Genomic DNA, 224,396 nt, shown 5'->3' with positions numbered 1-224,396 from the left:
GGCGGGAATCGGCGGGCTTCAGGTACGCGGCAAGCCCGTGGCGGCCGCCCTCGCGCCCGTAGCCGGACTCCTTGTAACCGCCGAACGGGCTGGCCGGGTCGAATTTGTTGAAGGTGTTCGCCCACACCACACCGGCGCGGAGCTTGTCGGCGACCGCGAGGATGCGGCTGCCCTTGTCGGTCCAGATGCCGGCGGAGAGCCCGTATGGGGTGTTGTTGGCCTTGGCGATGGCCTCCGCCGGGGTGCGGAAGGTGAGCACCGACAGCACCGGGCCGAAGATCTCGTCGCGGGCGATGCGGTGGCTGGTCGACACGTTGGTGAAGATGGTCGGGGCGAACCAGAACCCGTTCTCCGGGATCTCGCATTCGGCGCTCCAGCGCTCGGCGCCCTCCTGTTCGCCGATGTCGGACAGGGCGCTGATGCGCTTCAGTTGCGCTGAACTGTTGATCGCACCGATATCGGTGTTCTTGTCGAGCGGGTCGCCGAGGCGGAGGGTCGAGAGCCGGGCCTTCAGCCGGTCGACGACCTCGTCGTGGATCGACTCCTGCACCAGCAGCCGGCTGCCGGCGCAGCAGACCTGGCCCTGGTTGAAGAAGATGCCGTTGACGATGCCTTCGATGGCCTGGTCGATCGGTGCGTCATCGAAGACGATGTTCGCGCCCTTGCCGCCGAGCTCGAGGGTGATCTTCTTCTCTGTGCCGGCCACCGAGCGCGCGATGGCGCGGCCGACGGCTGTGGACCCGGTGAAGGCGACCTTGTTGACATCCGGGTGGTTGACCAGCGCCTGCCCGGTGTCACCGGCACCGGTGATGATGTTCACAACCCCGGCGGGCAGATCGGCCTGCTGGCAGATCTCCGCGAACAGCAACGCGGTGAGAGGAGTGGTCTCAGCAGGCTTCAACACCACAGTGTTTCCGGCGGCGAGGGCCGGAGCGATCTTCCACGCCAGCATGAGCAGTGGGAAGTTCCAGGGGATGACCTGGGCTGCCACGCCGAGCGCGGCCGGGTTCGGCCCGAGGCCGGCGTGGTCGAGCTTGTCCGCCCAGCCGGCGTAGTAGAAGAACCACGCCGCCACCAGCGGAACGTCGACGTCGCGGGTCTCCTTGATCGGCTTGCCGTTGTCCAGGCTCTCGGCCACGGCCAGTTCACGGGCGCGCTCCTGGATCAGGCGGGCGATGCGGAACAGGTACTTGCCGCGGTCGCTGCCGGACAGGCGCGACCAGGTGGTCTCGTAGGCGCGACGGGCCGCGGCGACGGCGGTGTCGACATCCGCTTGGTTGGCATTGGCGACCATCGCGATGCGCTTCTCGGTGGCCGGTGAGATAGTCTGGAACGGCGTGCCGTTGCCGGCGACGAATTCGCCGCCGATGAAGAGGCCGTAGTCGCTCCGGAGGTTGAGGATCGCCTGCGACTCGGGGGCCGGGGCGTATTCGAGGAAGCTCATGGTTCGGTCCTAATCAATCGTTACGTAGTCGGCGCCGGAGTAGTGCCCGGTGCTCATCTTCTGGCGCTGCAGCAGCACGTCGTTCAGCAGGCTCGACGCTCCGAACCGGAACAGGCTGGGCACCAGCCACTCCTCGCCGACGGTTTCTGCGACGGTCACGATGTACTTGATCGCGTCCTTGGAGGTGCGGATGCCGCCGGCCGGCTTCACCCCGATCTTCTCGCCGGTGAGGCGGTTCCAGTCGCGCACCACCTCGAGCATCGACAGGGTGACCGGCAGCGTCGCCGCCGGCGTTACTTTGCCGGTCGAGGTCTTGATGAAGTCGCCGCCGGCGAGGATCGCCAGCCAGGAGGCGCGGCGGACGTTGTCGTAGGTGTTCAGCTCGCCGGTCTCGAGGATCACCTTGAGGTGCGCGTAGGTTCCGTTCGTACGGCGGCAGGCCTCCTTGACGGCGACGATCTCGTCGAAGACCTGGCCGTAGCGGCCGGAGAGGAACGCGCCACGGTCGATGACCATGTCGATCTCGTCGGCGCCGGCCGCGACGGCGTCGGCGGTGTCCGCGAGCTTCACCGCGAGTGAGGCCCGCCCGCTCGGGAACGCGGTGGCGACGGCGGCGACGTTGATGCCGGCATCCGTTTCGGCGGAGTGGGCGGCGCCGAGCGCCCGCACCGCGTACGGGACCATGTCGCCGTACACGCACACCGCGGCAACGCGTGGGCAGGACGGGTCGGCGGGGTCAGGGGTCATCGCCTTGGCGACGAGCGAACGCACCTTGCCGGGGGTGTCAGCGCCTTCGAGGGTGGTGAGGTCGATCAGGCCGATGATGGTGTCGATGGCCCACTTCTTCGACGTGGTCTTGATCGAGCGGGTGCTTAGCGAGGCAGCGCGCTGTTCGAGCCCGACCGCGTCGACGCCCGGGATTCCGTGGAGGTAGCGGCTCAGGTTCGCGTCTGTCGCCTCGCCGCCGAGGAGCGACAGGGTGCGCTCCCGCGTGGCGAGCTGGGTACTCGTGGTCATGAGGTGTCCTTGGCTTCTGTCGGAGGTGTTGATGGACTAGAGGTCTTCGCCAAGGATGGCCCTGGCGGTGTCTTCATCGGTGACGAGCACCGAGCAGAGGCGGCTGCCCACGACGGCGCGGGCCACGGCGTGCTTGGAGTTGCCGGCGATCACGGCGATGGCGAGCTTGGCGGCGCGCAGCTGGTCCAGGCCGATGCCGATCGTGCGCTCGTCCAGCGCCGGGTCGACGATGTTGCCGGCGCTGTCGATGTAGCGGCCGACGATGTCCCCGACCGCGCCCTTCTGCACCAGCTCGGCGATCTGGTCGGCGGTGAGGTAGCCGCTGTCGACCAGCGCGGAGTGCTCGTCGGCCTGGCCGGCGCTATAGAGGTAAGCGGATGCCCCGGCCGCCATCTCGAGGACCGCCGCGACGGCGCGATCGGATTCGATGGCCTGCTTGGTTTCCAGCCGCTCCAGGATGGCCGGGCTCGGCAGCAGCGTGGCCGAGCCTGACGCCTTATGCGCGATGGTGACGGCGGTGGTCGCCGCGGTGCCGGCACGCTTGTTGAGGCTGACGCCGCCGTTGATCTGCACCACGTTGACGCCCGGCGCCCAGTCCTGCTTGAGGTGCAACGAGACATCGTGCAGGGTGCGGCCCCAGCTGATGCCGAGGGTGCGCGGGATCGGGCGGAGGCTGGCCAGGTAGTCGGCGGCGGCCTGCGCGGTGCGGGACTGCAGTTCGTCGTCGCCCGACACACCGGCCGCGGAGACGACGATCGCGTCAGTGAGCCCGGTGGCGTCGCGGAGTCGCCGCTCAACGGGAAGCCGGCGGGCCCGCGGGTGCACGATCTCGATGCGGATGAATCCGCTCGCCTTCGCCTGCGCGAGCAAGCGTCCCACCTTCCAGCGGGTCAGCCGGAGGATCGACCCGATCTCGTCCTGGGTCTTGTTCTCCTCGTAATAGAGCTCCGCGGCGCGAATGGAGAGCAGCTCATCGGTTTCGATCATCGGCGCGCACTCCTTCCCACATCTCCCCCAGCCTAGGCGCACTCGCCCAGCCGAACAACACCTGTAGCCCATCTTGCTCATATGAGCAGCCTAGGTCCCGCGAACCTGCACTTGTTGGGCCTAAAAAGCCCTCATAAACCCAACAAGTGCGTTTTCGCGGGGGCGCGGCCGTAGGATCTGACAATGCGCGTCAGCCCACCGTCCCCGAGCTACGTCCTTGCCGTCGACCTCGGCGGCACCAAGGTGGAGGCCGCCCTCGTCGACGCCGACGGGGTCGTCCTCGCCGGGAGCCGGCATCGTGCCCCGACCGGGCGGGATGCGACCAGCGACGAACTCACGACGTCTGTCACCCGCGCCGTGGGCAAGGCCCGCGCCGGCCTTCCCGCCGATGCGACCCTGGCGGGGGTGGGCATCGGCTCCGCCGGCCCAATCGAGCTTGCCCACGGCACCGTCTCGCCCCTGAACCTGCCGGCCTGGCGGGAGTACCCGCTCCTCGACCTGGTGCAGAGGCTCCTCCCTGACGCCGAGGTGCGCCTGCGATTGGACGGCCAGTGCATCGCGCTCGCCGAACACTGGGTGGGTGCCGGGCAGGGCGTCGACAACCTGATGGGCATGGTGGTCTCGACCGGCGTCGGCGGCGGCTTGATCCTGAACGGGTCTGTGGTCACCGGGCCGACCGGCAACGCCGGGCACATCGGGCACGTCGAAGTCGGCGGCTTCGACGACGCCTGCCATTGCGGTGGACGCGGTTGCCTGGAGGCCATCGCGTCCGGGCCGAAGACGGTGGCATGGGCCCAGAGCCAGGGCTGGAGCGGATCCACCGGTGAGGAGCTCGCCGCCGCCTACGCGGCAGGCGACGAGGTCGCCCGGCGCGCCGTGGAACGCAGCGGCCGGGCGATCGGCCACGCCGTGGCATCCGCGACCAACCTGGTCGACCTCGACCTGGTCGCGATCGGCGGCGGCTTCTCGCACGTGACACCCGACCTGTTCGACTTCGCCCGCGAGGCAATCGCCGAGCGCACCGAATTCCCGTTCGCGACGCGGGTGCGACTGGTACCCTCAGCGCTCTCCGGCGAGGGGCCGCTGATCGGCGCGGCTGCGCTCATCCACCGCGCGGGGCTGGTGGCCTGAGAATCCTCCGGACGGCGTCCCAGGCGCGTGAGGGGTCACAAATCGACGTTGCGGAGTGCCGGGAAGGTCGATCTGTGACCCCTCACGAAAAGACGGGGTCCCCGGCGTGGGAGAGCCGGCAACCGGGGCGGGTCACCCCTGGCGGGCCAGGTCATCCTCGAGCATGTGCGGGCGCGAGATCACCACGGCGGAGACGGTGGCGGCCAGCGCGGTGACAATGAGGGCGATCAGCGGCCAGGTCCAGCCTCCGGTCGTCTCGCGCAGGATCCCGACCACGATCGGGCCGAGCGCGCCCATCGTGTAGCCGACGCTCTGCACGAACCCGCTCAGTGCGACAGAGCCATCGTGGGTGCGGGTACGGAGGTTGATCAGCACCAGCGACAACGGGAACAACAGCGGCCCGAGGCCGGCGAACGCCGCCCACAGCCACGGCGCGACCGACGGCGCCAGGAGCAACCCGAGGTCGCCCGCCAGGAAGGCCGCGACCCCGACGAGAACGATGGGGCCGACATTCTTCAGCCGCGCGGTGAGCACCGGGATGATGAGGGCGGTCGGGATGCCCATGGCCGCGTAGAGGGACAGCAGGATGCCGGCCTGGCCGGCCGAGACGCCCGCGGTCTCCCGCAGCAGTTGTGGCAGCCAGGCGAACATGGCGTATGCGTTCAGCGATGACACGGTGAAGACGATCGTGATGGCCCAGGCCACGGAGGAGCGCCCGATCCGCCCGAGCACCGCGGGCCGGGCCTCGTCGACCCCGGCGTCGTCGACGGATGGCTGTTGCGCCATGCGCGGCCGCGCGCGTTCGCGCACCAGCAGCGTCACCCACGGAACGAGGGCGAGGAGGGCCAGAAGCGCCCACTGGCCGATGGAGACCCGCCACCCGGCGGAATCGGCGACCGGGACGGCCAGGAGCGGCGGCACCAGCGTGCTGAAGGAGAGCACCGTCGCGTAGAGCGAGGTGACCAGGCCGACCCGGTCGGGGAAGTACTTCTTCACCAGCGGCGGCAGCAGCACGTTGCCGATACCGAGCCCCGCGAACGCGATCACACTCCCGACCAGCAACACCGGGAGCGAGCCGGCCAGCCCACGGAGCAGGTGGCCGGCCAGGATGGCGGCCAGGGCGAGCACCAGCATCCGCTCCAGGCCGATGCGGCGGGTGAACACCGGGGTGAAGATGCCGAACACGGCAAAGCAGACCGGCGGCAGCATGCCGAGTACGCCGATGGCCAGCGCGCCGAGCGAGATGTCGGCGCTGACCTCGCTGACGATCGGCGAGAGAGCGGTGACCGCGGTGCGGAGGTTGGCCGCGACGAGGATGATCCCCACCAGGGCGAGGGTGCGACCGCCCCAGAGCCTGCGGGTTGGGGCGTCGGTCACCGATCAAGTCTAGGGTGGATGCCATGGCCGATATCGCCAAGTACCTGCCGCTCAGCCAGCGGCCGCCGGCCGACGAGTCCGCCGCCAATGCCGACTGGCGGGGGCACCTCGTTGCGACACTCACCGCGACCGCCGACCTGCTGGCGACCCTCACCCCCGAGCAGTGGGAGGCGCAGAGCCTGTGCGCCGGCTGGCGGGTGCGCGATGTCGCGGGACACCTCGTCTGGCGGGTCGGCAGTCCCACCCGGGAGCTGGTCGGAGGAGGGATTCGGGCCGGCTTCGACGGGCGCCTGGTCACCCCGCACCGCGTGGTCGACGTGCTCAGCCGCGCAGCGGCCGAGGCCGAACCCGCCGAGCTGGTCGCACGCATCCGTGACATCGCGGCAGCGAAGGCGTCCGGCGTCGGCCGGCACGGCATCTCGGAACTGGCCGAGGCCGTCGTGCACGGCTACGACCTGGCCCATCCGCTCGGCCTCGCGCTGCCGGTGGCTGCGACGGCGTCGGGCGCGGTGGCGCTGCGACGGAGCCTCACCGCGCCGACCGAGATCAAAGCGGTGGTGCGCACGCGCACCCTGGTGGCGGCGGATGCCGGCTGGCGCGTCGGCCACGGACCTGAACTCACCGGCACTGCCGAGGGCGTGGTCCTGTTCCTGTTCGGCCGCCTGCAGCCCTGACGCGGCGGGCTCACCCTCCGGCGGCCGGCTGGGTCACCCGGCCGGCTGGGTTGGTCGCGGACTCGACGAACGCATCGCCCCCGTACTTCGCGTTGGCCACGCTCATCACCGCCGGCCAGATGCGGTGCCTGGCGTCGGAGATGAGGCCGCTTGCCACGCGCTGGTGCCGCTGGTCCAGCGACCCGGTCACGGCGACGACCGCCACGGTGGTGGCCACCTTGGTACTGGCTCCGCTCATCCAGGTGTCCTTGGCACCGTCCGTGGTTCCGGTCTTCGCGATCATCGGCAGGTTCGGCAGGGTGCGCGCGTTCGACGGGGCCGCCGTGCCGCGGGTCATCACCTGGTGCAGCGCGAAGGCCATCCCGGCCGCGACAGACGGGTCGACAGAGGGCGCGCAGGTCGACGTGGGCGGCGGGATCTCCGCGCCGTCCCGGCCGACGATCCGGTCGATGGCGATCGGCGTGCAGGTGACCCCCTGGTTGGCGATGCCGGCGAACGCAACGGCCACACTGAGCGGCGCGACCTCGTTCGTGCCGATCACGCTGGCGGCGCTCTGCCCGAGCGGGTCGCCGTCGGCACGGTGCATGTCGAACGCCTCGGCGGTCTTGCGGATGCCGCAGAGGTCCAGCCGCTTGGCCATGCCGATGAATCCGGTGTTGATCGACCTGATGGTGGATTCCAGGGCGGTGTAGTTGGGGGCGTTCTCTCCCACCTCGTCGTTCAGCGGGTTGAACCCCTCTTTGTCGTAGTTCTGCGGGCCGAGGCAGCTGTCCTGGAAAGTGCCCCAGTTGGCCTTGCGCCGGGAATCGACCCGCTCGTTCAGCGAGTGGCCTTCCTTGAGCCATTCGGCGAGGGTGAAGATCTTGTAGGTCGAGCCGGGCTGGAAGCCGCTTGAACCGCCGTAGTCGTAGTCGGTGTTGTAGTTGATGCCGGTGAAATTGGCGCCGGTGGCCTGCACCGCCGGGTCCTGGCTGTAGTCCTTGTTCTCTGCCATCGCCAGGACCCGGCCGGAGCCGACCTGAACGCTGGAGACGACGGCCCCCAGGTCACCGCCACCGTAGACGGTGGGGATGTTCGCGGCGATCGCGGCCTCGGCGGCGTTCTGCAGGTCCAGGTCGAGGGTCGTGTAGACGTTGTAGCCGCCGCGGCGGAATTTGAGCATGCGGGTGTCGGCGTTGTCGCCGAAAGCGGGGTCGTTTTGCAGGATGTGGAGCACGTAATCGCAGAAGAAGGCGCTTCCGCCGGCCGTCTGGCATCCGGTGCTCGGCTCGTGGATGCTCGGCTCCACCGGCACCGCCACCGCGGCGCGGTACTCCTCCGGCAGGATTTTCCTGTACCGCAGCATCTGGCCGAGGACGTAGTCGCGGCGCTGTTTGTTGGCCGCGTAACCGTTGGCGGCCCCGTTGGCCTGGCTCTCCGGCCGGTCCAGCTGGAACTTGAACGGGTTGTTCACGATCGCCACCAGGCTCGCCGCCTGCGGCAGGGTGAGCGCCGCGGCGCTGACGCCGAAGTAGTATTCGGCCGCGGCCTCGATTCCGTAAACGGTGCCGCCGAAGCCGGTGATGTTCAGGTACTGGCGGAGGATCTCATCCTTGGTGTACTTGCCCTCGAGCCCGACCGCGAGCCGCATCTCCTTGAGTTTGCGGTCGGCTGTGGTCTCGGTTGCGGCGTCGTAGCATCGTTGCTGGGCGACCTTGTCCGACTCGGTCTCGCAGCGCTGCACGAGCACGTTCTTGACGTACTGCTGGGTGATCGATGAGCCGCCCTGGATGTCACCGCCGACCACGGTGGTCACCGCGGCGCGGAGGGTGCCCTGGAGGTCCACTCCCCCGTGTTCGTAGAACCGCGGGTCCTCACTGGCGACCGCGGCATCCTTCACGTACTGGCTGATCTGCTCCCAGCCGACCTCGACCCGGTTCTGGTCGTAGAAAGACGCCAGCAACCGGGGGGCGCCGTCACTTCCGGTGGCGTAGATGTTGCTCTTCTCCGACAGAGGCTCGATCGAGAGGTAGTCGGGGAGGTTTTCGAACACGTTGATGGTGTTCGTGGTCGCGATGGCCGAGACGGCGACCACCGGGACCATGGCGGCCACCACGAGCACCGCCGCCAGGACGCTGGCCACCAGGAAGCCGACCAGGCCGCCCAGCACTCCGAAGGCGGTGCGTCTTCTGGTTACCGCCGCGTTCGATACATCCCTGGTTTCCATGGCCCGTTCCCCCGGAACTCGTGCCAATCAGGCTAGAACAATCCGGGCGGCTACGCGAGGATTTCTCGGACCCGGCTCACATCGTCGGCGATCTGCACGACCAGGGGGTCAATACCGGTGAACGCGACCATGCCGCGGATGCGCTCGACGAACGCGACGTCCACCACGTGCCCGTAGAGGTCGATGTCCTGGTCGAGCACGTAGGCCTCGACCTGTTTCTGCGGCACGCCTTCGAACGTCGGGTTGTTGCCCACCGAGATGGCGGCCGGGTAGCGGGTAGAGGCATCCGTCAGCCACCCGGCGTAGACGCCGTCCTCGGGGATCAGCCCCTGCGTTTTCGGCGACAGGTTCGCGGTCGGGTAGCCGAGCTCCCTTCCCCTGGCCGCCCCGTGCACCACCGTGCCGCGCACGGTCGGAAGGTGGCCGAGCAGCCGGGTGGCCGCCCGGATGTCGCCGCCGGCGAGGAGCTCCCGGATCCAGGTGGACGAGACCCGGCGCGAGTTGTCCGGCGTCACATCGTCGATCAGCCGCACCTCGTAGCCGTATCCGGCGCCGAGTTCGCGAAGCAGGTCGACGTCTCCCGCACCGCGGAAGCCGAAGCGGAAATCCCGTCCGACCAGCACGTAGCGGGCGTGCAGCGCATTCACGATGAACGTCTCCACGAACTCCTCCGGCGGCAGTGAGGAGAGCGCCCGGTCGAACGCGAGCACGAGGGTCGCGTCGACCCCTGTCCCGGCCAGCAGGTCGAGTTTCTGCTCGATGCTCACCAGCGACGTCGGGCAGTCCTCCGGTGAGAGCAGGGCCAGCGGGTGGCGGTCGAACGTGACCACGACGGATGCGAGGCCGTCGCGCTCTGCGATCGCCTTCAGCTCGGAGATGACGGCTCGGTGACCGGCGTGCACACCGTCGAACTTGCCGATCGTGATCGCGGAGGCCGGCCAGTCGGCGGGGACATCGGCTACACCGTGCAGGATTCTCATGCAGTTGCCGCCCTGTCTTCGGCGGCCGTCCGGGCGCGCGCGGGCAGCGGATGCTTCGCGAGCCACCACATGCCGAGGACCGGGAGCACCAACGGGATGAACAGGTAGCCGCGGCCGTACACCGACCAGACGGTGTCGTGCGGGAACAGGCCGGGGTCGACCAGGCTGAGGGTGCCGACAACCAGCACACCGAGCATCTCGAAGCCGATGGTGACCCAGGCCACCCGGTACCAGGCGCCGCCGCGCATGACCAGGGCGACGGTGGCCAGGATGTAGACCACGGCGGCCAGCGCGGACAGCGTGTACGCCAGGGGCGCCTCGTGGAACTTGGTGGCGATCTGGACGAACGACCGCCCGGTCGCGGCGAGCGCGAGCACGCCGTACACCGCGATCAAGAGTCGGCCGATACCGGTTACCCGCCGGGCAGGAGTGGCCGGGGCGGAGTCGTTGTCCCTGTGCAGTTCAGTCATCGCTCAGCAATTATCGCAGCATTCGGGAGCGCGGAATCGACCGGCGGGATCGACCGGCGTCGGTCACGCGCCCTGCACCGTCCAGATCTGCAGCATCCGGTACAGCATGATGCCGACCGACAGGCAGACGACCCCGAGGATCACAGTGCTCCATCGGCTGCGTTCCACCAGCGCCCAGAAGCCGGCGGCGACCGGCAGCAGTACTGCGCTGACCAGGTAGACCCAGAATTCGAGGAGGCTGCCGGTCGGACGGTTGCCGGCCAACGGGGCGACGATCGCAACCACGAACTGCGCGATCAGCAGCACCTCGACCAGGGCGGTGGCCCCCATGGTCAGGTCGTTGGGCTTGCGACCGGCCAGCCCCAGGCCGAGGCACAGCAGCCCCGCGGCGCCTGCGACGGCGAGCTGCACCCAGGTGAACCACTCGATCATGCCGTGTGGCCCGTGCCGTTCTCGTTGCTCGTGCTGCCCTCGTCGCTCGGGAAGTTCACCAGTGTCTTGGCCTGGTTGCCGCGTAACTCCACCAGTCCGACCAGCCGGCCGTCCGGCGCGATCGCGGCCACCGGTCCGTTCACGGCCGGGGCAGGCCCTGGTTTCGCCGAGGAGTCTGGACTGAAGGAGTCGGGGGCGACAGAGCCTGGGGCGACGGAGCCTGGGGCGACGTCGATCCGCTTGCCGTGGCCGAGGTCGATGGCCTGCTGTGCGCTGAGCTCCAGCCGCGGGAAGAGCCGCGAGGCCGCTTCGGCCGGCCCGATCAGCGCGGATGCGACATCCAGCGCCTCGAGTCCGGTCGCCGCATCGACGCCGAACGGCCCGATCCGGGTGCGCCGCAGGGCGGTGAGGTGCCCGCCGACGCCGAGCGCGTCGCCGAGGTCGCGGGCCAGGGCGCGAATGTAGGTGCCCGAGGAGCACACCACTCGAACGCGCAGGTCAAGGAACCCGTCGGCCGGGTCCGCGCCGAGCATCTCGAATTCGCTCACCGTCACCGGCCGGGCGGCCAGTTGCACGTCTTCGCCGGCCCGCACCCGCGCGTAGGCGCGCTTGCCGTCCACCTTGATCGCGCTCACGGCGCTTGGTCGCTGGGAGATGTCGCCGGTCAGCGCGTGAATGCCCGCCGCGATGGCCTCCGGCGTGATCGAGGCAACGGATGCCGGCACGGCACGGTCCAGCACATCGCCCTCCGCGTCATCCGTTGTGGTCGATGCGCCCAGCCGGATGGTGGCGAGGTACTCCTTGTCGAGGCCGACGACCCACGTGAGGAGGCGGGTGGAGCTGTTGATGCCGAGAATGAGGAGGCCGGTCGCCATCGGGTCGAGCGTGCCGGCATGGCCGACCTTGCGGGTGCCGGCCAGGCGCCGGGTGCGGGCGACGGCGTCGTGGCTGGTCCAGCCCTGGGCCTTGTCGATCAGGACCAGGCCGGATGCGGTCCCGCTCACGCGGGCGTCCCCGGCGCTGCTCGCACTGGGGCGCGGCCGGCCGCGCCCAGCACGACATCGAGCTTGGTGCGGAAGGCGACGCGCATGAGTTCGCCGGCGTCCTCATCCTCCTCGAAGATGTCGGGCAGCCGAATGGCGAGCAGTGTGTTCAGCAGCATGCCGTGGGCGAGGAAGTCCCGGGTCTGCTCGGGGTCGAAGCCGGCTTCATCGCGCAGGATCCGGTAGATCGACAGGAACCCGGCGCGGGCGTGGGCACCCACCACCGGGTCGTGGCCGGTGATGAAGGCCTGCATCAGCGAGAGCAGGATGCCGCGGTCCTCGATCAGGTCGACGTAGGCGAGGCCGAGGCGTTGGGAGAGGATCTCGGCGCCCTCGGCGCCGTGTGGGCGCGGTTCGGCGATGACGGCGCGGAAACTGGTGACGAGAGTTCCGAGTGCGCGTTCGATCACCTCGAGGAACAGGTTCTCCTTGGTGCCGAACATCCGCACCACGTAGGGCTGGCTGATGCCGGCCGCCTGGGCGACCTGGTCGGTCGTGGCCCCGGAGTAGCCTCGCTCGCCGAAGACACGGCTGGCGGCGGCGAGGATCTGCTCGCGACGCTCTGCGGCCGGGATGCGCTCGGGGCCGGGAACTTTCTCGGCGATGTGCTCACTCACACTTGACAGGTTATCAGTTGATTACTAGCGTCTTGTAATCATTCGATTACAACCCGTGGGAAGTTGATTGTCATGAGCATCGTGTCCCGCCGCCGTATCACTGTGTGGCTCGCCGTCGTCGCCGCCTCGCTGCCGATGTTCATGGCCACCCTCGACAACCTCGTGGTCACCAGCGCCCTGCCGGTGATCGCGCGCGACCTCTCCGCCTCGATCGAGGAACTGCAATGGGTGGTGAACGCGTATGCGCTGAGTTTCGCCACCTTCATGCTGATGGCCGTCGCCCTCGGTGACCGGTTCGGGCGCCGCCGCGTCTTCCTCGGCGGCATCGTGATCTTCACCGCGGCATCCGCTCTCTGCGCCGTCGCGGTCGAGCCGTGGATGCTGATCGGCGCCCGTGCGGTGCAGGGTGTCGGTGCCGCAGCGCTGATGCCGCTCTCGCTCACACTGCTGGTCGGTTCGGTCTCCGACCGACTGCGCCCGGCCGCGATCGGGATCTGGGGCGGTATTTCCGGGCTCGGCGTCGCGCTCGGCCCGCTGATCGGCGGAGCCGTGGTGCAGGGCTGGAACTGGCAGGCGATCTTCTGGCTGAACGTGCCGCTCGGGATCATCTCGGTGCCGCTGGTGCTGGCGGCCCTGCCGAACAGCTTCGGGGCGCGGGTGCGGGCCGACTTGGTCGGGCTGCTCCTGGCCGGTATCGGGGTCCTCGGCCTGGTCTACGGAATCGTGCGCGGCAACGATGCCGGGTGGGACAGCGCAGAGGTGCTCGGCGCCCTCGTCGGTGGCGGCGTTCTGCTGGTGCTGTTCGTGTTGTGGGAGCACCGGGTGGCGGCGCCGTTGCTGCCGCTGCGGCTGTTCCACGACCGCAGCTTCACGGTGGCCAACCTGGTCGGTGTCACGTTCAGCTTCGGCATCTTCGGCGCGGTGTTCATCCTGATCCAGTTCCTGCAGATCGTGCAGGGGCACACCCCGCTCGAGGCCGGTGTGATGACCATGCCGTGGACCCTCGCCCCGATGATCGTCGCCCCGCTCACCGGGCTGCTCAGCCCGCGCACCGGAACCCGGCTGCCGATCGTGGTGGGCCTCACGTTCCTGGCGGCGTCGATGGCGTGGATCGCCCTGACCATGTCGGCCACCATCGCCTACACCGAACTGGTGGCGCCGTTCATCCTGGCCGGGGTCGGCATGGGCCTGGTGTTCGCGCCGAGCTCCACGGCGGTGCTGGCGAACATGGTGCAGAACGACCACGCCAAGGCGTCCGGTACCAACTCCACACTCCGGGAGATCGGCGTGGCGCTCGGGGTGGCGGTGCTCACCGCCGTGTTCAGCGGCGCCGGCGGCCAGCTCACCCCCACCGGGTACGTGCACGCGGCGATCCCCGCGGTGTTCACCGCGGCCGGGGTGCTGGGCGCAGCGGCACTCATCGCCCTGGCGCTTCCGTCCGGCCGGCGGGCCGTGTTGGATGCGCCCGGCGCCTCCCGTGAGCGACGCGAGCGGGAGCCGTCCGCCGCCTAGGCTGGGGCAATGCGAATTGCGGTCATCGGAGCCGGCGCCCTCGGTGGCACCTTTGCCACCCTCCTGGCCCGGACCGGACACGATGTCACGGTGACCGCACGCGGAGCCGGGCTGGAGGCGATCCGAACCGGAGGCATCCGCCTGGGCGGTGGTTTCGGTGACGCGCACGCGCAGCCGGCCGCGCTGGAACGCCTGGCCGAGCGGCCGGAGCTGACGCTCGTCTGCACCAAGGCGCAGGATGCCGCGGCCGCGATCGGCGCGAACGCGTCGGTGGTCGACGGGTCGCCGGTGATCGTGGTGCAGAACGGGCTGGATGGCGTGCGCACGGCGGCGGAATTGCTGCCCGGATCGGACTGCTTCGGCGCGCTGTCGATCATCGCCGCCAACTACACCGAGCCGGGTGTCGTGCGGGTGACCACGGCCGCCCCGACCTACATCGGTCGGGGATCCGGTCCGGCCGACGCCGCGACCAGGCACTGGCAGGGCGTGCTCGACGTCGCGGTTCCGATGATCGCCATCGACAATTTCGTGGGCGCGCAGTGGACCAAGCTGATCGTGAACATGCTCAACGCCGTGCCGGCCATCACCGGGCTCAGCGTGCAGGACGTTGTCGACGATGCGGCCCTCCGCCGAGTGATGACGGCGAGCATGCGGGAAGCGGTGCGGGTCGGCGTCGCCCGCGGCGTGCGATTCGGGTCGCTGCAGGCGCTCGGCGACCGGCGCCTGCGCGCCTTCGCGCGGCTGCCCGCGTCGGTGGGACAGGTGCTCCCGATGATGATGCGCCGGCGGATGGGCAACGTGCCCAATCTCGGGTCGACGCTGCAGAGCATCCGTCGCGGGCAACCGACCGAGGTCGACTACCTGAACGGCGCGATCGTGCGGGAGGCCGCGCTGGCCGGTGTGCCCGCGCCGGTGAATGCGATGCTCACCGCGCTGGTTCACGACGTCGAGGCCAGCGGAGTGCTGGCGCCGGCCGACGTGGTGGCGCGGTTCGAGGCGCTCTAAGCCGCGGGGCGCGGCGGCGTCGGTGGTGCGCAGCGGCGGCGGCGGCGCGCGGCGGCGGCGCGGCGCGGCGCGGCTTCACACGGGCGTGCGGGCCGGCCGAATTGCTTCGCGCTGACGTTTCTGCCACGCGCGGCGGGCAGGCCATCAGCGCGTGGCAGAAACCTCAGCGCGTGGCAGGAACCTCAGCGCGAGCGGACGCCGGGGCGGGCCGCCGGCTCGGTGCCCCAGCGACGGATGCGCCTCAGCAGCTGTCGAAGAAGCGACGTTGCGGGTGGGAGGCATCCGTATCGTCGATCACGGCGGACGCCAGCCGGCTGGGCCGCACCTCCGCCCGGTAGAGCTCGTCGGCCGGGGTTTCAGCGCCTCCGTCGAGCAGTACGGTGTACGACCACCGGCCCAGCAGTTCCGGCCGCAGGATGAAGTCCCCGTCGATGACCAGGATGGCATCCGGTGGGGCGGTGAGCCAGGTCGGCTGGATCCAGGCATCACGTTCAGGGTCGAATTCGCGGGTGACGAAACCGGTGCTGCCGCCCAGCCGGAACGGTCCGACCAGGACGCGGTCGAGCGCCGAGTAGTCGTCGCGGTGCCGGTAGTCACGCTCAGCGGTCTCCGGCCCGAATTTCGCCTGCTCGACCCGGGAACGCTGGAAGTAGCGCATGGATGCCCGGAAGACCGGATGATCACGCTCCTCGAAGACCGCGGCGAGGTCGTCGGCGAACGCCGCCCGCCCTGACTCTTCAGTTCCGTCGACCGCGACGATCGCCCGCCCGCGGCCGTAGTTGTGCAGGATCTCCGTGGCGATCCCGCGGAGGAACTCGGTTCGAGGCGTTGTCACGAGCTTCATGATTCGAGCCTACGCTCCCGCGCTTGTCGTTCCGGTGGCGGCCCCGCCGTGCCACGCTGGAGGCATGGACCTGGAAGTTTCGCGCGCCCTGACGATTCCCGCGTCGGAACTCGGGTGGCGGTTCTCGCGCTCGTCCGGCCCGGGCGGCCAGCATGTCAACACGTCGGACAGCCGGGTTGAGCTCTCCTGGAACGTCGGCGAATCGCCCGCCCTCAGCGACAGCCAGCGGCAGCGCCTGGAAGGCCGGCTCGCCCGGCGACTGGTCGGCGGCGTGCTCACCGTGACCGCGTCGGAACGTCGTTCCCAGCTCCGCAACCGCGAGATCGCCCTGTCCAAGCTCGCCGGCATCGTCGCCGGAGCCCTGGCTCCCGACGCTGCACCGCGGCGACGCACCAACCCGACACTCGGGTCGAAGCTTCGCCGGCTTGCCGCGAAGGAGCAACGGTCCGCCACCAAGCGGCAACGCCGGCGCCCCGCCCCCGAGTAGCTCGCCGCACCCGCCCGCTCAGCGGATGATGCCCAGCTTCCGGGCCGCCGACACGGCCGCGGTGCGGGACGACACGTCGAGCTTCGAGAAGATGTGCACCAGGTGCGACTTCACCGTCGTCTCCGACAGGAACAGCATCGTGGCGATCCTGGCATTGGAGTTGCCCGCGGCCACCAGGCCCAGGACCTCGATCTCACGACGGCTCAGGCTGATCTGCGGGGCGTTGCGCCGTTCGGTCAGCCGCCCGGCGATCACCGGCGCCAGCGCACTCTCCCCTGACGCCGCCGCCCGGACTGCGGCGACGAGTTCGTGCGGCGGCGCGTCCTTGAGCAGGTACCCGCTGGCCCCGGCTTCGACGGCACCGAGGATGTCGCCGTCGGTGTCGTAGTTCGTGAGCACCAGGACGTAGGGCGGGGCGTCGAGTGAGCGGATGCGCCTGGTCGCCTCGACACCGGTGGCCCCAGACCCGAATTGCAGGTCCATCAACACCAGGTCGGGGTTCTCACGCTCGACGGCGGCGATGGCATCCGCTGCGGTGGAGACGTCAGCCACCACGATGAGCCCGGGCTCCATGTCGAACAACGCCCGAATCCCGGCCCTGACCACGGGATGGTCGTCGGCGATCACGAGTCGGATCACGGCGCGCCCACCCCCAATACGACGATGAGGCGAGTTCCGCGGCCGGGGCCGGTGTCGATCTCCAGGGTGCCGCCCAGCTGGTCGACGCGTTCCCGGGTCGCGATGAGCCCGAACGAGTCAGATCCCCCAGAACTGCGTTCCGCCGACGCTGCGACCGGGTCGAAGCCGATCCCGTCGTCGGTGATGATGAGCCGCACGCTCTCCTCGTCACGCTCGATCGAGATCACCGCCTGCTGGGCCTGGGCGTGCTGGACCACGTTCCCCATCGCACCCTGGCAGATCCGAAGCAGAGCGGTCTGGAGGTACATGGGCAGATCCACCGTGTCCGGCACGCGCACGTCGACGGCGACGCTTCGTCGCCACTGCACCTCCGAGAGCCGCTCCAGGGCGGCTCCGATGCCCTGGTCGACCAGGGCCGCGGGCGCCAGTTCACGGATGAATCGGCGTGTGTCGGCCAGGTTGGCTGCGGCGGTCTCCCTGGCCAGTCGGACGTGCTCGATGCCGGGCCGGGCCGGATCGGCCCGTTCCGCGGCGTGCAGCAGCATCTGGATGCTCGAGAGGCCTTGCGCCACGGTGTCGTGGATCTCCCTGGCCAGCCTGGCACGCTCGGCCAGCACGCCCGACTCGTGCTCTGTCGCGGCCAGCCTCCCCTGGGTGGCGATGAGTTCCTGCAGCAGCCGTTCCCGTTCGGCCGCCTCCCGGGCCAGCGACCGGTAGCCGAGGCCGATCACGATGGCCACGCCTGCTCCGACCATTGGCCCGACGACTCCGCCGATGGTCCATCCGGCGTGGAGGCCCAGCGCCAGAACCGACATCGCGGTGGTGAGGAGCACCGCGACCGTTCCCCACCAGCGCGGCAGGAGGTGGATGTAGAGGAAGAACAGCGGGAAGACCAGGTAGGCGCCTTCCGGAATGAGCCAGAGGATCAGCACCCACTCCAGCGAGAGCGCCAGCAGCCACAGGTAAGCGACCGTTGGGCTGTCGCGGTGCCGCCCGGCGTAGCCACCGACCCCGTACGTCACGAGGAAGACCACAGACAGCGCGACGACCGTACCGCTCCACGGTGTCGCGGTGATGACGCCACGCGCGACGACAAGCGCGGTGAGGGCACCGACGAGGACGTGGAGAGCGGTGCGGAGGCCCGTGAAGACAGGAGTGAGCGCGGTGTGGGCCATGCCTACCGACACTACGTGACCCCGCGCCAGCGCCCATCAATCGAAAGTTCGAAGGCGGCCCGGCGGGGGCTTGAATTGGCTCGCTGACGCGAGCAGACTGACCGGCGTTCCTCGCCGCCATTCGACGAGTGGACCGACCCGATCGCACATCCTGGAACGAGGAGGCTCTCTGATGCCGAATGTTGTCGACTATTTCGAGGTGGGTTCCCCAGACCCCGGTGCGGCCCGGGCGTTCTATTCCGGCATGTTCGACTGGGAGGTCGGCGCACCCTCGCCCGCCCAGTACAGCATGGTCAACGGCGACGCCGGCGGCCTGTGGGACACCACCGAGATCGGCGGGGCGAACTGGGCCATCTTCTACGTGCACGTCGACGACGTGCACCAGGCGATCGCCGACGCCACGCGACTGGGCGGCACGGTCGTTCTTCCCTTCGTCGACAACGGCAGGATCGAGTTCGCGCACCTGCTCGACCCATTCGGCAACCGGTTCGGCGTGTGGCGCCCCAAAACCCCCTGACACCGCCGTGGCCGAGGGGCACGAGCCACCCCCGCCACCACCCCCGCCACCACCCCGCCACCGGGCGGTCACGACAGCGTAGGCACGACAGCGTAGGTTGGACGGAATGAACAGCGCCACCACGCCTGCCGGCGATACCCGCGCGGCCGCAGAGCACAACAGCGATCACGCCGTTCGCAGCGACACGATCGCCCGCCCGGTCAACGCCTGGTTCCACCAGAACGCCCGCGACCTGCCGTGGCGCCGCAGCGGGTTCAGCGCCTGGGGCACCCTGGTGAGCGAGTTCATGCTGCAGCAGACGCCGGTGAACCGCGTGATCCCGATGCTTGAGCGGTGGCTCATCCGCTGGCCGACTCCGGCCGCCCTGGCGGCCGAGCCCCCGAGCGAAGCGGTGCGAGCCTGGGCGACCCTCGGCTATCCGCGCCGCGCGCTCTGGTTGCACGCGGCGGCAGTGGAGATCACCGAGCGACACGGCGGAACCATACCCGACGACGTCGACGCACTTCTCGCCCTGACCGGGATCGGCGACTACACCGCGCGCGCGGTGGCGGCCTTCGCATACGGCCACCGGCATCCGGTGGTGGACACCAACACCCGGCGGGTCATGGCACGGGCCGTCGGCGGCCAGGGCGAGCCGTCGCCGCCCAGCCGCACCCGCGACCTCGCCGCGATGGAAGCCCTGCTGCCCGATGACCGCGGTGAGGCCGCCGCGTTCAATGCCGGCATCATGGAGCTCGGCGCGGTGGTCTGCACGGCGAAGTCACCCCGTTGCGACGCATGCCCGATCCGGAATGCGTGCGCCTGGCGACGAGCCGGTTACCCGGTCTACGACGGGCCACGGAAGGCCGTGCAGAAGAAATACGAGGGCAGCGACCGGCAGGTGCGGGGCCTGATCATGGCCGAGTTGCGCTCCACGCACCGGCCGGTGACGGATGCCGAACTCGCGTCGGTCTGGCCGGATGCGGCCCAACGGGACCGCGCCCTGGCCGGCCTGGTCGTTGACGGCCTCGCCGTGCCGGCGGCGCACGGCGGCTACACGCTCCCCACCTAGCGATGTGTATGCCGAGTTGCCCGAATCGGCTGGGTTCCAGCACGGTGGACAGCAGATCTGGGCGACTCGGCGGTGACGCAGATGCCTCGGCTCAGCCCAGCCCGACCAGCTGGTACGCCTCCACCGGTTCGTCGCGTCCCTTCACCTGCAGCCGGCCGAGCGGCTCCGCACGCGCCCCGCCCAGCTCGGCGAGGGTATCCGCACTCACAGCCACGCCGCCGACCGGCGCCAGCCCCTCCAGCCGGGAGGCGACGTTCACCACATCGCCGATCGCCGTATAGGTGCGGCCGCCGCCCGTGCCCAGGATCCCGACCGAGGCCACGCCGGTGTTGATGCCGGCGCGGAACCGCGGCCAGTCCGGGTGCGCCGCAGCGACGGCGGCCGTCGCCGTTTGCAGCGCGAGGGCCGCTCCTGCCGCGCGCCTGGCGTGGTCTGGCTGGTCGCCCCGGGTGTTGAACGTCACCATCACCGCGTCGCCGACGATCCGGTCGATGACGCCGCCGAACCGTTGCACCACGGGCGGGATGGCCTCGTTGAAGTAGGTATTGAGCATGCCGGTGACCTGTTCCGGCGGGTGCTTCTCCGAGAAGCCGGTGAAATTCTGCAGGTCAGCGAACACCACCGAGATCGCCCGCTCGCCGGCGGCCGTCTCCGGCCGGTACAACCCGGCCCAGCGCTCTTCCCGCCAGGAGCGCTGTGCCGAGACGGCGATCAACACGAACGCGGCGAGCATCAACAGGTGCCACTCCCACCAGGACGCATGCCAGTTGCGGCCCCAGATGATGGCGATCTCGGCTTCGGCGAGCAATGTGAACGCCGCTGCCATGGCGAGCGGCAGCGCGGACGCCGGGTGCCGCGGCATCGTCAGGTAGCGGTAGACGGCGAAGGCGTAGAGCAGCAGGCCGGCGAGTGCGGGGATGGCCAGCGGACCCGACGCCCGCTCCGCGACCGGGGCGGTCGCAAACGGTCCGAGGAGAAGCAGCGACGCGACGGCCCACAGCGCCATCAGGGCCACCAGTCCCCCGAGCAGCCATGCCGCACGGCGCACGACCGCCCTGGCTTGCTTCTCGCTGAGTGGCAGGCTCGACGCCGCGGCGAAGACGGCGGCGACCAGGAGCCCGGCGGGGGTGGCGAGCACGAAACCGGGGTTCGGGGTGGGCAGCAGCACCTGGGGCGTGGCGAGCGCGTGCAGGGCGAGGAATCCCGCGGCGGAGAGGAAGGAGAGTGAGACCAGGACCAGCCGCGCGTCACCGCGGAGCCGGGCCGCCGACCCGGTCGCCCAGGCCAGGACCGCATTGATTCCGCCGATGGCCAGCACCAGCCAGAAATGCGACGGGTGGTGCTCCCAGGTGCCGTCGAAGTTCGGCTGCACGATCAGCAGCACGAAACCGGCCAGCGGGGCCAGGAGCAGCAGCACGGTCCAGCCGAACCGCCGCGCCGGGATTCCGGCGGCACGGGGCCCGGTTCCGTCCACCGGGCTGCCAGCCGGGGTGGCGTGGGTCATCATAGGCTCCGTTCCGTCGCGCCGTGCCCGGCCGCGCGTTCGCCCGCCGCCTTGCCGGCGGCGCCCCGCGCGAGGAAGCCGTGCACAGCGGACACCACGACCGAGCCCTCACCGACCGCGGACGCCACCCGTTTCACCGACCCGCGCCGCACGTCGCCGACCGCGAATACGCCGGGGACGGACGTTTCGAGGGCATCAGGCATCCGCTCGTCCGACCAGGCCGCGCCTGCCTCACTGACGACGTCCGCCCCGGTGAGAACATAGCCCCACTTGTCGCGCAGCAGCTGCGGGGGCAACCAGGCAGTGTGCGGGGAGGCGCCGATCAGCAGGAACAGGGCGTCACTGGCGACCCGCGTCTCTGTGCCGCTGAGGCGGTCGCGCACGACCAGGTGATCGAGCCGCTCGGCTCCCCCGCCGCCGATCACCTCGGCACCGGTCTCGACGTGCACGCCGGCGGCGTCGAGCTGGTCGATGAGGTAGCTCGACATGCTCTCGGCCAGGGTCGCACCGCGCACCAGCAGCGTCACCGACGACGCGTACCTGGCCAGGTGCAGGGCCGCCTGGCCCGCCGAGTTGCCGCCGCCGACCACATGCACGGCCTTTCCTGCCTGCGCCTTCGCTTCGACAACGGATGCCCCGTAGAAGACCGCCGCGCCTGCGAACGGCTCGAGGGCCGGCACGTCAAGCCGCCGGTAGTCGACCCCGACCGCGATGACCACCGAGCGCGCCCGCAGCTGCTCCGGCGGACGGGAGGCACCCGAACCACTCGCGACGGTCAGACGGCATCCGTCGCCGTCCACCTCGAGCCCGACCACTTCGCGGGAATGCGCGAACCCGGCCCCGAACACCCATGCCTGCTGGTAGGCGCGCTGGGCGAGCTCCGACCCGGAGATCCCGCGCGAGAAGCCCAGGTAGTTGCGGATCAGCGAACTCGATCCGGCCTGGCCGCCGATCGCCTCGCGTTCGACCACCCAGGCGGTGAGGCCCTCCGACGCGGCGTAGACGGCCGCGGCGAGACCAGCGGGGCCGGCCCCGACGATGGCGACGTCCACCTCGGTGTTGTCGGGGAGGCTGGTGCTCAGCCCGTACGAAGCGGCGAGATCGGCATTGCTGGGATCGGACAGCACCCGGCCGTCGATCAGTCGCACCAGCGGCACGCCGGTGTAGCTCACCCCCGAGCCGGCCAGCAGGGCGCGGCCCTCCGCTGACCCGGGTGCGACGTATCCGTGCGGCACCCCTCCGCGCGCGAGCAGGCTCCGTAGTTCGTGGGTGCGCGGCTGGTCGTCATCGCCGATCACCGTCACCTCACGCGGCCGTTCGTTGACCGAACGCTCGAATTCGAGCAGAAATTCGGTCACGGTGCGGTGGAAGTACTCGTCCGGCGAGTGCCACGGCCGGATCACGTAGTAGTCGATCTGGCCGGTGGCCATCAGTTCGAGTACCACCGCCGTCGTGGATCGCTCCGCCCAGGAGCCCCACTCGATGACCAGGCCGCGACGGAGGTCGGGGAAACGGCGCCGCGCCTCGGTGAACAGCGTCTCGCCGGTGAATTCCGCTACGCCGACTGCCGAGTCGTCCGCCAGCAACAGCGCCACCCGTCCACCCTGGGCCGACGCCTCGGCGAGGGCGGTACGTGCCTCATCGGCACCCGGGGTCGCAACCACCCGATAGTCGAGGGTGTAGCGGCGCTCGAGTTCGCGCAGCACCGCATCCCTGGCCGGCTCATCTGACAGGGCGAGCAGGATGATCGGCAGCTGCCGCCTGGCTGCACCGGCATCGACGGCAGGGCTGTTCTCACTCATGAACTCTCCATTCCTGGATGAGCCGGCTGGGGTGTGAGGGCGACGGGGCGTGCGGGGCGCTTCGATGCGAGGGCTTCGATGCGAGGGCAGCGGGCCGTCAGGGCGCCGGGGTGTCGCTTCCTGTGCCGCGAGCCGCCATCGGCCCGAGTGTACTCCGCACCACCCATCGGCTGCGAGCCCCCGCCCGCGCGTAAGCTCGAGGCATGGTGACGTCGCTGTTGCGGATGCAGGCCCCGATCGAATCGACTGAGCTGAACGACGCACTCGCTGGCATCACCGAACGGCTGGGCCTCACCCGCAGCTTCCCGCCCGACGCCCGGGCCGAGGCCGAACGGGTCACCCGCCACCCCGACCTGCCGGCCGCCGACCGTACCGACGTGCCGTTCCTCACCATCGACCCGCCCGGATCGACCGACCTCGACCAGGCCATGTTCATCGAACGCCTCGGCGACGGATTCCACGTGCTGTATGCGATAGCGGATGTCCCGGCTTTCGTTTCCCCCGGTGGCGCGGTCGACGCCGAGGCACGACGACGCGGCCAGACGATCTACGCCCCAGACGGGCGGATCCCGCTGCACCCCACCGTGATCAGCGAGGATGCCGCTTCACTGCTGCCGGACCGGGTCCGGGGTGCGTTTGTCTGGGACCTCACGCTGGACCACACGTCCACCGTGACGCGTGCGGCAGTGGCGCGGGCACGCATCCGGAGCCGGCGACAACTCACCTACGCCGAAGCGCAGGACGCCATCGACACGGGTGCGGACGACGGGGGCGGGGACGGCGCCGGGCACTCGACGCTGGCGCTGCTGAAGGAGGTCGGCCTCGGCCGGATCGCGCTGGAACGGCAGCGTGGCGGCGCCAGCCTCCGTATCCCGCATGTGACCATCACGGAGGACGATGGCAGCTACCAGCTGATCCGGCGGAGCCCGCTGCCGGTCGAGGACTGGAACGCGCAGATCTCGCTGATGACCGGGATGGCCGCCGCGGACCTGATGCTGGGGGCGAGGATCGGGATCCTGCGGACGCTCCCGGAACCGGAGGAGCAGACCATCGCGGGGTTCCGGCGCCAGGCCGCCGCGCTGGACCATCCCTGGCCCGACAGTATGCCGTACGGGGAATACCTGCGCCGGCTGGACGTGGAGAACCCGAAGGACCTGGCGATCATGCACGCCGCCGGGTCGTTGTTCCGCGGCGCCGGCTACACCGCTTTCGACGGCTCGGTGCCCGCCAACGGCAGGCAGGCAGCCGTCGCAGCGCACTACACGCACGTCACGGCGCCGATCCGGCGGCTGGTCGACCGCTTCGCGCTGGTCGCGTGCGAGGCGATCAGCGCGGGCGAACCGGTTCCCGGCTGGGTGCGGGACGCACTGCCGGCACTGCCCGCGGTGATGGCGTCGTCAGACCAGACCGCCGGCACCGTTGACCGGGCCGCCCTGGACACCGTCGAGGCCGCCGCACTCTCCTCACGCGTCGGCGACATCTTCGAGGCCACGGTGATCTCCGGCGGCAACGGCAAGGGCATGATCCAGCTGACCGATCCGGCGGTGACGGCATCGGTGGTCGGCGCGGCCCTGCCCGGGACCCGGATCCGTGCGCGCCTTGCCGAGGCGACCATCGCCACCGGCAGCATCCGCTTCGAGGCGCTCTCGTCGCCTGTGCCGCCCGCCTGATGGCCCGCGAACCTGCACTTGTTGGGGTTATAACCCGCTCATAACCCCAACAACTGCGGGTTCGCGAAGGCCGGCGCTACCCTGAAGCGATGATCACCACCACTGGACTGCGTGCGGCCTACGACGACCAGCTGCGCACCGACGCCGAGACCCCGAGCGCGCTCTCGGTCACCCGGCACGGCCCGCTGCGCCTGGTGACCTTCGCGGGCGGGCGCGGCTTCGTCACCTATCGCGACCTCGGCGGAGCGGATGCCGACGCGATCCGCATGCTCGTGCAGCAGACGCTCGCCCACTTCCGTGCCGACCCCGGGATCAACCGGGTGGAGTGGAAGACACGCGGGCACGACCGGGCACCCGGCTTGCACGAGGCGTTGCTGGAGCACGGCTTCACGCCGGACGAGCAGGAGTCGATCATGATCGGCGACGCACGGGCACTTGCCGTGGACGTTCCACTGCCCGGGGGCGTGACGTTGCGCCGGGTGACCGGGGATGCGGACGTTCGCGCCATGAGCGCGATGCAGGACGAGGTCTTCGGTGACCCGCCGTCCGACGAGATGGCGAACGCCCTGCTGAGTCGGCTCTCCCGCGCTGATGGGATGGAGTTGTGGGTGGCCGAGGCGGATGCGCGGATTGTCAGCGCAGGCCGCTTGGAACCGGTGCGCGACACTCAATTCGCTGGGATCTGGGGTGGCGCGACCCTCCCGGCGTGGCGAAGTCGTGGAATTTATCGAGCGCTCACCGCGGCTCGCGCCCACTCAGCGCTCCGCATGGGCAAGACACTGATCAACAGCGACTCGACTGAGTACTCACGCCCCATCCTCGAACGGTCCGGGCTGGTCACCGTGTCGACGACGACGCCGTATCGCTGGCACCGCTGAGCGTTTGCACACGCGGGGTCGCCGATAGGCTGCCGGAATGAGTGCTGGCAGCAGTCGTCGGAGGATCAGCCCCACGATTGTGCTGTCGACATCGTTGGTCGCCCTCCTCCTCGCTGTGGTCATCATCAGCCTGAACATCCGGACGGATCGGCCCACGACGCTCGACGGAGTCACCGCGGAAGTGATCGTCGACGTCGATTCGATCAGTGCGACTCTCCCCGCCGGTGTCGTGACGGGTTCCGTGGACGACAGCACCGTCTCGGACTGTCCGGACGGGGGCGGCGGGCAGCAGGTCGCCGTGTCGCGGACGATGAACGTGACAGCCGACTTCGAGTCGGCGGCGTGGATCGCCCGGGTCACCAGGCAGTACGAAGACAAGGGCTGGGACGTCAGGCTGCGCACCCTGGGCAGCCGCGACCACGTCGAGCTGAGGCTGGTGGGCCAGCGCCTCCTGATCTACCGCGTGATCACCACCGGCCAGGAGGGCACACGCCAGGTGATCGTCCGGTCGGATTCCCGCTGCTCGGAGCCCGCGCCCGCCTGGGCCCCGTTACCCCAACCCCGCGAAAACGCACTTGTTGGGTTTATGACGGCGTCATAAACCCAACAAGTGCAGGTTCGCGGCACCAGTCAGGCTCGCGCGGCACCAGTCAGGCTCGCGCGGCACCAGTCAGCTCGCGCGGCACCAGTCAGGCTCGCGGCACAAGACAGGTTCGCGGGGCAGCGGATGCGCTCGCTAGCGGGCGTCGGGGTTGGCGGGATCGGCGGGCACGTCGTCGTCGTAGACGTCCTCGGCGGCCAGGTCTTCCTCGTCGTCCTCGAAACTGCGCGGCTTCACGTACGGATCGGCGTCACCGGCGTACTGCGCGGTCTGGGCGAGCTGCCCGACCTCGGTGTCGCGGTGGTGGGCTTCGAGCAGCAGGTCCTCGATCAACTTGGCGTTCTCGGGGATCGCGTCGGCGATGAATTCGATCGACGGTGTCAGCCGGGCCGTGATGTTCTTGCCGACCTCGCTCCGCATCAGGCCGGTGGCCGCCTTGAGCGCGGCCGCACTGTCGGCACGTTCCTCGTCCGAGCCGTAGACCGTGTAGAAGATCGACGCGTGCTGCAGGTCCCCGGTCACCTTGACATCCGTGATGGTCACGAAGCCGAGGCGCGGGTCTCGGAGTCCGCGCTCGAGTCGCTTGGCGACGATGACCTTGATCCGGTCCGCCATCTTGCTTGCGCGTGCCTGGTCAACCATGAGTAGCTCCTCTTATTCATTCGGCGCCGAGCCTGTCGAGACCCGTGTGATGGGATCTCGACAAGCTCGATCACCGGTGCAACTGGAGGGGCGGACCGGGTGCACCGCCACGCACACCCGATCCCCCGCGACCACGAGATCAGCCTCGCGGCTTCTCCTTCATTTCGATCGTCTCGATCTCGTCACCGATCTGGATGTCGTTGAACTTGCCGAGACCGATACCGGCCTCGAAGTCCGTCCGAACCTCGGTGACGTCGTCCTTGAACCGGCGCAGCGACTCGATGGCCAGGCTGTCCCCCACCACGATGCCGTCGCGGATGACGCGCGCCTTGGCGTTTCGCGTGATCGTTCCCGACCGCACGATGACACCGGCGATGTTGCCGAACTTGGAGGAACGGAACACCTCGCGGATCTCGGCGACACCACTCTGCACCTCTTCGTACTCGGGCTTGAGCATCCCGGTGAGGGAATTCTCAATGTCCTCGAGTGCCGAGTAGATGACCGAGTAGAAGCGCACGTCCACACCTTCACGGGCGGCACGTTCCCGCGCCTTGGTGTCGGGGCGAACGTTGAAGCCGATGATGATGGCGTTGTCGACGGTGGCGAGGTTGACGTCGCTCTCCGTGACCGCACCGACACCGCGGTGGATGATCCGCAACTGCACCGAATCGTCGACCTCGATCTTGAGGAGTGACTCTTCGAGGGCCTCGACGGCACCCGAAACGTCACCCTTGATGATGAGGTTGAGCGACTCGACCTTGCCCTCTTCGAGAGCACGGGTGAAGTCCTCGAGGCTGATGCGCTTGCGAGCCTTGGCCAGCAGGGCGTTGCGCTCCGCGGCTTCACGCTTCTCGGCGATCTGGCGGGCGGTGCGGTCTTCCTCGATGACGAGGAAGGTGTCACCGGCGCGCGGGACGCTGGAGAGACCCTGCACCTGGACCGGACGGGATGGAAGCGCCTCGAGCACGGCAACGCCGTTCTCGTCGGCCATCGCCCGGACCCGGCCGTAAGCCGTCCCTGCGACGATGGCGTCTCCGACGCGCAGCGTTCCGGACTGGATGAGCACGGTCGCCACAGCGCCGCGGCCCTTGTCCAGGCGGGCTTCAATGGCCACACCGCGGGCATCCTTGTTCGGGTTGGCACGCATGTCGAGGGCGGCGTCGGCGGTCAGCAGCACAGCGTCCAGGAGCTCCTGGATGCCGACGTTGTTCCGTGCTGACACGTCGACGAACATGACGTCTCCGCCGTACTCTTCGGCGACGAGCCCGAATTCGGTGAGCTGCTGGCGCACCTTCTGCGGGTTGGCGTCTGGCTTGTCGATCTTGTTCACCGCAACCACGATCGGCACGTTGGCGGCCTGCGCGTGGTTGAGCGCCTCAATCGTCTGCGGCATGATGCCGTCATCCGCTGCGACCACGAGGATCGCGATGTCGGTCACCTGGGCACCACGGGCACGCATGGCGGTGAACGCCTCGTGGCCCGGTGTGTCGATGAAGGTGATCGGGCGTTCGATGCCCTCGTGCTCCGCGACAACCTGGTACGCACCGATGTGCTGCGTGATGCCGCCGGCTTCGCCCTCGACAACCTTGGAGTTGCGGATGGCGTCGAGCAGGCGAGTCTTACCGTGGTCGACGTGGCCCATGACGGTGACGACCGGCGGGCGAGCCTCGAGCTCTTCGTCGGTTTCTTCTGCCAGTTCCTCATCGATGTCGATGTCGAAGCCGAGCAGCAGTTCGCGGTCCTCGTCCTCTGGGGAGACCATCTGGATCTTGTAACCCAGCTCGTCGCCCAGGATGCCGAAGGTGGCTTCGTCGAGCGACTCGGTTGCCGTTGCCATCTCACCGAGGTGGAACAGCACGGTGACCAGGTTGCCGGGGCTCGCGTCGATCTTGTCGGCGAAGTCCGTGATCGAGGCTCCACGACGCAGGCGCACAACGGTGCCGCCATCGCCGCGGGGTACGCTCACGCCACCCAGCGACGGGGCTTCGCGCAGTTCGAATTCCTGCCTCTTCGTACGCTTCGACTTGCGGGCCTTGCTCTTTCCGCCACCGCGGCCGAAGGCACCGGCGGTTCCGCCGCCCGGTCCACGACCACGGCCGCCACCGCCACCGGCGGGACGGGCGGGTGCGAAGCCGGGGGTTCCGGCGGGCGCTCCCGGGCGGAAGCTCGGTCGGGCTCCCCCGCCCTGGGTGGCGCTGGGGCCGCCGGGGCGCTGGAAACCACCCGGACGCTGGCCGAAGCCGGTCGGGCGCTGGCCCTGTCCCGGGCCGCCCGGACGCGGGGCTCCCGGACGGGGTGCGGGGGGACGTGGAATGTTGCTCGGGGTGGGGCGCTGGCCCATGCCCTGTGCGCTGGCGAACGGGTTGTTGCCCGGACGCGGTGCGGCGGGGCGCTGGCCCATGCCCTGGTTGCTGGCGAACGGGTTGTTACCCGGACGCGCGGCGCCGGGACGCGGGATGCTTCCGCCGGGCTTGGCGACGTCGCTCACCGGCGCGGCCGGCGCCGCATCAGCGGCAGCGGGTGCCTCCGCAGCAGGCGAGGCATTCTCGGCGGCGACCTTCTCGGCGGCGACGGCCTTCTCGTGCTCGGCAGCCTTGGCCGCGGCCTGGGCCTGGCGTTCGGCGACCGTGAGCGGCGCGGCCGGGACCGGTGCGGCATCCGTTGCCTCGGTGTGAGGCGCGGCGGCAGCGACCGGCCGGGGGGTCGGCTGCGCGGGTCCGGGGCGTGCGCCGCCGGGCTTCGCGGACGTCTGGGGCTTGCCGGCAGGCGCGGCGGCCTTGGCGGGAGCTGCGGCTGCAGCACTCACCCCGTCGGCTTCGAGCGCAGCACGGAGGCGCCGTGCAACGGGGGGCTCGACGCTACTGGACGGTCCCTTGACGAACTCGCCCATTTCTTTCAATTTCGCAAGGGCTACCTTGCTGTCGACACCGAGTTCGCTTGCGATCTCGTGTACGCGTGGTTTCGCAGCCACAATTCTCCTGTTCCGGGCCTGCACCCGGAAAGGGGCAGACCGTTAGTAACGGACGGGTCTCATTTCGAGCCGCTCATTAGTTATCCATTAGCCAATTCAGCCTGTTCTCTAGTTGTTTCGCGTCCAGTTCGCCGGTCACACGCAATGCACGCCCGAAAGCGCGCCGCCTGACTGCGTCGTGAAAGCACGAGGTGGTCGGATGCAGCCACGCACCTCGCCCGGGCAGCGTCGCGGTTTCATCCACCACTAATTCTGAGTCCCGGGCTACAACCCTCAGAAGTGAGGACCGCGGAGCGCGCGAACGGCATCCAATGCACGTTCTAACGGGTTCCATGGTACCCCTTATTCCGCGTCCTCCAGAATGCTGTCGGGCTGGATGTCGATTTTCGCGCCGGTGAGCTTCGCCGCCAGGCGGGCGTTCTGGCCTTCCTTGCCGATGGCGAGGGAAAGCTGGTAGTCCGGCACGAGTGCGCGAACGGCCTTGATCGACTCGTCGATCACGTAGGCGCTGGTGACTTTCGCCGGTGAGAGCGCGCTGGCGACGAAGGTGGCCAGGTCCGGCGAGAAGTCGACGATGTCGATCTTCTCGTTGTTGAGCTCGGCGGTCACCGCGCGCACTCGCTGGCCGAGTTCGCCGATGCAGGCACCCTTGGCGTTGACCCCCGGTTCGGTCGCGCGCACCGCGATCTTGGTGCGGTGGCCGGCCTCGCGGGCGAGGGAGACGATTTCGACGACGCCGCTGGCGATCTCGGGGACCTCCAGCGCGAACAGCTTCCGCACCAGCGACGGATGCGTGCGGGAGACCGTGATCTGCGGGCCTTTCATGCCCTTGCTCACGCTCGTGACGTACACCCTGATCCTCGACCCGTGGTCGTAGCTCTCCCCGGGAACCTGTTCCTCGGGCGGCAGGATCGCTTCGACGCTTCCGAGGTCAACATGGATCATGCGGGGATTCGGGCCCTGCTGGATGATCCCGGCCACGATGTCGCCCTCGCGGCTGCGGAATTCACCCAGCACCGCGTCATCCGCTAAATCACGCAGTCGCTGGTTGATGACCTGCTTGGCCGCGAACGCCGCAATGCGGCCGAAGTCGCTGGGTTCGTCGACCGCTTCACCGATGATGTTGCCTTCGTCGTCGTGCTCGGGGACGAAGATCGACACGTGGCCGGTCTTGCGGTCGAGGTGCACGCGTGCGCCCGGCTCCTCCGTGACGGCCTGCTTCATGTGCTCACCCGGGTGGATGTGCTTCAGGTACGCCGTCAAAATTGCCTGCTCGATGATCTGCGCGAGTTCCTCGAACGGGATCTCTTTCTCGCGCTCCATCTGCCGCAACATACTGAGGTCGATGTCCATGGCCGGCCTCCTCTATTCAAATTGTGCCGCCGCGAAACTGCGCAGCGGGCTCGTCTTCTACGGTACCCGAAACCGAGGGGCGCCTGCACCGCCCGGGCTGGGGATACGCTGGGCGCGTGAACGGGGATTCGGCGAAGGCCACGGCGAAAGAAACCGCGCAGAGTGCCGAAACCGCGCCTGTTGTGCGGTGGCTGGCGCGCGGCGGCGTCGCGATGGTCGGGCTGCTGCACATCATCATCGGGGCACTCGCGGTGAGCGTTGCGACCGGCTCAGGCGGCGGCGAGGCCGACCAGTCCGGTGCGCTGAACCAGCTGGCGAAGACCCCCGGCGGAACGGTCGTGCTCTGGAGCATCATCATCGGGATGCTCGCCCTCGCCCTCTGGCAGGTGCTGGAGGTGCTCCTCACCCGCCGGAAGGACGACACCCGGAAATGGGGGCACCGGATTGTCGAGTTGGGCAAGGGCGCGGCGTACGTCTTCATCGCCGCCACCGCGTTCACCTTCGCCCGCGGCTCGCACACCAGCACCCAGGACGCCACCCAACAGGCCAGCGGCGCGCTCCTCGGAGCCCCGGGCGGCATCATCGTGCTGGTGATCATCGGCCTGATGGTGGTCATCACCGGCGGGTCCTTCGTATTCCGCGGGGTCACCGGCAGGTTCGTCCAGGACATCCGGATGCCGCGCGAACCGTGGGGATTGATTGTCACGTGGCTCGGCGTGATCGGGTACGCGGCCAAGGGCGTGCTGCTCGGCGTGGTCGGGGCGCTGTTCCTGGTGGCGGCCTTCACCGTCGACCCGGAGAAGGCCGCGGGGCTCGACGGCGCCATCAAGACCATCGAGGCGTTGCCGTACGGCGGCGCCCTCCTCATCGCCGCGGGGGTCGGCCTGGTCGCCTACGGACTGTACTTCCTGGCGCGCGCCCGCCTGGTGAAGCTCTGACCCCCGCGACGCTCAGCCCAGGCGCGCCGTGATGTCCGCTACAGCGACCTGTTCCCGCTCGCCGGTGCGGCGGTCCCAGAACTCGACGATGCCGTCGGCGGCGCCCCGGCCGACGATCACGATCTTCGGCACCCCGATCAACTCGGCGTCGCCGAACTTCACACCGGGCGACACCTTCGGCCGGTCGTCGTAGAAGACCTCACGCCCGGTCGCCTCGATGGCGGCGACCACGGCCTCGGACGTGTCGAAGACGACCTGCTCACGGCCGGTGGCGATCACGTGCACGTCGAACGGCGCGACCGACTCCGGCCAGACCAGGCCCTTCTCGTCGTTGTTCAGTTCGGCGATGATCGCGAGGATGCGGGTGACCCCGATACCGTATGAGCCCATGGTCACGGTGACCAGCTTGCCGTTCGGGTCGAGCACCTTGAGCCCGAGGGCCTCGGCGTACTTGCGGCCGAGTTGGAAGACGTGGCCGATCTCGGTGCCGCGGGCCAGCTCGACCGGTCCGGAGCCGTCGGGGGCCGGGTCGCCGAACCGCACCTCTGCGGCCTCGACGGTGCCGTCGGCCTGGAAATCACGACCGGCGACGAGGCCGAACACGTGCTTCCCGTGCTGGTTGGCGCCGGTGATCCATTCGGTTCCGTCGACGACGCGCGGGTCGACCAGGTAGCGGATGCCGGTGCTCGACTTCTCGCCGAGTACTGCTCCGTCGGCCGACCAGGGTCCGATGTAGCCCTTGACCAGGCCGGGGTGCCTGGCGAAGTCGGTCTCGTTCGCGGCCTCGACCTCGGCGGGTGCGAATGCGACCTCCACCCGCTTGAGGTCGACCTCGCGGTCGCCCGGCAGGCCGATGATCACGAGTTCGCGGCTGCCGTCCGGGTTCATCAGCGCCAGCACGACGTTCTTGAGGGTGTCCGCGGCGTCCCAGTCGCGTCCGTCCGGGCGCGGGTGGTTGGCGTTTGCGCTGTCGACCAGGGTCTGGATGGTGGGGGTGTCAGGGGTGTCGTGGACTTCGGCCTCGCCGACGCCTTCCCAGCCGATGGACGGTGGTACCAGCGTGGTGAACGCTTCGACGTTGGCGGCATATCCGCCGGCCGAGCGCACGAAGGTGTCCTCCCCGACGGGGGTGGGGTGCAGGAACTCTTCGCTCTTGGATCCACCCATGGCGCCGGCATCCGCTTTGACGATCACGTACTCGAGCCCGAGCCGGGTGAAGATGCGTTCGTAGGCGTCGCGCTGGGCCTGGTAGCTCTCGTCGAGCCCGGCGTCGGTGTAATCGAAGGAGTACGCGTCCTTCATCGTGAACTCCCGGCCGCGGAGGAGGCCGGCACGGGGGCGAGCCTCGTCGCGGTACTTGTCCTGGATCTGGTAGATCGACAACGGGAGGTCCTTGTAGCTGTTGTACAGGTCCTTCACCAGGAGCGTGAACACCTCTTCGTGGGTGGGGGCGAGGAGCATGTCGGAGCCCTTGCGGTCCTTCAGCCGGAAAATGCCGTCGCCGTACTCGTCCCATCGACCCGTGATGTCGTAGGGCTCGCGCGGCAGGAGCGCCGGGAAGTGCACCTCATGGGCGCCGGCGTTCGTCATCTCCTCGCGGACGATGGTCTCGACCTTGCCCTTCACGCGCAGGCCGATGGGCAGCCAGGCGAAGATGCCGGGCGCCTGGCGACGGATGTAGCCTGCCCGCACCAGGAGGCGGTGGCTGGTGACCTCGGCGTCGGCGGGGTCTTCGCGGAGGGTTCTGAGGAAGTAGTTCGAAAGGCGTGTAGGCACCCGTCTACTTTAGAGCGCGCGCGGGTGCGGCCGCTCTGCGCCGTGGTCGGCCGGCACGGGCTGGGGGCCGAGCCACGGCCAAGGGAAGGGCCGACTGCGGCTGCAGCCGGCCCTTCCCGATTCATTCAGCGGAGCAGGTTGCTCCCCCGGTAGGTGAAGTCGTCGACAGACAACTGCGGGGAGGCGGCCCTCCGGCTGCCGTCTTCGAAGAACCCGGACTTGGAGAGGGCGAGGGTCATGACGGCGTGTGCCGCCGCATCGCCCAGTTCGTTCAGGGCCTTGGTGCTGAGGTTGTTCGCGGTGTCGCAGGCCTGGTGGTAGCAGGCGTCATACGGAGCGCCAGCGGTTCCGCCGTACACGGCGGCTTCCTCGGCCGTCTTGAGTTCTTCGGCTCCACTGAAGAGCCCGCCGGCGGGGATGCCTGCGGCGATGAAGGGCCCGTAATCGGAGCGACCATCGAACGCGGTCGGCGCGGTGGCAAGACCCTTCCCAGCGAAGTAGTCGTTGAACACCGCCTCGATCTGCGCGGACCCGGGAGGGCCCGCGAGGCCGTCTGGATCGGCCGAGCCGTCTCCGTCGTAGACGAACCGCACGTAATTGGGCGATCCGAGCATGTCGAAGTTGAGGTTCGCGTAAATGGTCGACAGCTGGTCGTCACTGAGGCTGTCGACATAGTGGGTCGATCCGAGCAGGCCGGACTCCTCGGCACCCCAGAACGCGAAGCGCACCATCTGCTGCGGCTTGACTTTCAGCTTCGCCCCCTGGATGGCGGTTTCGAGCAGCACGCCGGTGCCACTGCCGTTGTCATTGATGCCGGGCCCGGCCAGGACGGAGTCCAGGTGAGCGCCCACCACAACGACCTTGGCGGGGTTACCCACCGGGGAGTCCGCGATGATGTTCGAGGTCGTGCGGGTTTCGGCAACCACGTCGGTGGCGACGGCGACGCTGACCGGTCCGGCCTGCGTGGCGGTGTAGAGGGCGACCCCGTCCTCGTAGCTGAGGCCGACCACCGGAATGGACACCTGGCCTCCCAGGGTGACCCCGGCGAGCAGCTCGGTTCGGCCGGGGTCGCCCTCATTGAAGATGACTGCCGCGTCGTACCCGGCCGCGACCGCGGCGGCGACCTTGTCCGCGAAGACACAGGTACCGCGTTGGATCAGTGCCACCTGCGGTTCGGTTGCCGACGCGGGCACGTAGTCAGTGACCGCGCATCCGGACGCTGAACTGGGTTCAGGAGTGGCGGGGATCACGATGTTCGTGGTGGGAACGAGGGTGCCGGTGACAGCGCCGCCTCCCGAGTACTCCAACGTCGCAGTCTCGTAGTCGGTCGGTGTCGGTGACACCTGGCTCAGCGTCGCAGGTGTGACCTCCTGGAAGAACGGGAACTCGAATTTCTGCTCGGTGACTGTGAACCCCGCCCTGGTCATCCGCTCCTTGACGTATGCGGCCGACGCGGCGAAGCCCGGTGTGCCGGACGCCCGTGTGCCTCCGTACTTGTTTGCGATTCGTTGCAGCACACGTTCGTGCTGCAGGATGCCGCTACGGTCACCGCATTGCGCAGTTTCGTCGTGTTGACGTTGTCGACGGCTGTGGCCGCCGATACCGGAACTATGGTGGCCGCAATGACCAGCCCCGTTAGCAGTACCGCTCTACCTCGCACGATTCTTCCTCCGATCGGGCCCCCGAACGGGGCACATAACTGTGCTGAGGGTGCCTCAGGTTTCGGGGCGCGGGATAGCGCCGTTACCGGATCGTTATCTAGAACTAGGCTGGCGGAGTGCCCACCGCACCTTGAAAAGGAGCTCTATTCATGAATGTCCACACAGTGTCACTCGCCGATGCCCGCCGTGTCATCGGGGCCGGAGAGGTGAAAGCGGTGGAACTCGGCCAGCCGAGCAACATCGCGGTCGTCGATGCCGGAGGCAACCTCGTCGCCCACGTTCGCATGGACGGCGCCTGGATCGGCAGCATCGACATCTCGATCAACAAGGCCTTCACCTCGCGCGCGTTCGACATCAGCACCCAGGACCTGGGCGACAACGCCGCGCCCGGTCAGCAATTCTTCGGCATCCACGCGTCAAACAATGGCCGGGTCATGATTTTCGCCGGCGGCATACCGTTGCGTGACGGCGACACGGTCGTGGGAGCGGTCGGGGTCAGCGGGGGGTCAGGGGCGCAGGACCAGGAGATCGCCGAAGCGGCGGCAGCCGCGCTCTAATCGTCGCCACCCGCCGGCGAGTTGCCCGCTTCTGCGGCCCGCACGTGTCTGCGGCAGCGGAAGTGGGCAACTCGGGGGAGGGTAGAGCTGTGCAGCGGATGCCGCGGCGGTCGCGTCCCGACGTGCCCGGCCACCGGGAGGGGGGCGCCCGCGGCCGGCCCGGCGCGCGAAAACGCGCCGGGCGCGCGGGATTTCGGGTGCCCGACGGCCTTTCGGGTGCCGGGCGAGGTCGACGGGACCGCCGCGACGGCCCGGCTAGTTGGCGCCGACCGTCACCACGGGCTGGCCCGCACTGGTGTCAGTCGGGGGCATCTCGGCGGCGATGCGGTTGGCTTCCTCGATCAGGGTCGCGACGATCTCCGACTCCGGCACGGTCTTGATGACCTCGCCCTTGACGAAGATCTGTCCCTTCCCGTTCCCGGATGCCACGCCGAGGTCAGCCTCGCGGGCCTCGCCCGGTCCGTTGACGACGCACCCCATGACGGCCACTCTGAGCGGGACCGTCATGCCCTCCAGGCCATCCGTCACATCGTTGGCGAGCTTGTAGACGTCGACCTGGGCGCGGCCACAACTCGGGCAGGAGACGATCTCAAGCTTTCGCTCGCGGAGGTTCAGCGACTGCAGGATCTGCAGCCCCACCTTGATCTCCTCGACCGGCGGCGCGGACAGGGAGACCCGGATGGTGTCGCCGATGCCCTCCGAGAGCAGGATGCCGAATGCCGTGGCGCTCTTGATCGTGCCCTGGAAGGATGGTCCGGCCTCGGTCACCCCGAGGTGCAGGGGCCAGTCGCCGCGTTCGGCGAGCAGCCGGTACGCCTTGACCATGATGATCGGGTCGTTGTGCTTGACCGAGATCTTGAAGTCGTGGAAGTCGTGCTCCTCGAACAGGCTGGCTTCCCAGACGGCGCTCTCCACGAGCGCCTCCGGTGTGGCCTTCCCATACTTCTGCAGGATCGACGGCTCAAGCGAACCGGCGTTGACCCCGATGCGGATCGACACGTCGGCGGCCTTGGCCGCGGCCGCGATCTTGCCGACCTGGTCGTCGAACTTACGGATGTTGCCCGGGTTCACCCGCACACCCGCGCAGCCGGCGTCGATGGCGGCGTACACGTAGTTCGGCTGGAAGTGGATGTCGGCGATAACCGGGATCTGGCTCTTCTTCGCGATGATCGGCAACGCCTCGGCGTCGTCGCGGCTCGGTACCGCGACACGCACGATGTCGCAGCCGGACGCGGTGAGCTCGGCAATCTGCTGCAGGGTCGCGTTGATGTTCGGGGTCGGCGTCGTCGTCATCGACTGGACGCTGATCTGCGCGCCCCCGCCGACCAGGACCTTGCCGACTTTGATCTGACGGGTCTTCCGTCGGGGAGCGAGTACTTCAGGTACTTTGGGCATCCCCAGGTTGATTGCAGGCACGTCGTTAGCTTACGCGCCACCCGCGAGCGGATGCTGGGCGCCGGCCGCACGAGCACCGAGCACAGAGCAACCAGCACCGAGCACCGAGCACCGAGCGCACCCGGCCTCGGGCCTGGAACGACCGGCGCACCACGATTCCCGCGACCAGGGCGTCGAGCCCCGCGGTGATCTCGTCGGGCGGCGTGGCGGCGCCCCGGGTCACCCGGGCGAGGCAGGTCGCGATCACCGCCGCCGAGGCCGCCGCCTCCACGGCGATGTCTGCGCATCCCCGGTGGCCTCCTGCACCAGGTCAGCCGCATCACCAGGCGAGCCGCATCACCGGGCACGCCGACACCCGTCGGCTCAGTCAGCGCCCGGCCGCGACCTGCTCGTCCGCCTTCTTCTGCAGCAGGTCCGCCGTGCCCCGCGCGTCCGCCGCGTCAACGTCATGCAACGAGATCCCGCGCGTCTCCTTGAGCGTGAGCACCACGGCTGCGGTGATCAGGCAGGCGATCATCAGGTAGACCGCCACGGGAACCGCGGACCCGAACGAGCCGAGCAGGCTGGCCGCAATGATCGGCGCCAGCGAGCCGGCAACGATCGACGTGACCTGGTAGCCGAGCGAGACGCCCGAGTAGCGCATCCGCGTCGGGAACATCTCCGACATGATCGCCGGCTGCCCGGCGTACATGAGGGCGTGGAAGAGCAGCCCGATCATGATCGCGGCCAGGATCACCAGGTCGTCGCCGGTGTGCATCATCGGGAAGGCGAAGAAGCCCCAGGTTGCCCCCAGCAGGGCGCCGGCGAGATAGACCGGGCGACGGCCCAGCCGGTCGGAGAGCCGGCCGACGAGCGGGATCACGATGAAATGCAGCACATGGGCCAGCAGGAGCAGGCCGAGGATGCGCGACGTGTCGATCTCGACGACGATCTTGAGATAGGTGATCGAGAAGGTGACGACGAGGTAGTAGAGGATGTTCTCCGCGAACCGCAGGCCCATGGCCGTGAACACCCCGCGCGGGTAACGGCGGAAGACCTCGATCACGCCGTACCCCTTGTTGCCCTCTGCGACCTCTTTCTGGGCCTCGAGGAAGATCGGGGCGTCGTTGACCTTGGTGCGGATGTAGTAGCCGATCACCACGATGACGGCGGAGAGCCAGAACGCGATCCGCCAGCCCCAGCCGAGGAAGTCCCCGGATGACAGGGTGGCGGACAGGATGAACAGCACGGCGGTGGCGATCAGGTTGCCGGCCGGCACAGCCGCCTGCGGCCAGCTCGACCAGAACCCGCGGGATGACGACGGCGAGTGCTCGGCGACCAGCAGGACGGCACCGCCCCACTCCCCGCCGACCGCGAAGCCCTGCGCGAAGCGCAGGAAGACCAGCAGGGCAGGAGCCCAGTAGCCGATCTGGTCGAACCCGGGCAGGCAGCCCATGAGGAAGGTGGCAGCACCGACCAGGATGATGCTCAGCTGGAGCAGCTTCTTCCGGCCCAGCTTGTCGCCGAAGTGACCGAAGACGATTCCGCCGATCGGGCGGGCCACGAAACCGACGGCGTAGGTGACGAACGCGGCGATGATTCCGTCCAGGCTGCTGCCCGCATTCGGGAAGAACAGCTGCCCGAAGACCAGCGTGGCCGCCGAGGCGTACAGGAAGAATTCGTACCATTCCACCACCGTTCCGGCCATCGAGGCGGCGACGACTTTCTTCAGGCCGGATGACCTCACGTCACCGGATTCCGCGTGGTTCGAACGCGTTTCCGTACTCATATGACACTCCTTCGTATCGGTGTGGGGTGGTGCGGATGGTTCCGTATGGGCGGGGCGTCAGCGCCGCGCCAGCTGCTCGGTGAGCGCCGCGAGGAACCGGTCGGGGTGCTCGAGGTGCGGCGAGTGGCCGCAGTCGGCAAGTTCGAGTTCCGTCACCGTTCCGCCGGCCGCCCGGTAGGCATCGAAGACCGCTCGGGTCTGGCTGATCATCGGCTGCGGTGGGGCGACCTCCGCGCCCGGCCATCCCGGGATCGCGCCGAGCTGGCCGAGGTAGTTGATGTCGAACAGGGAGGCGTCGCCGACGATGGCGTCGTCCGCGCCGTGGATCCACAGGATCGGCGGCTTCTCGGCCAGGTCGACGATGCCGGTGGTGTTGAAGTATTGCGGCGCCATCGTGTTCAGCACGCCGCGCGTCCCGGGCGCGAAGCCCGGCCAGTTCGCCGAGGCGACGGCCACGCCGGGATAGTTCCCGTCGCCGACGACGGTCGTCAGCATCGACTCCACCCAGACGTCGTCGTGGGCTGAGGTGAATGGCGGCTTGACATAGGTGGTCTGGTACACGGTGCGGGGCGATGTCGGCGCGTCGCCGGTCCGGTCGCCGGCCGACAGCCGGGCGACGAAGTCGGGGTTGACGCCGCCGGCGCCGGTTCCAGCGTCGTCGCCGGTGAGCCGGCGTCCGTCCACCCCGACGGTGCCGCCGAAACCGAAGGGCGACACCGGCGCCTGGAGGGTGACGGTGCGCGCCAGTCCCGGCCGGTCCAGCATCAGCTGCATCGCCACTCCCCCGCCCATCGACCAGGCGACCAGGTGCGCCCGGTCGATGCCGAGTTCAGCCAGAACGGATGCGACGTCGTCTGCGTAGTCGCCGAGCCCCCTGGTTGCGTCCACCGGCAGTGCCTCGCTGGCGCCGAAGCCGCGCAGGTCGACCGCCAGCGCGCGCACGTCGGCGGGCAGGGCCAGCATCAGCGGCTGCCAGAACAACGATGACGACACGTTCCCATGGATGAACACCACCACGGCTGAGTCGGCGGCGTCCCCGGTCCGTTCCAGCACACCGGCGGCAAGCCGCGGGGTCTGGACGGTGCGCTGGACGATGCCGTCGAAGATCGTCTGGGTCATGATGCATCCTCTGTGCGCCGGGTGAGCAGGTGGTCTGGGATGGTGAGCGGGGCATCCGTTGCGTCGACGACGGCCTCCACGCTGACCCAGGGGGCCAGTTCGACCAGGACGAGGCCGTCGGCCGTGACGTCGACCACGGCCAGGTCGGTGATGATCCGGTCGACGACGCCCCGGCCGGTGAGCGGCAGGGTGCACTCGCGGAGGATCTTCGGGGTTCCGTCCCTGGCGACGTGCTCCATCAGCACGATGACGCGTTCGGCACCGTGCACGAGGTCCATGGCGCCGCCGGGGCCCTTGACCATCTTCCCGGGGATCATCCAGTTGGCCAGGTCGCCGGTGGCGGAGACCTGCATGGCACCGAGGATCGCGGCGTCGATCTTGCCGCCGCGGATCATCCCGAAGCTCAGCGCGGAATCGAAGAACGCGGAGCCGGGCAGCAGCGTGACCGTCTCCTTGCCCGCGTTGATCAGGTCGGGGTCGACCGCGTCCTCGGTGGGATAGGGTCCGACGCCGAGGATGCCGTTCTCGCTCTGCAGCACCACCGTGACGCCGTCCGGCACGTAGTTCGGCACCAGGGTGGGCAGCCCGATGCCGAGGTTCACGTAGGAACCGTCGCGCAGTTCCTGCGCCGCCCTGGCGGCCATGTCGTTCCGGGTCAGCGCCATGACTACTCCCCCTTCCCCTCTGGCTCGACGGATGCCGCCTCGCGCACGGTGCGTTTCTCGATGCGTTTCTCGATGTCTTCTCCCACCACGACCACCCGGTCGACGTAGACGCCGGGCAGGTGCACCTGGTCGGGGTCGAGCTCGCTGGGTTCGACCAGGCGTTCGACCTGGGCGATGCAGACCCGGCCGGCCATCGCCGCCAGCGGGGAGAAGTTTCGTGCCGACTTGTTGAACACCAGGTTGCCGTGCCGGTCGCCGACCATGGCGTGCACGATCCCGAAGTCGGTGTTGATCGCCTCCTCGAGCACGAAGTCGCGCCGCTCGCCGCGCACCTCGAAGCTCTGCACCGGCTTCGGCCGGGATGCCAGTGCGATGCTGCCGTCCGGCGCGTAGCGCTGCGGCAGCCCGCCCTCTGCGACCTGGGTGCCGACCCCGGTCTGGGTGTAGAACGCGGCGATCCCGCTCCCGCCGGCCCTGAGCTTCTCGGCGAGGGTGCCCTGCGGCGTGAGTTCGAGTTCCAGCTCGCCGCTCAGGTAGCGGCGGGCGAATTCCTTGTTCTCGCCCACGTACGACGAGGTCATCTTGCGGATCAGGCCGGCGCCGAGCAGGAGGCCGAGCCCCCAGTCGTCCACACCGCAGTTGTTGCTGACGATGGACAGGTCGCCCACCCGGCGCTCGAGCAGCGCCCGGATCAGGGCCATCGGATTGCCGCACAGTCCGAATCCTCCGACGGCGATCGATGCGCCCTGTGGCACGTCGGCGACGGCCTCGGCAGCGGATGCGACAACTTTGTCGAGCGTCATGGGCCTACCTTTCCTGCGGGTGCGTTGGCCCCGACACCGGCAACGGATGCCGCGCGCAGCTGCGCGCGGACAACGGATGCGACGGCGCCCACGCCCTGGTCTGACATCACGATCGTGTAGTGGTTGACGTCGCCCACCTCGTGGGTGGTGAGCGTGGGCATCCGTTCGGCCCAGCCGGCGACCTCGGCCGCGGCGTACAAACCGGTGGGCCCGTTCTGCAGCCCCCGCGGCGCGCGCAGGAAGTCGATCGGCAGGGTGAGCCCGGTGAGGGCCTCGGTGTAACCACCGGAGCCGTTCAGCTGCATCACGTTCTCCGCCATCGCCTCCACCCGGGTCGAGGGGCGCAGCACCGGCTCATCACCGTCGAGGTCGTAGTCGACGTACGCTTCCAGTTCCGGCGTCCACGCACCCGCGAAGGCCGGGTGCATCCGCCAGAACTCGCGGTAGGCGGCGCGGCTGGGGAACGTCTGGCTGAGCCGCTCGGCGGCCGGGCCGAGGATGAGCGCCGGGTCGACGTCGTCGCGCCGGGGAATCGGCAGGCCGCCGTCGACGAGCACCAGCGAGCTGACCCGGTCCGGGTGGCGGTGGGCGAGCCACACCGCGACGAAGGCCCCCATCGAGTGGCCGACCGTCACGACGCGGTCGACACCGAGACGATCCAGCAGCGCGGCCAGGTCGTCAGCCTGCCGGGGCAATCCGTACGGACCGGGGAGGCTGTTGCTGCGCCCGCGACCGCGGAGGTCGGGTGCGACCACGGACGCGCCGTCGACCTGGGCGGCCAGGTACGGCCAGCTCAGGTGTGATGCGGTGATGCCGTGGATGGCGAGCACCGTCGGCGTCAGGGTGGTGCTCGCGTTCCAGATTCCGCCGTGGATCGTGCCGCCCTCGACATCGGCGTCGAACGGCAGGTAGCTGGGCTGGTGAATGCTCATCGGGCTGTCCAGCCGCCGTCCATGGTGTGGCTGGTCCCGGTGACCATGCCGGCGTCGGGGCCGGCCAGCCACAGCGCCAGGCTCGCGACCTCGTCGGGCTCCACCAGCCGTTTCACCACGCTTTCGGTGAGCATGACCTGGCTCACGACGTCTTCTTCGGCGATCCCGTGCAGTTTCGCCTGGGCGGGAAGCTGGGCCTCCACCAGCGGGGTGCGCACGTAGGTGGGGTTGATGCAATTGCTGGTGACCCCGTGCGGCCCGCCCTCGAGGGCGGTGACCTTGGACAGGCCCTCGAGGCCGTGCTTGGCCGAGACGTAGGCCACCTTGTACGGGGAGGCACGCAGTCCGTGCACGCTGGAGAGGTTGATGATCCTGCCGAAGCCACGCCGGTACATGGCCGGCAACGCCGCCCGGATCAGCAGGAACGGCGCCTCGAGCATCACCCGGAGCATCAACGCGAAGCGGTCGGGGTCGAACTCCTCGATCGGGCTGACGTGCTGCAGGCCGGCGTTGTTGAGCAGGATGTCGCAGTCCAGGCTGAGCGACGCCAGCGCCTTCGTGTCGGAGAGGTCGACCGGCCAGGCGGCGCCGCCGAGTTCGTCGGCGAGCGCCTGCGCCCCGTCGCCGTTGAGATCGGCGATGGTCACCCTGGCTCCGGCAGCGGCGAACCGGCGGGCGCAGGCTGCGCCAATGCCGCTGGCTCCCCCGGTGATGACGGCGGTGCGTCCGGTGAGCTCACTCATGACGGCTGTCCTTTCCCTGGTTCGTGCCATTCCCTGGTGCGGGGGCGCGGAGCGCTCCCTCGATGAAGCGCATCATCTCGTCGAAGACATGCTCCGGGACCTCGCTGGTGCCGCTGGCCAGCGGATCGGAGTCCGCACCGGCATCCGTCGCTGAGTCGCCCCACAGCACCCAGCGCATGCCGATCATCTCGCCGATCCCCATCAGTGCCCAGGCGGCCACGGTCGGGTCGATGTCGCTGATCTCGCCGGCCTCGCCCGCCGCGGTGAGGCCGGCGATATAGCCCTCGACGATGCGGGTGTAGTGCAGCCGGAGCGCCCCGGGCGAGACGAACTCGGCCTCCCGCACCACCCGGTACAGCGCCGGGTGTTCCGCGGTGAATTTGAAGAAGGCGCGGAACCCGGCGCGCTCGGATTCGATCCGGTCGGTGGTCGACGCGGAGGCCGCGCTCATCGCCTGCCGTACCCGGCGGTTCAGGTCTTCGACCAGTTCGTTGAAAATGTCGAGCTTGGTGTCGAAGTACAGGTAGAAGGTGCCCTGGCCGACTCCCGCGGCATCCGTGATGCGGGAGATGGAGGCGTCGGCGTACCCGTTCCGGGCGAAGACCACCTCGGCGGCTTCGAGGAGTCTGCGCCGGGTTTCGACCCCGCGGGCGGTGCGCGGCATGGCGGCTGTCATCGGTTGGTTCCTCGGTTCGGGGCGGTGTGGTGCTGTGTGGTGGTGAGTGCGTCGGTGTTGACGGGGTCGAGCGGATGCGCGGAGCCGTCCGGTGTCGGCCAGCCGGCGCGGAGTTCGCCGCGCAGGACCTTGCCTCCGCGCGAGCGCGGCAGCTCGGGCACGAAACGGATGTGCCGGGGAACCTTGAAACCGGCCAGCTGGGAGCGGCAGTGGGCGAGGATGTCTTCCTCGTCGGTGGCCCGTCCGGCCTGCACCACGACGAAGGCGACTCCCACCTCGCCCCAGCGGTCATCCGGCACGCCGGTCACGGCGGCGTCGGCGACGGCGGGATGGGCGAACAGGACTCCTTCGACCTCGGCCGGCGCCACGCTCTCGCCGCCGGAGATGTAGATGTCGGTGAGCCGGTCGATCACGGCGAAGTATCCGTGCTCATCACGTCGCACCAGGTCACCGGTGTGCAGCCAACCGTCCCGGAGCGCCAGCGCGGTGTCGTCCGGCGCCCGGAAGTAGCCGGGGAACACGCCGGGGCCGCGCACCAGGAGTTCGCCGGTGGCGGCGCCCGGCCGGTGCTCACCGGTCACCGGGTCTGCGACGGCGACCTCGACGTGCGGGTACGGCTTCCCCGCATGCCCGACCATGCTGCGGGCGTCTTCGTCAGGGAGGCAGAGCACATTGGGTGACGCCTCGGTGAGGCCGTAGCCCTGGGTGAGCGCGACCCCGCGCGCGTGCCAGGTGCGCAGCAGCGGCTCAGGCATGGGGGCACCGCCGACAATGGCGTGCTTCAGGCTGGAGAGGTCGGCGGCGGCGAACGCCGGATGCTGCGCGAGGAACAGGTAGTTCGCCGGCACGCCCATCGTGGTGGTGATGCTGCGGTTGTTGATCAGGGCCAGGGCCCGGCCCGGGTCGAAGGTGCGCTCGAGGACCACCGTCGCGCCGGTCCACCAGGCCAGCAGCGGCTGGATGTTCCAGCCGCCGACGTGGTACTGCGGCATGAAAGCGAGCACCACGTCTTTGCTGGTGATCTCGGCGATCCGGGACAGCGACAGGTTGGTCCAGAAGCAGTTGGAGTGGGTGAGCTGGACCCCCTTCGGGTGCCCCTGGGTTCCGGAGGTGAAGACGATCAGCAGCACGTCGTCGTCACGAACCGCGCGCTGCAGCACCGGTTCACCGGAGGGCCGGCGGGGCTCCGGCACCGCCGATTCGACCCCGCGGGTGCCGAGCAGGGTGGACGGGAGCCGCGCACCGTGGGTGCCGAGCAGGGTGGACGGGAGCCGCGCACCGTGGGTGCCGGCCAGCCGCGCGATCGCGGCGCGGGTGAGGGTGAGGAACTCGTCTTCCACCAGCAGCACCGCCGGGTCGGCGAGGTCGATTTGCTCGGCCAGTTCTCGCGGAGACAGCCGCCACGACAGCGGAACCAGCACCAGTCCGGCCTGGGCGCAGGCGAAGAACAGCACCACCTGGTCGGAACTGTTGCCGGTGATGGTCGCGACGCGGTCGCCGACACTGTAGCCGGCGGCACGGAACCCTGCGGCCAGCGCACTCGCCCTGGCGTCGAGGTCGGAATAGGTCAGTACCACTCCACGGTCGTCGACGGCGACCCGGTCGGGCGTCGCCGTCGCCCGGTCCCGGGTCCAGCGGCCGAGGGTGTGCAGGCCGTCGTTCAGTCCGGTCACCGTGCCGCCTCCTTCGGTTCAGCCCGCGGCGCCCGCGTCTTCGTGCGACCGGTGCGCGCAACGCCGGCGATGCCGCCGGGCAGGAACATCACCACCAGTATGAACAGTGTGCCGAGGATGAACAGTGGTTGGGAGAGTGGAATGCGCAGCACGTCCGGCAGCCCGGCGATCAGGTCGGAGCCCGCCAGTGCCGTCAACCGCTGGTCCAGGAACGTGTACACGATCGCACCGAGCACCGCCCCCCAGCGGTAGCCGACCCCACCGAGCACCACGATCACGAGCAGCGTGAGGGTGAAGTCACCGGTCGCGACCCGGGGTGAGACGCCGCTCTGCACGAGCAGGTAGGTCATCCCGGCCAGCGCCGCGAGGCATCCGGCGATCACGAAGATCAGCAGCTTCACGCCGTATGGGCGGATGCCGATGACCCGCACCCGCAGTTCGTTCTCCCGGGCCGCGGCCACGACGTGCCCCGCGCGGGACTTCTCCACCCACAGCACAACCAGGTAGACCACGACCAGCACGGCCAGCGCCAGCCAGTACAGGTTCTTGGTGTTGAGCACGCCGACGAAGATGTCGGGAACCTGTGAAACGTCGAGGGTGAGGCCCTCGTCTCCCCCGGTCAGCTTGCCGGGGTTGCGGCGCACCAGCACCGATCCGGCCTGCGCGAACGCGAGGGTGACCATGGCGAAGGAGATGCCGGTGACGCGGAGGCTCAGCGAACCGACGAACACCGCCAGCACTCCCACCAGCACCAGCGTGAACAGGATCGCCACCACGAAACTCTCCCCCGCCGGTAGCCAGTCCGCGGTCCGCAACAGGATGCCCAGCCCGTACGCGCCGGCGGCGAAGAACAGTGCGTGCCCGAAGGAGAGCATGCCGGCCAGGCCGAACAGGAGGTGGTAGCTGAGTGCCAGCGCCGCGATCACCATGGCGAAGGCGAGCAACTGCAGGGTGCCTGGCGTGTACGACGGACCGGGGAAGATCCCGGGGATGTCGATGTTCAGAAGCGGCAGCATGGCCGCCAGCACCACGAACGCGGCGCCGATGATCACCGGGACGAACCGGCCACGAGCCGGTCGGGTCGATGCGGAACGTGACGTGGTCATGCTGTGCTCCCCAGGAGTCCGCGCGGCCGGATCAGGAGCACCGCGGCGAGCGCGAGCACGACCGCGAGGTCGCCGGTGCCGTCGAAGTAGAAGTTGGCGACCTGCTGCAGCACGGCGACGAGCACTGAGGCGATCGCCGCCCCGCTCAGCGACCCCAGGCCTCCGATCACGGTGACGATGAAGGCGAAGATCAGCAGCGATCCGCCGATGTGCGCCGAAACGTAGCCGTAATAGACCGAGGCGAGCACCCCGCCCAGCCCGGCGGCGGCGCCGCCGATCGCGAAGACCAGGGTGAATGCCTTCCGTACGTCGATGCCGAGCGCGGTGACCATGGCGCGGTTCTCCACACCCGCCCGGATGACGAGGCCGAACCGGGTGTACTTGAGGAACAGGACGATCGCCAGCAGCACCAGGCCGGCGCAGATGATGAGCAGGAACCGGTTGTTCGGGATGCGGGCGCCGAGCAGTTCAGTGGTCTGCCTGAGCCATTCCGGACGGGCCACATAGGTGGGGTCTGTGCCCCAGATGCCCTCGAACAGGGCGACGGTGGCCAGGGCGAGCCCGACGGTGACCAGCACCTGTTCGATGTGCCGGTTGTAGAGCCTGCGGATGAGGAAGAACTCGGTCGCCGCCGCGATCAGGGCACCGACCAGGGTGCCGGTGATCATCGCCGCGACGAGGGCCAGCCAGGAGCCGTCGCCGACACGTCGGGCGACTTCCCAGCCGAGGAACGCGCCGAGGGTGAGGAAAGAGCCGTGGGCGAAGTTCAGCACACCCATCAACCCGTAGATGAGCGAGAGGCCGCTGGCGACCAGAAAGTACAGGGCGCCGAGGCCGAGGCCGGTGGCCAGGAGCAACACGAGCGTGCTCATGCCGGCACCTCCGGTCCGGTGCTGGCATGCACGCCGAGGTAGCGCTGGATTCGTTCCTCGTCGTCGAGGAGTTCGGAGGCGGTGCCGGTGAAGACGACGCGGCCCCCGGAGAGCACCACGACCCGGTCGGCGAGGGCGCGGATCACCTGCAGGTTCTGCTCCACCAGCAGGATCGGCACGGTCTTCGCGGCGACGGCGAGTGCGTCGGCGACCTCGCCGACGATCCGGGGGGCGAGCCCCTTGGTGGGCTCGTCGACCACGAGCAGCCGGTTGGTGTTCAACAGCGCCCTGGCCAGGGACACCATCTGCTGCTGGCCACCGGACAGCGTGCCTGCCCGTTGCGCCTGGCGTTGCACCAGGTCGGGGAAGAGGTCGTCGACCAGCCGGCGGTTCGGTGCCCCGCCGCGTTCGGCGAGCCGCAGGTTCTCGGCCACGGTGAGGCCGGCGAACACGTCGCGGTCCTCCGGGACGTAACCGATACCGAGCTGCACGATCTTGTGGGTGGGCATCCGCTCGATGCGGGTTCCGCCGAGGTCCACCTCGCCGCTGCGATCAATGAGGCCGAGGATCGAACGGATGGTGCTGGTCTTGCCGACGCCGTTCCGGCCGAGTAGCGCGGTGACGCCGACGGCGGGAACGTCGAAGGAGACGTCTTCGACGACCTGCTGGCCCGTGATGCGGCCACACAGGTTGCGAACGGTGAGGATGTTCTCGCTCATACGGGGTTCCCCAGGTAGGCGGACTGGACGGTGGCGTTTGCCATGACTTCTTCCGGGGTGTCGCAGGCCAGCAGTTCGCCGTGGTGGAGCACGGCGACGCGGTCGACCAGTCCGAGCACGACCTCCATGTGGTGTTCCACCATGAGCACCGTGCGGCCGCCGCGGTGCAGCTGGCGGATCACCTCCATCAGCCCGGGAACGTCGCCGGAACCGACCCCGGCCATCGGCTCGTCGAGGAGGATGACCCGGGGCTGCATCGCCAACAGCATCGCGATTTCGAGTTTGCGTTTGTCGCCGTGTGAGAGTCCGCCGGCGAGGCTCTCGGCATGATCGGCCAGGCCGACCTCGGCCAGCCGGTCCCTGGCCACGCGCGACGCGGCATCCGTCGGCGTCGGGAAGCGGAACGGGGACGTCGCCCCGCCGGCCTTCGCCTGCGCGGCCAGCCGCACGTTCTCTGCGGCGGTGAGGCCCCCGAACAGGCTCGAGGTCTGGAAGCTGCGGCCGAGGCCGACCCGTGCCCTGGCGTGGACCGGCTGCCGGGTGATGTCGACGCCGGCGAGGCGTACAACGCCTTCCGTCGCCCGGGTCACGCCGGAGATGACGTTGAACAGGGTGGTCTTCCCCGCCCCGTTCGGTCCGATCACGCCGAGCATTTCGCCCTCCGCGACCGACAACGACACATCCCGGAGAATGCGGGCGCCGCCGATCTGGAGTCCGACCTGCTCGATACTGAGCACGGGTTGGCCTGTCATCGGATGCTGCTACTTCTTCGCGACGGGCGGCGCGACTGTGTCGGCGTCGACGGCCTTGACCAGGTCGGCCTTCCAGGTGCCGTCAGCGCCCTGGCTGAGCTTGGCCTGGAACATCGGCTGGATCATGGCGTGGTCCTCGGCGCGCACGGTGATCTCACCCTTGACCGAGTCGAATGTCCAGCCCTCGAGGGAGGCGATCATGTCGTCGACGTTGTCGCCGCCGCCTTCACCGATCGCACGCACCAGCATCTGGGCGGCCACGAAGCCGTCCGGCGAGAACAGGTCGGCCTTGGCGTCGTGCTTCTCGAGGTAGCCGACCATCGCCTTGCTGGCCTTGTTGTCAGTGGCGGCCTGGAAGTAGTGCGAAAGGAAGCTGATCTTGTCGCTGGCCGGGCCGTAGGCCCCATACGTGGAGAGGTCCCCGAGTCCGGTGACCACCGGCGTGGAGTCGAAGACGCCCTGCTGCTGCAGCGCCTCCCACATCGCGCCGGAGGTGGCGCCGGCCCACGCGACGAAGATCAGGTCGGGCTTGGCGTCGATCAGTTGCTGGGCGAACGGGGTGAACTCGGTGGCGTCCTCGGCCACGAGCACGCCGTCGACGGTGGCGCCCTTGCCTCCGAGCACGGCCTTGACGCCGGCCAGGTTGCCCTGCCCGAATGCGGTGTCCTGCGCGAACACGACGATCTTCTTGCCGCTCGGGTCGCCGATGAACGTACCGGCGGTGGCGACGTCCTGGTAGGTCTGGCGCCCGGAGCGGAAGGTGTACTGGTTGACGCCGGTGACGGCATCCGCTGCGGCCGGGCCGGAAATATAGAGCACCTTGTTCTGGGCCGCCTGCTCGGCGAGCGAGGTGGCGATGCCGGAGACCACGGTGCCGGCGAGGATCTGGTATCCCTGGCCGATGAGGTCCTTGGCCTTGGCCACGGCGGTGTCGGGGTTGCCCTGGTCGTCTGCCCAGGTGAGGTTGATCTCACGGCCGTCGACGGTGCCGGTGCCGTCGGTGGCGTAGTCCAGGCCGGCCTTGAATCCGTTGGTGTACGCGGCCCCGTACGCGGCAAGCGGCCCGGTGGCCGAGGTGATCATTCCGACGTTCACCGCGGCCTTGGCCGGCGAGTCGGAGCCGGAAGCGGCGGGGCCGGCGGAGGTGGGCGCGCACCCTGACAGGGCGATGGCGGCGGCGGCGATGAGCGCCGGCGCAAGGAACTTCTTTGTTACTCGCATTGAGAGTGCCTCTCGTGCTGGTCGGTTGTGGGAGTTCACGATTGTGGGAGTCCACTGGGTAGGGCGATGAGGTGCAGATGGAAACCTGACGCATGGTTCAGGTGTCAGAAACCTATGATAGAAGTGAGGCTGCTGTCAAGCAGCAGACCCACCGGTAGGTTCGTATGGTTCAGAACCCCGCAGACGAAGGAGTCACCATGAGCACACCAGACGTCGTCATCCTCGCCGGATCGCGCACCCCGCAGGGCCGGGTGAACGGCCAGCTGTCCTCCCTCACTGCCGTGCAGCTGGGCAGTGCCGCGATCGAAGGCGCACTCGCGCGGGCCGGTGTGGCCCCGGAGCAGGTGGACGCCGTGCTGATGGGACAGGTGCTTCAGGCCGGGTGCGGCCAGAACCCGGCCCGGCAGAGCGCGATCGCCGCCGGCATCCCGTGGAGCGTGCCCGCGATGACGCTGAACAAGGTCTGCCTCTCCGGGCTGGCCGCCGTTGTCGACGCGGCAAGGCTCATCCGCCTGGGTGAAGCCAGCGTCGTGGTCGCGGGGGGCCAGGAGTCGATGTCGCGCGCCCCGCACCTGCTGCCTGGTTCCCGGCAGGGCTGGGCATACGGCAGCGTCACCGCGCTCGACCACGCCGCCCACGACGGGCTGACGGATGCCTTCGACGGGTTGTCGATGGGGCTCTCGACCGAGAAGATCAACGGGACCCTCGGCATCCAGCGGCCTGAGCAGGATGAGATCGCGGCCGCGTCGCACCAGCGCGCCGCGGCCGCGCAGACCGGTGGGGTGTTCGACGACGAGATCACGCCGGTGCGCGTTCCGCAGCGGAAGGGCGAGCCGCTGCTGATCAGCACCGATGAGGGGGTGCGCGGTTCGAGCACCACGGAGACGCTGGGCGCGCTGCGCCCCGCATTCTCGAAGGACGGAACCATCACGGCCGGAAACTCGTCACCGCTCTCCGACGGCGCGAGCGCCGTCGTGGTGACCAGCCGAGAGTGGGCCGAGGAGCACGGGCTCAGCTGGCTGGCCGTGATCGAAGCGTCCGGGCACGTGGCCGGCCCGGACAACTCGCTGCACTCGCAGCCGTCGCACGCGATCAGCGCGGCCCTGGCGCGGCAGGGATGGCAGGCATCCGACCTCGACCTGGTCGAGATCAACGAGGCGTTCGCCGCGGTCACGCTGCAGTCGTCGAAGGACTTGGGCGTGCCCGCAGAGAAGGTCAACATCCACGGCGGGGCGATCGCGATCGGGCACCCGATCGGCGCCTCCGGTGCGCGGCTGGCGCTGCACGCAGCCCTCGAGCTGTCACGGCGGGGCAGCGGCAAGGCCGCGGTGTCGCTGTGCGGCGGCGGCGGTCAGGGTGAGGCGTTGCTTTTGTCGCGGTGAGCGGTGCCGCGTACTGCGCCCGCCGCCACCCGGCGCACGGTGATATGCGGTAGTTGCGCCGCTATGCGCGTGGCGCGCCTGCCGCATAACGGCGTTACTGCCGCACACCCGCGCCGCAGCGCCCGTGTGGCTACCTCACGGGCGGCCCGGCCGGACGGTTGGCGCGGAGCACCTCGAGCCGTGCCCGGTACTCGACCTCGTCGATGTCGCCCTGCGCGAAACGCTCGGCCAGTGTCGACTCGGCGCTGAGGGCGTCCGACTGGCCGTGACCATACGGGTACGGGCCCTGGCCGTTCCAGCCGCGGCGCCAGCGGCGGCCGAAGATCGCGAAGATGATCACGAAGAAGGCGATCCAGAACAGCGGGATGAGCAGGAAGAGCCAGCCCGGCCCGCCTCCCCAGCCCCAACCCGGGTGGGCGGCGAGCTCGGTGAGAACTGCAGTCGTCAGCATGATGTGTCCATTCGTCGGGGGTTCTGAGTGAACCGGTAACCCCAGCGTCGTCGAACGGATGCGCCGGCGAATCTGCCCGGCGGAGTCACCTGGGCTACACCCGCGGGAGCAGGCGACCGCGTGCGCCTACTGCCGTGGCGTGACCAGGCCGGCTTCGTAGGCGAGGATCACCAGCTGTACCCGGTCGCGGGCGGCGAGCTTGGACATGATTCGCGACACGTGCGTCTTCGCCGTCAGCGGGCTGAGGAAAAGGTGCGCGCCGATCTCCGCGTTGGTGAGCCCCCGGCCGACGAGCGCCAGCACTTCGCGTTCGCGCTCGGTGAGCGTGGTGAGTGCGCTGTCGTCGCGGGGTTCGGCCAGGCCAGACGCCATCCGCTCGAGCAGCCGCCGGGTGACGCTCGGCGACAGCAGCCCCTCCCCCGCCGCCACCACGCGCACCGCACGGATCAGCTCGGTCGGTTCGGTGTCCTTCACCAGGAACCCGCTCGCACCGGCCCGGATCGCACGGGCGACGTACTCGTCGAGTTCGAACGTGGTCACGACGACGATGTGGGTCCCGGCGAGTTCTGGGGTGCGCACGATCTGCTCCGTCGCCCACAGTCCGTCGCCGTCGGGCATCCGGATGTCCATCAGCACGACGTCGGGGCGCAGCCGGGTGACCGCGGCCACCGCGTCCCGCCCGGTGCCGACGTCGGCGACCACCTCGAGGTCCGGCTCCGACTCGAGCAGCGACCTGAAGCCGGCGCGGATCAGCTGCTGGTCGTCCGCGATGACGACCCGGATCATCCGTTGCCCCTGTCGCCCTGCGAGGCCCGCACGACGGGCACCGGAATCCGCGCCTCGACCCGGAAACCGCCGTTCACGGCCCGGACGGTCCGCAGGGTGCCGCCGAGAAGCTCGGCGCGCTCGCGCATCCCGAGCAGGCCGCCGCCCGGTTCGATCGAGCGGTCGTGGGCCTGCGCGGTGCCGTCATCGGTGACCGTGAGCAGGTAGGAACCGCGGTCCACGCCGAGGTAGACGGATGCCCCTCTCGCTTCCGCGTGCCGTAGCACGTTGGTCAGCGCCTCCTGGCAGATCCGGTAGAGGGCGAGTTGGGTCGCCGCGGTCGCGGCGTTCGGCGCCTCGAGGGCGTTGACGTATGTGACGTCAAGGCCCTGCGCCTGGAAGGACTCGATCAGCGCCGGCAGGCCCGCGAGGTCGGGTTCGGGGGTCAGCGGGGCGCTGCCTCCCTCTGCGGGGTCCGAGCGCAGGATGCCGAGCACGGTGCGCACCTCGTCGAGCGCGTTCTTGCTTGCGCTCTTGATGTTCGCGAGGGCCTCTGCCGCCTTCTCCGGCTGGCTGTCGATCAGGTGCAGGCCGACTCCGGCCTGCACATTGATCTGGGACAGCGAATGCGCGAGCACGTCGTGCAGTTCGCGGGCGATCCGCACGCGCTCGCGCTGTTCCGCGGTCGTTCGGCGCGCGTCGGTGGTGCGCCGGACTTCCACTATGCGGTCGCGGCGGCGGCGGATCGCCTCGCCCATGCCCATGAAGACGACCAGCACGAGCGTGGTGCCGGCCACCCGGAACGGATTGAAGGTGATGCCCCAGAGCCCGGCGAGCACGATGGTGACCACCCAGGCCACGGCGACGGCCGCGTACACCCAGATCCGCGCACCGCGCACGATCCCGAGCACGATGGCGAAAGCGAGCGCCGCGAACGGTGTGACCACGGTCGGGTCGATCAGGATCGGCGCGGCGGCCGCGAGGGCGCAGAGGCCAGCCACCGGCCCCGGAAATCGGCGGGCGGCGATGAGCGCCAGCGGACCGACGACGGCCAGGGCGAGCACCAGCAGGCCGGCGCCGGCGAAACCGAGTCCGACCGCGCCGGCTCCGTGCCCGGCATCGTCGAAGAGCCCGCCGTCGAACGACCCGTTGTCGATCGGAACGAACGGGTTGTCGCCGAACCGTCCACCCTCCCATCGGCTTCGCCAGAGCTGGAAGGCAGTGGGCGGAACCTGGACGAGGAACGAGATGACCACCGGCAGCCAGAGGCGCGCCCGCTGCGGCATCTGCTCACCGGGCCAGCCCCGTCCGCGCTCCGGCCACCCGGAGGCGTACTCGGCGTGGTCCGTGGACGATGGCATAGTCCGATGCTACTTCCGCGCGCGTCGCGGCGAGTCCGACCCCGGGCGCCCTCGCTGGTGGCTGACTACTCCCGCGGGAGTACCGCGGTGATCGAGCCCGCCGAGATCACGAGGTCTCGAGAGGCTCGATCACCGAGTCGGCCTCAGCCGAACAGGTTGATCGGCTTGACGATGTCGGCGTAGATCAGCAGCAGGCTCATGCCGCCGAGCAGGATCACGACGGCGAAGGTCAGCGGCATCAGCTTGGCGGTGTCCACCGGTCCCGGGTCGCGGCGCTTGAACAGCTTGGCGAAGAAGCGGCGGATGCCTTCCCACAGGGCTCCGGCGACGTGTCCGCCGTCCAGCGGCATCAGGGGCACCAGGTTGAAGACGAACAGCGCGATGTTCAGGGAAGCCAGGAGCCCGAGCAGGCTCGCGACCTTGCTCGCCACCGGGATCGTGTCGATGCTGGCGATCTCGCCGGCGACCCGGCCGACGCCGACGACACTGATCGGACCGTTCGGGTCGCGTTCTCCCGGTCCGAATGCCGCGTTGGCCACGTCGACCAGTCGCTGCGGAAGATTCAGGATCATGTGCCCCACCGCGCCGATGTTCTCGCCGACGGCGGGCAGCACCGCGGTGGCGGGCTGCTGCACCAGCTCGCCGGCGGGGCCGATTCCGACGAAACCGACCTCCGCGGTGACCGGCTTGCCTGCGGCGTTCTTCGTGACCGCGCCGGAGGCATCCGTCACGTAACGCTCGGTGAGTTTCGGGGTGATGACGAGTGTCTTCCGGGCGCCGTCGCGCTCGACGACGACGTTCAGGGGGGTGCCGGGCGCGTTGCGGATCAGGGCGGTGGACTGCGCCCAGCTGCCGATGGCGGTGCCGTCGATGCTGACCAGCCTGTCCCCGGGCTTCAGGCCGGCAGCGGCGCCGGGGGCTTGCTCATCGCCGGGCGCGCAGGCCTGGCGGGTGCTGGTGGCCGGGAGCACGCAGGAGGAGACGCTGCCGACGGTGGTCGACGCCTGGGCAGTGCCGAAGCCCATCAACAGGATCGCGAACAGCACGATGGCGATCAGCAGGTTCATGGTCGGGCCGCCGAGCATGATGACGATCCGCTTCCACACCGGGAGCCGGTAGAACGCGCGGTGGTCCTCGCCCTCGCCGATGGTCTCTCTGCTGGCCTGCCGGGCATCCTCGACCATGGTCGAGAGGGCGCTGGGCTTGCGGTCCGGCTCGCCTTCCTGCACCAGGGTCTGGAAGAACCCGGTGCTGGCAGTGCGGGCAGCGCCGCCGCTCTTGGCGGGCGGGAACATGCCGATCATCGAGATGTAGCCGCCGAGCGGGATGGCCTTCACGCCGTACTCGGTCTCGCCCTTGCGCCTGGACCAGAGGGTGGGGCCGAAGCCGATCATGTACTGGGTGACCTTGACCCCGAACAGCTTGGCGGGCACCAGGTGCCCGATTTCGTGCAGCCCGATCGACAGGGCGAGGCCGACGACCACGACGGCGACACCCACGATGAACAGCAGCACGGTTTCCACAGTCGACAGATTAGTCGTCGGAAGCTGCAAAGCGGCTGGCCGTTGCCTATGCCCGGCCGCACCATGGTTTGCTTGACCGTGGTTTGCTTGACTGAGTGAGCAGTGTGAAGGAGGTCCCCCTGTCTGAGACGCACACCATCGGCCCGATCGGCGCCCTCCTCGGCGACCGCTTCCGCATCGACCGGTTGATCGGCAACGGGGGGATGGCATCCGTTTACGAGGCGACGGATGTCGCGCTCGGGCGCACCGTCGCCGTCAAGCTGTTCCGGCTGGACAGTGCGGACACCGCGGAGCCCGAGCGACAGAGCGGCGAAGTGTCGGTGCTTGCGAGCCTCAACCACTTCGCGCTGGTGACCCTGTTCGATGCCGGTACCGCCGTCGTCGACGGTGTGCAGCGCACCTTCATCGTGATGGAGTTCGTTGACGGCACCGACCTGCGGGCCCGCATCTCGACCGGGCCACTCCCCCGCGCGGAAGTCGCCGAGATCGGCGCGGACCTGGCCGAGGCCCTGCACTATGTGCATTCCCGCGGCATCATCCACCGCGACATCAAACCGGCGAACGTGCTGCTGGCCCCGTCGGAGTTCCCCGGCCGGATGTCGCACGCCAAGCTCGCCGACTTCGGCATCGCCCGGCTCCTGGACAGCACCCGCCTCACCGCGACCGGCGCCCTGATCGGCACCGCGACGTATCTCAGCCCGGAGCAGGCGCTCGGCGCCGCCATCGGCCCCCCGAGCGACGTGTACTCGCTCGGCCTGGTGCTGCTGGAATGCCTCACCGGCGAGCGCGCCTTCCCCGGTACCGCGGTGGAGTCGGCGATGGCGCGGCTGCAGCGGCAGCCCATGGTCCCGGCTCCCCTTGGTCCGCTGTGGCGCGACCTGCTCGAGGCGATGACGGCCCGCGAACCCGCTGAGCGGATGCTGCCGGAAATCGCCGCGGCCGCCCTGCGCGGCATCTTCGAGGTCGAGGCTGGCCTGCGTTCAGCGGATGCCGCCGTGCCGTTTTCCGCGCGCGGGGCGGGCACCGCGTCGGGCACCGCGGGGACCGAAGCGACGGTGACCGAAGCGACGGTGGCGATGGCCGGGACGGCCGCGACAGAGTTGCTTGCGGCGGGGACGGACCACCGGGCGGACGTGACCCCGGCAAGCGTCGCGACCGAGGCGATGCCCGGGCCGGCCGACCACACGGCGCCGACCAAGCAATACGCCCCCAGCGAGCCGACTGCGGCCACAGAGCGCTTCGCCGAGCCCGGTGCTCCCGGCCCGGCCGGCACGGCCGGGCCGGCCGGCACGGCGAGCGAAACCACTCCGGCCACCGCGACCACCCCGGCTGCCCGGCGGCCAGCGCCGGTGGATCCGGGAACGCCGCCCGCGGCATCCGCTCAGGCGTCTCCCCGCCGCACCGTCATCTCGGTCGTGGTTGCGCTGGCCGTGATCGTGGCCATCATCGCGATCGTCTTCGCCGTGCGCCCGCCCGAGCCGGCGAGCGCACCGCCGACGTACCCCGCCGTCGAGGGCACCCTCGGCGACCACCTGCGTCAGCTTCAGGAAAGTGTGACGCCATGAGCCGCACCAGCGTGAGATCGCGGGCCGCCCTCGTCGCAGCGGGCCTCGTGGTCATCGTCGCCTCGCTGACCGGGTGCTCGAACGCCCCGGCCGACCTGGACAATGCGACCGCGTCGCGGCTGCAAACCGGCGTGTTCGACGTATCGACCCAGGCCGCCGGAGGCGATTTCGCGGCCGCCCAATCGGCCTTGGGCGACGTGCAGGGCGACCTGCTGGCCGCGGCCGCGGCGGGAACTGTCAGCGGCGCCCGCGCAGCCAGGATCCAGTCAGCGATCAACCTGGTCGGCGCCGACCTGTCCGCCGCCATCGAGGCAAGCAAGCCCACGCCCGCGCCGGCGCCGGCGGTCACCGTCGAAGCGCCGCCCCCCGCTGATGCCGGCAACGCAGGTGATACCGGCAACAACGGGAATGGCAAGGGAAACGGAAAGGACAAGAGCGATAAGTGTAAAAAGAAGGATGATTGCTAACGGAGGCAACTCATGGCCCATCACCTTGTTGTCGGCGCCGGACTGATCGGTCGACCGGTCGCTGAACGACTCGCGGCGCGAGGCGACACGGTGACCGTCGCCACCCGCTCGGGCACCGCCGTGGCCGGCGCCACTTCACTTGTGCTCGACGCCGCCGATCCCGCCGCATTCAGCCGCGCGGCCGCCGCCGCCACCACGATCTTCCTGTGCACCAATCCGCCGTATCCCGAGTGGGCGGCGCAGTGGCCGCCGATCTTCAGCGCCGCGATCGCCGCCGCCTCCTCCTCCGGCGCCGGCATCATATCGATGGGCAACCTGTACCCGTACGGTTCACCCGCCGGAGCGATGACGGAGCACACCGCGGAGACGACGACGGAGAAGAAGGGCCTGATCCGCAAAGCCTGCTGGGACGCGATGCGGGCAGCGCATGATCGGGGCGAGATCCGTGCCGTCGAGGTGCGTGCCAGCGACTACTTCGGCCCGGGCAGCGCCGGGACGGCCCACCTCGGCGAGTCGTTCTTCCGGGCCGTCCTCGCCTCCAAAACCGCCCACGTGGTGGGAAGACCCGAGCTGATGCACAGCTGGAGCTACCTGCCCGACATTGCGACCACCCTCATCGCGGCCGCCGACTTCACCGGCGACTGGGGACGGGTGTGGCACGTGCCGAGCAGCGCGCACAGCCGCGACGCGATCGCCGACGAGCTGAACGCCCACTTCCACAGCACCGGAAAGGTCTCCGGCTACCCGCAGTGGCTTCTGCGCGGCCTCGGCACGGTGAACCCGATGATGCGCGAGGTGTGGGCGTCGAGCTACCAATTCACCGTGCCGTTCCTGATCGATTCGGCCGAGACCGAACGTGAACTCGGAGTAACCGCATCACTGTGGGACGAGGCCCTGTTTGCGACGGCAGACAGCTACCGGCCCGATCCGCGTCGCGACTGACGCGCACCGCGCATCCGTCGCCCGAAATCGAGCTGAGGGGTCACGAATCGACCTTCCCATCGCCTGTGAAGGTCGATTTGTGACCCCTCACGGGAACCAGAATCCCGGCGGCGCGGATCAGATGCGGGCGGCGATCAGCGTGTCGGCCGCGGAACGGGCGTGGAGTTCGGCGGCGGCGAGGGATTCCCGGGTGAGCGGGCCGTCCTGTTCGTGCGCCTCCACTACCCGCTGCACCGTCTCGACGATCGCCAGGAACGGGATGCGACCGGCGTGGAACGCCGCAACGGCCTGCTCGTTGGCGGCGTTGAAGACGGCCGGGTAGGTTCCGCCGGCCCGGCCCACCTGTTTGGCGAGCGCGACCGCGGGGAAGGCGACCTCGTCGAGCGGCTCGAACGTCCACGTGTGCGGGGTGGTCCAGTCGATCGGCTCGCCGACGGCGCCGACCCGGTTCGGCCAGTCCAGGCCGAGCGAGATCGGAAGGCGCATGTCCGGCGGTGACGCCTGCGCGATGGTCGACCCGTCGATGAACTCGACCATCGAGTGCACCAGCGACTGCGGGTGCACCACGACGTCGATGCGGTCGTACTCCACGTCGAACAGCAGGTGCGCCTCGATCACTTCGAGGCCCTTGTTCACCAGTGTCGCCGAGTTGGTGGTAACCACCAGGCCCATGTCCCACGTAGGGTGCGCGAGCGCCTCGCTCGGCGTGACGTCCCGCAGCTGGTCGCGGCCGCGGCCGCGAAACGGCCCGCCCGATGCCGTCAGCACCAGCCGGCGCACCTCCTGCGCTGTTCCGGCTCGCAACGCCTGCGCGATGGCGGAGTGTTCCGAGTCGACCGGCACGATCTGCCCGGGCGCGGCGATCGACTTCACCAGGTCGCCGCCGACGATCAGTGATTCCTTGTTCGCCAGCGCCAGGGTGCGGCCGGCTTCGAGTGCGGCGAGGGTGGGCCCCAACCCGACCGAGCCGGTGATGCCGTTCAGCACCACGTCGGCGTCGACGTCGCGCACCAGTTGCTCCGCCTCTGCCTCCCCGAGCGCCGTGTTCTCGACCTGGAACTCGGCTGCCTGCTCGTCGAGCAGGTCGCGGTTGCGGCCGGCGGAGAGGCCGACGACTTCGAACCGCGCCGAATGCGACCTGATGACATCGAGCGCCTGTGTTCCGATCGAGCCGGTTGATCCGAGGATGATTACTCTCTGCACGCTCCCATGCTAGGCGCAGCGCCCGGCGTTGCCAGCGGATCGACCCCGAATGCACATGCCGATCCACGCATATACCCGGGGGTAATGTCGACCTGTGACAGGTGACGACGAAGCCGAACCGACCCGCGACGACGACGGCGTCCTGGACGCGCAGCGACCCGGTTTCGTCTATTTCCTCGGCTACGGCCTGATGGCCCCGATCGCCCGATTCGTCTTCCGTCCGACCATCACCGGCAAGAAGAACATCCCCAAGACCGGCCGCGTCATCCTCGCGAGCAACCACCTGTCCTTCATCGACAGCCTGGTCATCCCACTCACCGCACCGCGTCGGGTGCAGTTCCTCGCGAAAAGCACCTATTTCACCGGCACCGGCCCGAAGGGCTGGGTCTCCCGCAACTTCTTCACCTCCATCGGTGCGGTCGGTGTGGAGCGTGGCGCGGGGCAGGCCGCGCAGGACGCCCTTGATGCCGGCCGGCGCATCCTCGAGTCCGACAACGCGTTTGCGATCTACCCTGAGGGCACCCGGTCGCTCGACGGCCGGCTCTACAAGGGCCGCACCGGCGTGGCGTGGCTGGCACTGACCACGGGAGCGGTGGTCGTGCCGGTGGGCCTGATCGGCACCGAGGAAATCCAGCCGGTGGGCGCGAAGGTTCCGCGCATCCGCAAGATCGCGGTGAAGTTCGGCGAGCCGATCGACGTCAGCAAGCACGGCAACGCCTCGTCGGGCAAAGCACGGCGCCAGGCCACCGACGAGATCATGGCGGCGATCCACGCCCTCACCGGCCAGGAGCTCGCCGGCAGTTACAACGAGTCGCCGCCGGCCGGCGCACTGCACAAGATCGCCGACCGCGTCTTCCCGCGCGAACGCCGCTGAGCGCTCACAGCAAACGGATGCCGCGGGCCGGGTTCCGGGGCTGCCGCGGCTGGGCCGGGCGTCCTGTCACAAGGTGGAAATGCAGGCAACGTAGGCTGGAGGCATGACCCGCGAGTTCTCAGTCCCCCAGCAGCGCACAATCGTCACCGATCTCCCCGGCCCCAAGTCGGTCGCACTCCAGGAGCGCCGGGTGCGGTCCGTCTCCCGCGGGGCGGGCACCCTCGCGAACATCTATATGGAGCAGGGTTCGGGCGCGATCCTGGTCGACGTCGACGGCAACCACCTGATCGACCTGGGCTGCGGGATCGGCGTGACCACGATCGGCCACGCCCACCCGGAGGTCGCCGCCGCGGCCGCGGCCCAGGCCGCCAAGCTCACCCACACCCTGTTCACCGTCACCCCGTACGAGAACTACGTCCGGGTGGCCGAGAAGCTGGCCGAGATCACGCCCGGCGACTTCGAGAAGCACTCCATCCTGGTCAACTCCGGCGCCGAAGCGGTGGAGAACGCCGTCAAGATCGCCCGCAAGTACACCGGGCGTCGTGCCATCGTGAGCCTCGACCACGCCTTCCACGGCCGCACCAACCTGACGATGGGAATGACCTACCGACCCTGGCCGGAGCGTGCCGGCATGGGCCCGGTCCCCGCCGAGCTGTACAGCGTTCCGATCAGCTACCCGTTCCGCGACGGCCTCTCCGGTGAGGAAGCCGCCGAGAAAACCATCGACTACATCCAGACCCACATCGGCGCCAGCGAGGTCGCCGCGTTCTTTGTCGAGCCGATCCAGGGCGACGGCGGCATCATCATCCCGGCACCGGGCTATTTCAAGCGGCTCTCCGAGTTCTGCACCGAGAACGGCATCGTCTTCGTGGCCGATGAGATCCAGGCCGGCATCGCCCGCACCGGAACCTGGTACTCGATCGAGCACCACGGCGTCGTACCCGACCTGGTCACCACCGCCAAGGGCATCGCCGGCGGCTTCCCGCTGGCCGCGGTGACCGGGCGCGCCGAGATCATGGACGCCGTGCAGCCCGGAGGCATCGGCGGAACGTTCGGCGGCAACCCGGTGTCCACCGCGGCCGCACTGGCCGTCTTCGACATCATCGAGAGGGAGAACCTTCTCGCCGAGGCCCAGCGGGTTGAGAAGGCGCTCTGGGCGCGCATCGGCGACTGGGCCGAGCGCTTCCCGATCGTCGGCGAGGTCCGCGGCAAGGGCGCCATGTTCGGGGTGGAACTGGTGCACCCCGGGACGAAGAAGCCCTATCCGGAGGCGCTCACCGCGATCCTCAAGCACGCCACCACGAACGGTGTCATCGTGCTCGACGCCGGCAGTTGGGACTCCGTGCTGCGGATCATGCCGTCGGTGGTCATCTCGGACGAACTGATCGACGACGCCGCATCCGTCATCGAAGAAGCACTCACCGAACTCAGCGCGCACGCGTCGTAGGGCGACGGCTGGCCCGGTTTGCGCGTCAGCCTGCGGCCGGGCGTAGCGAAAACCTGACGAATCGCGTGTCGGTAGCCGAAAACCGGGGGAAAACGCATTCGCACACCTCTGCATCCGGTTTTCGCTACCCGCACATCCGCTACCACGCACAATCATCAGGACCGGCGCGGCGCCGGACCGATTCAGGCCTGCTTGGCGCGGAAGCTGCGTGCCTTCTGCCGGTTTCCGCAGATCTCCATGCTGCACCAGGCGCGCGACCCGTTGCGGGACCGGTCGTAGTAGGCGTACTGGCAGGTCTCGGCGTTGCAGAGCTTCACCCGCTTGATCCGGCCCTGGATGCTGAGTACAACGGTCGCGGCGAGCGCCGCCTCGGCGACCGTGTCACTGGTGAGGCTCACACCGTCACCGTCACAGGACGGGTGCAGGGTGACACTCGGCAGTTCCGGACGGCCGCCGGTCACCAGTGACCGCAGGGCGGTGCGGATGCTGCGGGTCGCGGTGGCGTCGCCCGGCTCCAGGCCGTAGGCGGCGGCCCACTCGGCGAGCCCCGCTTCGGTCCCGAGCAGATCGGTGCCGTCCTCGACGTCGACCGTGTTCAGGAAGTCCACCAGCAGGTCTTCGTCGCTCAGCCCAGGCGCATCCGGTCCTGGCGAATCCGTTTCCGCTCCGGAGGCGCCGGGCACCGGGTCGTTTTGGACGACCTTCGGTCGATTCCTGCCATCGCTCACGGTAACCATTGTAGCTGCTTTGGGGGTTAGCTAGGCTGTAACCTGCAAGTCAGTTACACCGGTTTTCTACCAATGGAGTGAGCAACCATGAATCACCTGGCGTACTTCGCCGCCGAAATGACAGGCCTGCGCGAGCGGGAGGCCGAGCGGGAGATCGCGCTGCGCCGGAAGCGCATCGGCGACGACGACGCGCCGACTCGCATCCGTGACCGGAAGTGGGCTGCGGCGATCCACCGCTGGGCGCTGCCCAGGCCCGCCACTGACGCGGTGTCGCCCGCGCGCCGTGTCGGCAGTGTTGACTCGGACGGCCTGCGCCCGGATGTGACGCCACCGGCCGCGCCGGCGCTGTCCACCCGGGTGGGCGCAGGAGCCGGGGCGGCCACCCTCGGGTGCGCCTCCGCCTGATCCGTGCCGGCCGGTGTCCGAACACCGCCCCCCGCCCGTCGAGCACACCACTCCCCACATACGAGCATCTGACGCACCCAGACCCACGGTCTCAGGCGCGTGTCCCACCGATCACACAGGTAACGCACAGCATTTTCCCATGCGTTGGTATGGAAACCGTCCCGGCCGGTGTTTAAGCGGTCATGAGCAAAGTTTTCGAGGAGTTTGAGGACGAGAGCGGCGCCACCGTCCGGTATCGCCGTCACGGCAACGGCCGGGGCATGGTCTCCCCTGGCGCGCAGGTGGACGCAACTGCGTTCGTCGAGTCGTCCGCGTACGTCGAGTCGGGCGCACGCGTCGGGCGTCGGGCGTGGATCGGCTCCGGCAGCTGGATCGGGCAGGACGTTGCCGTGTCAGCGGACGTCTTCATCGGCGCCGACGTACTTGTGGGCGCGGGCACCCGGATCGGACGCGGGGCTCGCCTCGGCAGCCATGCACGGATCGGTGCGAACTCGCAGATCGGCCAAGGTGCCAGCGTGGCTTTCGACGAGCACCTGCCCGACAACAGCATCGTGCGCGGCATCCGCGCCGGTGGTCCGGCCGGCAGGGGCTACGCCCGTGCCGCGTAGCTACGGCGCTGCGGCCCTGCGTAGCCCCGACCCGCCGCCGAATCCGCCGCTGCGCGAAAACAGCAAGGGCAGGCTGAAACAACGCGATCTGTGATGTTTTGGTGCACTCATCGCCGATCCGTGATGTTTTCGCGCAACCGAATCCGGCGCGCGACGCCCGGCCCGGGCCGCAAGTCAGGAAGCGCCCGGCCCGGCGACCACCGTCGTCGCCTCGTGACCGACCGGAAAGTTCACCGACGAGGCGATGAAGCACTGGCGTGCTGCCTCGGCGTGCAGCGAGTCGGCGAGCTCACGCTGTGCCGGGTCGCTGATCGTTACCCGGGGGCGGAGGGTGGCTGAGGTGAAGTGGCCGCCGCCGTCATCCGTCTGCTGCATGGTTCCCACCGCGGCATCCGTGTACTCGACGACGGTCACACCGTGCCGGGTCGCCGCGTGCAGGTAGGACAGCATGTGGCACTGGCTGAGCGCGGCCAGCAGCAGTTCCTCCGGGTTCCAGCGTTCCGCGTTGCCGTGGAAGGTCGGATCGGCAGACCCCGCGATCGGCGCCTTCCCCGACGCGGCGACCACGTGCTCGCGACCGTAGGCGCGGTAATGACTCGTGCCGGTGCCGCGGTTTCCGGCCCAGGACACCCGCACTTCATAGTGGTGCGCAGTTTTCATGACCAACCCTCCGGTAATACGCCTGCCCGCGTTGATTCTCGCAGGAAAACACCGCGGCCAATCAGACGCCCATCGGTAAGCTGGGAGACACCATGACTGAGACGCTCACACCGACTTCCGCCCCCTCCGACACTGCGCCCAGCACCGCCCCCGCCGCGGAACCGGTGTACACGATCCCCCAGGAACGCCGCATCGTCACGGCCATCCCCGGCCCCAGGTCGGAGGAACTGCACCAGCGTCGGCTCGCGGTGGTCTCGGCCGGCGTGAGCTCGACCCTTCCGGTGTACATCAAGAAGGCAAACGGTGCCATCCTCGTCGACGTCGACGACAACCAGTTCATCGACCTGGGCGCGGGCATCGGCGTGACCACGATCGGCCACACCGATTCCACGGTGGTCGAGGCGGCAGCCGGCCAGGTCAAGGAGTTCATCCACACCCTCTTCACGATCACCCCGTACGAGGAGTACGTGCGTGTAGCCGAGCTCCTCGCCACGCACACGCCCGGCTCCTGGCCGAAAAAGTCGGTGCTGATCAATTCCGGCGCCGAGGCCGTGGAGAACGGCGTGAAGATCGCGCGCAAGTTCACCGGTCGCCGCGCGGTGGCCGTGCTCGACCACGCGTACCACGGTCGCACCAACCTCACGATGGCCATGAACTACAAGGCCGCCCCGTATGCGACCGGCTACGGCCCGCTCGCCGGCGACGTCTACCACGCACCCAGCTCTTACCCGTACCACGACGGACTGAGCGGAGGGGATGCCGCCCGGCGCACGATCTCCTACCTCGAGAAGGCGGTCGGCGCGAGCGACCTGGCCTGCCTGGTGGTCGAGCCGATCCAGGGCGAGGGCGGATTCATGGTCCCGGCCGACGGCTTCCTTCCCGCCCTCCAGGAGTGGTGCACCGTCAACGGCGTGGTGATGATCGCCGACGAGATCCAGAGTGGCATGGCCCGCACCGGCGCGTACTACGCCAGCGAGCACTTCGGCTGGACCCCCGACCTCGTTCTCACCGCCAAGGGCATCGCCGGCGGACTGCCGCTGGCCGCCGTCACGGGCCGCGCCGAGATCATGGACGCCTCCCAGCCCGGCGGCCTGGGCGGCACCTTCGGCGGCAACCCGGTCGCCTGCGCTGCGGCGATCGCCGTGTTCGAGTCGATCGAGCAGAACGACCTCCTCGCCCAGGGGGCGCGGATCGAACGCGCGCTGGTGGCCGGCCTGTCAGCGCTGAAGCAGAAGTACGACATCATCGGCGACATCCGCGGGCGCGGCGCGATGATCGCGATCGAACTCGTGCAGCCCGGCACCGGCGACACCACCAAGGAGCCATACGCCGCAGCGGTCAGCTCGATCGCCGCCTACGCGGCCCAGCACGGCGTGCTGCTGCTCACCGCCGGCACCTACGGCAACGTGCTGCGGTTCCTGCCGAGCCTGGCCCTGTCCGACGCGCTGATCGCCGACGCGCTGTCGGTGATCGACGACGCGATCGCCGAGCTGCCGGCACCCGAGCGCAACGCCGAGAAGCGCTGAGCGTGGCCGAGACTTTCGCGCTCGACTCAGCGGTCGAGCTGGCCGTTGTCGAGCGCAGTGGCTTCGTGGAGTCGCGCCACGCCGGCTCGGCGGTGGTGCTGAACGGTGAGGGCGCGGTGCTGCGGGCCCTCGGCGACGTGACCACACCGGTCTTCCCCCGTTCGTCGATGAAACCGTTCCAGGCGATCGCCGTGATGGCCAGCGGGGTCACCCTGCGCGGGGAGGACGCGGCGATCGCGACCGCGAGCCACAGCGGCACCCAGAAGCACGCCGACCTGGCGCGCGGGCTGCTGGCGCGTGCGGGAATCCCGGTCACGGCACTGGGCTGCCCTGCAGCGTGGCCCGATGACCAGCAGACCCGGGACTCACTGGTGCGCCTGGGTGCGGGCAAGGACCCGATCTACATGAATTGCTCCGGCAAGCATGCGGCGATGCTCGTCGCCTGCGCCGCGAACGGCTGGCCGCTGGCGGGCTATCTCGACCCGGCGCATCCGCTGCAGAAACGGGTCCTGGACGTCGTCGAACGCTTCACCGGGGAACGGCCGTCCGCCACCGGCATCGACGGCTGCGGCGCGCCCGTGCACGCACTCTCGCTCACCGCTCTGGCCCGCGGCATCGCCCGCATCGCCACGTCCCGGTCGAATTCACCGTTCGCGATCTACCGGGAAGCCGGCTTCCTGGCCGAGGCCGTGCGCGAGAACGGCTGGGTGATCGCTGGACCCGGGCAGGCAGACACCATCGTGATCGAGCGGCTCCGGCTGTTCGTCAAGGGCGGCGCAGAGGGCATCATGGTCGCCTCAGCCGACAACGGCACCACCGTCGCGCTGAAGATCCTCGACGGCAACTTGCGTGCCGCGTCGATCGTGGCGCTGCACCTGCTGGCGGACGCGGGCGCGATCAACCGGGCCGACGTCGACGCGGTGGCGCCCGAACTGAACCTCGCCGTGCTCGGCGGCGGACGCCCGGTCGGGCAGATCCGGCCCAGCTACGCCTGACCGGGCGCATCAGAACCAGCTGTGCGGCACCGCGAACGCGATATGCGGATGCCGGCCGCTTCAGCTGGTTCCCCGGCCCCGCGAGATGCCCGCGGGGGCGCCCTCGGCTCAGATCTGTCGGGCGAGCCGTTTCGCCCGGACGGCGCCGGACACCTGCGTCGTCACCACCAGCACGAGCGCGAAGATGAAGACAGCGGATGCGATCACATTGGCTTCCGCCGGGATGCCGCGTGCCGCTGAGATGTAGATGTACTTCGGGAAGGTCGTCACCGACCCCGAGTTGAAGTTGGTGATGATGAAGTCGTCGAAGCTCAGCGCGAACGAGAGCAAGGCTGCTGCCATGATGCCCGGCAGCAGCAACGGGAACGTCACGCGCAGGAACACCTGGCCGGGAGAGCCGTAAAGGTCGCGGCCGGCCTCTTCCAGCGCGGGGTCGAGGCTCGCAACCCGCGCCTTCACCGTCACGACCACGAAACTGATGCAGAACATGATGTGGGCCAGGATGATGGTGAGCATGTCTTTCGGCACGCCGACGGACAGGAACTGGGCGGCGAGCCCCGCCCCGAGCACGACCTCCGGCGTCGCCATCGGCAGGAACAGCAGCAGGCTGATCTTGGAGCGGAACCTGAACCGGTAGCGCACGATCGCGATGGCGATCATGGTGCCGAGCGCCGTCGCGACCACCGTCGCAACCACACCGATCAGCAGGCTGTTGCCGAACGCCTGGCAGACCGCCCCGTTCTGCACGGCGCAGACGTTCAGCCATTTGTCGAAGGTGAACCCGCGCCAGGCGATGTTCGACTTCAGTGAGTCGTTGAAGGAGAAGATGAAGGTGTACCCGATCGGAACCATCAGGAAGATCAGCGCGAGCGCCGAGTAGAGCGGCAGCAGCCACTTTCCGAGAGAGAGCTTCACAACAGGTCCTCCGTCCCGGATCGGCGCACATAGACGCTGACGATCACCAGGATCACGGCCATCAGGATGATCGACAGGGCGGCAGCCGCCGGGTAGTTGAGCAGCACCAGGAAGTTCGCTTCGATCACGTTGCCGATCATCTGAGAGTCTGGGCCGCCGAGGAAGTCGCGGCTGGCGTTGATGTAGTCGCCGGCCGCCGGGATGAACGTCAGCAGGGTTCCGGCGACGACGCCGGGCATCGACAGCGGAACGGTGATTTTCCGGAAGACCTGGAACGGACCGGCATACAGGTCGTTCCCGGCCTCGAGGTAGCGCGGGTCCAGGCGTTCCAGGGTGGTGTAGAGCGGCAAGGTCATGAACGGGATGAAGTTGTAGGTCAGGCCGAAAATCACCGCGGCCGGCGTCCCGGTGAAGTGTGCATCCGGTGCCAGCAACGACAGCGCCTTGAGCGAGGAGATCACGAAGGACTCGTCCGAGAGCAACTGTTTCCAGGCCAGGGTGCGCAGCAGGAAACTGATGAAGAACGGCGCGATGACCAGCACCAGCATCAGGCTTTGCAGCAGTGGCCAGCGCCGGGCCTTCACCCCGATGAAGTAGGCCAGCGGGTAGCTGAACAGCAGCGCCAACACGGTGGCGGCGAGTGCAAACGCGAACGACCGCACGATGTGCGGCCAGTAGTCGCGCATGACGTCGGCGTAGTTCTCCCAGCGGAACGCGTAACTGAACTGGCCGACGTCTCCGAACTCGGTCGGCGCCTGGAACGACGTCAGTAACAGCGAAACCAGGGGGGCGAGGAAGAACAGGACCAGGTAGAGGATGCCGGGCAGCAGCAGCAGGAGTGCGATCCGGCTGCTGCGGCGCGGTGGGGCGTCTGCCGTGTTCGTGGTGCTGGCGAAGGCCGCGAAAGCCATCTCAGGCTTCCTCGAGCTCCGCGAGCAGGACGTCCCGCTTCTGGGCCGCGATGTTGCGCGTGTCGGTGTCGGCGGCGAACCGAGGCGCCTGGTCTGGTTCGTCCTCGAGCCCGAACCCGTGGGCGACGTCCCAACTCACCCACACCTCGTCGCCGTCCTGGGCCACCGGTCCGAACGCCATGTTCTGGGCGAAAACGACCAGGGTGCCCACACCGGGGACGGCCACCAGGTACTGGGTGCTCACGCCGCTGAACGACACGTCGATGATCCGGCCCGGGCCCATCCGGTTGCGTCCGGAGTCTTCGACCGGCGCGTCGCGATGCAGGGTCAGTTTCTCCGGCCGCACTCCGATCGTCACCGTTCCGGCGTGCCGCTGGGCACGCGACACGGGAACCGACACACGGGTGCCTGCGACGTCCACGGAGATCGCTTCGCTGGTGGTGCCGGAGACGGTCCCGCTGAACAGGTTCGATTGACCGAGGAAGTTGGCCACGAAGGCTGTGCGCGGCAGTTCGTAGAGTTGCTCGGGCGCGCCCATCTGCTCGATCCGCCCCTTGTTCATGACAGCGACCGTGTCGGCCATGGTCATGGCTTCTTCCTGGTCGTGGGTCACGTGCAGGAAGGTCAGCCCCACCTCTTCCTGGATGGTCTTCAACTCCAGTTGCATCTGGCGGCGGAGCTTGAGGTCGAGGGCGCCGAGCGGTTCGTCGAGCAGCAGCAGCGCCGGCCGGTTGACGATGGCCCTGGCCAGCGCCACCCGCTGCTGCTGGCCGCCGGAGAGCTGGAGCGGGCGGCGGGACGCGAGGTGGTCGAGTTCGACCAGTCGAAGGGCTTCGTGTGCCTTGGCGACCGGATCACCGATCTTTCGCCGCCGCAGCCCGAATGCGACGTTTTCCAGCACGGTCATGTGCGGGAACAGGGCGTAGCTCTGGAACACGGTGTTCACCGGCCGTTGATACGGTTTCTGGGCGGTGACGTCCGTCCCGCCGATCAGGATGCGGCCCCGGGTCGGGTCCTCGAGGCCGGCGACCAAGCGGAGCGTCGTGGTCTTCCCGCATCCGCTTGGACCGAGCAACGCGAAGAACGACCCGGCCGGGATCGTCAGGTCGAGATTCTCGATGGCCGTGAACCCGGGAAACCGCTTCTGGATGCCGACCAGTTCGAGGTCGGCTCCCCGGTCGGCGAATGCGCCGGCGGCCATCACGATCCCAGGAGGACGCTCTGGAATTGGGCGTCGTACTTCTGCTCTTCAGCGCCGGTGAGCGAGCGGAATACCCTTGCCTTGGCGAGCGTCGCCTCGTCGGGGAAGATGAGCTGGTTCGCGGCGAGCTCAGGGTCGATCGCCGTCGCGGCTTCCTTCGCACCGACCACCGGGGTGATGTAGTTCACGTACGCGGCGACCTCGGCCGCGACCTCGGGCTCGTAGTAGTAGTTGATCAGGGTTTCCGCGTTCTTTTTGCGCCTCGACCCGATCGGCACCAGGAAGTTGTCGTTCCAGAGCGTTCCGCCCTTGTCCGGGACGATGAAGTCCCAATGCTCGCCGTTCTCCGCGTTCAGCTGGGTGATGTCCCCTGACCACACGATCGCAGCGAGGGTGTCACCGTTGACCAGGTCCTCCTTGTAGGAGTTGCCCTTGATGTTGCGGATCTGCCCGTCGGCGATCTGTTTCTTGAGCACGTCGACCGCGGTACTGAATTCGTCGTCCCCCCAGCTGCCGGAGATGTCGACTCCCCCGTCGAGCATGAGCAGGCCCATGGTGTCGCGCATCTCGGAGAGCACGCCGACCCGTCCCTTGAGCTGCGGGTCCCAGAGTTCCTCGACGCTGGCGATGCCCCCGGGTATTTTGTCCTTGTTCCAGCAGATCCCGGCGAACCCGCCCTGCCAGGGCACCGACATCTCCCGGCCCGGGTCGAAGTCGACGTCCCCCAGCGCCGGGGTGAGGTTGGCGAGGTTCGGGATGTTGGCCTGGTCGAGCTTTTGGGCGTAACCGAACCGGATCCACCTGGCCGCCATCCAGTCGGTCAGGCAGACCGTGTCGGCGCCGATGTCCTGGCCCAGCGCGAGCTGGTCCTTGACCTTGCCGTAGTAGGTGTTGTTGTCGTCGACCGCCTCCGAATAGTTCACCTTGATGCCGGTCTCCGCGGTGAATGCCTCCAGCGTCGGGTACCCGCCGTTGTCGTCGACGTCGATGTACAGCGCCCAGTTGTCCCAGTTCAGCGTCTTGTCCGAATCCGATTTGTCGGATGCCGCGGTGGGCCTGGCCGCCGCGCCACCGGTCGAGCAGGCCGCGAGCGCGAGCGCCGCCGCGCCGCCGCCCAACCCGCCGAGAAGGGCACGACGGCCCATCTGCGCCCGTTGGGCCTCGCGAATGAGTTGCTGGATCATCGGATCTGACGGAAGCGGCCTGGGTTTCATGGCGGGTCTCCTTGCACTCAGCGAGGGCACGTGCTCACGTGCGGTTTAGCGCTTCTCGCTCCTGTGCGAGTGGATCGATACTTGCACAATCGTGGGTCTAACACACGCAGGAGGGGCCTAATCGTTAACATCCCGCTCGAATCGATGCGAAATCAGCACCCCGCGGGCCGTTCCGCGTGCGAGAACGGCAGGGGCCGGCGAGGCGCGCCGGAGCGGCGACTACGATCGTGGTTTTCGCTAATCTGGGGGCATGCCGACCACCCGCGGGCTCGAGCGACTGATCTTCTTCACGGATGCCGTGGTCGCCATCGCGATCACGTTGCTGATCCTGCCGCTGGTCGATGCGGCGTCCAACGCGTCTGACAGCGACTCCGGCGCCGGGGCGTTCCTCACCAGCCACAACGGGCAAATTTTCGCATTCCTGATCAGCTTCGCCGTCATCGCCCGATTGTGGGTGGCTCACCACCGGTTGTTCGAGCACATCGCCGCGTACAACCGTCGGGTCGTGTGGTGCAGCCTGGCTTGGGCCTTCACGATCGTGGTGTTGCCGCTTCCCACCGCGATGACCGCCCAGTTCGATCCTGGGCCGGTGACGATCAGTTTCTATATCGGCACGATGCTCACCAGCAGCGCGCTGCTCACCCTGCTCACCCTGATGGTGAGCGGCAATCCAGCGCTCCAGGCCGTGGACAATCCGATCGCCCGCAACGTCCTGCTCAGCAGCGTCTCCACCACCGGCCTGTTCGTGCTCGCGTTGCTGATCGGCGTGCTGATACCGGTCGTGAACTACTTCGCCCTGTTCCTGCTGGCGTTCAGCGGTCCGGCGAAGCGGGTGCTGGAGCGCACCCGGTTCGGCCGGTAACCAGCCGGGCGCGAATGACCGGCCGCCGCCAGAGCGCCGAGCATCCTCGGAAATCGTTGGCCACGCATCCGTTTACTGCGGATTCGGCATCGAATCACGCAATAATCCATCGAAACCGTTGCCAGCGGACGCAGGTATGCTGGCCCCGGGGGACAGAGCCGTCCCCGTTTGAAGGAGTGAGATGAAGGTCGCAGTTCCCAGAGAGATCAAGAACAACGAGTTCCGCGTTGCGATCACGCCGGCGGGGGTCCATGATCTGGTCGGCAACGGGCACGAGGTGTTCATTGAGACGGGAGCGGGTACCGGTTCGTCGATTCCGGATGAGCGGTACCGGGCGGCCGGCGCCACCATCCTCCCCGACGCGGCATCGACCTGGGCCGCCGGGCAGATGGTGCTCAAGGTCAAGGAGCCGGTGGCGAGCGAGTTCGGTTTCTTCCGCGACGACCTCGTGCTCTTCACCTACCTGCACCTGGCGGCCGAGGAAGAACTGACCCGCGCCCTGCTGGCCAGCGGCGTCACCGCGATCGCCTACGAGACGGTGCAGCTGCCCTCCCGCGCCCTTCCCTTGCTCGCCCCGATGAGCGAGGTCGCCGGGCGACTCGCGCCGATCGTCGGCGCCAACGCCATGCTGAAGCCGAATGGCGGGCCGGGGCTGCTGGTTCCCGGCGTGCCGGGGACGCACCCGGCGAAGATCGCCATCCTCGGCGGCGGTGTCGCCGGCACGGCGGCCATGCAGGTCGCCCTCGGGCTCGGCGCGGAGGTCACCGTGCTCGACACGAACCTGTTCCGGTTGCGTGAACTGGACGCGTTGCACTACGGCCGGGTGAAGACGATCGCCTCGAACAGTTTCGAGATCGACAAAGCGGTGGTCGACTCCGACATGGTGATCGGGTCGGTACTGATCCCGGGCGCGAAGGCGCCGAAGCTGGTGAGCAATGAGATGGTGTCACGGATGCGGCCCGGCAGCGTTCTCGTGGATATCGCGGTCGACCAGGGCGGCTGCTTCGCCGACTCGCATCCCACGACTCACGCCGACCCCACGTTCACGGTGCACAATTCGCTGTTCTACTGCGTGGCGAACATGCCGGGGGCGGTACCGAACACATCCACCTACGCCCTCACCAATGCGACCCTGCCCTACGTGCGGTCCGTGGCGAATCGCGGCTGGGCCGACGCCCTGCGCGCGGACGCCGCGCTCGCCCTGGGCCTGAACACCTTCCGCGGCGCCGTGATCAACGAACCCGTCGCCAACGCCCACTCGCTGCCGCACCGCGACCTGGCCGACGCACTCGCCTGATCCGCTTATCCCCGAGCCCAGCCCCGCGAAAACGCAGTAGTTGGGCTTATGAACGAGTCATAGGCCCAACTACTGCGTTTTCGCGGGGAGGCGGGCGCGGCGGACGGCGCCTTGGGGGTCAAGCACCCACACCTGGCCCCGCCCGGGCACCACAGCGGGCGGCAGGTCGCGGCGCCGGGTGACCAGGCGGTAGTCGGCCAGGCTGCACTGGTCGAAGACCAACTCCATGCGGGTGCGAACGGATGCCAGCAGCGGCCAGTTCAGCTGCCACGCGTCGGGTTCTCCGACCAGGATCGTGCCGGCCGCAGCATCCGTCACCTCGATGCCGGAGGCGCTCGACGTGAGCTCGACGATGTCGGCGGCCCGTCCGGGTCCTGCGCCCGCGGCGGCGCTCCGCAGGTGCGCCGCGGTTCGGGCGGGCCGACCGGAGACGACGGCGAGCGGCCGATCGAGCCGCAGCACCGGCGCCGGCTCGCCGCCGGGCGCGGCCGGCCCAGCATGGGATTCCGTACCGCTTGCAGTGCCGGTGGCTGCGGCCGTGCCGGTGCCGCTTTCCGGAGCGTCCGTCACGAGCTGGATGCGTTCCCCCTTCCAACTGCCGCCTCCCGGCGGAAGCCGGGGATCCCACATCGCGTCGAGCCCCCCGGCGGCGAGATGCTCCTCCCGGCTCTGGAGTCCGAGCACGAGAGTGCTCGGGCACATCGACTGCAGCCCCCGCAACGCCGGGACGATCCGTTGCATCGCGATGACGCATTGCATTCCCACCACGCGGCCGTCGCGGAGCACCCCGCTGAGCAGGTCGACTGCGCCAGCCTGGTATTCGCCCTCCCACCGGGCAAACACCGAGTCGAAGTCATCGAGCAGGAGCAGGCCGCCCCTGCTTGCCTCCCGGCCCTCCCCCGCGTCCACCAGCGCGTCCCAGGCCACGTCGACGGCCGGCGGCACGACGACCGCACCACCCTCGGCGCCGAGGCGGGCCAGCAGCGTGCTCTTCCCCGAGCGGGCTCCCCCGATCACCAGCAGGCTGCCGTCGGATTCGGGGTCGTAGCGCGCCACCCGATAGCGCTGGCGGGTCGGCTGGTCGATGAGCCCGAGCAACAGTCCACGCGGGCCACGCGCATGCCGTCCGGTCAACCCGCCGGCCGCCGGTGCCGCCTCCCCTCGAGACTCCATGGCGAGCAGCTCATCGGTGCTGACCCGGGCCGGGAGGGGATCGCGCCAGGGTCGGCGTAGCGGCGTGGCCGGGGTGCCCGCTCCGATGGATGTGACATCGGCGGCGGTGGTCACGGCCACCTGGCAGGGCGTGGGAACACGGTCGCCCGATCCGACCAGGCAACGACCCGGCGCCGACGCCGGGAGGGCTGCGGCGGCATCCGTTCCGATCACCGCCATGCTGTCGGCCCGGTTGTTCACCCGCAGCGAAAGTCGCAGGCTGCAGTTGGCCAGCAGCGCGTCACGCACCACGCCGGCCGGCCGCTGGGTACAGAGGATCAGGTGCATGCCGAGCGACCGGCCGCGGGCGGCGATGTCGACGAATGCGGCGTGCAGTTCCGGGAAGGAGTCGAGCATCGCCTGGAACTCGTCGACGGCGATGACCAGGCGCGGAAGCGTCCCGGCCGCCGCCTCGTCGGCGACGTCCCGGGCGCCCGCATCGCGCAGCACCTGCTCCCGGTAGCGTAGTTCGGCCTGGAGGCTCGCCAGCGCCCTCGCGGCCTCGCGCTGGTCGAGATCCGTGATCAGGCCGACGCAGTGCGGCAGCGGCAGCAGCGGAACGAACGCGGCACCGCCCTTGAAATCGACCAGGAGCACGTTGACCTGGTTCGGTCGGTAGCGTGCCGCGATCGACGCGATCCAGGTCACCAGCAGTTCGCTCTTGCCGCTCCCGGTCGTACCGCCGACCAGCGCGTGCGGTCCGTCTCGCACCAGGTCGATCCATACCGGCCCGCTGTCGGAGAGGCCGATCGGGCAGGCCAGGGAGCCGGTCGCCGCAGGCGGGCCTGGCTGATCCGGCGGCGGTTCTCCCCCATTCGGCTTGGGAAGCGGATGCAGGTCAGCCAGCGTCACAGAGTCCGGCAGCGACGGCGCACCGGTGAACCCGGCGTGCAGGGCCCGTTCTGCGAGCGCTGTCGCCCATGCCATCGCCTCGCACTCTGAGACCAGCTCTGGGCGCACCACCAGCCCCGGTTCGTGGTCGGGTGAAAGCAGGATCTCGGCGCGCCGGGGACCGTGCAGGAACAGGACAGTGGCGCATCCGTCGGGGAGATCTTCAGGCCGCGCAGCGAGTGCGATGAGCAGTCGCGTGGGTGCCGCGACCAAGCGGTCGGTGCGCCGAGCACCAGCAAGCACCACCTCCCAGGTCGGGGCACGGGCATGCCGGTGCGGCAGGGCGGCAGCCCACCGCCAATCCGGAGGCGCCGTGACGAGGGCGCGATCCGGCGGCAGGGCGTGGGCCGCCTGGATCAGGAGTCCCCGCGCCGCGGCCAGCACCAGCTGGTCCGCCCCGACAAGGCCCACCCCCGCGGTGAGATCCGCGGTCACCGGCGCGGCGCGCAGGGTCGCGGCCGACGCGCCGAGGTCGGCCGCCCGCTGGGCAAGTTCGGCGTCCATGCCCGTCGCAGGAGTGACGGCGGCAGCCTCGAGCCGCATGCCGCTCGGGACCGCGCCTGATCCGAGTGCGGTGACAGGCGCGCCGGAGCGCCATCGGCTGTCGTCTGCGTTCCCGGACAGGATCGCGGCGGCGGACGGCGTGCGGTGCCACGCCGTTGTTCGCAGCTCGGCGTGCCGTTGATCCATCGCGAGCCGGACTGCGTCGAGCGAGCTGCGGTACGCGACGGCATCCGCTCGGCGCCGCCGCCTGCCGGCCCGGTGACCGTCGAGCAGGGTCGCGACGATGATCACCGGTCCCAGGGCGGCGAACAGGAGCATGAATGCCGACCCGGTGATCGCCCAGATCACAACCGACGCGAGGAGTGGCGCCACGCTCGCGATGAGCGGAAACGGGGCGCGCTGGGGTTCGGTGGGCGGCGCTGGCATCTGGAGGGGGCGGGTGGGAAGCGTCATGCCATCAGCACACCAGAAGCAACGCAGGCGCGGCGCGAATGCGGAGCAATCAGTGCACGAACAGGCCCGACCCGCGCCTGTGGAGGAGTATCCGGTGGAAAGGGGGTGGCGCTCGGACTCGGCCGCGGCGCAGGGAACGTTGCGCGTCCGGGGCGGCGGCCGCGGCTCGGCGCGGCGTCTAGGAGACGACGAAGAACTGCTCCGCGATCTCGACACGGGACTGGCGTGGCACCAGGTACCGCCGGCCTGGTTCACAGCGCAGGGGCGACTCGCCGGGCCGACGGATGATGGTGCCGTTGCCGGAGAACCGGTCACTGACCCACAGTTCTCCGTTGTGCTGCCCGAACTCCAGGTGACTCTTTGACACGGACATGCCCACATCGTTGATCTGGATGAGGTGGTCGAAGAACTCGGACGGCTGCGGCAGCGGCCGGCGCCCGACCAGGCCGGATCCCTGCACCGACACGGTCTCGCCGGTGCTGAACTGGAACAGGAAGCGCGCCCGGAGCGCCTCGGCCGGTGGGCGAGGCGCGGCGGCCGGCTCGCTCGGCCCGGCGTGCCGGGGACCGGGAGAGAACGCCCGCCCTTCGACGCGCGTAACCGCCTCGTCAGGCCGCACCGGTGGGGGCTCGACCGCCGCAGCGGGCTCCCCCACGACCGGCAGCTCCGCCGGCACGTTCACCGGCACGTTCACCGGCACGTTCACCGGCACGTTCACCGGCACCGAAATGATGTGGGACGAAGGCGGCAGCGGTTGGATGATCGTGGTGTCAGAGGGCCGCGGATCCGGTCGCTTGCGGGTCCGAGCGGTCGCCGTGGTGGAGCTGCCGCATTCGCCGCAGAACATGGCCCCCGCGAGAAGCGGCGCCCCACAGATCCGGCAGTTCACGAGACGGCTCCCTTTCTTCCGGTTCCAGCGTACCGACCGAACGATCGGAGCGAGATCAGCGCCTTCAGCCGCTGCCTCCGGTTGCGTCCCGACGCGAGGGACACCCGTAGTTCGCGAACATCGGCCCACACGGAGTCGGCGTCAGCCCGGCTGGGTTCCGCCGGCGCGAACATGGCGCGGTCGACGACGGATGCCAGCACCAGCGGACGTATGCCGCCCACCGACTCCGCCAGTTCGGTGCGGGTGGCCGCCGGGGGCACGTCCAGACCATAGTCGACAACACTGTCGGCGAACTCTCGCCAGCCGCCGGTGATGCGGTCGATGGATGAGGCCGCCGTGACACGGAGCCTGCGCCGCCGGACCTTGGCAACGATGATGGCCAGGAACGGTGACACCACGAGCGCCAATCCCAGGAGGGTCCAGCCCGTCACAGCCAGCGCGGCGAGGAGGAACGCCGTGACGGGGTCCAGCGGTTTCGGCGGGTCGTCCTGGGTGCTGTCGGGCGGGGTCAGGTCGCGCTGCTGGGTGGTGTCGGGAACGGGCGGCGGAACGACGGACTGCGGCCGGGACACGACGGTCGGCTCGTCGGGGAGCTGCGCTGGAATGTCGCGAACGGCCGGGTTCGGGTCGAGGCTGACCCACGAGCCGGCACTGGTCTCCACCTCGATCCAGGCTGAGATGTCGGCGCCGACGACGGTGACCGGGGTGCCGTCGGCGGCACGGGCGGGAACGAAGCCGAGTACGACTCGCGCCGGAAAGCCGATCTGCCGGGCGAGCAGCGCTGCCGCGACCGCGTACTGTTCCTGGTCGCCGAGCATCGGGCGGTCGGAGAACAGTTGGGCGATCCGGTCGGCTCCGTGGCCGGAACGACTGACCGGCTCATCGGGCGCGATCCCGTGGCTGATGTAGCCCTCCGCCTTCAGCCCGTCGAGCATGTCTTTCAGTTGCTGTCCGGGCGGATCATCGGCTTTCACCCAGCTGTCCAGGGCCTGGGCCAGCCCGTCCGGGACCACGCCGATCGCGGGGAGCGCGTGGTTGCCGGGTTCAAGCTTCGCCACGTCGTCTGCCGCCGGCGGCACGACGGATTCGGCACGGAAACGATCCCCCGGCCGCAACCCACCGAGCACGGCACCCGTCCCGCTGTTGTCGTTGTAGAAGAACGAATCGGCTCGCGCCGTCGCCGTGTCGCCCAGGAAGGTGATGCGTTCGAGCTGGCCGACGCCCGGCACCCACACCCCGGTGTAGCCCTTGACCGTGACGTCGAGCGTGGCCTGGTCACCGCTGACCGTGTCCTGGTCGAGTCGATACGGCAACCGGGTGAACGACCCGGACGCGCTTGAGACGTCCTCGCTTCCGACGGAGTAGACAACGCCGTCGTAGCTGTCGAGCGTCGCGATGCGGATCCGTCCGCCGACCGGCAGCCCCTCGACGGTCAACATCGGCTCTGCGCTCCGCTCCGGCTGAAGGTAGCTCCGGAACGCGCTCAGCGGGCTCGGGTAGTCGCGGGGGTTGAACGGTTGTTGCACCGCCGAGCGCAGCACGTCGCGGGGACCAGACGCGGGGCTGGCGATCGCCGCCACTCCCCCGGCCGCGATGGCGATGGCGATGATCACCGCGGCGCCGACGAGACCCCTCGCGGCGCCCAGGTGCCGGTCCGACCGGGACTCGATCGTGGCGCGCGACTGCTGCGCCACCAGGCGCACCGCCTGCCGGCGGCGCTGCCAGCGCAACCAGAGCAGCCAGAACAGCACGGTTGTGAACAGGCCAAGGCCGACTTCGATCGGCGAGTTGGCTGAGCTCGCACCGAGCGCGATCCCGGCCAGGAACAGCGCGATCGGCGCGAGGACGGCCAATTCGCCCCGCCGGGCCCGCAGCGCGACGGAAAGGCCGACGACGGTCGAGATGAGCACCAGGATGAAAGCCGGGACGAGCAGCGACTGGTACGCGCCGACCGGCAGCACGATCGTCACCAGCTGCTTCCAGCTCAGCGCCGCGGCCGTCACCAGTTCGAGCAGCCCCCCGGTGGTGGGGAGCAGCCCCGCAACGGCACGCCCCGGGATGGCCAGCGGAACGCCCGCGGCGAAGTACACGACGATGATGGCGACCATGAGCGCCCACGACGGCCAGCGGAAGAACGCCCCGAGCAGGGCGACCAGTGCGCCCAGCCCGAACGTGGCGGCAACCAGCACCAGATAATCGGTGCTCTGGTACACCGGCCACAACGTTGCCGCGGCGGCGGCGGTCGTCGCCGCGAGGCCGAGCACGTTCCCGGCCACGAAGCCGGCCCGCCGGCGCACGGCCGGTTTCGCCTGCCGTGCCGCCTGAATGCTCACGCTGCCGACCTCGCCAGGCTCTTCTGCAGGTCTTCGAGGAATCCGATGGTCAGCACGCTGAGCTCAGCGACCCGACGGAGGCTCGGCACCACTTCAGGGTCGCAGATCACCGCGACGACGTCGACACCGACCGGGAACTTGCTGGACGCGGCACGCAGTTGGGCCAGGGTGACCGCCGAGCCGCAGACCAGGAACGCCACCGAGATCCCGCCGACGCTCTCCGCCGCGACCTTGGCCAGCTCGGTCATCGGCAGGGCAGCTGATGCGAGTTCCACGGTGCTCAGGTCGTCGAGCAGCCGGGTGCGGGTGATGGTGCTGAGTTCCCGGAGTGCGAAAACCTGTCGCCGGGCGAATTCGGGGGTGACCTCGCTGGCCACCACCGAGACGGTGCGGGCATCGCGGATGGCACGCACGCCGAGCGACCCGGCCACGCTCACCGCCATCTCGAACTCGTCATCCGTCGCGTAGTCGGACTCGCAGAGGCTCAGCGCCACCATGAGGTGGCTGCGGCGGGATTCTTCGAACTGGCGCACCATGTAGGTGCCCGTCTTGGCCGTGCTCTTCCAGTGGATGGTGCGGCGTTCGTCTCCGGGCACGTACTCGCGGAGGGCGTGGAACGAGACGTCGCTGTTGGTCAGGTCCCTGGTCGGGTTGCCTTCCAGGTCGCGGATGAAGCCGGTGCTCATGCTCGGAATCGAGATGGTGCGGGGATGCACGAACAGGTCGATCTGCTGCGCCCACACCAGTTCCTTACGGAACAGGCCGATCGGGTCTCCGCGCACGGTGCGCACCGGCCCCACCGGGATCACCCCGCGGTGCCGGGCAGGCACGACGAACACGTCCTGGAAACTGGACGCCCCGGCCAGGCTGGGCATCGCGAATTCCGCGATCCCCTCGCCGACCGGCACCTCAACGTTGACGCCGGGCAACCGGCGCCGGGTCGGGTTTTCCAGCTGCACCTGGCCGGGAACCCGGCCGCCGGCAACGACCCGGGTGACCGGCATGGCGAGGCTGATCTGGTGGGCGTTCCGCCCGATGAGGTAGAACAGGGTCGCGCCGACGAGGACCAGCCCCGCCCAGGCGATCGCGACCAGTTCACTCCAGCCCAGCGCGTAGCCGGCCACGAACGACGCGGTGACCGTGGCCAGCATGCACCAGCCGAGGGGCGTGACCACCGATCCGATTCCGGCGGCGAGGCTCCCGGCTCCGCTACGCACCGTGCGGAAGGCGCGCACGGTCCAGATGATGGCGTCGGAGAGGACCCCCTCATCGGGGGGCGGGAAACGACTGCGGCCCGGTGCCGTGGTTTCGATGCCTGCTGCCTGGGTCACACGGCCGGCCTGTCGCTCGGTGGTGGCGTCTCGATCAGGATCTGCGCGATGACGCTCGACGGGGTGACGCCCTCGAACTCGGCTTCCGCGTCGAGCAGCAGGCGGTGGGCGAGCACCGGTTCGGCAAGCGTCTTCACATCGTCCGGGATCACGTAGTGCCGGCCTGACGCGGCCGCCAGAGTCTTTGCGGTGCGGATCAGCGCGAGTGCGCCGCGCACGCTGGCACCGAGCCGCACCTCGCGGGCGTTGCGGGTGGCGTCGACGATGCGGGAGACATAGTCGTTGATGGTGGCGTCGACGAAGACAGTGCGGGCAAGGGTTGCCAGTTCGATGACGGATGCCGCGGAGACGACGGCGGGCACGGTCACCTCGTGAGCGCGATGCCCGGCGCCCTCCAGGATGCGCATGGTGGAGGCGTGGTCGGGGTAGCCGATCGATGACTTCATGATGAACCGGTCCAGCTGCGCCTCCGGCAGCCGGTAGGTGCCCGCCTGTTCGATCGGGTTCTGGGTGGCGATCACCATGAACGGCGCGGCCACCGGGTGGGTGACGCCGTCGGCGGTCACCTGGCCCTCCTCCATCACCTCGAGCAGCGCCGCCTGGGTTTTCGGGCTGGCCCGGTTGATCTCGTCGGCGAGGACGATGTTGGAGAACACCGGTCCGCGGTGGAACTCGAACGCGCCACTCCGCTGGTCGTAGATGCTGACCCCGGTGATGTCGCCGGGCAGCAGGTCGGGCGTGAACTGCACCCGGTTGCTGGTGCCTCGCACGCTCTGCGCGAGGGCGCGCGCCAGCGAAGTCTTGCCGGTGCCGGGTACGTCTTCCAGCAGAAGGTGGCCTTCACTGAGCAGCGCGATGAACGTCAGCCGGATGACCTGCTGCTTGCCGAGCAGCACCTCTTCGACCCCCTGCACCATACGGTCGAAGACGGCAGCGAACTGGGTGGCCTGCTCAGGGGTCATCGTCATGTCGCGTTCGCTTTCAGTCAAGGCAGTCAGGGTCATCAGGCAATCCGGCTCATTTGTCGTAGGTGAAATCGTGGCCGTTGACGGTCACCACGAGGTGCACCGGGCCGGTGGTGGGTGCCGTGGGAATGCTGCACGCCCGCTCCGGATCGGTTGCGGTACCGAGAGCGGCCGGGTCGGCGTCGGCGAAGCACTTATAGCCGGCCGCGAGGGCGCCGTTCGCCGGTCCGTTCGTCCAGGCGAAGATGCCGGTCCCCGCGTCGTAGAGAAGTCCCGTCATCGTGAACGTCAGGGACGGTTCTGGCGCCGCCTTGCCGAACCATGGTCCGCAGGCATCCCACGCGGTGCAGCCCCGCACTTCGAATGCGACGGTGCTGCCGAACGCCCCGCCGAGGACCTCGCGCGGCCACGCGCCGGCGGAGAACGCCACGCCGTCACCGGTGTCGCCCTTGGCGCGGAGCAGGTAGTGGTGGAAGTTCGGGCTGATACCGGTGACCTGGTAGTCCCAGGCGGCGTTCGTCGCGTCGCCGCGCTGGGTCATGCCGCCGGCCACGTCGGTCACGGGTCCGGGTGCCGGGCGCATCAGCACCGACGCGACAGCGGACACCGCGCAGCCGGCGCGGTTGTAACCCCACACCACGAACGAGTACGTCGCGTTCGGGTCCGTGAGATTGTCGAAGACCGCTGAGGTCGCTCCGGCAGCGACGTTCTGCTGGTCCTGCACGGTGCCTCCCGCGCGCGGCGGGTTCACCGTCCCTGGTGCCGGACTGGTCACACTGCAGGCCTGCGCGCCGGTCGGGACGGTGCCGTTGCCCAACCGCTGGACGAAATAGCCGAGGATCGGGTCCCCCTGACCGTCGAACGCATCCCAGGCGACAGTCACCGTGCCGGTGGAGTCCGTCCCGGTCGCCGTGAGGCCGCCGGGGCGTGGCGGGCCGAACGGACGGCCGGTGCCTTGTGAACTGTTCCACGCCGACAACGCCGCGTAGGCCTCGTTCCGCGCACTCACCGTGTATGTCGTGTCGACACCGTTTGCCAGGCCGGGCACGTCGATGCTGCAGGATGCCGCAGAGCACGCCGGTCCGGTGGCGCTGACCTCGCTCAGCTGGTTTCCGCCGACGGTGACGACATAGCCGCGGACGGGGCTGCCGCCGCCTGCCGCGCCAACCGGCTTCCAGCTCAGACGCAACGCCCCGTCCAGGGGAGCCGCGGCCAGCCCCGTCGGCGCGACGGGCACGACATCGGACCAGACCGGGTCGGCCAGCGCGCTCGGTGCTGACAGCCCGATGCCGTTCTGGGCCGCCACCGACACCCTGACGGCATTGGCCTGGCCGTTGCCGGGCGTTGCGACATCGCACGCGGTGGCCTGGCACGTCGTCGTGCCGACCGGGTTGCCCGCGGTGTTCAGCAACGTGACCTGATATCCGCTGATCGGCGAGTTGTTCGCCGCCCCCGGGTTGAAGGTCACGGAAAGTGTCTTGTCTCCGAATCGGGTCACCCGAACGTTGGACACCGGGTCCGGCTTGTCCTGGACCGAGATTCGTACCGTCCCCCAGGCGTACCGTTCCGGGTCACCCGTGGCATCCGCCACCTGGTACTGCAGGTTGGTGTCCACCGGTGCCGCGTCAGCTGCGACCCTCACCGACAACGTGCTCTTGTCCGCGCTCGGGGTGATCGAGACTCCGGCCGGCAACCCGGCGCTGTCGAGGCCCCGCACGGCGAGCACGGTCAACGGAACCGCGGGGAACGGGTTCGTCGCCGAGTCGTTGGCGAGCACGTCGACCGTGGTGGTTGTGCCGCGTGGGGCGATGGCCGCGTCGGCTGCGGGGGCCGCCAACGGCCGGGTCGAGGCCACGACCCGCATCTCGATGCGACCTGCGCGACCCGGGTTGATTCCATCCCTCACCCCGATGGTCAGCGCACTCTGGGTGCCCTTGGCGGTGGACTCATTTGCCGTGATCGTCAGCTGCTGGCCATTCTGCGACCAGGTGAATCCGGTGGGCAGCGGCTCCAGCACGGAGTAGGTGAGTTCCCGCTGGTCGTCTGGATAAGGGTAGGTCGTCAGTTTCAGCAGGTCGATGACCTTGCTCTGGGCCGGTTCGAAGTCGATCACGGCGCCGTCGAAGCTGGGCGGCTGGTTCAGCCGGGGCGTCACGTCGATGGGCAGCACGATGGTCGCCGTCCGGCCGTTGGGGTCGGTTGCCGACAGGCCATCGGTGACTTCGAAGGAGATCGACGCCGGGCCGAAGTACTTGTCGGCACTGGTGAACGCGAGCGTGCCGGCATCCGTCACCAGCTTCGCCCCGTCAGCATGCGTCGCCCGCACCGTGCTCTCATCGGTCAGCCTGACCTTCTTGTCGCCGACCGCGACCACGTACTTGTTGATGTCGATCGCCAGTGTCGACTCGCTCGACACGGACAGCTTCGGCGCGCCCTTCCGGAGCTGCGGCAGGGCGTCGTTGAACCCGGGGACCCAGATGAGGGCGTACGAGACCACGGACCTGTCGTCGGGGTGCGTGACGGCGAACGGGATGATCTGGCTGTTGTCGGCGATCGTCACCCGTATCCGCTTGGTGCTGGTGACCTGGGCGTTCGCCGCGTAACCGGGCAGGACGGACAGTCCCAGCGCTCGCGCCGAGCTGTCGGCGAAGAACACGTTTGCGAGCACGTCGACGTCGATGGTCTTCCGACCGAGGATGTCGGAGAGGCTGAGCACTGAGTCGCGCGCGTCGGGGCGCGACAGTGGCGCATCCTCCCTGACGACGATGGTGAGGAAGTTGGAGCTGGTTCCCCCGCGTGTGTTCTGGATCTCGTAGATGAACCCGTAGCGGCCCTCCACCTTGGGCGCGGTGACGACAACCAGGTCACCGTCGATCTTCGCTGCACCCTCCTTCCCGGTGGGAGTGACGTCGATGACGCTGAGCGGGCTCCCGTCCGGGTCAGAGTCATTGGCGAGCACTCGCACCGACACTGTTCCGCCGGGGCGCGCTGTCACTTCGTCCTCGACGGCGACGGGGTTGCGGGCGCCGTCGAGGCGAGGGCTGATGCCGACCCGCACGGTTCCCGTCGCCCGCGCGCCGAGGGCGTCGATCACCGAGTAGGTGAAGGTGTCGGTTCCTGCGGAATAGTCGCCTGAGCGGTACTCGATCGAGTCGGAGCGGACCAGCGTGACGGACCCCTTCTCAGGGTTCGTCTCCTGGCCGAGCAACTGCACAGAGTCGCCGTCGGGGTCGATCCCCGTCAAGGGGATCGGAATGCGCACGGAGTCGCCGGCGAGCACGCGCGCCACCACCGTTTTCGGAACCGGCGGATTGTTCGATTCCGCATCCGCTTCCCGCACGCTGATACTGACCTGGGCGCTGGCGAACTGGCCGTCCGGCGCGTCCACCTGGTAGACCGCGGTGAAATTGCCGGGGTGCGATGGCGCGAGGTAACGCAATTCGTTGTCCGCGGCGAAGAGCAGCCCGGAGCCGGTCGGCAGCGGTGTCGCGAGCTTCGGGTTCAGGGTGAGCGGGTCGCCGTCCGGGTGTTCATCATTGGCCAGCACCGGGATGCTGATTGCGTCACCGACCCGCACCGAGACCGCGTCTGCTGAGGCGACCGGCGCCTGTTTCCGCAGAGGCTCGGGCAGCTCGATCACCGTGACGGTCCCGTCCGCCTCAGAGAGCCCGTTGCTGACCCGGTAGTTGAACTCGACGGAACTGTTCTCCAGCGGACGGGTCAGCGTGAGCCGCAGGGTCCGCTGGTCCAGGATCTCCACCCGCAGCCCGCTCTCTGTCGGCACGTTCATCGTCCCGGTCACGAGCAGCACGCCGCCCGCCGGGTCGCGGTCCGTGGCGAGCACGTCGACAACGGATGCGCGCTGTCCGCGCACGAAGGCCGTGTGCGGCACCGTGACTGGTTTGAGGTTGGCGTCGCTCACCGCGGTGACATCCACGCGCACGTACCCCGTCGCCGTGATCTGCCCGTCGGTCACGGCGTAGTCGATGTAATGGGTGCCGACGGTGTTGCTGGTGAAGCGGAACGTGCCGCCGTCGAAGTCGGGGGTGATCGCCACATCGGGTTTGGAGGGGACGCTGCTCAGGCGCAGTGCCGCCGATCCGCCGCGCACGTGACCGAGCGGTGACACGGTCACTTCGCTGCCGGCGGAAGCCAGGACGACGAACGACTCGGCGATGATCGGCACCGAGCCGGAAGGCCGGACGGTGACCGACAGGCTGCCGGATCCCTCGGCCCGGCCGTCTGACGCGATGAGCCCGACCTGCTTGAGGTCGCCGCCACCACCGGCGTCGGTGTAGACCACTGAGCCGTCAGGTGTGAATCCCGCTGAGTCCGGGGCCGCAGCGATGGCCGCGGTGAGGTAGAACGGGTCGGAGTCCGGGTCGACCCAGTCGCCGAGCACTTCGGTGGTGACTCGGCCGCCGGCCTGTACGGTCGCGCGGGTCACGCGCATCTGCGCGGGCGGCGAGTTCTCATCCGCCGTGCGAATCGTGACAACGGCGGTCGCCGAGGCGCTCCCGCCGCGGCCGTCGCTGACGGTGTAGCCGAAACTGAGTCGCCCCGAGGCAGCCGCCGGCAGGGTGAGGCGCACCTGCTGGTTGTTGCCGACCAGGTCGAGCCTGCCCTGGTCGACGGGCAGCGCGTCGAAGTCGGTGATCACCAGCACGTCGCCGTTGGGGTCGTAGTCGTTCAACAGGACCGGCAGGATGACCGAGCGTCCCGGCCGGGCACCGAAGTCGTCGTCGACGGCGACGGGCGGCACCTGGGTCTTCTCGAATTCGGGCGGCGAGTCATCCTTGTTGTCCTCGACCACTTGCTGGTCCTGTACAGAGTCGATCAGTTCTGCCCAGTTGTTGATCAATTCGTTGTCCTGCTGGACCGCCCAGGCCGCGCCGCCCTGCGCGTCGTTGAGCAGCAGGCCGGTTCCGTTGCGCCGGAACTCCAGTCGTGCGTCCCCGGCGAGACCGGCAAGCGTCGTCGTCGTGCCGGCCCGGTCCTGGCCGCAGGAGCGCCACACGGTGCCGTCCCCCCACGCGGCAAAGGAGCAGTTGCCGACCGTGGTCGGCGCCGCCGGCACCCCGGCCCTGCCGGTGACGAGTTCCCGTGCCGTTCCTCCGGACACTGGCACAGCCACCAGGCCCCCCCGGTGCGCGATGAGTACCCGGTCGCCTGCGGTATCGGCGCCCTGCAGTACCGCGGTGCTTTCGTCACCGATCAAGCCGGACAGGCCGATGTTCGATCCGGCCAGGAACAGGTGGCTGCTGGATCGGTTGAGCAGGGCCCACCGCCCCGCGACGCTGGTCAGCTGGTAGGTGTCGTCGGGAGCGCCGGCCTTCACCGTCGTCGTGCTCACCACCGCGTCTCCGGTGGCGGTGTCAACCCGGGACAGGTCGCCGGTGGCCGGGGAGAACGAGTAATAGACCCCGGACGCGTCCATGCTCGAAACCGAGCCGGTACCGAGCGACAGGGCGGGCTTGGCCAGGCTGTCGAAGCTGGGGAGCTGGTCGACGGGAAGGCTCCACATGTCACCGTTGGAGGCGATGACGGCGCGGTTCGGGCCGAGGTAGACCGCCGGGCTCTCGGGTGGCAGCGGAACGTTCTCGGTGATCTTCGCCGTTGCCGGGTCCATGATGCCGAGGGAGCTGTTGCCACGGTCGACCACCAGCACGTTCGCGCCGTCCTGCACCAGGTCGATGTTGGAGCCTCCGGCTCCCACGACCGTGTTCAGTTCATGCACGGCGGTATTGGCCCGCCCCACGACTTGGCGCTGCTGGTTCGTCACCCACACCGCCGCATCTCCGAGGTCAAGCCGCTGCGCGGTGTACCCCCCGGACACGACGGCGATCGTGGCGATCAGCGCCGCGATCACCGTGCCGCTGGTCGCGGTGGCGACGACAGACCGGTGGGCGGTGACCCAGCGCCGGATCACGATCCGCCCCCGTCGGCAACGTCAACGCATTTCTCACCGCTGGGCGCGCCGGTCTTTCCCTCGCGGTTCACGGTGACGGTGAGGCAGACCTGGGACTCCCCCTGCGGGTCGACACTGAATTCGGTGCCCCGCTGGATGCTCTTTTCCCCGCCGCGGGTGGAGACGACATAACTGTCGGTGTCGCGGATGCCCGGGTCGTTCCAGTTGAAGACCACGGTGCCGTTCCGCTCGGCGCCCTCGATGTTCGTGACCGTGGGGATGCCAGAGGCGGCCTGGCGGGCGAGGAGGGTCACTCCCGTGCCGGCCAGCCCGACCACAACCACCGAGGCCGCCACCAGCCCCCAGACCAGCGCCGTGGGGCGCCGCCGGGGCTGGATCCGGGTCATCGAGTTGTGCAGCCCCTTGCTCTCGGAGGGGTACGTCCCTGACCGGCTGAACTCGGTCGTCGGCTGGGGGCGGCGACGCCGCCGGCCCGGCTGCGGGTCGACCAGGCTCACACTGGAGATGCGGGTCTTGTCGTCGAGGTCGGACAACGAGCCGGTGGCCCAGTCGTCCATCGCCACTTCGAGCGGGGTCTGGGCGAAACCGAGGTCGGCTTCCACCGACTGCAGTTCCCTGATCAACTCGAGCACACTGCCCTGGCGTGCCTCGGGGCGGCGCGACATCGACCTGGCCAGGATCAACTCGAGGCGCGGAGGAACATCCGCCCGGCCGATCATCGGCACCTTTGCCTTGCTGATACGCCCCATCAGCTCCGCGGAACTGTTGTCTGTGCCCGGCTGCTCGAACGGGGAACGTCCCGCCAGCAGCGAGTACAGCGTCGCCCCCAACGACCACACCTCGGATGCGATGGTGCCCGACACCTCGTCGAGCAGCACCTCGGGAGCGGACCACGGGATCGAGAGGCCGACGGCATCCGCTCTCTCGGCGTCCCCCACGGTGGCGGCGATGCCGAAGTCAGAGAGGACAGGGTGGCCGTAGGCGGTGATCAGGATGTTGGACGGCTTGATGTCACGGTGCAGAACGCCGGCGCGGTGCGCGGTCTCGACCGCGCTGGCGATGCGGATGCCGATGCGCAGCACGTCGGGTACCGCCAGCGGCTCGGCCCGGTAGCGCTGGCTCAACGTGGAGGAGCAGTACTCCATCACCATGAACGGCCGTCCGTCGCTGGAGACGCTGGCCGAAAAGACGGTGAGGATCGACGGGTGTGAGCTCAACTGCGCCATCAGGTTCGCTTCGGCCTGGAACAGTTGCCGCACCTGGTCGTTGACGACCTCGGAAAGCAGCACCTTCACGGCAACCTGGCGGCGGGGCATGTTCTGTTCGAACAGGAACACATCGGCGAATCCGCCGGAGCCCAGGGCACGTACGTAGGAGAACCCGGGGAGGTTCGGGGGTGGTGAAGGCAGCCGCCGTGCCATTTTCGCCTCCCGCTTGCTCATGACCGGTTTTCGTACGGTGTGGTGAACGCTCGCCGAAACGGGTTTAGCGACGGGCGTCTCACAAGTCTAGGCAGCGGAATCGCCGCATTACCGCCTGACGCCGCGGTTTACGTCAGCGGGCTACCCCCAAGTCGGGGGGCGTTGCCGCCTCGCCGTTGAGTGCAAGCACGTCGACCACGATCACCGTCACGTTGTCGCGACCGCCGTTGTCCAGTGCCGCCTCGACGAGCGCGCGCGCCGCCGCCTCCGGCCGCGGGTTCGATAGCAGGAAATGACGGATGCCATACGGCGTGAGTTCCTTGGTGAGCCCGTCCGAGCAGATCAGCAGCCGCATTCCGGGCCGGGCCGGCAGGATCCGATAGTCCGGGATCGGGGGTTCGTGGAACCCGACCGCACGGGTGATCACGTTGCCGTGGGGGTGGACGTCGGCTTCCTCGCGCGTGATGCGGCCGGCGTCGACCATCTCCTGCACGACGGAGTGGTCGATGGTCAACTGCTCGAGCACGCCCGAGGTCAACTGGTAGACCCGGGAGTCCCCGATGTTGAAGACGATCCACTGCGGCACGCCGGAGACGACAGCCAATGCCGCCCCGGTCACGGTGGTGCCGGTGCCGAGGTCGGTGACGCCGGCACCGCTGGCCATGTCCTCGACCGCCAGGCTGAGTGAACCGTCGATGGCTTCAGCGTCGATGGCGCTCGCCCCGGCGTTTTCGGCCAGCCGGGTCACGACCGCTCTGCTGGCCACGTCACCGGCGGAGTGGCCGCCCATCCCGTCGGCGACTGCGAAAACCGGGAATGCGAGGACGAGGCTGTCCTCGTTCACTTCCCGTCGGTGACCGACGTCAGTCTTTCCGGACCACGCCAGCGTGACAGTGTCGCCAGACGGCAGCGTCGCCGTGAAGCTGGTCGAATCTTGACCAATGTGGGTCACGGATGGGGCCTTCCGGTTCTTGGCACGCGGTGAACCCCACACTCAGTGCCCGCTGACCGGGAGGATCTCGATGATATTACCGTCCCCGATGTCGACCTTCGTACCGGGCACCACCGCCAGCGAGGCGCCGCGGCGCATCCGTTCCTTCTTTCCCAGCGGCGACGTCACCGTCGTGCCATTGGTTGAGCCGAGGTCGGTGACGACAACCGAGTCGCCTTCCTGCCGGATCTCGAGGTGGGTGCCGGAGACAGCCGAGGTGGAGGAGCGCACGGTGACGAGCCGTGGCAGGCGGCTCCCGGTGCCGCGCGGCAGGCTCGGGCGGCGGCCAACATAGTAGACGGTATCGAGGCGGCGGTCCTCCCCGCCGACCCGGAAGCCGTAACGCGGTAGTTCCGGGACCGGGGCTTCGGGAACCGCCGGAGTCATGGTCGGGGCGACGTCACGAACCCGATGATGGGTCAGCACCGTCTCGTCCACGGCCGGCCGGGCGCGGATGATGGTGTCGTCAGTGAACTCCTGGCCGGTGGCGCCGGTGGCGGCGGCCGCGCGGCCGCCGCCTGCGGGCCGGGCCCGGAGGATGGTGTCGGCATCGGCATCGGGGAAGCCGGCCGAGCGCGGAGCCCGCAGGACGGTGTCGTCGACACCGTCAAGCTGCGCCGCGGCGGGCGGGGTCGCGGGCGGCGCCTCGGAGGAGATGGACCAGAACAGCGTGTGCCCCGGCACGGCTCCGATTCCGATTGGAGTGCCGGACTCGAGAAGGTCGGCCGGCACCATGGTGACCTGGCGCGAGCCGAATACGATCCCGGTCACGGCCTGGAAGTCGGCCAGCAGCCAGGGGCGGATCTCGCGGTCGGTGAATCGCCGGGAGCCGCCGACCGAGAAGACGTCGGCTGCCGCCGCCCCGCGAACGACGGCCGACACCGGGATTCCGTCGGAGCCGGTGGCCACGCCGGGCACCGCGACCACGAAGCTCTCCACCTCGTCGTCACCGATGAGGGGAAGGAGGGAAACGACGGACTCGATCTCAACCTGGGGCCTGCCCACCAACTCGGTCAGTGAGGCGATGATCGGCGGGGAGGTGGAGGCCGGAACCGCGGCGATGAACCCGTGGCCGACGACGAACGTCCACTCGGGCGCCCGACCCGGCACGATCGCGCATCCCACCCGGCCCAGGGCCATGCTGCCTCCCACGGTTAGTGCCTGACATCTGGTTCACGTGCGACGCGGCTCGTCATCGAACGTACATCGCCAGTCTTCACCGTAACCGGCATGTTCAAAACCACGCCCGAAGGGTGCGGGTGCGCCTGCTCGGCGGCGCAATGGTTTGGATTCCGCGGTTTTCCCGGCAGAATGCTACGGATCCACTTGCTGAGGCCCATTTTCGCTGCGACAATCGATACATGAGCGCAGCGTTACGCAACAACTCCAAACGAGTGCAACTCGATGAGGTCTCCAAAAAGATCATCGAACAGCTGCAAGTGGACGGCCGTCGCTCCTACGCCGAGATCGGCAAGGCCGTCGGTCTCAGCGAGGCCGCCGTGCGGCAGCGGGTGCAAAAGCTGACGGACGCAGGAGTGATGCAGGTCGTTGCCGTCACCGACCCGATGCAGCTCGGCTTTTATCGCCAGGCGATGATCGGCATCCGCGCATCCGGTGACACGCGGGTCCTGGCGGACACGCTCGCCGCGATTCCCGCCGTCGACTACGTCGTACTCACGGCCGGAAGCTTCGACGTGCTCGCCGAGGTCGTCTGCGAGGACGACGACGAGTTGATCGCCCTGCTGAACTCGCAAATCCGCAATCTCGAGGGAGTCCTCTCGACCGAGACGTTTGTCTACCTCAAGCTCCACAAACAGCTCTACAACTGGGGAACACGATAGAAATGACCATTTCAGAACCCGCACTGACCACCCCGGCACCCGGGGCCGAAACAGGCCCGCGCCGATACAGCGACGCCGAGAACGCGTCGATGCAGCAGAAAGCCAAAGACCATCTCTGGATGCACTTCGCCCGACAATCGGTGATGGAGTCCGGCGCCGGCGTGCCGATCATCACCACGGGCAACGGACACCACATCTGGGACTCCACGGGCAAGCGTTACATCGACGGCCTGAGCGGGCTGTTCGTGGTGAACGCCGGGCACGGCCGTAAGCGGCTGGCCGAGGTCGCAGCGAAGCAGGCCGAGGAGCTGGCCTTCTTCCCGATCTGGTCATATGCGCACCCGAACGCGATCGAACTCGCCGACCGACTGGCCGGGTATGCCCCGGGGGACCTCAACCGGGTGTTCTTCTCCACCGGCGGCGGCGAAGCGGTTGAGACCGCGTTCAAGCTCGCGAAGTACTACTGGAAGCTGCAGGGTCGGCCGACCAAGCACAAGGTCATCTCCCGCGCTGTCGCCTACCATGGCACCCCGCAGGGCGCGCTGGCGATCACCGGCATCCCGGCGATGAAGGAGATGTTCGAGCCGGTCACCCCCGGCGGATTCCGGGTACCGAACACGAACTTCTACCGCGCCGACGAAATGGGATCCGGGCTCGGTGGCGACCTGGAGGCGTTCGGGTTGTGGGCCGCCAACCGGATCGAGGAGATGATCCAGTTCGAAGGTCCGGAGACCGTGGCCGCTGTCTTCCTGGAGCCGGTGCAGAACTCCGGTGGGTGCTTCCCGCCGCCGCCCGGTTATTTCAAGCGGGTGCGCGAAATCTGCGACCAGTACGACGTGCTTCTGGTGGCCGACGAGGTCATCACCGCTTTCGGACGCATCGGCAATATGTTCGCGTCCACGACGTACGGTTTCCAGCCTGACATGATCACCTGCGCCAAGGGGATGACCAGCGGGTACTCGCCGATCGGCGCCACGATCATCAGTGACCGGATTTACGAGCCGTTCAAACACGGCGACACTGCCTTCTATCACGGGTACACGTTCGGCGGGCACCCGGTCTCCGCCGCGGTCGCCCTGGCCAACCTCGACATCTTCGAGGAGGAGAAGCTCAACCAGAACGTGCGGGAGAATTCACCGCTGTTCCGTGCCGAGCTGGAGAAGCTGCTTGACCTCCCGATCGTCGGCGACGTGCGCGGCGACGGATACTTCTTCGGCATCGAGCTGGTCAAGGACAAGGAAACGAAGGAGACGTTCAACGACGAAGAGTCTGAACGCCTCTTACGCGGCTTCCTCTCCAAGGCGCTGTTCGAGGCAGGGCTCTACTGCCGTGCCGACGACCGCGGCGATCCCGTGGTGCAACTCGCTCCCCCGCTGACCATCGGCGCAGCCGAGATCCGCGAAATCGGCGACATCCTGCACGGGGTGCTCTCGGAGGCCACGAGCCACTTCTAACCGGACCCGGCCGCAGTTCTCGTGGCCGCCAGTTCTCGCCGCAGCAGTCACCTCACCGCGCCGGCATCGGGACCCGTGCGCCTGCCCGCATCCGGGCCGTTCTCGAACTCGGGCGCGGCGTATGCCCACTCCGGCAGGTGGCCGGAGTCGAACAGGGTGCAGAGCAGACCGGCCATACTGTAACGGCTGTCGACGGCCAGCGCCTGGTCGATGAAGATGCCGGCCACTGAGCCGCGCCCGAGCGCCCAGGAGAGCCAGGCCAGCATGCACAGCGGCGCCGGCCGCGCCGACTTGGGTGCCATCGCCACGACCGCTTTCAGAATCGCGATGGCCCGTTCGACGCGGTCCACGTCAGGCCGGCGCTCGGTCATGCCCAACATCAGATCCGCGACCAGCCCATTGGTGGCCCGCGTCCGCGCCGCACTGTCCGGCCAGGCGTCCTCCTCGGGATCGGCACCGACATCGGCACCGACATCGACACCGACATCGACACCGCGGTCGGCATCAGTATCGGTAGCGGTTTCTGCCGCCCCGTCGGCCGAGAACTGCGCGTTCTCCCGGTCGTGTTCAGCTTGAACGATCTCATCCATGCTCTTGCCGGTGATCCGCTGGATGGCCGAATAGCGCAGATTCAGCGCATGCGCCGCCTCGCCAATGCTCCGGCCGAATGCGAACTGGAGCATCATCTGGTCGCGATGAGCCGGCGCCTGCACGAGGTGAAGCAGCCCGGCAGCCGCGTCAAGCTCAAGCTCAGCGGCGTCCCAGCACAGCGCAGCTTCCGCCGTCTCCACCGGGTCGAGGATGGCGTCCACCAGTTCGACCAGGCCGGGACGCCCGAGTGACTCCGTCAGCCGTGAGTACCGGCGGAACACCCGGGCGAATTTCTCCTTGACGGCCGGGTCCACCCGAGGCAGAGCCGCGCCGCTGTGCACTGTCGCGAGAGCCCGGCGGTCGGGGACCGAGTCGAGAACACACGACGCGGCGATCTCGTCCAGCGGGTGGCCGTGCGCGGGGCACGTCGGGTCGAGGTAGGAACCCCACCCGTCGGCGGCAACGCAGAGCACGTCCCTGACCAGGAACCCGGAGAGTTGCGCCCTGTCCGCAAGCACACCGGCGAACAGCCGATGCGGAATGTCGGCCGCGCCGGCGAACGCGTCGTCCGTGTAGACCACCGGCACCACGGCATCCGCCCCCTTGACCTTGCACACGATGCCGATGAGGGTTGTCGCGATCCGCCGGTGCACCTTCTCGGGTGCGGTCGGGTCGGGGAGGTTGAACCGAAGGGCGCCACAGGTGCGGTTCCCCCGGAACGCGACCAGCACCACGCTGTTCTCCGGCAGGAAGCCGACCAGTTGCGGGACCAGGGCGAGGAAGTCCTGTGCCTGCTTCGCTTTCACAATTGCGGGTTGCATGCAGCACACTCTGCACCGCCGGTGACCGCCCGCATCCGACATCAGTGCGATCGGTGGACAACTTCCGATGCTCCGGACCTGTGGAAAGTCGACGCCTTCTGCTGGGAGCGGAGTGGGAGTATGGTGCAAGGCATGACATCACTTGCAGTGGTACTCATCGTTATCGGACTGATCGGGCTCTTCCTCGGACTGTTCGTCGAAGCCGTGAAGTGGATGCTGTGGATCGGCATCATCCTGCTGGTCATCGGCATCATCGCGGCCATCATGCGCTCGATCAGGCGCAACGCCTGATCCGTCCCGCACTGACCGGTCCCAGCCTGCCGTGACCCTGGCGCGGCTCGGGCACTGGGCGCGCGCGTCACACGTGCGGGCACAGCGCCGTCAGGGACCCGCGAAAGCGGCACTGTGACCGCACGCGTGCGCGCGGTCTGTCGCTCTAGACCTCGTCGGCGACCGGCGCGGCGAACTGTGCGTTGTAGAGGTTGAAGTACGCGCCCTCCGCCGCGAGCAGTTCCGCATGCGTTCCCTGCTCAACGATGCTCCCCGACTCCATCACCAGGATCAGGTCGGCGTCGCGGATCGTGGACAGCCGGTGCGCGATCACGAAACTGGTGCGGTCGGCGCGGAGCGCACTCATCGCCTTCTGCACCAGCACCTCGGTGCGGGTGTCGACCGAGCTGGTCGCCTCGTCGAGGATCAGCACACTCGGCCTCGCCAGGAACGCCCGGGCGATCGTCAGGAGCTGCTTCTCCCCCGCGCTGACGTTGCCGCCCTCGTCGTCGAGCACCGTGTCGTAGCCGTCGGGAAGCGAGTGCACGAACCGGTCAACGTAGGTGGCCTTGGCCGCTTCCAGGATCTCGGCCTCCGTGGCATCCGTTCGCCCGTATCCGATGTTGTCGCGGATGGTCCCGCCGAACAGCCAGGTGTCCTGCAGCACCATTCCCAGGCGCGAACGGAGGTCGTCGCGGGTCATCGTGGCGATGTCGACACCGTCGATGGTGATCCGGCCTGAATCGATCTCGTAGAAGCGCATCATCAGGTTGACCAGTGTGGTCTTGCCCGCGCCGGTCGGCCCGACGATCGCGATGGTCTGGCCCGGTTCTGCGACCAGGTCGAGGTGCTCGATCAGCGGATGGTCGGGGTTGTAGCGGAATGACACGTCATCGAACACCAGCCGCCCGCGCGTGGCGGCCGGGGTGCGCGCGGGGACCGGGTCAGGGCTCTGCTCGTCCGCGTCGAGCAGGTCGAACACCCGTTCAGCGGATGCCACACCTGACTGCAGCAGGTTCGCCATCGACCCGAGTTGGGCCAGTGGCTGGGTGAACTGCCGGGAGTACTGGATGAACGCCTGCACGTCGCCGAGCTGCATCGTTCCCGAGGCGACGAACAGCCCGCCGACGACCGCGATCGCCACATAGACCAGGTTGCCGATGAACGTCATCGCCGGCATGATCATGCCGCTGATGAATTGCGCGCCGAAGCTGGCCTTATAAAGCTCCTCATTCTTCTGCCGGAACCGCTCGTCCACCTCGCGCTGGCGGCCGAACACCTTGACCAGGGCGTGGCCGGTGAAGGTCTCCTCGATCTGGCCGTTCAGCGCGCCGGTGTGGGTCCACTGCGCGACGAACAGTTTCTGCGAGCGCTTTGCGATCAGCGCGGTGACCACGAGGGTCAGCGGCACGGTGACCAGGGCGATCAGCGCGAGCGGCGGTGAGATCAGGAACATCGCCCCGATCACCCCCACCACGGTCAGAAGCGACGTCACCGCCTGGCTCAGCGTCTGTTGCATGCTCTGCGAGATGTTGTCGACATCGTTGGTGACCCTGCTCAGCAGCTCGCCACGCTGCATCCGGTCGAAGTAGCGCAGCGGCAGCCGGTTGACCTTTGCTTCGATCTCCTCGCGCAACCGGAACACCGTGCGCTGCACGATGCCGTTCAGCAGCCAGGCCTGCCCCCAGCTGAAAACGGATGCCAGGATGTACAGCACCAGCACCCACATCAGCACATTGGTGAGCGCCGCGAAATCAATGCCATGGCCCGGGTGCAGGTCCATGCCGCTGAGCATGTCCGCCTGCTGGTTCTGCCCGTTGGCGCGCAACTGCGCGATGACGCCGGCCTTGGTGGCACCCGCCGGCAGCTGCTGGGAGACCACTCCGGAGAAGATGAGGTTGGTGCCGCGGCCGAGCAGGCTGGGACCGATCACGGAGAATGTGACGCTGATCACGGCCAGCAACAGCACGAGTGCCAGCCACATCCGCTCGGGGCGGAGTTTGCCCAGCAGGCGTTTCGCGCTCGGGCCGAAGTTCATCGATTTCTCGGCGGGCACGCCGATGCCGCCGAACGGGCCACCGCCCATCGGACCGCGTCGGATCGGCGGCCTGGCCGGTGCGGCCGCCGGTTCAGCGTGCTCTTCGTGTGAGTCGCTCATGCTGCTTCCTCCGGGGTGAGCTGGGACGACACGATCTCACGGTAGGTCTCGGAGGTCTCCAGCAATTCGTCATGGGTTCCCCGGCCGGCGATGCGGCCGTCCTCGAGCACCAGGATCTGGTCGGCGTCGATGATGGTCGACACCCGCTGCGCGACGATGATCATGGTGGCGCCGTCCACGTTGCGGGCGAGTGCCTGCCGCAGGCGGGCATCCGTTGCCGTGTCGAGCGCGGAGAATGAGTCGTCGAAGATGTAGAGTTCCGGCCGCTTGACCAGCGCACGGGCGATGGCCAGGCGCTGCCGTTGGCCGCCGGAGACGTTCGTGCCGCCCTGGGAGATCGGGGCGTCGAGCCCTCCCTCCATCTCCTCGACGAAGTCCCTGGCCTGGGCGATGGTGAGCGCCCGCCAGAGTTCATCCTCGGTGGCGTCGGGCTTTCCGTACTGCAGGTTGCTGCGCACGGTCCCTGAGAAGAGGTACGGTTTCTGCGGTACCAGTCCGATGTGGCCCCACAGCAGGTCGGGGTGAAGCTCCTTCACGTTCACGCCGTCGACGAGGACCGAACCGCTGGTGGCGTCGAACAATCGCGGCAACAGGTTGACCAGCGTTGTCTTGCCGGCCCCGGTGCTGCCGACGATGGCGGTGGTCTGTCCGGAGCGGGCGATGAAGCTGATGTTGCTGAGCACGGCCTGCTCCGCGCCGGGGTAGGCGAAGCCGACGTCGAGCAGCTCGATCTCGCCCCGGTGGCTGGTCTCTGTGACGGGGTTGAGAGGCGGATGCACGCTGGAGTCGGTGGCCAGGACCTCGCCGATGCGGTCTGCGCAGACCGCCGCGCGCGGGATCATCACCGCCATGAATGTGGCCATCATCACGGACATCAGGATCTGCATCAGGTAGCTGAGGAAGGCGATCAGGGTGCCGACCTGCATCGAACCGTTCTCCACGCGGAACGACCCGAACCAGATCACCGCGACACTGGACACGTTCAACACCAGCATCACCACGGGGAACATCAGCGCCATCAATCGGCCGGCCCGCAGCGCGACATCCGTCACGTCGGCGTTGGCACCGTGGAACCGCTCGGTCTCCACACCTTCGCGGACGAAGGCACGCACCACGCGGATGCCGGTGAGCTGCTCCCGGAGGACCCGGTTGACGGTGTCGATGCGCTTTTGCATCTTCTGGAACAGCGGGACCATCCGCACGACGATCAGGCCGACGGCGACGAGCAGCACCGGCACACTCACGGCGATCAACCATGACAACTCGAGGTCCTGTCGCATGGCCATGATGATGCCGCCGATGCAGAGGATCGGTGCGGACACCATCAGCGTCGACGTCATCAACACCAGCATCTGGACCTGCTGCACGTCGTTCGTGGAGCGGGTGATCAGAGACGCAGCCCCGAACCGGGTCACCTCCTGTTCGGAGAATTCCCCGACCCGGCCGAACACCGCGCCGCGCAGGTCGCGGCCTACCCTCATCGCCGCCTTCGCCCCGAAGTACACCGCGATGATCGCGCAGACGATCTGGGCCAGCGTGATCCCGAGCATCATGGCGCCGGTCGACATGATGTAGCCGGTGTCCCCCTTGGCGACGCCCTCATCGATGATGTCGGCGTTCAGCGTGGGCAGGTAGAGCGACGCGATCGACTGCGCCAACTGGAATACGACCACCGCCAGCAACAGCGGCCAGTGTGGACGCAGGTAACGCACGAGCAATTTCCACAGCACGAAATTCTCAATTCCCTAGACGGCGGTTGCGGCGGAGGTGGCCGCGGCGAGTTCGGGGGCCGGATGGCCGGCGATCCCGTAGAGGACGAACCGGGTGAGTTCGTCGGTGGTGAACGGGGTGGCCTCGGTGAACATCGGAATCGAGGTCGAGAAGGCGATCAAACGAATCAACGGGGCGACACGCTCTGCGGGCCAATTCAGTCGGTCGAGGTCGGGTGCGAGCGCCTGCGCCACGATCCCCGCGTATTCGGAGTGCGTCGGCGGTGTGGGCCGGACTGGACGCTCTCCGTGCCCCATCACGCTCATCATCCGGACGATGCCCCCGAACCGGGCCTGGAGCAGCTCGATCACGATGCGAATCTTGTCCTCGAGCGGCAGGGCTGGGTCGATCCTGGCCAGGCTGGCGCGCAGCGGCGCCGGGTCGAAGTGTCGCTCGATGGCCGCGCGCACCAGGGTTTCCTTGTCGCCGAACGCACGGAAGATGGTGCCCTCCGCGATGCCGGCGGCATCGGCGATCTGTTTCGTGGTCACGGCGTGCCCGCGCTCCATCAGGAGGGGGATCACCGCGTCGATGATCATGTCCTGACGGTCCTCGACCGGCAGCGGCTTGGCGCGGCTGAACTTCTGGATCACGCAGGCGAATCTAGCTGAGTGAGCGCTCACTCACAAGGGTTCAGGCGAACAAATTCGAAATCCAGTCGACCTCGTCCGCTGACGGTGTCCAGGCCGTCGCGGCATCCGCGTTCGCGACGATCTGCTCCGGCCGGGTGGCGCCGGCGATCACGCTGGTGAGCCCGGGCTGCGCCAACAGCCAGGCGAACGTCGCGGCGAGCATCGTGACGCCGCGTTCGGCGCAGAACGCCTCGTACTGCTCGATCAGGTCCCACGGTGCGTCGTCGAGCAGGTTCTTCCGGATGCGCATGATCCGGCTGTCGGCCGGGCCGCCCTCCCGAGAGAACTTGCCGGTGAACAGGCCGTTGTAAAGCGGGAAAAAGGGAAGGAAGCCGAGCCCGTACGCATTGACCGCCGGCAGCACCTCGTCTTCGGCGTCGCGGGTGAGCAGGTTGTACTCGTTCTGCGCAGAAATGAACGAAGGGTGGCCGTGCAGCCGGGCGGTGAACTCGGCTTCGGCGACCTGCCAGCCGGCCAGGTTGGAGTGGCCGATGTAACGCACCTTGCCCTCGGTGATGAGGTCGTCGAGCGTGTCGAGGGTTTCCTCGATCGGCGTGTTCGGGTCGGGCCGGTGCAGCTGGTAGAGGTCGATCCAGTCCGTCTGCAGCCGGCGGAGTGACGCTTCAACGGCCAGCCGGATGTACCGGCGGGAGCCTCGCGCGTTCCAATCCGGGCCGTTCAGTCCGCCCATGTCCATGCCGAACTTGGTCGCGAGCACGATCTGGTCGCGTTTGCCCTTCAGCGCGTGGCCCATGAGCGTCTCACTCAGCCCGCGCTCGTTCCCGTAGATGTCCGCCGTGTCGAACAGCGTCACGCCGGCTTCGATCGCCGCGTCGACCACGGCAGTGGTGCCGTCCTGGCCCTCTGATGCGGTACCGGCCCGGCCGAAGTTGTTACAGCCGAGCCCGATCGAGGAAACGATCAGGCCGGAATTGCCGAGTCTGCGGTAGTCGATCTGAGCCATGCCACCAGACTATCCGCACAGCCCCGCGCGCCTATGCTCGGAGGGTGGCGAACTGGACGGAACTGGCTGACGGGGTATTCCATCGCCGATACGAGCCGCTCGATGTTTCCGTCTGCCTGGTCAGCGGGGCGGACGGCCTGTTGCTGGTGGACACCCGCGGCAATCCGCGCGAAGCGGAGCAGATCATCACCGATGCCGCGGAGGTGACGAACCTCAGCATCCGCTGGGTCGTCAACACGCATGCGCATTACGACCACACGTTCGGCAACCAGCGGTTCCGGACCCAGGCCGAGATCTACGGCCACGCGCGCATTCCCGCGCACTTCAGCGCGTACGAACAACCGAGGCTCGACGCGTGGACCGCTGACCCGGCCGTCGAGCCGCAGCACGACTGGGACGGCGTGCTGCCGACGCCTCCCACGCATCTCGTCTCCGCGCCGACACGGCTCGACCTGGGTGGCCGCGAGGTCCGCCTCCTCCCGCTCCAGCCCGGGCACACCGACACCGACCTGGTCGTCGAGGTGCCGGACGCAGACGTCTGGATCGTCGGCGACGTGGTGGAGGAGTCAGGCCCGCCGATGTACGGATCCGGCAGTTTCCCGCTCGAATGGCCGGGTGTCCTCGACCGGCTGGCGAACCTTCTCGGCGCCGGGTCCATCGTCGTCCCCGGGCACGGCCGGCCGGTCGACCGTGATTTCGTCGGACGGCAGGCGGAAACCCTCCACCGGGTGGCCGAGGCCATCACGACGTCGTTTGAACGCTCCGAACCGCTCGGCACCGTCGTCACCCGCCTGGTCGCTGAAACAGGACTGCCGGAATGGAACATCGAGGCAGCCGTGCGCCGCGGCCATGCACTCTTGAATGGGCGTGGTCAGGGATAGTCCTCCACAGGCGACCGTTCCGGGAAGTTATGCACCGATGTCCGAATTCCGCGAGAGCGTGCCTGATGCCGCGGCTACAGTCGAAGCATGACCAGCACAGCCCTCGACCTGATTCACCTGTCCAGCCCCATCGGAATGCTGGAACTCACTGCCGACGCGGAGAACATCCTGTCCCTCACCATCGCGCGCAACGGCCACACACCGCTGGAAGACGAACCGGACCGGCCTTCTCCCCTCCTCGAGCGGGCGGCGCAGCAGCTTGACGAGTATTTTGCCGGCACCCGCACCAGCTTCGACCTCCCGGTGCGCTTCGTCTCCGGAACAGTGTTCCAGCGCAGCGTCTGGAACCGCCTCGCGGCCCTCGGGTTCGGCGAGTACATCTCCTACGGCGAGCTCGGCGTGGAAGTCGGCAAGCCCGGTTCGGCCCGGGCGATCGGCGGCGCGGTCGGCGCCAATCCGATTCCGATCATCATCGGCTGCCACCGGGTGCTGGCCTCGAACGGCCGAATCACCGGCTACAGCGGCGGCGACGGCATCACCACCAAGGTCTGGCTGCTCGCGCACGAGAAGATCGCCCACGCGGCCTGAATTCATTCAAGCCTGAGCATGTTCGAGCCCGGGTTCATTCAAGCCTGGGTTCATTCAAGCTTGAATTGATTCGAGTGTGCTCAGACAAGGCTGGGCGTCAGTTGCGCTTGGCCGCGACGACTTCCTCAACCACCAGCTCGAGTTCGCCCGCCGCCCCGGGGTGCAACCGGAACCCGGAACTGTTCGCCCAGTCGCAGAGCGCGGCGACGCTGGTGAAATCCTCACCGTGCAGAACCAGCGCGCGGGTGAACTCACCCTTGGACTTCTTGTTGAAATGGTTGAGCGCGCGCCGCTGGCCGTCGCCGGCCTCTGCGACGACACGGAGGAAGGCCGTGTGCGGTCCGGCGGAAACGGGGCCGAGCGCCACATACGCCTCCGAGCGGAGATCGAGCACGACTCCCCCGGCCGACGCGAGCGCCGCCCGGATCACCTCCGCCCAGTGCCCTTTCAGCGGGATGCCAGGCAGCCGCGAGTCGTGCGACAACCGGTACGCCGGGATCGGGTCACCCGCCGACAGCAGCCCGAACAGCGCGGAGTGCACCAGCACGTGCTCTGCGGCGAAATCACGCGCGGCACCATCCAGCGTCGCCGCGTCCAGCGCGTCGTACAACACACCGGTATAGCGGTCCATCGCCGGCATTGTCGCCGAACTGGCGAGTGCCCGGTTGCGGGCGACCTCGTCCAGCTGCGTGCGGCCCAGCTTGAGCGCGGAGACGGTGGCGGAATGATCGCGGGACAGCGTGCGGAGCGCACGCACCAGCATCCGCCGCTTCGGATTCAACGTCGGGTATGCGAGCGCGCTGTACTCAAGCGGCCCGCCTGTTCCGCCGTCTCGCTTCGTCTCAGACGGCGGAAGCAGTACGAGCACTAAACGAGTTCAGCCTTGCGCGCCACGATCGTGACGGTGTCGTTCTCCACGGAGAGGAAGCCGTCTGCCGCCTCGGCGGCGATCTTCTCGCCGCCGACCAGCGTGACCCGCACCTCACCGCTGGCGAGTACGGCGAGCATCGGCTCGTGGCCCGCCAGGATGCCGATCTCGCCCTCGACGGTGCGCGCGATGACCATCGTCGCCTCGCCGGACCACACCTCGTGGTCCGCCGAGACAACGCTGACGTTGAGCGGCGCCGCCATGGTTAGCCGTTCTCCTTCTGGATCTGAGCCCACTTCTCTTCCACGTCGCCGATGCCGCCGACGTTGAAGAAGGCCTGCTCTGCGACGTGGTCGTACTCGCCCTTGGCGATCGCGTCGAACGAGGCGATCGTCTCCTTGAGCGGCACGGTGGAACCCTCGACGCCGGTGAACTTCTTGGCCATGTAGGTGTTCTGGGACAGGAACTGCTCAATGCGACGGGCGCGCGACACAGTGACCTTGTCTTCTTCGGAGAGCTCGTCGACACCGAGGATGGCGATGATCTCCTGCAGTTCCTTGTTCTTCTGGAGGATCTGCTTGACCGTGGTGGCCACCCGGTAGTGGTCCTCGCCTAAGTAGCGGGGGTCCATGATGCGGCTGGTCGACGTCAGCGGGTCGATCGCCGGGTAGAGGCCCTTCGAGGCGATAGCGCGGCTGAGCTCGGTGGTCGCGTCGAGGTGGGCGAACGTGGTCGCCGGTGCCGGGTCGGTGTAGTCGTCAGCAGGCACGTAGATGGCCTGCAGCGACGTGATCGAGTGGCCGCGCGTGGAGGTGATGCGCTCCTGGAGCACACCCATCTCGTCGGCGAGGTTCGGCTGGTAACCCACGGCGGACGGCATCCGGCCGAGCAGGGTGGAAACCTCGGACCCGGCCTGCGTGAAGCGGAAGATGTTGTCGATGAACAACAGCACGTCCTGCTTCTGCACGTCGCGGAAGTACTCCGCCATGGTCAGGGCCGACAGGGCGACGCGGAGACGGGTTCCCGGCGGCTCGTCCATCTGGCCGAAGACCAGGGCGGTCTTGTCGAAGACGCCTGCTTCTTCCATTTCGTGGATGAGGTCGTTGCCCTCACGGGTGCGCTCACCGACGCCGGCGAACACTGACACACCACCGTGGTCCTGAGCGACGCGCTGGATCATTTCCTGGATCAGCACGGTCTTGCCGACACCGGCGCCGCCGAACAGGCCGATCTTGCCGCCGAGCACGTACGGGGTCAGCAGGTCGATCGACTTGATGCCGGTCTCGAACATCTGGGTCTTCGACTCAAGCTGGTCGAAGGGCGGGGGCTGGCGGTGGATCGGCCAGCGCTCGGTGATCTCGATCTGCTCGCCGGGCTCGGCGTTGAGCACCTCGCCGATGACGTTGAAGACCTTGCCCTTGGTGACGTCGCCGACCGGAACCGTGATCGGGGCTCCGGTGTCCTGCACGTCCTGGCCGCGGACCAGTCCGTCGGTCGGGTTCAGTGCGATGGCGCGAACCAGGTCGTCGCCGAGGTGCAGCGCCACTTCGAGCGTGATGACCCGGGAGTCGTCACCGATCGTGATGGTGGTCTTCAACGCGTTGTAGATACCCGGGATGGAGTCGTGCGGAAACTCGATGTCGACGACGGGGCCGGTGACGCGGGCGATTCGCCCGGTCGCGCCTGCCTTCGCCTGGACTGGCGCGGTTGCGGTGTCAGTCATTGCTCTCTCTTCTCTGATTAGTTCTTGGCGGATGAGAGCGCGTCGGCTCCACCCACGATCTCGGAAATCTGCTGAGTGATCTCGGACTGGCGGGCGTTGTTGGCCAGCCGCGTGTAGTCGGTGATCAGCTTGTCCGCGTTGTCGCTCGCCGACTTCATGGCCTTCTGGCGGCTGGCGTGCTCCGACGCTGCCGACTGCAGCATGGCGTTGAACAGTCGGCTCTCGATGTAAACCGGGAGCAGCCCGTCCAGGACGGTCTCGACATCCGGTTCGAATTCGTACAGCGGCAGGACCACGTTGTTGTCCGGCTCCTCGACGCCTTCAACGACCTCGAGGGGAAGCAGGCGAACAACCTCAGGAACCTGGGTGACCATGCTCACGAAACGGTTGTAGACGATGTGGATCTCGTCGACCCCACCGTCGTCCGCGTCGCGGAGGAAGGACTCGAGCAGCGCATCGCCGATCTCCTTGGCGGTCTCGAACATCGGCTGGTCGGTGCCGCCGGTCCAGACCCGCTCTGACGGTCGACGGCGGAAGCTGAAGTACGCCACCGCCTTGCGTCCCACCAGGAAATAGACGACGTCCTTGCCCTGGCCGCGCAGCAGCTCGCTCAGTTCCTCGGCCTCGCGAAGCACCTGGGAACTGAACGCACCGGCCAGTCCGCGGTCGGAGGCGAAGATCACGACCGCAGCGCGCTCGATCTTCTCGGGTTCCGTCGTCAGAACGTGGTTGACATTCGAGTAGGTGGCCACCGCCGACACAGCGCGCGTGATCGCCCGCGAGTACGGGGTGGATGCTGCGACCCGCGCCTGCGCCTTTTGAATGCGCGACGCGGAGATCAGCTCCATGGCCCGAGTGATCTTCTTGGTCGTCTGGGCAGATTTGATCTTCTGCCGGTAGACCCGAAGTTGCGCTCCCATGTCTTACTTCCTGTTCAGTGATTGGACGGTTGCTGGCACGAGGCTAGCGCCGCTGCTTCACAATCTTTTCCTGGTTGACGTCTTCGGCCGCAATGGCGTCGAACTGTTCCTTGCCGACCGAAGCGAGGGGCTTACCCTCACCGGTCTGGAACTCCAGTTTGAACTTGTCGACCTCGGTGCCCAACGTCGCAACGGTCTCGTCGCTCAACACGTTCGTCTCACGCAGGGTGGTGAGCACGCTGGTGTTGCGGGCGAGGTGGTCGAGGAGTTCGCGCTCGAAACGCAGCACGTCCTCGACCGGGACCTCGTCGAGTTTTCCGTTGGTTCCGGCCCAGATCGAGACGACCTGGTCCTCGATCGGGTACGGCGAGTACTGCGGCTGCTTGAGCAGCTCGGTGAGGCGGGCGCCGCGAGCGAGCTGACGGCGGCTCGCCGCGTCGAGGTCGGAGGCGAACATCGCGAAGGCCTCGAGTGAGCGGTACTGGGCCAGCTCGAGCTTGAGCGTGCCGGAGACCTTCTTGATCGACTTGACCTGGGCGTCTCCACCCACCCGGGAGACCGAGATGCCGACGTCGACAGCGGGACGCTGGTTGGCGTTGAACAGGTCGGACTGCAGGAAGATCTGGCCGTCGGTGATCGAGATCACGTTGGTCGGAATGTACGCGGAGACATCGTTCGCCTTGGTCTCGATGATCGGCAGGCCGGTCATCGAGCCGGCACCCAGTTCGTCGGAGAGCTTCGCGCAACGCTCGAGCAGGCGGGAGTGCAGGTAGAACACGTCACCGGGGTAGGCCTCGCGTCCCGGCGGGCGGCGCAGCAGCAGCGACACGGCCCGGTATGCCTCGGCCTGCTTGGACAGGTCATCGAAGATGATCAGGACGTGCTTGCCGGCGTACATCCAGTGCTGGCCGATGGCCGAGCCGGTGTACGGGGCGAGGTACTTGAAGCCGGCCGGGTCGGAGGCCGGCGCGGCGACGATGGTGGTGTACTCCATCGCTCCGGCGTCTTCCAGCGCGCCCTTGATGCCGGCGATGGTCGAGCCCTTCTGACCGATCGCAACATAGATACAGCGCACCTGCTTGTTGGCGTCGCCGGACTCCCAGTTGGCCTTCTGGTTGATGATGGTGTCGATCGCAATGGCCGTCTTGCCGGTCTGGCGGTCGCCGATGATGAGCTGGCGCTGGCCGCGGCCGATCGGGATCATGGCGTCGATGGCCTTGATACCGGTCTGCATCGGCTCGTGCACGGACTTGCGCTGCATGACGCCGGGGGCCTGCAGTTCGAGGGCGCGAAGGCCTTCGGACGCGATCTCGCCGAGACCGTCCATCGGGGCGCCCAGCGGGTCAACGACACGACCGAGGAACGCGTCGCCGACGGGGACGGAGAGAACTTCTCCGGTGCGGTGCACCTCCATGCCTTCGACGATGCCGTTGAACTCGCCGAGCACGATGACACCGATCTCGTCTTCGTCGAGGTTCTGGGCCAGGCCCAGCGTGCCGTCGGAGAATTTGATGAGCTCGTTCGCCATCACACCGGGGAGTCCCTCGACGTGTGCGATTCCGTCGCCGGCCGTGGTGACGTAGCCGACCTCGGTGGTCGACGCCTTGTCGGGTTCGTACGACTTGACGAAGTCCTTGAGAGCATCGCGGATCTCATCCGGGCTGATCGTTAGTTCTGCCATCATCTTCCCTTTTCTGCACGGGGTGTACAGGTTCTGTCTTTCAAGAAACGCTGCCGTTTCGAGGTTTTGTGGTTTCTGACTGACCGTAGGTCAGCCAGCAAGCTGGATTCTCAAGTCATTGAGACGGGTGGCGACGGTGCCATCGATGACGTCATCGCCGATCTGGATCCGAAGGCCGCCGACGAGTGCCCGGTCGATGACCAGGTTCACCGTGAGCTCACGGCCGTACCGCCGTGCCAATTCCGTCTTCAGACGAGTCAGTTGTTCTGCCGCGATCGGTGTCGCGCTGCTGACCGTGGCGATTGCCGTTCCGGCCTGGTCCGCGACAACGGATGCCGCGTGGCTGAGTAGTTCACCGATCCGGCGGCCGCGAGGCTGCAGGACCAGGTGCCGAACGATCGCGAGGGTCTGCGCCGAGGCCTTTCCGGTCAACAAGGCATCGACGAGGCTCGCCTTGGCCCCCGCGGCGCCGAGCTTGCTCGCCAGCGCGAGTTCGAGTTCCGAGTCGGACGACACCGTCGTGCCGACCGCGAACAGCTCGGCCTCGATGGAACCGGGCGCGGGCGAGGACGCGGCGACGGCTCGAATGCCGAGGTCTTCGATTCCGGCGAGCAGGTCGCCGTGGCCGGACCAACGCTCCGCAGCGATGGCCTGCAAGAGCTCGAGTGCCCGCGGGGTCACACCGGAGGAGAACACGCCGCCGATGAGTGCGACCTTCGCCGCGGCATCCGCTGAGGGGTCGGCCAGCGCAGCGAGCAGCTGCGGGGAGCTGCCGACGACCCGCCCGGCCTCGAGAAGGCTTTCACCCGTCGCCAGGTCGGCCGTGCCGCCCTGGGCGGACAGGACCGCACGTGAGACGGCGAGGGCTTCTCTGGTGGCGCTTCCCATTGCTAGTTCTTTCCGGCGGTCGGTGTTGCGTTCTCGGAAGCCTCGAGGTCGGCCAGGAACCGGTCGACCAGGCGAGCGGCCTTCGCGTCGTCGGTCAGGCTCTCGCCGATGACTCCGGACGCGAGGTCGATGGCCAGGCTGCCGACCTCTGAGCGCAACGACACGACGGCCGCCTGGCGCTCGGCCTCGATCTGGGTCTGCGCGTTCGCGGTGATGCGGGCGGCCTCAGCGGATGCCTGCTCCTTGAACTCGGCGAGGATCTTCGCACCGTCGGTGCGAGCCTGCTCCCGGATCGTTCCGGCTTCGACGCGCGCCTCGGCGAGCTGGGCCGTGTACTGCTCGAGAGCAGCCTCGGCCTTGCGCTGGGCGTCGTCCGCCTTGGCAATGTTTCCTTCGATGGCCTCAGCGCGGTCGTCGAGGAGCTTCTGCATTTTCGGAAGAATAATCTTCCAGAAGAAGAACAGAATGACGACGAAGCACACCGCCGACCAGACGATGTCGTAAAGCTCGGGGAGGAGCGGGTTGGGCTGCGCCTCCCCGGCGGCAGCTGCAATCACTGCGTGAAGCATCATGCCTCCTGACTAGACGTAGAAAAGAGGGATTAGGAGGTGAAGATGAAGTACGTGGCGATACCGATGAAGGCGAGCGCCTCGGTGAATGCGATACCGATGTACATGAGAACCTGCAGGCGGCCGGCCAGTTCAGGCTGGCGAGCCACGCCCTCGATCGTCTTGCCGACGACGATGCCCACGCCGATGGCCGGGCCGATTGCTGCGAGGCCGTAACCGACGGTCGCGATGTTTCCCGAGATTGCCGCGAGAACGGTTGTTGCGTCCACGTGTATTTCCTTCCGTGATGAGCGAATTCGGCGGATGCCGGATTCGTTGTTTAGTGTTCCTCAGCCACTGCGAGCTGGATGTACACAGCCGTGAGCAGGGCAAAGATGTAGGCCTGCAGGACCGCGATCAGCAGTTCGAACAGGGTGAAGGCGAAACCGAACACCAGGGTTCCGGCACCGAAGAGCTTGAAGGCGCCGTCGGCGGAGAAGAAGAAGAACTGGGTGGCGGAGAAGAACAGCACCAGGAGCAGGTGGCCGACGATCATGTTCATCATGAGCCGGAGGGTGAGCGTGATTGGGCGCACGATGAAGGTCGAGATGAACTCGATCGGCGTGACGATGATGTACAGCGCCGGCGGCACACCGGGCGGGAAGAGCGCATTCCGGAAGAAGTTGCCCGGGTTCTTCTTGATGCCGGCGTAGATGAACACGACGTAGGCGACCACGGCGAGCAACAGCGGAACGCCGATGACCGAGGTGCCGGCGATGTTGAAGAAGGGGATCACGCCGGTGAGGTTCATGAACAGCACCAGGAAGAACATGGTGGTGATCAGCGGCAGGAACCGCTTTCCGTCTTTCTTGCCGAGGATGTCTTCGGCAATGTTGACGCGGGCGAAGTCCAGGCCCATTTCGACCAGGCTCTGCATGCGGGTCGGAACGACCTTCATGCGACGAGTGCCGATCCAGAAGATGATCATCAGCACGATCATCGAGATAACCCGGATGATCATGATGCGGTTCATCTCGAACGGCGTACCGCCGAACAAGACGATGTCGGGGAAGAATTCATTGATGGTGGGACCATGGAAGCCACCGTCGTCGTTTGCGGACGGGACCAGCAGGTTCACAGCGTTCTCTAGCAGCGCTATCTCCTGTTTCGGGGCGGTGAGCCGAGCTCTCCGGGCGACGAGTGAATGGCAGGTTTACGACGCGAACGTAGCGGGTGTAAACCGGGGGGAATCTCTACATACTGTAGCAATAAACCCAAGCGCTCACCGAATCGACGGCGAGTACGGCCGGTGGGACCGGTCGCTCACTGGTCCCGCGGGGCCTCGGGCAGGGTGACGTCGCTGACATAAGCGACCCGGCTCTTCATCACCACGACAACGTCGACAACGAGCGAGCCCACGACCCCGGCAATGATGCTGAGGAAGAGGACGACCGGGGCGACCCAGGGCTGGTCCTTCAGCACCACGACCAGCACCAGGAATACGATGAATTTCAGCAACCATCCGCCCATCACGATCCCGAAGAAGGCGCCGATGGCGGATTCGCGGCCCGCGAACCGGTTGGCGAACAGGATGCTGCCGGCCGTGATCCCCATGAACACGACCGACATCGCCGTGCCGACCAGCGCGCTCACAACGCCCGCGCCTCCGGCGAAGATGCCGCCGAGGATGGCGCCGACCACCGCGATCGCCAGGGCCAGGATGCTTCCATAGGCCAGGATCTGCCGGAAGACCGGCACCGAGGTGGGTTCAGGGGCCGGCGACGGGGTTGGTGTGGGGACGGGTGACACGGGGGTCATGGTTTCTCCTCAGTCGTCGCCGGAGCGGTGGCTATGGGCGCGGCCGTAGTGGCGGTGGTAGTGGTCTCGCGCAGGCTGTGCTGGGCTGCCTGGGCTGTCTGGGCTGCCTGGTCGAGCGGGTCGAGGAAAGCGGTCTCCTCGGCATTTGGGGTGTCGTCCGGGGAGAGCTGGCTGGCCGCCTCGACGGCCTTTCGACGGCTGAGCGGCGCGAGGGTGACGACCGTGCAGATCAGCAGGGCCACGACCAGGAAGATGGTGGCGTACCAGGTGGGCAGCTGGAAATAGACCGGCAGTACGAAGTACAGCAGGCAGCCGACGGACGCCGCCGCCGTCCAGCCGTAGAAGATCAACACGGCGTGCAGGTGGGAGTGTCCCATGTCCAGCAGCCGGTGGTGGAGGTGCTTCCGGTCGGCGCTGAACGGGGACTTCCCCGCGCGCACTCGCCGGAACACCGCCAGGCCGAAGTCGAGCAGGGGGATGATCAGGATCGCCACCGGCAGCAGGATGGGGATGAATGCGGGGAACAGCTGGGACCGGTTGACGGCGGCCGGGTCGACCTGGCCGGTGATCGCGATCGCCGACGTCGCCATCAGCAGGCCGACCAGCAGTGCGCCGGCGTCTCCCATGAACATCTTCGCCGGATGCCAGTTGATCGGGAGGAAGCCGATACACGCGCCGACCAGGATCGCCGCGATCAGGGACGCCAGGTTGAAGTAGTTGGTGGGCGAGGTGTCCCGCACCAACAGGTAGCTGTAGAGGAAGAAGACGCCGTTGGCGATCAAGGCCACCCCGGCGACGAGCCCGTCGAGCCCGTCGATGAAGTTGATCATGTTCATCACCACGACGATCGCGACGACCGAGATGACGATCGACATCCAGCCGGAGCCGACAGTGAGCCCACCGATCGGGAGGGAGTAAACCTGCACGCCCCCCTGCCAGGCGATCAGGCCGGCGGCGATGAACTGCCCGGCCAGCTTGGTCATCCAGTCCAGGTCCCAGATGTCGTCGGCGACGCCCAGCAGGACGATGAGCAACGCCGCGCCGAGGATCGACAGGATCTGCTGCGGATTCGCGAAGATCAGGCGGAGCGGGGCGAACTGCGCCGCGATCAGGTAGGACACCCCGACCGCGGCCAGGATGCCGATGAACATAGCGATCCCGCCCAGGCGCGGAGTCGGCCGGGTGTGCACGTCGCGTTCCCTGATCTTGGGATAGAGGCGATAGCGGTGGCTGAGTTTCAGCACCACGATCGACAGTGCGAACGTGACGACGGCTGAGACGAGCGCGAGCAGTATGAAGAGGGTCATTGTCAGCCGGTTGCGGCCCGGTCGTCGCCGGTGGCGGCATCCGTTGGCGCGTCGTCGTCGGTGTCGACGGATGCACCGGATGCGACCGGTGTGACGCGCGCCGGGGCGAGCGCGTCACCGATCACGGCCTCGATGGCTCCGCGCGTGATCACGCCGTTCCGCACGATCCGCAGGGTGCCGTTGGAGTCGAAGCCGGTCGCGTCGATGATGGTGGACGAGGTGTCCCCTGCACGGTCGCCGACCGGCTCGTAGCCGAGGCCCGCGACTCCCCCGTCGAGGTACACGGAGATGCTGGTGCCGAGCATCTCTTCGGCGCCGATTGCGTCGATGGCGGCCGGGAGCCCGGTGCGGTTGGCCGACGAGACCGCCAGCGGACCGGTCTCGGCCAGCAGGTCGAGCGCAACGGTGTTGCTCGGCATGCGGAGCGCCACGGTGCCCCTGGTTTCACCCAGGTCCCACGCCAGCGAGGGCTGGGCCTCCAGGATCACGGTCAGGCCGCCGGGCCAGAACGCGGCAACGAGGTCTCGGACCGGCTGCGGGATGTTCTGCGCCAGCGCATCGAGGGTCGGGATGCCCGGGATGAGCACCGGAGGGGGCGACTGCCGACCCCGCCCCTTGGCGTCCAGCAGCTTCTGCACGGCTTCGGGATTGAACGCGTCTGCCGCGACACCGTAGACGGTGTCGGTGGGGATGACGACGAGCGCACCTCGGGCGATCGCCGAGCGTGCCAACCTCAAGCCGGCCGTGTATTCAGATTCGACCGTGCAGTCGTAGATGCGTCCCATTGGGACCGATTCTAGTCCAGCACGTTGGGGGGATACTGGGGAGCATGGGCACGGACGTGTACTTCTTCGACTGCGACAAGACCCTCTATGCCTACGATTTTCGGAAGCGGCTTCCCGCGCTGGCGCGTCTCACCGGTTCCAGCCAGTACCACCTGGCTGCGACCTGGTGGGTCGGCGGCTTCGAGACCGCGGCGGACGAGGGTGAGTTCCGCTCCAGCGACGAGTACCTGGACGCCTGGCGCGAGGTCACCGGCACGACGCTGACGCTGGAGCAGTGGCAGCAGGCCAGGGCCGCGGCGATGGCTCCGATCCCGGGTGCGATCGCCGCGCTCCGCCGGGCGTCGACCCTCGGCACGGTGTCGCTGCTGTCCAACAACCCGGTGCCGTTCCGGGACTCGCTTCCGGTGCTGGCGCCCGAGGTGTCCGACATCCTGCAGGGCAACGACCTCACCTCCGCGGTGCTCGGTGCCGAGAAGCCCGAGCGTCGCATCTACACCCGGGCCCTGGGCGTCTATGGCGTCGCGCCGGAGAACGCGATCCTGTTCGACGACAGTGCGGCCAATGTTGATGGCGCACGGGCCGCCGGGATGCACGCGTGGCAGTTCCGGGAGATCGACGGCGGCTATGACGTGGATGGGCTGAACGCGGCGATCGACGCGTTCGCGAACCGGGCGCGCTGAGTCGCGCGCGTCAGGGACGGATCGCGGTGGTCGCGCGGTCCCGGGTGGTGTAATCGCGGTGGGTGGCGGTCGCCCGCCAGCCGTCGGCGTCCAGCAGCGCCCGGATCTCACCGCCCTGGAGCTCGCCGTGCTCGATCACCAGGGTGCCGCCGGGCCGGAGCAGCCGGAGCGCCGTCCGCGAGACGTGCCGCACCACGTCGAGGCCGTCCGGCCCGCCGTAGAGCGCGTGGGCCGGGTCGAAGAGGCGCACCTCCGGGTCGCGCGGGATCGCATCCGCTGGAATGTACGGCGGGTTGGAGATCACCACGTCGACGCGGCCGTCGAGCTCGGCCAGGGCGTCGGCCAGGTCGCCGAAGACCAGCGTGGCGTTCGGCGCGGCGACTTCGTCGAAGTTGCGAGTGGTCCAGGGGAAGGCATCAGCCGAGTTCTCCACCGCCCAGACCCGGGCGTGCGGCACCTCGGTGGCCATGGCCAGGGCGATCGCGCCGCTCCCGGTTCCGAGGTCGACGCCGATCGGCGCGTCTGCCGGCATCTCGCGGAGGGCGTCGATCGCGAATTGGGCGACCTGCTCGGTCTCGGGACGCGGCACGAACACGCCAGGGCCGACCTGGAGGTTGAGCGAGCGGAACGGGGCGCGTCCGGTGATGTGCTGCAGGGGCTCACGCGCCACCCGGCGCGCGGCAAGGGCGAGTACGGAAGCGGCATCCGCTGCGGTGATGGCGGCGCCCACGATACCGGCAGCCTGCACCTGGCCCCGGCTCTGTCCGACCACGTGGCCGATCAACAGGTCGGCGTCGACCTCGGGGTCACCGATGCCGGCGCGGGACAGCTGCCCGACCACCAGCTCGCGCAGCGCGGTGACGGTTGCGGGCATGGCTGGCGCGGATGGATCTGTTCCGGATGGCTCGGCAGGGGTTTGGCTCACATAGTGGAATGTAACGCACAGCGCTGGCAGCTCCCGTGGCTCTAGGCTGAACACGGCTCCATGCGAGCCGTCAGGACCGGTTTCCGAGCGAAAGGCGCACCATGGCCGCACAGATCTACTCCGACATCACCCGGGCCGTCGGCCGCACTCCCCTGGTTCGCCTGGGCCGCATCACCGATGGAGCGGATGCGACGGTGCTGGCCAAGCTTGAGTTCTACAACCCGGCGGGCAGCGTGAAGGACCGCATCGGCGTCGCCATCGTCGACGCCGCTGAGGAGTCGGGCGAGCTGCAGGCCGGCGGCACGATCGTTGAGGCTACCAGCGGCAACACCGGGATCGCGCTCGCCCTGGTCGGCGCGGCACGCGGCTATCGGGTGATCCTGGTGATGCCGGACACCATGAGCACGGAGCGCCGAGTACTCCTCCGCGCCTACGGCGCCGAGATCGTGCTCACCCCTGGCGCCATCGGCATGACCGGCGCCCTCGAGAAGGCGCGCGAGATCATCGCCGCCACCCCGGGCGCCATTGCCGCCCGCCAGTTCCAAAACCCGGCCAACCCCGCGATCCACCGCGCCACCACCGGCGTCGAGATCTGGGACGACACCGACGGCGCCGTCGACGTCTTCGTCGCCGGCATCGGCACCGGCGGCACCATCACCGGCGCGGGCGGCCTGCTGAAGGAACGAAAGCCGGCGCTGAAGATCGTCGCGGTCGAACCGATCGACTCCCCCATCCTCTCCGGTGGCGCACCGGGCCCGCACAAGATCCAGGGCATCGGCGCGAACTTCGTCCCCGAGGTCCTCGACACGGACATTTACGACGAGGTCTCCGACGTCACCCTCGCCGACGCGCTCAGCACCGCCCGGCGCCTGGCCACGGACGAGGGCATCCTGGCCGGCATCTCCGGCGGCGCAGCCGTCTGGGCAGCACTCGAGCAGGCCAAGTCGCCCGAGAACGCGGGCAAGACCATCGTCGTCGTGGTCCCCGACTTCGGTGAGCGGTACATCTCGACCGTGCTCTACGAAGACCTGCGCGACTGACGAAGGCCCGTTGCACCATGGGAGTCTTGTCGCGCATCCATGAGGACGTCGCCACAGCGCGTGCCCACGACCCGGCCGCGCGCAGCAACGCCGAGGTGTTCCTCGCCTACAGCGGGCTGCATGCCGTCTGGGCATACAGGGTGGCGAACCGGCTGTGGCTGGCCGGCCTCCGCCTACCCGCCCGGCTGGTCTCCCAGTTCGCCCGTTTCCTCACCGGGATCGAGATCCACCCCGGCGCGCGGATCGGGCGGCGGCTCTTCATCGACCATGGAATGGGCGTGGTGATCGGCGAGACCGCGGAGCTCGGCGACGACGTGATGCTCTACCACGGGGTGACGCTCGGCGGAAAGAGCCGGCACGGGGTGCCCCGCGGCGCGAAACGGCATCCGACGCTCGAGGACGGCGTGACCGTTGGCGCGGGCGCCAAGGTGCTCGGGCCGGTGCTGATCGGCGCCTGGAGCACCATCGGCGCGAACGCCGTCGTCACCAAGGACGCGCCGCCCAACTCGCTGCTGGTCGGGATCCCCGCGACGGCGCGCCCGGCGAAACCGGACACGGTCGAGTCGGCGCGCGGCGGCGTGGTCCTGCCTCAGATCGAGCACGACCACGAGCACCGGCACCTGTAAGCCCGAGTTCGTCGAAAACATCACCGCGGGCGCCCGGGAGCCCTTTTCGCATCGCAAACGGTGCAGCGCACGCCTGGCGCCGGCTCCCCCGAGCGGGTCGGCGTGTGCAACGCTTGTCCGGTGGCACTCACTCTGGAAGACACGCGCGTCCGTGAAGAGACGACCCTCGACACACCCTGGATGACCGTGGTCTGGAACGACCCGGTCAACCTGATGTCGTACGTCGTGCACGTGTTCCGAAGCTACTTCGGCTTCTCCAAGCCCACGGCCGAGAAGCTCATGCTGCAGGTGCACAACGACGGCCGCGCCGTCGTCGCCCAGGGCAACCGGGAGGCGATGGAGCGCCACGTCGAGGCCATGCACGAATTCGGTCTCTGGGCGACGGTCGCCAAGGTGGATTCGTGACCTGGGTCAGCCGGAGTGACCGGGGCACAGCATCCGTTGAGCTGTCGTCCTTTGAGCGGATGTTCCTCGCCGGCCTGCTCGACCAGCTGGTGGAGGTGTTGCAGAGTGACTCAGACCCGGCGCTGGATCGGCTGCTGCCGAACGCGTACCCCGATGACGATGAGGCAGCTGCGGAGTTCCGGCGCTTCACGGCGGCCGGGCTGACCGAGCGCAAGGTCGCCAACGCGCAGGCGGTGCGGGTAGCCCTGGACAGTGGGCTCGACCCCGCCGCGAAAGCCGACGCGCGGGTGATCGTGGTGCAGGGGCACAGCGCAGAGCAGTGGCTGAGCACGCTCACCGATCTGCGGCTCACGATCGCGAATCGGCTCGGGATCGAGTCCGACGACGACGAGGGGCGCACCGACGTGGCTGCGATGCCGTTGCAGGAGAGCTACTACTGGCTCGGCGACCTGCAGGAGATGATCGTTCGAGCCCTCGACGACTGAGGCGGCCCGATTCAGGCCTCTGCGCCGACCCCTGCCCACAGCCGCGTGCGTAACCGCTGGGATTCCTGCCAAAAACGCCGGTTGAGGCCTTTATCGGGCGGTTGAGGCAAAAATACCAGCCGTTACGCACGCGCCGCCGGAATATTCGGGCCCTCCACGACTGAGGCGCGCCTTAATTCAGAGCGAGTCCTACTCGTGGTCGCCGATGTCGGCCAGGCGGGCCTCTTCGTCGGCCAGGATGCAGGACTCGATCACCGGTTCCAGCGCGCCGTTCATCACGGCGTCGAGGTTGTAGGCCTTGTAGCCGGTGCGGTGGTCGGCCACACGGTTCTCGGGGAAGTTGTAGGTGCGAATGCGCTCCGACCGGTCCATGGTGCGGATCTGGCTCTTCCGAACAGCGGATGCCTCGGCGTCGATCTCTTCCTGCTGCCGGGCGAGCACCCGGGCGCGCAGCACCCGCATGCCGGCCTCGCGGTTCTGCAGCTGGCTCTTCTCGTTCTGCATGGCCACGACGATGCCGGTCGGGAGGTGCGTGATGCGAACGGCGGAGTCTGTGGTGTTCACCGACTGGCCGCCGGGTCCGCTGGAGCGGTAGACGTCGATCTTGAGGTCGTTCTGGCTGATCTCGACTTCTTCGGGCTCGTCGACCTCGGGGAACACCAGCACGCCGGCCGCCGAGGTGTGGATGCGTCCCTGCGACTCGGTCGCCGGCACCCGCTGCACGCGGTGCACGCCGCCCTCGTACTTGAGGTGCGCCCAGACCCCCTCGGCCGGGTCGGTGGAGTTGCCCTTGATCGCCAGCTGCACATCCTTGATGCCGCCGAGATCGCTCGAGGTCTGCTCGATGATCTCGGTCTTCCACTTCTTCGACTCCGCATAGTGCAGGTACATCCGGAGCAGGTCGGAGGCGAACAGGGCCGATTCGGCGCCGCCCTCCCCCATCTTGATCTCCATGATCACGTCACGGGCGTCGTTGGGGTCACGTGGAATCAGGAGGCGCCGCAACTTCTCGGCCGTCGCCTCCAGCTGCTCCTCGAGCCCGGGGATCTCCTCGGCGAAGGAGTCATCCTCATCCGCGAGTTCACGTGCGGCGTCGAGGTTGTCGACGACCTCGCGCCACTCGTTGTATGCCGCGATGATGCGGCTGAGTTCGGCGTACCGGCGGTTGACCTTCTTCGAGCGGGCCGGGTTCGAGTGGAGCTCCGGATCCGCCAACTGTCCCTGCAGGTCGTCGTGCTCAGCCAGCAGGGTGGAGACGGATTCGAACATCAGTGGTCCTTATCTGACCCGTTCAGGGTCGGCATCGACTTCTGCACCTGCATCAGGAACTCGACGTTCGACGACGTCTCCTTGAGCCGGCCGAGAATCGCTTCGAGCGCCTGCTGCTGGTCGAGCCCGGCGAGGGCGCGGCGCAGCTTCCAGGTGATCTTGACCTCGTCGGTGCTCATCAGCATCTCTTCGCGGCGGGTTCCGGATGCGTTGACGTCGACGGCGGGGAAGATGCGCTTGTCGGCCAGCTGGCGCGACAGGCGCAGTTCCATGTTGCCGGTGCCCTTGAATTCCTCGAAGATCACCTCGTCCATCTTGGATCCGGTCTCCACCAGCGCCGAGGCGAGGATCGTGAGCGAACCACCGTTCTCGATGTTGCGGGCCGCCCCGAAGAAACGCTTCGGCGGGTAGAGAGCTGATGCGTCGACGCCGCCGGAGAGGATCCGCCCGGACGCCGGGGCGGCCAGGTTGTACGCACGGCCGAGGCGGGTGATCGAGTCGAGGAGCACAACCACATCGTGGCCGAGTTCGACCAGGCGCTTGGCGCGCTCGATGGCCAGTTCCGCGACGGTGGTGTGGTCTTCAGCCGGTCGGTCGAAGGTGGAGGCGATGACCTCGCCCTTCACCGTGCGCTGCATGTCGGTGACCTCTTCGGGACGCTCATCGACCAGGACAACCATGAGGTGGACCTCAGGGTTGTTGATCGAGATCGCGTTGGCGATCTGCTGCATGACGATCGTCTTGCCGGCCTTCGGCGGCGCGACGATGAGACCGCGCTGGCCCTTGCCGATCGGGGCGACGAGGTCGATGATCCGCTGGGTCAGCTTGCCGGACTCGGTCTCCAGGCGCAGACGCTCCTGCGGGTAGAGCGGCGTGAGCTTCTGGAACTCGACGCGGGTGGCGGCCTCCTCGACGGTCAGGCCATTGATGGAATCGACCTTGACGATCGCGTTGTACTTCTGGCGGCCGCTCTGGTCGCCCTCACGCGGCTGACGGATCGAGCCGACAACGGCGTCACCCTTGCGCAGGTTGTACTTCTTGACCTGGCCGAGGGAGACGTAGACGTCGCTGGCGCCCGGCAGGTAGCCGGAGGTGCGCACGAAGGCGTAATTGTCGAGAACGTCGAGGATGCCTGCGACGGGGATCAGCACGTCGTCGTCGCTCAGTTCGGGTTCGAAATCCTCGCCGACGTTGCCGCCGCGACGCTTGCGGTCGCGGTAGCGGTTGCGGTTGCCGCGGCCGCCGAGGTCGTCGTCCAGTCCGTTGCGGTCCTGCCCACGATCATTGCGGTCGGGTCCGCGGTCGAGGTTCTGGCCCCGGTCGCCGCGCTCGTTGCGGTCGGGTCCGCGGTCGAGGTTCTGACTGCGGTCGTTGTTCTGGTTGCGGTCGTTGTTCTGCCCGCGCTCGTTGCCCTGGTTTCGGTCGCTCTGGCCGCGCTCGGCGTTCTGCCCGCGCTCGTTGCCCTGGTTTCGGTCGCTCTGGCCGCGCTCGGCGTTCTGTCCGCGCTCGTTGCCCTGGTTGCGGTCGTTCTGTCCGCGCTCGGCACGGGTGCCCTGGCGCTGGCCCTGCTGGCGGCTGCCATCCTCGGCAGCCTGGCCACGGTCGCGGTCCTGGTTGCGCTCGCTGCGGTTGCGGCCCCGACCCCGGCCCTGCCGCGGTGATTCGCTCTGCTCGGCACCGTCGGCGGATTCGCCCTGCTCGGCGGATTCGCCGGTCGCGTCAGCGGATGCCTGCTCGTCCTGGCCCTGCTCGGTGCGGGGCTCGGGGAGCTCGATCTGAAGGTTGCGGGGTGCGCGCTTGCGTGTCTGGCGGGCCGGCTTCTCGGTGTCGCCGGTGGCGTCGCCCGGGGCGTCGGTGGCGGTCTCGCTCGTGGCGTCGGTGGCGGCATTTGTCGACGCGTCGGACGCGGAGTCAGCTGAACCGGTCGTGCCGGCGGCCTGGGCGGCATCCGCTGCAGCAGCACGGGAGGCCGCGCCGCGCGAAGCACCGGCACCCGAGGTGGCGGCACCGGAGGTGATCGGGGGCAGGAGCGAGTCGAGCCCGGTGCCGGCGTCGGCATTGACGTGCGCGATGGCCGGGGCAGCGGTAGCCGTGCTGGCGCGGCGCGGGGCGCGCTTCCGCGGGGCCTGGGTGGTCTCGGGAGAATCGACGACCGCGGCCGCCTGCGTGGCGCGGGCCGGCTCGGTGGGAGCCTGCTCGGCGGGAGCCTGCTCGGTGGGCGCCGACGCGGTGGACGCCTGCTCGGCAGACTGCTCGGTGGGAGCGGGCGCGGCGGGCGCTGCCGCTACCTGATCGGCCGGCTCCGACGCGGAGGACGAAGAGGTACCGGGGTTCTGGATCTCGTTGATGGCTTGCACGAGGTCTCCTTTACGAAGTTTGGACGCGCCCTGGATGCCCAGTTCGCCGGCCAGAGCCTGAAGCTCGGCCACGCGGAGGGTTGCGAGGCGTGATGAATTCGCGCCAGCGGCGCGGAGAGTGATGTCAGTCACGAAGACTTTTTCCTTCCCCCTGGAGACGGTGATGTCTCTGTCAGGAGAGCTGTTGCAGCGACCTACGCGCTGCGGGTGATCCAATCCCACGATTCGAGTGGATTGGTGTGAACACACACAGCCACGCATGAATGAGCGACAGCAGTGAGTTACAGGGAATGCACCGGAGAAAAGATTCGCTTATTCAGCGGTTTCTATCGGGTGCGGAGCCAGCCTAGCACCATCCCACTTACCCGGCTGACCCCTTAGCGAGTGACAGTGGCGCCCTTGAAGTCGACGGCCAGCATGAGCGCCTGCCAGGGGGTGTCAGAGTGTTCAGCCACCAGCTCGGCGGCCACCAGCCGTTGCCCGGGGTCGCTGGCGAGCACCAGGATCGACGGGCCGGCCCCGGACACCACGGCCGGGAAACCGTTGGCACGGAGCAGGGTGATCAGCGCATTGGTCTCGGGCATAGCGGCCGCGCGGTAGCTCTGGTGCAGCTTGTCCTCGGTGGCCGCGAGCAGCAGTTCCGGGCTCTGGATCAGCGCCGCAATGAGCAGGGCGGACCGCGACACATTGAACACGGCGTCCTCATGCGGCACCGACTCAGGCTGCAGGCTGCGGGCCAGCGCCGTCGACATCACGTGCTCCGGCACGAACACGAGCGGCGATACACCGCGGTGCACCATCAGCTTCTTGTGTCGCGGGCCCTCCGGGGTCATCCAGGCGATGGTCAGGCCGCCGAACAGGGCGGGCGCCACGTTGTCAGGGTGGCCCTCGAGCTCGGTGGCCAGGGACAGCAGCCGGTCGGCGTCTATCTCGACGATTCCCTCGAGCAGCCCCTTGGCCGCCATGATCCCTGAGACGATCGCGGCACCGGACGAGCCCATACCCCGCCCGTGCGGGATGTGGTTGTTGGCGACCAGGTCGAGCCCGGGAACCGGCTGGCCGAACGCCGCGAAGGTGTGCGCGATGGCGCGGACGACCAGGTTGGTCTCGTCGGTGGGTACCTCGCCCTCACCGACACCGTGCACCACGACGGATGCGCCGGGTTCGTCCCGCACGGTGACCTCGAGCTGGTCATAGTGCGCCAGCGCAAGCCCGAGCGTGTCGAATCCGGGGCCGAGGTTGGCGCTGGTGGCCGGCACCTGCACGGTGACGGACCGGCCGGACAGCGACGGAGCCACGGCCAGCGGCGACGCGTCGGTCATGCGGTGGCCAGGCCCAGGACGCTGGCGACCTCGACGGTGTCAACGGGCACGATGATCGGGGTGACATCGGAACCGTCTGCGGTCCGGAGCGCCCACTGCGGGTCTTTCAGCCCGTGGCCGGTGACGGTGAGCACCACGGTCGAACCGGCCGGGATCTGCCCGGCCTCGGAGCGCTCGAGCAGGCCGGCCACGCTGATCGCCGATGCCGGCTCCACGAAGATGCCGACCTCGGCGGAGAGGATGCGGTACGCCTCGAGGATCTTCTCGTCGCTGATCGCGCCGAAGTAGCCGTCGCTCCGCGAGCGGGCGTCCAGGGCCAGCTCCCACGACGCCGGGTTGCCGATGCGGATGGCGCTGGCGATGGTGTCGGGGTTGTCGACCCGGTGGCCGAGCACGATCGGGGCGCTGCCGGCGGCCTGGAAGCCGAACATGCGGGGCAGCTTGGTGGTGACGCCGCGTTCGAGCTCCTCGCCGTAGCCGCGGAAGTAGGCGGTGTAGTTGCCGGCGTTGCCGACCGGCACGATGTGGAAGTCCGGGGCGTCTTCGAGCACCTCGACGACCTCGAAGGCCGCGGTCTTCTGGCCTTCGATGCGGTCGGGGTTGACCGAGTTGACCAGGTGCACCGGGTAGTTGGCGGCCAGGTCCCTGGCGATGTCCAGGCAGTCGTCGAAGTTTCCCTGCACCTGCAGCAGCTGCGCGTTGTGGGCGATGGCCTGGCTGAGCTTGCCCATGGCGATCTTGCCCTCAGGCACCAGCACGGCGGCGGTGATGCCGGCGTGCGTCGCGTAGGCGGCCGCTGACGCCGAGGTGTTGCCGGTGGAGGCGCAGATGACGGCCTTCGCGCCGTCCTCCATCGCCTTGGAGATGGCCATGGTCATGCCGCGGTCCTTGAACGAGCCGGTCGGGTTCATCCCCTCGTACTTCACCCAGACCTTCGCGCCGGTGCGCGCGGAGAGAGCAGGCGCGGGGATCAGCGGGGTGCCGCCCTCGCCCAGCGTGATGATCGGCGTGGCGTCGGAGATATTCAGGCGGTCCGCGTATTCCCGCAACACGCCGCGCCACTGCCGCGATACGGGCGGTCCGGCAATACGGCGGGATTCAACCTCGGGCTGGGTCGAGCTGGACATCAGGCTCCTTCAACTCTCAAAACGGATGCGACGGTGGTCACCACACTGTTGGCGGCGAGATCTGTGACGGTGGCGGCGAGTGCGGCCTCTGTTGCCGCATGGGTGCCGATTACAAGGGTAGCCGTGGACGGAACCAACTCCTGCCCGGCGCTGGCGCTGACTTCTGGCGTCATCGACTGCTCGACCAGCGCCAGCGACACCCCGCGGTTGCTGAACACGCCGGCGATGGTGGCGAGCACCCCGGGCTCGTCGGTGACCTCGAGTGTGATCGCATACCGGGTGGTCACCCGGTCGATCGGCAGTACCGGGAGGTCGGCGTGGCTGGAGGCGGCAAACCCTGGACCGCCCACGACGTGGCGGCGGGCGAGCGAGACGAGGTCGCCGAGCACCGCCGAGGCGGTCTCCACTCCCCCGGCGCCGGCGCCGTAGAACATCAGCGGCCCGGCGGCCTCGGCCTCGACGAACACGGCGTTGTTGGCGCCGTGCACCGCCGCGAGCGGGTGGGAGCGGCTGACGAACGCGGGATAGACCCGGGCAGACACGCCCTCCTGGCCGGTGGCGGCATCCGTCAGCCGTTCGCAGATCGCGAGCAACTTGATCACGTAACCGGCCTTCCGCGCGGATTCGATCTGCTGCGGCGTGACCCGGGTGATGCCTTCCCGGTAGACGGACTCGAGCGGCACCGTGGTGTGGAAGGCGAGACTGGCCAGGAGCGCGGCCTTCTGGGCCGCGTCGTAACCCTCGATGTCGGCGGTCGGGTCCGCTTCGGCGTAACCGAGGGCCGTCGCGGTGGCCAGCGCCTCCTCGAGCGTGTCCCCGTCGGCGTCCATTCGGTCGAGGATGAAGTTGGTGGTGCCGTTGACGATGCCGAGGATGCGGTTGACCTTGTCACCGGCGAGGCTGTCGCGGAGCGGCCGCACGATCGGAATGGCCCCGGCGACCGCGGCCTCGTAGTTCAGCTGGGCGCCGACCTGGTCCGCGGCCGCGAAGAGTTCGGGGCCGTGCAGGGCGAGCAGCGCCTTGTTCGCGGTGACGACGTCGGCACCGGAGTTGATCGCCTGAAGGATGTAGGTGCGGGCCGGTTCGATGCCGCCGATCAGTTCGATCACGACGTCAGCGCCGAGGATCAGCGACTCGGCGTCGGTGGTGAACAACTCCCGCGGCAGGTCGACGGTGCGTTCGGCGTCGACGTCGCGGACGGCGATGCCGACGAGTTCGAGTCCGGCGCCCACGCGGTTGGCCAGCTCCTCGCGCTGCTCGAGCAGCAACCGAGCCACCTGCGCCCCGACGGAGCCGCCCCCGAGGAGCGCGACGCGGAGGTTGCGGTATTCGATCATCGAGTGGTTCCTTCGGTGGATGGGTCTGTTGAATCACGGCGGATGCCGGTGTCGCGCGCCAGGAGGTCGCTGATGGTCTCGCCCCGCACCAGTACGCGCGCGGCACTGTCCCGCACGGCGACCACCGCGGGGCGCCCGACGTAGTTGTAGTTGCTTGCGAGCGACCAGCAGTAGGCGCCGGTGGCGGCCACGGCGAGCAGGTCCCCGGGTTCCACGTCACCGGGCAGATAGTCGGCGTCGACCACGATGTCGCCGCTCTCGCAGTGCTTGCCGGCGATCCTGACCAGGGCAGGGGCGGCATCCGTCACCCGGTTGGCGATGCGCACCGAGTAGTCGGCGCCGTAGAGCGCGGGACGAGCGTTGTCGCTCATGCCACCGTCGACGCTCACGTAGAGCCGGGCGGCTGGTCTCGACCCCAGTGCAACGTCGACGGCCTTGGTGGTGCCGGCCGTGTACAGGGTGATTCCCGCCGGGCCGATGATGGCTCGCCCAGGTTCGATCGCGATGGCGGGCACCGGGATGCCACGGCTGACGCACTCGGCGGACACACTGGCCGCCATCTGCGCGGCCAGTTCCCGGATCGGGGTCGGCGTGTCGGCGCTGGTGTAGGCGATGCCGAATCCGCCGCCGAGGTTCAGCTCCGGAACCGGTCCGCCGTCCAGCAGCTGGGCGTGCACGGTCAGCAGTCGGCTCGCGGCTTCCGCGAAGCCCTCGGCGCCGAAGATCTGCGAGCCGATGTGGCCGTGCAGGCCGAGGAATCGGAGGGACGCCTTCGAACGGATGGCGGCGACGAGCGCGGGGGCGTCCTCGAGCACCACGCCGAACTTCTGGTCTTCGTGGGCGGTCGCCAGGAACTCGTGGGTGTGCGCGTGCACGCCGCTGTTGACCCGAAGCCTCACGTCCTGGACGACGCCGTTGCTCTCCGCGGCGGCGGCGACGCGCTCGATCTCGATGGCGCTGTCGATGACGATGGTGCCGATGCCCGCGCGTGTGGCGGCGTAGATCTCCACCAATGACTTGTTGTTGCCGTGGAACCCGAGCCGGGCCGGATCGACTCCGGCAGCGAGCGCGACGGCGAGCTCCCCGCCGCTGCAGACGTCGATGTTGAGCCCGTCCGCGATCATCCAGCGCGCGATTTCCGTGGACAGGAATGCCTTGCCGGCGTAGTAGACCCGAACCGTGGTGCCGATCGCAGCGAATTCGGTCTCGAAGGCGCGTCGGATGTCACGGGCCCGGGTGCGGGCATCCGTTTCGTCGATCACGTAGAGCGGGGTGCCGAACTCGGCGGCCAGTGCTGAGGCGGTGACGCCGCCGATCTCGAGTTCGCCGGTTGCGGTGCGGGCCGCCGTGGCCGGCCAGAGGCCGTCCGCGAGCGCGTTGGCGTCTGCAGGCAGGGCAAGCCAGGCCGGGGCCAGCGGGTTGCCGGGGGCAGGGCGGTGCGATGCGGTGCTGGGTGGGGTGGGAGCCACGGGTGAAAACCTCACGGGACGCGTCGAGTGGGTGTCTCACTGCGGCGAGCGGACCCGGGTTGGTCCCTGAAGCCAGTGAAGAGAAGTCGCGGGGCGCGAATAACCGAAATCCTAGCGAAGGGCCCGGGTTCACGCCGAATCGGCGGCAGGCTTGTTACGCGGTTGGCGCCGGCTCAGCGAGTTCGACGGTCTCCACGGTTTCGACGATCCACGCCTCGGGCGACGACATCACCGAGGAGCCGGAGCCTTCCCACAACCGCCGCATCTTGGTCAGCAGTACCTCCGCCTCCCGCACCGTGTCGAACTCGAGGTCGATCATCACGAACTTCGGGTTGGCGACCGACCGCTGGATGGAATAGCGGATCACGCCCGACTTCCGGCGGTCGGCCGGGTCGGCATCGAATGCCCGCTTCCAGCGGGCGAAGTCGGGAACGGGATGTTGGATTCGCAGGATGAACATGATGACGCTCCTCACCAGACCGGGTGTTCTCAGGGTACTTCCGGCTGGGGCGGAATGCTGGGCCTATTTCAGCGGGTTGCCCGCAGGTTGTGCCTCTACGCTGGCCCCATGGCTCATCGTCTGGACAAGACCATCGTGATCACCGGCGCCAGTTCGGGGATCGGCCGAGCGGCCGCCGCCGAACTGGCCGAGCGCGGCGCCCGTGTGGCGGTGGTCGGCCGCAACCCGCAGCGCACTGCGGCGGTGGCCGCTTCGATCGGCGGCACCGCCTTCCTGGCCGATTTCGCCCGCTTCGACGACGTCAGGCCCCTGGCCGATGCCCTGCTGGCCCGGTACGAGACCATCGACGTGCTCGCCAACAACGCCGGCGGGCTGGTCTCCCGGCGTACCGACACCGCCGACGGCCATGAGCAGACCATCCAGGTGAACCACCTGTCACCGTTCCTGCTGACCAGCCTGCTGCTGCCCCGGCTCGTCGAGACGGCGTCCGCCGGGCGGCCGGTGCGGGTGATTTCCACCGCGAGCGCCGCCAACCGAATGGGCCAGCTGCGGCTGGACGACCTGCATTGGCGAGGCCGCCGCTGGCTCGGTGGCTGGCGCGCCTACGGCTCGGCGAAAGTAGCGACCATCCTGTTCACCCGCGAACTGGCCAGGCGCACGGCGGGCACCGGCGTCGACGCCTACGCGTTCCACCCCGGGTTCGTCACCACCGGGTTCGGCGCCGACTCGCGCCTCATGAAGCTGGCCGGGATGGTCGGCTTCGGCGGCTACGCCCTCACCCCGGAGGCGGGCGCCGCGCCACTGGTGGAATTGGCTTCGGCCGAGCGGCTTTCACTGCCGAGCGGCACCTATTTCGACGGACTGCGGGCGAACGGCCGCACCACGCGGCAGGCCGGCGATGACGCCGTCGCGTCCGGGCTGTGGAACCTGTCGGAGCGGCTGGTCTCCCAGCCGTCCCGCATCCGCTGACCCGCGGGCCCGCCGCACCCGGCGGGTGACTCAGTTGCAGGAACCGAGGGTCGTCAGCCCCTCCTCGGTGAGGCGCAAGGCGGGCGCGTGGAGCGTGATCCGGGCGCGCTGCGGGGTCACGTCCACCCCGGTGAGGTCGACCCCTGCCGGCAGGTACTGCGCGACGCAGATCGGGAGCGGCTCCTCGCCGAGGATCCGCTGCACCAGGCCGCCCAGGTTGAGGCTGCCGATAGCGGTGGTCACTGTCGCCTTCGTCGGGGTCAGGAGCACGCTGTCCCCCGCGGCCTGCGGGATCGCGGTCGCGGTGTAGCCGATCGGCACCCGAGCGACGGTGATTGTGCCGGTGTAGCTGACCGTGCCGTCGCCGAGCTTCACGGTCGGGTTCCCCGGGATGTCCGCGTTCGCCAACAGCGCGTCGAGTGACTGCTGGCCCATCTCGATCGCACCGCGCACATCACCGACGGTCTTCGCGGTGTCGACCGGGACATCCGTTGCCACCAGATGAACGGATGCCTGTGCCCCGCCGGCCGCGAGGGCCGGCGCCTTGAGTTCAACCTGGTCGAAGCTGCCGCCCAGGTACTGCGCGATGACGGAGAAGCCGCTGATGGACACGGTGACATCGCCGGTGACGCCCTCGGGCAGGTTGTTGGCGATCTCCTGCCGCACCCGGTTCTGGGCGTAATTGCGGAGGACCGAATCGACGATGAAGTAGGCGCCGACCAGCCCGAGCAGGAGCAGGCTGGCGACCACCAGCCCACCGATTCCGCGACGAGTCAGTGCCATTTCACCACCCGGGCCATTTCACCACCCGGGCCATTTCACCACCCGGGCCATTTCACCACCCGAGCCATCTCAACAACCCCGCGATCTCAACGCCGCAGCCATCCCAGTCGTCCCCTTCAACGGTCCCGTTGCTACATCCGGTCGGGCGCTGCCACTCCGAGCAGGCCGAGGCCGTTGCGGATCACCTGTCCGGTGGCGTCGTTCAGCCACAGGCGGGTGCGGTGGAGGTCGATGACCGGCTCGTCGCCGAGCGGGATGACCCGGCAGTTGTCGTACCAGCGGTGGTAGTAGCCGGCGACCTCTTCGATGTACCGGGCGATGCGGTGCGGTTCACGCAGCTCGGCGGCCTGCGCCACCACGCGCGGGTACTCCACCAGCACGCCGAGGAGCGCCGACTCGCTGTCGTGGGTGAGGAGCTCGGGTGCGAAGGCTGTGCGTTCCACCCCTGACGCCGCCGCGTTGCGGGCGACAGAGCGGGTGCGTGCATGGGCGTACTGCACGTAGAACACCGGGTTCTCGTTGGTGTGCTTGCCGAGGAGGTCCAGGTCGATGTCGAGCTGCGAGTCGCTGGACGAGCGCACCAGCGCGTAGCGGCCGGCGTCGACTCCGACGGCGTCGACGAGGTCGTCGAGGGTGACGATGGTGCCGGCCCGCTTGGACATCCGCACCGGTTCGCCGCCCTTGAGCAGGTTGACCATCTGCCCGATCAGGATCTGCAGGTTCACTCCGGGCTCATCGCCGAACGCCTCGACCATGGCCATCATGCGTCCGACGTAGCCGTGGTGGTCGGCGCCGAGCATGATCAGGTTCTGGTCGAAGCCGCGCTCGCGCTTATCGAGGTAGTAGCCGAGGTCTCCGGAGATGTAGGCCGGCTCGCCGTTGGAGCGGATGATAACGCGGTCACGGTCGTCGCCGAACGTGGTCGTGCGGAGCCAGATGGCGCCGTCGGTCTCGAAGATGTGGCCCTGTTCGCGCAGACGCTCGATGGCCCGTTCGACGGCTCCGGACTCGTGCAGTGAGTCCTCGTGGAAGTACACATCGAAGTCGACGCCGAAGCTGTGCAGTTTCTCCTTGATCTCGGAGAACATCAGGTCGACGCCGATCGCGCGGAACACCTCCTGCTGCTCGTCGCGCGGCAGGGCATCGATGTCGCCGTCGTAGATCTCCACGACCTTGTTGGCGATGTCGCCGATGTACGCTCCGCCGTAGCCATCCTCCGGGGTGGGCTCGCCAAGGTAACTGGCGAGCACGCTGCGGGCGAAACGGTCGATCTGCGAGCCGTGATCGTTGAAGTAATACTCGCGCGTGACATCCGCTCCTTCGGCCTGGAGCACCCGGGCGAGGCTGTCGCCCACCGCGGCCCAGCGCACGCCACCCATGTGGATCGGGCCGGTCGGATTCGCGGACACGAATTCAAGGTTGATCTTGATGCCGTCGTACATGTGGCCGGTGCCGTAGACGTCGCCGGACTCGACGATGGTCTTCGCGAGCGCGCCGGCGGCTGCCGCTTCGAGTCGGATGTTGATGAAGCCAGGGCCAGCCACTTCAACGGATGCGACTCCGTCGACCTGTTCAAGGCCCTCGGCGAGCTCAGCCGCGATCTGGCGCGGGTTGGAGCCGAGCGGTTTGGCGATCTTCATCGAGATACTCGACGCCCAGTCCCCGTGGTCGCGGTTCTTCGGGCGTTCCAAAGTGACGTCGGCGAGGGTGAGGCTGAGCGATGGTGCGGCAACGACTGTGCCGCCGCTGCCTTCTGCGCTGGCTTCCGCACCGATTGCCGCCTGGCGTCGACGCTCGGCCAGAGTGGTCACGAGATCGAGCAGGGTCTGGGAAAGTTCGGCAGGGGTCACGACCGTCAATCTTACCGGCCGACGTGTTGATAGGGTCATCGCGTGCCCCTCTCCGCTGCTTCCCGCCGTTTCCGTCACCCTCGCCAGCGCCTCGGCCTGGCCGTCGCGGGCAGTGCACTCGCACTGGTCGCCCTCGCCGGCTGCAGCCCGGCACCGTCGCCTGCAGCGACGTCGTCCGCCCCGGCGGCAACGGATGGCGCCACCAGCGATCCCGAGGTCACGCCGACTCCCACGGCCACGCCGGAAGCACCCAATACGCCGGTCACCCTCGATTGCGACCAGGTGCTCTCCCCCGACGACGTGTACGCCTTCAACCCGAACTTCGGCACAGCGCCTGCATATAAGCCCGAGGGCGGCAGTGTCGCGGAGACCGCGGTCAAGTATGACGGCGTGGCGTGTGGCTGGTCGAACCAGACCAGCGGCGAGGTCATCGCGGTCTCGGTCGCGCAGCCGAGCGAAACGCGCCTGACACAGCTCAAGGACAAGGCGATCGCCCAGAGCTCCCCGGTCCCGACCTACGGCACGCCGCCGGCCATCGACGGCTTCTTCTCCGCCACGTCAGGGACGGGCACCGCGCAGGTGTTCTCCGGCGCGTACTGGGTCACCCTGAGTTCAGTTGCGTTCTTCGAGCCGGGTGATGTGCAGCAGCTCGCGGCAGCTGTCGTGTCACATCTGCCGTAAACCTGCTGGTAGCCTAGAAACACCCTGGCCCCCATAGCTCAGGGGATAGAGCACTGCCCTCCGGAGGCAGGGGCGGCAGTTCGAATCTGCCTGGGGGCACACTTGTCACGTGACACGCCATTCCGGACTTTTGCCACCTAGTTCGGACAAGGGGGCACCCATCCGCCTTCGTGCTTGTGGGCATTCGGGACATCGGCCGGTGTGATGCAGTTGACCCCCGCTCAGCGGCACATCAACCGGCAGGTCTTGCGGGCTTGACTCCTCTCGTAGCTTCCAAGCGCCCAGTCGCTGAACGAGAGTTCCCGGTTGACCCTCAAATGACCACCCCTAGGGTTTCAACGGCACTACCCCTGGTCGCTGATTCATGCCACGATGAATCCGTGCCGCGTCTCCGCAAACTATCACCCTGGTACTGGGTGGTGCTCGGATCAGTCCTAGTGGCTGCCGCACTGTGGATCTCTGACCTCGTCTTTGACTGGGGTCCCAGTTGGCTGATGCTCGTCGTCTGGATTGTTTTCCTCGTGGGCAACACCTTCACGTTCCGCATGTTGTGGAAGCAGTCGGACCATCCTGCGTTTCACTCACGTCCGCGAAGCTCGGACGAGAGGGGACCTGAACCCAGCGAACGGCCATGAGCGAAGCGACGCTTTCGAACTGAAACGACGCTCATTCGGCTTTACCGCTGAGGGTTCCCCTTCTGCCGCTGCTTTGTGTCACCCGCTCTGCGGTGTATGCCGCTCAAGGCGCCGCTGTCCGAAATACGATGGCAGAAAAGGTCGCGCCGCTCAGCGCAGCTTCCGCATGATTCAGCGTGTCCGGAGTTGGCATTTTGTCCGGACTAGTTCGTCAGGTGACAACACTTGTCACGTGACACGCTATTCCGGATTTTTGCCACCTAGTTCGGACAAGACGGACCTTAATCCGCCGTCGTGCTTGTCGCCATTCGGTGCATCTGCGGCGTGATGCGGTTGACGATTAGAAACCGCCCCCCGCTCAGCGGGCACATCATCGGGCGGGTCTTACGGGCTCAGCTCCGGTCGCAGCTTCCAAGTGCCCAGTCACTGAACGGGAATTCGCGGTGGGGGTCCGGCTTAAAGGACTCTCTGAAAGTGCTCGACCACCGGGAACGGCTCGTAGAAGTGGTGCAGGCGGGTGCGCCATTCTTGGTATTCCTCCGATTGTCTGAATCCGATCGTGTGATCGTCTAGACGCTCCCACGAAACAAGCAACAGATACGTGCTTGGAGACTCGATCGAACGCGACAACGACAAGGTCCGGAATCCCGGCATTGAGGCGATGATGACGCTCGCTTCGGTAAAAGGCGATCTCGAACCCGTCTTCTCGGCCGGGAATCACGGGCAATAGAGCATGTTCGGTAATCACTTGAACAGTGTCCATTCGTGGTCCCCGTCCCGCTCGACGATCTGCGGGGCATCCGTCTGCCGTTGAATTCACTTACCGGGTAGGACCTGGCGTTGTCTCTCAGAGTCGCGACAAGTTTCGGTTCGCAATCGCCGTTCACGTAGTCCCAGCTTGTGATGCCTGGGCCGCCGCCGAGGCCGAGGTTAGTGGGGTCGGAGATGCCGTCCCAATAGTGGCCAGCAGCGCAAGCGTCGTCGTTCACGTGTTCCTCATTGCTCCCAGCTACCGCAGGCGCTCCGAGGCACATGGACCAAACCTTGGTTGCAACCAGAGGAGGCTGGTCTCGGGGTGCCGTAAAGTGCATCGCGTGGACAACGATCCTGACAGCTGGTTCCTGCGTCGCGCTGAGCGTGGAAACCTGGCCACGGAGGTGCACGCGGGCGCCGCCGGGTCGCTGGCGTGGTCGGAGGGCAACCTCGTGCGGCCTCTGGTACATGGGTCGACTTACTTCGCCCGACTGCATGAAGAGCTCACGGCGCTGCACGGGGGAGACTGCGTATGGTTCACCGACTGGCGTGGCGATGCCGACGAACGCCTGCTGCCGGATGGACCGTCGATCGGCGATCTGCTCGCGGGGCTGGCCCGCGCGGGAGTGGAGGTGCGAGGCCTTGTCTGGAGGTCTCACGGGGAACGCGTATCGTCCCCGATCAGCGGCCGATCGAATGAGCTCCTGGGTCGAGAAATAAACGATGCCGGCGGAGAGGTGCTGCTCGATCAGCGAGTGCGGCTGTTCGGCTCCCATCACCAGAAATTTTTCGTCATCCGCCACGGTGACGACCCGTTTCGGGATGTCGCTTTCGTTGGCGGGCTCGACCTCTGTCACAGCCGTCGGGACGACGCCGACCACGCAGGAGACCCGCAAGCACTGACCATGGATTCCCGGTACGGCAAACGACCCCCCTGGCACGATGCCGCCCTCGAACTTCGCGGCCCCGTGGTGGCAGACCTGCTGGCCGTCTTCGCTGAACGGTGGAACGACCCGCACCCTCTTGACCGACGCACTCCCTACCGGATGCTGCTGCAACGTCTATCCCGCATGCCCCGGCATCCCAAGCGCCTCCCGGAATCAGCGCCGCCACCACCCCCGGCGGGTCCTCACGCCGTGCAGTTGCTGAGGACGTACGGCGTGAAACGTCCGCCCTACCCGTTCGCACCAGCCGGGGAGCGCAGCGTTGCCCGCGCCTACGCGAAAGCCTTCGCCCGCGCCCGCTCGCTGATCTACATCGAGGACCAGTACCTGTGGTCCGCAGAAGTCACGGCCGCTCTCGCCGAGGCCCTCCGACGGAACCCCGAATTGAACGTGATCGCCGTCGTGCCGCGTTACCCAGCCTCCGACGGCCTCCTCACGGGGCCGCCGAGCCGGATCGGGCAGCTGCGTGCCATCACGATGCTGCGCCGGGTCGCGCCGGACCGGGTCGGCATATTCGACCTGGAGAACAGCGTTGGGACGCCGATTTACGTCCACGCCAAGATCTGCATCGTCGACGACACCTGGATCACCTGCGGCTCAGACAACTTCAACCGTCGATCCTGGACCACTGATAGCGAGCTCACCTGCGCCGTGCTCGACACCACTGTCGACAACAGCGAACCGGGTGGTCTGGAGGCGGGCCACGACGGTTCCCAGCGGCTTGCCCGCGACCTCCGCTTCCAGCTCTGGGCCGAACACCTGGGGCTGGACGCGAACGATCCCCGACTCCACGACCCGGCGGCCGGGCTCGAACTCTGGAAGACCGCCGCCGCCGGTCTCGACCGCTGGCACGAAACTGACCGCCGCGCGCCGCGACCCAACGGACGCGTGCGCCACCACACTCCCGAGCCTGTCTCACGCATCCAACAACTCTGGGCGGTCCCGATCAGCCGCTTCGTCGTGGACCCGGACGGCCGCCCCCGCGGGCTGCGGGGTACTGCGCAGTTCTAGCCAGCAGCGTCCTCTACACAACCCTGTCGGAGTGACTTCCGCATCTGCTGCGTGATCACGTCATAGCCAGCCGAGCTGTAGAGAGCAGTGGCCGCGTGGTTGCGCGCGAAGACATTCAGTTCCAAGGCGACTGCGCCAGCTCGCCGGGCTCCATCCTCCACAGCTTCGAGGAGTGCGCGGCCGAGTCCCCGTCCGCGCCTGGTCTCGATAACCTCGATGTCGTAGAGGAATGCAACATCCTGTGCCCCACGCGGGTGGTCGAGACCCACCCAGGCCCGGCCGACGGGCTCTTCGTCGATATCGACGCCTCGAAGGATAAGCATCCGCTCTGTTTGCAGCCCCTGCGGGAGGAGCTGTGCGTTCTCGTCGCGAGCACGCTGCACCGCTCCTTCTGGTTCCCATCGACCAGCAGCGACCTGCTCGACCGCGTACTCCTCCGCGATCGCCGCTTGCCACTGGTCAAACTCTGCCGGAGTCATCTGTCGGACAGTCACCTTCGTCACGGAGCTATACTGACACGTCTCTAACGCCCTGAAACGCCCCACCCGGTAGCGGATCTCCAGGTGAACGCGAGGCGCCGGTCAGTGCCATGCAAGGGGTTCCCGCCCGTGCACCAAGACTGTTCCCACATGAGTCGGGCTTACGGTGAACCTCGGTCCGGCGCAATAGGGCTCCCTCCCGGTCATTCTTCCGAGGCGTTGAACGTTTTTCGCGCGAGGTTGAAAGTGGTTGCTACTTGGGTTGTTTGGTCAGGCCGGCGAGGCGGAGCAGGCTTCGGAGGCCGGTTGGCGTCCCTGGCCAGTGGCGTTCGACCGCCGGGAGTCCGGCGTGTATGACGGTGTAACGGAGGACGACTGCGACGATGATCGCGTCGTCGGCGTAGCCCAGAACGGGGATGAAGTCCGGGATCAGATCAATCGGTGAGATCAAGTACGCGAGCAACGCCAGGAGCCACAATCTTGTTGTTCTCGGAACAGTCTTGTCAGTGCTGAGCCGTCGGACGAGGCGTATAACGTCGGGCACGAGTCTGGCGATCTCTCGCCAGTTGGTCTTTTCTCCGAAGCGACGCTGCTCCCACCAGAAGAATGCCACGAGCGCGAGCCAGAGCAGCATGATGCCGCCTGCTGCGCCGATCAGGATCTGCGCCCATGCTGGCATGGCTACTCCTTGCGGACGTGCGCGGTGTACTTACTCGGTCGAATCCATCGACGCGACATCAGTATCGTCCGCGAACACTGCGAGTGCTGCCCCGACGCACCGTACGACTATGGATGCCACGACGCCTGCCACAGCACGAGAGCGTCCCGAAAGTGCCAGCTTCAGCAGCGCTCCCACCATGATCAACCGCCGTGGGCGCCAGGCCCTGTGGACCCCAACCCAACCTGACGGATAGAGTCCGATTCATGGAAACTTCAACACCGACAGACATTACCGAAGTCGACAAGCGCTCAATCCGTGACCTCGTACTACAGGCGCACAACGCGCAAACTGACGCCCGAAAGCTGCCGACGTTACATGCGGATGGCGTGGTAATCGTGAACGTAGTCGGTCGCCGCCTTCTGGGACGGACTTCCTTCGAGGACGCCATGGCTGTCGCCCTTGCTTCACCGCTCAAGGACATCACCACCACCGTCGACATAGTCGATATCCGGCTCGTGGCACCGGACACGGCGATCGTGAGTTGCATCAAGACTATTCACGACGGCCGGTCCGCTTCCGAATCCGCCCTTGTCCCAAGCTCGACGGGTGCTCTCACTTACGTACTCATCAGGTCAGGCAACTCATGGCAGATAGCCGTTGCACAGACGACACCGATCCTCGCCTGACTTCGACCCGTCTGCTACACCGGTGATTCGCGCTGAGGCGTCACGAGCATGAAAACGTCCTCGACAAGCCCACGGTCCGCTGAGGTCGCACAGCGGATGGGCCCTGGTGCGTCCCGGCCGGGATGTACCAAGTACGCAACTCCCAGGGTCTGCGGGAAGCGATAGCCGACAAGCTTGCCAGCAGTTGATCCTGGGGCAGACGGCGCAGAACGACTCAATGAGCGGATCCGAGCCTCCGCTCATTAGGGGTGCGGAAAGGCCAGACCCCGAATTGTCGTGTCGAGCGCGAAGTCGAATTCGTCGGACACGGATTCTCGCGGTCGCTGCAACTCGGCGATCAGACGGGGGTACGCCCGAGCGCCGAGCGCCGGAAGCAGGGAGACGAACGACGCGTCGGCATCCGTGCCGATTGGGATGCTGCGGATCATGGCCGCGTAGTTGCGCACGATCCCTTGCAGGAGAAGCGCCGCGCTCAGCCGCTCGCTTTTATTCAGCGGGGAGTCTGAGAGGCTCTCGAGGAGCGACTCGATCCATTCGAGGCTGTTGGGAGTGCGCGGCATCCCCGTAATCACGACGTCACTCAGCCAGGGGTGGCGGGCGTAGACGTCCAACAGGGCGCGTGCCCAGACCCTGGCGTTCTCGCTCCACTCGCTTGAGGGCGACTTCGCCGGCGGATGCCCGACAGCGGAGTCGACCATCAGCTCGATGAGGGTCTCCTTCGAATCGACGTAGCGATAGAGCGCGGTTGCGGCGAGGCCCAAGGGTTTGGCGAGGGCCGCCATGGAGAGTCCCTCGAGTCCTTCGTCGTCGACGAGCCGGATGCCCGCCGCGACGATGGCCTCGGTGCTTTGTTTGGGTTTCGGACCCCGGTTGGTGGTCTCCCCCAGACGCCAGGCGAGCAGGACCACCTGGGGCAACGTCGCGATCGTGGCTGTCTCGAGGTCGGGATCCTGCCTGGGTTGACTGCGCACACCATTCACAGTAACTTATTCTTATTGTGAGTGGCATACGCAGTATAGGCCTCACAATTGATTCGCGAACAGGAGCCCTTTAATGAACCGCCAATCCCTGGCCATGGCCGCACTGCTTTGCGCGTCCTTCATGGACGTGATGGACACGATGATCACCAACGTGGCGCTACCGTCCATCCAAGCCGACCTCGGGGCCAGCCCGGTCGAACTCGAGTGGACCATTGCCGGGTACATGATTGCCTTCGCCACGACACTGTTGCTGGGCGGGCGCCTCGGGGACAGGTTCGACCGACGAAATCTGTTTGCACTGAGTCTCCTCGGCTTCGTGCTCGCATCGCTCGGGGCGACCCTCGCCTGGAGCGGGGCGTCGCTCGTCGGGTTCCGCATCATTCAGGGCGCGATGGCCGGCCTCATGATCCCCCAGGTGCTCACTTATGTGCAAGTGTTCTACCCGCCGGAAAAGCGCGCGCCATTGTACGCGGCCATCGGCTCAATGAGCGTACTCGGCACGGTCGTCGGCCAGCTCCTCGGAGGCTGGCTGGTCACGGTCGACGCCTTCGGCATCGGATGGCGGAGCATATTCCTGATCAACGTCCCCGTTGGTCTCATCGCACTAGCCGTCGCGTTCATCTGCCTGCCCCGCACAGTGTCCGGGCACCGCGACCGGCTGGATGTCGCCGGCGCCGTGCTCTCGGGCGGCGCCATCTTCCTATTTGTCTTTGCCCTGACCACGGGCCACCAGAACCGGTGGGCGTGGTGGATTTGGGTGTTGATGGGTGTGGCGGTTGTGCTACTCGGGGCATTCGTGTCGCTTGAACGCCGGCTGACCAGATCGGGCGGCGCGTCTCTCGTGTCGACCGAACTGTTCCGGGTGAGGTCATTCTCGGCGTCGGCGCTCGTGCAGCTGCTGTTCGCATTCGGCTCGGGCAGCTACGCGATGGTACTGGGGTTCTACCTCCAGCAGACCGTCGGACTCAGCCCGCTCGCGTTCGGCCTGATCCTGCTGCCGGTCAGCCTGGGCGCGATGGCCGGATCGGCTATCGCCGTGCCCCTGAGCAAGCGCCACGGGGCTGGCCTGGTCGTGGCCGGCGGACTCGTGCAATCAGCAGCGTTCATGTGGGTGAGGCTTGTTCTTGAAACCAGGTGGCCGCTCAATTCGTGGGCGCTCGTGCCGCCGATGGCCCTCGCCGGGGTCGGCCTCATCTTCGTGGCGATGCCGCTGGTCGACATCGCGCTGCGAGGCGTGGCGCCAGATCTGGCCGGCACAGCATCCGGAGTGCTCAACACGGTTCAACAGACGGGGTCTGCGCTGGGAATCGCCGCGGCCGGCGGACTCTATTTCGCACTTGAGGAGTCGTCCGGGTCGCTCGTCGCGGAACTCGGGGCGCTCTGGGTGCCGGTGGCCTGCTTTGTGCTCACCGCCGTCGCCGCCTTCGTCTCGCTCGGGTTGGTCGGCAGACACCTGCCGCGTAGCGGGCAAGGCACATTTGGGTCCGAGAGCAACGCGTTCCCGAGCGATCACGGCGCCGAGGCTACCGCCCACCTTGAGGTTATGCGCGAATTCCGCTGAGACGAGGCGTCGCGTACTCCCACCGGTGGCGGCAGGCGCCAGCGTACTGGCAGGCTCGGCTCACTTAACGTGAGCAAACTGACCGGCAAGAACACTCAGGAGATCGCGTGGGTGAAGCTTGACCTGCGCTCGGTGGACAACCCGCGTTCGGCGGAAGAGCCGGTCAGCGGCGGGTACCGCGGCGCGCGGCGCGGCGGAGGGGGCGGTACCGCTTTCGCCGCGGTCACATCGTCAAGTTGCAGGCGTGGGGGCATCAACTTCTGGGACACCGCCAACGTCTACTCCTACGGCGACTCCGAGCGGATCGTCGGCGAGGCGCTGCGCCGCTTCACCCACCGGGAGGAAATCGTTCTGGCGACCAAGGTGTTCATCAAGGTCGGCGAGGGCCCAGGAGACCGTGGCCTGTCGCGCAAGGCGATCATGCAGCAAATCGATGCGTCCCTCAGCCGCCTCGGCACCGCCGGCAAGGTCCGCTACCTCGGCGCTTCCGCGATGTGGGCGTGGCAGTTCGCCAAAATGCAGCACGCCGCCGACCTGCATGGCTGGACTCGGTTCGTCTCCATGCAAGACCAGTACTCCCTCCTGTATCGGGAGGAGGAGCGGGAGATGTTCGGCCCGCTGGCCGACCAGGGCGTCGGCAGCATCCCGTACAGCCCCCTCGCGAAGGGAAGAGTCGCCCGGCCCGCCGGTGAGGCAACCAAGCGGTCCTCCGACGACCCCGTGGGCAACAATTTCTTCGCTGACGCCGACCGCGACCGGCCCGTCATCGAGGCGGTGCAACGCATCGCCGAGACGCGCGATGTCCCTATGGCGCAGATCGCCATAGCCTGGGTGCTGAGCAACCCCGTTGTCACCGCACCCATCGTTGGCGCCACTAAGCGGCACCACCTTGATCACGCGGCGGCCGCCGTCGACCTCAGACTCACCATCGAGGAGCTAGCCGCGCTGAGCGAGCACTACCGCGTCCGCGAACCCGGCGGCTTCTAGTCGCCAACGCCACGCTCGGCTTCGTCATCGACGAACACTGGCGACTCTGCAACCCGCCCGCTGAGGGTCCGCGTGCGCGCACAGTGCCCGTCCCACAGATCGTTCCCCTGCGGGCCGCCCTGTCTCGGCTGACCGTTAACAAAATCACCTGCATGAAGCAGCTCGAAAAGCGCAGGCTAATCGTCCTGCTCGTTAGACGGACTATGGAAGGATTTCGGGCATGCTCGCTGACTATTGGCCTCTCCTCAATCTACGGCTGACAACCGCACGACTTGTTCTCCGCTTTCCCAACGAGGACGAGCTGGCAACCGTCGCCAGCGTCGCGGCGACGGGTGTTCACCAACCTGGCGAACGCCCGTACCTGATGCCCTGGACCGATGGGACTCCGCAGCAGCGAGCGGCGCACGTTGTGCAGCAGCATTGGAGTCGCCGCGGGGACTGGACCCCTAACGCATGGGCTCTCGAACTTTGCCTCTTCCACGAACATCAGCCAGTGGGCATGGTCGCGCTTCGAGGGCGCGACTTCAGCGTGCTGCGAGAAGTCAAGACGGAGTCATGGCTTGGAGTGGATTATCATCGGCGCGGCCTGGGCACGGAGGCTCGTGCTGCACTCCTGCACCTGGCCTTCGAGAAGCTTCACGCCAGGAGCGCCGTGACCGAAGTGTTTCAGGACAACGCCGGATCACAGGGTGTCTCACGCCGACTTGGATACCGTCACGATGGCATTTCTCGCGACGTCAGAGACGGCCAAGCGCTCATCTCGGATCGCTTCCGTCTCGACCGGGATGACTGGTTCCTCGCTGATCGAATGGACGTGGACGTTGAAGGCATCGAGGCGTGTCTCCCTCACTTCGGTCTCTGACCACTCACCCATCGTCAACTGGGACACCCCGCTACAGCGATGAGGGGTGTCGAGGACAGCTTTCTGGCGGGGCTGCTTGTGGTGCCGAGGCTCAGGCTGCTGTGGGCTGGCTGATTGCGTCGTATTCGGCGGTCAGCGGCGTTAGCTTGAAACCCTTGATGATCAGCCAGATGCCGAGGGACAGTTCGAACAACGCAACAGGCAGTGCGGCGAGAACGGCGATCGGGGACACGTTCGAGTAGGCGCCGAAGAAGACCGCGATGTCGGAGGCGAGGAGCAGGGGTGCGCCGATGAACGCGACGATCGGCCAGATGCGGGGAACGATGGCGGACCGGTACAGCATGTAGCCCAGGAGCAGGTCGCATGCGACGGGCATCAGGCTTCCGGAGACCAGGAACGTCCAGTTGTAGTTCGCGAGCAGGCTATGACCCATCGTGACCAGCGCCGCTCGGCTCGTCCCTGCGACGTCGGTTCGCAATGTCATGATCGTGAGCAGGCTGACGACGCTGACGAAAATGAGGCAGGTTTCCAGAAGCCGGGCGGCCACCAACCCCAGGGCCGCGGTTTGGCTGATTCGTTTGGTCAGCGGGTACAGCACTACGGCCGTGCTGATGCCGGCCAAGCCGACTGTGATCTCGGACAGAACCCCCGACTGCAGTGCGGATGCGCTTCCGGCCCCCAGGATGAAGGCGCCGACGTTGTTCTTGATGGGCGCGTACAGCCCCAGCGTGGGGATGGAGACGAACGTGAGCACGTACAGGATGCCTACGGTCAGGGAGATTCGCCTCGTCGGCAGCATTCGGCGCCGCGGGATGGAAACTCTCACCGGAGGGGTGATGTCGGTGTTGGCGGTCATGGGGTGCTCCTTCGAAGGTGCGTTGGTACTGATTGTGTTGAATCGTGCTACGGGCGGTCCGAGGCTGGCCAGTGCCCGCCGCTTGTGGAGGGCTTGGAACCGTTCCTAAGTCGCCGGCAGCGGATTCGGCCCGATGATGCTGGGGACCTCTGCGGTGGGCGGGAGTTCGCTGCCGCCCATGTCCATGCGCAGTGGCGGGTATTGGTCGGTCATCAGTGCGGCGTATGCGCTGACTCGGTAGACCCAGCGGTTCATGCCCATGAGGAGGTCGAATACACCGTGGGGGTAGCGGCCAGAGAACAACAAGACAAGACCGGCGATGCAGACCAGCAGGCCGATCAGTCCGCTGCCGTATGCCCAAGCGTTGCCATCGCGTATCTGGTTGTAGCCGGCGAAGGCAGCACCGGTGAACACGCCGATGATCAGGTAGTGCGGGAGCGCGAGTAACCACCACTTCACCAACACGAGTCCGCGCGAGAGCGACTGCGGGTACTCGATGGATAATCGTGCCGGGTAGCTCGAATCATCGGCCAGCGTGAACGGCGGATAGCGGTCGGTCCCGAGGGCGCTGTAGGAGTAGTAGCTGACCCGCCACGTCCAGCGCAGCACGCCGACGTTGAAGTCAAAAATCGCCCGTGGATAGCGGCCGGTAATCAGAATCGCGAAGAACGCCACCACCGACAGCACCAGGAAGCCGATCCACAAGAAGAACAACACGACGACGTGCGGGATGATCAGCAGCCATTTGACGAGCCATAGCCAGCGGCTCAGATGCTGGGCTTGCTCGCCTTCCAAGGCAAGCACGTACGCCGACTGTCGCTCCATGAGAAGTCCTTCCATAGCCGTGAAGCCCGCCCTCGCAGAGGGCGGCACAGCGGCGGGCGGGGTCTCTCATTCCGGCCAGGTCCGCGACCTGTGCCGGCGGTTGGGGAACTTCTGCGCCGATACCCGCAACAGTACGCTGTCGTAGAAGACATGGCAATAGAAGCATGTCCTAGATGACAGTATGATTTGGTTATGGCTGAGTGGGGCTTTCTGACGAATCACTTACACGCGCTCTATTGCGTCGCGAGTCACCCCGGAATTCGGATCCGGGAGATCGCCGAGAGCGTTGGGGTCCAGGAACGGGCGGTACACCGCATACTGGCGGATTTAGTCGAAGGCGGATACCTGACCCGCCGCCGGGTAGGCAGTCGCAACTTCTACGAACTGCATCCAGACCAGCCGATCCGCCGGGAGGGGCTAGACGAAGTCGCCGTGGGTGAGATTCTCGACGTGCTCCTCAAGCGGAAGTGAGAAGCGAAAGCGACCTAACACATCCGCTCTAGAGGATCCGCTACCGGCTCATTGCAGCTGTCCCGCAAACCGTTCGACTTACGGGCAGTTTGGGCAGGAGATGGCGTATTTGGCCGACCGCTGACCGTCTCTGCCGCGCGCTACTCCTCGATGGCGCCTCCGATGGTGCGGAGGTGCTGGCGGAAGGTGGTGCCGTTCTTTTCACGGGCGCGCAGGTAGTTGGTGAACCGGGTCTGACTGCGAAGGCTGGTGCCCAGGTCCATAAGGGTGGCCTGGTGGCGTTCGGTGTCGCGGATCGTGATTGCTAGTTCGGCGATCTCTTCGGCATGGTTCAAGGGCAGGAATAGAACACCGTCGTCGTCGCCAAGGACGAAATCCTCGCCGGTGACGGTGTGTTCACCAATACGCGCGGTGGTCAGAGCGTCTGCGGGTTGCGGGTCGAGGCGCTGGGGACCCGCGGGGAGGGCGCCTTGGCTGAAGACGGGCAGGTGGATGGTGCGGAGTTCGTGGGAGTCACGGTGTAGACCCCAGATCACGATTCCCGCCAGCCCGGCCTGCCGCGTTTCGAGGGCGATGAGGTCGCCGACGCAGGCTTCATCATCTCGTCCGGCGTTGTCGACGACGAGGACGTCGCCGGGCTGGGCGTGTTCGATTGCTTCGAGGAACACATCGACGCTGCCGACGTGTTGCGCTGGGCGGACACGGCCGACGATGTGGGCGCCCACCCACAGGGGTGAGATGGTGGCGGGTGCCTGGCGGACGGGGATGCTCAGCCGCATGATCGCGTCGGCGACGTGCGGGGTCGTCAGGTCCTGGTAGGCGCGCTGCAAGTCGAGCGGTTCCATCGGCGTCTGTCTCCAATTTCTCGGTGGTGATCATCCCGCGTCGGCTCGGATGAGGGTTTGCTGCCCGGTCGCGATGTGCTTCTGCTCGTTCCCGCTCTGGGCGTAAACGTCGAGGCGACATACGGTCAGGATGCGGCCGGCTTTGACTACCGTGCCGATGGCTTTGAGTTCCTCGCCTGCCGCGGGAGCGATGAGGTTGATCTTGTATTCCACTGTGAGCACTTCGGAGCCGTGGTCGAGCATCGTCAACGCCGCGTAGCCGCCGGCGGAGTCCGCGATTGCGCCGGTCGCCCCGCCGTGGAAGTAGCCGTGCTGTTGTGTCACGTTCGGGCTTATCGGCAGATGGATGTGCACCTCGCCGTGGCCGATGTAGCCGAGCCGAGCACCGAAGTGTTGCATCAGTCCTTGCCTGGCGAAGCTCTCAGCGATTCGTCTCCGGGTTGCGTCGTTGGCGGCAGTCTGCTGCGTCATACGGTGCTCCTTCTCGTCTCGTTCAGACGGGGGCGTGATGGGCGACGACGGTCTTCATGATCAGTGTTGATTTCAGTCGTTGCACCCCCGGGAGCTGGGTCAGCTTCTCGTCGTAGAGCTGTTGGAAGTGCTGCTTGGATTTCGCCGCGACATAGAGTTGATAGTCCGGGTCGCCGAGCAGGCGATGAGCCTGGACCACATTCGGCACTTCCGCCACCGCATGCTCGAATGCCGAAACCGCGGCGTAGTCGCCGGCTCTCATCGTCACGAACACGAGCGCCTCGAACGGCAACCCCAGCAGGTCTAGATCCAGTTCGGCGCGGAACCCGCGGATGACCCCGCTTGCCTCAAGGTCGCGGAACCGGCGATGGCATGCCGACAGGCTCAGTCCGACCCGAGAGGCGACTTCGGTCATCGTCGCCCGGCCATCTTCCTGAAGTAACGAGAGAATCTCTCTATCCAACACGTCCATGCCTTCAATTCTCTCTTCTTCTTCTCAAGATGGCAAAGGGTTGCAACCACTTTGCGCGCAGAAGCGCATAATCTGCCATCAACTACAAGCGATTGCGCTTGGATCCTTGAGTGAAAGAGGTATGAATGGATGGCACGTTGACGGCGGCATTCTGGGGCGTTTCGATGCTATTCGTCCTCACCCCGGGCGTCGATTGGGCATACGCTATCGCGGCCGGGCGGCACCGGGGCGGCGTGTACCCGGCTGTGACCGGCATGCTCGCTGGGCATTTGACTGCCACACTGTTAGTCGCCGCGGGAGTCGCAGCGATACTAGCCTCGTCGGAGGTGGCGATGACCGCGCTCACAATTGCCGGATCGCTCTACCTCATCTGGCTCGGCATCACCGCACTGCGCCACCCGGCCGCAACCGACGTCGAGACGCGAGCCGCACCCGTGGACCATGCCAGGCTGTTCACCAAGGGCATCGGCGTCAGCCTGCTCAACCCGAAGGTCTTCCTACTCTTCCTCGCACTGCTGCCGCAGTTCACCGCGCAGGCAGCCATCTGGCCCACGGGAGTGCAGATCATCATGCTCGGTGCACTGCACGTGGGCAACTGCGCGATCGTCTACTTCGCCGTCGGCCATGGCGCCAGAACCATCCTGTCCACGCGTCCGCGTGCCGCGAAGATCGTCGGCATCCTTTCCGGCATCGTCATGATCGGCCTCGGTATCGCTCTGGTGATCGAAAAAGCCCTGACCGCGATCCACTGAGCAACTACTCCGTTATTCCCATAGCGTGTCCGCCGAAGGTTCCCGCTGCGGGAGAGCGGCACATCAAATCGGGATTCAATCAGATCCTGATTCGATCGTCCGTACCGGGACCGGCTGGTGAGAATGGTCCTCGCCAGTAAGGTGAAAAACTCGGGTAAACCCGCAGCCCCGCCTGAATCTAGGAGCCACACACCATGATTCCCGAACTATACAACGAGCTTGACCGCATATTCGCGGCCCGCGATCGAAGCAATATGGGCCCAACGATTGCGGCCCTGCTCCCGCTCCTTGAACAGCACCCGCACAACCCCCGGGTCCTCTATGAAGTGGGTGGCGCATACGACACTGCTGGCGACGAAGCCACCGCCTTGGGGTTCTACGAGCGGGCCATGACAGGAGGCCTCGAAGGGGACGTGCGTCGCCGGTGCTATCTGCAATACGGCAGCACCGTTCGCAACCTCGGCCGCGTAGATGAATCAGTGACGGTCTTTGCCCGAGCGCGCAAAGAGTTCCCGGGCTCTGTAGCCCTCGGCGCATTCGAATCGCTCACTCTGCATGCAGTCGGCCAGGTCAATACCGCTCTCGGCAGCCTTCTCGCCCTACTTGCCGACCATGTGCATTCAGAAGAGCTTGACCGATACAAGCCCGCCATGCGCCGCAATGCTGAGTACCTGGCATCGCTCGACTCTTCGGCGGCTTCCGAAAGTACCCGATAGCCGATCCGCTTTCCAAACACCACCGCCGTCCCGCTGGGGGTTCCCCTGCAGGCAGCCACATCCCGACCAATCGGGACCGCGAATCGCTTGGGCTATGTCGCTCGAAAGGCGCCCGCTGGTCGTCCGACTATTGCATCTCCTCCGCGCTGCCGGTAACCCGCACGCGGCCCTCCCGGGGTACTTCAACCACGATCAAGCAGGGCCGGCCCATTTCCGCGCCCTGCTCCACCGTTAGCACCGCGGGCATCGGGATGTGCCCGCGGGCCCGGAGGTACGCCCCGAGTCCTGCGGCGGCGGACCCGGTGGCAGGATCTTCGCGGATACCTCCGCGTGGGAACGGGTTGCGGGATGCGAAGCGCGTCGCGTCGATCCGGTGCACGACGTGGATTGTGCCGTCCCATCCCTGCCGGTCCTGTAACCGCAATACCGCTTCGGCGTCATGGTCCAGCTGCGCGAGTACTCCTCCGCGCACCGGGACGAGCGGGTGTGGGTTACCTCCGCGCAGGAGGGCCGGTGGCAATGCCGGGTCGAGATCGCCGCGTGTGAGCCGGAGTGTTGCCAGCAGCTCGTCGAGCACGTCATCGTCGAGCGATTCGACGGTAGTGTCGACGGCTACCAGGGTCGCTTGCTGGTGTGAAACTTCAACCGGGACTTCCCCCACGTTCGTAGCCAGGCGAATCAACGGTCCGGCTCCGCGGCGGGAAAGGGCCACTCCGGACGCAATCGTCGCGTGCCCGCAGAAGGCGATTTCTGCACGGGGCGTGAAGTAACGGATGCGAGCGGAGTGGGGCGTTATTGAGGTGAGGAAAGCGGTCTCACTGAAACCAAGTCCGGCGGCGATGCCCAGCATGTCAGCATCGATCAGCTCTTCCGCATCAACAACGACGCCGGCCGGGTTCCCCGACGCAGGGTTCAATTGTTCAGTGGTGAAGGCGCGGAATCTGAGTATGTCCATATGCCCATGATGGCAGGCACCCATCAGGGGCCCGACGGCCTATTTCGAGACAGTGGCTTGGTGATACGACAGCGACGGAATGCTCTGACAGCGTTGACCGCCGTCAGCGCTGCAGTCCACCTCGTCGACATCGTTTTCGGCCGTCATGCTGCATGCTCAGTTGCGATCAAGGGGAGCCCGGCGCTGAGCCAGCTCGCAAGTGCCCGATCGACGTTCCCTTTATGAGGAACGAAAGGACTACCGGCCTTAGTGCAGTTTCCCCGCACTGGTGACGGCGAGCCTGGTACGTCGCGCTCGAACGAGCCAGGTCGGTGAGGACGTCCGATCTCAAAATGAGCCGGGAAGACGTCCGGCTTAGTGCTCAACTCGTTGCGATGGACGCTTCATAGATCTTCTCCTCTTGCTAGTGAAGGCGACGACCGCACCAATTGCTGCGAGGACGGCTATCAGCACACCTAGCACGAGCCCGAAAATGTGTCCTCCGTTGGTTCCCGAGTCTCCGTTGACGATCGGGATGACCTGGGTCGCGGCAAACGCTAACCAGACCACGGCGATCGCCACGTTGAGACCGACGTAGCGCCTCCTGACCCACAAAACCGTTCGTCCGTTAGCCATGATGTCAATCTAGCCCCCGGTTCCGAACCACTTGCGGTGAGTCGATGGAGGTTCCGCTGGGGCACGACGCTCGGCCGCGCGGGCGATGATCGACCGGCGCAGAGCTTTGTCCGTTCAACATCCGGTCCGCGGTCACACGATCCAAAATGATCGACCGATTGCAGGATGGACAGGCGCCGAACCTGCCTCGACGCTGCGATTAGATCCTCAGGAGCGATTGCGTGTTTGAGCGCGCGATCGCTGTGGGGCGTCCGCTGCGACTTCTCGGGCGGCGGCGGCGTGAGTGCTGACCCAATTCGACAGCAGTTGGAGTCCATCTTGTGAAGGCGATCCAGTTTCCGTTACCGGCCGGGTGCTTGGATGCGATCTGGCTGCGGGCTCGGCCGTTCCATAGGGGATGCCGATTGACGTTGCACGGTCCGGTATACCGTTGAGCGCGCAACGTTGAACAACTCGGCGAGTTCTGCGGTCGAACGCGTGCCCGCCTGGTGGACTTCCATCAAGTGGCGCTGCTGCGCGGGCGATAATTCAGGTTGCTTGCCCCGTAGATGTCCTTTCGCTTTGGCCACCAGCATCCCCTCACGGGTACGGGCGCGGATCAGGTCGGATTCGAACTCTGCCACCATCGCGAGCACGTTGAACAGCAGACGCCCGACCGGGTCGGTCGGGTCGTGGACCGAACCGCCAATGCTGAGCTTGACGCCCTTGACGGTGAGTTCGTCGACGATGTACTTCGCGTCCCGCAGGGAACGGGCCAGCCGGTCGAGTTTGGCGACAACGAGGGTGTCGCCCGATTGGGCGACTGAAACGACACGTACCCGTCCCGGCCACCGTTCTTCAACTGAAATTGCAACGGGTGGTATGTCGCTGAACGACATTTCCCCGGCGTCGGATTCTGACGGAGTGACGCGGCGAGCCACTAGTCCCAGCGCTGTTGCGGATCGACATATCGCCGAAGTTCCATTGCATCGTGGAGGACTCTTCCGATGACCAACACGTCGCCTTCGCGACGACAGATGAGGAAGTGTCGCGGGCGACGGACAGTCTTCCCTCGGGCTCGGGTGCGACTTTGCGCCAAGTGCCAGGAGAACACGCCGTCCCCCAGCTCCGGGCGGGGCGTATGGCCGGAGTCGTAAATGCGCGAAGCTGCGTCGCGAATGGCTGTGGCGATCAGTTCCTCATAGCGCTTGCGTGCTTCCTCGCCGAACTGCTCGTCCGACCACGCGAGGATTGCCACGATGTCAGCCTGGGCTGCCTGGGTGAGGCGATATCCCGCCATCAGCCAGCTGGCTGGTTCCGCGTCGCGCGGATACCGAGCTGTGCGATGAAGTCGTCAAGATTCTCGTCGGCAATGTCGACGTAGCGTCCTGAGGCGAGATCCGACCAGCCCTTTTCTGCAGCATCACGCAGCGCAGCAACTTTGACTGCGTCCTCCAGCTGCTGCCGTTCCAAGAGCCGAAGACCTTCGCGCAGCACTTCACTGGCGTTCTGGTAACGTCCAGACTTCACCAGCGACTCGACGATTTCGTGCTGGTGCTGGCTCAGGACAACATTCCTCGTTGGCACGGCGACCACCTCCATTGGCAGTTTATGCCACCTTGCCGGTGTTCGACAGAGGTCGGATTGATTGGCAACCGTATAGTTGCTAATATTCAGGAATGGATCCGGTCTTCCGCGCGCTGGGCGACCCAGCCCGACTTGCGCTTCTTGAGGAGCTTGGCTCACGCAACGACCAGACCTTGTTCGAACTCTGCGTGCGCCTGATCAACCGGGGTCACAGCATAAGCCGCCAGGCTGTCGCTAAACACATTGGTGTGCTTCGTGACGCCGGACTTCTGCGTCTGACCACGAGCGGGCGGACGACAATCCACCACCTCGATCCAACCATGCTCATTGAGGCACGTGCGTGGATCGATCACCTCATCAAGGAGGAAACCCCATGAAAATTACCATCACCACCGCTTCGGTGTTCGTCGACGACCAGGCGAAGGCGCTGGACTTCTACGTCGGCACGCTCGGGTTTGTGAAGAAGACCGACGTGCCCGCGGGAGAATTCCGCTGGCTCACCGTTGTCGGACCCGACGCACAAAACGGAGTGGAACTGCTGCTCGAGCCAGACGAGCACCCGGCTGCGAAAGTATTCAAGGCGGCGCTGCTCGAAGATGGCATCCCGTTCACCAGTTTCGGCGTGCAGGAGGTGGGGGCGGAGTATGAACGGCTTGTCGCCCTCGGTGTTCGTTTCACCCAGCCGCCCATGTCCATGGGCCCGGTAACCACCGCGATCTTGGACGATACTTGCGGCAACCTCATCCAGATCGCGAGTATGCCGTGAATCTGCTGGATGACGAGGGCAGGAAGACAGGACTCTGGGAAGAATTCGATCCCCACGGCGGCATAATCTCGGGGCACTACGTCGCGGGTGAGCGCTCAGGACTGTGGCGGCACTACTTCCGGGATGGCGCACCGCGCTCCGAGGCGCACTATGACGAGGGCGTGCTCAATGGCGACTGCATCTGGTATCGGCAGACCGGCGGATTGCTGCAAAAGGGTGGATTTCTGAGCGGTGACAAGCATGGACTCTGGCAACGCTGGACCAAAAGCGGCGTGCCCATCGACGAGGGCATGTTCGACCACGGAGTGAAGTCCGGCCTGTGGACCTACTACAACCCGGACGGCAGTATCAAGAAAACTACGAAACATCGAGGCCCGAGCTGAGCGCTTCCCTGCGTGAAAATACGACTCAACTCAGCCGGTCGGCATGAACCCGGACGACATCAGAAAGCGGTCGACCTCGATCCGCAGCGCGACCCGGGAAGGATTCGGCCGAGGTTCGCGATAACGCGCGGAGTAGCAAGTTACGGCACGAGCGACTGAGACCTCGTCGGTGACGACACTGGCCGTGCCCTCGATCGTCGACCAGTGCCGCCCGCTCACTTGGCTTGCGGCGACCCTGCCGTCGGCGGCTACGTGCTGAACCTTGCGCGAGTGTTCGTTGGTGATCACCCAGGCACACTGCTCCTCCAGGTCCAAAGCGACACCGACCGGGACGAGGTGCGGCCTACCGTCAGCGCGAAGAGAGGCGAGAGTGCACAGGTGCCGCTCAGTCCAGAAGTCCAGGAGGAGCGAGGGGATGTTCATCCATTCGGGTTTCCACGAAGTCACCCGTACATTGTTGCAGGCGGGCGTTAGCATACGGTTGACCTGGTCCGACGCTTCCGGGACGTCACGGTGCCGGGAGCGCCCGACGCTCCTCGAATCGTGCGTAACGCCAGGTGTGACTTCTCCGTTGACGTGCGCAGCAGGCCGGCGTACGACTCCAGCACGTACCGCTCCAGCACCCGTTTCCACGATGCGCTCAGTGAAGTGCCCTCTCATGTGGTTCCTGAAGGGCTGCGTCACCGATATGCGCTCGAGGGACGACCAGCGCGGCGGAAGGGCCGGTCAACCCGGCGGCGCGCGCCGCCGCGAAGGGGGCGGTACCGCTTTCGCCGCGGTGACATCGTCCAGCCGGATGGCGACCAGCCCGCGCCGTGTTTCCACCACGCATTCGCCATCGTTGCACTCTCGCAGGTAGCCGACAGCGTCGGTGAAACCGCCGGCGATCCGCTTGCGCACGGTCATGCGCGTTCCCAGAGGTGCATTGCGGATGAACGCGACGGGACCAGGCATGACCTTAGCCTAAGCGCGTCCATCGCTCGGCGAAGGGCGCCCAGCGGGGCTCGACGTCGACCCACTCTTCGCCAATCGGCACGAAAACGCCAGCACCCGACGTGATGCCGGAGACCAGCTCCGCCAGCTCGGCGGCGTGGCTCGTGGCCAGTCCGAGCACGGCCGTAGTCGGCGCCGAGGATGGCGACGGCGCGCTGGCGCAGCTCCGATTCAACGCGACCCGCATCGGCGTGCGCAATCTGGAGCGGGGTTGTTCCAGGTCCAACTGCCCCAGCTAGGTTTCCATCGGGCTCATGTCGACCATCGTCAATGGCCCAATGAGTGCCCGTTCAGGGTCCGGCTTGCGGGCGTCTGAGCACGGGGACCGCTCCACATGCGGTACTGAGGCGAAGAAGCTTGGGAGTCTCTCAGCTCGCACGTCTCTCAGCCCGCACTCGCATAATTATTCGCCCAGGGCGACTTCACAGTGCCGATTCCTCGAAGCCGCAACCGGCAGCTAGTCGCGGAGAATTCCGACGCGGCAGACCTGACCCTAGCTCCGGATGACCTGGCCGACATCGAAACCGCAATCCGAGATGGGCCCTACGGAGAGCAATAACCAACAAGTCCAGTGGGGCTGAACTAGTACCTCCCGGTCGTCACGATCTCTCCTATCGTGACGACCACCCGGTGCATCTGATTCGGCGCGGCTCCGTCGGAGCTTCCCCCTCACTATCACCCACCTGCGGCCGTGCGGCAGGGTAGGTTGTCCGACCTGGACGATGCTGTCGAGGACCTTTGACCCTTGCGCCTCAGGTGCGCGCGAATACGCACCTGAGGCGGCGACAGATGGCGCGCCGAGCGAAAAGTCACTCTTGGCCGCCCATGCCTCGAGTGACTCCAGGAACGCCTGACGTGTCAGCAGACAAGCCCTACTTCTCCTGCTCAGACAGGCGTTCCCTTCCAACGCGACGACGTCTCCCTCCATCGGTGCGATCCAGGCTTAGGCCTTCAGGAGGAAGCCCTCAGGGATCTCGAGATCGTCGATGCTGAGATCCTTTATCGAGCTATGGCCGAGCCCGACGAGTGCTCGCTCCAGCCCGGTGCGGTGGATCTCCAGGACCTGATAGACGCCCTCTTCACCGCCCGCCGCGAGGCCCCACAGCCATGCCCTCCCTAGTGCAACGACGTCGGCTCCCAGCGCGAGCGCCTTAGCGACATCAGAGCCACGACGGACTCCACCATCCATCCAAAGCTCCGCCCTCTGCCCGACCGCGGTCGCCACCGAGTTGAGCACACGGATCGTCGCCGGAGTGGTGTCCAGATTGTTGCCGCCGTGATTCGAGACCGCAACGGCATCGGCACCTGCGTCAATCGCGCGGAGAGCATCGTCAGAACGCCAAATTCCCTTCACCACGAACTTTCCGCCCCAGAGTTCGCGGATCCATTCCACGTCCTTCCAGGTGGGAACCGGTGTCTGCATGAGCGTGCCGTAAATATTGGCAAAGAGAGCCTTGTCGGTGGCGCTGCTGGCAGAGTTCGGGATCGTCATGTCGGGGAGTCCGCCACCCAACAGGAATCGAGCGAGCCATGCAGGGCGGGAAACCCCAAGCGGAGCAAACTTCAACATCGCGGCAAGATCGAGCTTTGAAGGAATGGAAGGGGCTCCCCAGTCACGAGGGCCGAGCCCGCCGCCGGTTGCATCCAGCGTCACGATGAGCCCCTTCGCACCCGCCTTGCGGGCGCGCTCGACGCGGAAGGCGATGTCGTCACGCGATCCGGTCCAGTACAGCTGGTAGAACGTGTTTTCGTTCGCGGGCATGACCTCTTCAATCGGTCTGGCTCCGAATGAACTCAGGCCAAAGGCCGTCCCGGCCCTGCGGGAGGCTGCCGCGACGGCAACCTCCGACCTAGGGTCGACCGCCTGCGCACCGACTGGCCCGCAGATCACAGGGAACGAGATTGGGATCCCGAGGACGCTCGATGAAAGATCCCTGATCAACGGCGTCTCTTCAGGGGTTTCGCGGGCCGCTCGCGGACGGAACCCAATCTTGTCGAACGCCGAGACGTTGGCGTTCATTGTGACTCCGGCCTGGTTGCCTGAGATCAGCGCCGTATAGACAGGACGCGGCACTCGCCGCCGTGCACGACGCTGCGCGTCCGCGACAGTCTCAATGGGCTTCTTTGCCATTCGAACTTTTCCCTTCAGAGCTTTCAACTCAGCATTCACTGAGGCGATAAGTCTACGTGACTTTCCGGACAAGAGTCCGGAAAGTACGATGCACTCATCGTCCTGTGCGGTCGCTTCCATGGCGACGATCTAGTCTGGGAAGCGAATTCCCCACGGACTTGGCCCCGGGGTAGAGGAGAGGCGAGGCCGTGACTTCGAGCAGCGCAGCCCCACCGTCACTGGTCCTTCGAGCTGGTCTCCGGCGATCGAGGGACCCGCGCGCAATTCGAACGCGACAACAGATCGTCGCCGCAGTGTCCACACTCGCGCACGATAACGCGGCCACGATTGGAGTTGCGGAGATCGTTGCCGCAGCCGGCGTCAGTCGAACGTCCTTCTACGCTCACTTTGCGGGTATCGATGAACTCTCGCTATACATTTTCGAACTCGCCTTTTCACGACTTGACGAGGGCTCGCCCGAAGTGCCGACCTCCGGCACCCCAACCGAGGCTGTAAGTCTGACGTCTTTCATGGGCAGAATCGTCGACCACTATGTCGAGAACCGTGTGCTATATAGTGCGGTCCTCTCAGCGTCGATTTCCTTCGACCTCGTGACCGCCGCAATTAGTCTCCTCACGACTCGCATCCTCTCCCTGATGAAGCATTTCCCCGCGCCGCAGGGGGCCAAACCTGAGATCGTCGCGACATCGGTTGCCGCCGCGACCAATGGGCTACTCAACGCCTGGCTACGCGGGGACCTCGACGCCACCCCCGCGCAACTCACCGAGGAACTCACTCGGCTGCTGCCTTCTTGGTGCCGGCTCTGAGAACCTCAGAAAATTCCCCGGTGGCGGCCCGCGTTGCTGCCTCTGCATCAGTCGCGCGGACAGTCGCGATAAGCACGACCGCCCCTCGGTCGTCTTATCTCATTGCATCCGGAATGGGCGGCGGTGCCTCCAGCGGTGACGCGCCCAGCGGGTCAGCTCCCTCCATCCAATAGCCGGCCGAACGGAATGCGCTGGCAGGCACGGACGACTGGCTCATCCAGTTATTCGATCGGCGCGGGCACGGAGGCGCTGTCGCGTCGAATGCGTCGCAAACCAGCCGATAGACGTTCGCTTGCGGGCAGTCACATTCCGGCTAACCGGGACCACGCGTCGCCTCGGCAAAGCATCTCGAAAAGCGCCCGTTGAACGTCCGGCTTGCGGTCACTAGCCACACTGAGACGACGAACCACGCAAGAGCTCTTTGCATGGCTGTGGACGATGAGTTCATCGACTACGCTGCCGAGCCTCTGGCACATCTCGCTTGCCGCGTCGAGGAATGAGGGTCAGCCGCCCGCGGGCGGAAAAACAAGTGTACGAGCAAACCCCTGCATAGCTGCCGCTAGCGTGAGCCGACAGGAGCAGGGGCTGGGGGCCATGACCGCCAAGCAAAGCGCCAAGTGGTGCGCAATCGGCGTCAGGCCTACGTGCGTGCTCTGGGGAGAGCGTGCGAAACGCCGCCGGAAAGCGTTCCCTGGTCGCATGCGTGTGTGTGTGTCAGCGGTCCTCGAGAGCAGTTCAGCGGTTCTCGAGCGTCCGCACGGAGTCACGTTCGATGATCGGCATCGGAACAAGCCGATGAAGCTCATCCTTCGACGGCGCGAGCAGGAGTTCGACGGCCTGGCGCCCCATTTCCTCGTAGGGGATCTTTGCGGTGGTCAGTCCGGGCCGGAGATACGCGGCGATCTCCTCGTCGTCGAACGAGACGACCGAGACATCGTCGGGAATGCGCAAGCCGCGCTCCTGGAGTGCCTGGTATGCGCCGAACGCGAGGCGGTCGTTGAGGCAGATGATCGCGGTGGGCAATTCCGGGCCGTCCAATACCTGCATTGTGGCTGCATAGCCCTCCGACGGCTCCCAGAGCTCGGACGGGACTCTGGCTAAAAGCTTGATGCCGGCCTCGTCGAGCGATGCGTCAAGTCCGGCGAAGCGATGGCCAACGGTCGTTGAAACGCGCGGGTTCTCGATAGCCTCCCGGTAATCGCCGATGAGAGCGATCTTGCGATGACCGTTGTCGATGAGGAGGCTGGCGATCGCCCGGCCAGCTGTGTACTCGTCGGGGAGGATGGTAGACACTCCCGTCGTGCTCGAGCCGTTGAGGATCACGACGCGAGTGTCGGGCGGGGTCTCAGGAACATCGATCTCCTTTGCCCCCATCAGTCCGAAGATCACGCCGTCGGTCCTGCGGTCGAGCATGGATCGGAGCGCTGTCCGCTCACTGCGGAGATCGTTTCCGGTCTCCGCGATGAGAACAGTGTGATCCGCCTGCTCTGCCGTGTCGAGCACGCCCCGGATCATCGCTGACGCAAACCGGGTCACCGTGACTTCGTCGGAGATGAAGCCGATGGTACGGGTCTTGCCGACGCGCAGGCTCCGAGCTGCCGGGTTGGGTCGGTAGTTCAGTTCGAGCGCCGCCTCATGGACGCGTTTGACGGCTTCCGCCGAAAGTCGCGTGCCGGGGACATCGTTGAGGACCAGGCTGGCTGCCGTTGGTGAAAGACCGGCGCGCGCGGCGACGTCTGCGAGTGTGGCTCGTTTCGCTGCCATTAGTTTCCTCTTTGATTCCGTTGCGCACGGTGATTGCTGAATCAATTTAGCAAACTCTTGTGCCTTTCCATTTGCTCATGTTATCTTCATTCTGCTAAATCCATTTAGCACCCGGGCTTCACAGCAACCAGTTCAAGGGAGAACCACCGTGAGACGCACTATCTGGCGCACGGCCATCGCTATCGCAGCGGTCGGCATCATGGGCGGAATGACCGCCTGCTCGTCCGGCGGAGGTGGGGCGGGGAACGACGGCAAGAACGGCCAGATGACCCTGTGGACGCACAATGCCGGCAACAAGGCGGAGCTTGCCGCGATCAAGCAGATCGTCGACGACTACAACGCCAGCCAGTCGAAAACCAAGATCAAGGTTCAGGCCTTTCCGCAGGATTCGTACAACGACTCGGTTGCCGCGGCGGCGTCCGCCAAGAAATTGCCCTGCATCGTCGATATCGACGGCCCTAATGTTCCGAACTGGGCGTGGGCGAAGTACCTCGCGCCGCTTGACCTGAGCGTCGACCTTGACAAGAATCTGCCGACCACGCTGGGAAAGTGGAACGACAAGGTGTACTCCGTCGGCTACTACGACGTGGCGCTTGCCATGCTGAGCAGGAAGTCCGTTCTGGACGAAGCCGGGATTCGCATCGCCACGGTAGAGCAGCCGTGGACCCGCGATGAACTGGATGGAGCACTCGCCAAGCTCAAGGCCGAGGGAAAATGGGACTACCCGCTCGACCTCGGCACGGCGGGAACCGGTGAGTGGCTCCCGTACGCGTACTCTCCCTTCCTCCAGTCTTTCGGCGGTGACCTGATCAACCGCAAAGACTTCCAATCGGCCGACGGCGTGCTGAACGGCGACGCCGCACATGACTGGGCGAGCTGGTTCCAAGGCCTCATCGACAACGGCTACGTCGCGAAGAAGAGCGGGACGGATTCCACTCTCGACTTCCAGAACGGCAAGTCAGCCATCGTGTACACCGGCAGCTGGGCGGGTCAGTCTTCTCTGGACGTACTCGGCGACGACCTCGTCGTCATGCCGTCGGTAGACCTGGGCGATGGCCCGAAGATTGGCGGCGGATCCTGGCAGTGGGGCGTCACGACAGGGTGCGGCAACCCTAAGGCGGCAATGGACTACCTGTCGTTCTCGCTGCAGCCCAAGTACATCGCCGCCGTGGCGAGTGCGACCGGGACGATCCCGGCGACCGACGAGGCAGCTGCGCTGGTACCGGGTTACGAGCCGGGCGGCTTCTTCCAGCAGTTCCGCACCTTCTCCAAGGAGTACGCCGTGCTGCGCCCGGAGACGCCGGCCTACCCGTTTATCGCGACGGAGTTCGGCAACGCCACCAAGGACATCATCAACGGCGGCGACCCTAAGAAGACCCTCGACGCCGCGGTGAAGGCCATCGACGCCAACATCAAGTCCAACGGCGGGTTCACCCAGAAGTAAGGCGATGGTGGGCCGCTTCCGCTGGAGCGGCCCACCGGAAAGTCGAAGGAGACTCTCATGACGTCCACACAATCGCCCACTCTCGTACCGCCAGAAGGAATCGCGATCGAGCAGCTCGCCCACCGGAAGAAGCGATCCAAGAGGGTGGATCGCACCTACCGACACGAGCGTCGGGCGGGAATCGCGATGATCGCACCTGCGGCGGTCCTGTTGATCCTCTTTATCGTGATCCCGGCGCTCCTCGCTTTCGGTCTGGCGTTCACCAACGCCCGGCTCGTCTCGCCCTACCCCGCGACCTTCGTCGGAATCGACAATTTCATCCGCCTGTTCCAGGATGAGGCGTTCGGCCGTGCCCTCCTGAACGTGGCTTACTTCGCCGTCATCGTCGTCCCGCTCCAAGCCGGCCTTGCACTCGTGATGGCGTTGCTCATCAACACCCGGATGCGGGGCACGAACTTCTTCCGCACCGTCTATTTCCTCCCCGTGGTCACCTCCATGGTGGTCGTGTCAGTGCTGTGGATCTTCCTCTACCGGGAGGACGGTCTCATCAACGAGGTCATCTCGAAGGTCACCTTCGGTAGCGTTACAGGCCCGGACTGGCTCAACGACCCGGCCACATCGATGCCGGCAATCATCCTGATGTCCGTGTGGCAAGGCGTGGGGTTCCACATGATCATCTGGCTGTCCGGCCTGCAGACCATTTCCGCGGAACTCTACGAGGCCGCGGACCTGGATGGAGTGTCACGGTGGCAGCGCTTCTGGTTCATCACCTGGCCGGGCCTGCGAGGAACGCGCAATGTCATCCTCGTCACCATCACGATTGCGGCCCTCAGCCTCTTCACCCAGGTCAGTGTCATGACGCAGGGCGGTCCGCTGGATTCCACGACAACGGTTGTCTACCAAGCCGTCCAGGCGGGATTCGAACAACAGGACACCGCCTACGCCAGTGCCATCTCCCTGATCTTCTTCGCAATCGTTCTCGTTATCTCCGCTATCCAGCGGTTCCTCACCCGAGAGAAGGACTGACATGGCCGTCACCATAGACGCCCCGGCGTCACCCGCCATCCCCACCGAACCTGCCTCTGGAGTCCGCGCGGGAATCTCAAGGCGGCGCGTCGGAGTCGTCGGCTGGATCGTTCGCAGCCTGCTCGCCGTCGTCTTCTCGTTCCCGCTGCTGTTCATGTTCGTGTCGTCGCTGAAGCCCGACCTGCAGATCTTCGGCGATCTCTCGTCGTTTGCCGCATTCCTGCCCGTCGGCGATATCTCCCTCGATAACTACGTGGCCGTATTCGATCGCGTGCCGGCGCTGCGTTTCCTGATGAACTCGGTCCTGATCTCCGTGGTGACCGTGCTGCTCGGGATCTTTGTCAACAGCCTCGCCGCCTTCGGGCTCTCGCGCCTGCGAATCCCGGGCAAACGTGTCGTGCTCACCCTCATCATCGCGACCCTCATCATCCCGTTCGAGACGCTTGCACTGCCGATGGTGTGGTGGGTGAACCAGCTGCCGTCGTTCAGCATCGACGAGTTCGGCCTTGCATTCACACAGGGCTGGCTCGACACCTACCAGGTGCAGATCATCCCGTTCGTGGCGAACGCGTTCGCGATCTTCCTGTTTCACCAGTACTTCGAGTCGATCCCGAAGGAGCTCGATGAAGCGGCGCGGATGGACGGTGCGGGTTGGTTCCGGATCTACCGAAAGGTCATCATGCCGCTCTCCGGTCCAGCCATCGCCACCGTCGCGATTCTGACCTTCCTTCCGGCGTGGAACTCATACCTCTGGCCGCTGATGGTCGTGCAAAGCGAGGACCTGCGTCCGGTGATGATCGGCATCCAGTACTTCAAGGACCTGAACCCAGCCTGGGGCGAAATCATGGCCTACTCCTCGATGATCACAGTTCCGGTTGTAGCCCTCTTCATCGCGTTCCAACGCTCCTTCGTCAACAGCATCGCCTCAACGGGCGTGAAAGGTTAGCAACAGATGGCTCTCGTTCTCCCCGACAAATGGATTTGGGATTCCTGGTTCGTGCGCGACGGCGACACCGTCCATGCCTTCTACCTACATGCCAGCAGGGCGCTGGGTGATCCGCACCGGCGTCACTTTCACCCCATCGTCGGCCACGCGGTCAGCACTGACCTTTTCAACTGGACCGTGGTGCGCGATGCGCTTATTGTCTCCGAGCCGCCCGCATTCGACGACGGGACTACCTGGACGGGCTCGGTCATCCGCGACGATGATGGCACCTGGTGGATGTTCTACACCGGAACGAGCCTGGTCGAGGATCGAGAGGTGCAACGGATCGGGGCTGCAACGTCCACCGATCTGCTGACCTGGACGAAGATCTCGGCGGAACCGCTCGTCGAGGCTGATCCCGTCTCGTACGAACTGCTCGACCGAACGCTTTGGCATGACCAGGCCTGGCGTGACCCGTGGGTATTCCGGTTTCCGGGCCACAAACGTTGGCACATGCTCGTCACCGCCCGCGCGAACCACGGCGAGCCATTGAGTCGCGGAGTGATGGGGCACGCCGTCAGTGACAACCTGCGCACCTGGACGGTGCTTCCCCCGCTCAGCGCGCCTGGGCAAGGCTTCGGCCAACTCGAGGTGCTGCAGTTCGCGAATGTCGACGGCGTGCCGATCATCTTGTTCTGCTGCGGAATCACCGAGCTCGCCCCTGAACGGATCGCGGCAGGGGAAGCCGGCGGGATCTACAGCCTGCCCGTCGACGACCGGCTGGAAGACGTCGATTTCACTCGCGCTCGACTGTTCGAACGTACCGACTTATACGCCGGGAGGCTTGTGCAGGATACGGCGGGGGCGTGGAACCTCATCGCCTTCACGAACATGGTGGACGGGGCATTCGTCGGAACACTCAGCGACCCCATCCCGGTGTCCGCGCACCCTGAGCACGGCCTTATCCCCCGGCTGGCCGGGGTCATCGGAGCCACCACGGGCGACGCCCGTCTGGCGGCTGGGTAAATGCGCCCGCCTTGGGAGATGCCTGGGCGATGCCTGAGAGCTGCGGTGGAGATCTGCTCTCAGAAGGGCATGTTTGGCCTTGCGATTGAGCCGCCAGGCGGGGCCTTCGCGGTAACGGCTGACGGGTCAGTCACCGTTTGGCCGCTCGAACGTTAAGGAGTCGACGCGCATGGGGTATGACCCGGAGCGGCCAGCCGAAGTACTCGTCGTTGGCGAGGCGCTCGTAGATGTCGTGAGCGGCGCCATGGGGACATTCGAGCATCCGGGCGGCAGCCCCGCGAACGTAGCCCTTGGCCTCGGGCGACTTGAGGTGAATGTGGCACTGTTGACTCGCATCGGCCGCGACGAGCGCGGAAAGGCAATCGCCGAGCACTTGGAACGATCAGGCGTGCGTGTGCTCCCGGAGTCGTGGGTGGACGCACCCACCTCGACCGCAATTGCGACTATCTCGCTCGACGGCTCGGCGCACTACATCTTTGACATCGAATGGAGTCTGCCTGGGATTCTGACAGGTGTGCAGCCACGCGTCATTCATACCGGCTCAATCGCCGCGTTCCTATCACCGGGAGCCGATGTCGTGCGAGCCCTTCTGTGGAGTGCCTCCGACATGAAAGCAACCGAGGTGACGTTCGATCCCAACATTCGCCCAGCCCTTCTCAGTGACGTTGAGAATGTGCGTCAGGCCTTCGAGGCGATCGCTGGCCTTGCGACTGTTGTCAAGATGAGCGAGGAGGATGCGTCGTGGCTGTATCCAAATCGATCGCCATTCGATGTGCTCACTACCGTGCGCGCGCTCGGGCCACGCCTCGCCGTGATGACCTTGGGCGGCGAGGGCTCTATCCTCTCGGCCGGCGCCTTTCTGATCGAAGTGCCTGCAAGTCGTGTGGACGTTATCGACACTATTGGCGCAGGCGATACGTACATGGCGGTGCTCATCGACGCGGTGCTCGAAGAAGGGACACAGTCGCTCACGCCCGACGTCGTCCGTCGGATAGGAAGGCGCGCCTCGCGTGCCGCTGCACTCACGGTATCCCGCGCAGGAGCCGAACTTCCCACAAAGAGCGAACTCGATAACTCCTAACGGTTTGTGTCCAGTGTCCCGCTGAGCGGAGTCACATGAATCACCGATTCGGCGCAATCCGCAAGGGCTGACGCGATGCACCTCGGAAGGCTCGGTTGAATGCCTCAGTAGAGCCTTAGCCGTAGGGCACCGCAATCCCCGCTCCCTGTCTCCGAGAACGTCGGCCGCGGCGGCCGCCAGCTACGTCGCCAAACCTGATCGGACCCGTTGAAGGTCCCGCTTGCGGGCGACACGGTTCAGGTCCCGGGCGAGGTCGCGTTGCCCGCGATGGCCGGTGTTCGATCTCTTGCTTTGTCCACGGCCAGCCTGCCGTATCGACGACGATGCGGTCACCGTACCAGGCGTCATATTCTGGAATCGTGATGTGCTCCCAGGTGGTCTTGGTGAACCCGAAGTAGCAGGATGCCGATTTTGCGCGTCGCCTGTTTTGGAAACATCCTCGTTGACCACGAAAAACCAGCCGGATCGCGGATGCTTCGGTTGGTCGCATGCCTCGACTGCCTCCGCCCGGCGACGTAGGCTTGGCACCGTCGCCGGTCGCAGACGCCCTCGGTGGTCTACGGGGCACGAGGCCCGCTACAACAATTCCCTGACGACAACCTAAAGGAGGCTTGGACACGATGTTCACGAAGAAGGGTGACGCGGCTGTTCTCGCCAAACTCAGTGAAGCCCCCGCACAGTACCGGGAGATTGGAGAACGCCTCCATAGCATCATCCGGGAGAGCGCACCCTCGTTAGAGCCGATCGTACGCTGGGGACTCCCGTTCTATGTGAAGGACGGCAAGGACATCTGCTACATCAAACCGGACAAGGACTTCATCGCGTTCGGCTTTGGCGAAGTTGTGAACCCCGCACGCGAGGAGGGCGCCCACATGCACCCGGTCGCGTGGACCATCACTTCGCTGGATGCTGCGACGGAGACCAAGATTCGGGCGCTCGTCGAGAAAGCGGTTGCCTGACACGGACCCGTAGCACGGTGCGGGTGCCTGCCGTGTTCAGGGCGAGCAGGTGCCGGCGTTTGACCGCGCAGAGCTTTGGCCGTTCTCCGTGCAGCTTCCCCTTTGCGTTGGCGATCGTCTTTCGGGCACCTATGCACCGACGCGGACGTAATCCTTTGTACCCACTCGACGTCGTAGAGACTCCGTCGCCTGAGCTGTCTGCGGTGCGTGCTCGTCCCTACTGAGCGTGGTGAACGTAGAGGTCGCGGAGCAGCGCGATCTCGGCTCCGTGGTGCAGGATCTCCTGGTTCTCCCACCACACGATCATCGGAAAGGTCTCATCGGCATCGCTACCGTACGGGTAGCTGCTGAGCCCGGTCCGGTCATAGTCGGCCTCATCGACACTGAGTAGTACCTGCCGCCAGTCGGCTGCGGCGTGACGGAACCTCTCGATGGCGCCGGCTGCATCTGGTAGTGATTCGTACGTCGCTCTATCGAACGTTCGGTCGCCCCCGAGGTGGTTGGCTCGGCCCAACAGCGTCTCGGAGATGTGGTCAAGCCGCCAGGCGATCGTCGTGAGGGGCGGAGGCCACGGGCTTTCGGGAGAGCCGTCTCGCCCCCACTCACCCGCGCCGATGAGCTTGATGGCGCCCGGTCCCGGCCCATCGGCGCGCCTCCGCACCGACCAGCACTCGTCGACCGGTTCCCAGAGGTACTCGGCGTCCGTCAGTACCGGTACGTCGACGTCCCTGCCATCACCCGAGTTGCTGGTGGGCCCGGCGAGGCGAGTGAGGAGTCGTTCCGTCGCCCAGTCGTACTGCTCGAGCAGGGGCTCAAGTCGCTGATTGGTCATCATGGCATAGAGCCTAGCTTCCGCGAGAGTAGCCTCCGCGAGAGGCTGTTTGGTGCCTACGCACGGTTGACGTTCCCATGCGGGCAGTCGCATCCCATGTCCCTCGAAAGGCGCCCGCTCATGGTCGGTTATCCGGACCGTGCACAATCTATGGGAAGTTCGTCGGGAGGCGTCCGCCCGGGAATTCGATCGGCTCATTAGGCGAGCCGTCATCAGACGTCTGCAAGCTGACCGCCATTCGTGCATGCTGGGCGACGGTTGACACCGCACTTCCATTTTGGAAGTGTTGGCTGCATGAGCCTCTTCATTACCTGCCCGGTCCAGAGCGTCGAGCGCGCGACCACCTTCTACACCGCCCTCGGCTGGACTCTCAACGCCGAGATGTCAGATCACAACGTGTCGTGCTTCGCGATCGCGCCGGAGCAGTACGTCATGCTCGGCAGCCGCGAGATGTACGCGAGTGTCGGCGCTACCGAGGAGATGGTCGGCGGGCCCGACACCCCCTCCAAGGTGACGGTCTCGTTCGACCTCGGCAGCCCTGAGGCGGTCGATGAACTTGTCGAGCGCGCCGGCGCTGCCGGCGGGCGCGTCGGTGACATCGATGATTACCCCTTCATGTACCAGCGCCAGTTCGATGACCCTGACGGCTACCACTACTCGCCGTTCTGGATGAAGCCGGACACCGATCCGATCGCGTGAGCGACCTGGCCGCGGCCCTCGACATCGTCGGAGCACGGTGGGCCTTACTCATCGTGGAGCGGCTGCTCGACGGGCCGCAGCGATACGGGGATCTGCAGCGCGACCTCGGAATGGGGACGAATATCCTCGCAACCCGCTTGCGCGAGCTCGAAGCGGCTGGCATCCTGCACCGTCTGCCCCTCCGGCACAACACCCGGGCTTACGCGCTGACCGATCGCGGGCTCGCCTTGCGCCCGACTATCATCGCGCTCGGACGCTGGGGCGCCGAGAAAGCCTAGGTGCGCCCGAGATCGTCGAATCGTCGCGTCATCTCACCGGCGGATTCCGCTTTAGAGTCATCGGATCACCGCTACGCGACTGAACCACAACGTTCCAAACACGCGCAAGCCGATCTCCAGCCGATCCAGGACGGAGAATCCGCCGGTCAGCCAGCTGCCTTGCGGACGTGATCTGCGATCGTCCGCTCCGTCGCCGGGGTCAGTGCGACGACTGCGAATGAGGTGGCCCAGAGGTCGCCATCATCGAGTTGCGCTGACTCCTCGAACCCGAGGGTCGCGTAGCGGGTGGTGAACTTCGAGGCGGCCTTGAAGAAAACGACGACTTTCCCATCCTCGTCCGCGTATGACGGGAACCCATACCAGGTCTTTGGAACGAGATGCGGGGCAACCTCGGACACGATCCGATCGATCCCCTCGGCGAGAGCTCGATCATCGTCCGGCAGCGCCGCGATCGCCTCGCGGACCGCCTGCTCCCCGGCGGCACGGTTCTTCCCAGCCTTTTCTTGCGTGCGCAGCTCGGCGGCGCGCTGCTTGACCGCCTCGCGCTCCTCCTTGGACAGCCCACCGGTCTTCTCAGCCATTTCTTGCTCCTTGTCGATGTACGGTGACCGTTCCCGGCCTGCGATCACACTACGGCTCGCGGCCCAGGCGCACTTCTCGAATCCTGATCGATTCTGCCGGTACGGATCAGTCGGAGGTGCCGGGTTCATCGTTTTCGTCCTTGCGGTACCGAACATCGGCGTCGTTGGCGCCCGCATGGAGTCCTATCCGCTGCAATGTCCCGTAGTGGAGGTCGAGAACAGCGGTCTTTCTGCAACTGCTGTGGGGTTGGTTGCAAGCGTGCTGCTTTTCTGGTGCGAAGTGGCGGATGTCCGGGGCAGGCTTAGCGCACACGAGACGGCGCGGGCGCGATCGCCGGCAACCACGTTGTGATCGCCCTCGACGGTGGCGGCCTGTTCACCGACAGCATCGAATGGCCACGAGCGCGCGGGGTCCAGATAGCGTTCCACACCTCACGTGCGCCGGTTCTTAACGGTTGCAGTTGCTGTTGGCGCATCCGCGCTTTTCTCGGCTAGGAACCCTGCCCAAGTGCGCACCCCGCGGTGCGCGCCCGGGCCGGCAAGCGCCTCCTCCTCGGAGCATCACGGTCAACGTATCAAGTGCGGCCGACATGGAAGGGTCAGAGTCTGAAAGCGGGTCGCCTCGCGGACATCATTTTGTCTAGCCCGCGGAGTCAAAGGATGGGAGGCTTAGAGTGAGGCCAAGGCGATATGACGCGCATGGGGCGACCAACCTTGCAATCGTCAGGTGAGCGCTGTCGTTCCGATTACTGTGCCGGTGTCGTCCGCACGGTAGTGGCCCCTACTCAGATCGACGAGGACGAGTCTGTTTCCGAATGGATCTTGGGTGACCGCAACGTGGCCGACTGGTATCTCGCGTGGCGGCGCGATGATCATACCGCCCGCGGCTCGAATGGTTTCGCTGGCAGCGACCGCGTCATGAACCAGCCAGTTGATTTCACTCGGTAGCTGTGTGGAGAGCACGATCTCAGTACCCGGCTCCAGACAGGCAAGGCCGGCTTGCCCCACTTGGTCATTCCGCCAGAGCAGCTGGTGACCGAGTTGGTCACGATAGAAGGCGATACCGCTGTCCAGGTCGGGGACAGAGAACATCACGGCGTCGACGGCACGCAGCAACGGATCACCTCGCACGGCTTCCTTGCCTGATTCGTTCACGGGCCCAGTCTGCCGCAGAGGACCGACACGATGGCGCCGACGGTAGTTTGAGTACGGTCCAGTGAAAACGCGCGCATCAAGGGAGAGAACGAGATGAGACCACTTCGATACTCCATCAACGTCACGCTCGACGGCTGCTGCCATCACGAGGCAGGGCTTCCCCCCGACGAGGAGTCGATGCGTTACTGGGCCGCTGAGATGGAGCGAGCCGATGCCCTGCTCTTCGGCCGGGTGACCTACGAGATGATGGAGTCGGCGTGGCGGAAGCCGGCCACGGGTACGTGGCCTGAGTGGATGGATGAATTGCAGATCCCGTTCGCCGAGGCCATCGATGGGGCGAAAAAGCACGTCGTGTCGGGCACGCTGAGCGGGGTCGACTGGAACGCAGAGCTGCTGCGAGGCGACTTGCGGCAAGCGGTCGAACGGCTCAAGCAGGAGCCAGGCGAGGGCCTGTTCGTCGGTGGGGTAACGCTCCCCCTGGCGTTGGCAGACCTGGGACTGATCGACGAATACGTGTTCGTTGTGCAGCCGGTCATTGCCGGACACGGGCCGACCTTGCTCGCTGGTCTCCGCGAGCGCATCCGACTAGAGCTCGTGGATCGACATGAGTTCCGGTCAGGGGTGACCGCGCTGCGATACCGGCCCAGCAAGTAACGGTGTGACCTGGGGAAGTGGGGCATCCGCTTGCTCTTGGGCAGTGGCTGTCACGCCGACGCCGTGCGTATCTGGACCTCGCGTTCCATGCGCTTCTCGTGTCGCTGCCTGCCTTTGATCGCCTCGGCCTCGCGGCTCTTGGGCGGCGCGTTCGTCACCAGCTCGTTCAACATCCGCCGGGTCGCCTGAGCGATCTCGTCGATCGCACGATCGAACGCCACAGTGTTCGCACGAGAGGGGTGAGTCGACCCGCTGACCTTGCGGACGAACTGGAGGGCGGCCTCCCGAACCTCGTCTTCTGTGGTCGGTGGCGAGAAGTTGTGGAGGCAGCGGATGTTGCGGCACATGCTGCCGACGATAGCTTGCCGGAAAGAAATCCGAAAGGTTGATCTGGCGCCCGTCGGAGGTCCCGTTGAGGATTCGCCGATTCGGCCGTCAGTTCTTCTTCAGCTCCTCGGCGAGCATCACGATGATGCCGCTGGGACCGCGAACGTACGCGAGTTTGTAGACATCGTGGTATGTCGCCACGCCGCGAAGCGGACGGCAGTCGTGCCTCGCGGCGATCTCCAGGGCTTCGTCGATGTTGTCCACTGAGAACGCGACGCGGTGCATGCCGATCTCGTTGGGACGCGTGGGGTTCGATTCGATCGCTTCGGGGCTGATGTATTCGAAGAGCTCGAGGCGACCGTGACCGTCTGGTGTTTGAAGCATCGCAATCTTGGCGTGGTTGCCATCAAGGCCGACGGCAGTGTCGGTCCACTCGCCACTGACCGTGTCCCGGCCGACGACCGTGAGGCCGAGGTCGGTGAAAAAGGCGATTGCTGCTTCGAGGTCGCGAACGGCGATGCCGACGTTCTCCAGTTTGATGGCCATGCGTTGCACGCTACCAAGCCAGGACGACTAGCTCCAGTGGGGCTGGAGCTCCTAGCGGACCTCGGCAATGTGAGCGCGCCGGTCAGCCTCTGTTACGAAGCCGGAAGCACTCCCACGGCGCGAGTCTTCGCTCCCGGTACGACGCAGCACACGTCTCTGATCATCACGCTCGTCGGCGAACTCCACGCCGTGCAGCGGTCGACGACGCGGGGTCTCTTTCCTTCGATAACGGCCTGCCGCTAGGCTCGAGTCATGGCCGTTAGGATAGCCAGAATCGCCCTCGCCGTTACGGTCGCCTTGGCGACGATTGCTCTGACCGGATGCTCGACCTCGGGTTCACAGTTCACGGGAACCTGGGGTGAGGACGCCGCAGGGAAGCCTTCGCTGAAGATAGAGGCCGACGGGACGTTCTCCGGAACCGACGGGTGCAACCCGCTCGAGGGCAAGGGCACAATCTCCGGCGACACTTTCACGTTCGGCCCGTTCGCCTCCATCCTGCAAGCTTGTGAAGGGGTCACCCCCTGGCTCAACCTCGCCTCCACAGCCAAGGTTGACGGCAACACCCTTATTGTCTTCCGCACCGATGGTGAGAAAATCGGCAGTCTCGACGAGCGCTAGCTGCCCGAGGGACTCACCAACTGTCTGGGCGAGGAGGATTCCGGGATGAACTCTGAATTCTTGCTCGATGTGCCTCATGAAGACGTCATTGACCTTCGCGACCGGCTCCGGCGAACTCGGTGGTCACCCGCGTGGCCTGTGACTGGATGGACTGCGGGTACTGACCACGTCGAGCTGCGCCGTCTGGTCTCCTACTGGGTAGACGGCTTCGATTGGGAGGCTCAGCAGGGCCACATCAATGAACTGCCGTGGCACAGCGCAACGATCTCGGGTACTCCCTTGAGCTATCTGAGATTCGAGGCGGAGAGTCCCGAGGCGCTTCCGATCGTTCTGACGAACGGATGGCCGAGTACGTCGCTCGAACTCGTCGACCTTGCCCGACGCCTTGCGAACCCGTCCACGTACGGCGGAGATGCTGCGGACTCGTTCACCGTCATCGTGCCGGCATTGCCCGGGTTCCCGTTCTCACCGCAACGTCCAACCCACGTCGAACAGGTTCACGAGATTTGGCACCTGCTGATGTTCGAAGAACTCGGCTTCGAGCGCTACGCCGCTCACGGCGGCGACCTCGGCGCCGGCATAACGTCGCGCCTTGCGGAGTCCCACCCGGAGTCGGTGGTCGGGATCCACCTTCTCGCAGTGGCCGCCCCTTCCGACGTCGACTCTGCGTCCCTCACGAGCGAAGAGCAGGCGTACCTGGATTCCGTGCAAACCTGGATTAGCGGGGAGGGCGGTTACCAGCACGAACAGCAGACCCGTCCACTCAGCCTCGCACCGGCACTTTCTGACTCTCCGGCTGGCCTCCTCGCATGGATGATTGAGAAGTACCGGGCGTGGAGTGACTGCGACGGAGATCTGTCTGCGCGATTCAGCGACGATTTCCTGCTGACGCAGGCTTCCCTGTACTGGTTCACGAATTCGATTTCGACGTCGTTCCGGCCCTACTGGGAGTATGCATCCGGTTTGACGAGCCGCGTTCGGCGCGTCGACGTGCCGACTGCGGTCGCAGTCTTTCCACATGATCTGACGCAGCCACCCCGCAGCTGGGCCGAGAGAACGTACAAGGTGGCGAAGTATTCGAAAATGCCCCGTGGCGGTCACTTCGCACCGCACGAAGAGCCGGACTTGCTCGCTGTCGACGTAAGGGATTTCTTACGATCGCTGCGGTAGCGAGAACAATCACGCGACAGCGACCGCGACAGCACCGCAACAGCACCCGCCTGCTTGCTGTGTCCAGCCGTCGCGCGGCCGCAACTTACTAGCCGTTGTATTCGTCGTCGGTGATGTGCTCCGCCCAAATAGTGGTCTTGGTGGGGTCGTCGCCGTTCTGAAGCATCGCGATGTGTTCCATGAAGACGCCGGGGGCGGCAGCGTGCCAGTGTTCTTCGCCGGGCGGAGTGTAGAGAGTCTGGCCGGGGTGGACTTCGATGATTGTGCCGTCGCGGCTTCCGAAGCGGCCGACGCCCTGTGTCACGCGAAGGTACTGACCGTGCTCGTGGGAGTGCCAGGCCGTGCGGGCTCCGGGTGCGAAGCGCACGGTCGCCACGACCATTGCCTGGTCGGACTCGTGAGGCAGCGCGATGGGGTCCAGCCAGACGTCGCCGGCGAACTGTTCGGGCGGGTTCTTTGAGGTGGGGATGGCCGGTTCGATGTTCATGTTGTTTCCTTACTTGTTCTCGGTGAAGACGTGCTTGGCGACGCTCATTGCGGCCATACCCCTGGGCCACCCCGCGTACAGGGTCACGTGGGTGATGGCCTCGATGAGTTCTTCCTGTGTGACACCGTTCTCGACGGCGCGGCCGAGGTGGAAACCCAACTGGTCCGTGTTTCCGCCGGCGGTGAGCACGGCGACGGTGATGAGGCTGCGGTCGCGGGCGGAGAGTTCCGGCCGGTTCCAGATGTCGGCGAAGAGCACGTCGTCAGTGAGCTCGGCGAGTTTTGGAGCGAAATCGTCGAACATCTTGCGGCCGCCTCCGACCTGCTTGAGTTGGTCAGTCATCATGATCCTTTCTTTTGTGGTGCGCTAACAGTGTGGGTCTTGGCCGTGAGCGAAGCCAGACGGAGAGATGCCGGTGAGTGGCTACCTGCTCGAAGAGCGTGCGTTCGCCTGCCTCCGAGTGTTGACAGCATCGGCACCGGCTGTCTACAGGGTGAGGGCGTAGCCGCGAGAGCGACCAGGGCATCAGTCGGCAGCGTTCGCATCAGATCTGGATACGGAATGCGGTGCGACGCCCGTATATCGTCAGCAGTAGTGCGATAAGTCCAAAGACGATCATGACGATAGGCATCACGAGACCGTCAAAATGTGTCAGAAGCGCGGCGCCGAGGATACCCGCAACGAAGATCGCGACATTGAAAGCGACGGGCAGGAAAGAGTTCGCAACATCCGAGTTGTCACCGCCGGCGCTTGTGAGGGCTGCTTGGACCTGCGCGGATGCTCCGCCGAAGGTGATCCCCCACAGCACTGTGGCAACGACGATTGCGGGAGTCGAGTTGTGGCCGGCAAGGAGCATGACTGCAGCCGAAATGAAGACTATGACGCTTCCGTGGAGCAGGAGGCGGGGGTGGCGGTCGAGGAGAGCCCCCGTGAGCACGATTCCCGCGATCGAGGCGATTCCGAAGATGAAGAGTTGGAGGTCGACGGTCAGGGTGCTGCTGGTCGCCCGTAGATACGCGGTGATATAGGTGTAGGTGGTGTTGTGGGCGAGCATCCACGTGAATATCACGGCGAGGATCACCGCTATCCCTGGGATTCGGAGCACCCGCACCACGGGAAGTCGGGAATTGCCGGGCTGCCCCTGCGCGTCCGGGGCGATCAACGCGACCAGCGTCCCCGCGACGAGCACCACCGCTGTGAGCCCGGCGAAAGCCCATCGCCAGTCGAACGCGCTCCCGAGCCACGTGCCGAGAGGCGTGCCGAGTGCGAACCCGACGGGCGCGCCTGTTGACACGATCGCCAACGCCAGGCCGCCCTGTCGGGGAGGGCTGATCTTGCGACCGTAGGCGGCGAGCATTCCCCAGATGATTCCGGAAAACGCGCCGGCGACGAAGCGTGAGACGAGTGACAGGATCACGTCATTGGAGATCGTTGTGACACTGTTGGCCAGCATGAGTCCTAGAACGGCGGCGAGCAGCAGCGCCTTCCTGCGCATCCCTCTGGTCAGGGTGATTGCAGGGATGGTGACGAGTACAGTGCCGAGGGCGTATGCGCTGACGAAAAGCCCGACCGTGCCTTCGCTGGTTCCCATCCCGATCGCGATGACCGGCAACAGGCCGGCCGGCATGGTCTCCATAGCGACGAGGACAAAGCCGATCAGTGCAAAGACGAACAGTGTGACGACCGGTAGCCGTTGTGATTTTCCCGCGGCGACCGCAGAGGGTGCGAGTGTGATGGTATCCAAGGGGCTCCTTGTCGGGGACGGCGTGCTCGATCGCCCGTTCCTATGAACGTGAAAAGCGATTGGGCGTGCGGGTGGTGCTCGGCTCGTGCTCACGTATGTGCGCGTGCACGGACCGCTGGTGAGGTGGCACAGTTCGCGGTGCCGGGGTCCTAGAAGGTGAGAAGGACTTTGGTGGCCCGTCGCTCGTCCATCGCCTTGTACCCCTCGGCGGCATCCTCGAGCGGGAGCGAAAGGTCGAACACCTTGCCGGGGTTGATTTTCCGGTCCCAGATGAGCCGGATCAGATCGGGTAGGAATCGACGGACGGGAGCGGGTCCACCGTGCAGATGGATGCCGCTGAAGAACAACTCGAGCCCGTTCAACTCGACGTCGTACGTGACACCGACGTAGCCCAGATGCCCTCCGGGACGTGTGGCTTTGATGGCCTGTTCAATCGACTCTTGAGTGCCGACGGCTTCCACCACCGAGTGCGCGCCGAGACCGTCCGTCAGTTCTTTGATCTTGGCCGCACCGGCCTCGCCGCGTTCTTCCACGATGTCAGTGGCGCCAAACTCCCGAGCCAGTGCCTGACGGTCGGCGTGCCGTGACATCGCGATGATCCGTTCCGCTCCGAGCTGCTCGGCAGCGAGGATGGCGGACAGGCCTACTGCCCCGTCTCCGACCACGACGACCGTCTTCCCTGGCCCGGCCTCAGCGGCCACGGCGGCGAACCAGCCCGTGCCGAGCACGTCGGATGCGGCCAGGAGTGACGGAATGAGCTCGGGGTCGGGCACGCCCGGGGTTGGTACGAGCGTGCCGTCAGCGAGTGGGATACGGGCCAGTTCGGCCTGCGTGCCGATGGACCCCATCATGACGTTGTGCACACAACGTGACTGGTAGCCCGCCTGACAGATTTCACAGATGTTGTCGGAGGCTACGAACGAACCGACAACGAAGTCGCCAACTTTCACCGTCTTGACCTCGTCGCCGACCTCCTCGACGATGCCGACGTATTCGTGGCCCATCGGCGTGTGGTCAACCGGTTCTATGCCGCGATACGGCCACAGGTCTGACCCGCAGATGCAGGTCGCTGTGAGGCGGATGATCGCGTCCGACGGCTGGAGTATGGTCGGCTCCTCGCGCTCTTCTACCCGGACGTCGCCGGGCGCGTACATGATGACACCACGCATGTGGATGCTCCTTTTGTTGCTTGCGAGTCGTCAACCAGTAAACGCGTCCTGCTTCACGCGAGGGAGCCTCTGTAAAGGGGTGTACCGGCAGAGGACCCCTACTGGCGTCTCGAGGACGTAGCCTCGTCGGCATGGACAATCAATCCGAAGTGCGCGAGTTCCTTATGTCGCGGCGCGCGAAGGTCACCCCAGAGCGGGCGGGGCTGCCGGCCGGGCCGAATAGACGCGTTGCGGGGCTACGCCGCACCGAAGTAGCAACGCTCGCCGGCGTCAGCGTGGAGTATTACGCGAAGCTCGAGCGGGGTGCCATCGCGGGAGCATCCTCATCCGTGCTCGACGCCATCGCCCGTGCACTGCAACTCGACGATACGGAGCGGACACATCTCTTCGACCTGGCCCGCGCCGCTGACGGAATCCCGCTCTCCGGGCGGCCGCGCCGCCGTGCCAGCAGGAATTCGGTCGGCCGCCCGAGTCTCCAATGGGCCCTCAACACAATCACCGAGGGCGTCGCGTTCGTGCGAGACCAACACCAGGACCTCTTGGCGACGAACGAGTTGGGTCGCGCCTTTTACTCGCCCCTCATCGGCGACGGCGGTCGCACCCCGAACCTCGCCCGATTCCAGTTCCTCGACCCCGCATCCCGGGACTTCTACCCGGACTGGGACCTCTTCTCCGAGATGTGTGTGGCAATCATGCGCACCGAAGCCGGCCGCGACCCCAACGACAAAGGCCTGCACGACCTCGTAGGGGAGCTCTCCACCCGGAGCGACACGTTCCGGCAACTCTGGGGGGCCCACGACGTACGCACCCACGGCTCTGGCACGAAACGATTCAACCATCCAGTGGTCGGGGAACTCACCCTCGCCTACGAAGAACTTGCCATCACCGCCGACCCAGGCTTCGTTCTGATGATCTACAGCGCCGAACCAGGCTCCGCCAGCGCCGAACGGCTCCACCTGCTCGCTTCCTGGGCCGCCACTGGCGTCGCCGCGATCGTGAGCGATTGACGAGTCAGACGCCAGCAAACATGAGCACCCGCAGCGCAACCTTGATGTGATCGGTCTTGATCCAGGTTCGGGTGCCGGACGGGGCGGCCCGCTGCGCGGTAGTTGCAGCAGAATATTTCTCCTCGACTACGTAGTCAATCTGGTTTTGGCTAAACCGCGATGGCGTTGGTTTCGTTCCCACATCCTTGACCTACTGGTTGTGGCGCTTCCACTCCTTAGGCCGTTACGTCTGTTGCGATTAGTGACCTTGCTCAGCGTTCTTCAACGAACCGCCGGCGTCGCCTTCCGTGGGCGGGTCGTCGTGTATGTCGCCGGAGCATCCGGACTGCTCGTTTTCGTGGCGGCGCTGGCTGTACTCGATAGCGAACGGTCCGCTCCTCAAGCCTTCTCGCCGGTTACGGATGCTGGCCGGCTCATCGCCGGCGGACTCATGCTCGGTGGCATCGCACTTCTGGGTGTGGTCACAGCAACGTTGGCTTCCTGGATCGTCGAGCGCGTTTCTCAGCAGGAAGAGGACGCCCAGGCCGCGACCCGCCCCGCGCCCCGATCGGAGTGCTCCGCGAGACGCGTCCACTACCTGTCTCCTGATGGAACACCGCTGTTCGTCGGCCGGGTGGCTGCCGATGCGAGGATGTTCAAGTGAGGAAGAGCAGCAGTGCGCGCCGGCCGGACGCAACGGCGGTAGAGCTGGTGGGCGGCACCGAACCACTCGAGCTCGAGCTCCACAGCTATGACGAGCGGTGGGTCGGCCTCTACCTGGATCACCGACGCCGGATCCTGAACGCTCTCGGGGCAGCGAACGTTGGCGTCGAGCACATCGGTTCCAGCTCCGTCCCAGGGCTGGCAGCGAAACCGATTATCGACATCGTGGTCACCGTTGAGGACATCACCGCTGAAGAGGACTACCTCGACCCGCTGCTGGTCGCCGGATACGAATTGCGCGCCCGCGAGCCAGGGCACCGTCTCGTGCGCACGCCGACCCGCGACGTTCACGTGCATGTCTATGAGCAGGGCGATCCTGCGGTGCTCGAGTACCTGCTGCTCCGAGACTGGTTGCGCTCCAACACCGACGATCGCGCTCTCTACGAGAGCACCAAGAGGTCGTTGCTCCGTAGCCGATGGAACGACATGAATTCCTACGCGGATGCTGAGACCGACGTCATCCTCGCGATCAAAGCGCGAGCGAGAGCGGCAAGCGTGTCGTGACGGTGCTGGAGACTCCCGAAGCACGACCCTGTAGTCACTCTCTGGAAAGCGCTGTACGTGACGAGAGCGGCGACCGACCTGTGCCCGATGCTTTTGGGGGCATTCGCAGTGTCAGGTCACACTGGCGGCTCGCCGCGACCTCCGAGTACCGTGGACTCCGCGCGAGGTTCCGCTCGACAGTGGAGAGGGACTCTGACAGCTTGTGAAGGAGTTCCCATGGGAGAGTCGACGAGCGGGCTGGAATGGATCTCCGCGGCCGAGTTCCACCGGGCGCCGGGCGTCTCCGACTGGCGTGTCACAGGGACAGGCCCGCAGACCGTCTTCACCGCGACCTCACTCTCCCACGCGGCAGACCTCACCGCCCCCATCGTCGCGGCGGCCGAGCGATTCGGCATTCTGCCCGACATCGACGTGCGTCCCGAGGGAGTTGTCGTGCGCATCCCGTACCGCGACCCCGAGGGCATCCCCGCAGCCGCCGCGGATTTTGCGGCCGCCGTGTCCCAGGCAGCCGCCGAACTGCTGCTGACCGCCGACCCGTCGCTCGCGCAATTGATCGGCATCTACGTCGCCCAGCATTCCCAGTCCGACGTGCGACCGTTCTTCGCCGCCGCTCTAGGCTACGAGGCGTTCGGCGACACGGATGCCGTCGATCCGATGCGCTGCGGGCCGCAGCTCGCCTTCAACCCGATCACCGGCGACTCTCCGGCGAGAGGCCGGACGCACTTCGACGTCTTCGTGCCAGCCGACCAGGCGCGGGCACGAGTGGACGCCGCGCTCGCCGCCGGAGGGAGACTTGCCGATGATTCGCACGCCCCCGACTGGTGGTCGCTCGCGTCGCCCGACAACCACGGCGTGGACATCGCGTCCTGGACCGACACGTACGACTGACACCTGCGTGCTGCCTATTCGGGCTGCGGCGGCTCTAACTTGGCGCCCAGCTGTGTGAGCGCACCATAGAGATCGGGCACGCCCCACCAGTCGGTGGCCAGCCCGTCCTGGAAGCGGAGCAGGTGCATGGAGCTGAAGCTGACTGGTTTGCCGGTCGCCGGCAAGCCCAGAAAGGGTCCGACATGGGTCCCACCCCACGTGATCCGGCCGGCGACTTGATCCCCTTCTACTACGGTGTCCTCTACCACTCCGCTGAGCCCCGAGAGGCTTGCGTGCATCCCCCGCATCCAGAGCGCTATGCCCTCAAGCCCGGGGGGCTGGTCGGGGAAGGCGCTGTGGTCCACAATGTCCGGGCTGACGATTCCGCCCAAGGCCTCGGGATCGTTCGCTTCGACGGCGGCGATAAGACGTACGTACGCCTGACGGAGTTCATCTGCGTTTTGCATGGCTCCTCCTTGGACAGCACACGAGCAGCGACCGGGATCGGAAGCCAGACTCGCGCCACATCAAGCTTGGCCGCTACGTCCTCGCCGGACAAGGGGCCCGGTGCGGGTTCGTCAACGATGTGCGTCAGAAGCCACGTACGTCCGCGACGGGCCGCAAGCGACCGGGTGATTTTCCCTCTTCGCTTGGCCTTGTCCGGGAGCGCGGCACGGGAGTAACGTGGCCGTCGCCTTCGGACGAAGGGTGCCCGTTTCAGCACCGACACTCATCGCCGCCGAACGCGATCAGTCACCTCATAATCCCCCGACTCCGGATTCGTCGCGGAATCAGAGTCGTTTCCTCCATTCCCATTGGGAGGCTGCAGTGAGCCCCATTCTGGAAGCCCGAACGGACATCCGCCCGTTCCACGTCGACATCCCCGACGCCGACCTGGACGACCTTCGCCGCCGCATCGCCCAGACCCGCTGGCCAAGCGAGGAAGTCGTCGGCGACCGCTCGCAAGGCGTGCCGCTGACCACGATCCAGCAGCTGGCGCGCGACTGGCAGGGCCACGACTGGCGGGTCATCGAAGCGCGGCTGAACACCCTGCCTCAGTTCATCACAGAGATCGACGGCGTCGACATCCACTTCCTCCACGTGCGGTCGTTGCACGAGGGCGCCGTGCCGATGGTCGTCACGCATGGCTGGCCCGGATCGATCATCGAACAGCTCAAGATCATCGAACCGCTCACCGATCCCATGTCGCACGGGGCGGATGGGGCGGATGCGTTCGACCTTGTGATCCCCTCGCTGCCTGGCCACGGCTTCTCGGGGACGCCGACGGAGACCGGCTGGGATCCGATCCGGATCGCCCGCGCCTGGGCTGAGCTGATGTCCCGGCTCGGCTACGACCACTATGTTGCCCAGGGTGGAGACTGGGGCAACGCGGTCACCGAGCAACTTGCGCTGCTGAAGCCGGCGGGACTCCTGGGCATCCACACGAATATGCCGGCGACGATCCCGGATGACGTGGCACACGCGCTGCAGTACGGCGAGCCCGCGCCCCACGCATTCACGCCCGACGAGCAGCGGGCCTGGGATCAGCTTGCGAACTTCTACCAGCACGGGCTCGGCTACGCCGGCGAGATGGCGAACCGCCCCCAGACCCTCTACGGCCTCGAGGACTCCCCCATCGGTCTCGCGGCGTGGATGCTCGATCACGACGCCGCTAACCTCGAACTGATCGTGCGGGTGTTCGACGGCGCGCAAGAGGGACTGTCGAAGACGGACATCCTCGACAACATCACCCTTTATTGGCTGACTAAGACCGCAGTCTCATCCGCGCGGTTGTACTGGGAGAGCAAGCTGCCCTTCTTCGCGCCGAAGGGCGTCACCCTGCCGGTGGCGGTGAGCGTGTTCCCTGAGGAGATCTACTCCGCGCCGCGGAGCTGGGCGGAGAAGGCCTATCCGAATCTCATCCACTACAACCGGCTATCGAAGGGCGGCCACTTCGCGGCGTGGGAGCAGCCGGAGGCGTACTGCGACGAGGTCCGCGACTCATTCCGGCCGCTGCGCTTCTCCGCCAGCTGAGCGAAGAGGCGGCTCCGATGCCACTGGAGGATCGATCCAAGCGCCGTATGAGCTACACGTGGCTTGGTTCAACAGCTCCCCGAACTGTCGGCACCATTAAGGCGAGCACGGGTGCGGTAATCCATGCCATCATCTCGCCATGACTATTGAACGCATTCGCCCCGAGGGGCTTGTCCACAGCCCGGCCTTCAGCCATGTGGCCATTGTGCCGGCCGGCGCAACCACGATCTACGTCGGCGGTCAGAACTCAGTCGCGGCCGACGGTTCCCTCGTCGGCGAGGGCGACGTCGCGGCACAGTCCACTTGCGCGTTGGAGAATGTCACGACTGCGCTGGCTGCGGCCGGTGCGACTGTCGCCGACGTTGTGCAGTGGACGGTGCTGTTTGTCGACGGGGTAGACCTTGCGGCAGCCTATGGAGCGATCGCGACTCGACTGGCTTCGGAGGAACCTGGCTTGGTGACCGGGGCTCGAGTCGCTGGGTTGGGCGTCCCAGGCGCGCTGGTGGAGATCAGCGCCGTCGCCGCCGTTCTTCGGTGAGTCCGCGGACGCCCGTCGCCGAATGCCAGGCAACCAGTCACAACTGGATGAAGGCGCCCAGCACCAGTCGATAGTCTGAACGGCAAGTAGGCACCATCAACGGACGATGCGGGGCACGCGTGGATGATCAGCAGACAGCGTTCATTGAGACGTTCCGCCGGTTCGTGGAAGAGCTCATCCTCGCTCCTCGCCCTCCGGTCGACGCACGCACGCCCTTGGGCGAGCTGGTCCAGGACTTCCTGCAAACGGATGTCACCTTCCTTCCCATGGTCACCGAAGACCTCGCCACCCACCGCCTCGTTGACGCGGACATTGCCCTCGACGAACTCAGCGCGGCTTCCCCGTCACCGGTGTTCGGCGTCACCGGCGGCCAGCAGCGCGAACATTCCTCCTTCCAGGAGCTGCTCAGCGGTCCCTTCTTCACATTCGCGCCGGGTCCCGTCGATTATGTTTCGGCCGCCACCGGGCCGGACACCGAACGCCGGGTGGTCTCATTCGGCGTGCGCCTACTCACCGTGGACGGGCACCGGGTGGCCGTGTTGCAGCGCGGTGCCCGGCCCGAATTCGGCCGCAGCAGCGCCCGGCTGGAGATCCTGGCCGCAGACGAGGATGGATCCGCAGCTTTGCTGGGCGCGCTGCGCCGCCTCATGCTCGAACGCAGCGTGCTGCGCGGCCAGGTTCTCTCGTTCAGCGGCAACGAATACGGCCCCGGTGCGGCGGGGGTCGACTTCCTGGCGCGCCCCCGTGTTCCGGGCGACGAGATCATCCTTCCCCCCGGTGTACTCGACGACGTCGTACGCCATGTGGTCGGGATCGGAATGCACCGGGATGCACTACGCGCCGCCGGTCGGCATTTGAAACGCGGTGTGCTGCTCTATGGCCCTCCCGGGTCGGGCAAGACCTTGACGGTTCGGCACCTGCTGAGCGAGACACCCGGCATCACCGCCGTGGTACTCGCCGGCAACAGCATCCGTTTCGTCACCGAGGCCGCCGAACTCGCCCGCGCCATGCAGCCCGCGATCGTCGTGCTTGAGGACGTCGACCTGATAGCAGCAGATCGAAGCCTGTCGGTTGGCCCGCAGCCTCTACTGTTCGCAATGCTCGATGCCCTCGACGGTCTCGACGGTGACGCCGATGTCGCGTTCGTGCTGACCACGAACCGGGTCGAGGTGCTCGAGCAGGCCCTCGCCGACCGGCCGGGAAGGATTGATCTCGCCGTCGAAATCCCGCTACCAGACGAAGCCGCCCGGCACCGATTGTTCACGCTCTACGCCGGCGGAATACCCGTGTCGCCACAAGCGATCACGGATGCGGCGTCGCGAGCGAACGGTGTCACCGGCGCCTTCGCGAAAGAACTCATGCGCCGCACCGTGCTCCTCGCGGCCGAGCGGGGCGGGCCGCCAGCTGACGTCGATCTCGCCACGGCCATGGATGCGCTGCTCTCCAGCAGGGACAAGCTCACGCGTCGGTTGCTCGGAACCGACGGATCGGCCGCCTGAGTTCCGGCCGGTTCTCCCCTAGGCTCAGGGCGTGACCACCAGCATCCGCCCGCCGTTGCGCCGCATCGTCGCGCTGAACGCGCGCACAGGCGTCCTGTTATTACTCGTTTTCGGTGTCGTGAGAATCGGCCTCGTGTTGCAGGCCAATGTGACCGGAACCTACCAGGCAGTGAGCATCGTGTTCCTGGCGATGATCGCCCTCCCGTGGGTGCTGCTCACGCGCGAGGGGCGACGGGACATCGGGTTGGTGCGGCCGTCTCGTTGGCGGTGGGTGATTCCGGCTGCTGCTGCGGGGGCCGCATCGGCCATTCTGGTCCACCTCGTCGCCACAATGCTGTGGGGTTCAACGACCTCGAGTCCTTTCGTCTACATCTCCCTCTCATATGCGAATGTCCCGGCTGCGCTGGAGGACGGCGATCGACTGGTGTTCTTCATCATCTTCGCCATCATCGGGATGCTGTTCAGCCCGATCGGCGAGGAGGTCTTGTACCGCGGTCTCGCGCACGAGGCGCTGGCCACCCGCTGGGGCACCCGGGGAGCGGCGCTCATCGACGCCGGCGCGTTCGCGTTCACCCACCTCGCTCATTTCGGCCTCGTGTTCATTGCCGGCGCCTGGGCATTCCTGCCGCTTCCTGCTGTGTTTTGGGTCGCCGCCATGTTCCTGGCGTCGCTGATGTTCTACGGTTTCCGCAAGTTGACCGGCTCATTGGGTGGCGCAATCGTCGCCCACGCAGGTTTCAACCTCGCGATGAACTGGGTGATTTTCTACGTGGTGCTGGTGTAAGTCCTGAACCCGGGCCACGGGACGACGCCACCGATGTTGCCACGAGTGCCGCATCGAGGCCCACTCCGAACAAGGTCGCCGAACGCCGGACCCGCATGAAGTGCACGCCGCAGAAGAACAGCCCCGGATGGGGGCTCGTTCCAGAGTCGGTGATTGGAAAACCCAGGTCGTCACAAACCGGAAGCTCAATCCATCGGTAGCCCGGCCTGAAGCCGGTGGTGTAGATGACTACCCCGATGTCGTGGAGGTCGACCTCCGTCACCGGGTCGTAGTGGAACGGGCCCGCAATGGGCAGCTCAGGCGCGGCGTATCCCTGGGCCGGGAGTTCGCCGGCGAGGAGGGCGCGCCACTCGACACAGCGCGCGTCGCCGAAGGCCACGGACGCGCCCAGGTCATCGACGAACGAAGCGCGGTGCCCGTCGATCCCGGCCAGGCGCCCCAGCAGAACGACGCCGAGCCGTTGCAGCGTGCGGAAGTGGAGGTCGTGACCCCCGGCAGCGCCCGTGGTCTGCGGGTTCGCCAGCAGGCGGCCCGCGGGTGACGGCAGGGCGTTGAGCGGCTGGTCGAAGAAGCCGACGCGGGCCAGCCAGGTGAACGTGTCAACGTCATCCAGTCGCCTGGGCATCCAGGGCGCGCGGCCGCGGGACAAGAACACCTCACGGCCGGCGAGAAAGAGTTCCTCGGCCAGCTGGCAGCCGGTCTGCCCGCTCCCGATCACCAGGACCTTGCCTGCCGGGACTCCGGCGGGACTGCGATACTCGAGCGCATCTATCGCTGGCACTCCGGGAGGCAACTCGCCGGCGGGAGGCCGGAACGGGATCCGGAACGAACCGGTGCAGACCACGACGTTGTGCGCGGCGATCGGCCCGAGCGTTGTGTCCAGTTCAAAACTCGAACCGTTCGCGGCCCGTAGCGAGTTGACGGCCACTCCCTCCCGGACCGGCGCGTCCCACGTCGAGCAGTAGTTCTCGAGATAACCGACGATCTCGTCGCACGGCACGTGGCCTTCAGGGTCCTGGCCGGCGTATGGAGTCCCTGGCAGGTCCATGGTCCAGTTCGGCGTCACCAGGGTGAAGCTGTCCCATCGATCACGCCACGCCTGCGCGACCCGGGCCCGCTCGAGAACCACATGCTCGACGCCGCAAACCCCGAGCTCGCGGCTGACGGCGAGGCCGGCCTGCCCGACTCCGATGACGACCGTATCGATGTGCTCTGACATCGCCTACCCGCTCACATCCCGGTGGTGATGAGTATTTGCTTGCACAAGGAGATGACTTCCCGAACCCAGGAGGGGGTGCCGCATTCAACTGACGGGGCATCTGAGGCCTGGCTCCCAGACTGGCACCGCCAAACGTGTACCGCAAGAAGTTTTCACGTCAGTCGACTCGGAATTTGAACCCTACGTGTGATCCGGTGAAGCCTAACCGCTCATAGAACCGGTGCGCGTCGCGCCGTGCAGCGTCGGATGTAAGCTGCACCAGGCTCGAACCAAGCTCGCGGGCTGCGACATCCATTACCCATCGCATCATGGCGCCGCCGATGCCGCTCGAACGTTTATCGCTCCGGACCCGCACCGCCTCCACCAGCAACCGGGTTGACCCCCTCCTGGCCATTCCCGGGATGCGGGTCAGCTGCATTGTGCCGACGACGGCCCCAGAGGCATCGACGGCCACGAGGTGTGCGTTCGCCGGGTCGGCGACGATTGCGAGGAGCGCCGCGAGGTACAGGGGTTTGTCGTGTGCGTCGCCGATGTCGCCGCGGGTGGCACTGACTGGGTCGTCGGCCAACAACCGCATGAGGGTGCCAAGGTCCTGCTCGGTGGCGTTGCGAAGCGTGACCGAGCCAGTTCCTATCGCGAGAGAAGCAGGCAGCGAGAGATCGTTGAGCATCTCACCAGTCTGTCGCAGCAGCGACGGCCAACGGATGCCCGAACGCGGTGATCGGCGGACCCGCTTTCCCACAAGGTGCCGCCTGTGGCGAGGCGGAGGATGGACCGATCAATTCTCGATCACGGCAGACCCGGCGAAGTCATTGAAATCGCGGGTTCGTATCCGATGAGCCAATGAAGTCCATACCGGTCGATGACCTGGCCATCCGAAGCGCCCCACGGTTTCGGGGCCAGGGGGTCGACCACCGTTCCGCCGACTGCGAGCTTGTCGAACCACACATGGAGAACGTCTGGTTCAGCGGTCCCGAGCAACGAAAGCATGAGGCCTTCGAGGCGGACACTTTCTTGGCCAGGTGCCGCATCGGATCCTGCGAGAGCAACGACGCCATCAAGCGTCCCGTGCGCGATGGAATCTGGCGCGCCATCGGTGCGCCCGAATTCCTCGTAGGTGTGCAAGGAGAGCTCTCCACCGAACACGTCCGCGTAGTAGCCGAGTGCTTCCCGCGCTGTGCCGGGGAACGTGACATAGATCTGCGGCGCCGCCATGCGCACAGCATACAAGCGCTACCAGCGCTGACCAATGTGTCTCTAGTCCACGCCCGAGACGTAGTGGAATCGAACGCGAGTTGCGAGCCAGACCGTTCTGGATGTCTCGATCAACGACCCGTCCGGGAGACGGCTGGCCGACCAGTCGACGAAGAGAGGCGCGTCAAGGTTGGTCTGCAGGAGTTCGGCTTCCTGTGAGTTGATGATGCGCACCTCAAGGAAGTGATCGATGCGGGCTGCCGTTACGCCGTGATGCGTCAGCGTCTTCGACAGAGACCCGTCAATGAGCTTCGACTTCACTTTCAAGGGGGCAACACCTGATACCACCCACGAGTCGGTCAAACCAATGGGCCGATCGTTCACCAGGTGAAGCCGCTTGAAGTGCACGCGGTTCAAGTCACGTTCGGACTCAGGGAGATACCGTGCGAGTTCGTAGGGTTCGGCTTCGATTGGTTCTTCGGACAATTGTCGGGACTCCGCGCGATGACCGGCGGCCTGAAAACGATCCCGCCACGGTTCGGTGAGGCCGAAGTCGTGCTGGATCAGTTGCGGTCGGTCAGCAACAAATGTGCCGGTCCCCTGCCGACGTTCCACGTAGCCGTGATCCGAAAGGCTGGAGAGCGCCTGACGGACCGTAATTCGGCTCACGCCGTAAATCGCTGCCAGTTCATTCTCAGGTGGAAGTTGGGAGCCGATCTCCAGGCCCTGGTCGATGAGGGACCGCATGTCCCGTTCGACTTGGGCCCAAGCCGGCAGCGGCAACTTGCGGTCGACAGGCTTAGCCGCTGAAGACAGTTCACTCGTTACTGCATCGAACGCCATTCGCCGCCCTTTCACTCATTGTCGCTATGTGGTCAATATCATCATAACATCATGACAACTAGTACCTCAAGTGGAATGGCGGCTGCTGCGTCAGATCGCGGGCTGCTCGTCCAGCTTGATGTGCCGCGCATCCATGTTCACGGCTCCTCCACGGAAAGGAGGACGGCCCCACCTCTTGGCCGCACCTGCGGCCAGGAATGTTCCGACGACTGCGGCACCGAGGTCCATGATCATGTCCGGGGTGCCGTTGTCGGTCTGAGCAAAACCGGCGACCGAGACGGTCTGCACTTGCTGGCCGGTTGAAGCGAGCGCTTCCGCGAGACGTGTGTGTCGGCCCGCTCCGGCTGCACCGACGAGGCTGAGGGCGAGATACGGCTGCGGGCCGATGAAGTAGTCGACGTGACCGCTCTCCTCAAGTGCAACGCTCCGCACGGGCAATCCGCACGCCTCGATGAGTTTGAGCATCCAGAAATCACCGCCACTGCGCACGTCAGGAAGTGTCAGCACGGAGATTCCGCTGGGCGCCTCAACAGGCAGCGCCTCGATGGCGTCCTCGATTATCTCCCGGTTGGCCTCAAGCAGCTGGGCGAGGGTGCGCCCTGCGCCGGCAGTTGTTGCACCTGTCAGCGTTGCGACACCAAGGCCGAGCATCAGGTGTCCAGAACAGGGCACCGTTTCGGACACGTGCAGCGACGGGACTTGCTGCACGAAATCAGCAGCTTCCGCCAGAGGGGAGTCTGGGTTGGACGTGATGGCGATTGTGCGAATGCCAGCCGCATTTGCGAGGCGAAGCGCCCGGACCGTTGCTCCTGACGTGCCGGAGTGCGAGATCCCAACCAGGGTCTCACACCGCGCGGGTAGCTCGTCCATCCAGGTGATGTCACCGGAGGACATCGACCGGTGGCCAAACCTGTTGGCGAGCATCGCTGAAGACAACGAGTCACCGGATCCTACAAAGACCGCATTACTGAGCGGCTCGATACCCTTCGGCGGGACGACATCGGCGACGGCCTTGAGCGCTTCGATGAGGGCGGAAAGACTTTGCTGGTTGGTCATTTGAGCTCCTTTGTTGCGGTGATTCCGTTGAAGGGGTTGATAAGAGGCGTGGCACCCGATAACACCAGGTGCCCCCAATCGGCGACGGCAAGCCGGGCGACGCTTACGCCCAACATGGCGGCCGTCACCAGGTCTGCGCCACCGCTGAGTGCGGCGATTATTGCGGCTGCGGAGGAGTCGCCAGCCCCGGTCGTCTCGTAGACAGTTACGTCGTTGTCGTGCACGCTCCAGGTGCCGTCCTCGGAGACGACGTACATGCCTTCCCTGTCGAGACGGGCGACAACGGGAGATCCCAGGGTTGTCGCGATTGTGCGTGCCGCGGCTTTCGGGTCGTTGTCGATCAGCGTGAGTTGGACTCGGCTGGGGAGGATTACCGCGCGCTCCGGACTGACCTCGCGCAGGTAGTCGAGTCCGCCGGAGAGCACGCGGAGCTGGTGCGGATCGATGCCGACAATGGTGGTTGCTTCCGTCGGGGGCAGCCGATCCGGGGATGACTCGAGCAGACCGTCCAGCCCCCGGTAAAAGGCGGCTGGCACGCTGGCGAAGTCGAACGACTCAACCGTGCTCTCCTCAGTCTCCAGCTCCACGTTGCCTTGAGCCGACGTGAACACGATGCGTCGACCCTGATCTGAGTTGAGGATCCAGAGACGCGACGCCGATCCAACGTATGCGCATTGGGTGTGGTCAATCCCAAGCTCGGTAAAGAGCTGGTCGAATCTCGGGTCATCCCGGGGCACGTCGGCGCTGAGCCTCACCGCGGCACCGTCGACGAGCCGGGCGCCGAGTGCTGCGTAGAGCCCGGGACCGCCCAACTGGTTGAAGCGCGCCCCGGTCGGCGCCACCACGAGGTGGTCGACCGAGAGGCCTCCGCTGACGCCGACCGTGAACGACATCAGAACGACTGGACGGCGAACTGAACGGTGCGGTCCCGGGGGCCGTCCATTTCAAGCAGGTAGAGGCCCTGGCTGTGACCGATTGCGAGCGCTCCGTCAACGATGGGGAGCTGCAACGACTGCACACCGAACACCAGGCGAACATGCGCGGCAGCGTCCTGCGGCCCGTCGTGGAGGTGCACAAAAGGCCGATCGACGGGGATCTGCTGCTCGATGAAGAGGCGGATGTCCTGCAGAGTCGTCCCGTCAACGCCGGAATTGAAGATGAGGGTGCAGGTCGTGTGCGGGATGAAGACGTGAAGCACTCCGTCTCCGCTGTCGACTGGAATGCTCTCCCGCAGCTGCTCCGTCACATCGACGTAGTGGACGGGGTTCGCAAATCCCTCCGCTGGTTTCGTGTTGATCGCGAAGCTGTTCCATTTGCCAGAGACGTTTGTCACTGCGTTGCCTTTCGTTCGTTGGTTTTCGTGTTTGGGTCGAGAGTGTGAATTGCGCGGGCGCTGAAGCCGTCCGCGGTCAGGGTTCCGCGTTCGACGATGAAACCGGCTCCCCCGCCTTTGGTGTATTCCGTGGTCGCTTCGAGGATCGACACGCCGTCGACGGTCACCGTCAGGCGGCTGCCGGCGCAGCTGGCGACCACGGAGTAGGTTCTGTCCAGTTCATATGCGAAGGCTGCTTCGGCGAGAACTTCGCGGCGCTCGTGGTCCTGTCTGACGATTTGGATGGTGTCGCCGCCCGTGAAGATGCCCGCAAGGAATTGGCGGTGACCGCGCGCTCGAAGGACGAGGCCGCCGACCTCATGGAGCGAGAACAGGAGGTGTGAGCGCACCTCGTAGTCGGCCCAGTCGCGAGTGCCGGTGGTAACGAGGCCAAGCTTGTCTGGATGTGACACGGCGAACGTGGTGGCGAAGTCTGCCTCGAAGTTCTTGGCGGAGCTCACCCAGGGCGCGAGCCCGCTTGGTTTGGTGTCCCAGATCGAACTGAGCAGGACCCCTTGCTGCTTGAAGTCGCGGGGGGCGCCAGCCCAGTCGAGTGAGTGCACCCGAAGGTCGACCTCTGTGTTCGGCGAGGTGATCAGCTCGAGTCCGATGCGGAAGGGAACGTGGTTCTTATGAGCGGGCACCTCCCAGTCGACCTCGTTCTCTGTCTGTTGAACGGTGATGCTGCCGCTGCGCTCGATGTGCGTGCCATCGCCCTCGGCGTAGAGAGCGAAGAATCGGATCTCTGCAACCGAAGTGGCGCTCAACCGGGCGGTGACGACGTTCGTGGGGTAGAGGCTGGGGCTCGCGACAGTGGAAAAGTTGGTCATCTCGTCGAGCGGGTCGAGGAAAGTCGGCGTCGAGAACCCGACGCCGGCGTTCGTACCGGCAGGGAGGTGAAGCGTCACAGCATCGATGCCGTCTTCGACGTTGAGGTTTCTTGCCCAGGCGCCCGGGTCTTGACCGAGGTAGGGGCAGACGCTAAACCCGTGGACGGAGCCTGGGAGCGTGAAATCAAAGCGGGGACGCCTGGACGGTTCGGTATCCCCGGCGAGGTGCCGGGCCGAATCCACGATGCGGTACGCCTCGCGTGCGGCATCTGTAACGCACTCGCCCCCGTCTGCGCTGACGACGAGTGCACGGTCCGCGACGGGTTCGCGCAGATCGGGGAGGTCCGCGATGGCCTGGATGCCAAGCCGGATTCCGTTGAGGCAGCCGACGGTACCGGCGTTGCTGTCGGTGTCGAAGCCCACGGATGCCGCGACCATGATGGCCCGGCGGAAGTCGTCACCGCCGACGCGTAGTGCAGCCAACGTCATCGCCGTGTTCGAGAGCGCATGGCAGGGACCGGTGTACTGGGAGTAGCCGTATTCGGCGTCCACCCAGTCCCGCACTTCGCGCCAATCTCTTGTGGAATTCGAGTTCTCGCAGACGTCGTCGACCAAACGTGTTAATCGCGGATCGGTGACGAACGTCCGTGCGCCGTCGATGAGACGGTCGAGGTTTCTCTCTTCGAACGCATTGGCTCGCATCGCGGCGAGGAAGCCGGCGCAGTCCAAGGCGACACCGTCGTGGCTGACGCTGGCGGCCGCCCGGGTGAGCGCTACCGCACGCTTGGCGTCGCCGGGGTGCATCATGGCGAACGCGTCTGAGAAGATCTGGGCGCCGATCTGTTCGGCGAGTGTCTGGCCGTTGCGCGCGATCGAGCCGCTGGCCGGTGCGTGGATCCCGGCCTTCAGGTTGAGGAATGCCGTGTGTTCTGTGGAGCGGCCGAACCCTCCCCACCACAGGATCGTCTTGTCTTCGATGATGTAGTTCAGCCAGGTGTCGCCGACATTGGACGGTTGTATGTCCTGCCCGGGCTCGGCATCTTCGACGACGCGAGCGAAGGTGAGCGTGCCGGAGATGTCGTCGTCAGCAACGATGAGCGGGATGCCCAGTTTGTCGTTGACGTAGGTGTCGAGTTGACCCAATTGGTCGCGGATGGTCTCGTACGGCCAGCCTTCGACCGGTCGGCCGAGGTATACGCCGATGAGTTTGCCGAGGACTCCTGCGTACACTTGGGCGGCGTAGTCGGTGCCGCGGATGTCGACGCCGCTCATCCCTTGACCGCCCCGCTGGCCATTCCGTCGACGACGAACCGTTGGAGGGCGATGAAGATCGCGAGGATGGGGACGATCAGGATGAGGGCGCCGGCCATCATTGTGCCCAGCTGGGTGCTGAAGGTGCCGTTCATGGTCAGGAATCCAAGCGTGAGGGTTTGACCGGAGGGGTTCTGGAGGAAGGTGGATGAGATGAGGAATTCGTTCCAGGCATTCAGCCCGACGATCACTCCGACGGTGATCATCCCGGGGCGGACGATGGGAAACAGAACTCGAGTCACGAGTTGGTGCGTGTTGACACCGTCCATGAACGCTGCTTCTTCCAGTTCCGGTGGGACGTTGAGGAAGAAGGTTCGCATCAGGAAGGTTGCGAATGGCATGTTGATGGCGGCGAGGATGATGCCGACGACGAAGACGTTGTCGGTCAGGTTCATCCAGGCGACCACCGAGTAGAGGGGGAAGATGAACAGCTGGATCGGGACGGTCATGGCCATCGTCAGGTACACCATGATGATGGGCCAGGTGCGCACTTTCTGCCCCGCCAGCACGTAGCCGGCTAGGGACGAACAGACGAGGACGATGATGATGGTCGTTCCGGTGAGCAGGATGCTGTTGATGAATCCCTGCCCGAACTGCCCGTATGTCCACGCTGTGACGAAGTTTTCGACGTTGAAGCCGGTAGGCAGGGAGAACGGGCTTTCGAGGATCTCGGAGTTGGATTTAAAGCTGTTGACCAGCACGAGCAGCAGCGGCACTAAAGCGATCACTGCGAATACGGCGAGAACGATGTGTCCGACGGCGCCTTTCAGGAAGCGAGTCATCGCGTGAGGTCCCTTCTGCTGATCCAGGTGTAGAGACACGAGGCAAGGAGCCCGAAGATGCTCATGATGAGCCCGACCGCTGCGGCTTTGCCGAATTCGAAGGAGGAGAAAGCGAACGCGTAGGCGTATGTGCCCATCACTTCGCTGGAGTGCGCGGGCCCTCCCTGGGTGAGGAGGTAGACGTAGTCGAATGCGAGGAAGGAGAAGATCACGGTCATCACACCCATGAGCAGCAGGGTGGGTCGGATGCTCGGGAAATACACGTGACGGAATACCTTCCAGCCGTTCGCACCGTCGACGATGGCAGCTTCGACCTGGTCGATGGGGGTTTGGCGCATCGCTCCGAGGTACACGACGGTGAGGAAGCCCCAGTAGTGCCACATGTCGACGGCTGCCGCTGCATAGAGTGCACCGCCGTTGGTGTCACCAAGTGGAGACGGGATGCCAAGCGCTCCGACGACTCCGCCATTGGGGTTGTAGATGATGTTCATCCAGATGAGCGCGTTGACAACGGGCGCCAGCACATAGGGCATCAGGTAGATCACCTGGTAAAAGGTGCGCATACGCTTTCGCGTGAGCAGCAGAGATGCTGTGACCAGCCCGATGATGGCGGGAAGCGTCAGGAAGAGGACGAGCCATTTGAGGTTGTTGGTCAGCGATGTTGCGAAGACGGGGTCGGCGAGGATGCTTTGGAAGTTCTGCACCCCGATGAATTTGATATCGAGGCCGATGCCGCTCCAGTCGGAGAAAGAGAGCAGCAGCGTGAGGATGCCGGGGATGACTACGATCACGATGGAGAGCACCAGGGCTGGCGCGACGAGAAGGTAGTTGACGGCATTACGGCGGCGCTGGAGGCTTCCTCGCCGGGCCACGACGACCTGCGGCTGCACGTCCTGGCGAACCATTTCGGTCAACATGTGAACTCCTTATTGCTGGACAGGTGCGGGTCACGGCTTGCGCGGCCCGCACCCATCCGCGGATGGTTCTTAGTTCTTCGGTTCCGGAAGTGGCGGCACGAGACCCTTGGCCAGTTCGGCTTTGAAGGTCTTGTCAACGTTCTCGAGGAACTGCGTTGCGCTCTCCTTGCCGAGCCACACCGAATCGATGTCGGTGAAGGCCGTCGCGGTCGCTGGTGGGAAGAATGTTCCAGCAAAGAAGCCGTAGTTGCCGTCGTTGACGCCCTGAATGGTTTGTTTCATTGCGGCGATAAACGGCTTCGAGAGGCCGCTGTAGTCGTCTTCGTTCAGGTTGAAGTCCTTGAGCGGAACGGCCCAGTATCCCGGCCATGTCTTGTTCATGTTCTTCGTGAATGTGTCGCTCATCATGTAGTCGATGACCTCCGCCGCGCCGTCCTTATTAGACGATGCCGCGTTGATCGAGAGCGACGCGGTTGTGCCGAGCGTGAAGTACGGCGACGGGAGGTCCGGGTTGATCGTTGGGAAGGGCATGTATCCGAGGTCGGCCGTGTTTCCGGTCTTGTCGTTGAAGTAGTTCGACGCGAACTGGAACGCGAGGCTCGGGCCGATGAAGAATGGCGACTTGCCTTGGCTGAGGAGCTGCATGGACTGGTCGAAGTTCAGTGTCGAGTAGTCCTTGCCGCCGAGGTAGCCGTCCTGGTAGAAGGATGCGGACTCTTCGATGGACTTCACGATGCTGGGGTCGGTCCAGCTGACTTTCCCTTGCAGCGCGTCGTGAATCGTCTTGCCGCCCGCGATCTGTGACATGAAGAGGGAGACGTAATTCTGGTTCACGGGTTTCCAGCCCTGGTTCCCCGTCACCGATGAGTACAGACCCTCGGAGGCCGCCTTCTTCATGACAGTGACGAACTCGTCGTACGTTGTGGGGACATCCGCACCGAGCTTGTCCAGGACTGTCTTGTTATAGAAAACTCCGATGTCTTCGATGGAGTTCGGAAGCGAGTAGAGCTTGCCGTCTACGGTGCCGGATTCGTACATCGGATCAAGGATCCGGTCCTTCCAACCGTACTTCTCGGCGTACGGCGTCATATCGGCGAGTTTGTCCTGTGCCGCGTAGGCCGATGCGAATGCGGGACCGGAACCGTAGACGATGTCGGGGCCTTTGCCGGCGCTGAGCGCGACCTGGATGTTTTTGTCCACCGCATTGTTGAACGTGACCTGAAGCTCGTACTTGGATTGGGACTTGTTGAATCCGTCGACGAGGACGTCTTTCATTGTTTGCTGTTGCTGGGGCGGCGCACCCCAGAACCACAGCTGCAGCGTCTTCTTGCCGCCGTCGCTGCCGGCGCCTCCCGCTGCGCTGCAACCGCTAAGCAGCAACGCCAGCGATGCGGCGGCCGCGACGGCCGCCATTGTGAGCCTCTTGCGATTCATGGACGAACTCCTTTGTTATGTGCCAGGTTCGAATCGGATGAACCACCAGTGGTTCAGTTGTATTGACTCTATAACCTTAGGACAGGTGATGTCAATCGAATGCGGGAATCCACCGTTCGGATTGGGCGGACTCGGTTGCCGCGTCCATCCGCGCCAGTTGGACGATGCCCTCCAGGGCAATGTCGATGCCGGCGTTGTGCCCGGCGCCGGCAGTGAATGTCCGGTTGGCGATCACGTTGTCAGCAACGGAGCACACGGATCCCCCGCGTTTTCCGAACAGCTGGGCGAGAGTGACGATGGCGGCTGATTCACGGTCGCCGTTGAGCACCCCGGCGCGCGCCCAGGTATCGAGTATGTCCGTGTGCCACGGCTGGAAGTAGCCGCCGACCGAGGGCCGTCCCACTCCACAAAAGTCACTGTCGCTGGAGCGGGTGATCCCGAGGTGGTGGGGGTGTCCGAGCGCTCGGGCGGCCTGTGCCATCGCGACAACGACCTCATACGAGGCAACGGCCGGGTACGACTCGGGGATGTAGGCGCGGGTCATGCCTTCGTCCCTGACCACTCCCGTTGAGATCACTACATCGCCCGGTTCGACGCTTGGGTGAATTCCCCCGGAGCCGCCGACGCGCAGGAACGTATCCGCGCGGGTGAATTCGAGTAATTCGTGCATGATGAGTTCAGCCTCGGGTGATCCACTGCCACCGGAGATCACGGTGATGGGGACCTCTTTGTAAGTACCGGTCCACGATGTGAACATTCCCGATTTGCCGATGGCTTCGGCATTGTCAAGCCCGCGCGCGATCTGGGTCGCCGGGTCGTCGTCATAGGCGCACAGCGGGTCCCGGACGGTAATGATCACATAACGCGCCACCTTGTCGATATCCATCTGCGAGAGCGCCGGCTTCCCGTCGACCAGCAGGCCGCGACGCGGAAGGTTGTCGGCATACCGGTACTCGTCGTACAGTGCGGCGGGATTCCATTCAGGTGACATACGAAGACCTCCTGGTCTCATCGAGGGCTTACTGAAACGCGCAACGCGGCTTCCGCGACGGACACGCGGAGTGCCGCATCGATCGGAGGCGCACCGTGCTGAGAAACAACGACCGCGGCAGCTGCCGCAGCGACGCGGGCCGCCTCCACCGCACTTCCGCTGACCGTGAACGCAGACAAGAATGCGCCACTGTAGCTGTTGCCGCCTCCGGTTGGATCCGTGGCGTCAACGGACGAAATTCCAATCTCGACGACCGACTGCCCATCGATCACAAGCGACCCGGCGGTCCCACACCGGAGTACAGTCGTCAGCCCGGCCATACGAAGTGACTCGATTGCATGCCGTAGGTCGCCGGTGTCGAAGAGTTCAAGCGCTTCGGCCCGGTTGATCGAAAACAAGTCGACCCGCTCCAAACACTCACGAACGGTCGGCCACAGCTCGCCGTGGCAGGAATCACGAGAGATCTCCCACAAAAGCGGGCCCCCAAAACCGGCACGAAAGCGGTCGATGCTACGCCAGTAGTCCGCTTCATGGTCGTGAAAGAGATACACGCCCGCGAGATCAGTTGGCGCATAAGGGATGTGCTCGGGCAGAGGCGTGTGCGCATCGAAGTGATCAAAACCGAAGACTGGAGTTTCGATGCGGTCGCCGTCCGCAAAATAGCGAATGCGGGTTCGAGGGCTCTGTTCGCCGACGATGAAAAGTCCCGAGGTGTCGACGCCACGGCTGGAGAACCATTCGGAGAATGTGGCCTCGTCCGCAGCACCGACCCCGGAGACAATGACGGTAGCGTCTGGCGCCGCAGCAAGGCTCGACCCCACTGCCGCGTAAGCTCCGGCGCCCCCGACGTCGATGACCGGGGAATCGAGCTCTGCGCCGACGACTTCGTCAACGACCACGTGTGAGAGGACTGCTATCTTGCCGGTCACGTTGCCTCCTCGGGTGCATAACTGATCATCTTGTTGTTATATTTACCATACCACTCCGAGATGGTGCACACATTTTCGGGCTATGACCGAGAGGAAGTACATGCTGTGACGAACGTGCTGATTGATACAGATCCAGGGATGGACGACGCATTGGCCCTGGCGCTGGCGTTCAAGTCCGAGAAGCTCACGGTCAGAGCCCTTACTGCCGTGACCGGCAACCTGCCGTCCGATCGGACAGTAGGGAACGCCCTGAAGCTGCTCGACCTGCTCGGGGTAGGACATGTTCCGGTCGGGCAAGGCCCGCTCGTCCCACGCGGAGGAAATTACCCTTCTGACCCCTTCTCGCACGGCTCCGATGGTTTGGCCGAGTCGCACTTCCCTGACTCCGAGCGCATCATCGATTCACGATCCGCCGCACAACTCATCGTCGACACGGTCAACGAATACGCCGGTGATATCTCGCTGTGCTGCCTGGGACCGCTCACGAACATCGCTGCCGCACTCGAACTCGACCCCGCGCTCCCCAGCAAGGTCAACCAACTCACCATCATCGGCGGCTCCTTCGGCGTCACACCGTACGCGTGGACCCAAGCCACCGGCGACAACCCGGTCAGTGAATGGAACATCTTCGTTGACCCCGAGTCCGCGCGCCTCGTCTTCCGAGCCGGATTCAGGCTCCTCGCCGTCGGCCTGGACGTCGCTACGCACCCCTCGATCAATTTCCGTCCCGAAGACCGAGAGGCGCTACGCGCGTCGCCCCGCCCGGAGGCGCAACTGGCAACCCGGGTCGTCGATTTCGTCGAATCACGTGGATACCAGTCCTACTGTTCCCTCATCGACAGCTCAGCCATCGCCGCACTCATCGACCCGACGCTGGTCACGGTCGAGACCGTCTACTGCGATGTCGAGGTGAACGGTGAACTGACCCGCGGGATGACGGTCGTCGACCGGCGGATGCACCACCAGTGGACCTCGATGCCCAAGATCGACATCGTGTCGTCTCTCGACTACGAGCGATTCCTGGACCTCGTGACCGCGGAGCTGTCGGCGTGACCGATTCAACGGCGGAGACGCTAGCCAGCCTCCGGGAGCAGCCGCTCCCGTTCTGCGAACTGCACGTTCACGTCGAAGGCACGCTGCAACCAGCTGCCATCTTCGACCTGGCGGAACGCAACCAGCTGACCCTCCCGTATCGGGACGTCAATGACTTGGCGCGCCGATACGAATTCACGGATCTGCAATCGTTTCTCGACCTGTATTACGACAACCTGTCCGTCCTGATCGAGGAGCGCGACTACTACGATCTCGCGCTCCGCTACCTCACCCGCGCACACGCGGCCGGAGTGCGGCATGTCGAACTGTTCGTTGACCCGCAAGCGCACAACATGCGCGGAGTCCCGACCGGCTCCGTTCTGGGTGGCGTAAGCAAGGCGATCACGCAGGCAACGGAGTTGTATGGCCTTACAGCAGAAATCATTGTGTGCGTCCTGCGCGACCAGCCCGTCGCGGCCGCTCACCGCATGCTCGAGTCGGTGCTGGCCAGCGGCATACCGCTCACCGGCATCGGTCTCGATTCCGCCGAAATAGGCAATCCGCCAGCCCTTTTCAAGAAAGTCTTCGAAGAGGCACATTCCCATGGTCTCCGCCGAGTTGCGCATGCCGGGGAGGAAGGACCAGCCGAGTACATCTGGCAAGCACTCGACGACCTCGGCGCCGAACGAATCGATCACGGCATCCGCTGCTTGGAAGACGATGCGCTCGTCACCAGGCTCGCCGTTGACCGCATCCCGTTGACCGTTTGCCCTCTCTCAAACGTGCGGCTAGGCGTCGTCAACGAACTCGGTGAGCTTCCGCTTCGACAAATGCTGGAACGCAACCTGGTCGTGACAATCAACTCCGACGACCCGGCATACTTCGGCGGCTACCTCGATGAGAACCTGGAAGCATGCATCGCAGCATTCGGTCTGAACTACACCGACCTGAAGTCCCTAGCGATGAATTCCATCCAGGCATCCTTCGCTTCGGATGCACGGCGCGCTGAACTGATGAGCGAGCTGTCGACGTGAGCTCGGCCATTGGGACTCCTCGCGCCGGAACGAGGAGGAGTGCGGTGAGAAGTTGTTCGAACTAGCACTGCAAGTCTTCGGATGGGCCGGATCCGCTCTCCTCGTAATCTCCCTTCTACAACCCGGGATGCTGCGGCTGCGAACCATGAACCTGATCGCGTCTCTGGCGCTCGTGGCATATAACACCGTCATCAGCGTGTGGCCGATGGTGGCAATGAACGCGGTCGTGTCGGTTATCGACATCTACTACATCGTCCGGCTGACGCGATCCGAGTCGTCAGATACGCCTGCCGCCGCCGACTCGAGCATCCAACTGTGACCGTCGTCCATCCGGGCGATTCACTGTCCGGACGACAACGCCTCGTGTACATTCTCGTACTCGGAGCCCTCACGGCGCTGGGACCGTTCACGATTGATCTTTACCTTCCAGCGTTCCCAGCACTTGCCGCGGATTTTGGCGTATCAGTCACCGCCATACAGCTCACGTTGACCGGAACGACCGTAGGCTTCGCCGTGGGGCAACTAGTGGTGGGGCCGTGGAGCGATCACATCGGTCGTCGGAAACCGCTTCTCATGGCGACGGCGCTTCATATTGCCGCGAGCGTCTCGGCGGCCGTTGCACCGACTATTGAGTGGCTGTCCATTGCGCGGGTCCTGCAAGGTATTGGAGCGGCGGCCGGTGTCGTCGTGGCGCTGGCAATGGTCCGAGATCTGTTTGGCGGGCGCCCGCTCGTTCGGATGCTTTCACGACTCGCCCTGGTCAGTGGTCTCGCACCGATCCTCGCCCCCGTGGTCGGCTCGCAACTGCTCCGCGTCCTAGATTGGCGCGGGATCTTCGTGTTCCTCGCCGTATACGGGGCCGCCATCATTGTCGCCGTGGCCCTGTTGATTGTAGAAACACTCCCCATCGATCGCCGTCAGCCCACAGGGCAGAGGTCCCCGTCGGGCAGATACCGCTCAGTGCTCGGCGATCGCGTTTTCATCGGGATAGCCGTCATCGGAGGGATGAACTTCACCGGACTATTTGCCTACCTGGCGTCGAGTCCCTTCCTGTTCCAGGACGTCTATGCCTACAATGCACAGCAATTCGGGATGGTATTTGCGGTCAATTCGGTCGGAGTCATTATCGGTGTTCAGTCCACGGCTCGCCTGATCCACCACACTTCTCCACAATGGATTCTGGCGGTAGTCATACCGGCGATGATCGTTTCAGCCTGTGCGATGGTAGCGCTTTCGCTTGCCAACGCTGGACCATGGGGCACCCTCATACCTCTATTCATTTTCATCACCCTCGGTGGATTCTGTATTCCCTGCATCCAGGTGCTCGCATTGGAACAACATCCCTACGAAAGTGGCACGGCGGCTTCAGTGCTTGGCGCCATCAATTTCGGCCTCGCCGGCCTTATTTCGCCGCTCGTTGGGGTCTTCGGGATTGCTAGCGCTGTCCCCATGGGGGCCGTGATGGCAGTCACATCGACGGTTGCGCTCATCGTCCTTTGGGCGGTGGTGCGGCCGCTCACGGTCAAACCGCTGAGCATTTGATTGCAGTTCCTGTTCACACACGGTTTCGATGCCGGACGACGGCACGGCCGCTGGAGGTCCCCGTCTTCGCACCGTGGGACCCGCTTCGACTATCGGGCAGTCCGGGCGAAGAGGCCCGGATAGGTGACCACCAGCCCATGCTCGTCGACCGTGATCACCCGCTCGAAGGTCGAGTCCCGCGACTCATACCGGTATTCACGGTCGGCGAGACGGGTATATCGCTGGGGGTCGGCGACCACCGTGAGGTCGGGTACCGCGACGTACGCGGTCGTGATGTCGACACTCTCCCCGATTGCGAGTCCGAGACGCCGGACAGGCAACGTGTTGGTCAGCGGTGAGATGGCGATGTCCACCTCACGGGCCGCCTCGAGGTCGCGCCGCTGACGGCTGTCCACGGTCCACTCCGCGCCGTCACACTCGATCCGAAGCGATCGGGAACCAAGCACGAGTGCCAGCGAACGGAACTCCCAGCGATCGTCAGCGATCAGCGTGTACGTACAGTGCCCGAAAGTTCCGTCGACGATGCTCTCAACACGGATGCCATCCTCGGATTCGCTCACTGAGCAGGTCTCCCTGCTGTTCGATTCGAGGCCGTCCCAACTCAGCACGATCATGAATCAATGATGGGCGGCGAGCCAGGAAACAGCACTTGTCTCCGAAGCCGATGTCACCGAGGATGTGTTGCACACCCACAGACGAAGGGGCTCCAGTGCTGAAGCAGATCGCGGAGGGCGTGCTGGTTCGCGAGAGCGAGTTCATCCAGAGCAATTCCATTGTCGTCCAGGGCAACGCCGGTGTGCTGCTCATCGATCCCGGCATCACGCGGGATGAAATGGCTGCCCTTGCGAATGAGCTTCGCGAGTTGGGCCAGTCCGTTGTGGCGGGCTTCTCGACGCATCCCCATTGGGACCACGTGCTCTGGCACGCGGACTTCGGCGACGCGCCCCGGTACGGTACAGCTCCCTGCGCGGCGGCCATGCACGATCTGCTGTCGGACGCGACCTGGAAGGCCCGCGTGGCCGACGTGTTGCCGCCGGAGTTCGCCGAGGAGATTCCGCTGGACTTATTCGGCCTCATAACCGGCCTGCCCGCGCACACTGCGGAGATTCCCTGGGATGGCCCGAGAGTCCGCATCATCGAGCATCAGGCACATACGTCGGGCCACGCGGCACTGTTGATCGATGAGCGCGGCGTCCTCGTCGCCGGCGACATGCTCTCGGATATTCTGATGCCGTTCCTCGACCTGAAGGCGGCGAATCCGATTGAGGATCACCGTGCCGCGCTGCAGCTGTTCGACGGGGTGGCGCATGACGTTGACGTCGTCATCCCCGGTCACGGATCCGTCGGACGGGCTGGTCAGGTTCGGGCACGGATCACGCAGGACAATGCCTATGTGCAGGCGCTGCGGGACGGCCGTGATCCCGACGACCCCCGGGTCGGCCCCTCAGCCACGTTGGATTGGCTGCGAGACGCGCACGAGTGGCAATTACAGCGGCTCGCCCACAAGAGAGAGCATGACGGGGCGTCCGAATAGTGGTGGGCCTGCAGGCGTCGTCTGTCGACCTGGTTCACGGTGAAGGATCGGGAAGTGACCGATACCCAGGCGAACGGCATCGCCCTTTCCCGAGCATATTTCCTTGAAATCGTGGCACCGATGCTGGCGGAACGGTTCCCCGGCCTTTCTTATACCGCTGGTCGCCTGGGCGCTGGGTCTGATGTACTCGGTCTCGATGATGCCGTGTCGCGCGATCATGACTGGGGCCTGCGGCTGAACCTCTTCGTGCCCGATGCTGCAATTGCTGAGGTGGACCAGGAACTTGAACGGATGCTCCCCGAGAGCTTCGTTGGTTTACCGGTCCGATTCGCCCTCACGGGCCAGACGGCGCAGCGACACCGGGTCGAGGTGACGAGCGTGTCCCGTTTCCTGGACGCGCGACTGGGCTTCGATCCTCGTGCGGCATGTCCGCGCGCGACTGGCTCTCGATCTCAGGGCAAGCTGCGCTCGAAGTCGTCGCCGGCCCGATCTTCTCTGAGACCTCCGACGAGCTTGGCTCAGCTCGACGGGCGCTCGAGTGGTATCCCGACGATGTCTGGCGCTACGTGCTCGCCTGCGACTGGATCCGCGTCGATCAAGAACTCCCTCTGATGGGACGCGCAGCTGACCTGGGCGACGACGCCGGCTCCCGCGTTATCGCGGCCCGGTTGGTGTGCAGCGTCATGCACATGGCGTTCATGGTGGAGCGTCGCTGGCCTCCGTACTCAAAGTGGTTCGGCACCCTGTTCCGCACATTGGCCCACGCAGATGAGGTGGGCCTGGCGATTGACTCTGCCCTCCGCGCCAACAACCTGGCCGGTCGACAGCTCGGTATTGCCGCCGCGCTCGAGCCGCTGCTCAGACGACAGAATGCCCTCGAGTTGACCGCAACGACACGAGCAACGATCCCGTTCTGGGATCGCCCGTATCTGCACACCGACCCGGTTATCATTGCCCAGCTGCTGGACGGGATAGTGGATCCGAGTGTTCGGGCGCTGCCGCGCGGCCGGGGGTCAGTTGATCAACGCACCGAAAACGTCGACGTCCTCGTCGACGTCAACGCACGCAGGTCAGCAGTGGCGAACTGAGCCCCCACCGCCGGGTGAGGCATCCGTTCTCAGTCCGCCTGGTCCGTCCCGCGTTTGCCATTCTTTCAATCCTCCCGACGCCCGCCCGGCCATCTCGAACAAGACCGCACCGCTTGCGCGTCGGAATACAATTGGCACCTTGGGCCGAGGATGTGTAGCGGCGGCACGATGCGCGCCTGCGGGAAGAGGTGGACCCATGTCAGCTGACCCGTCCGACGAGGAGCGGGACGGGGCCGCGCAGGAGAACCCTCACGTCCCCCACACGACTCCACCGCTTGAACGCACCAGATTCGGCGGCACCGAACGCCGACGCGACCGCCCTGTTGAAAGCGAAGCGCCGGTGTCGCGCAACGACCTCAGTAAAGGGCCGACGGAGTTACTGGAGAACCGCAAGGCGCGGATCAACTGGGGCGTGCTGGGGATCTCGTCAGCGGTTGTCCTCGCATTCTCGATCTGGGCGATGGCGACGCCTGACGGCGCCCGCGCGACGCTGCATGCGACCGTCGACTGGATCGCGACCAACCTCGGCTGGTACTACGTGCTCACGATCACCCTCATCATCGGCTTTGTGCTCTGGGTCGCGTTCTCCAAGGAGGGCAGCGTGCGCCTCGGCCCCGATCACTCGCGGCCGCAGTACAAACTCTTCACCTGGGTGTCGATGCTCTTCGCCGCCGGCGTCGGAATCGACCTGCTTTTCTTCTCGGTCACCGGCCCCGTCGTGCAATACCTCACGCCGCCTTCTGGCCAAGGCGGATCCACCGAGGCGACCCAGGACGCGGTCGTCTGGACGATGTTCCACTATGGGATCGCCGGCTGGTCGATCTACGCGCTGCTCGGTATGGCGTTAGGGTACTTCGCCTACCGCTGGGGCATGCCGCTGTCCATCCGCGCTGCCCTCTACCCGCTGCTCGGCAAGCGCGTGCGCGGCACCGTTGGCGATGCCATCAGCATCATCGCCCTCGTCGGCACCGTCTTCGGCGTGGCGACGTCGATGGGGATCGGCGTCGTCCTGCTGGACGTCGGCTTCTCGCTGTTGTTCGGCCTGGAGCAGGGCCTTGCTCTGCAGATCGCGCTGGTCGTAGTCGCAGCACTCCTCACCATCGCGGCCACCACGTCGGGCGTTGACCGGGGCATCCGCTGGATCTCGGAGCTGAATCTCTGGAGCGCCGCGGCGATGATGGTCTACATCCTCGTCACCGGCCATACCGCCTTCCTCCTGAACGCGTTCGTCGAGAACATCGGTCGGTTCATCGTGACGTTCCCTGAACGCACACTCCGCACCTTCGCATACGAGCCCGGCGGCGCGGAGTGGATGGGCGGATGGACCCTGTTCTTCTGGGCGTTCTGGCTGGCGTGGGGGCCGTTCGTGGGCGTCTTCCTCGCCCGAATCTCGCGTGGGCGCACGCTCCGTGAGTTCGTGATCGCGGCGATCACCGCACCGGTGCTGTGCGACTTCATCATCGTTTCGCTGTTCGGCAACTCAGCCCTGTACGAGGTGCTGCACGGCAACACCACGTTCGCCCAACTGGCAGTCGAGAGACCGGAGGCCGGCTGGTACGCACTCCTCGAGATGTTCCCGGGGCCGATGTTCCTCATCGGCCTCGCGACCCTCTCCGGGCTGCTGTTCTACCTCACCAGTTCCAACTCGGGCGCCATGGTGATGTCGAACTTCTCGGCGTCCATCCCGGACCCCGCCCACGACGGGCCCAAGTGGCTGCGGATCTTTTGGTCCCTGCTCACCGCGGTGCTCACCGTGGCGATGCTTCTGGCGGGTGGTGTGACGACGATGGAATACGCAACGCTCATTTTCGGGCTGCCGGTGACGATCATCGCCTACCTGGTCATGTTCTCCTTCTACAAGGTACTCCGCATGGAACGCGCCGACCGGGAGGGCCAGGTGCTGCGACGCCGATCCATGGCCCCCACCGGCGGGCAGGTGCCGGAGCGATCGTGGCGGCAGCGGCTCGAACGGATGCGGGCGTTCCCGTCTCTCCGCCAGGTCGCGCAGTTCCTCGACCGCACGGTGCGGCCGGCACTCGACGACGTCGCCGCCGAATTCCGGAAGCAGGGCTACGAGGTCGAGCAGGGCGGCATGGCCGGTCCGAACGGCACCGAGCCGGTGGTGCGCGTGTCAATGGAATCGTTCCGCCCCTTCCACTACCAGGTAGCGATCGTCGAAGCGCCGGTGCCGATGTTCAGCGGGCGGATGTCGCGCGAGACAGACGTGTACTTCCGGCTGGAGGTGTTCACCCAGACCGGGTCCGGCGGCTATGACCTGATGGGCCTCACCAAACAACAGATCATCGACGACGTGCTCGACCGATACGAGGCGCATCTCGCGTTCCTCACCCACACGGCAGAGACCGACACCTCATCCTTGCTCACCCCGCCGAGGCCGCACCCGACCGACCAGCTGCCGGCGCTCCCGAAAGACGCGGACGACATTCAGGACCTCGGCGACGACCGTGACTAGGCCTTGACCCGCGGCAGCTGGAGCGAGATTTCCCGCGCCGGCAAGGAATAGGCTGGGGCGCCATGGCGCTCCGACTGGTTCAGGTGAATTTCAAGGCCCGGGATGACGCAGCCCTCGGCCGGTTCTGGGCGGATGCGCTGGGCTGGGGTGTCTCCAGCGAGGGCCCCGGTGTGACCAACGTCGAACCCCCGGGATTCGTCTGGCCGGACCCTGCCGCGGTCTGCGTCGATGTCGTCTCCGTCCCTGACCCTGAGACAGTGAAGTACCGCGCGAGCCTCGACCTGGCGACCACGTCCACGGCTCATCAGGCGAACGTGGTGGCGCGCCTGCGGGAGCTCGGCGCGACATCCGCCGACGTGGACGAGGGCGAGGTGCCCTGGACGGTTCTGGCGGACCCGGAGGGCAACGTTTTCCGGGTGCTGGAGCCTCGATCGATCTACCAGGACACCGGGCCGATCGCCGCCGTGGTGGTCAGCTGCGCGGACCCACGGGTCATGGCCCGGTTTTGGTACGAGGCGATGGATTGGACGCTGCACGAGCTGACCGACGACCATGCGAGGCTCCGCTCTGCCCACGGTGTGGGGCCGTATCTTGAGTTCCTTCGCGTACCAGATGTGACGAGCGTGCGGACCCGGGTCCATCTCGACCTGAGGCCGTACGCCGGTGACGACCAGGCGGCGGAGGTTGCCCGGCTGCGGGCCCTGGGCGCTGCCGACGCCGACATCGGCCAGGGCGACGTGCCATGGGTGGTCCTCACCGACCCGGAAGGAAACGAGTTCTGTGTCCTCACCCCGGGCTGACGCGGGACCGGTCAGCGTTCACCCGGGGACTCCAGTTCCGGCCCGAACCAGCGTCTGAGCGCGTCGGTGAGTGTTTCATCGCTCCCAGGGTCGACCCAGGCCACGTGGCCGTCTGGCCGGACGAGCACGGCCGTTGGAGGAGCGACCTCCCCCAGTACCGGCAATTCCCACGCACCGGTGAACCGCGCGTCGATGGCCCGCACCCGGTCGGCCCATGGGGAGATGTCGATGCGCCGCGGCCCGGCGAAGGTGAGCAGAACCGGCCTGGCCTCGTGCAGAAGGGCGTATACGCGGGTCGGGCCCCCCATGGTGTCGAGGTCGAAGTCCGGCATCCGTCGTCCCAGAAGCGGATGCCCGTTCCCCGGGGTGTAGGCGACGTCCAGTCCGTGGATGAGCCCGGCGATCCGGTTCCGGGCCGGGGCCGTCGTCATGAGGTCGTCGATGATTTCGGTCAGCGCACCGGTGCGCGGGTCCGCGCGTTGCAAGACTGTCTGCGCCATCGACAGCCTGAGCGCTCGGGCTCCTGCCGGGTGCCGCTCGGCGTGGTAGGTGTCCAGCAGCGCCTGCGGGGAGATGCCGGTAACAACCTGGGCGAGCTTCCACCCCAGGTTGACGGCGTCTTGAATGCCCAACCCGATCCCCTGTCCACCGGCGGGGTAGTGGATGTGCGCAGCATCCCCGGCCAGGAGGACTCGGCCCACCCGGTACGCCGTTGCCTGCCGGGTGGCGTCGGTGAACCGTGAGATCCAGGTCGGGTCGTGCACCCCGAAGTCGGTTCCGAACACGGAGGTGAGGGCACTGCTGAGATCTGGAAGAGTGGGATCGGTGGCCGGCCCGATCTGTTGTTCCGTCGTGACTACGCGGTAGGAGTGCCCGTCCGGCATCAGATGGAGTGCGTGGACACCTGCCTCGTCCTGGACGAAGCCGGCCGGAGGTTCCTGGGCGACTTCGACCTCTGCGATGAGGTTGCTCCGCGTCGCATCCCACCCGCGGAAATCGATGTCGGCCGCCTTGCGGATCACGCTGCGGCCGCCGTCGGCCCCGACGAGGTACTTCGCTCGCATCGCCCCACCGTCACGGAATGCAACGTCGACTCCGCTCTCATCCTGCACGAATCCGGTCACCTCGCGACCATGGTCGACTCGCACTCCAAGCTCCTCGATCCAGTCCGCGAGGATCGGCTCGATCCGGTTCTGCCACAGGGCCAGCCCATAGGGGTGCCTGGTCGGAAAGTCGCTGATGTCCAGCACGGAGGTGCCGAACCGCGCGGTCTGCGCAATCTGCCCTTCCGCGAGAAACCGCTCAGCGATCCCGCGTTGGTCGAGAATCTCGATGGTGCGCGAGTGGAAACCCCCTGCACGTGACGCGACCAGCTCCGATGTTGCGCGACGCTCCATCACCGCCGCGTCGACGCCCGCCAAAGCGAGCTCACCCGCCAGCATCATCCCGGTTGGCCCGCCGCCCACGATGATCACATCAGCCATAGAAACCTCTCCTCGACCCTCCGACGGAACAGCGTATTGGGCGCCTGGGGGCTTGCAGCAAGACCCCCTCGCCGCGATATTCTGAAAATGCGACGTAGCACCAGCGAATTGCACAGCCGGGACAGAGGGCCACCACCCGGGCAGGCAGCACCGCGAGCAAGGGAGACTTCGATGTCCGGTCGTATCCACATTGACCTCTTCACCACGCTCGACGGGGTCGCCCAGGCTCCCGGCGGTCCCGAAGAGGACACCGACGGCAAGTTCGCGTTCGGCGGCTGGCAGGCGCCCCTGCTCGACGACACCGTCGGCGCCCAGGTCTCCGTTGGGATTCAAGCCATGGACGCCCTGCTCCTGGGCCGACGCACATACGACATCTTCGCCTCGTACTGGCCGTATCAACTCGACGGACCCGCCGCCGACATCGCGCGCAAATTCGACGCGATCCCCAAATACGTCGTGTCGCGCGGCGCGCCGGAACCCGGGTGGAGAGACTCCCACCTGCTCGGCAGGGACCTTGCCGCGGAGCTGTCGGCACTCCGCGAGCGGCACCAGGAAATCCACGTGATCGGCAGCATTGATTTCGCCCGCACCCTCGTCGCTGATGCTCTGTTCGACCAATTGAACCTGTGGGTGTACCCGATCGTGCTCGGTCCGGGCAAACGGCTGTTCCCCGCCGACGGACCACCCGCGTCCCTTGACCTGATCGGTGCCGAGGCGGCCTCGGAGAAGGGCGTGGTTCTCCTGCGCTACGGCCCGACAGGTGCTGTGCCGGCAACGGGCGACATGACCTGAGACGACGTCAATCGGACAGAGGAGACGACAATGGGCGAACAACCTGCAGGCACGGTTTCAGCAGAGCTGATGATCGACCTGATCATCTCGCTGGACGGCTACGCCTCCGCCGAGGGCTGGCCCGGATGGTGGGGGCTGGAGGGGCCGGAGTACCTGGCCTGGCTGGAGGAAGAGGGGAAGAAGGACTACACCGTCCTCATGGGGGCGACCACCTACCGGCTGATGAGCGGCATGTCAGAAGAGGCAGCGACCGAGGGCTCGGACTTCTCCGAGAACGAGGGAGCCAGCCTGACCGGCCTTGCCGCCATGCCGAAGGTCGTCTTCTCCTCCACCCTGCAGGCGCCCTTGGAGTGGCCGAACTCTGAGTTGGTCTCCGGGGACGCGGTCGAGGCGGTGACCGAGATGAAGCGCACCCGCACCGGCCGTCTCAGTACCCTCGGAAGCCTCAGCCTGTCCCGGTCGTTGCTGAGCGCGGGCCTCGTGGACCGGTTCCGGGTGGTGGTCTTCCCGGTGATCACCGGGCGCACCGGGCGGGAACGGATCTATGACGACTATCCGGACGTCTCGCTCGAGATGGTGGAGAGCAAGACCTTCGACGGCCGGATCCAGTTGCTCGAGTACATCCCCACCGTGATCAGCGGCCCGCCGGGCCGCGGTTCGGAGTGACAAAGGGCCCCTCCGCGAGGAGGGGCCCTTCCTGTTTCCGTCAGCGGCGACCGGCCAGGGCTTCGGCGGACTCCTCGAGCACCGTCTCGATGTCGTGGCCCGTCGGCATGCGCACCGCGGTCAGGACCAGAACGGCGACCGCTGCGCACAGCGCTGCGGCGACCCACAGGCCCAGGTGCATGCCATCGACGAAGGCGCCGTTCACACCGGGGAACCCGTCGAACACCGCGCCAGCGGATGCCGCTTCGACCGCGTCGGCGGGAAGGGCAGTCGCGGTGACGGCGGGGATCACGTGGGCGGCAACGATCGCCGACAGAATGGCGGTGCCGATGGCACCACCGACCTGGATGCAGGTGGTCTGGAAGCCGCTGGCTACGCCGGCAAGGTGCACCGGGGCCCCGCCCACGATGAGGTCTGCCCCCGACGGGATCGCAAAGCCGGACCCGAAGGCGATGACCACGAAGGGCACGGCCATCATCCAATACGGCGTTTCCACGCCAACCAGCGTCAACAACGCGAGGCCGACCGCCATCAGGCCAAGGCCCAGCGCGGCAACCGTGCGGGGGCCGATCTTCGAGGTGAGGAATGCACCGATGGGCGCGGACGGGATCGAGAAGACGCTCATCGGCAGCATCATCAGGCCCGCGGTTGCCGCGCTGTTACCCAGCGAGTTCATCAGGAACAGGGTCAGCAGGAACGTGACTCCGAGAATCGCGAAGAAATTGGCCAGGAAGACGAGGCCACCAACGCTGACACCAGCCGACTTGAAGAGGCTCAGCGGAAGGAGCGGGTATGCCACGCGACTCTCGACGACCACGAACAGGGCGAACAGCACCAGAGCGGCCGCACCGACGCCGATGGTCGCGGCGCTGCCCCAGCCCCAGCTCTGCGCCTGCACCACGGCGAAAACGACGGAGAACAGCGCTCCGCCGAGCAGGATGATCCCCGGGTAGTCGATCCCGCCACCCTTCTCAACGGCAGTCTCGCGGATCACCAGGGCGGCCATGACCACACCGAGGATGGCGATCGGTACGTTGATGTAGAAGACCCATTCCCACCCGACGCCCTGCACCAACAGGCCGCTCACGAGCGGCCCCCCGGCGATGGAGACGGAGGAGACCCCGCCCCAGATTCCCACGGCCATGCCGAACTTCTCGCGCGAGAACGTCGCCCGGAGCAGGGCAATTGTCTGCGGCATCAGGAGCGCCGCGCTCACGCCCTGCAGGGCGCGGAGCACGAGCACGCCTTCGATGCTTCCGATGAGGCCGATCGCGACGCTGGTGATGCCGAAGAGGACGACACCCATGATGTAGATCCTTTTCCGGCCGAAGCGATCGCCGAGCTTGCCCGCTGGAATGAGGCAGACGGCCAGGGCGAGCAGGTAGGCGTTGATGACCCATTGGAGCTCGCCGAAGGTGGCATCGAGGTCTGCCTGGATCGCCGGGTTGGCGATGTGCACGACGGTGGAGTCCAGACCGACCATGAACAGGCCGAAGCACACGGCGATCAAGGTGAGCGCCGGATGGCCCGGGCGCCGGAAGGGCGGAACGTCGGTTCCGAGGGGGGCGGATGCGGAGGCCACAGACACTTCTTTCTTGGTCATAGAAAATATAATTACATAAGTATAACTAATCACGTGGACGGCTCAGTTACCTCTACCGCGGCACCGGCCGTTGCGACTACGCTCTGACCAGTTCGCGCAGCAGTGCGCCGACCGGAGAGCAAGGGGTGCCCGATGAGCACTTTGACGCAATGGGAGCGGGACGAGGTCGCGCGAGCGAACGAGGGCGGCAGGCGGCCGGTGGTATTCATCCACGGCCTCTGGCTGCTCTCCAGCAGCTGGGACAAGTGGCGCGCCCTCTTCGAGGACAACGGATACACGACTGTCGCACCGGGCTGGCCGGACGATCCAGACAGCGTCGAGGATGCGAGGCGTGACCCAGACGTCTTCGCGAAGAAGATGGTCAACCAGGTGACCGACCACTACCTGGAAGCCATCGGCGAGCTTCAGCACGAACCCGCCGTGATCGGGCACTCCTTCGGCGGGCTGATCGCACAGAAGATCGCCGGCGATGGAGCGGCTGCGGCCACAGTGTCAATCGACAACGCACCCTTCCGGGGCGTACTCCCGCTGCCCGCGTCCTCGCTGAAGTCGGCCGCGCCGGTTCTGGCCAACCCGACCAATCTCGGCAAGGCGGTTTCGCTCACGTTCGAGCAGTTCCGTTATGGCTGGGCGAACCAGGTCGACGAGGCAGAGGCCCACGAGCTATACGACACCTATCACGTTCCAGCTTCCGGAGTGCCGCTGTTCCAGGCGGCGACGGCCAACCTGAACCCCTTCGCCGAGACCAGGGTCGACACGAAGAATCCCGACCGCGGTCCGCCGCTCCTGATTTCCGGAGAGGGCGACAACACCGTACCGTGGCCGATCATGGAAGCCGGCTACAAGCTCCAATCGCGCAACGACGGCGTGACCCGGGTCGCCAGGGTGCCGAACCGTGGCCACTCCCTGACCATCGACAGCGGATGGCGCGAACCGGCCGACGTCGCCCTCGCCTTCGTGCAGGAGTTCACTCCCGCCGAAATGTGAGAGCGGCGAAGCGGCCGCCCCGTCGGCCCCGCGCATTCACAGCGGGCGGTCATCTCCCGCTGCCACTCTTCAGCCATGGTGGACAAGAAGAAGAGCGAACGTGAGGCCATCGACGATGTCGTCAAGCGTTTGAAGAAAAAATATCCCGACATCCCCGGCAAGCACATCGAACAGATTGTCGACGACAACTACACGAAGCTCCAGAACGCCAAACTTCGCGACTACATCCCGGTCCTGGTCGAGCATGGTGCCAAGTCGGAGATCGTCAAGGCGAAGCACAAGGGCTGACCCTGGAACGCGGCATGAAATGAAATTGTCTCGACAAGTGGATACAACCTGTGTAATCCTCAACTGGGATCATCCGCATCCAGGCCCCGTGCGGCGCTCGAGGGAGTTCATTCTTGAAAAACGTATTCTTCGGAGAAACCGGTCCGGTTGCCATTCCGAAGCTCGCGCACACGCCAACCCCCACGTCTCAAGCGGATGCCGCGACAGCGGACGCGAAGGACCCACGAACGGCTCCGCCGGGGCCCGCTGACCACGGCGCCGAATCGCGCGAGGCCGGAGCCCATCACCGCGTGTCGGTTGCCAGGATGGATGAAGCGACCCTGGTCGTGAAGCTGGACCAGGCGATCCTGGGCTACATCCATCGGGCCGGCACCGTCTACGTCGCCCTCCGAGGCGTCACCCTCGGTCTCGCCGTCGAGGTCGGCCAGTCCGTTTCGCGGGCCCGTGCATTCGCACTGCTGCACTCCGACTGGCGCGGACCGGCGATCAGCGCCTGAACATCCCCGGGCTAACGCCCTCGCGTCCCACCTTCGTCATGCACGATGTACGCTCACAGGACCATTGTGAGAAGAGGGAGTGCGTTATGGACATGCGCCTGGAGCTGGTGCCACTGGTCTCGACCGACGTCGACCGAAGCAAGGCGTTCTACGTGGACCGGGTGGGCTTCACCCTCGACCACGATGTTGAGCCAGGGAACGGGATGCGCATAGTGCAGCTGACACCGCCGGGCTCCGCCTGTTCCATCGTCATCGGTGTCGGGATCAGCGAGCCCGAAGCGGCACCCGTCCGTGGCCTCCACCTGGTCGTGGACGACGTCGACGTCTCCCGCCGGACCCTCGTCGACAACGGGGTCGACGTTTCGGACGTGCATGACATGGGCAGAGGCGTTCGGTACGCCTACTTCAGCGACCCCGACGGCAACTCCTGGGCATTGCAGCAGATCACGCGGTGATCCGCAGCACGACGTTGCCCTTCTTGCGGCCGGTGTCGACATAGCGGTGTGCGTCGACGATGTCTACGAGGTCGTAGGTGCGGTCGATGACCGCCCGATATCGACCTGCTTCCGCGAGGCCGACGAGGAATGCCAGATCCTCGGCCCTGCTCCTGCCGACGCTGGCCGTCACCAACAGTCCGCTCTTCCGACGCCGACGCGATGCCCGCAGCAGACCGGCGAGGTCAGTGACGACGAGCAGCAGCGCGCCACCTGGCTTGACGGAGCCCGTCATCCGGTTGAGCGGGACATTGCCGACACAGTCCACGATCACGTCGAAGCGTTCGGCATGCGCCGTGAAGTCGTCGCTCGTGTAATCGATCACCCAGTCTGCACCGAGTGAGGTGACCAGCTCCGTATTGACGCCGCTGCAGACCGCGGTGACACGGGCGCCCAGCTCGTGGGCGAGTTGGACTGCTGCCGTACCCACCGCACCGGAAGCCCCGTTGACCAGCACACTGTCACCCGGTTCGACCACCACCTGATTCAGGTATCCCCGCGCCGTGAGCCCGCCGAAGACGAGCGTCACCGCTTCCTCATAGGTCATCGAGCGGGGCTTCGCGATGATGGCGTGGTCCTGGTGCACACACACGTACTCGGCATGACCGCCGAATGCTCCGCCGAGCATTGCGATCACCTCGTCGCCCGGCTTGAACCGGGTGACGTTCTCCCCGACGGCTTCGACGACCCCGGCGGCATCCATGCCGAGGACCGGGTGGCGGGGCCGGAGCAGGCCGAGGCCGTATGCCGCAAACGCGCCCAACCCGCGCGGAACGCTGCGGCTCCTGGCGCGGTGGTCCGCGACGCTCACGGTGCTCGCGTGCACCGCGATGAGCACCTCATCCTGCCGTGGTGCGGGCTTGGGCACCTGGACGAGCTGGACGACCTCGGGAGGTCCGAACCTCCCGTATGCGGCTGCCTTCATCAGGGGCGCAGCCCCGCGGGATCCGGCACCGGGTTGGGCAGGTTTCGCGTTGATCATCGCCTGGCCGTTCATGAGGCAGCCGCCGACCCCGCGGGCGCAGGGCTTGTGGTGACGGGGCTGGGCTTGAAGCCTTTCACGACCAACCATACGCCCAGTGAAAACTCCCAGCTCGCGAGCAGGAGTGCGCCGAGACCGGACAGCGGGGACACCGGCCCCCAGAGGCCGAACAGCGCGCCGACAACGGATGCGATGAGGAGGGGCGCCCCGATGAATCCCAGGATGGGAAGGATCCGGGGCACCAGGCGGGACGTGTACATCAGCGATCCCAGCAGCAGCGCATTCACTGCGGGGAGGAACCCCTGACCGAGCACGGTCGTCCAGGTGTTCAGGGCGAGCAGCGCCTGCCCGGTGATCACCGCCTCGTCTCCGGCGCCCGCCTGCCGCAGGGTCACGATGGCCAGGAGTGCGACGACTCCGGCGAAAATGGTGGCCGCCTCCAGGATGCGTGAGCTGACGAAGCCGAGGGCGACCCCTTCGTTCTGCCGCTTGACCACCGGGTAGAGTGCGATACCGGTTCCGATGCAGGCGAGGGCGACAATGATCTCCAGAATGCCACCAACGATCACGCCGGTTACCGGGCCTGCGCCGGCGATGAAGTGAGCGTCGGTTCGCACCGGACCATAGAGCGCGAGGGTCGGGATCGAGACGAAGGTCATCAGGTAAAGCACGCCGGCGACCAGCGCGGTTTTTCGCAGCGAGCTCATCGGGACTCGTTTCGCTGTGGGGGTGACGACGGTAGTCATGGTGTCAATCTCCTTTGTTGATCGTTTCGTGGGCTGTGGGAAGGTCGGGGTCGATCTGGGTGACATCGATTTGGCTGACGGAGACCAGCGGCAGGCCGAGGTCGCGCACCTTCTGGAGGAGTCCATGCAGGGCAGCCTGGTCGGTCACCCGACTGCGGAGTACGGTGGTGCCGTCGCTCTCAGCGCTGAGGCTGAGCACGTCGAACCACTCGGTCCACCGGGGGTCCAGGTGTCCTTCGAGGCGAACCTCGTACCAGCCGCTCATGGCACTCCTTCCTGATTCGAAGGTAGGAGCGGTGCTGGTGAGCGGCCATCACCAGATGTGGTGATAATCGTGGTGATTCAGAGGTCGAGTTCCTCTGCCCGCCGGACGGCGGCACGACGGTTGGTCACGCCGAGCTTGGCGTAAATGTGGCTGGTGTGGGTGCGCACCGTGTTCAGCGAGACCACCAGTTTCCGGGCGATCCCGGGACCGTCAAGGTCGGTTGCCAGCAGCCGGAGCACCTCGCCCTCCCGCTGGCTCAGCGGTTCGATCAGGCCAGGGCCGACGGGCGTCCTCCTCCCCGTCGCACTCATCGCGTTCATGGTGGCCAGGAGCCGACGAACATACGGCACGGCCGGTCCCTGATTGACCGCGGCTCGCAACAGCGCGGCCATCGGTTCCCCCTCGTCGGTGAAAATTCGAACGTAGCCCTCATGCTGGGACAACGCCACAGCGCGATGCAACGCGGCGAGCGCCGCTGCCGTGTCCCCGCGTGTCTGCTCGGCGAGGGCCCGGAGCACCAGGATTTCGATGACGCTCCCGGTTCTGCCGCCGTCTTCCGCCGCTCGCAGCAGTCGAGCGAGGAGGCCGATCGCTTCGTCGAGGTGGACCGCCGCCTCGTGGATGGAGTCACCCGGGCGCCCGGTGCGTTTCGCGCTTTCAGTGCTTTCCGCGGCATGGCGGGCCAGGAGTACCCTGGCCAGGGTGATGTGCTCGAACTCGCGCAGGTAGCTGAGGTCGTCGGCTGACGACAGTGCTCGTTCCCGCGCCCAGCCGAGCGCTTCACCCAGCCGCGCCTGCCTGATCCAGATCCGTGCTCGCAACGCCGCCACCGGCCGAACGTTCGGGAAGTAGTCACTCACGTAGAGCCGCTCCGCCTCGGCCAGCTGGTCAACCGCACCGGCCAGGTCGCCTTCGGACTCCCGGACCCGGGACATGGCCACCCGCCAGCGGTACAGGTTCTGCGCCAGCCCGCCCAGCGGCCCGAGCTCGTCGCTACGCCTGAGCAGTTCGGTCGCGCCGAGCGGGTCGTCGCGCTCGCGGAGGATCCCGCTCATCCCCACGTACATGTCGGCAGTTCCCCGGAGAACAGACCCCGGCTTCCCCGGCGCACGCTCCAGCGCGTGCTCGTAGGTGCGCAGGGCATCGTTCACACGCCCCTGGACGAGGCGGATGTCCGCCAATGCGATCGCGCACCCGAAGGTGTCGGCGAGGTGCCCGGCGCTGTACAGCCCGGCCAGGCATTCGGAGTACGACCGGTGCGCTGCTTCCAGGTCACCGCTCCCCCAGTAGGCGAGCCCCAACAGACCGGATGCGGCTGCACGACCGATGTGGTCTTCCGCGGGAGCGAGAGCGATCGCACGCTGTGCGTGGCGCACCGTGCCCGCCGGGTCACCACGCCCCAGGGCAAGGGCAGCCCGATACACCTCGATGGTCTCCGGGAGACGACGGAATTCCTCGTGGTCGCGGACGACCATGTCCGGTGATCCGGTACCGATCTCCCGGCCGTCGTCTCCCGGCGGCCCCAGCCACCGCTCGACGTTCCGCAGCCGCTCCTCGACTCCGTCGACGTCCCCGCTCACCAGCAACGCGCCGACCAGCCCAATGCCGAGCACCGGCCTGACGCGCACCACCTCATCAGGGAGCAGCTCCAACCAGCCGCGCAGTATGGCCTCCTGCCGGTTCCTCCGGATTGCCGGGACATACAGTTCGACGAGGTCCGCCGCCCGCTCGAAATCCTCCGCGGCCAGCGCGTGGCGGATCGCCTCCCGCGTGTCACCGGCCTGTTCGCACCACGCGCTTGCGCGCCGGTGAAGTTCGGCGAGCTCGTCGCCGCGCTCGTCCACCAGCCGGGCCTGCAACACGTCAGCGAAGAGCTGGTGGTAGCGATACCACTGCCGACGTTCATCGAGCGGAACAAGGAACAGGTTGCCCCTCTCCAGCGCAGCCAGCCGGGCCTTCCCGCCGTCCTGTCGGGTGACGGCATCGCACAGCGGGCCGGTCAGCCGGTCCAGGATGGACGTTTGGAGCAGGAAACGCTGGACATCCGCTGGTTGGCGCTGCAGGACCTCTTCGGCCAGGTAATCGACGATGTACCGGTCGTCACCGGCGAAACCCGCGATGAACGCGGACACGTCTGTGCGCCCCTGCATCGACAGTGCCGCCAGCTGGAGCGCGGCGATCCAGCCTTCGGTACGCGCGTCGAGTGCCGCGGCATCGTCGGCCGTCAGCGCGAGTCCCATCACGTCGGCGAGGTAGGAAGCCGCCTCCTCGGCCGTGAAGCGCAGGTCGGCGGCGCGGATCTCGACGAGCTCACCCCGTGCCCGCAACCGCGCCAGCGGCAGCATCGGGTCCGCGCGGCCGGCGATCACGAGGTGCAGTTGCGGGGGCAGCCGCTCCAGCAGGAACGCCATCCCCTCGTGAACCTCCCGCGATTCGATGAGGTGATAGTCATCGAGCACCAGGATCACGTCGTTCGTGAGGACGTGGAGGTCGTTGACGAGGGTGGCCAGCACCGCCTCGATGGGCGACTGCGGTGATTGCAGGAGCGAGAGCGCGGTTGCTCCGACGTCGTTCACGGATGCCTTCAGCGCGGTGACGACATAGGTCCAGAACAGGACCGGTTCGTTGTCGCCGGCGTCGAGCGAGAGCCACGCGGTCGACCATCCGCGGGCGGAAGCGGATGCCAGCCACTCGGCCAGGAGTGTGGTCTTACCGAAGCCGGCTGGAGCCGACACGAGGGTCAGCGTCGATTCAGTGCCGCGGCCCAGTCGTTCCTTCAGTCGGGGACGCGCGACCACCCTGCGGCGCAGCGTGGGAGTGTGAAACTTGGTCTCGAGAAGTGGGCCCGCCATGTCCCCCTCCCTTCAGCAGACAGTGTATGGCTGGTCAGCCGCCCGCGCGGACGCCGCGGACAGCCGGCCGCAGGATGACGGCGGATGCGCCGAACGCCGCGCCGAACGCTCCCAGCGTGATCACGGTCACCGTGGCATCCGGTCGCACGACCGACTGGCCGGAGAGCGCCTGGACACAGAGGATCGTGATGACGGCCGCGTACAGTCCCGCGGCCACGATCACAAGGCCCAGGCGGGTCGTCTCCCTGCGAAGGGCAGGCACCCGGGACGAGCCGAGCTCGAGCAGCAGCGCGGCCAGCGGCAGCAGCTGGAGGGCGTGCATGCCCACGAAGTGCGGAACGCGCAGGTCACCCGCGACCGTGCTCCAGCCGAGGATCGGCAGGCCAGGACCGCCGTCGGCCACTCCCACCGCGTGCGCGCCGGCGATGCCCTGGAAGTTGCCGAGCTGGGCGGATGTCGGTGAGGTCATGAAGAAGGCGAGGGCCATTCCGGCCAGGCCCAGGACCACCCCGGATCGGATGGCCCAGGAGCGGGCGGAGTCGCCGAGCCGGGCGAAGGCGAGGAGCGCCCCGACCAGGAGCGTGACCAGCCACACGACGACGATCGAGATCGCCATTGCCGCCCACAGCGCGGCATGGAACGGGGTGGAGACGTTGAAGTGGCTCGTGGTTCCGGCGATGACGGCACCGGTGATGATGACCATCTCCACCAGCAGCGCACCAGCCGCGATGGTCCCGGCCCACCACGCCAGGCGGCGGTGCCGTCCGGCCATCCCCGCGAGCCAGGACAGCGTCACAGCGTAGAGGAGGATTGAGACGGCGAACTTGAACGGTTTCGCCCAGATGGGCGCGCCGAGCAGCACTCGCGGGTCGATCATGAGCCCGATGATGCTGACGACGACCAGCGCCAGCATAGCACCGGCGAGGAGGATGAGGGGGCGGTGCCAGGTGATTGAGGTGCGTGTCACCAGGGGAGGATGCCGCAGGGTGGATGTCATCACTGCTCCAAATGGGTGTCGTACTAGCCGGTTGGGGGGTTGTAGCGCTGGTTGGATACGTGCTCCTGGGCAGTTCTCCTCAGCGCGGCGAAGAGCGCGTCCCCGAGCACCGTGCCGATCACGACGGTTTCGGATTTCTCCTCACGGGTCTCGCGGGTGTCGATCAAGTCCAGATCGGCTTCGGCGACGAGCAGCGCCGCCTCGGCGTAGCGCGCGAGCCATCTGGTGTCCGCCGGTTGGCCGGACGCGGCGAAGGCGCCCACCACCTGTGCGACGCCGAGGCGGCCCGGCCCGTCGGGGCTGTAGTCCCAGGCGGCCATGATCTCGTCAGCGTGCGCCAGGTCGTCGGCACGGACATCCGCTTGATCGATCGGAGCGGATGCCGCATGCTGGGCCACTCCGAGCGTGTAGGCAAGTGGGATCTCGGAATCGGCCGCGGCGAGGACCGACCGGGCGGCGGCGATAGAGAGGCCGCCCACCTTGACCAGCCCCGTGATCACGCGCAATCGTCGCAGGTGGTCGTCGGAGTAGTTCGCCTGGTTGACGTCGGTGCGCTCGCCAGGCGGCAGGAGCCCTTCACGCAAGTACATCTTGATCGTCGGAAGCGGGATGCCGCTCTGGGCGCTCAGCTGAGAGATCTTCACAACAGATATTATGTATATCCGATAGTGAAAATGTCTATAGCTGTCGCGCATCCCGCCGTCGCTGCGTGACGGAAAGCCGCGACGCCGGGACCGCACTCAGTCGGTGCCGAACTCCATCGCAGCGCGGTCGAGCGACGCCTCGGCGGCATCCGCTGCCTCGTCGGTGACGGGGGCGCCGACGATTGCCGCAGCCCCGCCCTGGTCCAGGGCGCCGACGAGCGCGGCGGTCTCCCCCGAGATGATGCCCTGCGCCGCGTACTGCTCCAGGCGAGCCCGGCTGTCGGCGATGTCGAGGTTGCGCATGGTCAGCTGGCCGATGCGGTCCACCGGGCCGAACGCCGCATCTCCGACGCGCTCCATCGAGAGCTTGTCAGGGTGGTAGCTGAGCGCCGGTCCGGTCGTGTTCATGATCGTGTAGTCCTCGCCGCGACGCAGGCGCAGCGTGACGGTGCCGCTCACGGCCGAGGCAACCCAGCGCACGATCGACTCGCGCAGCATGAGGGACTGCGGGTCGAGCCAGCGGCCCTCGTACATCAGGCGGCCGAGGCGACGACCCTCCGAGTGGTAGTTGGCGATCGTGTCCTCGTTGTGGATCGCGTTCAGCAGGCGCTCGTAGGCGATGTGCAACAGGGCCATGCCCGGTGCCTCGTAGATCCCGCGGCTCTTTGCCTCGATGATGCGATTCTCGATCTGGTCGCTCATGCCCAGGCCGTGACGGCCGCCGATGGCGTTGGCCTCGTGGACCAGGGCAACGGCATCCGTGAACTCAACGCCGTTGATGGCGACCGGACGGCCCGCCTCGAAGGTGAGGGTCACATCTTCGGTCTTCACCTCGACGTCGTCGCGCCAGGCGGCGACGCCCATGATCGGCTCGACGATCTCGATGCCGGTGTCCAGGTGCTCGAGGCGCTTGGCCTCGTGGGTGGCGCCCCAGATGTTGGCGTCGGTCGAGTAGGCCTTCTCGGCCGAGTCGCGGTACGGGAAGCCGTGGGCGACCAGCCACTCCGACATCTCCTGGCGACCCCCGAGTTCGGTGACGAACTGGGCGTCCAGCCACGGCTTGTAGATGCGCAGCTGCGGGTTGGCGAGCAGGCCGTAGCGGTAGAAGCGCTCGATGTCGTTGCCCTTGTAGGTGGACCCGTCGCCCCAGATGTCGACGCCGTCCTCCTTCATGGCGCGCACGAGCATGGTGCCCGTGACCGCGCGGCCGAGGGGCGTCGTGTTGAAGTAGGTGCGGCCGCCGCTGCGAATGTGGAACGCACCGCACTGCAGGGCGACGAGCCCCTCCTCGACGAGCGGGCCCTTGGCGTCGACGAGGCGCGAGAGTTCGGCGCCATACTCGAGGGCGCGCTCCGGCACCGTGTCGATGTCCGGCTCGTCATACTGGCCGATGTCGGCCGTGTACGTGCAGGGCACGGCGCCCTTGTCACGCATCCACGCGACGGCGACGGAGGTATCCAGACCTCCCGAGAAGGCGATGCCGACGCGTTCGCCGACGGGCAGGGAGGTGAGGACTTTAGACATGGCCTCCATCTTATTCGGCGGCGGAGGCTCCCAGTTTCGCCCGCTCCAGGCCGTCAAGCATCAGGTCGAGGCCGATGAGGAATTCGTCGCCATAGTCGTAGCCCGGCCGGAGGATGTGTTTCGTCATCAGTTCGACGAGGTGCGGGTACTCCTCGGCCGGGAGCTGCGCGAGCATGACCTGCGCCATCGCCTGCGTCTGCTCCTCCGACTCGAACGGGAGGCTGTTCTCCTGCACGGCGAAGCCATAGACGTAACTGTCGACGGCGGAGAAGGCGTGGGCTGTCATCGCTACCGAGAAACCGCCATTCCGGAAGGTGCCGATCACCCGGTTGTGGTGGCGCAGCGTCGACGGTCCGGGCTGGGTTCCGGAATCCTTCAACCCGGTCGCCCACGGATGCCGCGCCAAGACCTCGCGGAATGAGATCGAGCGTTTGCGAATGGCGAGCTTCCACTCGTCACCGTCGGAGGGCAGTTCGATTTCGCCGAAGATCGCGTCAACCATGCCGTTCAGCAGGTCTTCCTTGTTTGCGACGTGGTTGTACAGCGACATCGCCTCGACCCCGAGCTCCTCCCCGAGCTTGCGCATCGTGAGGGCGTCGATGCCGCGGGCATCCGCCAGTTCGATCGCGGTGCGGAGCACGCGGTCCCGGTTGAGGCGTACCCGAGGTCCCGCGGCGGCTTGCGCGCGGGGCGTCATCGTCGAATTCCCGTCGATCTGCCCATTGACAAACCTTACTACGTATATGTACGGTACTTACATCGTAAACATACAACGTAAGGAAAGCTGATGACCATCCTCCTGCACCCACCGATGACAGGTGCCGCGGCTCGCCGCACGTCAGTGGCCGGCTTCATCTCCTGGTCTCCGCGGACGGCCAGCCTGGTCGCCGGCGTGAGCCTCGCGCTCATGGCCGTGCTGGCCCCACTCGGCAACTTCGGCGCCATCGCGCCGCTCATTGCGGCGGGCGACGCGGCGCAGACCGCCGCGGCCATAGGCAACGCCCCAGCGCAGTGGCTCTTCGGCGTCGTCGCCCTGTTCCTGGTCACGATCCTCGACATCGTCGTGGCCGCAGCCTGGTATGTGCTCTTCGCGCCGGTCAGCCGCGTCGTTTCTGCCGTCGCGGCGTGGTTGCGCGTCGCTTTCGCCGTCGGCTTCATGGTTGCCATCAGCCAACTCGTGGTCGCGCTCGACCGCCTTGACGACCCCGCCGCCGTCGTCAGCGCCACCCACGCCTTCTCGACGATCTGGTTGATCAGCCTGGGGGTCTTCGGCACCCACTTACTCGTGATCGCCGCCCTGGCCTACCGCTCGGGGTTCGTGGCGCGTATCTTCGGCGCCCTGCTCGCTGTTGCCGGCCTTGGCTACATCGCGGATGCCGTCGGCACGGTATTCATTCCCGGCTTCACCGCCGTTTTCGGCAGCCTTCTCTTCATCGGCGAGGTGGCAATCATCTTCTGGCTGTTGATCAAGGGCCGCCGCCTCGTTGCCGCCGGCGCTCGCACGGAAGCAGTCGGCCGATGAGGGCCATCGTCTCCCGCAACTACGGCACCCCCGATGTCCTGAGCATTGAGGAGGTCGCCACGCCGGTGCCGGGCGCGGGCGAGTTGCTGGTACGCAACCACGCTTCCGTTGTCACCGCCGCGATGTGCCACGCTCGATCCGGCAGTCCGTTCTCGACTCGGCTGTATTTCGGTCTCCGGAGACCGAAGTGGCCAATCCTCGGCACGGTCTTCTCCGGCGAGGTCGAGGCAATTGGAAGCGCGGTGACCCGTTTCCGGGCGGGTGACCGAGTCTCCGGCGTCAACGTGACGGACTTCGGCGCACACGCCGAATATGTCGTGGTCGGGGAGGACGGGGTGGTCGTGCCGACGCCGGCCAACCTGACGCACCCCGAAGCGGCCGCTGTCTTCGACGGCTCGGTCACGGCGTTGCCGTTCCTGCGGGACACCGCCGGGCTGGGAGCCGGCCAGTCCATCCTGGTCAACGGAGCCTCGGGCGCAGTGGGAACCGCGGCGGTCCAGCTTGCGAAGTATTACGGCGCAACAGTTACCGCGGTGTGCAGCACGGGCAACGTCGCTTTGGCCAGGTCATTGGGGGCCGACACCGTCATCGATTACACGGCGGACGATTTCACCCTGCGCCGGGATGCCTACGACGTCATCTTCGACACCGTCGCGAGCAGCTCCTTCGGACGCAGCCGACGCGCCCTGAAGCGCGGGGGGATCTACCTCACGACCGAGCCGACCCCGCCGATCTTCGCGCAGATGCTCTGGACCTCACGGATCGGCAGCAGGAGGGCCGCCGTCACACTCACAGGCCTGGCCAAACCCGCGGTGATGACCGAGAACATCCGCTTCATCGCGGAGCTTGCGAGCTCGGGCAGGTTCGCACCCGTCATCGGCCGCACATTTGCGATGGAGCAGGGGGCCGAGGCTCATCGGCTGGTCGACAGCGGACGGAAGACCGGAAGCGCCGTGATCACACTGGCTGCCTGACCGAGATCATTCAGAGATCTCTCAGGCCCAGAGCAGCGCGACACCGACGCCGACCAGCCAGAGCGACCAGCCGATGTAGGCGATCGGTGTGACGGCGGCGGCGACCTTCCAGCCGCCCGGTTCGAACGGGCCGACGAACTCGAGCGAGCAGGCCGCCAGGACTGCGCCGATGACTATGCCGATCGAGCCGACCCAGCCGGGAACGACGTCGGTCTGGAGTATGGCGGCTCCGACCAGAGTGGTCCAGGCCCCGGTGAACAAGTAGCCCAGGTGTTCGCCGACGGCCACGCCGAGGAAGCGGTTGAAGGACTGGAAGACAGTGTCGACCGCATCCTTTCGCGCCGGCGTGGCCTGGGGGTCAGCGACGGCCCTGGCGAGATAGGGCACCAGGAACGGCCAGCGGATGAGACCGAGGAACTGCACAAGCGCTGCCAGCACACCGGCCACGGCTCCGACGCCGAGCAGGAGGGGATCGGCGCCGGCGAGGGATGCGGCCAGCAGGACCGCCAGCGGCGCCAGGAGCACGGCGGTCATCGCGAATGCCCACCAGAGCAGGACCAGCGCGGATCCACCGGCGCGGAACTTCGCGAGGATCTCCTCGGTTGGCCGACGGAGCACGTCCGGGTAGTCGAACAGCCGGGCCAGGCCGGCGAAGGTCGCGTTGAAGGCGACCGGCAGGGCGATGAGCAGCACACCGGCGAGGACGGTGGCAGTGCCGGTTGCGTGGTCGGTCATTGCGCGCTTGCGATCAGGGATGACATCGGGTCTTCTCCACGGGAGAGGTTGTGTACGCCGTACGTTAGCCCATAACGTACAATGTATGCAAGATCTGGGTTCCCGGAAAGTTGGTTCCATGCCCGCGGTGAGTTCGGCATCCGCCCGCAGTCGGCGGGCGCGTAACTCGTTGACGTTCGAGGGCATCCTCAATGCCGGTGAGCAGGTCGCTGCAACCGGGTTCGATGCGCTCACCATTCGGGCCGTCGCGACCGAGCTCGAGAGCTCTCCGATGTCCCTGTACCGCTACTTCGGGACCAAGGGCGAACTCGTGGACGCGCTTTTGAACCGGGTGCTCGGACGATTCGCTCATCCGTTGGAGGACGGACCGTGGATCGAGGCGTTGCGCCGGTTCGCTGTCAATCACCGGACGTTACTCCTGGACCACCCCTGGGCAATCGCGCCGCTGATCGCGAACCCGTACCCGGGGCCGAACGCGTTGCCGATCGGCGAGACGGCGCTGCGAATCCTTGACCGAGGCAACATCAGGGGGGACGATGCGGTTGCGGTTTTCAGCGGGATCGTCGCTCTGAACTATGGCTGGTCGTCTTTCGTGGTTGCCCGTTCGGGTTCCGGTGGCGTGCAGGCGGTTCGGGATGTGGCCCGGGGCCAGGCGTCGCCTGACTACCCGTTCACCGGGCGAGTGGCCGAGCCGCTGAGCCGATTCGGAAGCGACGATCACTATGCGAGCATCCTGGACCAGCTTCTGGTGGGTGTGGCCGCAGCGAGTCCCACCCGCCAACTGTGATGGCCGGTGATCGGGGCGGGGCTCGGACAGGCGGGACCGAGACAGGCGGGGTCGAGACAGGCGGGGTCGAGACGCTGGGAGTGGCCGGGTGAGTGCTGCCGGCGACTTCGTGGACGCCGCCCTTCGGCGCGAGGGCGACCATTATCGGGCTGCTGAAGCGCGAGCACGGCTCGGCGGCAGCGACATCCGCTTCTACGGAGCATCGGTCGGGGCCGTACGAGGAGCCATTCGGGACGCTGGTCGTCGCTATCCCGACCTGACGCACGACGACGTCACTGCCCTGAGTTCGGAACTGTGGGCCGAGCCGGTTTTCGAACGCCGGCTGGCCGCCGTCGTGCTGCTGCAGTCGAATGTCGGACTCCTTCGCAACTCCGATTTGACCCGGATCGAGGGTTTCGTGCGCGAGGCGCGGGTGAAGGAACTGGTCGACCCCTTGGCCGCCGATGTCGTCGGCCCACTTGTGGCCGGTTTGCGGGGGCAGGAACGCCAGCGAGCGGATGCTGTCATCGGTCGTTGGGCGGACGGCGACAACGAGTGGCTTCGCCGCGCCAGCATGGTGGCACAGGCGCGGGTGGTGGAAAGATGATGGCCATGACCGAGGACGACATCATGGCGTTCGCCCGGAGCCTGCACGGGGTTGTCGCGACAACGGCAAGCGAAGCGAGCGGCGCACCAGAAGCGGCCTGGGGCGACTCGTTCATCTTCTACGATCCGGTGGGCGATCCCGTCAACCAGCACTTTCCGTTCGCGACCCTCGTCACAAGCGACTACGCCGGCTTCGACGAGTCGTCCGAGCTCAACCGTCCCGGCGTTTTCCGGCTCAACATCGCGGTGGGCCGGAACGCGTTCGAGAGCCTGATCGGTTACCCGGCCACTGAGCATCCGTTGCACGCGACCGAGTTCGACTACACGGCGCTCGACACGCTGCTTCCCCACCCGGTGTATGCCACGCAGGCCTGGGTCTCGATTCTGTGTCCTGGCGGAGAGACCGCGGAGCAGTCAAAGGCGTTACTGGCCGACGCCCGTCGTCAGGCTGCCGAACGGTACAAGCGACGCAACGGATGACGCAACCTATGGCGCACGGGACGTCGCCGACCGGTGGCCGGCTTCGGGTACGGATGTCGCCGCGGGCGACGGATGAACCGCACCGGGTTTCGAGCCCGCTCGAGTTGTTGTTCGATCTGACCTTCGTCGTTGCCGTGGCGAGCATAACCGCCCAGCTCGCGCACGGCATTTCGGACGGGCATGTACTTCTGGGGCCGTTCCTGCAAGTGTTCTTCGCGATCTGGTGGGCGTGGATGAACTTCACCTGGTTCGCTTCGTCGTACGACACGGACGATGTTCCGTATCGACTGCTGACCCTGGTGCAGATGGCGGGGGTTCTGGTGCTCGCCGCCGGTGTGCCGGCAGCAGTGAATGAGACTGACTACCGCGCGGTCACTCTCGGCTACCTGATCATGCGGGTGGGGCTGGTGGCCCAGTGGCTGCGAGTGGCATTCGAACATCCGGCCAGTCGCGGAATCGGTCTGCGCTACGCGTCGGGCATCGCGATCGTGCAGGTGGGATGGGTCCTTCGACTCCTCCTTGCCCAGGCCGGACTGCTGCCGGAGGCGTGGCAGGTTCCGGTGTTCCTCGGGCTGGTCGTGTTGGAGCTGGCCGTGCCACCGTGGGCAGAGCGAAAGCTGAGCACGAGCTGGCACCCGCACCATATCGCTGAGCGGTACGGCCTGTTTACGATCATCCTCCTGGGCGAAAGCGTGCTCGCCGCTTCGACAGGTGTGGAGGCTGCGCTGCGCGCCGGGGGGCTCAGCGGCTCACTCGTCACGGTCGCGATTTCCGGGCTGGTGCTGCTCTTCACCCTGTGGTGGCTGTACTTCCTGGAGCCGGCCGGCGACGGTCTGGAACACCACCGAGAGTTGTCGTATCTGTGGGGATATGGCCACTACGGCATTTTCGCCGCGCTCGCCGCGCTGGGAGCGGGTCTGGAGGTCGCGGTCGCGCGCACCGGCGGCCATCTGGAGGCGCCTGCCGCCGTGGTCGGATATGCCGTAGCGGTCCCTGTGGCCTGCTTCCTCGTTCTGCTGTGGGCCGTACATGCGCCGCTTGTGCAGCGGTTGGTGATACGGCCGGCGGCGACAATAGCCGCGAGCGTCATCGTGCTGCTGTCGCCTCTTGCTTCAGGCGTGGTGGGATTGCCTGCCGTCGTGGCGTGCATCGCCGTGGTGTGCGTGCTGGTCGTTGTGGTGACAGTTGCGCCCCGAAGGTCGCGGGGAAACCTGACGCAGGCTGGCGCACCGAACGTGCTGGAGTAGGGACCGCGGCCGCTGGGAGTGCCGCTACTTCAGGTGCTGTCGCGACTGCTGGTGCTGCTTAGAAGGGCGGGTTCTGGTCGAGGTAGCGCTGAGCTTCCGCTTCCGCTGCGGCTTCCGCTTCCACTGCCGCTGGGGCTTCCTCTGCTCGCGCTGCGGCTTCCGCTGCCGCTTTCGCTGCCGCTCTTGCCGTGGTTTGTGCGGTCGCGGTTGTCGCGGTGGGGTGGAGGGTGGCGGTGATGGGGGTGTCGGGTTCGGTGATGTAGGTGTGGCCGGTGGGGGTGGTCCAGGTGAGGGTGCCGCTGCCGTCGCGGGCTTGGGTGTAGGTCCAGCCGGCTTGGTGTTT

222 protein-coding genes, 1 tRNA gene and 2 pseudogenes (1 of these 225 running past the window's edge) are annotated in these 224,396 nt (G+C 66.7%); 89 read left to right on the top strand and 136 right to left on the bottom strand.

The window, feature by feature from the left end:
• The 3 genes in view from AB4Y94_RS01125 to AB4Y94_RS01115 are tightly spaced (at most 36 nt apart) and all read right to left on the bottom strand, a layout consistent with a single transcriptional unit that may run on beyond the window.
• Positions 1-1,444, bottom strand: the 5' portion of a protein-coding gene (locus AB4Y94_RS01125; protein WP_441723916.1) for an aldehyde dehydrogenase family protein. It extends 125 nt beyond the left edge of the window; only the first 1,444 of its 1,569 coding nucleotides appear in the window; its start codon is at positions 1,442-1,444; its stop codon lies off the left edge, out of view.
• A gap of 9 nt (positions 1,445-1,453) precedes the next feature.
• Complete coding sequence (gene deoC, locus AB4Y94_RS01120) at positions 1,454-2,461, bottom strand: deoxyribose-phosphate aldolase (protein WP_441723914.1); 1,008 nt, start codon at positions 2,459-2,461, stop codon at positions 1,454-1,456.
• 36 nt (positions 2,462-2,497) lie between these two features.
• On the bottom strand, positions 2,498-3,448 hold the full coding sequence (locus tag AB4Y94_RS01115; RefSeq protein WP_441723912.1) for a sugar-binding transcriptional regulator: 951 nt from the start codon (positions 3,446-3,448) through the stop codon (positions 2,498-2,500).
• Between the two features lie 183 nt (positions 3,449-3,631).
• Here AB4Y94_RS01115 and AB4Y94_RS01110 point away from each other — a divergent pair, with 183 nt between their 5' ends.
• A complete protein-coding gene (locus AB4Y94_RS01110; protein WP_441723910.1) occupies positions 3,632-4,579 on the top strand; it encodes an ROK family protein in 948 nt (315 codons plus the stop codon).
• A 132-nt stretch (positions 4,580-4,711) separates the two neighbouring features.
• Here the strand turns inward: AB4Y94_RS01110 and AB4Y94_RS01105 are convergent, their stop codons facing one another.
• Positions 4,712-5,956: an MFS transporter gene (locus tag AB4Y94_RS01105; RefSeq protein WP_441723908.1), complete on the bottom strand. Its 1,245-nt coding sequence runs from the start codon at positions 5,954-5,956 to the stop codon at positions 4,712-4,714.
• A 23-nt stretch (positions 5,957-5,979) separates the two neighbouring features.
• Here AB4Y94_RS01105 and AB4Y94_RS01100 point away from each other — a divergent pair, with 23 nt between their 5' ends.
• Positions 5,980-6,630: a maleylpyruvate isomerase family mycothiol-dependent enzyme gene (locus AB4Y94_RS01100; protein WP_441723906.1), complete on the top strand. Its 651-nt coding sequence runs from the start codon at positions 5,980-5,982 to the stop codon at positions 6,628-6,630.
• Between the two features lie 10 nt (positions 6,631-6,640).
• Here AB4Y94_RS01100 and AB4Y94_RS01095 read toward each other — a convergent pair whose 3' ends face one another.
• The 6 genes from AB4Y94_RS01095 to AB4Y94_RS01070 form a co-directional block, all read right to left on the bottom strand.
• Positions 6,641-8,836, bottom strand: a complete 2,196-nt coding sequence (locus AB4Y94_RS01095) for a transglycosylase domain-containing protein (RefSeq protein WP_441723905.1) — start codon at positions 8,834-8,836, stop codon at positions 6,641-6,643.
• A gap of 50 nt (positions 8,837-8,886) precedes the next feature.
• Positions 8,887-9,816, bottom strand: coding sequence for a bifunctional riboflavin kinase/FAD synthetase (locus AB4Y94_RS01090; RefSeq protein WP_441723903.1), 930 nt, complete (start codon positions 9,814-9,816; stop codon positions 8,887-8,889).
• Positions 9,813-10,286: a hypothetical protein gene (locus tag AB4Y94_RS01085; protein ID WP_441723902.1), complete on the bottom strand. Its 474-nt coding sequence runs from the start codon at positions 10,284-10,286 to the stop codon at positions 9,813-9,815. Before AB4Y94_RS01085 ends, AB4Y94_RS01090 begins: the two co-directional genes overlap by 4 nt.
• Before the next feature lie 63 nt (positions 10,287-10,349).
• On the bottom strand, positions 10,350-10,718 hold the full coding sequence (locus tag AB4Y94_RS01080; RefSeq protein WP_441723900.1) for a hypothetical protein: 369 nt from the start codon (positions 10,716-10,718) through the stop codon (positions 10,350-10,352).
• The gene (gene truB / locus AB4Y94_RS01075; RefSeq protein ID WP_441723898.1) at positions 10,715-11,722 is read right to left on the bottom strand and encodes a tRNA pseudouridine(55) synthase TruB; all 1,008 of its coding nucleotides are present in this window, start codon (positions 11,720-11,722) and stop codon (positions 10,715-10,717) included. Before truB ends, AB4Y94_RS01080 begins: the two co-directional genes overlap by 4 nt.
• Positions 11,719-12,378, bottom strand: a complete 660-nt coding sequence (locus AB4Y94_RS01070; RefSeq protein ID WP_441723896.1) for a TetR/AcrR family transcriptional regulator — start codon at positions 12,376-12,378, stop codon at positions 11,719-11,721. The genes truB and AB4Y94_RS01070 overlap by 4 nt, the downstream gene beginning before the upstream one ends.
• Before the next feature lie 72 nt (positions 12,379-12,450).
• Between AB4Y94_RS01070 and AB4Y94_RS01065 the strand changes: the two genes are divergently transcribed.
• On the top strand, positions 12,451-13,890 hold the full coding sequence (locus tag AB4Y94_RS01065; protein WP_441723894.1) for an MFS transporter: 1,440 nt from the start codon (positions 12,451-12,453) through the stop codon (positions 13,888-13,890).
• Between the two features lie 9 nt (positions 13,891-13,899).
• Positions 13,900-14,895, top strand: coding sequence for a ketopantoate reductase family protein (locus AB4Y94_RS01060; protein WP_441723892.1), 996 nt, complete (start codon positions 13,900-13,902; stop codon positions 14,893-14,895).
• Positions 14,896-15,136: 241 nt separating this feature from the next.
• Here AB4Y94_RS01060 and AB4Y94_RS01055 read toward each other — a convergent pair whose 3' ends face one another.
• Entirely contained in the window at positions 15,137-15,739 is a 603-nt protein-coding gene (locus tag AB4Y94_RS01055; RefSeq protein WP_441723890.1) for a hypothetical protein, read from the bottom strand.
• 64 nt (positions 15,740-15,803) lie between these two features.
• On the opposite strand from AB4Y94_RS01055, the gene arfB reads away from it, so the two are divergent.
• Entirely contained in the window at positions 15,804-16,226 is a 423-nt protein-coding gene (arfB, locus tag AB4Y94_RS01050; protein WP_441723888.1) for an alternative ribosome rescue aminoacyl-tRNA hydrolase ArfB, read from the top strand.
• A gap of 18 nt (positions 16,227-16,244) precedes the next feature.
• Here the strand turns inward: arfB and AB4Y94_RS01045 are convergent, their stop codons facing one another.
• Positions 16,245-16,865, bottom strand: coding sequence for a response regulator (locus AB4Y94_RS01045; RefSeq protein WP_441723886.1), 621 nt, complete (start codon positions 16,863-16,865; stop codon positions 16,245-16,247).
• Positions 16,862-18,040, bottom strand: coding sequence for a sensor histidine kinase (locus AB4Y94_RS01040; RefSeq protein ID WP_441723884.1), 1,179 nt, complete (start codon positions 18,038-18,040; stop codon positions 16,862-16,864). Before AB4Y94_RS01040 ends, AB4Y94_RS01045 begins: the two co-directional genes overlap by 4 nt.
• Before the next feature lie 172 nt (positions 18,041-18,212).
• Here AB4Y94_RS01040 and AB4Y94_RS01035 point away from each other — a divergent pair, with 172 nt between their 5' ends.
• Entirely contained in the window at positions 18,213-18,557 is a 345-nt protein-coding gene (locus AB4Y94_RS01035; protein WP_441723882.1) for a VOC family protein, read from the top strand.
• A gap of 106 nt (positions 18,558-18,663) precedes the next feature.
• The gene (locus tag AB4Y94_RS01030; protein WP_441723880.1) at positions 18,664-19,608 is read left to right on the top strand and encodes an A/G-specific adenine glycosylase; all 945 of its coding nucleotides are present in this window, start codon (positions 18,664-18,666) and stop codon (positions 19,606-19,608) included.
• Positions 19,609-19,699: 91 nt separating this feature from the next.
• Here AB4Y94_RS01030 and AB4Y94_RS01025 read toward each other — a convergent pair whose 3' ends face one another.
• Together AB4Y94_RS01025 and AB4Y94_RS01020 are read right to left on the bottom strand one after the other, a co-directional pair.
• The gene (locus AB4Y94_RS01025) at positions 19,700-21,112 is read right to left on the bottom strand and encodes an adenylate/guanylate cyclase domain-containing protein (protein ID WP_441723878.1); all 1,413 of its coding nucleotides are present in this window, start codon (positions 21,110-21,112) and stop codon (positions 19,700-19,702) included.
• The gene (locus tag AB4Y94_RS01020; protein ID WP_441723876.1) at positions 21,112-22,914 is read right to left on the bottom strand and encodes an FAD-dependent oxidoreductase; all 1,803 of its coding nucleotides are present in this window, start codon (positions 22,912-22,914) and stop codon (positions 21,112-21,114) included. The genes AB4Y94_RS01025 and AB4Y94_RS01020 overlap by 1 nt, the downstream gene beginning before the upstream one ends.
• A 203-nt stretch (positions 22,915-23,117) precedes the next feature.
• Between AB4Y94_RS01020 and AB4Y94_RS01015 the strand changes: the two genes are divergently transcribed.
• The 3 genes from AB4Y94_RS01015 (at position 23,118) to AB4Y94_RS01005 (ending at position 26,063) form a co-directional block, all read left to right on the top strand.
• Positions 23,118-24,584, top strand: a complete 1,467-nt coding sequence (locus tag AB4Y94_RS01015) for an RNB domain-containing ribonuclease (protein WP_441723875.1) — start codon at positions 23,118-23,120, stop codon at positions 24,582-24,584.
• Positions 24,585-24,673: 89 nt separating this feature from the next.
• Positions 24,674-25,462 (top strand): GNAT family N-acetyltransferase, encoded by a 789-nt coding sequence (locus AB4Y94_RS01010; RefSeq protein WP_441723873.1) that lies wholly within the window; start codon positions 24,674-24,676, stop codon positions 25,460-25,462.
• A 37-nt stretch (positions 25,463-25,499) separates the two neighbouring features.
• On the top strand, positions 25,500-26,063 hold the full coding sequence (locus tag AB4Y94_RS01005) for a hypothetical protein (protein WP_441723871.1): 564 nt from the start codon (positions 25,500-25,502) through the stop codon (positions 26,061-26,063).
• 135 nt (positions 26,064-26,198) lie between these two features.
• On the opposite strand, the gene rbfA is transcribed toward AB4Y94_RS01005, so the two are convergent.
• The 4 genes from rbfA to nusA all read right to left on the bottom strand — a co-directional run bounded on the left by rbfA (position 26,199) and on the right by nusA (position 31,029).
• A complete protein-coding gene (gene rbfA, locus AB4Y94_RS01000; protein ID WP_441723870.1) occupies positions 26,199-26,705 on the bottom strand; it encodes a 30S ribosome-binding factor RbfA in 507 nt (168 codons plus the stop codon).
• Positions 26,706-26,844: 139 nt separating this feature from the next.
• Entirely contained in the window at positions 26,845-29,676 is a 2,832-nt protein-coding gene (infB, locus tag AB4Y94_RS00995; protein ID WP_441723868.1) for a translation initiation factor IF-2, read from the bottom strand.
• Between the two features lie 76 nt (positions 29,677-29,752).
• Positions 29,753-30,010: a YlxR family protein gene (locus AB4Y94_RS00990; protein WP_441723867.1), complete on the bottom strand. Its 258-nt coding sequence runs from the start codon at positions 30,008-30,010 to the stop codon at positions 29,753-29,755.
• A gap of 8 nt (positions 30,011-30,018) precedes the next feature.
• Positions 30,019-31,029, bottom strand: a complete 1,011-nt coding sequence (gene nusA, locus AB4Y94_RS00985) for a transcription termination factor NusA (protein ID WP_441723865.1) — start codon at positions 31,027-31,029, stop codon at positions 30,019-30,021.
• 116 nt (positions 31,030-31,145) lie between these two features.
• On the opposite strand from nusA, the gene AB4Y94_RS00980 reads away from it, so the two are divergent.
• Complete coding sequence (locus tag AB4Y94_RS00980) at positions 31,146-31,967, top strand: DUF1206 domain-containing protein (protein ID WP_441723863.1); 822 nt, start codon at positions 31,146-31,148, stop codon at positions 31,965-31,967.
• Between the two features lie 12 nt (positions 31,968-31,979).
• Here the strand turns inward: AB4Y94_RS00980 and AB4Y94_RS00975 are convergent, their stop codons facing one another.
• Together AB4Y94_RS00975 and AB4Y94_RS00970 are read right to left on the bottom strand one after the other, a co-directional pair.
• Positions 31,980-33,743, bottom strand: a complete 1,764-nt coding sequence (locus AB4Y94_RS00975; RefSeq protein WP_441723862.1) for a proline--tRNA ligase — start codon at positions 33,741-33,743, stop codon at positions 31,980-31,982.
• 125 nt (positions 33,744-33,868) lie between these two features.
• Positions 33,869-35,260, bottom strand: coding sequence for a M28 family peptidase (locus AB4Y94_RS00970; protein ID WP_441723860.1), 1,392 nt, complete (start codon positions 35,258-35,260; stop codon positions 33,869-33,871).
• 293 nt (positions 35,261-35,553) lie between these two features.
• On the opposite strand from AB4Y94_RS00970, the gene AB4Y94_RS00965 reads away from it, so the two are divergent.
• Positions 35,554-35,961: a GlcG/HbpS family heme-binding protein gene (locus tag AB4Y94_RS00965; RefSeq protein WP_441723859.1), complete on the top strand. Its 408-nt coding sequence runs from the start codon at positions 35,554-35,556 to the stop codon at positions 35,959-35,961.
• A gap of 255 nt (positions 35,962-36,216) precedes the next feature.
• Here AB4Y94_RS00965 and ispG read toward each other — a convergent pair whose 3' ends face one another.
• The 14 genes from ispG to AB4Y94_RS00895 all read right to left on the bottom strand — a co-directional run bounded on the left by ispG (position 36,217) and on the right by AB4Y94_RS00895 (position 50,405).
• Positions 36,217-37,377 (bottom strand): flavodoxin-dependent (E)-4-hydroxy-3-methylbut-2-enyl-diphosphate synthase, encoded by a 1,161-nt coding sequence (gene ispG / locus AB4Y94_RS00960; RefSeq protein WP_441723857.1) that lies wholly within the window; start codon positions 37,375-37,377, stop codon positions 36,217-36,219.
• Positions 37,378-37,723: 346 nt separating this feature from the next.
• The gene (locus AB4Y94_RS00955; protein ID WP_441723855.1) at positions 37,724-39,124 is read right to left on the bottom strand and encodes an MFS transporter; all 1,401 of its coding nucleotides are present in this window, start codon (positions 39,122-39,124) and stop codon (positions 37,724-37,726) included.
• A 57-nt stretch (positions 39,125-39,181) separates the two neighbouring features.
• On the bottom strand, positions 39,182-40,243 hold the full coding sequence (locus AB4Y94_RS00950) for an alpha/beta fold hydrolase (RefSeq protein ID WP_441723853.1): 1,062 nt from the start codon (positions 40,241-40,243) through the stop codon (positions 39,182-39,184).
• The gene (locus tag AB4Y94_RS00945; protein WP_441723851.1) at positions 40,240-40,908 is read right to left on the bottom strand and encodes a CoA transferase subunit B; all 669 of its coding nucleotides are present in this window, start codon (positions 40,906-40,908) and stop codon (positions 40,240-40,242) included. Before AB4Y94_RS00945 ends, AB4Y94_RS00950 begins: the two co-directional genes overlap by 4 nt.
• A gap of 2 nt (positions 40,909-40,910) precedes the next feature.
• Positions 40,911-41,711: a CoA transferase subunit A gene (locus tag AB4Y94_RS00940; RefSeq protein WP_441723849.1), complete on the bottom strand. Its 801-nt coding sequence runs from the start codon at positions 41,709-41,711 to the stop codon at positions 40,911-40,913.
• Positions 41,708-42,643 (bottom strand): alpha/beta fold hydrolase, encoded by a 936-nt coding sequence (locus tag AB4Y94_RS00935; RefSeq protein ID WP_441723847.1) that lies wholly within the window; start codon positions 42,641-42,643, stop codon positions 41,708-41,710. The genes AB4Y94_RS00940 and AB4Y94_RS00935 overlap by 4 nt, the downstream gene beginning before the upstream one ends.
• Positions 42,640-43,386 (bottom strand): 3-hydroxybutyrate dehydrogenase, encoded by a 747-nt coding sequence (locus tag AB4Y94_RS00930; protein ID WP_441723845.1) that lies wholly within the window; start codon positions 43,384-43,386, stop codon positions 42,640-42,642. The genes AB4Y94_RS00935 and AB4Y94_RS00930 overlap by 4 nt, the downstream gene beginning before the upstream one ends.
• The gene (locus tag AB4Y94_RS00925) at positions 43,379-44,062 is read right to left on the bottom strand and encodes a TetR/AcrR family transcriptional regulator (protein ID WP_441723844.1); all 684 of its coding nucleotides are present in this window, start codon (positions 44,060-44,062) and stop codon (positions 43,379-43,381) included. Before AB4Y94_RS00925 ends, AB4Y94_RS00930 begins: the two co-directional genes overlap by 8 nt.
• On the bottom strand, positions 44,059-45,735 hold the full coding sequence (locus AB4Y94_RS00920) for a class I adenylate-forming enzyme family protein (RefSeq protein WP_441723842.1): 1,677 nt from the start codon (positions 45,733-45,735) through the stop codon (positions 44,059-44,061). Before AB4Y94_RS00920 ends, AB4Y94_RS00925 begins: the two co-directional genes overlap by 4 nt.
• On the bottom strand, positions 45,732-46,841 hold the full coding sequence (locus AB4Y94_RS00915; RefSeq protein ID WP_441723841.1) for a branched-chain amino acid ABC transporter permease: 1,110 nt from the start codon (positions 46,839-46,841) through the stop codon (positions 45,732-45,734). The genes AB4Y94_RS00920 and AB4Y94_RS00915 overlap by 4 nt, the downstream gene beginning before the upstream one ends.
• Entirely contained in the window at positions 46,838-47,713 is an 876-nt protein-coding gene (locus tag AB4Y94_RS00910; protein WP_441723840.1) for a branched-chain amino acid ABC transporter permease, read from the bottom strand. The genes AB4Y94_RS00915 and AB4Y94_RS00910 overlap by 4 nt, the downstream gene beginning before the upstream one ends.
• The gene (locus AB4Y94_RS00905; RefSeq protein ID WP_441723839.1) at positions 47,710-48,432 is read right to left on the bottom strand and encodes an ABC transporter ATP-binding protein; all 723 of its coding nucleotides are present in this window, start codon (positions 48,430-48,432) and stop codon (positions 47,710-47,712) included. The genes AB4Y94_RS00910 and AB4Y94_RS00905 overlap by 4 nt, the downstream gene beginning before the upstream one ends.
• Positions 48,429-49,184, bottom strand: a complete 756-nt coding sequence (locus tag AB4Y94_RS00900; RefSeq protein ID WP_441723837.1) for an ABC transporter ATP-binding protein — start codon at positions 49,182-49,184, stop codon at positions 48,429-48,431. Before AB4Y94_RS00900 ends, AB4Y94_RS00905 begins: the two co-directional genes overlap by 4 nt.
• 9 nt (positions 49,185-49,193) lie before the next feature.
• A complete protein-coding gene (locus AB4Y94_RS00895; RefSeq protein ID WP_441723835.1) occupies positions 49,194-50,405 on the bottom strand; it encodes a substrate-binding domain-containing protein in 1,212 nt (403 codons plus the stop codon).
• Positions 50,406-50,602: 197 nt separating this feature from the next.
• Between AB4Y94_RS00895 and AB4Y94_RS00890 the strand changes: the two genes are divergently transcribed.
• A complete protein-coding gene (locus AB4Y94_RS00890; RefSeq protein ID WP_441723833.1) occupies positions 50,603-51,787 on the top strand; it encodes an acetyl-CoA C-acetyltransferase in 1,185 nt (394 codons plus the stop codon).
• A 130-nt stretch (positions 51,788-51,917) separates the two neighbouring features.
• Here AB4Y94_RS00890 and AB4Y94_RS00885 read toward each other — a convergent pair whose 3' ends face one another.
• The 4 genes from AB4Y94_RS00885 to AB4Y94_RS00870 all read right to left on the bottom strand — a co-directional run bounded on the left by AB4Y94_RS00885 (position 51,918) and on the right by AB4Y94_RS00870 (position 55,887).
• Positions 51,918-52,238: an SHOCT domain-containing protein gene (locus tag AB4Y94_RS00885; RefSeq protein ID WP_441723831.1), complete on the bottom strand. Its 321-nt coding sequence runs from the start codon at positions 52,236-52,238 to the stop codon at positions 51,918-51,920.
• A gap of 126 nt (positions 52,239-52,364) precedes the next feature.
• The gene (locus AB4Y94_RS00880) at positions 52,365-53,024 is read right to left on the bottom strand and encodes a response regulator (RefSeq protein ID WP_441723829.1); all 660 of its coding nucleotides are present in this window, start codon (positions 53,022-53,024) and stop codon (positions 52,365-52,367) included.
• The gene (locus AB4Y94_RS00875) at positions 53,021-54,364 is read right to left on the bottom strand and encodes a sensor histidine kinase (protein ID WP_441723827.1); all 1,344 of its coding nucleotides are present in this window, start codon (positions 54,362-54,364) and stop codon (positions 53,021-53,023) included. Before AB4Y94_RS00875 ends, AB4Y94_RS00880 begins: the two co-directional genes overlap by 4 nt.
• Before the next feature lie 143 nt (positions 54,365-54,507).
• A complete protein-coding gene (locus tag AB4Y94_RS00870; protein WP_441723825.1) occupies positions 54,508-55,887 on the bottom strand; it encodes a M50 family metallopeptidase in 1,380 nt (459 codons plus the stop codon).
• A 95-nt stretch (positions 55,888-55,982) separates the two neighbouring features.
• On the opposite strand from AB4Y94_RS00870, the gene AB4Y94_RS00865 reads away from it, so the two are divergent.
• The 3 genes from AB4Y94_RS00865 to AB4Y94_RS00855 are packed head-to-tail and all read left to right on the top strand — an operon-like array spanning position 55,983 to position 58,861.
• A complete protein-coding gene (locus AB4Y94_RS00865) occupies positions 55,983-57,452 on the top strand; it encodes a protein kinase domain-containing protein (RefSeq protein ID WP_441723823.1) in 1,470 nt (489 codons plus the stop codon).
• Complete coding sequence (locus tag AB4Y94_RS00860; RefSeq protein WP_441723821.1) at positions 57,449-57,919, top strand: mucin-associated surface protein; 471 nt, start codon at positions 57,449-57,451, stop codon at positions 57,917-57,919. Before AB4Y94_RS00865 ends, AB4Y94_RS00860 begins: the two co-directional genes overlap by 4 nt.
• A 12-nt stretch (positions 57,920-57,931) precedes the next feature.
• On the top strand, positions 57,932-58,861 hold the full coding sequence (locus AB4Y94_RS00855) for an NAD-dependent epimerase/dehydratase family protein (protein WP_441723819.1): 930 nt from the start codon (positions 57,932-57,934) through the stop codon (positions 58,859-58,861).
• 117 nt (positions 58,862-58,978) lie between these two features.
• Here the strand turns inward: AB4Y94_RS00855 and dxr are convergent, their stop codons facing one another.
• Positions 58,979-60,064 (bottom strand): 1-deoxy-D-xylulose-5-phosphate reductoisomerase, encoded by a 1,086-nt coding sequence (gene dxr, locus AB4Y94_RS00850; RefSeq protein ID WP_441723817.1) that lies wholly within the window; start codon positions 60,062-60,064, stop codon positions 58,979-58,981.
• Positions 60,065-60,158: 94 nt separating this feature from the next.
• Between dxr and AB4Y94_RS00845 the strand changes: the two genes are divergently transcribed.
• Both AB4Y94_RS00845 and AB4Y94_RS00840 read left to right on the top strand, forming a co-directional pair.
• Positions 60,159-60,938 carry a lysophospholipid acyltransferase family protein gene (locus AB4Y94_RS00845; protein ID WP_441723815.1) on the top strand — a complete coding sequence of 260 codons (780 nt, stop codon included), beginning with the start codon at positions 60,159-60,161 and terminating at the stop codon, positions 60,936-60,938.
• Between the two features lie 103 nt (positions 60,939-61,041).
• A complete protein-coding gene (locus tag AB4Y94_RS00840; RefSeq protein ID WP_441723813.1) occupies positions 61,042-62,385 on the top strand; it encodes an aminotransferase class III-fold pyridoxal phosphate-dependent enzyme in 1,344 nt (447 codons plus the stop codon).
• 182 nt (positions 62,386-62,567) lie between these two features.
• Here the strand turns inward: AB4Y94_RS00840 and AB4Y94_RS00835 are convergent, their stop codons facing one another.
• Positions 62,568-63,113 (bottom strand): CGNR zinc finger domain-containing protein, encoded by a 546-nt coding sequence (locus AB4Y94_RS00835; protein WP_441723811.1) that lies wholly within the window; start codon positions 63,111-63,113, stop codon positions 62,568-62,570.
• An 87-nt stretch (positions 63,114-63,200) separates the two neighbouring features.
• Between AB4Y94_RS00835 and AB4Y94_RS00830 the strand changes: the two genes are divergently transcribed.
• Together AB4Y94_RS00830 and AB4Y94_RS00825 are read left to right on the top strand one after the other, a co-directional pair.
• Positions 63,201-63,518, top strand: coding sequence for a hypothetical protein (locus AB4Y94_RS00830; protein WP_441723809.1), 318 nt, complete (start codon positions 63,201-63,203; stop codon positions 63,516-63,518).
• Between the two features lie 182 nt (positions 63,519-63,700).
• A complete protein-coding gene (locus tag AB4Y94_RS00825; protein WP_441723808.1) occupies positions 63,701-64,126 on the top strand; it encodes a transferase in 426 nt (141 codons plus the stop codon).
• 174 nt (positions 64,127-64,300) lie between these two features.
• Here AB4Y94_RS00825 and AB4Y94_RS00820 read toward each other — a convergent pair whose 3' ends face one another.
• Complete coding sequence (locus AB4Y94_RS00820) at positions 64,301-64,786, bottom strand: OsmC family protein (protein ID WP_441723807.1); 486 nt, start codon at positions 64,784-64,786, stop codon at positions 64,301-64,303.
• A gap of 92 nt (positions 64,787-64,878) precedes the next feature.
• Between AB4Y94_RS00820 and gabT the strand changes: the two genes are divergently transcribed.
• Together gabT and AB4Y94_RS00810 are read left to right on the top strand one after the other, a co-directional pair.
• Entirely contained in the window at positions 64,879-66,312 is a 1,434-nt protein-coding gene (gene gabT, locus AB4Y94_RS00815) for a 4-aminobutyrate--2-oxoglutarate transaminase (protein ID WP_441723805.1), read from the top strand.
• Positions 66,313-66,314: 2 nt separating this feature from the next.
• The gene (locus AB4Y94_RS00810; RefSeq protein WP_441723804.1) at positions 66,315-67,307 is read left to right on the top strand and encodes an asparaginase; all 993 of its coding nucleotides are present in this window, start codon (positions 66,315-66,317) and stop codon (positions 67,305-67,307) included.
• Positions 67,308-67,415: 108 nt separating this feature from the next.
• Here AB4Y94_RS00810 and AB4Y94_RS00805 read toward each other — a convergent pair whose 3' ends face one another.
• From AB4Y94_RS00805 to AB4Y94_RS00790, 4 genes are read right to left on the bottom strand one after another with little or no spacing between them, the layout of a single operon-like run.
• Positions 67,416-68,222: an ABC transporter permease gene (locus AB4Y94_RS00805; protein WP_441723802.1), complete on the bottom strand. Its 807-nt coding sequence runs from the start codon at positions 68,220-68,222 to the stop codon at positions 67,416-67,418.
• Entirely contained in the window at positions 68,219-69,133 is a 915-nt protein-coding gene (locus AB4Y94_RS00800; RefSeq protein ID WP_441723800.1) for an ABC transporter permease, read from the bottom strand. The genes AB4Y94_RS00805 and AB4Y94_RS00800 overlap by 4 nt, the downstream gene beginning before the upstream one ends.
• Before the next feature lies 1 nt (position 69,134).
• Complete coding sequence (locus AB4Y94_RS00795) at positions 69,135-70,334, bottom strand: ABC transporter ATP-binding protein (protein ID WP_441723799.1); 1,200 nt, start codon at positions 70,332-70,334, stop codon at positions 69,135-69,137.
• Positions 70,334-71,548, bottom strand: coding sequence for an ABC transporter substrate-binding protein (locus tag AB4Y94_RS00790; protein ID WP_441723797.1), 1,215 nt, complete (start codon positions 71,546-71,548; stop codon positions 70,334-70,336). Before AB4Y94_RS00790 ends, AB4Y94_RS00795 begins: the two co-directional genes overlap by 1 nt.
• A 250-nt stretch (positions 71,549-71,798) precedes the next feature.
• Here AB4Y94_RS00790 and AB4Y94_RS00785 point away from each other — a divergent pair, with 250 nt between their 5' ends.
• Both AB4Y94_RS00785 and ald read left to right on the top strand, forming a co-directional pair.
• The gene (locus tag AB4Y94_RS00785; protein ID WP_441723795.1) at positions 71,799-72,410 is read left to right on the top strand and encodes a TMEM175 family protein; all 612 of its coding nucleotides are present in this window, start codon (positions 71,799-71,801) and stop codon (positions 72,408-72,410) included.
• 181 nt (positions 72,411-72,591) lie between these two features.
• A complete protein-coding gene (ald, locus tag AB4Y94_RS00780; protein WP_441723793.1) occupies positions 72,592-73,707 on the top strand; it encodes an alanine dehydrogenase in 1,116 nt (371 codons plus the stop codon).
• A gap of 69 nt (positions 73,708-73,776) precedes the next feature.
• On the opposite strand, the gene AB4Y94_RS00775 is transcribed toward ald, so the two are convergent.
• The 9 genes from AB4Y94_RS00775 to AB4Y94_RS00735 form a co-directional block, all read right to left on the bottom strand.
• Positions 73,777-76,767 (bottom strand): FtsK/SpoIIIE domain-containing protein, encoded by a 2,991-nt coding sequence (locus AB4Y94_RS00775; RefSeq protein ID WP_441723791.1) that lies wholly within the window; start codon positions 76,765-76,767, stop codon positions 73,777-73,779.
• Positions 76,768-76,945: 178 nt separating this feature from the next.
• Positions 76,946-77,491 carry a hypothetical protein gene (locus tag AB4Y94_RS00770; RefSeq protein ID WP_441723790.1) on the bottom strand — a complete coding sequence of 182 codons (546 nt, stop codon included), beginning with the start codon at positions 77,489-77,491 and terminating at the stop codon, positions 76,946-76,948.
• Between the two features lie 161 nt (positions 77,492-77,652).
• A complete protein-coding gene (locus AB4Y94_RS00765) occupies positions 77,653-79,989 on the bottom strand; it encodes a transglutaminase-like domain-containing protein (protein WP_441723788.1) in 2,337 nt (778 codons plus the stop codon).
• Entirely contained in the window at positions 79,986-81,320 is a 1,335-nt protein-coding gene (locus AB4Y94_RS00760; RefSeq protein WP_441723786.1) for a DUF58 domain-containing protein, read from the bottom strand. The genes AB4Y94_RS00765 and AB4Y94_RS00760 overlap by 4 nt, the downstream gene beginning before the upstream one ends.
• A complete protein-coding gene (locus tag AB4Y94_RS00755; protein ID WP_441724083.1) occupies positions 81,317-82,288 on the bottom strand; it encodes an AAA family ATPase in 972 nt (323 codons plus the stop codon). The genes AB4Y94_RS00760 and AB4Y94_RS00755 overlap by 4 nt, the downstream gene beginning before the upstream one ends.
• A gap of 49 nt (positions 82,289-82,337) precedes the next feature.
• A complete protein-coding gene (locus AB4Y94_RS00750; RefSeq protein ID WP_441723784.1) occupies positions 82,338-88,214 on the bottom strand; it encodes an Ig-like domain-containing protein in 5,877 nt (1,958 codons plus the stop codon).
• Positions 88,211-89,635 (bottom strand): serine/threonine-protein kinase, encoded by a 1,425-nt coding sequence (locus AB4Y94_RS00745; protein ID WP_441723783.1) that lies wholly within the window; start codon positions 89,633-89,635, stop codon positions 88,211-88,213. Before AB4Y94_RS00745 ends, AB4Y94_RS00750 begins: the two co-directional genes overlap by 4 nt.
• A gap of 133 nt (positions 89,636-89,768) precedes the next feature.
• Complete coding sequence (locus AB4Y94_RS00740; RefSeq protein WP_441723781.1) at positions 89,769-90,587, bottom strand: PP2C family protein-serine/threonine phosphatase; 819 nt, start codon at positions 90,585-90,587, stop codon at positions 89,769-89,771.
• A gap of 42 nt (positions 90,588-90,629) precedes the next feature.
• Complete coding sequence (locus AB4Y94_RS00735) at positions 90,630-91,778, bottom strand: FHA domain-containing protein (protein ID WP_441723779.1); 1,149 nt, start codon at positions 91,776-91,778, stop codon at positions 90,630-90,632.
• Between the two features lie 209 nt (positions 91,779-91,987).
• Between AB4Y94_RS00735 and AB4Y94_RS00730 the strand changes: the two genes are divergently transcribed.
• Both AB4Y94_RS00730 and AB4Y94_RS00725 read left to right on the top strand, forming a co-directional pair.
• On the top strand, positions 91,988-92,467 hold the full coding sequence (locus AB4Y94_RS00730; protein WP_441723777.1) for an Lrp/AsnC family transcriptional regulator: 480 nt from the start codon (positions 91,988-91,990) through the stop codon (positions 92,465-92,467).
• Positions 92,468-92,469: 2 nt separating this feature from the next.
• Positions 92,470-93,921 (top strand): aspartate aminotransferase family protein, encoded by a 1,452-nt coding sequence (locus tag AB4Y94_RS00725; RefSeq protein WP_441723775.1) that lies wholly within the window; start codon positions 92,470-92,472, stop codon positions 93,919-93,921.
• A 47-nt stretch (positions 93,922-93,968) separates the two neighbouring features.
• Here AB4Y94_RS00725 and AB4Y94_RS00720 read toward each other — a convergent pair whose 3' ends face one another.
• The gene (locus AB4Y94_RS00720; RefSeq protein WP_441723774.1) at positions 93,969-95,333 is read right to left on the bottom strand and encodes a DUF4192 family protein; all 1,365 of its coding nucleotides are present in this window, start codon (positions 95,331-95,333) and stop codon (positions 93,969-93,971) included.
• A 132-nt stretch (positions 95,334-95,465) separates the two neighbouring features.
• On the opposite strand from AB4Y94_RS00720, the gene AB4Y94_RS00715 reads away from it, so the two are divergent.
• On the top strand, positions 95,466-95,624 hold the full coding sequence (locus AB4Y94_RS00715; RefSeq protein WP_441723772.1) for a hypothetical protein: 159 nt from the start codon (positions 95,466-95,468) through the stop codon (positions 95,622-95,624).
• Positions 95,625-95,769: 145 nt separating this feature from the next.
• Here the strand turns inward: AB4Y94_RS00715 and AB4Y94_RS00710 are convergent, their stop codons facing one another.
• From AB4Y94_RS00710 to AB4Y94_RS00695, 4 genes are read right to left on the bottom strand one after another with little or no spacing between them, the layout of a single operon-like run.
• Positions 95,770-97,761: an ABC transporter ATP-binding protein gene (locus tag AB4Y94_RS00710; RefSeq protein ID WP_441723770.1), complete on the bottom strand. Its 1,992-nt coding sequence runs from the start codon at positions 97,759-97,761 to the stop codon at positions 95,770-95,772.
• A complete protein-coding gene (locus AB4Y94_RS00705) occupies positions 97,758-99,491 on the bottom strand; it encodes an ABC transporter ATP-binding protein (RefSeq protein WP_441723768.1) in 1,734 nt (577 codons plus the stop codon). The genes AB4Y94_RS00710 and AB4Y94_RS00705 overlap by 4 nt, the downstream gene beginning before the upstream one ends.
• Positions 99,492-99,506: 15 nt before the next feature.
• The gene (locus AB4Y94_RS00700) at positions 99,507-100,124 is read right to left on the bottom strand and encodes a TetR/AcrR family transcriptional regulator (protein WP_441723767.1); all 618 of its coding nucleotides are present in this window, start codon (positions 100,122-100,124) and stop codon (positions 99,507-99,509) included.
• Between the two features lie 40 nt (positions 100,125-100,164).
• Positions 100,165-101,127: an aldo/keto reductase gene (locus tag AB4Y94_RS00695; RefSeq protein ID WP_441723765.1), complete on the bottom strand. Its 963-nt coding sequence runs from the start codon at positions 101,125-101,127 to the stop codon at positions 100,165-100,167.
• Between the two features lie 44 nt (positions 101,128-101,171).
• Between AB4Y94_RS00695 and AB4Y94_RS00690 the strand changes: the two genes are divergently transcribed.
• Entirely contained in the window at positions 101,172-102,008 is an 837-nt protein-coding gene (locus AB4Y94_RS00690; RefSeq protein WP_441723763.1) for an MBL fold metallo-hydrolase, read from the top strand.
• Positions 102,009-102,095: 87 nt separating this feature from the next.
• Positions 102,096-102,596, top strand: a complete 501-nt coding sequence (locus AB4Y94_RS00685) for a methylated-DNA--[protein]-cysteine S-methyltransferase (RefSeq protein ID WP_441723761.1) — start codon at positions 102,096-102,098, stop codon at positions 102,594-102,596.
• A 97-nt stretch (positions 102,597-102,693) separates the two neighbouring features.
• Here the strand turns inward: AB4Y94_RS00685 and AB4Y94_RS00680 are convergent, their stop codons facing one another.
• From AB4Y94_RS00680 to AB4Y94_RS00625, 12 genes are all read right to left on the bottom strand, one after another.
• Positions 102,694-103,464 (bottom strand): YaaA family protein, encoded by a 771-nt coding sequence (locus AB4Y94_RS00680; protein ID WP_441723759.1) that lies wholly within the window; start codon positions 103,462-103,464, stop codon positions 102,694-102,696.
• On the bottom strand, positions 103,464-103,727 hold the full coding sequence (locus AB4Y94_RS00675) for a F0F1 ATP synthase subunit epsilon (protein ID WP_441723758.1): 264 nt from the start codon (positions 103,725-103,727) through the stop codon (positions 103,464-103,466). Before AB4Y94_RS00675 ends, AB4Y94_RS00680 begins: the two co-directional genes overlap by 1 nt.
• Positions 103,728-103,729: 2 nt before the next feature.
• A complete protein-coding gene (atpD, locus tag AB4Y94_RS00670; RefSeq protein WP_441723757.1) occupies positions 103,730-105,187 on the bottom strand; it encodes a F0F1 ATP synthase subunit beta in 1,458 nt (485 codons plus the stop codon).
• A 17-nt stretch (positions 105,188-105,204) separates the two neighbouring features.
• A complete protein-coding gene (locus AB4Y94_RS00665; protein WP_441723756.1) occupies positions 105,205-106,107 on the bottom strand; it encodes a F0F1 ATP synthase subunit gamma in 903 nt (300 codons plus the stop codon).
• Between the two features lie 43 nt (positions 106,108-106,150).
• Positions 106,151-107,788 (bottom strand): F0F1 ATP synthase subunit alpha, encoded by a 1,638-nt coding sequence (gene atpA / locus AB4Y94_RS00660; RefSeq protein WP_441724081.1) that lies wholly within the window; start codon positions 107,786-107,788, stop codon positions 106,151-106,153.
• A 90-nt stretch (positions 107,789-107,878) separates the two neighbouring features.
• On the bottom strand, positions 107,879-108,676 hold the full coding sequence (locus tag AB4Y94_RS00655) for a F0F1 ATP synthase subunit delta (RefSeq protein ID WP_441723754.1): 798 nt from the start codon (positions 108,674-108,676) through the stop codon (positions 107,879-107,881).
• A gap of 2 nt (positions 108,677-108,678) precedes the next feature.
• The gene (locus AB4Y94_RS00650) at positions 108,679-109,245 is read right to left on the bottom strand and encodes a F0F1 ATP synthase subunit B (protein WP_441724079.1); all 567 of its coding nucleotides are present in this window, start codon (positions 109,243-109,245) and stop codon (positions 108,679-108,681) included.
• 32 nt (positions 109,246-109,277) lie between these two features.
• Positions 109,278-109,514, bottom strand: coding sequence for an ATP synthase F0 subunit C (atpE, locus tag AB4Y94_RS00645; RefSeq protein WP_441723752.1), 237 nt, complete (start codon positions 109,512-109,514; stop codon positions 109,278-109,280).
• Between the two features lie 50 nt (positions 109,515-109,564).
• Positions 109,565-110,362: a F0F1 ATP synthase subunit A gene (atpB, locus tag AB4Y94_RS00640; protein WP_441723750.1), complete on the bottom strand. Its 798-nt coding sequence runs from the start codon at positions 110,360-110,362 to the stop codon at positions 109,565-109,567.
• Positions 110,363-110,547: 185 nt separating this feature from the next.
• Positions 110,548-111,042, bottom strand: a complete 495-nt coding sequence (locus AB4Y94_RS00635; protein WP_441723748.1) for a hypothetical protein — start codon at positions 111,040-111,042, stop codon at positions 110,548-110,550.
• Complete coding sequence (locus tag AB4Y94_RS00630; protein WP_441723746.1) at positions 111,039-112,349, bottom strand: MraY family glycosyltransferase; 1,311 nt, start codon at positions 112,347-112,349, stop codon at positions 111,039-111,041. Before AB4Y94_RS00630 ends, AB4Y94_RS00635 begins: the two co-directional genes overlap by 4 nt.
• Before the next feature lie 2 nt (positions 112,350-112,351).
• Complete coding sequence (locus AB4Y94_RS00625; protein ID WP_441723744.1) at positions 112,352-113,134, bottom strand: L-threonylcarbamoyladenylate synthase; 783 nt, start codon at positions 113,132-113,134, stop codon at positions 112,352-112,354.
• 44 nt (positions 113,135-113,178) lie between these two features.
• On the opposite strand from AB4Y94_RS00625, the gene AB4Y94_RS00620 reads away from it, so the two are divergent.
• Entirely contained in the window at positions 113,179-113,814 is a 636-nt protein-coding gene (locus AB4Y94_RS00620) for an HAD-IA family hydrolase (RefSeq protein ID WP_441723742.1), read from the top strand.
• Between the two features lie 10 nt (positions 113,815-113,824).
• Here the strand turns inward: AB4Y94_RS00620 and prmC are convergent, their stop codons facing one another.
• Positions 113,825-114,688, bottom strand: coding sequence for a peptide chain release factor N(5)-glutamine methyltransferase (prmC, locus tag AB4Y94_RS00615; protein WP_441724077.1), 864 nt, complete (start codon positions 114,686-114,688; stop codon positions 113,825-113,827).
• A 152-nt stretch (positions 114,689-114,840) separates the two neighbouring features.
• Here prmC and cysK point away from each other — a divergent pair, with 152 nt between their 5' ends.
• The 4 genes from cysK to AB4Y94_RS00595 all read left to right on the top strand — a co-directional run bounded on the left by cysK (position 114,841) and on the right by AB4Y94_RS00595 (position 117,295).
• Entirely contained in the window at positions 114,841-115,779 is a 939-nt protein-coding gene (gene cysK, locus AB4Y94_RS00610) for a cysteine synthase A (RefSeq protein WP_441723740.1), read from the top strand.
• 17 nt (positions 115,780-115,796) lie between these two features.
• Positions 115,797-116,405, top strand: a complete 609-nt coding sequence (gene epsC / locus AB4Y94_RS00605) for a serine O-acetyltransferase EpsC (protein ID WP_441723738.1) — start codon at positions 115,797-115,799, stop codon at positions 116,403-116,405.
• Between the two features lie 180 nt (positions 116,406-116,585).
• The gene (gene clpS, locus AB4Y94_RS00600) at positions 116,586-116,810 is read left to right on the top strand and encodes an ATP-dependent Clp protease adapter ClpS (protein WP_441724076.1); all 225 of its coding nucleotides are present in this window, start codon (positions 116,586-116,588) and stop codon (positions 116,808-116,810) included.
• Complete coding sequence (locus AB4Y94_RS00595; RefSeq protein WP_441723737.1) at positions 116,807-117,295, top strand: DUF2017 family protein; 489 nt, start codon at positions 116,807-116,809, stop codon at positions 117,293-117,295. Before clpS ends, AB4Y94_RS00595 begins: the two co-directional genes overlap by 4 nt.
• Before the next feature lie 189 nt (positions 117,296-117,484).
• Here AB4Y94_RS00595 and prfA read toward each other — a convergent pair whose 3' ends face one another.
• The 7 genes from prfA to AB4Y94_RS00560 form a co-directional block, all read right to left on the bottom strand.
• Positions 117,485-118,564 carry a peptide chain release factor 1 gene (gene prfA / locus AB4Y94_RS00590; RefSeq protein WP_441723736.1) on the bottom strand — a complete coding sequence of 360 codons (1,080 nt, stop codon included), beginning with the start codon at positions 118,562-118,564 and terminating at the stop codon, positions 117,485-117,487.
• Positions 118,564-121,053 carry a transcription termination factor Rho gene (gene rho / locus AB4Y94_RS00585; RefSeq protein ID WP_441723734.1) on the bottom strand — a complete coding sequence of 830 codons (2,490 nt, stop codon included), beginning with the start codon at positions 121,051-121,053 and terminating at the stop codon, positions 118,564-118,566. Before rho ends, prfA begins: the two co-directional genes overlap by 1 nt.
• Positions 121,054-121,298: 245 nt before the next feature.
• Complete coding sequence (gene thrB / locus AB4Y94_RS00580; protein ID WP_441723732.1) at positions 121,299-122,243, bottom strand: homoserine kinase; 945 nt, start codon at positions 122,241-122,243, stop codon at positions 121,299-121,301.
• Entirely contained in the window at positions 122,240-123,370 is a 1,131-nt protein-coding gene (gene thrC, locus AB4Y94_RS00575; protein ID WP_441723730.1) for a threonine synthase, read from the bottom strand. Before thrC ends, thrB begins: the two co-directional genes overlap by 4 nt.
• The gene (locus tag AB4Y94_RS00570; protein ID WP_441723729.1) at positions 123,370-124,707 is read right to left on the bottom strand and encodes a homoserine dehydrogenase; all 1,338 of its coding nucleotides are present in this window, start codon (positions 124,705-124,707) and stop codon (positions 123,370-123,372) included. The genes thrC and AB4Y94_RS00570 overlap by 1 nt, the downstream gene beginning before the upstream one ends.
• Positions 124,704-126,176: a diaminopimelate decarboxylase gene (gene lysA, locus AB4Y94_RS00565; protein WP_441723727.1), complete on the bottom strand. Its 1,473-nt coding sequence runs from the start codon at positions 126,174-126,176 to the stop codon at positions 124,704-124,706. Before lysA ends, AB4Y94_RS00570 begins: the two co-directional genes overlap by 4 nt.
• A gap of 154 nt (positions 126,177-126,330) precedes the next feature.
• A complete protein-coding gene (locus AB4Y94_RS00560) occupies positions 126,331-126,636 on the bottom strand; it encodes a hypothetical protein (protein ID WP_441723725.1) in 306 nt (101 codons plus the stop codon).
• Positions 126,637-126,744: 108 nt separating this feature from the next.
• On the opposite strand from AB4Y94_RS00560, the gene AB4Y94_RS00555 reads away from it, so the two are divergent.
• On the top strand, positions 126,745-127,605 hold the full coding sequence (locus AB4Y94_RS00555; protein ID WP_441723723.1) for an SDR family NAD(P)-dependent oxidoreductase: 861 nt from the start codon (positions 126,745-126,747) through the stop codon (positions 127,603-127,605).
• A 30-nt stretch (positions 127,606-127,635) separates the two neighbouring features.
• Here the strand turns inward: AB4Y94_RS00555 and AB4Y94_RS00550 are convergent, their stop codons facing one another.
• Together AB4Y94_RS00550 and argS are read right to left on the bottom strand one after the other, a co-directional pair.
• A complete protein-coding gene (locus tag AB4Y94_RS00550) occupies positions 127,636-128,388 on the bottom strand; it encodes an LmeA family phospholipid-binding protein (protein WP_441723721.1) in 753 nt (250 codons plus the stop codon).
• A gap of 131 nt (positions 128,389-128,519) precedes the next feature.
• Positions 128,520-130,238 (bottom strand): arginine--tRNA ligase, encoded by a 1,719-nt coding sequence (gene argS / locus AB4Y94_RS00545; RefSeq protein WP_441723719.1) that lies wholly within the window; start codon positions 130,236-130,238, stop codon positions 128,520-128,522.
• A 42-nt stretch (positions 130,239-130,280) separates the two neighbouring features.
• Here argS and AB4Y94_RS00540 point away from each other — a divergent pair, with 42 nt between their 5' ends.
• Complete coding sequence (locus AB4Y94_RS00540; protein ID WP_441723717.1) at positions 130,281-130,919, top strand: iron ABC transporter ATP-binding protein; 639 nt, start codon at positions 130,281-130,283, stop codon at positions 130,917-130,919.
• Positions 130,920-130,946: 27 nt separating this feature from the next.
• Positions 130,947-131,018, top strand: a tRNA-Arg gene (locus tag AB4Y94_RS00535).
• A 992-nt stretch (positions 131,019-132,010) separates the two neighbouring features.
• On the opposite strand, the gene AB4Y94_RS00530 is transcribed toward AB4Y94_RS00535, so the two are convergent.
• Complete coding sequence (locus AB4Y94_RS00530; RefSeq protein WP_441723715.1) at positions 132,011-132,208, bottom strand: antibiotic biosynthesis monooxygenase family protein; 198 nt, start codon at positions 132,206-132,208, stop codon at positions 132,011-132,013.
• A gap of 440 nt (positions 132,209-132,648) precedes the next feature.
• On the opposite strand from AB4Y94_RS00530, the gene AB4Y94_RS00525 reads away from it, so the two are divergent.
• On the top strand, positions 132,649-134,262 hold the full coding sequence (locus AB4Y94_RS00525) for a phospholipase D family protein (RefSeq protein WP_441723713.1): 1,614 nt from the start codon (positions 132,649-132,651) through the stop codon (positions 134,260-134,262).
• Here the strand turns inward: AB4Y94_RS00525 and AB4Y94_RS00520 are convergent.
• A complete protein-coding gene (locus AB4Y94_RS00520) occupies positions 134,259-134,765 on the bottom strand; it encodes a GNAT family N-acetyltransferase (RefSeq protein WP_441723711.1) in 507 nt (168 codons plus the stop codon). The genes AB4Y94_RS00525 and AB4Y94_RS00520 overlap by 4 nt on opposite strands.
• A 229-nt stretch (positions 134,766-134,994) precedes the next feature.
• Positions 134,995-135,420, bottom strand: a complete 426-nt coding sequence (locus AB4Y94_RS00515) for a YkvA family protein (protein WP_441723709.1) — start codon at positions 135,418-135,420, stop codon at positions 134,995-134,997.
• Between the two features lie 245 nt (positions 135,421-135,665).
• Between AB4Y94_RS00515 and AB4Y94_RS00510 the strand changes: the two genes are divergently transcribed.
• Positions 135,666-136,088 (top strand): SgcJ/EcaC family oxidoreductase, encoded by a 423-nt coding sequence (locus AB4Y94_RS00510; protein ID WP_441723708.1) that lies wholly within the window; start codon positions 135,666-135,668, stop codon positions 136,086-136,088.
• A 242-nt stretch (positions 136,089-136,330) separates the two neighbouring features.
• On the opposite strand, the gene AB4Y94_RS00505 is transcribed toward AB4Y94_RS00510, so the two are convergent.
• Entirely contained in the window at positions 136,331-137,059 is a 729-nt protein-coding gene (locus tag AB4Y94_RS00505) for a TetR/AcrR family transcriptional regulator (protein WP_441723706.1), read from the bottom strand.
• Between the two features lie 82 nt (positions 137,060-137,141).
• Between AB4Y94_RS00505 and AB4Y94_RS00500 the strand changes: the two genes are divergently transcribed.
• The 3 genes from AB4Y94_RS00500 (at position 137,142) to AB4Y94_RS00490 (ending at position 140,478) form a co-directional block, all read left to right on the top strand.
• Positions 137,142-138,629, top strand: a complete 1,488-nt coding sequence (locus tag AB4Y94_RS00500) for an MFS transporter (RefSeq protein WP_441723705.1) — start codon at positions 137,142-137,144, stop codon at positions 138,627-138,629.
• Positions 138,630-138,698: 69 nt separating this feature from the next.
• The gene (locus AB4Y94_RS00495) at positions 138,699-139,616 is read left to right on the top strand and encodes an aldo/keto reductase (protein ID WP_441723704.1); all 918 of its coding nucleotides are present in this window, start codon (positions 138,699-138,701) and stop codon (positions 139,614-139,616) included.
• Positions 139,617-139,836: 220 nt separating this feature from the next.
• Positions 139,837-140,478, top strand: a complete 642-nt coding sequence (locus AB4Y94_RS00490) for a GNAT family N-acetyltransferase (protein WP_441723702.1) — start codon at positions 139,837-139,839, stop codon at positions 140,476-140,478.
• A 91-nt stretch (positions 140,479-140,569) separates the two neighbouring features.
• On the opposite strand, the gene AB4Y94_RS00485 is transcribed toward AB4Y94_RS00490, so the two are convergent.
• Positions 140,570-141,334: a DUF4386 domain-containing protein gene (locus AB4Y94_RS00485; protein WP_441723700.1), complete on the bottom strand. Its 765-nt coding sequence runs from the start codon at positions 141,332-141,334 to the stop codon at positions 140,570-140,572.
• Between the two features lie 105 nt (positions 141,335-141,439).
• Positions 141,440-142,159, bottom strand: coding sequence for a DUF4389 domain-containing protein (locus tag AB4Y94_RS00480; protein WP_441723698.1), 720 nt, complete (start codon positions 142,157-142,159; stop codon positions 141,440-141,442).
• 192 nt (positions 142,160-142,351) lie between these two features.
• On the opposite strand from AB4Y94_RS00480, the gene AB4Y94_RS00475 reads away from it, so the two are divergent.
• Complete coding sequence (locus tag AB4Y94_RS00475) at positions 142,352-142,630, top strand: helix-turn-helix transcriptional regulator (protein WP_441723696.1); 279 nt, start codon at positions 142,352-142,354, stop codon at positions 142,628-142,630.
• Between the two features lie 140 nt (positions 142,631-142,770).
• Here the strand turns inward: AB4Y94_RS00475 and AB4Y94_RS00470 are convergent, their stop codons facing one another.
• The 3 genes from AB4Y94_RS00470 to AB4Y94_RS00460 are packed head-to-tail and all read right to left on the bottom strand — an operon-like array spanning position 142,771 to position 144,418.
• Positions 142,771-143,475, bottom strand: a complete 705-nt coding sequence (locus AB4Y94_RS00470; RefSeq protein ID WP_441723695.1) for an RraA family protein — start codon at positions 143,473-143,475, stop codon at positions 142,771-142,773.
• Between the two features lie 30 nt (positions 143,476-143,505).
• Entirely contained in the window at positions 143,506-143,946 is a 441-nt protein-coding gene (locus AB4Y94_RS00465) for a PaaI family thioesterase (protein WP_441723693.1), read from the bottom strand.
• A gap of 22 nt (positions 143,947-143,968) precedes the next feature.
• The gene (locus AB4Y94_RS00460; protein ID WP_441723691.1) at positions 143,969-144,418 is read right to left on the bottom strand and encodes an Lrp/AsnC family transcriptional regulator; all 450 of its coding nucleotides are present in this window, start codon (positions 144,416-144,418) and stop codon (positions 143,969-143,971) included.
• A gap of 125 nt (positions 144,419-144,543) precedes the next feature.
• Between AB4Y94_RS00460 and AB4Y94_RS00455 the strand changes: the two genes are divergently transcribed.
• Positions 144,544-145,170, top strand: coding sequence for a LysE family translocator (locus tag AB4Y94_RS00455; RefSeq protein ID WP_441723689.1), 627 nt, complete (start codon positions 144,544-144,546; stop codon positions 145,168-145,170).
• A gap of 194 nt (positions 145,171-145,364) precedes the next feature.
• Complete coding sequence (locus tag AB4Y94_RS00450; protein ID WP_441723687.1) at positions 145,365-145,886, top strand: tetratricopeptide repeat protein; 522 nt, start codon at positions 145,365-145,367, stop codon at positions 145,884-145,886.
• A 127-nt stretch (positions 145,887-146,013) separates the two neighbouring features.
• Here the strand turns inward: AB4Y94_RS00450 and AB4Y94_RS00445 are convergent, their stop codons facing one another.
• From AB4Y94_RS00445 to AB4Y94_RS00425, 5 genes are all read right to left on the bottom strand, one after another.
• Positions 146,014-146,841, bottom strand: a complete 828-nt coding sequence (locus AB4Y94_RS00445; RefSeq protein WP_441723685.1) for a PhzF family phenazine biosynthesis protein — start codon at positions 146,839-146,841, stop codon at positions 146,014-146,016.
• Positions 146,842-147,195: 354 nt separating this feature from the next.
• Positions 147,196-147,456: a hypothetical protein gene (locus tag AB4Y94_RS00440; RefSeq protein WP_441723683.1), complete on the bottom strand. Its 261-nt coding sequence runs from the start codon at positions 147,454-147,456 to the stop codon at positions 147,196-147,198.
• Positions 147,457-147,797: 341 nt separating this feature from the next.
• Entirely contained in the window at positions 147,798-148,334 is a 537-nt protein-coding gene (locus tag AB4Y94_RS00435) for a recombinase family protein (protein ID WP_441723681.1), read from the bottom strand.
• Between the two features lie 41 nt (positions 148,335-148,375).
• The gene (locus AB4Y94_RS00430; RefSeq protein ID WP_441723679.1) at positions 148,376-148,735 is read right to left on the bottom strand and encodes a type II toxin-antitoxin system RelE/ParE family toxin; all 360 of its coding nucleotides are present in this window, start codon (positions 148,733-148,735) and stop codon (positions 148,376-148,378) included.
• The gene (locus AB4Y94_RS00425; protein WP_441723677.1) at positions 148,735-149,037 is read right to left on the bottom strand and encodes a type II toxin-antitoxin system ParD family antitoxin; all 303 of its coding nucleotides are present in this window, start codon (positions 149,035-149,037) and stop codon (positions 148,735-148,737) included. The genes AB4Y94_RS00430 and AB4Y94_RS00425 overlap by 1 nt, the downstream gene beginning before the upstream one ends.
• Before the next feature lie 77 nt (positions 149,038-149,114).
• Here AB4Y94_RS00425 and AB4Y94_RS00420 point away from each other — a divergent pair, with 77 nt between their 5' ends.
• The 3 genes from AB4Y94_RS00420 to AB4Y94_RS00410 are packed head-to-tail and all read left to right on the top strand — an operon-like array spanning position 149,115 to position 150,171.
• Complete coding sequence (locus tag AB4Y94_RS00420) at positions 149,115-149,399, top strand: ArsR/SmtB family transcription factor (protein ID WP_441723675.1); 285 nt, start codon at positions 149,115-149,117, stop codon at positions 149,397-149,399.
• Positions 149,396-149,788: a VOC family protein gene (locus AB4Y94_RS00415; protein ID WP_441723673.1), complete on the top strand. Its 393-nt coding sequence runs from the start codon at positions 149,396-149,398 to the stop codon at positions 149,786-149,788. Before AB4Y94_RS00420 ends, AB4Y94_RS00415 begins: the two co-directional genes overlap by 4 nt.
• On the top strand, positions 149,785-150,171 hold the full coding sequence (locus tag AB4Y94_RS00410; protein WP_441723671.1) for a toxin-antitoxin system YwqK family antitoxin: 387 nt from the start codon (positions 149,785-149,787) through the stop codon (positions 150,169-150,171). Before AB4Y94_RS00415 ends, AB4Y94_RS00410 begins: the two co-directional genes overlap by 4 nt.
• A 30-nt stretch (positions 150,172-150,201) precedes the next feature.
• Here the strand turns inward: AB4Y94_RS00410 and AB4Y94_RS00405 are convergent, their stop codons facing one another.
• The 3 genes from AB4Y94_RS00405 to mftD all read right to left on the bottom strand — a co-directional run bounded on the left by AB4Y94_RS00405 (position 150,202) and on the right by mftD (position 153,415).
• Positions 150,202-150,594 (bottom strand): pyridoxamine 5'-phosphate oxidase family protein, encoded by a 393-nt coding sequence (locus AB4Y94_RS00405; RefSeq protein WP_441724074.1) that lies wholly within the window; start codon positions 150,592-150,594, stop codon positions 150,202-150,204.
• Positions 150,595-150,897: 303 nt separating this feature from the next.
• Positions 150,898-151,125, bottom strand: a complete 228-nt coding sequence (locus AB4Y94_RS00400; RefSeq protein WP_441723669.1) for a putative acetyltransferase — start codon at positions 151,123-151,125, stop codon at positions 150,898-150,900.
• A 982-nt stretch (positions 151,126-152,107) separates the two neighbouring features.
• Complete coding sequence (gene mftD, locus AB4Y94_RS00395) at positions 152,108-153,415, bottom strand: pre-mycofactocin synthase MftD (protein ID WP_441723667.1); 1,308 nt, start codon at positions 153,413-153,415, stop codon at positions 152,108-152,110.
• Positions 153,416-153,483: 68 nt separating this feature from the next.
• On the opposite strand from mftD, the pseudogene AB4Y94_RS00390 reads away from it, so the two are divergent.
• Both AB4Y94_RS00390 and AB4Y94_RS00385 read left to right on the top strand, forming a co-directional pair.
• A pseudogene (locus AB4Y94_RS00390) lies at positions 153,484-153,690 on the top strand (TetR family transcriptional regulator); the annotation flags it as partial.
• Between the two features lie 114 nt (positions 153,691-153,804).
• Complete coding sequence (locus tag AB4Y94_RS00385) at positions 153,805-154,101, top strand: hypothetical protein (protein ID WP_441724073.1); 297 nt, start codon at positions 153,805-153,807, stop codon at positions 154,099-154,101.
• 735 nt (positions 154,102-154,836) lie between these two features.
• Here AB4Y94_RS00385 and AB4Y94_RS00380 read toward each other — a convergent pair.
• The gene (locus AB4Y94_RS00380) at positions 154,837-155,865 is read right to left on the bottom strand and encodes a LacI family DNA-binding transcriptional regulator (RefSeq protein ID WP_441723666.1); all 1,029 of its coding nucleotides are present in this window, start codon (positions 155,863-155,865) and stop codon (positions 154,837-154,839) included.
• Positions 155,866-156,013: 148 nt separating this feature from the next.
• On the opposite strand from AB4Y94_RS00380, the gene AB4Y94_RS00375 reads away from it, so the two are divergent.
• The 6 genes from AB4Y94_RS00375 (at position 156,014) to AB4Y94_RS00350 (ending at position 162,326) form a co-directional block, all read left to right on the top strand.
• On the top strand, positions 156,014-157,309 hold the full coding sequence (locus AB4Y94_RS00375; protein ID WP_441723664.1) for a sugar ABC transporter substrate-binding protein: 1,296 nt from the start codon (positions 156,014-156,016) through the stop codon (positions 157,307-157,309).
• 57 nt (positions 157,310-157,366) lie between these two features.
• On the top strand, positions 157,367-158,335 hold the full coding sequence (locus AB4Y94_RS00370; protein WP_441723662.1) for a carbohydrate ABC transporter permease: 969 nt from the start codon (positions 157,367-157,369) through the stop codon (positions 158,333-158,335).
• A gap of 154 nt (positions 158,336-158,489) precedes the next feature.
• The gene (locus AB4Y94_RS00365; protein WP_441724072.1) at positions 158,490-159,281 is read left to right on the top strand and encodes a carbohydrate ABC transporter permease; all 792 of its coding nucleotides are present in this window, start codon (positions 158,490-158,492) and stop codon (positions 159,279-159,281) included.
• A gap of 51 nt (positions 159,282-159,332) precedes the next feature.
• Entirely contained in the window at positions 159,333-160,286 is a 954-nt protein-coding gene (locus AB4Y94_RS00360; protein WP_441723660.1) for a glycosyl hydrolase family 32, read from the top strand.
• A 169-nt stretch (positions 160,287-160,455) separates the two neighbouring features.
• A complete protein-coding gene (locus AB4Y94_RS00355) occupies positions 160,456-161,367 on the top strand; it encodes a carbohydrate kinase family protein (RefSeq protein WP_441723658.1) in 912 nt (303 codons plus the stop codon).
• A 620-nt stretch (positions 161,368-161,987) separates the two neighbouring features.
• A complete protein-coding gene (locus tag AB4Y94_RS00350) occupies positions 161,988-162,326 on the top strand; it encodes a DUF1801 domain-containing protein (RefSeq protein WP_441723656.1) in 339 nt (112 codons plus the stop codon).
• A gap of 217 nt (positions 162,327-162,543) precedes the next feature.
• Here AB4Y94_RS00350 and AB4Y94_RS00345 read toward each other — a convergent pair whose 3' ends face one another.
• Entirely contained in the window at positions 162,544-163,161 is a 618-nt protein-coding gene (locus AB4Y94_RS00345) for a DinB family protein (RefSeq protein ID WP_441723654.1), read from the bottom strand.
• A gap of 291 nt (positions 163,162-163,452) precedes the next feature.
• Here AB4Y94_RS00345 and AB4Y94_RS00340 point away from each other — a divergent pair, with 291 nt between their 5' ends.
• Positions 163,453-163,857 (top strand): VOC family protein, encoded by a 405-nt coding sequence (locus tag AB4Y94_RS00340; RefSeq protein WP_441723652.1) that lies wholly within the window; start codon positions 163,453-163,455, stop codon positions 163,855-163,857.
• Positions 163,854-164,135, top strand: a complete 282-nt coding sequence (locus AB4Y94_RS00335) for a winged helix-turn-helix transcriptional regulator (protein ID WP_441723650.1) — start codon at positions 163,854-163,856, stop codon at positions 164,133-164,135. The genes AB4Y94_RS00340 and AB4Y94_RS00335 overlap by 4 nt, the downstream gene beginning before the upstream one ends.
• 146 nt (positions 164,136-164,281) lie before the next feature.
• On the opposite strand, the gene AB4Y94_RS00330 is transcribed toward AB4Y94_RS00335, so the two are convergent.
• Both AB4Y94_RS00330 and AB4Y94_RS00325 read right to left on the bottom strand, forming a co-directional pair.
• On the bottom strand, positions 164,282-164,716 hold the full coding sequence (locus AB4Y94_RS00330; protein ID WP_441723649.1) for a hypothetical protein: 435 nt from the start codon (positions 164,714-164,716) through the stop codon (positions 164,282-164,284).
• Between the two features lie 723 nt (positions 164,717-165,439).
• Positions 165,440-165,871 (bottom strand): VOC family protein, encoded by a 432-nt coding sequence (locus tag AB4Y94_RS00325; RefSeq protein ID WP_441723647.1) that lies wholly within the window; start codon positions 165,869-165,871, stop codon positions 165,440-165,442.
• Between the two features lie 93 nt (positions 165,872-165,964).
• Between AB4Y94_RS00325 and AB4Y94_RS00320 the strand changes: the two genes are divergently transcribed.
• Complete coding sequence (locus AB4Y94_RS00320) at positions 165,965-166,525, top strand: dihydrofolate reductase family protein (RefSeq protein ID WP_441723645.1); 561 nt, start codon at positions 165,965-165,967, stop codon at positions 166,523-166,525.
• A 50-nt stretch (positions 166,526-166,575) separates the two neighbouring features.
• Here the strand turns inward: AB4Y94_RS00320 and AB4Y94_RS00315 are convergent, their stop codons facing one another.
• The gene (locus tag AB4Y94_RS00315) at positions 166,576-166,872 is read right to left on the bottom strand and encodes a DUF2277 domain-containing protein (RefSeq protein ID WP_441723643.1); all 297 of its coding nucleotides are present in this window, start codon (positions 166,870-166,872) and stop codon (positions 166,576-166,578) included.
• An 88-nt stretch (positions 166,873-166,960) separates the two neighbouring features.
• Positions 166,961-167,398, bottom strand: a complete 438-nt coding sequence (locus AB4Y94_RS00310) for a VOC family protein (protein WP_441723641.1) — start codon at positions 167,396-167,398, stop codon at positions 166,961-166,963.
• Positions 167,399-167,650: 252 nt separating this feature from the next.
• On the opposite strand from AB4Y94_RS00310, the gene AB4Y94_RS00305 reads away from it, so the two are divergent.
• Positions 167,651-168,016: an META domain-containing protein gene (locus AB4Y94_RS00305; protein WP_441723639.1), complete on the top strand. Its 366-nt coding sequence runs from the start codon at positions 167,651-167,653 to the stop codon at positions 168,014-168,016.
• 45 nt (positions 168,017-168,061) lie between these two features.
• Positions 168,062-169,186 carry an epoxide hydrolase family protein gene (locus tag AB4Y94_RS00300; protein WP_441723637.1) on the top strand — a complete coding sequence of 375 codons (1,125 nt, stop codon included), beginning with the start codon at positions 168,062-168,064 and terminating at the stop codon, positions 169,184-169,186.
• An 88-nt stretch (positions 169,187-169,274) separates the two neighbouring features.
• Here AB4Y94_RS00300 and AB4Y94_RS00295 read toward each other — a convergent pair whose 3' ends face one another.
• The 4 genes from AB4Y94_RS00295 to AB4Y94_RS00280 all read right to left on the bottom strand — a co-directional run bounded on the left by AB4Y94_RS00295 (position 169,275) and on the right by AB4Y94_RS00280 (position 172,586).
• Positions 169,275-169,673: a (R)-mandelonitrile lyase gene (locus tag AB4Y94_RS00295; protein WP_441723635.1), complete on the bottom strand. Its 399-nt coding sequence runs from the start codon at positions 169,671-169,673 to the stop codon at positions 169,275-169,277.
• A gap of 9 nt (positions 169,674-169,682) precedes the next feature.
• Positions 169,683-170,015 (bottom strand): carboxymuconolactone decarboxylase family protein, encoded by a 333-nt coding sequence (locus AB4Y94_RS00290; protein ID WP_441723633.1) that lies wholly within the window; start codon positions 170,013-170,015, stop codon positions 169,683-169,685.
• A 202-nt stretch (positions 170,016-170,217) separates the two neighbouring features.
• A complete protein-coding gene (locus tag AB4Y94_RS00285) occupies positions 170,218-171,417 on the bottom strand; it encodes an MFS transporter (RefSeq protein ID WP_441723631.1) in 1,200 nt (399 codons plus the stop codon).
• A gap of 149 nt (positions 171,418-171,566) precedes the next feature.
• The gene (locus tag AB4Y94_RS00280; protein ID WP_441723630.1) at positions 171,567-172,586 is read right to left on the bottom strand and encodes a zinc-dependent alcohol dehydrogenase family protein; all 1,020 of its coding nucleotides are present in this window, start codon (positions 172,584-172,586) and stop codon (positions 171,567-171,569) included.
• A gap of 131 nt (positions 172,587-172,717) precedes the next feature.
• On the opposite strand from AB4Y94_RS00280, the gene AB4Y94_RS00275 reads away from it, so the two are divergent.
• The 4 genes from AB4Y94_RS00275 to AB4Y94_RS00260 all read left to right on the top strand — a co-directional run bounded on the left by AB4Y94_RS00275 (position 172,718) and on the right by AB4Y94_RS00260 (position 175,687).
• Complete coding sequence (locus AB4Y94_RS00275; protein WP_441723628.1) at positions 172,718-173,593, top strand: helix-turn-helix transcriptional regulator; 876 nt, start codon at positions 172,718-172,720, stop codon at positions 173,591-173,593.
• Between the two features lie 241 nt (positions 173,594-173,834).
• Entirely contained in the window at positions 173,835-174,236 is a 402-nt protein-coding gene (locus AB4Y94_RS00270) for a hypothetical protein (RefSeq protein ID WP_441723626.1), read from the top strand.
• Positions 174,233-174,799, top strand: a complete 567-nt coding sequence (locus AB4Y94_RS00265; protein ID WP_441723624.1) for a GrpB family protein — start codon at positions 174,233-174,235, stop codon at positions 174,797-174,799. The genes AB4Y94_RS00270 and AB4Y94_RS00265 overlap by 4 nt, the downstream gene beginning before the upstream one ends.
• 216 nt (positions 174,800-175,015) lie before the next feature.
• On the top strand, positions 175,016-175,687 hold the full coding sequence (locus AB4Y94_RS00260; RefSeq protein WP_441723622.1) for a VOC family protein: 672 nt from the start codon (positions 175,016-175,018) through the stop codon (positions 175,685-175,687).
• A gap of 14 nt (positions 175,688-175,701) precedes the next feature.
• On the opposite strand, the gene AB4Y94_RS00255 is transcribed toward AB4Y94_RS00260, so the two are convergent.
• Positions 175,702-176,133, bottom strand: a complete 432-nt coding sequence (locus tag AB4Y94_RS00255) for an ester cyclase (protein WP_441723620.1) — start codon at positions 176,131-176,133, stop codon at positions 175,702-175,704.
• 361 nt (positions 176,134-176,494) lie between these two features.
• Here AB4Y94_RS00255 and AB4Y94_RS00250 point away from each other — a divergent pair, with 361 nt between their 5' ends.
• The 4 genes from AB4Y94_RS00250 to AB4Y94_RS00235 all read left to right on the top strand — a co-directional run bounded on the left by AB4Y94_RS00250 (position 176,495) and on the right by AB4Y94_RS00235 (position 180,521).
• Positions 176,495-177,700 carry an epoxide hydrolase family protein gene (locus AB4Y94_RS00250; RefSeq protein ID WP_441723618.1) on the top strand — a complete coding sequence of 402 codons (1,206 nt, stop codon included), beginning with the start codon at positions 176,495-176,497 and terminating at the stop codon, positions 177,698-177,700.
• Positions 177,701-177,839: 139 nt separating this feature from the next.
• Positions 177,840-178,238: a RidA family protein gene (locus AB4Y94_RS00245; RefSeq protein WP_441723616.1), complete on the top strand. Its 399-nt coding sequence runs from the start codon at positions 177,840-177,842 to the stop codon at positions 178,236-178,238.
• 119 nt (positions 178,239-178,357) lie between these two features.
• Complete coding sequence (locus tag AB4Y94_RS00240; protein ID WP_441723614.1) at positions 178,358-179,737, top strand: AAA family ATPase; 1,380 nt, start codon at positions 178,358-178,360, stop codon at positions 179,735-179,737.
• 31 nt (positions 179,738-179,768) lie between these two features.
• The gene (locus AB4Y94_RS00235) at positions 179,769-180,521 is read left to right on the top strand and encodes a CPBP family intramembrane glutamic endopeptidase (protein ID WP_441723612.1); all 753 of its coding nucleotides are present in this window, start codon (positions 179,769-179,771) and stop codon (positions 180,519-180,521) included.
• On the opposite strand, the gene AB4Y94_RS00230 is transcribed toward AB4Y94_RS00235, so the two are convergent.
• From AB4Y94_RS00230 to AB4Y94_RS00170, 13 genes are all read right to left on the bottom strand, one after another.
• A complete protein-coding gene (locus AB4Y94_RS00230) occupies positions 180,475-181,740 on the bottom strand; it encodes an NAD(P)-binding domain-containing protein (protein WP_441723610.1) in 1,266 nt (421 codons plus the stop codon). The genes AB4Y94_RS00235 and AB4Y94_RS00230 overlap by 47 nt on opposite strands.
• Positions 181,741-181,897: 157 nt before the next feature.
• Entirely contained in the window at positions 181,898-182,410 is a 513-nt protein-coding gene (locus tag AB4Y94_RS00225; RefSeq protein WP_441723608.1) for a GNAT family N-acetyltransferase, read from the bottom strand.
• Positions 182,411-182,529: 119 nt separating this feature from the next.
• Entirely contained in the window at positions 182,530-182,955 is a 426-nt protein-coding gene (locus AB4Y94_RS00220; RefSeq protein WP_441723607.1) for a VOC family protein, read from the bottom strand.
• A 42-nt stretch (positions 182,956-182,997) separates the two neighbouring features.
• Positions 182,998-183,777, bottom strand: coding sequence for a GntR family transcriptional regulator (locus tag AB4Y94_RS00215; RefSeq protein ID WP_441723605.1), 780 nt, complete (start codon positions 183,775-183,777; stop codon positions 182,998-183,000).
• Between the two features lie 90 nt (positions 183,778-183,867).
• Positions 183,868-184,833: an SIS domain-containing protein gene (locus AB4Y94_RS00210; RefSeq protein ID WP_441723603.1), complete on the bottom strand. Its 966-nt coding sequence runs from the start codon at positions 184,831-184,833 to the stop codon at positions 183,868-183,870.
• Complete coding sequence (locus AB4Y94_RS00205) at positions 184,830-185,726, bottom strand: PfkB family carbohydrate kinase (RefSeq protein WP_441723601.1); 897 nt, start codon at positions 185,724-185,726, stop codon at positions 184,830-184,832. Before AB4Y94_RS00205 ends, AB4Y94_RS00210 begins: the two co-directional genes overlap by 4 nt.
• Entirely contained in the window at positions 185,726-186,166 is a 441-nt protein-coding gene (locus AB4Y94_RS00200) for a secondary thiamine-phosphate synthase enzyme YjbQ (RefSeq protein WP_441723600.1), read from the bottom strand. The genes AB4Y94_RS00205 and AB4Y94_RS00200 overlap by 1 nt, the downstream gene beginning before the upstream one ends.
• Complete coding sequence (locus AB4Y94_RS00195; protein WP_441723598.1) at positions 186,163-188,307, bottom strand: ADP-ribosylglycohydrolase family protein; 2,145 nt, start codon at positions 188,305-188,307, stop codon at positions 186,163-186,165. The genes AB4Y94_RS00200 and AB4Y94_RS00195 overlap by 4 nt, the downstream gene beginning before the upstream one ends.
• Positions 188,304-189,128, bottom strand: a complete 825-nt coding sequence (locus AB4Y94_RS00190) for a carbohydrate ABC transporter permease (RefSeq protein WP_441723596.1) — start codon at positions 189,126-189,128, stop codon at positions 188,304-188,306. The genes AB4Y94_RS00195 and AB4Y94_RS00190 overlap by 4 nt, the downstream gene beginning before the upstream one ends.
• Complete coding sequence (locus AB4Y94_RS00185; protein ID WP_441723594.1) at positions 189,125-190,045, bottom strand: carbohydrate ABC transporter permease; 921 nt, start codon at positions 190,043-190,045, stop codon at positions 189,125-189,127. The genes AB4Y94_RS00190 and AB4Y94_RS00185 overlap by 4 nt, the downstream gene beginning before the upstream one ends.
• A 69-nt stretch (positions 190,046-190,114) precedes the next feature.
• Complete coding sequence (locus AB4Y94_RS00180; RefSeq protein WP_441723593.1) at positions 190,115-191,479, bottom strand: ABC transporter substrate-binding protein; 1,365 nt, start codon at positions 191,477-191,479, stop codon at positions 190,115-190,117.
• 91 nt (positions 191,480-191,570) lie between these two features.
• On the bottom strand, positions 191,571-192,470 hold the full coding sequence (locus tag AB4Y94_RS00175; RefSeq protein WP_441723592.1) for a nucleoside phosphorylase: 900 nt from the start codon (positions 192,468-192,470) through the stop codon (positions 191,571-191,573).
• Between the two features lie 17 nt (positions 192,471-192,487).
• Positions 192,488-193,399 carry a PfkB family carbohydrate kinase gene (locus tag AB4Y94_RS00170; RefSeq protein WP_441723590.1) on the bottom strand — a complete coding sequence of 304 codons (912 nt, stop codon included), beginning with the start codon at positions 193,397-193,399 and terminating at the stop codon, positions 192,488-192,490.
• A gap of 138 nt (positions 193,400-193,537) precedes the next feature.
• Here AB4Y94_RS00170 and AB4Y94_RS00165 point away from each other — a divergent pair, with 138 nt between their 5' ends.
• The 4 genes from AB4Y94_RS00165 (at position 193,538) to AB4Y94_RS00150 (ending at position 197,007) form a co-directional block, all read left to right on the top strand.
• On the top strand, positions 193,538-194,452 hold the full coding sequence (locus tag AB4Y94_RS00165) for a nucleoside hydrolase (RefSeq protein ID WP_441723588.1): 915 nt from the start codon (positions 193,538-193,540) through the stop codon (positions 194,450-194,452).
• Positions 194,449-195,465, top strand: a complete 1,017-nt coding sequence (locus tag AB4Y94_RS00160) for an adenosine deaminase (protein ID WP_441723586.1) — start codon at positions 194,449-194,451, stop codon at positions 195,463-195,465. Before AB4Y94_RS00165 ends, AB4Y94_RS00160 begins: the two co-directional genes overlap by 4 nt.
• A 145-nt stretch (positions 195,466-195,610) precedes the next feature.
• Positions 195,611-195,784: a hypothetical protein gene (locus tag AB4Y94_RS00155; RefSeq protein ID WP_441723584.1), complete on the top strand. Its 174-nt coding sequence runs from the start codon at positions 195,611-195,613 to the stop codon at positions 195,782-195,784.
• The gene (locus AB4Y94_RS00150; protein WP_441723583.1) at positions 195,781-197,007 is read left to right on the top strand and encodes a multidrug effflux MFS transporter; all 1,227 of its coding nucleotides are present in this window, start codon (positions 195,781-195,783) and stop codon (positions 197,005-197,007) included. Before AB4Y94_RS00155 ends, AB4Y94_RS00150 begins: the two co-directional genes overlap by 4 nt.
• An 89-nt stretch (positions 197,008-197,096) precedes the next feature.
• On the opposite strand, the gene AB4Y94_RS00145 is transcribed toward AB4Y94_RS00150, so the two are convergent.
• On the bottom strand, positions 197,097-197,621 hold the full coding sequence (locus tag AB4Y94_RS00145) for a putative glycolipid-binding domain-containing protein (RefSeq protein ID WP_441723582.1): 525 nt from the start codon (positions 197,619-197,621) through the stop codon (positions 197,097-197,099).
• 95 nt (positions 197,622-197,716) lie between these two features.
• Between AB4Y94_RS00145 and AB4Y94_RS00140 the strand changes: the two genes are divergently transcribed.
• The 4 genes from AB4Y94_RS00140 (at position 197,717) to AB4Y94_RS00125 (ending at position 202,902) form a co-directional block, all read left to right on the top strand.
• A complete protein-coding gene (locus AB4Y94_RS00140; RefSeq protein ID WP_441723581.1) occupies positions 197,717-198,541 on the top strand; it encodes an MBL fold metallo-hydrolase in 825 nt (274 codons plus the stop codon).
• Between the two features lie 425 nt (positions 198,542-198,966).
• Positions 198,967-199,629 (top strand): DUF4037 domain-containing protein, encoded by a 663-nt coding sequence (locus AB4Y94_RS00135; protein WP_441723580.1) that lies wholly within the window; start codon positions 198,967-198,969, stop codon positions 199,627-199,629.
• Positions 199,630-199,825: 196 nt separating this feature from the next.
• Positions 199,826-202,102, top strand: a complete 2,277-nt coding sequence (gene betT, locus AB4Y94_RS00130) for a choline BCCT transporter BetT (protein WP_441723578.1) — start codon at positions 199,826-199,828, stop codon at positions 202,100-202,102.
• Between the two features lie 62 nt (positions 202,103-202,164).
• Positions 202,165-202,902: a VOC family protein gene (locus tag AB4Y94_RS00125; RefSeq protein WP_441723576.1), complete on the top strand. Its 738-nt coding sequence runs from the start codon at positions 202,165-202,167 to the stop codon at positions 202,900-202,902.
• A gap of 11 nt (positions 202,903-202,913) precedes the next feature.
• On the opposite strand, the gene AB4Y94_RS00120 is transcribed toward AB4Y94_RS00125, so the two are convergent.
• Entirely contained in the window at positions 202,914-204,386 is a 1,473-nt protein-coding gene (locus AB4Y94_RS00120; RefSeq protein WP_441723574.1) for an FAD-dependent monooxygenase, read from the bottom strand.
• A 171-nt stretch (positions 204,387-204,557) separates the two neighbouring features.
• On the opposite strand from AB4Y94_RS00120, the gene AB4Y94_RS00115 reads away from it, so the two are divergent.
• Positions 204,558-205,178, top strand: a complete 621-nt coding sequence (locus AB4Y94_RS00115) for a dihydrofolate reductase family protein (protein ID WP_441723572.1) — start codon at positions 204,558-204,560, stop codon at positions 205,176-205,178.
• A gap of 30 nt (positions 205,179-205,208) precedes the next feature.
• Complete coding sequence (locus AB4Y94_RS00110; protein ID WP_441723571.1) at positions 205,209-205,844, top strand: dihydrofolate reductase family protein; 636 nt, start codon at positions 205,209-205,211, stop codon at positions 205,842-205,844.
• 40 nt (positions 205,845-205,884) lie between these two features.
• On the opposite strand, the gene AB4Y94_RS00105 is transcribed toward AB4Y94_RS00110, so the two are convergent.
• Entirely contained in the window at positions 205,885-207,447 is a 1,563-nt protein-coding gene (locus AB4Y94_RS00105; RefSeq protein WP_441723569.1) for an MFS transporter, read from the bottom strand.
• 132 nt (positions 207,448-207,579) lie between these two features.
• Between AB4Y94_RS00105 and AB4Y94_RS00100 the strand changes: the two genes are divergently transcribed.
• From AB4Y94_RS00100 to AB4Y94_RS00085, 4 genes are all read left to right on the top strand, one after another.
• A complete protein-coding gene (locus AB4Y94_RS00100) occupies positions 207,580-208,434 on the top strand; it encodes an alpha/beta hydrolase (protein WP_441723568.1) in 855 nt (284 codons plus the stop codon).
• A gap of 75 nt (positions 208,435-208,509) precedes the next feature.
• Entirely contained in the window at positions 208,510-208,722 is a 213-nt protein-coding gene (locus tag AB4Y94_RS00095; RefSeq protein ID WP_441723567.1) for a three-helix bundle dimerization domain-containing protein, read from the top strand.
• 305 nt (positions 208,723-209,027) lie between these two features.
• The gene (locus AB4Y94_RS00090; RefSeq protein WP_441723565.1) at positions 209,028-209,219 is read left to right on the top strand and encodes a hypothetical protein; all 192 of its coding nucleotides are present in this window, start codon (positions 209,028-209,030) and stop codon (positions 209,217-209,219) included.
• Between the two features lie 86 nt (positions 209,220-209,305).
• Complete coding sequence (locus AB4Y94_RS00085; RefSeq protein WP_441723563.1) at positions 209,306-209,674, top strand: VOC family protein; 369 nt, start codon at positions 209,306-209,308, stop codon at positions 209,672-209,674.
• Here AB4Y94_RS00085 and AB4Y94_RS00080 read toward each other — a convergent pair.
• From AB4Y94_RS00080 to AB4Y94_RS00045, 8 genes are all read right to left on the bottom strand, one after another.
• A complete protein-coding gene (locus AB4Y94_RS00080; RefSeq protein ID WP_441723561.1) occupies positions 209,664-210,710 on the bottom strand; it encodes an NAD(P)-dependent alcohol dehydrogenase in 1,047 nt (348 codons plus the stop codon). The two genes, AB4Y94_RS00085 and AB4Y94_RS00080, sit on opposite strands and share 11 nt — an antisense overlap.
• Positions 210,707-211,441: a DUF4386 domain-containing protein gene (locus AB4Y94_RS00075; protein ID WP_441723560.1), complete on the bottom strand. Its 735-nt coding sequence runs from the start codon at positions 211,439-211,441 to the stop codon at positions 210,707-210,709. The genes AB4Y94_RS00080 and AB4Y94_RS00075 overlap by 4 nt, the downstream gene beginning before the upstream one ends.
• 4 nt (positions 211,442-211,445) lie before the next feature.
• Positions 211,446-211,706, bottom strand: a complete 261-nt coding sequence (locus AB4Y94_RS00070; protein ID WP_441723558.1) for a hypothetical protein — start codon at positions 211,704-211,706, stop codon at positions 211,446-211,448.
• Positions 211,707-211,783: 77 nt separating this feature from the next.
• On the bottom strand, positions 211,784-214,558 hold the full coding sequence (locus AB4Y94_RS00065) for a LuxR C-terminal-related transcriptional regulator (RefSeq protein WP_441723556.1): 2,775 nt from the start codon (positions 214,556-214,558) through the stop codon (positions 211,784-211,786).
• 34 nt (positions 214,559-214,592) lie between these two features.
• A complete protein-coding gene (locus AB4Y94_RS00060) occupies positions 214,593-215,555 on the bottom strand; it encodes a hypothetical protein (RefSeq protein WP_441723555.1) in 963 nt (320 codons plus the stop codon).
• A 23-nt stretch (positions 215,556-215,578) separates the two neighbouring features.
• Positions 215,579-216,199 carry a MerR family transcriptional regulator gene (locus AB4Y94_RS00055; protein WP_441723554.1) on the bottom strand — a complete coding sequence of 207 codons (621 nt, stop codon included), beginning with the start codon at positions 216,197-216,199 and terminating at the stop codon, positions 215,579-215,581.
• 96 nt (positions 216,200-216,295) lie between these two features.
• A complete protein-coding gene (gene argG, locus AB4Y94_RS00050; protein ID WP_441723552.1) occupies positions 216,296-217,723 on the bottom strand; it encodes an argininosuccinate synthase in 1,428 nt (475 codons plus the stop codon).
• Positions 217,724-217,733: 10 nt separating this feature from the next.
• Positions 217,734-218,420 (bottom strand): TetR/AcrR family transcriptional regulator C-terminal domain-containing protein, encoded by a 687-nt coding sequence (locus AB4Y94_RS00045; RefSeq protein WP_441723550.1) that lies wholly within the window; start codon positions 218,418-218,420, stop codon positions 217,734-217,736.
• 90 nt (positions 218,421-218,510) lie between these two features.
• Between AB4Y94_RS00045 and AB4Y94_RS00040 the strand changes: the two genes are divergently transcribed.
• Both AB4Y94_RS00040 and AB4Y94_RS00035 read left to right on the top strand, forming a co-directional pair.
• Positions 218,511-219,245, top strand: a complete 735-nt coding sequence (locus AB4Y94_RS00040; protein ID WP_441723548.1) for a DUF4386 domain-containing protein — start codon at positions 218,511-218,513, stop codon at positions 219,243-219,245.
• A complete protein-coding gene (locus AB4Y94_RS00035; protein ID WP_441723546.1) occupies positions 219,242-220,219 on the top strand; it encodes an NAD(P)-dependent alcohol dehydrogenase in 978 nt (325 codons plus the stop codon). Before AB4Y94_RS00040 ends, AB4Y94_RS00035 begins: the two co-directional genes overlap by 4 nt.
• A gap of 21 nt (positions 220,220-220,240) precedes the next feature.
• On the opposite strand, the gene AB4Y94_RS00030 is transcribed toward AB4Y94_RS00035, so the two are convergent.
• Positions 220,241-220,954 carry a DUF4386 domain-containing protein gene (locus AB4Y94_RS00030; protein ID WP_441723544.1) on the bottom strand — a complete coding sequence of 238 codons (714 nt, stop codon included), beginning with the start codon at positions 220,952-220,954 and terminating at the stop codon, positions 220,241-220,243.
• A gap of 118 nt (positions 220,955-221,072) precedes the next feature.
• Here AB4Y94_RS00030 and AB4Y94_RS00025 point away from each other — a divergent pair, with 118 nt between their 5' ends.
• The 4 genes from AB4Y94_RS00025 to AB4Y94_RS00010 all read left to right on the top strand — a co-directional run bounded on the left by AB4Y94_RS00025 (position 221,073) and on the right by AB4Y94_RS00010 (position 224,053).
• Positions 221,073-221,741 (top strand): TetR/AcrR family transcriptional regulator, encoded by a 669-nt coding sequence (locus AB4Y94_RS00025; RefSeq protein WP_441723543.1) that lies wholly within the window; start codon positions 221,073-221,075, stop codon positions 221,739-221,741.
• A gap of 88 nt (positions 221,742-221,829) precedes the next feature.
• Entirely contained in the window at positions 221,830-222,327 is a 498-nt protein-coding gene (locus tag AB4Y94_RS00020; protein ID WP_441723541.1) for a DNA alkylation repair protein, read from the top strand.
• 5 nt (positions 222,328-222,332) lie between these two features.
• The gene (locus AB4Y94_RS00015) at positions 222,333-222,806 is read left to right on the top strand and encodes a DUF6194 family protein (protein WP_441723539.1); all 474 of its coding nucleotides are present in this window, start codon (positions 222,333-222,335) and stop codon (positions 222,804-222,806) included.
• Positions 222,807-222,814: 8 nt separating this feature from the next.
• The gene (locus AB4Y94_RS00010; protein ID WP_441723537.1) at positions 222,815-224,053 is read left to right on the top strand and encodes a low temperature requirement protein A; all 1,239 of its coding nucleotides are present in this window, start codon (positions 222,815-222,817) and stop codon (positions 224,051-224,053) included.
• Between the two features lie 58 nt (positions 224,054-224,111).
• Here the strand turns inward: AB4Y94_RS00010 and AB4Y94_RS00005 are convergent.
• Positions 224,112-224,396: pseudogene (locus AB4Y94_RS00005) on the bottom strand (hypothetical protein); the annotation flags it as partial.

The organism is Glaciibacter sp. 2TAF33, assembly GCF_052114945.1.
Classification (GTDB): Bacteria; Actinomycetota; Actinomycetes; order Actinomycetales; family Microbacteriaceae; genus Cryobacterium.
This window is presented reverse-complemented; position numbering and strand designations above follow the sequence as displayed.

Excerpts from the sequence above, each read along its gene's own strand:
- deoC (WP_441723914.1), bottom strand. The coding sequence starts at position 2,461 with ATGACCACGAGTACCCAGCTCGCCACGCGGGAGCGCACCCTGTCGCTC.
- AB4Y94_RS01115 (WP_441723912.1), bottom strand. The coding sequence starts at position 3,448 with ATGATCGAAACCGATGAGCTGCTCTCCATTCGCGCCGCGGAGCTCTAT.
- AB4Y94_RS01110 (WP_441723910.1), top strand. The coding sequence starts at position 3,632 with ATGCGCGTCAGCCCACCGTCCCCGAGCTACGTCCTTGCCGTCGACCTC.
- AB4Y94_RS01100 (WP_441723906.1), top strand. The coding sequence starts at position 5,980 with ATGGCCGATATCGCCAAGTACCTGCCGCTCAGCCAGCGGCCGCCGGCC.
- AB4Y94_RS01095 (WP_441723905.1), bottom strand. The coding sequence starts at position 8,836 with ATGGAAACCAGGGATGTATCGAACGCGGCGGTAACCAGAAGACGCACC.
- AB4Y94_RS01090 (WP_441723903.1), bottom strand. The coding sequence starts at position 9,816 with ATGAGAATCCTGCACGGTGTAGCCGATGTCCCCGCCGACTGGCCGGCC.
- AB4Y94_RS01085 (WP_441723902.1), bottom strand. The coding sequence starts at position 10,286 with ATGACTGAACTGCACAGGGACAACGACTCCGCCCCGGCCACTCCTGCC.
- AB4Y94_RS01080 (WP_441723900.1), bottom strand. The coding sequence starts at position 10,718 with ATGATCGAGTGGTTCACCTGGGTGCAGCTCGCCGTCGCAGGCGCCGCG.
- AB4Y94_RS01065 (WP_441723894.1), top strand. The coding sequence starts at position 12,451 with ATGAGCATCGTGTCCCGCCGCCGTATCACTGTGTGGCTCGCCGTCGTC.
- AB4Y94_RS01060 (WP_441723892.1), top strand. The coding sequence starts at position 13,900 with ATGCGAATTGCGGTCATCGGAGCCGGCGCCCTCGGTGGCACCTTTGCC.
- AB4Y94_RS01055 (WP_441723890.1), bottom strand. The coding sequence starts at position 15,739 with ATGAAGCTCGTGACAACGCCTCGAACCGAGTTCCTCCGCGGGATCGCC.
- arfB (WP_441723888.1), top strand. The coding sequence starts at position 15,804 with ATGGACCTGGAAGTTTCGCGCGCCCTGACGATTCCCGCGTCGGAACTC.
- AB4Y94_RS01040 (WP_441723884.1), bottom strand. The coding sequence starts at position 18,040 with ATGGCCCACACCGCGCTCACTCCTGTCTTCACGGGCCTCCGCACCGCT.
- AB4Y94_RS01035 (WP_441723882.1), top strand. The coding sequence starts at position 18,213 with ATGCCGAATGTTGTCGACTATTTCGAGGTGGGTTCCCCAGACCCCGGT.
- AB4Y94_RS01030 (WP_441723880.1), top strand. The coding sequence starts at position 18,664 with ATGAACAGCGCCACCACGCCTGCCGGCGATACCCGCGCGGCCGCAGAG.
- AB4Y94_RS01025 (WP_441723878.1), bottom strand. The coding sequence starts at position 21,112 with ATGACCCACGCCACCCCGGCTGGCAGCCCGGTGGACGGAACCGGGCCC.
- AB4Y94_RS01020 (WP_441723876.1), bottom strand. The coding sequence starts at position 22,914 with ATGAGTGAGAACAGCCCTGCCGTCGATGCCGGTGCAGCCAGGCGGCAG.
- AB4Y94_RS01015 (WP_441723875.1), top strand. The coding sequence starts at position 23,118 with ATGGTGACGTCGCTGTTGCGGATGCAGGCCCCGATCGAATCGACTGAG.
- AB4Y94_RS01010 (WP_441723873.1), top strand. The coding sequence starts at position 24,674 with ATGATCACCACCACTGGACTGCGTGCGGCCTACGACGACCAGCTGCGC.
- AB4Y94_RS01005 (WP_441723871.1), top strand. The coding sequence starts at position 25,500 with ATGAGTGCTGGCAGCAGTCGTCGGAGGATCAGCCCCACGATTGTGCTG.
- rbfA (WP_441723870.1), bottom strand. The coding sequence starts at position 26,705 with ATGGTTGACCAGGCACGCGCAAGCAAGATGGCGGACCGGATCAAGGTC.
- AB4Y94_RS00990 (WP_441723867.1), bottom strand. The coding sequence starts at position 30,010 with ATGGAACCCGTTAGAACGTGCATTGGATGCCGTTCGCGCGCTCCGCGG.
- nusA (WP_441723865.1), bottom strand. The coding sequence starts at position 31,029 with ATGGACATCGACCTCAGTATGTTGCGGCAGATGGAGCGCGAGAAAGAG.
- AB4Y94_RS00965 (WP_441723859.1), top strand. The coding sequence starts at position 35,554 with ATGAATGTCCACACAGTGTCACTCGCCGATGCCCGCCGTGTCATCGGG.
- AB4Y94_RS00955 (WP_441723855.1), bottom strand. The coding sequence starts at position 39,124 with ATGAGTACGGAAACGCGTTCGAACCACGCGGAATCCGGTGACGTGAGG.
- AB4Y94_RS00950 (WP_441723853.1), bottom strand. The coding sequence starts at position 40,243 with ATGACCCAGACGATCTTCGACGGCATCGTCCAGCGCACCGTCCAGACC.
- AB4Y94_RS00945 (WP_441723851.1), bottom strand. The coding sequence starts at position 40,908 with ATGGCGCTGACCCGGAACGACATGGCCGCCAGGGCGGCGCAGGAACTG.
- AB4Y94_RS00940 (WP_441723849.1), bottom strand. The coding sequence starts at position 41,711 with ATGACGCTCGACAAAGTTGTCGCATCCGCTGCCGAGGCCGTCGCCGAC.
- AB4Y94_RS00935 (WP_441723847.1), bottom strand. The coding sequence starts at position 42,643 with ATGAGCATTCACCAGCCCAGCTACCTGCCGTTCGACGCCGATGTCGAG.
- AB4Y94_RS00930 (WP_441723845.1), bottom strand. The coding sequence starts at position 43,386 with ATGAGTGAGCTCACCGGACGCACCGCCGTCATCACCGGGGGAGCCAGC.
- AB4Y94_RS00925 (WP_441723844.1), bottom strand. The coding sequence starts at position 44,062 with ATGACAGCCGCCATGCCGCGCACCGCCCGCGGGGTCGAAACCCGGCGC.
- AB4Y94_RS00915 (WP_441723841.1), bottom strand. The coding sequence starts at position 46,841 with ATGACCACGTCACGTTCCGCATCGACCCGACCGGCTCGTGGCCGGTTC.
- AB4Y94_RS00910 (WP_441723840.1), bottom strand. The coding sequence starts at position 47,713 with ATGAGCACGCTCGTGTTGCTCCTGGCCACCGGCCTCGGCCTCGGCGCC.
- AB4Y94_RS00905 (WP_441723839.1), bottom strand. The coding sequence starts at position 48,432 with ATGAGCGAGAACATCCTCACCGTTCGCAACCTGTGTGGCCGCATCACG.
- AB4Y94_RS00900 (WP_441723837.1), bottom strand. The coding sequence starts at position 49,184 with ATGACAGGCCAACCCGTGCTCAGTATCGAGCAGGTCGGACTCCAGATC.
- AB4Y94_RS00895 (WP_441723835.1), bottom strand. The coding sequence starts at position 50,405 with ATGCGAGTAACAAAGAAGTTCCTTGCGCCGGCGCTCATCGCCGCCGCC.
- AB4Y94_RS00890 (WP_441723833.1), top strand. The coding sequence starts at position 50,603 with ATGAGCACACCAGACGTCGTCATCCTCGCCGGATCGCGCACCCCGCAG.
- AB4Y94_RS00885 (WP_441723831.1), bottom strand. The coding sequence starts at position 52,238 with ATGCTGACGACTGCAGTTCTCACCGAGCTCGCCGCCCACCCGGGTTGG.
- AB4Y94_RS00880 (WP_441723829.1), bottom strand. The coding sequence starts at position 53,024 with ATGATCCGGGTCGTCATCGCGGACGACCAGCAGCTGATCCGCGCCGGC.
- AB4Y94_RS00875 (WP_441723827.1), bottom strand. The coding sequence starts at position 54,364 with ATGCCATCGTCCACGGACCACGCCGAGTACGCCTCCGGGTGGCCGGAG.
- AB4Y94_RS00860 (WP_441723821.1), top strand. The coding sequence starts at position 57,449 with ATGAGCCGCACCAGCGTGAGATCGCGGGCCGCCCTCGTCGCAGCGGGC.
- AB4Y94_RS00855 (WP_441723819.1), top strand. The coding sequence starts at position 57,932 with ATGGCCCATCACCTTGTTGTCGGCGCCGGACTGATCGGTCGACCGGTC.
- AB4Y94_RS00840 (WP_441723813.1), top strand. The coding sequence starts at position 61,042 with ATGACCCGCGAGTTCTCAGTCCCCCAGCAGCGCACAATCGTCACCGAT.
- AB4Y94_RS00830 (WP_441723809.1), top strand. The coding sequence starts at position 63,201 with ATGAATCACCTGGCGTACTTCGCCGCCGAAATGACAGGCCTGCGCGAG.
- AB4Y94_RS00825 (WP_441723808.1), top strand. The coding sequence starts at position 63,701 with ATGAGCAAAGTTTTCGAGGAGTTTGAGGACGAGAGCGGCGCCACCGTC.
- AB4Y94_RS00820 (WP_441723807.1), bottom strand. The coding sequence starts at position 64,786 with ATGAAAACTGCGCACCACTATGAAGTGCGGGTGTCCTGGGCCGGAAAC.
- gabT (WP_441723805.1), top strand. The coding sequence starts at position 64,879 with ATGACTGAGACGCTCACACCGACTTCCGCCCCCTCCGACACTGCGCCC.
- AB4Y94_RS00800 (WP_441723800.1), bottom strand. The coding sequence starts at position 69,133 with ATGGCTTTCGCGGCCTTCGCCAGCACCACGAACACGGCAGACGCCCCA.
- AB4Y94_RS00795 (WP_441723799.1), bottom strand. The coding sequence starts at position 70,334 with ATGGCCGCCGGCGCATTCGCCGACCGGGGAGCCGACCTCGAACTGGTC.
- AB4Y94_RS00790 (WP_441723797.1), bottom strand. The coding sequence starts at position 71,548 with ATGAAACCCAGGCCGCTTCCGTCAGATCCGATGATCCAGCAACTCATT.
- AB4Y94_RS00785 (WP_441723795.1), top strand. The coding sequence starts at position 71,799 with ATGCCGACCACCCGCGGGCTCGAGCGACTGATCTTCTTCACGGATGCC.
- ald (WP_441723793.1), top strand. The coding sequence starts at position 72,592 with ATGAAGGTCGCAGTTCCCAGAGAGATCAAGAACAACGAGTTCCGCGTT.
- AB4Y94_RS00775 (WP_441723791.1), bottom strand. The coding sequence starts at position 76,767 with ATGACGCTTCCCACCCGCCCCCTCCAGATGCCAGCGCCGCCCACCGAA.
- AB4Y94_RS00755 (WP_441724083.1), bottom strand. The coding sequence starts at position 82,288 with ATGACGATGACCCCTGAGCAGGCCACCCAGTTCGCTGCCGTCTTCGAC.
- AB4Y94_RS00745 (WP_441723783.1), bottom strand. The coding sequence starts at position 89,635 with ATGGCACGGCGGCTGCCTTCACCACCCCCGAACCTCCCCGGGTTCTCC.
- AB4Y94_RS00730 (WP_441723777.1), top strand. The coding sequence starts at position 91,988 with ATGAGCGCAGCGTTACGCAACAACTCCAAACGAGTGCAACTCGATGAG.
- AB4Y94_RS00725 (WP_441723775.1), top strand. The coding sequence starts at position 92,470 with ATGACCATTTCAGAACCCGCACTGACCACCCCGGCACCCGGGGCCGAA.
- AB4Y94_RS00720 (WP_441723774.1), bottom strand. The coding sequence starts at position 95,333 with ATGCAACCCGCAATTGTGAAAGCGAAGCAGGCACAGGACTTCCTCGCC.
- AB4Y94_RS00715 (WP_441723772.1), top strand. The coding sequence starts at position 95,466 with ATGACATCACTTGCAGTGGTACTCATCGTTATCGGACTGATCGGGCTC.
- AB4Y94_RS00710 (WP_441723770.1), bottom strand. The coding sequence starts at position 97,761 with ATGAGCGACTCACACGAAGAGCACGCTGAACCGGCGGCCGCACCGGCC.
- AB4Y94_RS00695 (WP_441723765.1), bottom strand. The coding sequence starts at position 101,127 with ATGGCTCAGATCGACTACCGCAGACTCGGCAATTCCGGCCTGATCGTT.
- AB4Y94_RS00685 (WP_441723761.1), top strand. The coding sequence starts at position 102,096 with ATGACCAGCACAGCCCTCGACCTGATTCACCTGTCCAGCCCCATCGGA.
- AB4Y94_RS00675 (WP_441723758.1), bottom strand. The coding sequence starts at position 103,727 with ATGGCGGCGCCGCTCAACGTCAGCGTTGTCTCGGCGGACCACGAGGTG.
- atpD (WP_441723757.1), bottom strand. The coding sequence starts at position 105,187 with ATGACTGACACCGCAACCGCGCCAGTCCAGGCGAAGGCAGGCGCGACC.
- AB4Y94_RS00665 (WP_441723756.1), bottom strand. The coding sequence starts at position 106,107 with ATGGGAGCGCAACTTCGGGTCTACCGGCAGAAGATCAAATCTGCCCAG.
- atpA (WP_441724081.1), bottom strand. The coding sequence starts at position 107,788 with ATGGCAGAACTAACGATCAGCCCGGATGAGATCCGCGATGCTCTCAAG.
- AB4Y94_RS00655 (WP_441723754.1), bottom strand. The coding sequence starts at position 108,676 with ATGGGAAGCGCCACCAGAGAAGCCCTCGCCGTCTCACGTGCGGTCCTG.
- AB4Y94_RS00650 (WP_441724079.1), bottom strand. The coding sequence starts at position 109,245 with ATGCTTCACGCAGTGATTGCAGCTGCCGCCGGGGAGGCGCAGCCCAAC.
- AB4Y94_RS00635 (WP_441723748.1), bottom strand. The coding sequence starts at position 111,042 with ATGACCCCCGTGTCACCCGTCCCCACACCAACCCCGTCGCCGGCCCCT.
- AB4Y94_RS00630 (WP_441723746.1), bottom strand. The coding sequence starts at position 112,349 with ATGACCCTCTTCATACTGCTCGCGCTCGTCTCAGCCGTCGTCACGTTC.
- AB4Y94_RS00625 (WP_441723744.1), bottom strand. The coding sequence starts at position 113,134 with ATGGGACGCATCTACGACTGCACGGTCGAATCTGAATACACGGCCGGC.
- AB4Y94_RS00620 (WP_441723742.1), top strand. The coding sequence starts at position 113,179 with ATGGGCACGGACGTGTACTTCTTCGACTGCGACAAGACCCTCTATGCC.
- prmC (WP_441724077.1), bottom strand. The coding sequence starts at position 114,688 with ATGCCCGCAACCGTCACCGCGCTGCGCGAGCTGGTGGTCGGGCAGCTG.
- cysK (WP_441723740.1), top strand. The coding sequence starts at position 114,841 with ATGGCCGCACAGATCTACTCCGACATCACCCGGGCCGTCGGCCGCACT.
- epsC (WP_441723738.1), top strand. The coding sequence starts at position 115,797 with ATGGGAGTCTTGTCGCGCATCCATGAGGACGTCGCCACAGCGCGTGCC.
- clpS (WP_441724076.1), top strand. The coding sequence starts at position 116,586 with ATGACCGTGGTCTGGAACGACCCGGTCAACCTGATGTCGTACGTCGTG.
- prfA (WP_441723736.1), bottom strand. The coding sequence starts at position 118,564 with ATGTTCGAATCCGTCTCCACCCTGCTGGCTGAGCACGACGACCTGCAG.
- thrB (WP_441723732.1), bottom strand. The coding sequence starts at position 122,243 with ATGACCGACGCGTCGCCGCTGGCCGTGGCTCCGTCGCTGTCCGGCCGG.
- thrC (WP_441723730.1), bottom strand. The coding sequence starts at position 123,370 with ATGTCCAGCTCGACCCAGCCCGAGGTTGAATCCCGCCGTATTGCCGGA.
- AB4Y94_RS00570 (WP_441723729.1), bottom strand. The coding sequence starts at position 124,707 with ATGATCGAATACCGCAACCTCCGCGTCGCGCTCCTCGGGGGCGGCTCC.
- AB4Y94_RS00560 (WP_441723725.1), bottom strand. The coding sequence starts at position 126,636 with ATGTTCATCCTGCGAATCCAACATCCCGTTCCCGACTTCGCCCGCTGG.
- AB4Y94_RS00555 (WP_441723723.1), top strand. The coding sequence starts at position 126,745 with ATGGCTCATCGTCTGGACAAGACCATCGTGATCACCGGCGCCAGTTCG.
- AB4Y94_RS00550 (WP_441723721.1), bottom strand. The coding sequence starts at position 128,388 with ATGGCACTGACTCGTCGCGGAATCGGTGGGCTGGTGGTCGCCAGCCTG.
- AB4Y94_RS00530 (WP_441723715.1), bottom strand. The coding sequence starts at position 132,208 with ATGCCGGGATTCCGGACCTTGTCGTTGTCGCGTTCGATCGAGTCTCCA.
- AB4Y94_RS00515 (WP_441723709.1), bottom strand. The coding sequence starts at position 135,420 with ATGCCAGCATGGGCGCAGATCCTGATCGGCGCAGCAGGCGGCATCATG.
- AB4Y94_RS00510 (WP_441723708.1), top strand. The coding sequence starts at position 135,666 with ATGGAAACTTCAACACCGACAGACATTACCGAAGTCGACAAGCGCTCA.
- AB4Y94_RS00500 (WP_441723705.1), top strand. The coding sequence starts at position 137,142 with ATGAACCGCCAATCCCTGGCCATGGCCGCACTGCTTTGCGCGTCCTTC.
- AB4Y94_RS00490 (WP_441723702.1), top strand. The coding sequence starts at position 139,837 with ATGCTCGCTGACTATTGGCCTCTCCTCAATCTACGGCTGACAACCGCA.
- AB4Y94_RS00485 (WP_441723700.1), bottom strand. The coding sequence starts at position 141,334 with ATGACCGCCAACACCGACATCACCCCTCCGGTGAGAGTTTCCATCCCG.
- AB4Y94_RS00480 (WP_441723698.1), bottom strand. The coding sequence starts at position 142,159 with ATGGAGCGACAGTCGGCGTACGTGCTTGCCTTGGAAGGCGAGCAAGCC.
- AB4Y94_RS00475 (WP_441723696.1), top strand. The coding sequence starts at position 142,352 with ATGGCTGAGTGGGGCTTTCTGACGAATCACTTACACGCGCTCTATTGC.
- AB4Y94_RS00470 (WP_441723695.1), bottom strand. The coding sequence starts at position 143,475 with ATGGAACCGCTCGACTTGCAGCGCGCCTACCAGGACCTGACGACCCCG.
- AB4Y94_RS00465 (WP_441723693.1), bottom strand. The coding sequence starts at position 143,946 with ATGACGCAGCAGACTGCCGCCAACGACGCAACCCGGAGACGAATCGCT.
- AB4Y94_RS00460 (WP_441723691.1), bottom strand. The coding sequence starts at position 144,418 with ATGGACGTGTTGGATAGAGAGATTCTCTCGTTACTTCAGGAAGATGGC.
- AB4Y94_RS00455 (WP_441723689.1), top strand. The coding sequence starts at position 144,544 with ATGGATGGCACGTTGACGGCGGCATTCTGGGGCGTTTCGATGCTATTC.
- AB4Y94_RS00450 (WP_441723687.1), top strand. The coding sequence starts at position 145,365 with ATGATTCCCGAACTATACAACGAGCTTGACCGCATATTCGCGGCCCGC.
- AB4Y94_RS00445 (WP_441723685.1), bottom strand. The coding sequence starts at position 146,841 with ATGGACATACTCAGATTCCGCGCCTTCACCACTGAACAATTGAACCCT.
- AB4Y94_RS00440 (WP_441723683.1), bottom strand. The coding sequence starts at position 147,456 with ATGGCTAACGGACGAACGGTTTTGTGGGTCAGGAGGCGCTACGTCGGT.
- AB4Y94_RS00435 (WP_441723681.1), bottom strand. The coding sequence starts at position 148,334 with ATGTCGTTCAGCGACATACCACCCGTTGCAATTTCAGTTGAAGAACGG.
- AB4Y94_RS00430 (WP_441723679.1), bottom strand. The coding sequence starts at position 148,735 with ATGGCGGGATATCGCCTCACCCAGGCAGCCCAGGCTGACATCGTGGCA.
- AB4Y94_RS00425 (WP_441723677.1), bottom strand. The coding sequence starts at position 149,037 with ATGGAGGTGGTCGCCGTGCCAACGAGGAATGTTGTCCTGAGCCAGCAC.
- AB4Y94_RS00420 (WP_441723675.1), top strand. The coding sequence starts at position 149,115 with ATGGATCCGGTCTTCCGCGCGCTGGGCGACCCAGCCCGACTTGCGCTT.
- AB4Y94_RS00415 (WP_441723673.1), top strand. The coding sequence starts at position 149,396 with ATGAAAATTACCATCACCACCGCTTCGGTGTTCGTCGACGACCAGGCG.
- AB4Y94_RS00405 (WP_441724074.1), bottom strand. The coding sequence starts at position 150,594 with ATGAACATCCCCTCGCTCCTCCTGGACTTCTGGACTGAGCGGCACCTG.
- AB4Y94_RS00400 (WP_441723669.1), bottom strand. The coding sequence starts at position 151,125 with ATGCCTGGTCCCGTCGCGTTCATCCGCAATGCACCTCTGGGAACGCGC.
- mftD (WP_441723667.1), bottom strand. The coding sequence starts at position 153,415 with ATGGAAGCGACCGCACAGGACGATGAGTGCATCGTACTTTCCGGACTC.
- AB4Y94_RS00385 (WP_441724073.1), top strand. The coding sequence starts at position 153,805 with ATGGGCAGAATCGTCGACCACTATGTCGAGAACCGTGTGCTATATAGT.
- AB4Y94_RS00380 (WP_441723666.1), bottom strand. The coding sequence starts at position 155,865 with ATGGCAGCGAAACGAGCCACACTCGCAGACGTCGCCGCGCGCGCCGGT.
- AB4Y94_RS00370 (WP_441723662.1), top strand. The coding sequence starts at position 157,367 with ATGACGTCCACACAATCGCCCACTCTCGTACCGCCAGAAGGAATCGCG.
- AB4Y94_RS00365 (WP_441724072.1), top strand. The coding sequence starts at position 158,490 with ATGTTCGTGTCGTCGCTGAAGCCCGACCTGCAGATCTTCGGCGATCTC.
- AB4Y94_RS00355 (WP_441723658.1), top strand. The coding sequence starts at position 160,456 with ATGGGGTATGACCCGGAGCGGCCAGCCGAAGTACTCGTCGTTGGCGAG.
- AB4Y94_RS00350 (WP_441723656.1), top strand. The coding sequence starts at position 161,988 with ATGTTCACGAAGAAGGGTGACGCGGCTGTTCTCGCCAAACTCAGTGAA.
- AB4Y94_RS00345 (WP_441723654.1), bottom strand. The coding sequence starts at position 163,161 with ATGATGACCAATCAGCGACTTGAGCCCCTGCTCGAGCAGTACGACTGG.
- AB4Y94_RS00340 (WP_441723652.1), top strand. The coding sequence starts at position 163,453 with ATGAGCCTCTTCATTACCTGCCCGGTCCAGAGCGTCGAGCGCGCGACC.
- AB4Y94_RS00330 (WP_441723649.1), bottom strand. The coding sequence starts at position 164,716 with ATGGCTGAGAAGACCGGTGGGCTGTCCAAGGAGGAGCGCGAGGCGGTC.
- AB4Y94_RS00320 (WP_441723645.1), top strand. The coding sequence starts at position 165,965 with ATGAGACCACTTCGATACTCCATCAACGTCACGCTCGACGGCTGCTGC.
- AB4Y94_RS00315 (WP_441723643.1), bottom strand. The coding sequence starts at position 166,872 with ATGTGCCGCAACATCCGCTGCCTCCACAACTTCTCGCCACCGACCACA.
- AB4Y94_RS00310 (WP_441723641.1), bottom strand. The coding sequence starts at position 167,398 with ATGGCCATCAAACTGGAGAACGTCGGCATCGCCGTTCGCGACCTCGAA.
- AB4Y94_RS00305 (WP_441723639.1), top strand. The coding sequence starts at position 167,651 with ATGGCCGTTAGGATAGCCAGAATCGCCCTCGCCGTTACGGTCGCCTTG.
- AB4Y94_RS00300 (WP_441723637.1), top strand. The coding sequence starts at position 168,062 with ATGAACTCTGAATTCTTGCTCGATGTGCCTCATGAAGACGTCATTGAC.
- AB4Y94_RS00295 (WP_441723635.1), bottom strand. The coding sequence starts at position 169,673 with ATGAACATCGAACCGGCCATCCCCACCTCAAAGAACCCGCCCGAACAG.
- AB4Y94_RS00290 (WP_441723633.1), bottom strand. The coding sequence starts at position 170,015 with ATGACTGACCAACTCAAGCAGGTCGGAGGCGGCCGCAAGATGTTCGAC.
- AB4Y94_RS00280 (WP_441723630.1), bottom strand. The coding sequence starts at position 172,586 with ATGCGTGGTGTCATCATGTACGCGCCCGGCGACGTCCGGGTAGAAGAG.
- AB4Y94_RS00275 (WP_441723628.1), top strand. The coding sequence starts at position 172,718 with ATGGACAATCAATCCGAAGTGCGCGAGTTCCTTATGTCGCGGCGCGCG.
- AB4Y94_RS00260 (WP_441723622.1), top strand. The coding sequence starts at position 175,016 with ATGGGAGAGTCGACGAGCGGGCTGGAATGGATCTCCGCGGCCGAGTTC.
- AB4Y94_RS00255 (WP_441723620.1), bottom strand. The coding sequence starts at position 176,133 with ATGCAAAACGCAGATGAACTCCGTCAGGCGTACGTACGTCTTATCGCC.
- AB4Y94_RS00245 (WP_441723616.1), top strand. The coding sequence starts at position 177,840 with ATGACTATTGAACGCATTCGCCCCGAGGGGCTTGTCCACAGCCCGGCC.
- AB4Y94_RS00230 (WP_441723610.1), bottom strand. The coding sequence starts at position 181,740 with ATGTCAGAGCACATCGATACGGTCGTCATCGGAGTCGGGCAGGCCGGC.
- AB4Y94_RS00225 (WP_441723608.1), bottom strand. The coding sequence starts at position 182,410 with ATGCTCAACGATCTCTCGCTGCCTGCTTCTCTCGCGATAGGAACTGGC.
- AB4Y94_RS00220 (WP_441723607.1), bottom strand. The coding sequence starts at position 182,955 with ATGGCGGCGCCGCAGATCTATGTCACGTTCCCCGGCACAGCGCGGGAA.
- AB4Y94_RS00215 (WP_441723605.1), bottom strand. The coding sequence starts at position 183,777 with ATGGCGTTCGATGCAGTAACGAGTGAACTGTCTTCAGCGGCTAAGCCT.
- AB4Y94_RS00210 (WP_441723603.1), bottom strand. The coding sequence starts at position 184,833 with ATGACCAACCAGCAAAGTCTTTCCGCCCTCATCGAAGCGCTCAAGGCC.
- AB4Y94_RS00205 (WP_441723601.1), bottom strand. The coding sequence starts at position 185,726 with ATGTCGTTCACGGTCGGCGTCAGCGGAGGCCTCTCGGTCGACCACCTC.
- AB4Y94_RS00195 (WP_441723598.1), bottom strand. The coding sequence starts at position 188,307 with ATGAGCGGCGTCGACATCCGCGGCACCGACTACGCCGCCCAAGTGTAC.
- AB4Y94_RS00190 (WP_441723596.1), bottom strand. The coding sequence starts at position 189,128 with ATGACTCGCTTCCTGAAAGGCGCCGTCGGACACATCGTTCTCGCCGTA.
- AB4Y94_RS00185 (WP_441723594.1), bottom strand. The coding sequence starts at position 190,045 with ATGTTGACCGAAATGGTTCGCCAGGACGTGCAGCCGCAGGTCGTCGTG.
- AB4Y94_RS00180 (WP_441723593.1), bottom strand. The coding sequence starts at position 191,479 with ATGAATCGCAAGAGGCTCACAATGGCGGCCGTCGCGGCCGCCGCATCG.
- AB4Y94_RS00175 (WP_441723592.1), bottom strand. The coding sequence starts at position 192,470 with ATGTCACCTGAATGGAATCCCGCCGCACTGTACGACGAGTACCGGTAT.
- AB4Y94_RS00165 (WP_441723588.1), top strand. The coding sequence starts at position 193,538 with ATGGACGACGCATTGGCCCTGGCGCTGGCGTTCAAGTCCGAGAAGCTC.
- AB4Y94_RS00155 (WP_441723584.1), top strand. The coding sequence starts at position 195,611 with ATGAACCTGATCGCGTCTCTGGCGCTCGTGGCATATAACACCGTCATC.
- AB4Y94_RS00145 (WP_441723582.1), bottom strand. The coding sequence starts at position 197,621 with ATGATCGTGCTGAGTTGGGACGGCCTCGAATCGAACAGCAGGGAGACC.
- AB4Y94_RS00135 (WP_441723580.1), top strand. The coding sequence starts at position 198,967 with ATGTCCGCGCGCGACTGGCTCTCGATCTCAGGGCAAGCTGCGCTCGAA.
- betT (WP_441723578.1), top strand. The coding sequence starts at position 199,826 with ATGTCAGCTGACCCGTCCGACGAGGAGCGGGACGGGGCCGCGCAGGAG.
- AB4Y94_RS00125 (WP_441723576.1), top strand. The coding sequence starts at position 202,165 with ATGGCGCTCCGACTGGTTCAGGTGAATTTCAAGGCCCGGGATGACGCA.
- AB4Y94_RS00120 (WP_441723574.1), bottom strand. The coding sequence starts at position 204,386 with ATGGCTGATGTGATCATCGTGGGCGGCGGGCCAACCGGGATGATGCTG.
- AB4Y94_RS00115 (WP_441723572.1), top strand. The coding sequence starts at position 204,558 with ATGTCCGGTCGTATCCACATTGACCTCTTCACCACGCTCGACGGGGTC.
- AB4Y94_RS00110 (WP_441723571.1), top strand. The coding sequence starts at position 205,209 with ATGGGCGAACAACCTGCAGGCACGGTTTCAGCAGAGCTGATGATCGAC.
- AB4Y94_RS00105 (WP_441723569.1), bottom strand. The coding sequence starts at position 207,447 with ATGACCAAGAAAGAAGTGTCTGTGGCCTCCGCATCCGCCCCCCTCGGA.
- AB4Y94_RS00100 (WP_441723568.1), top strand. The coding sequence starts at position 207,580 with ATGAGCACTTTGACGCAATGGGAGCGGGACGAGGTCGCGCGAGCGAAC.
- AB4Y94_RS00095 (WP_441723567.1), top strand. The coding sequence starts at position 208,510 with ATGGTGGACAAGAAGAAGAGCGAACGTGAGGCCATCGACGATGTCGTC.
- AB4Y94_RS00090 (WP_441723565.1), top strand. The coding sequence starts at position 209,028 with ATGGATGAAGCGACCCTGGTCGTGAAGCTGGACCAGGCGATCCTGGGC.
- AB4Y94_RS00085 (WP_441723563.1), top strand. The coding sequence starts at position 209,306 with ATGGACATGCGCCTGGAGCTGGTGCCACTGGTCTCGACCGACGTCGAC.
- AB4Y94_RS00080 (WP_441723561.1), bottom strand. The coding sequence starts at position 210,710 with ATGAACGGCCAGGCGATGATCAACGCGAAACCTGCCCAACCCGGTGCC.
- AB4Y94_RS00075 (WP_441723560.1), bottom strand. The coding sequence starts at position 211,441 with ATGACTACCGTCGTCACCCCCACAGCGAAACGAGTCCCGATGAGCTCG.
- AB4Y94_RS00070 (WP_441723558.1), bottom strand. The coding sequence starts at position 211,706 with ATGAGCGGCTGGTACGAGGTTCGCCTCGAAGGACACCTGGACCCCCGG.
- AB4Y94_RS00065 (WP_441723556.1), bottom strand. The coding sequence starts at position 214,558 with ATGGCGGGCCCACTTCTCGAGACCAAGTTTCACACTCCCACGCTGCGC.
- AB4Y94_RS00060 (WP_441723555.1), bottom strand. The coding sequence starts at position 215,555 with ATGACATCCACCCTGCGGCATCCTCCCCTGGTGACACGCACCTCAATC.
- argG (WP_441723552.1), bottom strand. The coding sequence starts at position 217,723 with ATGTCTAAAGTCCTCACCTCCCTGCCCGTCGGCGAACGCGTCGGCATC.
- AB4Y94_RS00045 (WP_441723550.1), bottom strand. The coding sequence starts at position 218,420 with ATGACGCCCCGCGCGCAAGCCGCCGCGGGACCTCGGGTACGCCTCAAC.
- AB4Y94_RS00040 (WP_441723548.1), top strand. The coding sequence starts at position 218,511 with ATGACCATCCTCCTGCACCCACCGATGACAGGTGCCGCGGCTCGCCGC.
- AB4Y94_RS00035 (WP_441723546.1), top strand. The coding sequence starts at position 219,242 with ATGAGGGCCATCGTCTCCCGCAACTACGGCACCCCCGATGTCCTGAGC.
- AB4Y94_RS00030 (WP_441723544.1), bottom strand. The coding sequence starts at position 220,954 with ATGACCGACCACGCAACCGGCACTGCCACCGTCCTCGCCGGTGTGCTG.
- AB4Y94_RS00025 (WP_441723543.1), top strand. The coding sequence starts at position 221,073 with ATGCCCGCGGTGAGTTCGGCATCCGCCCGCAGTCGGCGGGCGCGTAAC.
- AB4Y94_RS00015 (WP_441723539.1), top strand. The coding sequence starts at position 222,333 with ATGACCGAGGACGACATCATGGCGTTCGCCCGGAGCCTGCACGGGGTT.
- AB4Y94_RS00010 (WP_441723537.1), top strand. The coding sequence starts at position 222,815 with ATGGCGCACGGGACGTCGCCGACCGGTGGCCGGCTTCGGGTACGGATG.